Annotated in this window: 189 protein-coding genes and 3 tRNA genes (1 of these 192 cut by a window edge); 115 read left to right on the forward strand and 77 right to left on the reverse strand. The window is 48.1% G+C overall.

The window, feature by feature from the left end; genetic code table 11:
* The 3 genes from ACXIT9_RS09995 to ACXIT9_RS10005 all read right to left on the reverse strand — a co-directional run.
* Positions 1–228, reverse strand: a 228-nt coding sequence (locus ACXIT9_RS09995; RefSeq protein WP_458056086.1) for a transposase, incomplete at its 3' end; no start/stop codon positions are given.
* Between the two features lie 222 nt (positions 229–450).
* Positions 451–535 (reverse strand) — tRNA-Ser (locus ACXIT9_RS10000).
* Between the two features lie 221 nt (positions 536–756).
* A complete protein-coding gene (locus tag ACXIT9_RS10005; protein ID WP_458056087.1) occupies positions 757–3,636 on the reverse strand; it encodes a triple tyrosine motif-containing protein in 2,880 nt (959 codons plus the stop codon).
* 249 nt (positions 3,637–3,885) lie between these two features.
* Between ACXIT9_RS10005 and ACXIT9_RS10010 the strand changes: the two genes are divergently transcribed.
* From ACXIT9_RS10010 to ACXIT9_RS10025, 4 genes are read left to right on the forward strand one after another with little or no spacing between them, the layout of a single operon-like run.
* Positions 3,886–6,966, forward strand: a complete 3,081-nt coding sequence (locus ACXIT9_RS10010; protein WP_458056088.1) for a SusC/RagA family TonB-linked outer membrane protein — start codon at positions 3,886–3,888, stop codon at positions 6,964–6,966.
* 4 nt (positions 6,967–6,970) lie between these two features.
* Positions 6,971–8,437, forward strand: coding sequence for a RagB/SusD family nutrient uptake outer membrane protein (locus ACXIT9_RS10015; protein WP_458056089.1), 1,467 nt, complete (start codon positions 6,971–6,973; stop codon positions 8,435–8,437).
* A 12-nt stretch (positions 8,438–8,449) separates the two neighbouring features.
* Positions 8,450–10,513, forward strand: coding sequence for a PKD domain-containing protein (locus ACXIT9_RS10020; protein WP_458056090.1), 2,064 nt, complete (start codon positions 8,450–8,452; stop codon positions 10,511–10,513).
* A gap of 9 nt (positions 10,514–10,522) precedes the next feature.
* Positions 10,523–11,641, forward strand: a complete 1,119-nt coding sequence (locus tag ACXIT9_RS10025) for a glycoside hydrolase family 16 protein (protein ID WP_458056500.1) — start codon at positions 10,523–10,525, stop codon at positions 11,639–11,641.
* Between the two features lie 366 nt (positions 11,642–12,007).
* On the opposite strand, the gene ACXIT9_RS10030 is transcribed toward ACXIT9_RS10025, so the two are convergent.
* Positions 12,008–13,264, reverse strand: coding sequence for a TlpA family protein disulfide reductase (locus ACXIT9_RS10030; protein ID WP_458056091.1), 1,257 nt, complete (start codon positions 13,262–13,264; stop codon positions 12,008–12,010).
* Between the two features lie 110 nt (positions 13,265–13,374).
* Here ACXIT9_RS10030 and ACXIT9_RS10035 point away from each other — a divergent pair, with 110 nt between their 5' ends.
* The 6 genes from ACXIT9_RS10035 to ACXIT9_RS10060 all read left to right on the forward strand — a co-directional run bounded on the left by ACXIT9_RS10035 (position 13,375) and on the right by ACXIT9_RS10060 (position 21,942).
* Complete coding sequence (locus ACXIT9_RS10035) at positions 13,375–14,787, forward strand: sensor histidine kinase (protein ID WP_458056092.1); 1,413 nt, start codon at positions 13,375–13,377, stop codon at positions 14,785–14,787.
* Between the two features lie 4 nt (positions 14,788–14,791).
* Positions 14,792–15,487 (forward strand): response regulator transcription factor, encoded by a 696-nt coding sequence (locus ACXIT9_RS10040; RefSeq protein ID WP_458056093.1) that lies wholly within the window; start codon positions 14,792–14,794, stop codon positions 15,485–15,487.
* Between the two features lie 106 nt (positions 15,488–15,593).
* Positions 15,594–18,314, forward strand: coding sequence for a TonB-dependent receptor (locus ACXIT9_RS10045; protein ID WP_458056094.1), 2,721 nt, complete (start codon positions 15,594–15,596; stop codon positions 18,312–18,314).
* 58 nt (positions 18,315–18,372) lie between these two features.
* Positions 18,373–19,581 carry a DUF4876 domain-containing protein gene (locus ACXIT9_RS10050; RefSeq protein ID WP_458056095.1) on the forward strand — a complete coding sequence of 403 codons (1,209 nt, stop codon included), beginning with the start codon at positions 18,373–18,375 and terminating at the stop codon, positions 19,579–19,581.
* Between the two features lie 11 nt (positions 19,582–19,592).
* On the forward strand, positions 19,593–21,095 hold the full coding sequence (locus ACXIT9_RS10055; RefSeq protein ID WP_458056096.1) for a DUF6850 family outer membrane beta-barrel protein: 1,503 nt from the start codon (positions 19,593–19,595) through the stop codon (positions 21,093–21,095).
* Between the two features lie 7 nt (positions 21,096–21,102).
* Entirely contained in the window at positions 21,103–21,942 is an 840-nt protein-coding gene (locus tag ACXIT9_RS10060) for a hypothetical protein (RefSeq protein ID WP_458056097.1), read from the forward strand.
* Positions 21,943–22,010: 68 nt separating this feature from the next.
* On the opposite strand, the gene ACXIT9_RS10065 is transcribed toward ACXIT9_RS10060, so the two are convergent.
* From ACXIT9_RS10065 to ACXIT9_RS10085, 5 genes are all read right to left on the reverse strand, one after another.
* Entirely contained in the window at positions 22,011–22,685 is a 675-nt protein-coding gene (locus ACXIT9_RS10065; RefSeq protein ID WP_458056098.1) for an ABC transporter ATP-binding protein, read from the reverse strand.
* Positions 22,682–23,365 (reverse strand): molybdate ABC transporter permease subunit, encoded by a 684-nt coding sequence (gene modB, locus ACXIT9_RS10070; protein WP_458056099.1) that lies wholly within the window; start codon positions 23,363–23,365, stop codon positions 22,682–22,684. The genes ACXIT9_RS10065 and modB overlap by 4 nt, the downstream gene beginning before the upstream one ends.
* Entirely contained in the window at positions 23,362–24,159 is a 798-nt protein-coding gene (gene modA, locus ACXIT9_RS10075) for a molybdate ABC transporter substrate-binding protein (protein ID WP_458056100.1), read from the reverse strand. The genes modB and modA overlap by 4 nt, the downstream gene beginning before the upstream one ends.
* Before the next feature lie 166 nt (positions 24,160–24,325).
* The gene (locus tag ACXIT9_RS10080; RefSeq protein WP_458056101.1) at positions 24,326–25,099 is read right to left on the reverse strand and encodes a DUF2490 domain-containing protein; all 774 of its coding nucleotides are present in this window, start codon (positions 25,097–25,099) and stop codon (positions 24,326–24,328) included.
* Between the two features lie 191 nt (positions 25,100–25,290).
* Positions 25,291–26,850, reverse strand: a complete 1,560-nt coding sequence (locus ACXIT9_RS10085; RefSeq protein WP_458056102.1) for a SulP family inorganic anion transporter — start codon at positions 26,848–26,850, stop codon at positions 25,291–25,293.
* 542 nt (positions 26,851–27,392) lie between these two features.
* Between ACXIT9_RS10085 and ACXIT9_RS10090 the strand changes: the two genes are divergently transcribed.
* The 4 genes from ACXIT9_RS10090 to ACXIT9_RS10105 all read left to right on the forward strand — a co-directional run bounded on the left by ACXIT9_RS10090 (position 27,393) and on the right by ACXIT9_RS10105 (position 29,899).
* Positions 27,393–28,838: an alpha-amylase gene (locus ACXIT9_RS10090; RefSeq protein WP_458056103.1), complete on the forward strand. Its 1,446-nt coding sequence runs from the start codon at positions 27,393–27,395 to the stop codon at positions 28,836–28,838.
* A 466-nt stretch (positions 28,839–29,304) separates the two neighbouring features.
* Positions 29,305–29,523 carry a hypothetical protein gene (locus ACXIT9_RS10095; protein ID WP_458056104.1) on the forward strand — a complete coding sequence of 73 codons (219 nt, stop codon included), beginning with the start codon at positions 29,305–29,307 and terminating at the stop codon, positions 29,521–29,523.
* Position 29,524: 1 nt separating this feature from the next.
* Positions 29,525–29,716, forward strand: coding sequence for a class IIb bacteriocin, lactobin A/cerein 7B family (locus tag ACXIT9_RS10100; RefSeq protein WP_009056700.1), 192 nt, complete (start codon positions 29,525–29,527; stop codon positions 29,714–29,716).
* A gap of 39 nt (positions 29,717–29,755) precedes the next feature.
* Complete coding sequence (locus ACXIT9_RS10105; protein ID WP_458056105.1) at positions 29,756–29,899, forward strand: hypothetical protein; 144 nt, start codon at positions 29,756–29,758, stop codon at positions 29,897–29,899.
* A 24-nt stretch (positions 29,900–29,923) separates the two neighbouring features.
* Here the strand turns inward: ACXIT9_RS10105 and ACXIT9_RS10110 are convergent, their stop codons facing one another.
* Together ACXIT9_RS10110 and ACXIT9_RS10115 are read right to left on the reverse strand one after the other, a co-directional pair.
* Complete coding sequence (locus tag ACXIT9_RS10110) at positions 29,924–31,600, reverse strand: cation:proton antiporter (RefSeq protein WP_458056106.1); 1,677 nt, start codon at positions 31,598–31,600, stop codon at positions 29,924–29,926.
* Positions 31,601–31,761: 161 nt separating this feature from the next.
* A complete protein-coding gene (locus ACXIT9_RS10115; RefSeq protein ID WP_458056107.1) occupies positions 31,762–32,694 on the reverse strand; it encodes a glutamate--tRNA ligase family protein in 933 nt (310 codons plus the stop codon).
* Positions 32,695–33,004: 310 nt separating this feature from the next.
* On the opposite strand from ACXIT9_RS10115, the gene ACXIT9_RS10120 reads away from it, so the two are divergent.
* Positions 33,005–34,540: a glutamate racemase gene (locus ACXIT9_RS10120; RefSeq protein ID WP_458056108.1), complete on the forward strand. Its 1,536-nt coding sequence runs from the start codon at positions 33,005–33,007 to the stop codon at positions 34,538–34,540.
* Positions 34,541–34,609: 69 nt separating this feature from the next.
* Positions 34,610–36,346, forward strand: a complete 1,737-nt coding sequence (ggt, locus tag ACXIT9_RS10125; RefSeq protein WP_458056109.1) for a gamma-glutamyltransferase — start codon at positions 34,610–34,612, stop codon at positions 36,344–36,346.
* Between the two features lie 98 nt (positions 36,347–36,444).
* Here ggt and ACXIT9_RS10130 read toward each other — a convergent pair whose 3' ends face one another.
* Together ACXIT9_RS10130 and ACXIT9_RS10135 are read right to left on the reverse strand one after the other, a co-directional pair.
* Positions 36,445–38,709 (reverse strand): TonB-dependent receptor domain-containing protein, encoded by a 2,265-nt coding sequence (locus tag ACXIT9_RS10130; RefSeq protein WP_458056110.1) that lies wholly within the window; start codon positions 38,707–38,709, stop codon positions 36,445–36,447.
* Between the two features lie 74 nt (positions 38,710–38,783).
* Entirely contained in the window at positions 38,784–39,161 is a 378-nt protein-coding gene (locus tag ACXIT9_RS10135; RefSeq protein ID WP_458056111.1) for a hypothetical protein, read from the reverse strand.
* Positions 39,162–39,372: 211 nt separating this feature from the next.
* On the opposite strand from ACXIT9_RS10135, the gene ACXIT9_RS10140 reads away from it, so the two are divergent.
* The 7 genes from ACXIT9_RS10140 (at position 39,373) to ACXIT9_RS10170 (ending at position 45,065) form a co-directional block, all read left to right on the forward strand.
* Complete coding sequence (locus ACXIT9_RS10140) at positions 39,373–39,849, forward strand: hypothetical protein (protein ID WP_458056112.1); 477 nt, start codon at positions 39,373–39,375, stop codon at positions 39,847–39,849.
* Between the two features lie 65 nt (positions 39,850–39,914).
* Positions 39,915–40,400, forward strand: coding sequence for an RNA polymerase sigma factor (locus ACXIT9_RS10145; RefSeq protein ID WP_458056113.1), 486 nt, complete (start codon positions 39,915–39,917; stop codon positions 40,398–40,400).
* Entirely contained in the window at positions 40,390–40,857 is a 468-nt protein-coding gene (locus tag ACXIT9_RS10150) for a hypothetical protein (RefSeq protein WP_458056114.1), read from the forward strand. The genes ACXIT9_RS10145 and ACXIT9_RS10150 overlap by 11 nt, the downstream gene beginning before the upstream one ends.
* Positions 40,858–40,867: 10 nt before the next feature.
* Positions 40,868–41,869: a periplasmic heavy metal sensor gene (locus ACXIT9_RS10155; RefSeq protein WP_458056115.1), complete on the forward strand. Its 1,002-nt coding sequence runs from the start codon at positions 40,868–40,870 to the stop codon at positions 41,867–41,869.
* 215 nt (positions 41,870–42,084) lie between these two features.
* Complete coding sequence (locus ACXIT9_RS10160) at positions 42,085–42,477, forward strand: BlaI/MecI/CopY family transcriptional regulator (RefSeq protein ID WP_458056116.1); 393 nt, start codon at positions 42,085–42,087, stop codon at positions 42,475–42,477.
* The gene (locus ACXIT9_RS10165; RefSeq protein WP_458056117.1) at positions 42,461–43,726 is read left to right on the forward strand and encodes a M56 family metallopeptidase; all 1,266 of its coding nucleotides are present in this window, start codon (positions 42,461–42,463) and stop codon (positions 43,724–43,726) included. Before ACXIT9_RS10160 ends, ACXIT9_RS10165 begins: the two co-directional genes overlap by 17 nt.
* A gap of 124 nt (positions 43,727–43,850) precedes the next feature.
* On the forward strand, positions 43,851–45,065 hold the full coding sequence (locus ACXIT9_RS10170) for a peroxiredoxin family protein (RefSeq protein WP_458056118.1): 1,215 nt from the start codon (positions 43,851–43,853) through the stop codon (positions 45,063–45,065).
* 225 nt (positions 45,066–45,290) lie between these two features.
* On the opposite strand, the gene ACXIT9_RS10175 is transcribed toward ACXIT9_RS10170, so the two are convergent.
* From ACXIT9_RS10175 to ACXIT9_RS10185, 3 genes are all read right to left on the reverse strand, one after another.
* Complete coding sequence (locus tag ACXIT9_RS10175) at positions 45,291–45,893, reverse strand: hypothetical protein (protein WP_458056119.1); 603 nt, start codon at positions 45,891–45,893, stop codon at positions 45,291–45,293.
* Positions 45,894–45,907: 14 nt separating this feature from the next.
* On the reverse strand, positions 45,908–48,316 hold the full coding sequence (locus ACXIT9_RS10180) for a TonB-dependent receptor (protein ID WP_458056120.1): 2,409 nt from the start codon (positions 48,314–48,316) through the stop codon (positions 45,908–45,910).
* Positions 48,317–48,465: 149 nt separating this feature from the next.
* The gene (locus ACXIT9_RS10185) at positions 48,466–48,819 is read right to left on the reverse strand and encodes a hypothetical protein (protein ID WP_458056121.1); all 354 of its coding nucleotides are present in this window, start codon (positions 48,817–48,819) and stop codon (positions 48,466–48,468) included.
* Positions 48,820–49,087: 268 nt separating this feature from the next.
* On the opposite strand from ACXIT9_RS10185, the gene ACXIT9_RS10190 reads away from it, so the two are divergent.
* Together ACXIT9_RS10190 and ACXIT9_RS10195 are read left to right on the forward strand one after the other, a co-directional pair.
* Positions 49,088–50,986 carry an acetate--CoA ligase gene (locus ACXIT9_RS10190; protein ID WP_458056122.1) on the forward strand — a complete coding sequence of 633 codons (1,899 nt, stop codon included), beginning with the start codon at positions 49,088–49,090 and terminating at the stop codon, positions 50,984–50,986.
* A 307-nt stretch (positions 50,987–51,293) separates the two neighbouring features.
* On the forward strand, positions 51,294–52,745 hold the full coding sequence (locus ACXIT9_RS10195) for a redoxin family protein (protein WP_458056123.1): 1,452 nt from the start codon (positions 51,294–51,296) through the stop codon (positions 52,743–52,745).
* Between the two features lie 88 nt (positions 52,746–52,833).
* Here ACXIT9_RS10195 and ACXIT9_RS10200 read toward each other — a convergent pair whose 3' ends face one another.
* Positions 52,834–56,616 carry a PAS domain-containing protein gene (locus ACXIT9_RS10200; RefSeq protein ID WP_458056124.1) on the reverse strand — a complete coding sequence of 1,261 codons (3,783 nt, stop codon included), beginning with the start codon at positions 56,614–56,616 and terminating at the stop codon, positions 52,834–52,836.
* 90 nt (positions 56,617–56,706) lie between these two features.
* On the opposite strand from ACXIT9_RS10200, the gene ACXIT9_RS10205 reads away from it, so the two are divergent.
* Positions 56,707–57,522 (forward strand): PhzF family phenazine biosynthesis protein, encoded by an 816-nt coding sequence (locus ACXIT9_RS10205; protein WP_458056125.1) that lies wholly within the window; start codon positions 56,707–56,709, stop codon positions 57,520–57,522.
* Between the two features lie 50 nt (positions 57,523–57,572).
* Here ACXIT9_RS10205 and ACXIT9_RS10210 read toward each other — a convergent pair whose 3' ends face one another.
* The 3 genes from ACXIT9_RS10210 to ACXIT9_RS10220 all read right to left on the reverse strand — a co-directional run bounded on the left by ACXIT9_RS10210 (position 57,573) and on the right by ACXIT9_RS10220 (position 61,057).
* Positions 57,573–58,445 (reverse strand): hypothetical protein, encoded by an 873-nt coding sequence (locus ACXIT9_RS10210; RefSeq protein ID WP_458056126.1) that lies wholly within the window; start codon positions 58,443–58,445, stop codon positions 57,573–57,575.
* A 161-nt stretch (positions 58,446–58,606) separates the two neighbouring features.
* On the reverse strand, positions 58,607–59,266 hold the full coding sequence (locus ACXIT9_RS10215; RefSeq protein WP_458056127.1) for a peroxiredoxin: 660 nt from the start codon (positions 59,264–59,266) through the stop codon (positions 58,607–58,609).
* A 291-nt stretch (positions 59,267–59,557) separates the two neighbouring features.
* The gene (locus ACXIT9_RS10220; protein ID WP_458056128.1) at positions 59,558–61,057 is read right to left on the reverse strand and encodes a Do family serine endopeptidase; all 1,500 of its coding nucleotides are present in this window, start codon (positions 61,055–61,057) and stop codon (positions 59,558–59,560) included.
* A 247-nt stretch (positions 61,058–61,304) separates the two neighbouring features.
* Between ACXIT9_RS10220 and ACXIT9_RS10225 the strand changes: the two genes are divergently transcribed.
* Entirely contained in the window at positions 61,305–63,758 is a 2,454-nt protein-coding gene (locus tag ACXIT9_RS10225; RefSeq protein ID WP_458056129.1) for a mechanosensitive ion channel domain-containing protein, read from the forward strand.
* 24 nt (positions 63,759–63,782) lie between these two features.
* On the opposite strand, the gene rlmB is transcribed toward ACXIT9_RS10225, so the two are convergent.
* Together rlmB and ACXIT9_RS10235 are read right to left on the reverse strand one after the other, a co-directional pair.
* Positions 63,783–64,556, reverse strand: coding sequence for a 23S rRNA (guanosine(2251)-2'-O)-methyltransferase RlmB (gene rlmB, locus ACXIT9_RS10230; RefSeq protein ID WP_458056130.1), 774 nt, complete (start codon positions 64,554–64,556; stop codon positions 63,783–63,785).
* On the reverse strand, positions 64,529–65,785 hold the full coding sequence (locus ACXIT9_RS10235; protein WP_458056131.1) for a GWxTD domain-containing protein: 1,257 nt from the start codon (positions 65,783–65,785) through the stop codon (positions 64,529–64,531). Before ACXIT9_RS10235 ends, rlmB begins: the two co-directional genes overlap by 28 nt.
* 49 nt (positions 65,786–65,834) lie before the next feature.
* Between ACXIT9_RS10235 and ACXIT9_RS10240 the strand changes: the two genes are divergently transcribed.
* A complete protein-coding gene (locus ACXIT9_RS10240) occupies positions 65,835–66,602 on the forward strand; it encodes a class I SAM-dependent methyltransferase (RefSeq protein WP_458056132.1) in 768 nt (255 codons plus the stop codon).
* 89 nt (positions 66,603–66,691) lie between these two features.
* On the opposite strand, the gene ACXIT9_RS10245 is transcribed toward ACXIT9_RS10240, so the two are convergent.
* Positions 66,692–69,655 carry a glycosyltransferase family 117 protein gene (locus tag ACXIT9_RS10245; protein WP_458056133.1) on the reverse strand — a complete coding sequence of 988 codons (2,964 nt, stop codon included), beginning with the start codon at positions 69,653–69,655 and terminating at the stop codon, positions 66,692–66,694.
* Between the two features lie 147 nt (positions 69,656–69,802).
* Between ACXIT9_RS10245 and trxA the strand changes: the two genes are divergently transcribed.
* The 5 genes from trxA (at position 69,803) to ACXIT9_RS10270 (ending at position 73,924) form a co-directional block, all read left to right on the forward strand.
* Positions 69,803–70,120 carry a thioredoxin gene (trxA, locus tag ACXIT9_RS10250; RefSeq protein WP_458056134.1) on the forward strand — a complete coding sequence of 106 codons (318 nt, stop codon included), beginning with the start codon at positions 69,803–69,805 and terminating at the stop codon, positions 70,118–70,120.
* A gap of 92 nt (positions 70,121–70,212) precedes the next feature.
* Positions 70,213–71,631 carry an MBL fold metallo-hydrolase gene (locus ACXIT9_RS10255; protein ID WP_458056135.1) on the forward strand — a complete coding sequence of 473 codons (1,419 nt, stop codon included), beginning with the start codon at positions 70,213–70,215 and terminating at the stop codon, positions 71,629–71,631.
* A gap of 256 nt (positions 71,632–71,887) precedes the next feature.
* Positions 71,888–72,472, forward strand: coding sequence for a YeeE/YedE family protein (locus ACXIT9_RS10260; protein WP_458056136.1), 585 nt, complete (start codon positions 71,888–71,890; stop codon positions 72,470–72,472).
* Between the two features lie 32 nt (positions 72,473–72,504).
* Complete coding sequence (locus tag ACXIT9_RS10265) at positions 72,505–72,993, forward strand: DUF6691 family protein (protein WP_458056137.1); 489 nt, start codon at positions 72,505–72,507, stop codon at positions 72,991–72,993.
* A gap of 232 nt (positions 72,994–73,225) precedes the next feature.
* Complete coding sequence (locus ACXIT9_RS10270) at positions 73,226–73,924, forward strand: hypothetical protein (RefSeq protein WP_458056138.1); 699 nt, start codon at positions 73,226–73,228, stop codon at positions 73,922–73,924.
* A 627-nt stretch (positions 73,925–74,551) separates the two neighbouring features.
* Here the strand turns inward: ACXIT9_RS10270 and ACXIT9_RS10275 are convergent.
* Complete coding sequence (locus tag ACXIT9_RS10275; protein WP_458056139.1) at positions 74,552–75,955, reverse strand: MBL fold metallo-hydrolase; 1,404 nt, start codon at positions 75,953–75,955, stop codon at positions 74,552–74,554.
* Between the two features lie 603 nt (positions 75,956–76,558).
* Here ACXIT9_RS10275 and ACXIT9_RS10280 point away from each other — a divergent pair.
* The 3 genes from ACXIT9_RS10280 to ACXIT9_RS10290 all read left to right on the forward strand — a co-directional run bounded on the left by ACXIT9_RS10280 (position 76,559) and on the right by ACXIT9_RS10290 (position 79,263).
* Positions 76,559–77,728, forward strand: a complete 1,170-nt coding sequence (locus ACXIT9_RS10280) for an MFS transporter (protein ID WP_458056140.1) — start codon at positions 76,559–76,561, stop codon at positions 77,726–77,728.
* 88 nt (positions 77,729–77,816) lie between these two features.
* Complete coding sequence (locus tag ACXIT9_RS10285) at positions 77,817–78,875, forward strand: c-type cytochrome (RefSeq protein WP_458056141.1); 1,059 nt, start codon at positions 77,817–77,819, stop codon at positions 78,873–78,875.
* Positions 78,876–78,924: 49 nt separating this feature from the next.
* Positions 78,925–79,263, forward strand: a complete 339-nt coding sequence (locus ACXIT9_RS10290; protein ID WP_458056142.1) for a thioredoxin family protein — start codon at positions 78,925–78,927, stop codon at positions 79,261–79,263.
* 69 nt (positions 79,264–79,332) lie between these two features.
* Here the strand turns inward: ACXIT9_RS10290 and ACXIT9_RS10295 are convergent, their stop codons facing one another.
* The 3 genes from ACXIT9_RS10295 to ACXIT9_RS10305 all read right to left on the reverse strand — a co-directional run bounded on the left by ACXIT9_RS10295 (position 79,333) and on the right by ACXIT9_RS10305 (position 82,756).
* Entirely contained in the window at positions 79,333–79,698 is a 366-nt protein-coding gene (locus ACXIT9_RS10295) for a hypothetical protein (RefSeq protein WP_458056143.1), read from the reverse strand.
* 195 nt (positions 79,699–79,893) lie between these two features.
* Positions 79,894–82,023 (reverse strand): M3 family metallopeptidase, encoded by a 2,130-nt coding sequence (locus tag ACXIT9_RS10300; protein WP_458056144.1) that lies wholly within the window; start codon positions 82,021–82,023, stop codon positions 79,894–79,896.
* 124 nt (positions 82,024–82,147) lie between these two features.
* Positions 82,148–82,756, reverse strand: a complete 609-nt coding sequence (locus tag ACXIT9_RS10305; protein WP_458056145.1) for an NADPH-dependent F420 reductase — start codon at positions 82,754–82,756, stop codon at positions 82,148–82,150.
* A gap of 307 nt (positions 82,757–83,063) precedes the next feature.
* Between ACXIT9_RS10305 and ACXIT9_RS10310 the strand changes: the two genes are divergently transcribed.
* The gene (locus ACXIT9_RS10310; protein WP_458056146.1) at positions 83,064–83,654 is read left to right on the forward strand and encodes an outer membrane beta-barrel protein; all 591 of its coding nucleotides are present in this window, start codon (positions 83,064–83,066) and stop codon (positions 83,652–83,654) included.
* A gap of 103 nt (positions 83,655–83,757) precedes the next feature.
* Here the strand turns inward: ACXIT9_RS10310 and ACXIT9_RS10315 are convergent, their stop codons facing one another.
* Complete coding sequence (locus ACXIT9_RS10315; RefSeq protein ID WP_458056147.1) at positions 83,758–86,718, reverse strand: DNA polymerase III subunit alpha; 2,961 nt, start codon at positions 86,716–86,718, stop codon at positions 83,758–83,760.
* Between the two features lie 180 nt (positions 86,719–86,898).
* On the opposite strand from ACXIT9_RS10315, the gene ACXIT9_RS10320 reads away from it, so the two are divergent.
* The 6 genes from ACXIT9_RS10320 to ACXIT9_RS10345 all read left to right on the forward strand — a co-directional run bounded on the left by ACXIT9_RS10320 (position 86,899) and on the right by ACXIT9_RS10345 (position 94,894).
* Positions 86,899–87,759 carry an ABC transporter ATP-binding protein gene (locus ACXIT9_RS10320; protein WP_458056148.1) on the forward strand — a complete coding sequence of 287 codons (861 nt, stop codon included), beginning with the start codon at positions 86,899–86,901 and terminating at the stop codon, positions 87,757–87,759.
* Positions 87,756–88,607 (forward strand): hypothetical protein, encoded by an 852-nt coding sequence (locus tag ACXIT9_RS10325; protein WP_458056149.1) that lies wholly within the window; start codon positions 87,756–87,758, stop codon positions 88,605–88,607. Before ACXIT9_RS10320 ends, ACXIT9_RS10325 begins: the two co-directional genes overlap by 4 nt.
* On the forward strand, positions 88,604–88,978 hold the full coding sequence (locus ACXIT9_RS10330; protein WP_458056150.1) for a GntR family transcriptional regulator: 375 nt from the start codon (positions 88,604–88,606) through the stop codon (positions 88,976–88,978). Before ACXIT9_RS10325 ends, ACXIT9_RS10330 begins: the two co-directional genes overlap by 4 nt.
* Positions 88,965–89,819: a hypothetical protein gene (locus ACXIT9_RS10335; RefSeq protein WP_458056151.1), complete on the forward strand. Its 855-nt coding sequence runs from the start codon at positions 88,965–88,967 to the stop codon at positions 89,817–89,819. The genes ACXIT9_RS10330 and ACXIT9_RS10335 overlap by 14 nt, the downstream gene beginning before the upstream one ends.
* A 423-nt stretch (positions 89,820–90,242) precedes the next feature.
* Complete coding sequence (locus tag ACXIT9_RS10340; RefSeq protein WP_458056152.1) at positions 90,243–93,338, forward strand: SusC/RagA family TonB-linked outer membrane protein; 3,096 nt, start codon at positions 90,243–90,245, stop codon at positions 93,336–93,338.
* Between the two features lie 20 nt (positions 93,339–93,358).
* Entirely contained in the window at positions 93,359–94,894 is a 1,536-nt protein-coding gene (locus ACXIT9_RS10345) for a RagB/SusD family nutrient uptake outer membrane protein (protein WP_458056153.1), read from the forward strand.
* A gap of 320 nt (positions 94,895–95,214) precedes the next feature.
* Here the strand turns inward: ACXIT9_RS10345 and dinB are convergent, their stop codons facing one another.
* Positions 95,215–96,405: a DNA polymerase IV gene (dinB, locus tag ACXIT9_RS10350; RefSeq protein WP_458056154.1), complete on the reverse strand. Its 1,191-nt coding sequence runs from the start codon at positions 96,403–96,405 to the stop codon at positions 95,215–95,217.
* Between the two features lie 244 nt (positions 96,406–96,649).
* Here dinB and ACXIT9_RS10355 point away from each other — a divergent pair, with 244 nt between their 5' ends.
* From ACXIT9_RS10355 to lpxB, 14 genes are all read left to right on the forward strand, one after another.
* Positions 96,650–97,345 carry an XRE family transcriptional regulator gene (locus tag ACXIT9_RS10355; RefSeq protein WP_458056155.1) on the forward strand — a complete coding sequence of 232 codons (696 nt, stop codon included), beginning with the start codon at positions 96,650–96,652 and terminating at the stop codon, positions 97,343–97,345.
* A gap of 62 nt (positions 97,346–97,407) precedes the next feature.
* The gene (locus ACXIT9_RS10360; protein WP_458056156.1) at positions 97,408–97,890 is read left to right on the forward strand and encodes a methylated-DNA--[protein]-cysteine S-methyltransferase; all 483 of its coding nucleotides are present in this window, start codon (positions 97,408–97,410) and stop codon (positions 97,888–97,890) included.
* Between the two features lie 679 nt (positions 97,891–98,569).
* Positions 98,570–101,632, forward strand: coding sequence for a SusC/RagA family TonB-linked outer membrane protein (locus tag ACXIT9_RS10365; protein ID WP_458056157.1), 3,063 nt, complete (start codon positions 98,570–98,572; stop codon positions 101,630–101,632).
* A 65-nt stretch (positions 101,633–101,697) separates the two neighbouring features.
* The gene (locus ACXIT9_RS10370) at positions 101,698–103,173 is read left to right on the forward strand and encodes a RagB/SusD family nutrient uptake outer membrane protein (protein ID WP_458056158.1); all 1,476 of its coding nucleotides are present in this window, start codon (positions 101,698–101,700) and stop codon (positions 103,171–103,173) included.
* Between the two features lie 9 nt (positions 103,174–103,182).
* Positions 103,183–103,671, forward strand: coding sequence for a DUF4843 domain-containing protein (locus ACXIT9_RS10375; protein WP_458056159.1), 489 nt, complete (start codon positions 103,183–103,185; stop codon positions 103,669–103,671).
* A gap of 152 nt (positions 103,672–103,823) precedes the next feature.
* Positions 103,824–104,459, forward strand: coding sequence for a 7-carboxy-7-deazaguanine synthase QueE (locus tag ACXIT9_RS10380; protein WP_458056160.1), 636 nt, complete (start codon positions 103,824–103,826; stop codon positions 104,457–104,459).
* Between the two features lie 2 nt (positions 104,460–104,461).
* Positions 104,462–106,387 carry an OmpA family protein gene (locus ACXIT9_RS10385; RefSeq protein WP_458056161.1) on the forward strand — a complete coding sequence of 642 codons (1,926 nt, stop codon included), beginning with the start codon at positions 104,462–104,464 and terminating at the stop codon, positions 106,385–106,387.
* A 478-nt stretch (positions 106,388–106,865) separates the two neighbouring features.
* Positions 106,866–109,853, forward strand: coding sequence for a SusC/RagA family TonB-linked outer membrane protein (locus ACXIT9_RS10390; protein ID WP_458056162.1), 2,988 nt, complete (start codon positions 106,866–106,868; stop codon positions 109,851–109,853).
* Positions 109,854–109,866: 13 nt separating this feature from the next.
* Positions 109,867–111,306: a RagB/SusD family nutrient uptake outer membrane protein gene (locus ACXIT9_RS10395; RefSeq protein WP_458056163.1), complete on the forward strand. Its 1,440-nt coding sequence runs from the start codon at positions 109,867–109,869 to the stop codon at positions 111,304–111,306.
* A 13-nt stretch (positions 111,307–111,319) separates the two neighbouring features.
* Entirely contained in the window at positions 111,320–112,273 is a 954-nt protein-coding gene (locus ACXIT9_RS10400; RefSeq protein ID WP_458056164.1) for a hypothetical protein, read from the forward strand.
* Positions 112,274–112,360: 87 nt separating this feature from the next.
* Entirely contained in the window at positions 112,361–115,804 is a 3,444-nt protein-coding gene (locus tag ACXIT9_RS10405) for a S8 family serine peptidase (protein WP_458056165.1), read from the forward strand.
* Position 115,805: 1 nt separating this feature from the next.
* The gene (locus ACXIT9_RS10410; RefSeq protein WP_458056166.1) at positions 115,806–116,507 is read left to right on the forward strand and encodes a hypothetical protein; all 702 of its coding nucleotides are present in this window, start codon (positions 115,806–115,808) and stop codon (positions 116,505–116,507) included.
* 138 nt (positions 116,508–116,645) lie between these two features.
* Positions 116,646–117,065 carry a 6-pyruvoyl trahydropterin synthase family protein gene (locus ACXIT9_RS10415; RefSeq protein WP_458056167.1) on the forward strand — a complete coding sequence of 140 codons (420 nt, stop codon included), beginning with the start codon at positions 116,646–116,648 and terminating at the stop codon, positions 117,063–117,065.
* Between the two features lie 42 nt (positions 117,066–117,107).
* A complete protein-coding gene (gene lpxB, locus ACXIT9_RS10420; RefSeq protein ID WP_458056168.1) occupies positions 117,108–118,202 on the forward strand; it encodes a lipid-A-disaccharide synthase in 1,095 nt (364 codons plus the stop codon).
* Between the two features lie 253 nt (positions 118,203–118,455).
* On the opposite strand, the gene clpX is transcribed toward lpxB, so the two are convergent.
* The 4 genes from clpX to ACXIT9_RS10440 all read right to left on the reverse strand — a co-directional run bounded on the left by clpX (position 118,456) and on the right by ACXIT9_RS10440 (position 121,949).
* Positions 118,456–119,685 (reverse strand): ATP-dependent Clp protease ATP-binding subunit ClpX, encoded by a 1,230-nt coding sequence (gene clpX, locus ACXIT9_RS10425; RefSeq protein WP_458056169.1) that lies wholly within the window; start codon positions 119,683–119,685, stop codon positions 118,456–118,458.
* A 2-nt stretch (positions 119,686–119,687) separates the two neighbouring features.
* Positions 119,688–120,359 (reverse strand): ClpP family protease, encoded by a 672-nt coding sequence (locus ACXIT9_RS10430; RefSeq protein WP_458056170.1) that lies wholly within the window; start codon positions 120,357–120,359, stop codon positions 119,688–119,690.
* A 76-nt stretch (positions 120,360–120,435) separates the two neighbouring features.
* Positions 120,436–121,764 (reverse strand): trigger factor, encoded by a 1,329-nt coding sequence (gene tig / locus ACXIT9_RS10435; protein ID WP_458056171.1) that lies wholly within the window; start codon positions 121,762–121,764, stop codon positions 120,436–120,438.
* Between the two features lie 103 nt (positions 121,765–121,867).
* Positions 121,868–121,949 (reverse strand) — tRNA-Leu (locus tag ACXIT9_RS10440).
* Between the two features lie 145 nt (positions 121,950–122,094).
* On the opposite strand from ACXIT9_RS10440, the gene ACXIT9_RS10445 reads away from it, so the two are divergent.
* From ACXIT9_RS10445 to ACXIT9_RS10460, 4 genes are all read left to right on the forward strand, one after another.
* Positions 122,095–124,308 carry a RelA/SpoT family protein gene (locus ACXIT9_RS10445; protein WP_458056172.1) on the forward strand — a complete coding sequence of 738 codons (2,214 nt, stop codon included), beginning with the start codon at positions 122,095–122,097 and terminating at the stop codon, positions 124,306–124,308.
* A 69-nt stretch (positions 124,309–124,377) separates the two neighbouring features.
* Complete coding sequence (locus ACXIT9_RS10450) at positions 124,378–124,845, forward strand: Fur family transcriptional regulator (protein ID WP_458056173.1); 468 nt, start codon at positions 124,378–124,380, stop codon at positions 124,843–124,845.
* A complete protein-coding gene (locus ACXIT9_RS10455) occupies positions 124,842–125,186 on the forward strand; it encodes an STAS domain-containing protein (RefSeq protein WP_458056174.1) in 345 nt (114 codons plus the stop codon). The genes ACXIT9_RS10450 and ACXIT9_RS10455 overlap by 4 nt, the downstream gene beginning before the upstream one ends.
* Before the next feature lie 340 nt (positions 125,187–125,526).
* The gene (locus tag ACXIT9_RS10460) at positions 125,527–126,795 is read left to right on the forward strand and encodes an adenylosuccinate synthase (protein ID WP_458056175.1); all 1,269 of its coding nucleotides are present in this window, start codon (positions 125,527–125,529) and stop codon (positions 126,793–126,795) included.
* A gap of 230 nt (positions 126,796–127,025) precedes the next feature.
* Here the strand turns inward: ACXIT9_RS10460 and ACXIT9_RS10465 are convergent, their stop codons facing one another.
* A complete protein-coding gene (locus tag ACXIT9_RS10465) occupies positions 127,026–127,571 on the reverse strand; it encodes a cupin domain-containing protein (protein ID WP_458056176.1) in 546 nt (181 codons plus the stop codon).
* 256 nt (positions 127,572–127,827) lie between these two features.
* Between ACXIT9_RS10465 and lon the strand changes: the two genes are divergently transcribed.
* The 4 genes from lon to ACXIT9_RS10485 are packed head-to-tail and all read left to right on the forward strand — an operon-like array spanning position 127,828 to position 133,550.
* Complete coding sequence (gene lon / locus ACXIT9_RS10470; RefSeq protein WP_458056177.1) at positions 127,828–130,326, forward strand: endopeptidase La; 2,499 nt, start codon at positions 127,828–127,830, stop codon at positions 130,324–130,326.
* A 3-nt stretch (positions 130,327–130,329) separates the two neighbouring features.
* On the forward strand, positions 130,330–131,349 hold the full coding sequence (locus tag ACXIT9_RS10475; RefSeq protein WP_458056178.1) for a hypothetical protein: 1,020 nt from the start codon (positions 130,330–130,332) through the stop codon (positions 131,347–131,349).
* Positions 131,346–132,761, forward strand: coding sequence for an ATP-dependent protease ATPase subunit HslU (hslU, locus tag ACXIT9_RS10480; protein WP_458056179.1), 1,416 nt, complete (start codon positions 131,346–131,348; stop codon positions 132,759–132,761). Before ACXIT9_RS10475 ends, hslU begins: the two co-directional genes overlap by 4 nt.
* 6 nt (positions 132,762–132,767) lie before the next feature.
* On the forward strand, positions 132,768–133,550 hold the full coding sequence (locus tag ACXIT9_RS10485) for an SDR family NAD(P)-dependent oxidoreductase (RefSeq protein WP_458056180.1): 783 nt from the start codon (positions 132,768–132,770) through the stop codon (positions 133,548–133,550).
* A 101-nt stretch (positions 133,551–133,651) separates the two neighbouring features.
* Here ACXIT9_RS10485 and ACXIT9_RS10490 read toward each other — a convergent pair whose 3' ends face one another.
* Positions 133,652–133,843: a cold-shock protein gene (locus ACXIT9_RS10490; protein WP_458056181.1), complete on the reverse strand. Its 192-nt coding sequence runs from the start codon at positions 133,841–133,843 to the stop codon at positions 133,652–133,654.
* 115 nt (positions 133,844–133,958) lie between these two features.
* Between ACXIT9_RS10490 and ACXIT9_RS10495 the strand changes: the two genes are divergently transcribed.
* Entirely contained in the window at positions 133,959–134,471 is a 513-nt protein-coding gene (locus ACXIT9_RS10495; RefSeq protein WP_458056182.1) for a SixA phosphatase family protein, read from the forward strand.
* Between the two features lie 99 nt (positions 134,472–134,570).
* Here the strand turns inward: ACXIT9_RS10495 and ACXIT9_RS10500 are convergent, their stop codons facing one another.
* From ACXIT9_RS10500 to lepA, 4 genes are all read right to left on the reverse strand, one after another.
* A complete protein-coding gene (locus ACXIT9_RS10500) occupies positions 134,571–135,209 on the reverse strand; it encodes an NAD(P)H-dependent oxidoreductase (protein WP_458056183.1) in 639 nt (212 codons plus the stop codon).
* A gap of 149 nt (positions 135,210–135,358) precedes the next feature.
* Positions 135,359–135,442: transfer RNA gene (locus ACXIT9_RS10505), tRNA-Leu, on the reverse strand.
* 130 nt (positions 135,443–135,572) lie between these two features.
* Positions 135,573–136,466 (reverse strand): bifunctional methylenetetrahydrofolate dehydrogenase/methenyltetrahydrofolate cyclohydrolase FolD, encoded by an 894-nt coding sequence (gene folD / locus ACXIT9_RS10510; protein ID WP_458056184.1) that lies wholly within the window; start codon positions 136,464–136,466, stop codon positions 135,573–135,575.
* 80 nt (positions 136,467–136,546) lie between these two features.
* The gene (gene lepA, locus ACXIT9_RS10515) at positions 136,547–138,334 is read right to left on the reverse strand and encodes a translation elongation factor 4 (RefSeq protein ID WP_458056185.1); all 1,788 of its coding nucleotides are present in this window, start codon (positions 138,332–138,334) and stop codon (positions 136,547–136,549) included.
* A 163-nt stretch (positions 138,335–138,497) separates the two neighbouring features.
* On the opposite strand from lepA, the gene ACXIT9_RS10520 reads away from it, so the two are divergent.
* The 3 genes from ACXIT9_RS10520 to ACXIT9_RS10530 all read left to right on the forward strand — a co-directional run bounded on the left by ACXIT9_RS10520 (position 138,498) and on the right by ACXIT9_RS10530 (position 141,644).
* The gene (locus tag ACXIT9_RS10520; RefSeq protein ID WP_458056186.1) at positions 138,498–139,022 is read left to right on the forward strand and encodes a DUF4924 family protein; all 525 of its coding nucleotides are present in this window, start codon (positions 138,498–138,500) and stop codon (positions 139,020–139,022) included.
* A 415-nt stretch (positions 139,023–139,437) separates the two neighbouring features.
* Complete coding sequence (locus tag ACXIT9_RS10525) at positions 139,438–140,508, forward strand: 6-bladed beta-propeller (RefSeq protein ID WP_458056187.1); 1,071 nt, start codon at positions 139,438–139,440, stop codon at positions 140,506–140,508.
* 17 nt (positions 140,509–140,525) lie between these two features.
* On the forward strand, positions 140,526–141,644 hold the full coding sequence (locus tag ACXIT9_RS10530) for a carboxypeptidase-like regulatory domain-containing protein (RefSeq protein WP_458056188.1): 1,119 nt from the start codon (positions 140,526–140,528) through the stop codon (positions 141,642–141,644).
* 57 nt (positions 141,645–141,701) lie between these two features.
* Here ACXIT9_RS10530 and ACXIT9_RS10535 read toward each other — a convergent pair whose 3' ends face one another.
* Entirely contained in the window at positions 141,702–143,654 is a 1,953-nt protein-coding gene (locus tag ACXIT9_RS10535; protein ID WP_458056189.1) for an AAA domain-containing protein, read from the reverse strand.
* A gap of 250 nt (positions 143,655–143,904) precedes the next feature.
* Between ACXIT9_RS10535 and ACXIT9_RS10540 the strand changes: the two genes are divergently transcribed.
* Positions 143,905–144,510: an acyl carrier protein phosphodiesterase gene (locus ACXIT9_RS10540; protein WP_458056190.1), complete on the forward strand. Its 606-nt coding sequence runs from the start codon at positions 143,905–143,907 to the stop codon at positions 144,508–144,510.
* Positions 144,497–144,967, forward strand: coding sequence for a hypothetical protein (locus ACXIT9_RS10545; protein WP_458056191.1), 471 nt, complete (start codon positions 144,497–144,499; stop codon positions 144,965–144,967). Before ACXIT9_RS10540 ends, ACXIT9_RS10545 begins: the two co-directional genes overlap by 14 nt.
* Here the strand turns inward: ACXIT9_RS10545 and ACXIT9_RS10550 are convergent.
* The 5 genes from ACXIT9_RS10550 to porX form a co-directional block, all read right to left on the reverse strand.
* Entirely contained in the window at positions 144,964–146,157 is a 1,194-nt protein-coding gene (locus ACXIT9_RS10550; RefSeq protein ID WP_458056192.1) for an outer membrane beta-barrel protein, read from the reverse strand. The two genes, ACXIT9_RS10545 and ACXIT9_RS10550, sit on opposite strands and share 4 nt — an antisense overlap.
* Positions 146,129–146,668 carry an inorganic diphosphatase gene (locus ACXIT9_RS10555; RefSeq protein ID WP_458056193.1) on the reverse strand — a complete coding sequence of 180 codons (540 nt, stop codon included), beginning with the start codon at positions 146,666–146,668 and terminating at the stop codon, positions 146,129–146,131. Before ACXIT9_RS10555 ends, ACXIT9_RS10550 begins: the two co-directional genes overlap by 29 nt.
* 132 nt (positions 146,669–146,800) lie before the next feature.
* Positions 146,801–148,009 (reverse strand): alanine dehydrogenase, encoded by a 1,209-nt coding sequence (locus ACXIT9_RS10560; RefSeq protein ID WP_458056194.1) that lies wholly within the window; start codon positions 148,007–148,009, stop codon positions 146,801–146,803.
* An 11-nt stretch (positions 148,010–148,020) separates the two neighbouring features.
* The gene (gene tsaE, locus ACXIT9_RS10565; RefSeq protein ID WP_458056195.1) at positions 148,021–148,443 is read right to left on the reverse strand and encodes a tRNA (adenosine(37)-N6)-threonylcarbamoyltransferase complex ATPase subunit type 1 TsaE; all 423 of its coding nucleotides are present in this window, start codon (positions 148,441–148,443) and stop codon (positions 148,021–148,023) included.
* Positions 148,444–148,453: 10 nt separating this feature from the next.
* Complete coding sequence (gene porX / locus ACXIT9_RS10570; RefSeq protein WP_458056196.1) at positions 148,454–150,007, reverse strand: T9SS response regulator signal transducer PorX; 1,554 nt, start codon at positions 150,005–150,007, stop codon at positions 148,454–148,456.
* Positions 150,008–150,069: 62 nt separating this feature from the next.
* On the opposite strand from porX, the gene ACXIT9_RS10575 reads away from it, so the two are divergent.
* The 6 genes from ACXIT9_RS10575 to ACXIT9_RS10600 are packed head-to-tail and all read left to right on the forward strand — an operon-like array spanning position 150,070 to position 155,707.
* The gene (locus tag ACXIT9_RS10575) at positions 150,070–151,296 is read left to right on the forward strand and encodes an HD domain-containing protein (protein ID WP_458056197.1); all 1,227 of its coding nucleotides are present in this window, start codon (positions 150,070–150,072) and stop codon (positions 151,294–151,296) included.
* A 16-nt stretch (positions 151,297–151,312) separates the two neighbouring features.
* Positions 151,313–152,335, forward strand: coding sequence for a UDP-3-O-(3-hydroxymyristoyl)glucosamine N-acyltransferase (lpxD, locus tag ACXIT9_RS10580; protein ID WP_458056198.1), 1,023 nt, complete (start codon positions 151,313–151,315; stop codon positions 152,333–152,335).
* Positions 152,336–152,375: 40 nt separating this feature from the next.
* A complete protein-coding gene (locus ACXIT9_RS10585) occupies positions 152,376–153,770 on the forward strand; it encodes a bifunctional UDP-3-O-[3-hydroxymyristoyl] N-acetylglucosamine deacetylase/3-hydroxyacyl-ACP dehydratase (protein ID WP_458056199.1) in 1,395 nt (464 codons plus the stop codon).
* On the forward strand, positions 153,767–154,546 hold the full coding sequence (gene lpxA / locus ACXIT9_RS10590) for an acyl-ACP--UDP-N-acetylglucosamine O-acyltransferase (RefSeq protein WP_458056200.1): 780 nt from the start codon (positions 153,767–153,769) through the stop codon (positions 154,544–154,546). The genes ACXIT9_RS10585 and lpxA overlap by 4 nt, the downstream gene beginning before the upstream one ends.
* A gap of 7 nt (positions 154,547–154,553) precedes the next feature.
* Positions 154,554–155,180, forward strand: a complete 627-nt coding sequence (locus ACXIT9_RS10595; protein WP_458056201.1) for an ABC transporter ATP-binding protein — start codon at positions 154,554–154,556, stop codon at positions 155,178–155,180.
* 56 nt (positions 155,181–155,236) lie between these two features.
* Positions 155,237–155,707, forward strand: coding sequence for a hypothetical protein (locus ACXIT9_RS10600; RefSeq protein WP_458056202.1), 471 nt, complete (start codon positions 155,237–155,239; stop codon positions 155,705–155,707).
* A 239-nt stretch (positions 155,708–155,946) separates the two neighbouring features.
* Here ACXIT9_RS10600 and ACXIT9_RS10605 read toward each other — a convergent pair whose 3' ends face one another.
* Both ACXIT9_RS10605 and ACXIT9_RS10610 read right to left on the reverse strand, forming a co-directional pair.
* Positions 155,947–158,346, reverse strand: coding sequence for an endonuclease MutS2 (locus ACXIT9_RS10605; RefSeq protein WP_458056203.1), 2,400 nt, complete (start codon positions 158,344–158,346; stop codon positions 155,947–155,949).
* 5 nt (positions 158,347–158,351) lie between these two features.
* Positions 158,352–158,687 (reverse strand): DUF4296 domain-containing protein, encoded by a 336-nt coding sequence (locus ACXIT9_RS10610; protein WP_458056204.1) that lies wholly within the window; start codon positions 158,685–158,687, stop codon positions 158,352–158,354.
* Positions 158,688–158,791: 104 nt separating this feature from the next.
* Between ACXIT9_RS10610 and ACXIT9_RS10615 the strand changes: the two genes are divergently transcribed.
* The 3 genes from ACXIT9_RS10615 to ACXIT9_RS10625 are packed head-to-tail and all read left to right on the forward strand — an operon-like array spanning position 158,792 to position 161,607.
* Positions 158,792–159,670: a DUF58 domain-containing protein gene (locus tag ACXIT9_RS10615; protein WP_458056205.1), complete on the forward strand. Its 879-nt coding sequence runs from the start codon at positions 158,792–158,794 to the stop codon at positions 159,668–159,670.
* Positions 159,663–160,574, forward strand: coding sequence for a hypothetical protein (locus ACXIT9_RS10620; protein ID WP_458056206.1), 912 nt, complete (start codon positions 159,663–159,665; stop codon positions 160,572–160,574). Before ACXIT9_RS10615 ends, ACXIT9_RS10620 begins: the two co-directional genes overlap by 8 nt.
* Positions 160,561–161,607 (forward strand): VWA domain-containing protein, encoded by a 1,047-nt coding sequence (locus ACXIT9_RS10625; RefSeq protein ID WP_458056207.1) that lies wholly within the window; start codon positions 160,561–160,563, stop codon positions 161,605–161,607. Before ACXIT9_RS10620 ends, ACXIT9_RS10625 begins: the two co-directional genes overlap by 14 nt.
* 72 nt (positions 161,608–161,679) lie before the next feature.
* Here ACXIT9_RS10625 and ACXIT9_RS10630 read toward each other — a convergent pair whose 3' ends face one another.
* From ACXIT9_RS10630 to ACXIT9_RS10645, 4 genes are all read right to left on the reverse strand, one after another.
* Complete coding sequence (locus ACXIT9_RS10630) at positions 161,680–162,360, reverse strand: hypothetical protein (RefSeq protein ID WP_458056208.1); 681 nt, start codon at positions 162,358–162,360, stop codon at positions 161,680–161,682.
* Positions 162,361–162,460: 100 nt separating this feature from the next.
* Positions 162,461–163,828, reverse strand: a complete 1,368-nt coding sequence (locus ACXIT9_RS10635; RefSeq protein ID WP_458056209.1) for a cystathionine beta-synthase — start codon at positions 163,826–163,828, stop codon at positions 162,461–162,463.
* A gap of 84 nt (positions 163,829–163,912) precedes the next feature.
* The gene (locus tag ACXIT9_RS10640) at positions 163,913–164,824 is read right to left on the reverse strand and encodes an ROK family protein (protein ID WP_458056210.1); all 912 of its coding nucleotides are present in this window, start codon (positions 164,822–164,824) and stop codon (positions 163,913–163,915) included.
* Positions 164,825–164,903: 79 nt separating this feature from the next.
* Positions 164,904–167,228 carry a glucosamine-6-phosphate isomerase gene (locus tag ACXIT9_RS10645; protein ID WP_458056211.1) on the reverse strand — a complete coding sequence of 775 codons (2,325 nt, stop codon included), beginning with the start codon at positions 167,226–167,228 and terminating at the stop codon, positions 164,904–164,906.
* A gap of 215 nt (positions 167,229–167,443) precedes the next feature.
* On the opposite strand from ACXIT9_RS10645, the gene ACXIT9_RS10650 reads away from it, so the two are divergent.
* Entirely contained in the window at positions 167,444–168,148 is a 705-nt protein-coding gene (locus tag ACXIT9_RS10650) for a hypothetical protein (RefSeq protein ID WP_458056212.1), read from the forward strand.
* Positions 168,149–168,234: 86 nt separating this feature from the next.
* Here the strand turns inward: ACXIT9_RS10650 and ACXIT9_RS10655 are convergent, their stop codons facing one another.
* The 4 genes from ACXIT9_RS10655 to ACXIT9_RS10670 form a co-directional block, all read right to left on the reverse strand.
* Positions 168,235–168,846, reverse strand: coding sequence for a ribonuclease HII (locus ACXIT9_RS10655; protein ID WP_458056213.1), 612 nt, complete (start codon positions 168,844–168,846; stop codon positions 168,235–168,237).
* Positions 168,815–171,487 carry an MGH1-like glycoside hydrolase domain-containing protein gene (locus ACXIT9_RS10660; protein ID WP_458056214.1) on the reverse strand — a complete coding sequence of 891 codons (2,673 nt, stop codon included), beginning with the start codon at positions 171,485–171,487 and terminating at the stop codon, positions 168,815–168,817. Before ACXIT9_RS10660 ends, ACXIT9_RS10655 begins: the two co-directional genes overlap by 32 nt.
* A gap of 150 nt (positions 171,488–171,637) precedes the next feature.
* Entirely contained in the window at positions 171,638–172,759 is a 1,122-nt protein-coding gene (locus tag ACXIT9_RS10665) for a glycosyltransferase family protein (RefSeq protein WP_458056215.1), read from the reverse strand.
* Entirely contained in the window at positions 172,756–173,649 is an 894-nt protein-coding gene (locus tag ACXIT9_RS10670) for a UDP-2,3-diacylglucosamine diphosphatase (RefSeq protein WP_458056216.1), read from the reverse strand. The genes ACXIT9_RS10665 and ACXIT9_RS10670 overlap by 4 nt, the downstream gene beginning before the upstream one ends.
* A 226-nt stretch (positions 173,650–173,875) precedes the next feature.
* On the opposite strand from ACXIT9_RS10670, the gene ACXIT9_RS10675 reads away from it, so the two are divergent.
* Positions 173,876–174,349: a hypothetical protein gene (locus ACXIT9_RS10675; protein ID WP_458056217.1), complete on the forward strand. Its 474-nt coding sequence runs from the start codon at positions 173,876–173,878 to the stop codon at positions 174,347–174,349.
* 121 nt (positions 174,350–174,470) lie between these two features.
* Here ACXIT9_RS10675 and ACXIT9_RS10680 read toward each other — a convergent pair whose 3' ends face one another.
* Positions 174,471–175,814, reverse strand: coding sequence for a sensor histidine kinase (locus ACXIT9_RS10680; RefSeq protein WP_458056218.1), 1,344 nt, complete (start codon positions 175,812–175,814; stop codon positions 174,471–174,473).
* Complete coding sequence (locus ACXIT9_RS10685) at positions 175,804–177,195, reverse strand: sigma-54-dependent transcriptional regulator (RefSeq protein ID WP_458056219.1); 1,392 nt, start codon at positions 177,193–177,195, stop codon at positions 175,804–175,806. The genes ACXIT9_RS10680 and ACXIT9_RS10685 overlap by 11 nt, the downstream gene beginning before the upstream one ends.
* A 215-nt stretch (positions 177,196–177,410) precedes the next feature.
* On the opposite strand from ACXIT9_RS10685, the gene ACXIT9_RS10690 reads away from it, so the two are divergent.
* Complete coding sequence (locus ACXIT9_RS10690; RefSeq protein ID WP_458056220.1) at positions 177,411–177,839, forward strand: FKBP-type peptidyl-prolyl cis-trans isomerase; 429 nt, start codon at positions 177,411–177,413, stop codon at positions 177,837–177,839.
* 152 nt (positions 177,840–177,991) lie between these two features.
* On the opposite strand, the gene ACXIT9_RS10695 is transcribed toward ACXIT9_RS10690, so the two are convergent.
* From ACXIT9_RS10695 to rsfS, 3 genes are all read right to left on the reverse strand, one after another.
* A complete protein-coding gene (locus ACXIT9_RS10695) occupies positions 177,992–178,777 on the reverse strand; it encodes a UDP-2,3-diacylglucosamine diphosphatase (protein ID WP_458056221.1) in 786 nt (261 codons plus the stop codon).
* Between the two features lie 137 nt (positions 178,778–178,914).
* Positions 178,915–180,969 carry an ATP-dependent zinc metalloprotease FtsH gene (gene ftsH, locus ACXIT9_RS10700; RefSeq protein ID WP_458056222.1) on the reverse strand — a complete coding sequence of 685 codons (2,055 nt, stop codon included), beginning with the start codon at positions 180,967–180,969 and terminating at the stop codon, positions 178,915–178,917.
* Positions 180,970–181,024: 55 nt separating this feature from the next.
* Entirely contained in the window at positions 181,025–181,381 is a 357-nt protein-coding gene (gene rsfS / locus ACXIT9_RS10705; protein WP_458056223.1) for a ribosome silencing factor, read from the reverse strand.
* An 82-nt stretch (positions 181,382–181,463) separates the two neighbouring features.
* On the opposite strand from rsfS, the gene ACXIT9_RS10710 reads away from it, so the two are divergent.
* Entirely contained in the window at positions 181,464–182,234 is a 771-nt protein-coding gene (locus tag ACXIT9_RS10710) for a biotin--[acetyl-CoA-carboxylase] ligase (protein ID WP_458056224.1), read from the forward strand.
* 59 nt (positions 182,235–182,293) lie between these two features.
* Positions 182,294–183,613: an adenosylhomocysteinase gene (gene ahcY, locus ACXIT9_RS10715; protein WP_458056225.1), complete on the forward strand. Its 1,320-nt coding sequence runs from the start codon at positions 182,294–182,296 to the stop codon at positions 183,611–183,613.
* A gap of 75 nt (positions 183,614–183,688) precedes the next feature.
* Here the strand turns inward: ahcY and ACXIT9_RS10720 are convergent, their stop codons facing one another.
* Positions 183,689–184,543, reverse strand: a complete 855-nt coding sequence (locus ACXIT9_RS10720; RefSeq protein WP_458056226.1) for a hypothetical protein — start codon at positions 184,541–184,543, stop codon at positions 183,689–183,691.
* 68 nt (positions 184,544–184,611) lie between these two features.
* On the opposite strand from ACXIT9_RS10720, the gene ACXIT9_RS10725 reads away from it, so the two are divergent.
* The gene (locus ACXIT9_RS10725; RefSeq protein ID WP_458056227.1) at positions 184,612–185,484 is read left to right on the forward strand and encodes an SDR family oxidoreductase; all 873 of its coding nucleotides are present in this window, start codon (positions 184,612–184,614) and stop codon (positions 185,482–185,484) included.
* Positions 185,485–185,671: 187 nt separating this feature from the next.
* On the opposite strand, the gene ACXIT9_RS10730 is transcribed toward ACXIT9_RS10725, so the two are convergent.
* From ACXIT9_RS10730 to mltG, 3 genes are read right to left on the reverse strand one after another with little or no spacing between them, the layout of a single operon-like run.
* The gene (locus ACXIT9_RS10730) at positions 185,672–186,643 is read right to left on the reverse strand and encodes a YihY/virulence factor BrkB family protein (protein WP_458056228.1); all 972 of its coding nucleotides are present in this window, start codon (positions 186,641–186,643) and stop codon (positions 185,672–185,674) included.
* Positions 186,633–187,052, reverse strand: a complete 420-nt coding sequence (locus ACXIT9_RS10735; RefSeq protein ID WP_009053642.1) for an acyl-CoA thioesterase — start codon at positions 187,050–187,052, stop codon at positions 186,633–186,635. Before ACXIT9_RS10735 ends, ACXIT9_RS10730 begins: the two co-directional genes overlap by 11 nt.
* Positions 187,052–188,098 (reverse strand): endolytic transglycosylase MltG, encoded by a 1,047-nt coding sequence (gene mltG, locus ACXIT9_RS10740; protein ID WP_458056229.1) that lies wholly within the window; start codon positions 188,096–188,098, stop codon positions 187,052–187,054. The genes ACXIT9_RS10735 and mltG overlap by 1 nt, the downstream gene beginning before the upstream one ends.
* Positions 188,099–188,175: 77 nt before the next feature.
* Between mltG and ACXIT9_RS10745 the strand changes: the two genes are divergently transcribed.
* The 5 genes from ACXIT9_RS10745 (at position 188,176) to ctlX (ending at position 193,525) form a co-directional block, all read left to right on the forward strand.
* Complete coding sequence (locus tag ACXIT9_RS10745) at positions 188,176–188,577, forward strand: (deoxy)nucleoside triphosphate pyrophosphohydrolase (RefSeq protein ID WP_458056230.1); 402 nt, start codon at positions 188,176–188,178, stop codon at positions 188,575–188,577.
* Positions 188,578–188,613: 36 nt separating this feature from the next.
* Positions 188,614–189,243, forward strand: coding sequence for an L-threonylcarbamoyladenylate synthase (locus ACXIT9_RS10750; RefSeq protein ID WP_458056231.1), 630 nt, complete (start codon positions 188,614–188,616; stop codon positions 189,241–189,243).
* A gap of 9 nt (positions 189,244–189,252) precedes the next feature.
* Complete coding sequence (locus ACXIT9_RS10755; RefSeq protein WP_458056232.1) at positions 189,253–189,906, forward strand: WbqC family protein; 654 nt, start codon at positions 189,253–189,255, stop codon at positions 189,904–189,906.
* Between the two features lie 67 nt (positions 189,907–189,973).
* On the forward strand, positions 189,974–192,502 hold the full coding sequence (locus ACXIT9_RS10760) for an ATP-dependent Clp protease ATP-binding subunit (protein WP_458056233.1): 2,529 nt from the start codon (positions 189,974–189,976) through the stop codon (positions 192,500–192,502).
* 84 nt (positions 192,503–192,586) lie between these two features.
* On the forward strand, positions 192,587–193,525 hold the full coding sequence (ctlX, locus tag ACXIT9_RS10765; protein ID WP_458056234.1) for a citrulline utilization hydrolase CtlX: 939 nt from the start codon (positions 192,587–192,589) through the stop codon (positions 193,523–193,525).
* Here ctlX and purB read toward each other — a convergent pair.
* Complete coding sequence (gene purB, locus ACXIT9_RS10770; RefSeq protein WP_458056235.1) at positions 193,522–194,868, reverse strand: adenylosuccinate lyase; 1,347 nt, start codon at positions 194,866–194,868, stop codon at positions 193,522–193,524. The two genes, ctlX and purB, sit on opposite strands and share 4 nt — an antisense overlap.
* 175 nt (positions 194,869–195,043) lie before the next feature.
* Here purB and ACXIT9_RS10775 point away from each other — a divergent pair, with 175 nt between their 5' ends.
* The 3 genes from ACXIT9_RS10775 to ACXIT9_RS10785 all read left to right on the forward strand — a co-directional run bounded on the left by ACXIT9_RS10775 (position 195,044) and on the right by ACXIT9_RS10785 (position 199,088).
* Positions 195,044–197,314 (forward strand): DUF5916 domain-containing protein, encoded by a 2,271-nt coding sequence (locus ACXIT9_RS10775; RefSeq protein WP_458056236.1) that lies wholly within the window; start codon positions 195,044–195,046, stop codon positions 197,312–197,314.
* A 167-nt stretch (positions 197,315–197,481) separates the two neighbouring features.
* Positions 197,482–198,582, forward strand: coding sequence for a 2Fe-2S iron-sulfur cluster-binding protein (locus ACXIT9_RS10780; protein WP_458056237.1), 1,101 nt, complete (start codon positions 197,482–197,484; stop codon positions 198,580–198,582).
* Positions 198,582–199,088: a hypothetical protein gene (locus tag ACXIT9_RS10785; RefSeq protein WP_458056238.1), complete on the forward strand. Its 507-nt coding sequence runs from the start codon at positions 198,582–198,584 to the stop codon at positions 199,086–199,088. The genes ACXIT9_RS10780 and ACXIT9_RS10785 overlap by 1 nt, the downstream gene beginning before the upstream one ends.
* A gap of 202 nt (positions 199,089–199,290) precedes the next feature.
* Here ACXIT9_RS10785 and ACXIT9_RS10790 read toward each other — a convergent pair whose 3' ends face one another.
* The 7 genes from ACXIT9_RS10790 to ACXIT9_RS10820 all read right to left on the reverse strand — a co-directional run bounded on the left by ACXIT9_RS10790 (position 199,291) and on the right by ACXIT9_RS10820 (position 206,731).
* Entirely contained in the window at positions 199,291–200,238 is a 948-nt protein-coding gene (locus ACXIT9_RS10790) for a DUF4097 family beta strand repeat-containing protein (RefSeq protein ID WP_458056239.1), read from the reverse strand.
* Between the two features lie 11 nt (positions 200,239–200,249).
* Complete coding sequence (locus ACXIT9_RS10795; protein ID WP_458056240.1) at positions 200,250–201,272, reverse strand: hypothetical protein; 1,023 nt, start codon at positions 201,270–201,272, stop codon at positions 200,250–200,252.
* A 7-nt stretch (positions 201,273–201,279) separates the two neighbouring features.
* On the reverse strand, positions 201,280–202,206 hold the full coding sequence (locus ACXIT9_RS10800) for a hypothetical protein (protein WP_458056241.1): 927 nt from the start codon (positions 202,204–202,206) through the stop codon (positions 201,280–201,282).
* On the reverse strand, positions 202,199–202,783 hold the full coding sequence (locus ACXIT9_RS10805; RefSeq protein WP_458056242.1) for an RNA polymerase sigma factor: 585 nt from the start codon (positions 202,781–202,783) through the stop codon (positions 202,199–202,201). The genes ACXIT9_RS10800 and ACXIT9_RS10805 overlap by 8 nt, the downstream gene beginning before the upstream one ends.
* 78 nt (positions 202,784–202,861) lie before the next feature.
* Complete coding sequence (locus tag ACXIT9_RS10810; RefSeq protein ID WP_458056243.1) at positions 202,862–204,265, reverse strand: MBL fold metallo-hydrolase RNA specificity domain-containing protein; 1,404 nt, start codon at positions 204,263–204,265, stop codon at positions 202,862–202,864.
* A 106-nt stretch (positions 204,266–204,371) separates the two neighbouring features.
* Complete coding sequence (locus ACXIT9_RS10815; RefSeq protein ID WP_458056244.1) at positions 204,372–206,327, reverse strand: PspC domain-containing protein; 1,956 nt, start codon at positions 206,325–206,327, stop codon at positions 204,372–204,374.
* On the reverse strand, positions 206,324–206,731 hold the full coding sequence (locus ACXIT9_RS10820; protein WP_458056245.1) for a hypothetical protein: 408 nt from the start codon (positions 206,729–206,731) through the stop codon (positions 206,324–206,326). The genes ACXIT9_RS10815 and ACXIT9_RS10820 overlap by 4 nt, the downstream gene beginning before the upstream one ends.
* A gap of 518 nt (positions 206,732–207,249) precedes the next feature.
* Here ACXIT9_RS10820 and ACXIT9_RS10825 point away from each other — a divergent pair.
* Positions 207,250–207,405, forward strand: coding sequence for a hypothetical protein (locus ACXIT9_RS10825; protein WP_458056246.1), 156 nt, complete (start codon positions 207,250–207,252; stop codon positions 207,403–207,405).
* Between the two features lie 113 nt (positions 207,406–207,518).
* Positions 207,519–208,856, forward strand: coding sequence for a sigma-54-dependent transcriptional regulator (locus ACXIT9_RS10830; protein ID WP_458056247.1), 1,338 nt, complete (start codon positions 207,519–207,521; stop codon positions 208,854–208,856).
* A gap of 26 nt (positions 208,857–208,882) precedes the next feature.
* Here the strand turns inward: ACXIT9_RS10830 and ACXIT9_RS10835 are convergent, their stop codons facing one another.
* The gene (locus tag ACXIT9_RS10835) at positions 208,883–212,113 is read right to left on the reverse strand and encodes a TonB-dependent receptor (RefSeq protein WP_458056248.1); all 3,231 of its coding nucleotides are present in this window, start codon (positions 212,111–212,113) and stop codon (positions 208,883–208,885) included.
* A gap of 223 nt (positions 212,114–212,336) precedes the next feature.
* On the opposite strand from ACXIT9_RS10835, the gene ACXIT9_RS10840 reads away from it, so the two are divergent.
* The gene (locus ACXIT9_RS10840) at positions 212,337–213,734 is read left to right on the forward strand and encodes a sensor histidine kinase (RefSeq protein WP_458056249.1); all 1,398 of its coding nucleotides are present in this window, start codon (positions 212,337–212,339) and stop codon (positions 213,732–213,734) included.
* Positions 213,731–214,435, forward strand: a complete 705-nt coding sequence (locus ACXIT9_RS10845; RefSeq protein ID WP_458056250.1) for a LytR/AlgR family response regulator transcription factor — start codon at positions 213,731–213,733, stop codon at positions 214,433–214,435. Before ACXIT9_RS10840 ends, ACXIT9_RS10845 begins: the two co-directional genes overlap by 4 nt.
* Before the next feature lie 31 nt (positions 214,436–214,466).
* Here the strand turns inward: ACXIT9_RS10845 and ACXIT9_RS10850 are convergent, their stop codons facing one another.
* Entirely contained in the window at positions 214,467–215,180 is a 714-nt protein-coding gene (locus tag ACXIT9_RS10850; RefSeq protein ID WP_458056251.1) for a VTT domain-containing protein, read from the reverse strand.
* 367 nt (positions 215,181–215,547) lie between these two features.
* Between ACXIT9_RS10850 and ACXIT9_RS10855 the strand changes: the two genes are divergently transcribed.
* The 17 genes from ACXIT9_RS10855 (at position 215,548) to ACXIT9_RS10935 (ending at position 228,544) form a co-directional block, all read left to right on the forward strand.
* A complete protein-coding gene (locus ACXIT9_RS10855) occupies positions 215,548–216,099 on the forward strand; it encodes a hypothetical protein (RefSeq protein WP_458056252.1) in 552 nt (183 codons plus the stop codon).
* A gap of 3 nt (positions 216,100–216,102) precedes the next feature.
* Positions 216,103–216,642 (forward strand): TlpA family protein disulfide reductase, encoded by a 540-nt coding sequence (locus ACXIT9_RS10860; protein WP_458056253.1) that lies wholly within the window; start codon positions 216,103–216,105, stop codon positions 216,640–216,642.
* Complete coding sequence (locus ACXIT9_RS10865) at positions 216,639–218,825, forward strand: peptidase domain-containing ABC transporter (protein ID WP_458056254.1); 2,187 nt, start codon at positions 216,639–216,641, stop codon at positions 218,823–218,825. Before ACXIT9_RS10860 ends, ACXIT9_RS10865 begins: the two co-directional genes overlap by 4 nt.
* A gap of 7 nt (positions 218,826–218,832) precedes the next feature.
* Positions 218,833–219,072 (forward strand): hypothetical protein, encoded by a 240-nt coding sequence (locus ACXIT9_RS10870; RefSeq protein WP_458056255.1) that lies wholly within the window; start codon positions 218,833–218,835, stop codon positions 219,070–219,072.
* Between the two features lie 50 nt (positions 219,073–219,122).
* Entirely contained in the window at positions 219,123–219,332 is a 210-nt protein-coding gene (locus tag ACXIT9_RS10875; protein ID WP_458056256.1) for a hypothetical protein, read from the forward strand.
* Positions 219,329–219,538, forward strand: a complete 210-nt coding sequence (locus ACXIT9_RS10880) for a hypothetical protein (RefSeq protein ID WP_458056257.1) — start codon at positions 219,329–219,331, stop codon at positions 219,536–219,538. Before ACXIT9_RS10875 ends, ACXIT9_RS10880 begins: the two co-directional genes overlap by 4 nt.
* A gap of 1,045 nt (positions 219,539–220,583) precedes the next feature.
* Positions 220,584–220,784 (forward strand): Blp family class II bacteriocin, encoded by a 201-nt coding sequence (locus ACXIT9_RS10885; protein ID WP_458056258.1) that lies wholly within the window; start codon positions 220,584–220,586, stop codon positions 220,782–220,784.
* 20 nt (positions 220,785–220,804) lie between these two features.
* Positions 220,805–220,993: a hypothetical protein gene (locus ACXIT9_RS10890; protein ID WP_458056259.1), complete on the forward strand. Its 189-nt coding sequence runs from the start codon at positions 220,805–220,807 to the stop codon at positions 220,991–220,993.
* Between the two features lie 337 nt (positions 220,994–221,330).
* The gene (locus ACXIT9_RS10895; RefSeq protein ID WP_458056501.1) at positions 221,331–221,648 is read left to right on the forward strand and encodes an ATP-binding cassette domain-containing protein; all 318 of its coding nucleotides are present in this window, start codon (positions 221,331–221,333) and stop codon (positions 221,646–221,648) included.
* A 31-nt stretch (positions 221,649–221,679) separates the two neighbouring features.
* The gene (locus tag ACXIT9_RS10900) at positions 221,680–221,919 is read left to right on the forward strand and encodes a hypothetical protein (protein ID WP_458056260.1); all 240 of its coding nucleotides are present in this window, start codon (positions 221,680–221,682) and stop codon (positions 221,917–221,919) included.
* 263 nt (positions 221,920–222,182) lie between these two features.
* Positions 222,183–222,341, forward strand: a complete 159-nt coding sequence (locus ACXIT9_RS10905; protein WP_458056261.1) for a hypothetical protein — start codon at positions 222,183–222,185, stop codon at positions 222,339–222,341.
* A gap of 677 nt (positions 222,342–223,018) precedes the next feature.
* Complete coding sequence (locus ACXIT9_RS10910) at positions 223,019–223,228, forward strand: hypothetical protein (protein WP_458056262.1); 210 nt, start codon at positions 223,019–223,021, stop codon at positions 223,226–223,228.
* A gap of 95 nt (positions 223,229–223,323) precedes the next feature.
* Positions 223,324–224,010, forward strand: a complete 687-nt coding sequence (locus ACXIT9_RS10915; protein ID WP_458056263.1) for a hypothetical protein — start codon at positions 223,324–223,326, stop codon at positions 224,008–224,010.
* 380 nt (positions 224,011–224,390) lie between these two features.
* The gene (locus ACXIT9_RS10920; RefSeq protein WP_458056264.1) at positions 224,391–224,594 is read left to right on the forward strand and encodes a hypothetical protein; all 204 of its coding nucleotides are present in this window, start codon (positions 224,391–224,393) and stop codon (positions 224,592–224,594) included.
* Between the two features lie 46 nt (positions 224,595–224,640).
* Entirely contained in the window at positions 224,641–224,838 is a 198-nt protein-coding gene (locus ACXIT9_RS10925) for a hypothetical protein (RefSeq protein ID WP_458056265.1), read from the forward strand.
* Between the two features lie 19 nt (positions 224,839–224,857).
* Entirely contained in the window at positions 224,858–225,052 is a 195-nt protein-coding gene (locus ACXIT9_RS10930) for a hypothetical protein (RefSeq protein WP_458056266.1), read from the forward strand.
* Between the two features lie 2,346 nt (positions 225,053–227,398).
* Positions 227,399–228,544 carry a trans-sulfuration enzyme family protein gene (locus ACXIT9_RS10935; protein ID WP_458056267.1) on the forward strand — a complete coding sequence of 382 codons (1,146 nt, stop codon included), beginning with the start codon at positions 227,399–227,401 and terminating at the stop codon, positions 228,542–228,544.
* Between the two features lie 50 nt (positions 228,545–228,594).
* Here the strand turns inward: ACXIT9_RS10935 and ACXIT9_RS10940 are convergent, their stop codons facing one another.
* The 3 genes in view from ACXIT9_RS10940 to ACXIT9_RS10950 are tightly spaced (at most 13 nt apart) and all read right to left on the reverse strand, a layout consistent with a single transcriptional unit that may run on beyond the window.
* A complete protein-coding gene (locus ACXIT9_RS10940; RefSeq protein WP_458056268.1) occupies positions 228,595–229,413 on the reverse strand; it encodes a hypothetical protein in 819 nt (272 codons plus the stop codon).
* A 13-nt stretch (positions 229,414–229,426) separates the two neighbouring features.
* Positions 229,427–230,392, reverse strand: a complete 966-nt coding sequence (locus ACXIT9_RS10945; protein ID WP_458056269.1) for a Smr/MutS family protein — start codon at positions 230,390–230,392, stop codon at positions 229,427–229,429.
* A protein-coding gene (locus ACXIT9_RS10950) for a cryptochrome/photolyase family protein (RefSeq protein WP_458056270.1) crosses the window boundary here: on the reverse strand, positions 230,389–230,686 show its 3' end. The gene runs 995 nt beyond the window's last position; 298 of the gene's 1,293 nt are visible here — the last part of the coding sequence; its start codon lies beyond the right edge, outside the window; the stop codon is at positions 230,389–230,391. Before ACXIT9_RS10950 ends, ACXIT9_RS10945 begins: the two co-directional genes overlap by 4 nt.

Here is a 230,686-nt window from a genome sequence, read left to right on the forward strand (position 1 = left end):
TATCTTGGAATAAAGCTTTTCAACATCTAATTCCTCGGGCTTCGAACTCTTACCGTCCTCAAATACTGAAACGGATCTTTCCAAAAACTCCTGTTTCCATAAACTGATCTGGTTGGGGTGCAACTCGAAACGTTGTGCAAGTTCCGACAGCGTGAGGTTACCCTTAATTGCTTCTAATGCTACTTTGGCCTTAAAGGCACCACTGAATTTTCTTCTTTTTTGTCCCATAATTCGATTTACTAAGTTATGAATTTTTCAATTTAGCACACGGTTCGAAGATTGGGGAGTATTACACCACTGAATTTTCTTCTTTTTTGTCCCATAATTCGATTTACTAAGTTATGAATTTTTCAACTTAGCACACGGTTCGAAGATTGGGGAGTATTACACGCCACTGAATAAAAATAAAAAATCCTAACCATCTTTTCTAGATAATTAGGATTCTTCTTGCAGAGGAGGAGGGATTCGAACCCCCGGTACCTCTCGGTACAACGGTTTTCAAGACCGCCGCGATCGACCACTCTGCCACTCCTCTGGATCAATTACGTTGTATTATGGCACAAATGTAAAGGGTTTTTTTAATTCCAACAAGCGCAGGACTCGAAAAAAAGCCTGTTTTTTGCGCGGTAGCGCAAACCTTCACAGAATCAAGGGCTTACTTTAGACCCTTTGCTCCCTTCCTGACGCATGGTTTCCCGTACACTGGCTCCGGATGAAGCGGCTGTTCCTTTACATTCCGGCTCCTGCTCGCTCAATTTAAAATTTTAAGATAAATTCCTGCAAGTTGTCGCTGCGCTCCAGATTTAGCTTCTTCCGTAGGCGATAGCGGGCGATTTCTACCCCTCGTGTGCTGATGTTCATCAGGTAGGCCATCTCCTTCGAAGAAAGGTTCATGCGCAAATAAGCCGTTAACTTGATCTCTTGAGGGCTTAGCGTGGGATAAACACCCTTAAAGCGCTGCATAAAGTCTCCATGCACCTGGTCGAAATAGAGCTCGAACTGCTCCCAGTCGTTGTCCTGCGCGATATTTTTATCGATGCTGGTGATGACCTTTTGCAGCTCCTGCTTGACCTCTTGGTTGCGGCTCTTTTTAATGATTTGGTTCAAATGATTTTTTGCATGGTCGATAAATTCGTTTTTGTTCAACAGCTGCATGGTGGCTGAGGCTAGCTTTTTATTCTTGCTTTGGATCTCCGCTTCTAACTTTTCTGTCCGGAGCTGTTCCAGCTCTTGCTGGGAGCGCTCGAGCTGGGAGGAGGTCTCGGCAATCACCTCATCCTGCTTGGCAGTAATGGCAGCCGTCTTTTCTTCATACGCGCGGTCTAAGCGTTTAAAGCCGATGAATAAAATGCCTAAAGCGCCTAAAAAGTAGCTGGCATAGGCCCAGGTATTTCGGTACCAGGGGGGCAACACACTAAAAGAAAAAGCTGCTACCTCGCTGATCTGGCCATACAGGTCCCTGCTTTGCACATAAAACGTGTATTTCCCTTCGCGTAAATTCGTGTAGGCCTTATCTCTTTTTTCGGTCCACTCCCCATAATTGTTTTCAAGCCCCTCCAAGTAAAAACGGAACTGCGTAGATAGCTCTTGATTCGGAATCGTATTCGTAAACTCAAAGCGCAGATCGCGCATGTCATAAGGAAACTGTGCCTGCGTATGTGCCTGCTGAACGAAATTCCGATCAAAAAGCGCTTTGCTTCCTCCGCGATACAAAAGGGAATCGGATAGCCCCGTTCGGTATATTCCCCGAATGAGCGTAGGATACTGAGGAGGAACCGCTTTGGCATCACGCAAGGTGTAGCGGATAAAGCCTTCATTCGCAGCGAACAGCACCTCGTTCGGCCCGATGAGGGAGACGTTCTGAAGATCATCGTTTAGCAGCGGTAGGATTTTATTAAACAGCTGGTAGTTTTTCTTGTAGCTACCATCATTTTGGGGCTCCAAAACGCCTACTTCCTTATTGCCGATGTAAAAAATATTGCCGAGAGGATCTTCTGTCAGGCTGGTGATGAGGATGTCATTATCAAAATAGGGACTGAAGGTGGGGTCTTTTTCGAAACGATCTTCTGTGGGCAGGTAACGGTAGATGCCATATTCTGTGGTGAAAATAGTTCGTCCGCCCACTTTCCAAACCGAGTTCATCAACTGGGTCGGCAGCCCCTCTCCCGTGCCATAGAGCCGTGCCTCCACACGTTTAAGGTCTTCGGATAGCGTAAGCTTATAGACTCCCTTGTAGCTATGGGACATCCATAAGGAGCCATCGCTCTCCCACTGGATCAGGCGGCAAGACTCCTTAAACCCTTCGATTTCATGAAGGAGCCGATAGGGACCATCCCCTTCTTTTTGATAGAGGGCAAGCCCATTATAGGTGCCCGCGATAAAGAGTTCCGGCTGCTCGCGCAAAGGTAAAAAGCCCCAAACGCCCATCTGTCCGCCAAGGGCCTCTAAGCCATTTTTTCCCAGCACAGCACCTCCCGCGTGGCGCGCTACGAGCAGGTCATTTCCTCGTTGTGAAAGCCCGTAGACTTGCCCCTCCCCATTGGGTATGGGAAAGGCATCCTTTGCCGCAGGCGGCAAAATAGCCAAATGTATGTTGGTAGCCAGATAGAGGGCGTTCTGATGCGTGCGTGCGGCGTAGCCTGTGCCAAGGACTCCCATGCGCTGGTCGATAAGCCGGAAAGGGAGGCTGAGCTCTACTAAGGTGATGCCGTTACTGTGCCCCAGCCAAAGGTTTCCCGCACGATCTTCGAAAATACTTAAGATGGTGCTGTTTTCCAGTCCTTTATTGCGGTCGAGATGCAGGGTGACGCTGCCTTTTTCGTCTAAGATGTAGAGTCCATCAAATTGTGTTCCAATGGCCATGTGCCCATTTTTCAGGGCGCTCACCACATTTATGCTGCGCAGATTAGGGAGGGCCTCTCCAGGCCAAAGGCGACGTTCGGTATCGTTTAGCTGTAAAATGCTGCCATTTTCCTGTAACAAGAGCAGCGCATCGGGGCTGATTTTTACCATCCCCCGGATTAAGTCCTCCGTCAGTGTCTCCCCCTGAGGGACGCCTTGCAGCCGGTCGCGCTCCAGACGCAAGAGACCCTTTTCACTGTCTTGAACGTATAATTGCTGCTGATGCTGATGAAAGCTTAAAAAACCGCTTTCGCTTTCGATGATGCGGATGAGGGTTTCATGTTCGTCGAAGACAAACAGGTGCTGAAAGGTGCAGAAGACCAGGTGCTCATGTAGGCGGAAAACCTTCCATACTTCTTCTAAGTCCCGATATCCCTCAGGTAGCTGCTGTAGAAGAGAATGATAAACGGGCTCAGGACCCGTCTGAAAATGAAAATACCCAATTTCTCCCTGGGCGGCTACATAGACCTTTTCATCCTGCTCTACCCATAGGTCTCTAATTTTGGTGCTGTTCGGTAGTCCGAAGCGCTGCCAGTCGGTGCCATCGTAGTGCAGTAGCCCGAAATTATTCGCCACAAAAAGGCTTCCATAGCTGTCCTGCGTGAAGGCATAGTTCTGAATGCCGCCCTTATACACCTTGCTGGAATAAAAGCGCGTGAAAGGAAGTCCTGTAGCAGTACTTGCCTGAATCAAGAAAAAGGTGAACACCAAAAAAAGTACGTAAAACCGCCGCATCTTGAAAGCATTTGTTTGGATATACTACCGAAGATAATGAGAAATACGGATGTATAAAAGCCCTTAACGGAACCTTCTTCGAAAGCAAATGAAAAAACCCATTTTTAGCCCAAAAACGAAGTTTTTCTAGTGGTTTGATGTAATTTTGAGAAAGTTCCAAATCCAGCCTGATGTAGTTTTAGCGCATCCCATTTTTTTGCTTTACGCGGGTAATTGCCCTCATTCGTCTCGGCAATAAATCCAAAACCCATGAAAAAACTTCTATTACTTAGCATGCTTTGCTGCTGGAGTATTTTTGCCTTCGCACAAAGCACACGCAGTGGCCGCGTCGTAGATGATCGCGGCGACCCCATACCGGGAGCTAGCATCTTGAAACTCGGGACCACCGTAGGTACTGTATCGGATCTGGATGGCAACTTCACCATCAGCGCCGCCGAAGGGGAGCGCTTGCAAATTAGTTTTATCGGCTTTACCAGTCAGGTGATCACTGTGGGCAGTCAGACGCAGCTGCGCATCACCCTGGCCGATGAATTGACCTCACTGAATGAGGTAGTGGTCGTCGGCTATGGCACCTCCACGAAAAAGGAACTCACAGGGGCGATCTCACAAGTTGACGGAGAATCTATTATGGCGATGAACATGCCCCGCGTGGATCAAGCGCTGCAGGGAAAAATAGCGGGGGTCACGATTACCACGAACTCGGGTGCGCCCGGTGCTACCTCTAACATCCGCATCCGCGGACTCAGTACCTTCGGAGATAATGATCCCCTCATTTTAGTGGATGGCATCATCTACGACGCGGCGGGACTAAATTCCCTTAATCCAAACGATATCGAGTCTGTCAATGTACTAAAAGACGGTACGGCAGGCATCTATGGGGTACGCGCCGCGAATGGTGTTATCCTGATCGAGACGAAAAAGGGGACGAAAAATACCCGTGCCTCTGTCGATTTTTCTGCCTGGAGAGGTGTCCAAGAAGCCGAAAGCAAGTTAAACCTATTGAACGCCACAGAATATGCGATCCTGAAAAACGAGGCCTTTGCCGCAGGCGGACTTACCCGGCCCTTCGCGAATACACAGTTAGGCCTGGGCACAGACTGGCAAGCAGAAGTTTTCCAGACAGCGCCCATCGAGGAGTATAACCTCACCATCACGGGGGGTACTGAGAAGACTTCCTACTCCATCGGAGGCTCCTACTTCGGGCAGCAGGGCATCGTGGGCGGTCCACGCTCCAACTTCGAGCGGTATAATGCCCGTCTGAACTTCACCACGGCGCTAGCGCCAAAAGTGACGCTGACCAGTGTGCTCTTGTACACCCATGAGCAGGCCAGCGGCATCCCACAGGGAGGGATCGGCTCGGTACTTTTTAACACCATCAACGCCTACCCCACAGAGCCAGTGCGCATCGGAGATCGGTTTTCTTTTTTGGAAGATGTCCAAGATATCATCAACCCGCTCGCACAAATCGAAAATACCTTTAATGAAACCTATGTCAATAAAATCGTAGGCAAAGAGGAAGTTGCCTATAAGATCAATGATTATTTTAGCCTCAATGGACGTGCAGGCTATAATTTCGCCCTGGTAGATACGCGCGTTTTTAATCCTCTGGTCTGGTATGGGCCTGGAAAGTTCGCGAACACAGCGCGAAATGAGAACCTAGATCCGGTGCTTGTTGATATCGGAGGTGTACAGATCGAGCGCGGCGCCAGCGCCTTCGAGAGTCGGAATTCCTTTTTAGACTACAATTTAGAAGCATTCTTGAACTATGAGCAGCAGCTGACAGAGCTCCATCGGGTAAAAGGGACTGCCGGCGTTTCCTATTTCGGTAACCGCAGCATGGGACTTAATGGGATAGGCTTTAACATCCCCAACAATGACCCCGCCTTCGCCGCGATAGCTGCCAACCAGGCGCCTGGAGGTTTTTTAAACAATGCGGGCTCCTTCCGCGCACGGCAGCGCCTGCTTTCTGCTTTCGTTCGCGGGGAATATGATTACAAGCGCCGCTACCTGTTTTCTGCTATTCTCCGCCGTGATGGCTCCTCGAATTTCGGCCCTAACAATCGCTTCGGGTACTTCCCGGCAGTTTCTGGCGCTTGGGTAATTTCCGAGGAGGGCTTCTTCGGCACGGGTGGCCCCATCGACTTCCTAAAGCTGCGTACCAGTTTCGGGATCTCGGGCAATGACCAGATCGGACTCTTTCGCTTCCGTGGCTTGATGGATGGCCTCGCCCGCTATGTCTTCGATGACCTCATCGTAAATGGTGCCGCGGTAGGTACTTTCAGCAATCCGGATTTGCGCTGGGAGACCACCTATCAGACGAATTTCGGCTTAGATTTCACCTTGCTGCGCAATGTGGACTTCACCGCGAACTACTTCATCAAAGAAACCCGCGATCTTTTATTCCAACCGGCCGTTTCTGCGCTTTTGGGCTCCTACGGGCCGGGTGGCTTTCCTCCAGTTATTAATGCAGGAAACGTGATGAACCGTGGATTGGAGCTCGAAATCGGCTGGGCCACGCAGCGGAATAGTGGCTTGAACTTCCGGGTGGACTATAACATCACCTTCCTAACAAATCGGGTGACCAGCGTCCCCGAGGGCTTAGACTTTATCCCTGGTGCGGCCTTTGGTGTGGGCGGAAATATCGCCACCCGCTTCCAGGAAGGCTTTCCCATCGGATATTTTGTAGGCTTTAAAACCGATGGCATCTGGCAGTCACAAGAAGAAATAGCCGCCAGCCCAGTCGTGCAGCCCGGCGCAGTTCCTGGGGATCTACGTTTCGTAGATGTGAACGGCGATGGTCGCATCTCTTTCGGAGACGAGTCTGACCTGACCTTCCTCGGCTCACCGATTCCAGACTATATCATGGGCTTAAATCTGTCCATGGACTACAAGGGATTCGATTTCTCGGCGAATATATATGCTGCGATCGGGCAGGACATCATTCGAAACTACGAGCGTCAGCAGCCTTTTGCGAACCAAATGGCCTATAACGTCAACCGCTGGACGGGCCCAGGGACCACGAATGAGTTTCCACGCCTCACCACGGGACCGACGCGAAATACGGTCTTTTCAGACTTTTTTGTTGAAGACGGATCCTTTGCGCGGCTGCGCAATGTCACCCTCGGCTACACCCTTCCGGAGTCGGTGAGTGGAAAGGTAGGGGTGCGCGCTTTACGGGTCTATGTGGCGGCGAACAACCTCATCACCCTGACCCGCTACATGGGCTTTGACCCGGATGTAGGAGCGCCAAATCCACTTTTTGCGGGAGTGGACAATGGAATTTTTCCGCAAGCACGAGTGATCATGGGAGGAGTAAACTTTAGATTTTAAGCAGATGAAAAAGATAATAAGCTTAGGCATCGTGCTAGGACTCTTCTTGCAGTCCTGCGCGCAGTGGCTAGACCTGGAGCCAGAATTTACCCAGGATGCAGAAAACTTCTTCGCTACAGAGGAGGATTTCCAGCGGGCCGTCATCGGGGTATACGACCTGATGCAGACCAACTACCTGCAGCTCTGGATCGGAGAGATCGCCAGTGATAATTCCATCGCCGGCGGGGAAAGCGTGAACGATACGCAGGGCCTCCATGAGATCCAAAACATGAACCACGGCGGGATTAACAACGAGCTCCGGGATGTGATGCGCTTTAATTATGCGGGGATCACACGTGCGAATTTCGTCTTCGAGAACCAAGATAGGCTAGATTTTCCCGCTAAAGAGCGGCTGCTCGCCGAGGTATCCTTTATCCGCGCCTATTACTATTTTACGCTCACCACCTATTTCGGCGACATGCCGCTGATCATCGACCGCCGCATCTCGATTAACGAGGTCACACAGCTGGATCGCACGCCGCAAGCGGAAGTGTATGCGCAGATCGAGCGCGACCTAGACCGTGCCATCGAGGTGCTACCCTGGATTAATTTGCCCGTAGGGCGCATCACGAAGGGGGCGGCCATGGCCCTAAAGGGCAAAGTCCTGCTCTACCAAAATAAATTTGCTGAGGCGGCTGAGGTATTGGAGGCGCTCATCACCACCAATCAGGCCGGATATGCCCTAGATCCCGATATCGAAAACATGTGGCTGGTGGCCAATCAAAACAGTAGCGAGGACGTCTTCACCATTCAGCACTCGGGCCTCCAGGGAGGCGATTACGGTTGTCTGGTCTGTCTACAAGGCAACCCCGCGCCGGGTTTCCATGCGATTCGCAACTGGGTAGGGCCATTTTACGGCGATGGCAATAGTTATAACCTGCCTACCCAGGACCTCTATGATTTCTTCGGGAATGATCCGCGACGGGAGGTGACCATTCTGCACCTGGAAAACTTTATCGCCGCGCAGCCGAACCCCCAGGAAATCAGCTTTGCGATCGGTGGAGGAGGCCATACCGGCTATTTTAATAACAAATACATCAAGCGCGACTTCGAGCGAGGACTACCGGATGATGACCTGACGAGTCCGCAGAACTACCGGGCGATCCGCTATGCGGATGTGCTGCTGATGGCAGCAGAGGCCCTCACCCAAAGCGGAAATGAGGGGCGCGCACGGGCTTTAGTGAACCAAGTGCGGGAACGCGCCGGCGTAGCCCCTATCGCTTCTTCGGGCATGCAGCTTCTCGAAGACATCTACCGTGAAAGACGGCTAGAGCTGTCTGGGGAAGGCTATCGTTTTTGGGATTTGGTGCGCACCGGAAGAGCTGCTGCGCGCATTCAGGGCTTTGTGCCCGGCAAGCATGAATTATTTCCGATCCCACAGGTGGAAATTGACCTGGCAGGAGGAAATTGGAGACAAAATCCAGGGTATTAATCGATGACATCCATGAAAAATAGTATACAACTTATAGCCTTATGCCTGCTCGTGTGGCTCGGCTGGGCATGTACGGAGGAGTTTCGCCTGACGGCCGAAGCACCTAGCGTAGAAGATGCGAACTTCAACTTCCAGCCCACGGCTGAAAGTGCGAACATCATCCAGTTTACGGGCGCTGGAGACTTCTTTATGATGAAGTGGGACCTGGGAAATGGCGCTACCGCAGAGGGGCGCACGGTCACCGGCCTTTACCCGCTAGCAGGTACTTACACGGTTACACTCACGGTATTTAATGCCGGGGGAAGTGAATCCTTTTCGCGCGATATCGTGATCGATGAGACGGATCCTACCTTACTCGATCGCCCGGTTTTCAACTTGCTCACCGGCGGCATCGATGCCGTGGAGGGCAAAACCTGGGTCATCGACAGCACCCGCGTAGGGCACTTTGGGGTGGGCCCCAACCCTTCCGTGAATGGAGACTTCCCCGAATTTTACCAGGCACAGCCGAATGAAAAAGTAGGAAGTGGCATGTACAATACGCGCTACACGTTCAAGCTCGACAGCTTCCAGTTTATCTGGAATACGGGCGGTTTGGTTTACCTGAATGCCGCCCAAGGGGGGCAGTTTCCGGGCGCCTTTGACCCAGGGGTAGGAGACCTATCGGCTCCATTCGTTTCTCCGGGTGGGCTTACGTGGAACATCGTAGAGGAAGCAGGAAGAAATCCCGTTTTAAGCGTTTCCTCCCCAGGTTTTATCGGTTACTTTGCCGGAGGCAGAACCTATCAGATCGTCCGCTTAGAAGAAAATGAGCTCTTCCTACGTTTCGTCGATCAGTCGGATGAGACCCTAGCCTGGTATGTACGTCTTATTCCTGCTGGCTTGACAGTGGTCCCTGATCCGGAGCCAGAGCCTGAGCCGGAAGATCCTAACGTCGCCTTCACGCTGAATGATTTGGTAGGTCCGGGCAAGCGTACCTGGATGCTTCGGCCAGGGGCAGGATCCTTCGGGGTGGGGCCAGCACGTGGCAGCGAGGCTTTTTTTCCGAATGGCAATGACATTTCAGGGGATCGCCCCTGTCTATGGAATGATAAATTCACCTTTGGGCGCGATGGGGTCTTCACCTACCAGGCGCAGGGGGATATTTTCGCCGAAAATTACATGGGCTTAGGCACGGAAGGTTGTGTCTCGGAGGAGCTGCTGGCAGGAACAGCGGCGGAAGCATGGGGTTCTGGTACGCATACCTTCACCTTTACACCGGGGACGGCTACCGAATTCCCAAAACTGACGGTGCGTGGAGCAGGTGCTTTTATTGCTTTGCCAAAGGCCTTTAATGGGGGAGAGTACAGCGCAGCGCCACCACGTGCAGATGAGGCAGTTACCTATGAGGTGATCGGCTATGACCCGGAAACACGGGCGCTGAGCTTATCGATCGACATCTCTACCGATGGTTCTGTGTTTTGGAATTTTGTGCTTATCCCGACTTCGGAAGAAGCTACAGGGCCTCAGGAGCCAGAAGCAGGCGCCTTTACGCTCCAGGATTTAATCGGGGCAGGCACGCGTTCCTGGAGCTTGGAGCCCACAGTAGGCGCTTTTGGGGTAGGTCCGGGGCCAGGTTCGGATGCTTTTTTCCCTAACGGGCAAAATATTTCAGGAGATAGACCTTGTTTATGGAATGATGCGTTTATCTTTCAAGCGGATGGCACCTACCGCTACGATGCCAATGGCGATGTCTATGCGGAGGACTACATGGGAATCTTCGGCGGCGGCTGCCAGCCAGAGTCGAATTTAATCGGAACGCCTGGAGCCGCCTGGGCTTCTGGCACCCATCAGTTTACCTTCACGCCCGCCACTGGAAATACCCCCGCCAAGATTACCGTGACCGGCACGGGGGCCTTTATCGCGCTGCCGAAGGCCTTTAATGGAGGCGAATACAGTGAAGGCCCGCCGAGAGAAAATGCCTCGGTGACCTATACCGTTTTGGACTACAATCCCAGTACGCGTGCCCTCACGCTGACCCTGGATATCACCGATAACGGAAGCGTCTGGTGGACCTTCCGACTTATCCCAAATGACTAATTTATGCTTATGTTACGCTTTATTTCCTCCCTTTATGTCGTCCTGCTATTAACGGTGGCGCAAGCTTGTAATCAGTCGGAAGTGGACCAACAGCTGGTCCTGCCCTCGAATTTAGAGGTAAGTATACGCACCGAAGCACGGGGAGAAGTTGTGGTTAGCTTTTCCGCGACAAATGCCAACTTCTTCCGTGTGAGCTTCGGGACTCCAGGTGAACTCCCGCAGCGTGTAAGTGGCACAGAGGCCCGATTTACCTATTCCGAACCTGGTGATTTTACCATACGTGTGCAGGCCCATACGACGGAAGCTGACTTTATCGTGGCAGAAGAGCCGGTGAGTATCGCGCCCTCCGTCTTCGGGCTCTTCATCCCCGAAACGGGATTTGTGAGCCCGGAAAGCTATCCAGGGTATTCACTCGTCTGGCAAGATGAGTTTAGCGGCAACAGCCTGTCTGCCGACTGGGTACATGACCTGGGCGATGGCTGCCCGAATCTCTGCGGCTGGGGCAATAATGAACTGCAATGGTACCGCCGCGAAAATGTGCGTGTAGAAAATGGCTATCTGATCATTCAGGCGCGCCGTGAGGCCGCTGGAGGGCGGCAATTCACCTCCTCACGGATTAAAACTCAAGGACGCCAGTCGTTTCAGTACGGACGCATCGACATCCGAGCGGCACTCCCGAAAGGACAGGGCATCTGGCCGGCGCTGTGGATGCTGGGCGATAACATCACTGAGGTGGGCTGGCCCCGCTGTGGGGAAATCGATATCATGGAGATGGTGGGAGGAAGCGCCCCCGGACGTGATAACCGCGTACATGGTACCCTGCACTGGGATAATAACGGGAGCTGGGCCAACTTCGGAGGCTCTACCACGCTGGAAGAAGGTATTTTTAACGATAACTTCCACGTGTTTAGCATCATCTGGGAAGAGGATAAAATCACCTGGCTGCTGGATGACCAACAGTTTTTTGTGATCGATACCAGTCCCGCCGAGCTGGATGAGTTTCGGAACTCTTTCTTCTTTCTCTTTAATGTAGCAGTAGGAGGAAACTGGCCCGGAAATCCGGACGATAGCACACGGTTTCCACAGCAAATGGTCGTCGATTATGTGCGCGTCTTTCAGCGTTCCTAAGAGGCGATGAGGAGGGTCCTACAGGCGCCCTGTCGGGCAAAACCGTGGTAAGCCTCCTTTTTTGCTCGTAAAATCAATGAAAAGCGGCAAGGAGCCGCTTTTCATTTTTCCTCCTATCTCAGGACTTGCTTTGCGCTTTTACTGGAGGCCATGAAATTCTTCTTTCATCCTATAAAGATAATAGGGAAGGTTGCTAATATGGTTTTTTAGTAAAGAAACATAATAAATCCTTTGTATCTACCGCTTGCATTTGTATCTTTGTGCCAGTTAAATTTACTTTTTTTAAAGTAAATCAATATCCGAAATTAGTTATTTATAAGTCACCCGATTACCTTGGCCTCCCTTAAAATACTTTAGGGGAGGCCTCTACTTTTTTACGGATAGGCGAAAACGCGTCACTTCCGCCTCTTCTTTTCTTAAGCCCAAGCCTAAACCGCCAAGTGCTGCCCAAAAGGTATCCACATCCTCCGGGTAAAAGGCAAAATCCATCGGGTAAGCCTCATCCGCCTCAGTTTCGGGTAACACGATCGCGCCTACGATACCATACTGCTCCAAATACGCGGCAAAATCCTGTAACTGTGCTGCAGGGGAGCGAAAATGCTGACCTGAAGCGCCAGCCTCCTCTGGCTTGACTGCTGCATGCGCTTGGCGTTTAGCGGCATCCTCCACAAAAAGGCGGTAAATGGTGCTTGTCTCCTGTAGGGTGTCCAGTGTCAGGCCAAACTGTGCCAGCACCTGATCGAAAAGCTGCTTCCGTAGCAGGTGAGGGTCTGCTTCAGGAACGATAATGTCCAGTGTGTACAGGTCTTCTTCGAGTGCCTCCTGGTCTTCCTCATCGATCTGATAGCGCCTCCAGCCGAGGTCCATCGCCTCCCGAATCATGCCACTGATGCTGGTGTTGATTAACGTAAGCCGCCGCCCCTTTAAGCCCTTTCCCAGGCCTTGGATACTCAGCGTAGGCATGCCCTCGAGCGCTTCGATGAGGCTAAAGGCTTCCTTTTCGCTACCGCTCCGCGCAAAGATATCGCTGTTCAGCGGGTCGAAGCCAATACGATCCTGCTTTTGCGCCACGCGCACCTCTTCCCCAGAAAAAAATGCACCTAAGGTGTTTGCCTCCAAGTCCTCGGGTGCACTGATGCTTCGAACCTTACCGCTCGGATCGATCAACACGGCGTGGGGAATGATGCGATGAGGAAAATAAGCTGCTAGCAACCCTACTTCGTCCCGGACGTGCTGAAAGGTACCCGGACGCTTAGCTACAAAGCGCTCCACCCGCGAAGCTGCTTCGTAACTTACAGCCCAGATCTGAAGCTGATCAGCGAACTGCTCCTGAAGGCGGTCTAACTTTTCATGCCCGGCCACGCAGGGTGCGCACCAGGTAGCCCAAAAGTCAATCAGCAACCACTTGCCGCTGGAATTAGGGAATTTCAGCGTCGGGCTGGTTTGATGTATGAGTTGGGCCTCCAGAGGACCGGGCAGCTGTGCGCCGACAGGTACTGCTCCGCCTTCTATTGAGCCAGCTTCTGGATGATGTTGCGCCCTACTCGTGTGTGCCGATGCGCTTGTCAGCAGTACCACAAGACTGCTGTAAAGAAGGAATTTTAACGTTTTTCTTGCTGTCATGAAGGTAAAGGTAGTTGGGGCGGTATATTGTTTTGTTAAGCGAAACGAAAAGAATGTAAAATAGTGTAAAGGTGCTGTCCCAACTGGGATTTTTCCCCTAGTTTTAAGCCATGAAATCTCGTCATACGATTTGGTTGGGGCTGGTAGCTCTGCTGTTTATCGCTTTCATGGGCCTACAAGCTTGGCTGCTCTACCGTGATTTTGAGGCCCGAAAGGGGCGTATCTTAGAAGAAGTGGAGGAAATCAGCAGCCGGTTTTTTCGCCAACAAGAAGAAGCGCGTGTGGATAGCGTGAATGCAGCCTTTCGGGAAGATGTCTTGAGCGAAAAATATGTTTTGGTGCGTTTAGACACCACTGAGAAAGGGGAGGGACAGCTCCGACTGCTCGCCCCGGATGCAAAAACCATTTTTGTAGAAATCAGACTGCCCGAAAATCCTGACTGGAAGGAGATGGGAGCCATCGATCTCTTAATGGAACGGAATCGCCGCATGCTCTTGCAGGGTTCGCTTATGTACTGGCAAGATACCCTGGCAGAACGCCTACGCAGGGGAATAAATGCTCCCTGGTCCATAGCCGCTTTAGAAGCGGCGTTAAACCAAGACGTGCAGCAGCTTTTTCCGGCACTTGAGGTGCAACTTGCAGACTCTTCCGCTCATGCGGTGGTGCTGGAACAGCGGGGTAAGGCTTTAGAGAAGCAGAGAATAGGGGCATTTAAAGGGCAGCAAACCTTTTATCCCATCCTAAGTGGACTGGATAGGGCCGCCATACGGCAGCTGCTCCCTAGCCTACTTCTCAGTCTGCTGTTGCTGATAGCATTAGGGGCAGTTTGGCTACTTTGGCGCATGCAGGAACAAAAAAAGCAGGCCTGGCTACAGGAGCGTGAGGCCCTGCTGCAGCAGCTGGCACACACCTTGATGACCCCTTTGAGCGTCGCTTCTCTGGCGCTGCAGCGGCTCCAAAAAAAGGTAGTGCTCCCAGCTGCTGCCCTGCGGTATGTAGCGTTAGCCGATGAGGAGCTGGGCCGGATGCGCCACCTCGGAGAGAGTCTGCTCCTGCTGAAGGAACAGGAGGAACGCCTGGAGCTGAGGGCCTTTTTAGCGCAACTGCCGACTTGGGCGCCGAGCGACTTGCAGCTGCAGATACAGCCTCCCGAGGCTCCGATACATCTTGCGATTTCAGAGAAACGCATGACTTTAGTTGTGTATGTCTTGGTAGATAATGCCCGCAAGTATGCAGGAGAAGCTGCGCAGCTGCAGATTTGGGTTGAAGCGGAAGCGCAAAGTTGCTGCATCCATGTACAGGATAATGGCCCCGGAATCCCACTTAAGGAAAAGGAAGCTATTTTTAGGCCTTATTTTCGTGGGGTTTTGGCCCAGGAGGGCCAAAAGGCGGGATTTGGACTTGGACTTTATCAGGCGCAGCAGCTTCTGGAAGCTGTCGGAGGCCAGCTAAAACTGGTAGCCAGCCCGAGGGAGTCTTTCGGGGCCCATTTTCAAGTAAGTCTAAAGCGGATAGATGCGTGAAACGATGAAACAGATCCTTGTCATAGAAGACGAGCAAAATTTAGCATTTTTGCTTTGCGAGGGGCTAGAGGAGGCAGGGTTCCAGGTCCGATGGGAGCGCGATGGCGAAGCGGGCCTGGCGGCCGCGCTGGAGCCTGAGATCGATATGGTGCTGTTAGATGGTGGCCTGCCGAAGCGGGATGGTTTCGAGGTGCTCCAGCTTTTGCGCCAGCAGCGCCCCGAACTTCCCGTGCTGATGCTTACTGCGCGCATACTGCCGAAGGATGCCGTGCAAGCCCTCCAGCTCGGTGCCGTGGATTATGTGCGTAAACCTTTCAGTTTAGAGGAGCTGGTCGTGCGCATGGAACGCTTCTTAGCGCCGCCAGCCCCCGCGGAAAAGGAACAGGAAGAAGGGCTTCGGCTGGGCTTATTGCGCTTTTTCCCTCGGCAGCAGCGCCTGGTCCGCCCTGAGGATGAGGTGACCCTGTCGTACAAGGAAAGCCTGCTGCTCCAGGTCTTATGGCAGCATGCAGGCGAAGTGATGGAAAAGGAAGCCCTCTGGCAGGCAGTTTGGGGCCAGGAGGAAGGCTATGCCAGCCGTAGCTTGGATGTGTTTATTTCGCGCCTGCGCAAATTACTCGCCGCAGAGCCACGTCTGCAGCTTCTGAGCATCCGTGGAGTGGGGTATAAGTTGGTGCTAAAAGAAGAAAAAGTGCTATGAGCATCCCGGGGCTTGATGCGGATAGAAAGGATGACTTAAGGTTTTTAATCGCAATATTGTTGCATTAAGATTAATTTATCTACATTTGTAGCCAAATGTAAGCTACATGCGCCTACTCTCGCTCACCCTTTACCTCCTCGTTACATTTATTGCTTTGCCCGTCCAAGGGCAGGTACAGGAGCAGTCTCTGCGCATACGGCTGCTTGATACTGGCGGTCTTGCTCTTCCCGGGGCTGTCGTTCAGCTGGAACCAAGCGGGGCCTATCTATTGACGAATCAAGAAGGCCAGGGGATTTTTCAGGCTGTGGGTGCTGGGCCGCTGCGACTTCGCGCCCAAATGATGGGCTATGAGACCCTTGATACGCTTTTGGCCGAAGGCCAACTCCCCCCCACGATTACCCTTACGCTAAACAGCCGAAGTTTAGAGCTACAGGAGGTGACGGTGACTGCAAAAGAAAACACTTCCGGTCTCGGGACGAGCTCGCTCATCGAGCGGGAGGCTATCGCGCATGTGCAGCCGAATAGCTTGCGCGATGTGCTGCAACTCATACCGGGTCAGCTGGCGATTAATCCGAGTGTGAATACACCGCAACAGATTTTGATCCGGCAGGTGTCCACGAATGGTGCTGGAAACGCTGTGGCCCAAATGGGCACCGCCGTCGTCATGGATGGTAGCCCGCTCTCGAATGATGCGAACCTACAGTCGAATGTTAACATCCTCAACAGTAGCCCAGGTGCACCAGCCCCCTTCCAGTCGGTGGCCAACCAAGGCTTTGACTTGCGCCAAATCCCTGCCGACCAAATCGAATCGGTAGAGGTGCTACGTGGCATAGGATCTGCGCGCCATGGAAATTTCACGGCGGGTGCCGTATTGGTTCAGACTCGAATCGGCGCTTTTAAGCCGAATCTGACGTTACGAGCTAATCCGAATGCCCTTCAGCTCTCCGGAGGGGCTGGCTTTCGGCTGGGGGCACGCCATGCCTTGAGCCTCGATATGGATGCGATGGATTCGCGCCCGGATCCGCGGGATGTGTTTAACCGTTTTTTTCGGAGACAGGCGACTTTAGGACATCAGTTTAGTGGCAGGGACGGAGATCTGCTGATTCGAAACCGCCTCACGCTAGGAAACAGTACGGCCTCACGTGCCCTGCAGGCAGACCAAGACCCCTCACAGCGGAGCTGGGAATCTGAAGACAGGCTGTTTCGATGGAATGCACAGCTGATTTTGCAGGGGAATAATACCTGGTATGATCGGTTGGAAGGCACCTTTGCGCTGACGCGCCATGCCCAAAACTCTTTTTTTACCGAGTTTATCACTACCAATGTGGGCCCGAGGCCTACCTTTTTTACCGATACCACAGGGGTGGTACCCTTCGGCCCGGCGCGCTACTTGAATGTGACCACCGTGGAGGGAAATCCGCTCAACTACTACCATCGCCTGGAGTGGACGAAAACGCTGCGCCTAGGAAAGGTGGCGCATAAACTTGTGCTCGGCTCCGAACTTCGGCACGATGTGAACCGGGGAGCGGGTAGGCAGTTCGACCTGGAGACGCCGCCACGCCAAAACTTTAACGCTGGAGATCGACCACGTACCTTCGATGAGGTGCCCGCACTGAACCAGGTGTCCGCCTACTTAGAGGATCGCTTCCTCCTGCGCCTGGGGGGCAAAATCTGGTCTTGGCAGGCTGGACTCCGGATGGATCATTATTTTCTTTCCGGTCCTGAGCAGCGGGTGATCGGGACGGACTGGCAGCCGAGGCTGCAAACGGCGCTCGCCATTCACCCTAAGCATCGACTGCGAGCAGGCTATGGGGTGCATGCCAAGGTTCCGGGATTGAATTTTCTCAGCCCGGGGCCGCGCTTTATAGACCTTATAAACTTCAACTTTTTTGCCCCCGACCCAGACGAGCGCCTGCTGATCGTGACCACGCGGCGCATCGAGCCCGATGTGCGGCAGTTGCGTAGCTTTCTTTCGCGTAAAGGGGAGCTAAGCATGGAAGGGGAGCTGGGCAGCATACGCTACACGGTAAATGCCTTTATCGAGCGCACGAGCGGCGGGCCTAGTTTTGTGCGCCAGCCTTTTATCGCGCAGCGGGGCTTGTTTGAGGTGGAAGCACTGCGGCCGGGTCAGCCCCCCTTACTGACAGAAAGCCCTACCCGCTTCGACACCTTGTTTCTGGCTTTTGATGCACCGGTGAACAACAGAGGTCTTGTAAATCAGGGGGTAGAGTTTGCGGTAGACTTTCCAGAGTGGAAGGCCCTAAAGACGGCCCTTTCCCTAAATGGAGCCTATATCCGCACCAAGAGCACGGTGGAAGGGGAAGAGATTAATCCCAACTTTATCTTCCGTCATGTGAATTCCCCTTTTATCCCGTTTTTTCAAGCGGGACAGGGAAATCTAGGCCGACAGTTGAACACCTCCTTTCGTTTGATCCATCGCTTTCCGCAGGCCGGGCTGGTGCTTTCCAGCTTGGTGCAGGTGGTCTGGGTGCAGGAAGACCAAGTGATCGGTTTTGATCCCCTTCCGACGGCCTTTTTAAATCGTCGAGGAGAAGTCTTTCGCATCAGTCCAGAGGAGGCGCTGCTGCCTGAGTTTGTTCCTTTTCACAACTTGACCTCTCCTGAGCAGCTGCTTCCGGTTCGGCGCCCCCCGCTGACACTAGTGAATTTTCGCATGAATAAGGAGTTTCAGGCGGGGCGCGGCTTTGCCTTCTTCGTCAATAATCTATTTAACCATAGACCCTTATTCCAAGACCCCCGAAATGTAGCCTTCGTTCAGCGGAATCTGAGCTTGTTTTTCGGGGCGGAGGTCTTTTATCGCCTATGAGTCTCTAGCTTAAACTTAATTAAAGTATCAACATACATCACCGTTTATCTATCTATTTATGAAACAGTTTCACTACCCATTTGCGCTACTGGCCCTATTCCTGCTGCTGGTAGCTTGTTCCACCGACGACACCCCGCGTGTAGAACGTTTCGATGCAACTATTCAGGTGCTCTTTCCTGAAGATTTCGCTGAAGAAGCGGCTCCGAATGTCCAAGTCACCCTCACGAATGCCGCCTCCGGTCAGCGCGAAGAAGCAGTAACCGGTGCTAACGGATTAGTGGAGTTCGCGAATCTTGTACCCGGCCTCTATACTTTACAAGCCAGTCGAGCACTTACGGAAAGCGAAGCAGAAATGCTCACAGGTGCAGCTGTACGGGTAAACTTGAACTTCGTAGATAATAACCTCATGCTGAACCCCACCCTAGCCAGCAGCCCGATTCAGGCCCGCCTTTCGGGAGCGATCACGGGAGACCTGGTCATCAGTCAGGTTTATTATACAGGTTCGCGCACTCCCGAGGGTGCTAATTATTTCTTCGATCAGTTTTTCGAAATTTATAATAATTCCAGTGAGCCGATTGTGTTGGATGGATTGATTTTATCTAATGTTTTTGGCCCATCGGGCCAAATTAACCCCAATCAAGTCCCAAGCCCCTTCGCCGAAGATCAGGAAAATGTATTTATCACGACGGCCTGGAGAATTCCAGGAAATGGCGCTACCCATGTGTTAGCACCTTTTACGGCTATCACCATCGCGCAGCAGGGGATTAATCATCGCGCTGAAGTGGCGAACCCAGACAGCCCTGTAGATCTCAGTCAGGCGGATTTTGAGCTGTTCGTGGTGGGTTCTGAACGGGATGTGGATGCTCCGAATGTACCGAATATGGACATGCTGTATCATCCCTTTAACGGAACTTTCTCCCTCGTGCCCGTATTCGGTCCGGCGACGATCATCTGGAGAACGGATAATTTCGAGGCGCTCGAACAGGTGGCTATTCCAGGAGCGAACCCCAACAGCCCTCCCGTAGTTCGTGTGCCGACGAATCTGATCATCGATGCGGTGGAAGCACTTAGAGGAGAAGGAGATGCCGCTTTCAAGCGAATTCCTGTGGCACAAGATGCTGGTTTTGCCTTCGTAAACGGCATCTATACGAGTGAATCGATCATCCGGAAAACCCAAACCATCGACGGCAATCTCCTCTACCAGGATACCAATAACAGTACGGAAGATTTCGTCATCAATCCAATGCCTGCACCGACGAACCGATAACCTATCAGACCATGAAAGCGAGACGCATGCTGGACTATGTTAGCTTCCTGCTGGTGCTGATTGGGGGAAGTGCAGTCGCTTCACCTGCAGACTCCCTAGCGCAAAAAAGTGCCAGAGAATCTGTTTCCCTGCATCCTTTCGGGTACTTGCAGCAGTTAGATGTCTCTTGGCATGCCGCTTTCCCCTTTTTAATGCAAGCGAAAGGTCAGCCTGCATTTTATCAGGGGGCGCTGCATTACGCAGCTGGGTCAGGAAGTTTAGTGCCTGCATTGGCGCCCGAGGGCTTTCAGGAAGTAGGCTTTTCCTCTCAGTCGCGCCAGCAATTGGGGGCTTGGTCCTTTCAGGGGGATTTTGGCTACACGCGAGAGCTAGAAACCCTTCGGCCCTTTCTCCTTCAGGGGCCCGCCCAGCCAGGGAACCCCTTTTTGCTGGCGCAAGAGAGCAGCTCCCCTTGGATGGGAGATCGCGTGGGGGTTGGTGTTTCGGGCCACTCTGCTCCTTATGCGAAGGGCAGGATGAGCAGCTTTTTTCGCCTTCGGTATCAGGTGTCGACAGCCGCCATGGATGCGGAGCCCCGCCCACTTTATCGCGCCAATCGCTACGACCTTCACGTCGGTCAAGACCTACACGTCCAAAAGGGCTTTTCCCTAGGCTTAGCGGGGAGCTTTTCTCGCGGCATCGAGGAGAATCAGATCGGAGCTTTTGCTGCGCAGGAATTCCGCCTTCGCTTTATGCGCGGGCTGGAGACCTTTACGCGCACGGCCTTCCAAAGCTTCACGCGTAATCAGTTTCAGGAAGAGTGGGCCTTACAGTTGCATGCCCGCCAGCAGTGGGGAGAAGAAGGCTTTGTCTTTTTGGTTTTGGGCAGGGCCCAAAATACCTTTCAACTCCGAGACGGTATCGCCTTTCCTGTAGATGCAGGCAGCGGACGACAGGAAAGCTACCAGCTCCATGGAGGGCTGCAGCGGACCTTTTCTACAGGAATCTATCAGCAGGAGCTGCGGGCTACGCGCCAAAAGGGGAATGGGTTAGACCCTGTTTTTCAGGCGGTTAATTTCTTACATGCGCAGCGTCAGGTGGCGGGTCGCCATCTATGGAGCCATCAGCGCCAAACTGCACTATTTCGCTTCGATTGGCAGTGGTCCGTACAGGAGCAAGAAGACATTGCTGCGGCTGCCCTCCGACGCTTCTCCGTAACAACATGGGAAGCTGAAGCCCGCTTCTCCCTTCTTCAACTGGGGCGCTCTTGCTTCCTAGCAGGCCCTCGGCTAGGGCTTAGTCTCCCCGGCTCCACGCAGTTTCCCGATCCGACAAGTGCCGTCGGGCGTTTTCTGCAGCAGCCTGACCTGCTTTTCTATGGTCAGCACCATGTTACAGGAGGCTGGTCCATGACGTGGCTTTGGCAAAACCCTAAAAAGGATGCCTTTTCGCTGGATTTAGCACTTGCGCACCGGCAGCAGCCTGAACATGCCTTTACCCAATACCGTATTCAACTCAATTATTTGCTCTATTAATTTTCCTATGCATTTCTCTTTTCAGCACAGCGCTCCTCGACTTCGGCAGTACCTTACGTTCTGGGTCTTGCTTTTCAGTCTGTCCCAGTCCACCGTTTTCGCGCAGCAGCCACCGCTCACTTCCTTAGCCTGGGCGGATTCCCTGGCCAAACAAACCCTTCAAAATGAGGGGCTCTTTACAGTTTTTGGAGGCTTAAAACCCATAAGTACGGTGCAACACATTTCCTTTTCTATCGATACCCTCACGGGAAAACTACTTGACGAGAAGGAAGCCGCTGCACGCATGCGCGTACTACAGGACAGTTTTCGCTTCCTGGCCGACGAGCAGGTGGGCTTTGTGCTTATCCCATTCCGCGCTGTTTATGGCCAGTCACGGGGTTTCGAGCTGCTGGTGTTTCATCGGGAAGCACTGAAAAAACGTATCGCCACGCATGAAGACTTTTTTTTAAAGCGTGGTGTCTTTCCTGATAGTCCGGCCGAGCGACTGCTCACCCTATATGAGTTTGAGGAAAAGCTAGACCGCTTTCGTGCCTATGGTTATTTTTTCGGTTATCCGGATGCGGCAGTAGATTTTTTCGTTCAGGCAGCCAGACATCAGGAGGAAACGGGAGATTTCGTGTCGCGCGACTTTTTCCAAATCCCTGTGGCGAGTGCGAAAGAAGGCCATTTTGTCTATGCGATTCCAAAGGGAGCGGAGCCGGGACAGGAAGATTTAGCCCTCCGGGCCAAAGCCGCCGAACTGCTCGACCAGTACCTGGAGGAGCGAGCGGCGCGGGTATCCGAACAGCCTCGGCCTTTGGAGTATCTACAACTCTTCCATCACATGCGCCGCCTGGAGCAGGAGTAGCCTTCCCCGCTAGCGCCATTCCCATAGTGAAGGAGCAGGCTTGTTTAGCTACTGAAAAAAGGGCGCCTTCAGCTGAGCGGGAAAGCGTCCGGTGCACCATCATAGGCGATGCTCCCCCCTTCCAGTAGGCACATCCGGGAGGCCAGCCGCTGCACCTCCAAAAGGTCATGGCTGACCAGTACCGTGCTCATGTCGTAGCGTGCATGGACGGTTAGCAGCATGTCCTGCAACTTACGCCGCATTTTCGTGTCCAGTGCGGAGAGGGGCTCGTCTAAAAGTAAGATTTTTGGCTTGCGCAAAATCGCCCGCGCTAGGGCTACCCGTTGCTTTTGGCCCCCGGACAAGATGTGGGGGCGCTTATCCTGCAGCCCTTCCAGCTCGATTAGCGCCAGGAGCTCGCGGATGCTTTCGGGGGAGGCGCCCTTCGGCAGGGCAAAGGCTAGGTTTTCATACACGCTCATGTTTGGAAATAGGGAGTAGGCCTGAAAAACCATACCGATCGAGCGCTTTTGGGGAGGCACATGCAGGCTTTTGCTGCTATGGAACCACGTTTCATCGCCTACCTGGATATGACCTGCGTCTGGGCGCATAAAGCCTGCCAGCATACGCAAGATGCTGGTTTTTCCTGCTCCGGAAGGGCCATAAAGGGCTAAAAATTCACCTTTGGCGATAGCCAAATCCACCTGTAAGGTAAAGGGACCATCCGCCCCGGAAAGCTTTTTTTCTAGTGTCAGGTGAATCATAGCAGACGTAAAAATTTCTGGTGGCGGTAATTTAAACTGTACACGATGAGCAGGACGAGAAAGGAAAACAGCAGCAGAATAAAGGCATAGCGATTGGCCGCTGCATAGTTCAGCGCCTCCACTTCATCATAAATGCTGATGGCCACCACTTTTGTTTCTCCGGGGATGCTGCCCCCCACCATCAAGATCACCCCAAACTCCCCGATCGTATGGGCGAAGGTCAGCATGCCGGCGCTGAGCAGGGCGGGGAGGCTGTTGGGTAAAATGACCCGCCAGAAGGTGGTCCAGGGGCTTTTGCCCAGGGCATAGGCAGCTTCCACCAGCGTCTCGGGAAAGGCCCGAAAGCCGGCTTGCAGCGGCTGCAGCATAAAAGGTAAGCTATACAGCATGGAGGCGATCACCAGGCCCGGGAAGGTGAAGAGCAGGCGGATGTTAAAGTATTCGGCCAGCACGCCGCCGAGCCAAGCCTCTGGGCTCCACAAGCTGAGCAGGTAAAAACCCAGAACCGTGGGGGGAAGCACGAGGGGCAGGCCGATAAGGGCCTCTAGGAGCACCTTATAGCGCTTAGGACGGAAGACCAGCCAGTAGGCTAGCGGCAGGCCGATGAAAAAAAGTCCGATCGTCGTATAGGCGGCTAGTTTAAAGGAGAGGTAAAAGGGAAGCAGGTCGAAGTCACTCATGCGGCAGGGGATTGGAATCCGAAATGCGAAAAAATGGCCTGGGCAGCAGGACCCTGCACAAAGCGAAAGAAGGCCTCCGCTGCAGGTAAGTCTCTGCCCACTTCTGTGAGGATGGCGCCCTGTAGTAGTGGGGCGTGCAGGTCTTCTGGAAGAAGGGTGTAGATGGGATTTAAGGCTTGTAAGGCACTACCACGCACTAAGGCGAGGGCGATAATGCCTGCCTCGGCTCCTCCCGTACTGACGAACTGCGCCGCCTGGGCGATGTTTTCGCCGAAGATCAACTTGCCGCTCACCGCTTCGTACAGCCCACTATTTTTCAGCGCCTGCTCAGCGGCTCGGCCATATGGGGCATGCCGCGGATTTGCGATCGCTATTTTGCGAACTTCAGGGGCCTGCAGGTCTGCCAGCTGCTCGCGCTTTCCCTGGCGCTGCCAAAGCACCAAGCGGCCCACCCCATAGGGATAAATCGTGCTGCCGGCCTTCCCAGCCTCCACCAGCCGCTCCGGATACTGAATATCGGCAGAAAAGTAGAGGTGAAAAGGAGCCCCGCGGGAAAGCTGCTCGTAAAGCTTGCCACTCGAACCATAGATCACCTCGATGCCCGTAGGATCCGGGTATCGGCTGATGATGGAGTCGAGCGCATAGCGCAGATCCGCAGCTGCGCCTATGCGCAAAAGGACTTTCTCCTGTCCTGCATCTGCTGCTGCAGCCCCGCTGTCAGGGGGAGCCTGCGAGCAGGAAAAGAGGAACAGGCTGAAAAGCACCGGGCCATAGCGCAAAAGAAATCTATCCATTTTTATCGGGGAAGGAATAACCAATAGGGCAAAAATAAGCCCTTCCAGCTGGGAAACAAGCGAAAGGGCATTGGGGTTTTTAGGTTTAGAACTGCGCTAACTGCCTTACAGCCTACCGGGGCGTGTATGCTCAGGCTTTTATCCACTAGCTCCCGTTTCCATCCCTTTACATGTGATCCGTAGGGAACTCACGCAGAAAATGCCGCTTGAAGTTGCGCCAGTCATAATTGATGGTCACCCATAGAAAAAAGCCACTCCGCACATTTAGCGTCTCTGGATTGGGAAAAGAGAGGCGGAAATGGTAGCCAGGGGAAAAGGTCACCGCTCTGTGCTGGATGTTCAGCATGGGCCAGATCCGGTGCTCGTAGGGATTATCGGCGAAAGCGGGCCCTACCGTCCATAGGGATTCGTTCAGCAGGGAAATGGAGGTGTTGAAGTGTGGGCTTAGCCTTCGGCCAAAGTTATAGCGCATGCTAAAATTTGCGCGCAGGCGATGGTTCAACTGAAACTCATCTAAAATTTCTGTGCCATCCAAAAGCGCGCGGTAGCGCATGTCATGGCGGTAGCGCAAGCTACTGGTGAAAGGTCCTGCTGGGGGCAGCCGGTAGACGATTTGGCCCCAGGGCCGATGCTCAGGGCGTACCAGGCGTCCATCAGAAAATCCGGTGCGTAGCATGAGCGCGGCATACCCTGCTGTAAAAGACCACTTTTGATCGGCGGAGTGAAAGGTGAGCCCTCCACGACCAATCAAGAAGAGCTCCGGGACGAAGTGGGTGTCCATCCAGATTGAGACCCGTGGCGCGATCTGCCCCGAAGTCATAAATCCTCCCCAAAGCTCAGGGATAAAGTTGACCTCCCGCTGCGCTTGGGCTTTGGGGAAATGCATCCCTACGAACCCAAGTAGCAGGCAGACAGTGAGGAGGAAGGGCCTTAAGCGCATACTTTTTATAAAATAAATTCTTTTGGGGCTTACGGCAGGGAAGGAGAAAAGTTGTGTTAAAAACGTATAAAATAGTTTTTTTTGAGCCGAGCGGCAGACCTTTTGGTGAAAACCCTCCGGTCGTGTGTTAAGCCGGTATCGGCTCTTCTGCTGAAGGGCCGATACCGGAGAAAAATGTACCATTTAGGTCCTTAGGCTTCGATTTGCTCTTTTTTATCTAGGAAAACCTTATAGGTCGGTTCATCTGCTATGTAGTGTATCTTGATAATGCTGGAGGCTTTTTGGAGAAGGGTTTTGCTGCTGGTATCCAGATGGCGAATGTAGACGGTCTTTCCCAGTTTTTCATAGCGCTCCGTAACTTTATGAATCGCATCGATGCCAGAATGGTCGACCACACGACTTTCTTTAAAGTCGATGATGATCTCATCGGGATCTCCCTGGGGATCAAACTTTTGGCCGAAGGCCAAAGCAGAGGCAAAGAAAAGGGGACCATATATTTCATAGTGCTTGATGCCCTTAGTGTCTACATGTTTGCGTGCTCGGATCATTTTGGCATTCTGCCAAGCGAAGACAAGGGCAGAGATGATCACTCCGACAAGTACTGCCAGGGCCAGGTTATGGAGAATAACAGTTACCAAAGTAACTAATACCATAACAAGCACATCCGACAGGGGGACTTTTCGGAATACTTTTAGTGAAGCCCACTCGAAGGTGCCGATGGCAACCATAAACATGAGTCCTACTAAGGCCGCCATGGGGATCATTTCGATGTATTCCGAGAGGAAAAGGATAAATACCAGGAGTCCTACCGATGCCACGATGCCAGAAATACGGTTTCTACCGCCGGCATTTACATTTATGAGGGATTGTCCGATCATAGCACATCCTCCCATGCCTCCGAAAAAGCCTGTGGTCAGATTGGCTACACCCTGCGCTACGCATTCTTTATTTCCATGACCGCGCGTTTCGGTGATTTCATCGATGAGGGTCAAGGTTAATAAGCTTTCGATCAAGCCTACGCCTGCCATGATGGCCGAGTAGGGGAGGATGATCATCAGCGTTTCTAAGTTGAAAGGGACCAGCGGGAGGTGAAATTCAGGAAGTCCTCCTTTGATGGAGGCGAGGTCTCCTACGATGCGGGTGTCGATGCCGCTAAAGATGACGATGAGCGTTGTAATTAGGATAGCTGCAAGAGCAGAGGGAATAGCAGTTGTTACTTTAGGCAAAAACTTGATAATGGCCATAGTTAAAACCACAAGGCCTACCATAATGGCTAAACTAGAGCCTGTCATCCATTCATACTGGCCAGGAGCAGACTCCCACTTAAACTGATCGAACTGAGCTAGGGCGATCACGATAGCGAGTCCGTTTACAAAGCCAAACATAACTGGGTGTGGAACTAAGCGAATTAGTTTGCCCAACTTTAGCACACCCACTAAAATTTGGATAAGACCCATGAGCACGACGGCGGCGAAGAGGTATTCTGCACCATGGTTAGCTACTAATGCTACGATGACAACAGCGATGGCTCCAGTGGCTCCTGAAATCATACCAGGGCGTCCCCCTAAAAGGGAGGTGATCAGGCCGATGATAAAGGCGGTGTACAAGCCCACAAGGGGGCTCACACCTGCTATAAGGGAAAAGGCTACTGCTTCAGGCACTAAGGCTAGAGCTACGGTAAGACCGGAAAGTGTTTCGTTTTTTAGATTCGCTTGGGTAGGTTGGAATAAGCGATAAATAAACTGAGTCATAAAGATATAAAGGTATAATAGACTTAAATTTGTATAAAATTCCCCGTTTTATGCAGGAAGTAAGCGTTAAAAAAAGACCAATAAAACAGGAGATGGCTGGAGAGTAAAAGAAAAATTAAGGTGGACTAATCTGCATGATGGGCTTTAACGTTTTGAATTATAATAAGTTGCAAATATAAGGTTTTTTTTTAAAAGTTTGTCGTTACGTTCCATTTATGGATAAAGTTAATTTCGGGTGCCTCATGAGGGAATGGGAGCCTCTAGAGCATATTCTTTAATCAAGTGAATCCCTTTAGCCTGGAGCTAAAGAAAGGAGGCCTTGCGATACATCTTTTTAGCGGAGGCATTTACTTCCTCTATGTAAGGAGTCTATGCAAACGTTGCCGCAATCGTTTGTCATAAAATTTATCACTTTTTTTACATTTCTAGCTTGTTTTCTTGAGGGCTTTTGGTTAGATTTTCAGAATAATACATTGAAAAGTAACCTAAATACATAATAATATTGTATTGAGGTGCTATTTAGTTAACAAAAACCCAATACTATGTACACCCGAAATTTTCTTTTTGGCGGCAGTCGAATGCCGCGCCTGTTTACGCTGTTTAGTTTATCGCTTATTTTGGCCTTTGGGTCCTGTTCTTCTTTAACGGAGGAGATCACGGACCTACAGGAGGGGGGCGAGCGTGTACAGCATGAAATTCAGGTCACCCAGACGCCGAATACGCCCGATGCTAGCATGCGCGCGGGTCAGCTGGGAGGTCCGGTTATGATGCAAGCGTTTTACTGGGATGTGCCTGCTGGGGGGACCTGGTGGGAGCATATCGAATCTAAGGTGAGTGATTGGAGCGCGGCAGGCATCACGTCTATCTGGCTGCCCCCGGTGAACAAAACGATGAACGGGCCTTTTTCCATGGGCTACGATCCCTTTGACTTTTACGATTTCGGAGAGTTCGACCAGCAGGGTTCCGTAGAAACCCGTTTTGGCTCGCGCCAAGAGCTGGAGTCGCTCATCGGCAGCGCCCATCAGGAGGGACTGGAGGTGATCGCGGATATCGTGATCAACCATAACAGCGGTGGCAATTCCGAATTTAATCCTTTCACGGGCACGGAGACTTTTACCAGCTATGTGCCTGCCTCGGGGAAATTTTTCCGCAGCTATCTCGATTTTCATCCCAATGACATGCGGCAGGCCGATGAAGGTGTCTTCGGAGGTTTTCCTGATCTCAGCCATGTCAAGCCCTATGTGCAGGATTGGCTGTGGAAGCGTCCAGATGCGGTGGCCAAGTATTACAAGGAAGTGATGGGTTTCGATGGCTGGCGCTTCGACTATGTGAAAGGTTTCGGTGCCTGGGTAGTGCGGGACTGGGTGAATGAAGTGGGGGGCTTTTCTGTAGGTGAGCTTTGGGATGGTAATGCCCAAAACCTCGAAAACTGGGTCAATGCTACGAGTCAGACCTCTTCGGCTTTTGATTTCGCTTGCTACTACCTGATGGAGCAAGCCTTCGACCAGGATAACTTGAATGCCCTCAGTGGAGATATGCTCTGGAAGCGAAACCCGATGAAGGCGGTTACTTTTGTGGCCAACCATGACACCGATGAGATTTGGCGGAAGAATTTGGCTTATGCCTATATCTTGACGCATGAAGGGTATCCGTGTATTTTTTATTCCGATTATGAGGAATGGCTCAATAAAGAGCGTTTGGATAATCTACTTTGGATCCGTGGGAATTTGGCCTTCGGCAATACGTCTATCTTGTTCGTGGATCAAGACGAGTATATCGCCCGTCGAAATGGGGGGCCGGGTATGTTGGTCTACATCAACAATGCAGACTTTTGGCAGGAGCGCTGGGTGCGCACCAACTGGTCGAACACGGAGATTAAAGATTATACCGGTCATTCTTCTTGGCAGCCCTACACCCAGGGGGATCAGTGGGTAAAGATCCAAGTGCCGCCACGTAGCTATAGTATATGGGCACCCGTAGGTTTATAACCAGGGCCCTTCCGGAAGGAGGGGCTTTTTTTTGGCTTTTTTGGGTAAGGAAGTGCTTGCTACTGGAAGGGAAAGCATATCTCGTGTAACAGCTGCTTAGGTAGGTGGGCCCATGTGGCAGGACGCTCCAGCCTCCTGCTGACAAGCACGTCACGATCGGATTACTTGCTTTCTTTTTCTTTCTTTTTCTTTCGTTTGCTTTCTTTTTTCGGAAACAGCTTTCGTTTGCTTTCGTTTGCTTTCTTTTTTTATGAATAAGGCTTTCGTTTCCTTTCTTTTTTCGGTATTATCGCTTTCTTTTTGTTTCTTTTCCTATTTTCTTTTTCCATCCATGATTTCACACGGAAGGGCTGTTATTTTACAGTATGCAAAGCAATCGCCCTAAATGCTAGCTATGGGGTAGATGTGTGAAGCTTAGGTGTTCCTACTAGCCTGAAATAGTTAGGATTTTTTTAATTTAATTTTTATGAACAATTTAAGTGATGTTAACATGGTTGAACTTTCTTTTTCGGAGAGTGAGAATTTAAATGGGGGTATTTTCCCCGTTGCTGTTGCAGTTTGGTGGGCTGGAGCCACGATAGCTGCTAAATGCGGAGTAGTTGCTGCGGGTGCCGCCACGGTCACAGCAGGAGCAGCAGTGGGTGCATACACTGGTTTTAAAGATACGGAAGTAAAACCCAATTAGCATGCGAGTAGAAGTATTAAATGATCGAGAACTAACTACGACTAAAGGTGGTATACTCCCTTTAGCAGTAGCATGGGGAATCTGCAAAGGTGTTTGTGTTTTAACAGCTGGAGCCTATGGTGCAGGTTATGCGGTGGGAAAGGCTTATGCCCATTATAAAAACAGCCAAGAGGTCCCAGTGGTAGCGGAATAGCACACTATTTTAATTCATATAATCTAAAAAGTAAGAAAAATGGAAAAGAAGAAAAATTCCACATGGGTAGTTGTTTTGTTTTTTTTAGTAGTTTTCGGGGTAGCCGGATTCATCTCCTATAAAGGAGGGTACGTGGTAGGAAAGTTCCTAGGCGAGCGGCAGCAGACCGAAAACAGTAAATAGACAAAGGGTAAGCGTCATGAAGTATCATGGCGCTTTTTCTATAGTGCTCTCGTGAGTTAAAAGAATTTTTTCGTAGAAGTAGTCGGCGGCCATTTCTTGGGGAAGAAGTACGTCTGTAGCGCCACAGTTGGCTAATAATCCGCGCTCAGCGTCGGTCTGTGCACTCAGGTAAATGGCTCCAGAGTAGTCTGAATTGCGCAGCACCTGAATGAATTTCTGAGAGGCCACCCTATCCTGTATCGTGCTGATAATGACACGGGCTTTTAGCAAGGGGATGTGATGAATGATCTCGGGATCTTCGAGGTCTCCATAGAATACATTGCGCCCAGCGGCTTTCCACGCGCGTGTAAGGCGTGGGTCGAAATCCACGCCTAAAAAGCTGAGCTCACTATTCTTTTCTAGATGAGATGCGATTTTTCCACCAAAGCGACCGACCCCGATGATGATGACATCGTATAGAACGCCTTTGGTGACAGTCATCTCGGATTCACGCGAAGGATTTTTGCGCTCGAAAATCCGTAAGGCTGGGGCTAGCCATTCGTAAATCGGATGGCTATACAAGATCAGGTAGGTCGAAAGGGCGATCGTAATTAAACTGATGAGCGTGATAAGTCCTAAGATTTCTTCTGTGATATGCCCGATGGCTAGTCCTAGCCCGGCAAAAATGAGAGAAAATTCTGAGATCTGGGCTACTGTCAGTCCTGATAAAAAGGCGGTCCGTTTCCGGTAGCCCATCGCGCCCATGATGATCAAAACGATAATGGGGTTCCCGATCAGCACGAAAAGGGAAAAGATTAGGGCAGGGAGCACTTGTCCGCCAATTAGGCTGAGGTCTAAATTAGCACCAAGATTGACAAAGAAAAAGAGTAAAAGAAAATCGCGCAAACTTATAAGCCGGCTGCTGATCATTTCTCGGTAATCGGAGGAGGCCAGGCTGACACCTGCTAAAAAGGCGCCTACTTCTCCGCTAAAGCCTATTCCCGTGCCGAAAGCCGCCAGTCCGACGGACCAGGCTACCGCGAAAAGTGTGAGCAGCTCTGTAGATCGAGCCAGAACTTGCGTTACTCGAGGTAAAACATAGCGGGTGGCTACAAAGGTAATAAGGAGTAAACCGGCCCCAGAGGCTAGGGTTTGGCCCACGGCTGAACTCAGCGCTTGCTCCTCTCCCTGGCGTAGCGCAGAAAGTATGATCATCACTAAGATGACCACGATGTCCTGCACGATGAGAAAACCGATCGCAATTTGCCCATGTAGGGCATCTACCTCTTTTTTATCTGAAAGCAACTTGACGATGATAATCGTGCTGGAAAACGTGAGCGCTACGGCGATGTAAAAACTGTGTAAATTACTGAATCCTAAAGCTAGGCCTAAAAGGTAACCTATAAAGGAGGTGAAAAAAACTTGGCCCAATCCCGTTAAAGTAGCGATTTTACCGACAGAGCGGATGATTCGTAAATCGAGTTTTAGCCCCACAATAAAAAGTAAAACCGCAATGCCTATTTCCGCCAGTAAATGAATGCTTTCTTTAGAATTCACGATGCCTAAGACAGAAGGGCCCACCAGCACTCCCAGCGCGATAAACATGACGATGAGCGGCTGGCGTAAAAGAATTCCGATGCTGCCTAAAATGGCTGCTAAAAACAAAAGGAGCGCAAACTCCATAAATGGATCTTGGGCAAGTTCCTGTACTAGATCTAGCATATCAGAGTAGTTCAACTGCTAAAATACACATAAGTACTTACACTTTCGGTAGTGTAGGAGAAATAGTTCCAATGCAGCGAGCCATGTAAAGAGTTAAATCCTATAGCTAAAATTTGTTGCTCTTTTTACCATAGGAATTTTAAGGGATAGCTTCCGCATGCTTAATGATCCGAGGTAAGCGCCTCTCCGTAGCGTTCCAGCTGCTGCTGCCGGCAGCGAATAAAGGCTTCGGCGCTTTCTGGCTGTCCAGCGATGCCGAGCCGATCAGCCAGCAAGCGAAATACCTGCCCAGGAGCAGTACCTGACTCCCGCAGTGCCCAAAGCGAGGTGGCGCCCTCACTTTTCGCTAGCTTTTCTCCGGCAGCATTGCGCAGCAAATCATGATGATAAACCGCCGTCTGTCGAAAAGCGCTGTAGTCTAAGTCTTTCGCTAGGGCAAACTGAAAATGTGAGGAGGCCTCCAAGTCTAGCCCGCGCACCCATAAGTCCACTCCGAAAAAGGCGTCGTCAACGATCGAGCTCAACTGATAAGCCGGGACATCGTCCTTGCGCCAGATAATCGCATCCCGAATACTGGGCGCTAGAGGTTTCATATAAGGACCTAAGCGCATCGCGGGCAGGTAGACGGGGAGCGTCGCCTCACTGCGGTGCCGCCAAGCGATAGGGCCCGGGTTATAGGCCGGGGCCTTATCTCTACAGGTGCCCGGATAGCCGTCCGACTCCGTCTCTTCAGCGATTTCCTTCCGCGTACAGCTGCATGCATACACCTTTCCCTGCCGCTTTAGTCGCAGAAAAGCCTCCCGGTAAAGCGGCATACGGTACACTTGCTTAAAGTGACCCTCAAACTCCCGAACTGAGCGTGGCCCAAAATCATAGGGCAAGCCTAAATACGTCAGGCTCTCAAAAATGTCCGCCACATATTCGGGGCGACAGCGCTGTTCATCCGCATCATCGATGCGCAGTAAAATTCGGGCTTTGAAAAAACGGGCCAGCCGGAGTGTCTCCAGAAAATTAAAGAGATTCCCAAGGTGTAGGTATCCGCTGGGTGTGGGCGCATAGCGGGTGAGTCGAAAATAGGGTGTCAGTGGAGTCAAGGTTCGTGAACTTCTGATACGAATTTACGCTAAAAGGGGTTTCCGAACAAGAAAAGCGGGCTACTTGTGCTAGTAAATAGGGGCGCTGGCCAGTTTCCTTCCGGGTGCTAGAGCCAGTAGCAGCAGGGACTTCGCTAACCGATGGGGTTGAAAAATGCGCGCTGCACGCTTTTAAATGCTGATCCTGACAGCTGTCTTAGAAAAAGAAAGGGGGGGTATCCCGACCTTTTATGTAAAAAGTGTGCTTCAGCCCTGAATTCTGCGAAAAAATTGCGATCTTTTGCCAAGATTTACGAAATAAACCAGCAAAATGAAGCGTAATTCCTTTCCCCTACTTTTCTTTGTGCTTTTGGGTGCAGGTCTCTTGACGAGCGCCTGCCAGCCAGCTGCTCAAAAGGAGACAGAAGCCTCTGCAACAGGCGCCTCCTGGTCCCCTCTTGAGCGGGCCATGCTCTTGGAACCGGAAAGTCCCTTTTATTTGGACACGAAATCCTATCGCCTCGATCCCCGCCAGGCCATCGGTGTATTCGATTCGGGAACGGGAGGGCTAACCATCTTAGACACCATCCTGGAATTCGATGGCTTTCAAAACGCAGATGGCAGCCCCGGCGCAGATGGTCTCCCGGATTTCGAGCGCGAGGCCTTTATTTATTTGGCCGATCAGGCCAATATGCCTTACGGAAATTATGCTTCGGAGGGGAAGAGCGAATTGCTTCTAGAGCATATTCTGAAAGACGCCCATTTTCTGCTTGGCAACCGCTACGTAGACGAGCGGGGGCAGCTAAAAACGGATAAGCCTGCCATCAAGGCGCTGGTGGTAGCCTGCAATACGGCGACGGCCTACGGCAAGGAGGCACTGATGACTTTTATGGAGCGGGCCCAGCTGCCGGTGCATGTCATCGGGGTAATCGATGCGGGGGTACGGGGTGCACTGGCGCTTCTGAATCCCGAAGAGGATGCCAGCGTCGGTGTTTTCGCGACGGTAGGCACCGTGAAGTCAAAAGGCTATGCGAACACCCTCCACGCGCAGTGGCAGGAGCTGGGAGCCAAGGGAACCCTACAGGTTTTCAACCAAGGGGGGCTGGGGGTAGCCGAAGCTGTGGATGGAGAGTCCGAATACATTGCGCCAGGGGCGCAAAGCATCCGCTCGAACTACCGTGGTCCGGCTTTCGAGCATAGCGAACACCCGATCGAGCGCGCACTGTGGGAAGTGTATAACTTTAATTTTGAAGCGGGCGGCATGCTCTGCGATAGCCCCGATACAGATGATTGCCAGATATTACAGTTGAACAGCACCGAAAACTATGTCCGCTATCACCTGGTGTCGCTGCTGGAACAGATGCGCCAGAGCCCCGATGCCGCGCCTCTCCGCGTGCTGCTGCTGGGATGCACGCATTATCCCTATTTAAAAAAGGAAATTCGGCAGGTGCTAGGCGAATTATATGCCTTTCGGGAGGGCGAAACGTACCGCTATCGGCACCTGATGGCGGCGGAAATCGCTCTAGTGGATCCTGCCGAAAATGTGGCGGAAGAGCTCTATGCGTTTTTGCATGGCGAGCAGCTGCTGCATCCCGAGTCGGCGGCGAGCGAAACGGCCTTCTACATCAGTATTCCGAATACGACATTGCCGGAGGTGCAGGTGGACGCGGCAGGGCGCTTTCCTTATGCGTATAAATACGGGCGTGAGGCAGGTGAGAACAAGGCCTTTGTGCAGTACACTCCTTTTAGTCCGGAGCATATTTCTGCCGACACCTATGAACGCTTGGCGGAGTCCACGCCGACCACAGCTGCTTTTATCCAGAAATTTCAAGAGCGCCGCAGCGACTTCCTGCAGGCGCAGCCTTAAGCCTATTCTTTTTCTATGCAGACCCATAACGCTTATTCCTTTCTATGCCCCCTTGGGGCGCTTGTTACGATGCGAAGACGATTTTCTCAAAGCCTTTTTTCCCGTAGTAGCCGGGGTATTTTCGGCATGCTACTGCTGGTTTTACTGGCGCAATGCGGGTCCGACAGACCCTCTTTTCAGGAAGGCAAAACGGCTTTTGGGAAGGAGGCCATGGTGGTGACGGCACACCCTGAGGCCACCCGCGTGGGGCTGGCGATCTTACAGGAAGGCGGCAGCGCCATCGATGCGATGGTAGCCGTGCACTTTGCGCTGGCGGTGGTCTATCCTTCAGCCGGGAATATAGGCGGTGGAGGTTTTATGGTCTATCGGGAGCCTGAAGGGCGCTATCACACCCTTGATTTTCGGGAAAAGGCCGCTTTAGATGCTTTCGAGACGATGTATCTGGACGATGCCGGTGAAGTAATGGAGGGCAAAAGCCTCTACGGGGCTACCGCGGCCGGCGTGCCGGGATCCGTGGATGGCATGCTGCGCGCCCATGCCAAGTTCGGCACGCTACCCCTGAAGCAGCTTTTGGCTCCGGCCGTGGAGCTGGCAGCGGAAGGGTTTCCGATTACTGCCCGGCAGGCGCGCAATTATAACAATCTAAAGGAGCGGTTTATAGAAAATAATCGCTTTCCCGAAGCTGTCGCTTTGGTGAAGGAGTCGGAGTGGCAGGAGGGAGATATCCTAAAGCAGCCTGAGCTGGCAGAGACCCTGCGCCGCATCCAAAAGGCTGGAAGAGAAGGGTTTTATGGTGGGGAAACGGCCGCCCTGCTCCTCGCCGAAATCGAAGCCGGTGGTGCACGCATGCGACAAGAAGACTTGGATGCCTATGCCGCTCAGTGGCGCGACCCGGTTATCAGCAGCTACCGGGAGTATCAGGTGGTTGGCATGGGCCCCAGTAGCTCTGGGGGGATCGCCTTGGCGCAACTTTTAGGCATGGCCGAGCAGGTAGATTTTACGGAAATGGGTTGGCAGTCTGCCGAGTCGGTCCACTGGATGACGGAGCTGATGCGGCGCGTTTATGCGGATCGGGCAGCCCATTTGGGGGATCCTGATTTTTGGCCTGTGCCCCAGCAGGCGCTATTAGATCCGGCCTATTTGCGCTCGCGCGTGTCCCGGATCTCGGCCGAGCGAGCTACGCCTAGTGCGGAGGTGAAAGAGATGTTTTGGGTGTATCCAGAGTCTGAGGAGACGACCCATTACAGCATCATCGATGCAGCAGGGCATGCTGTTTCGGTGACCACCACGATAAATTCTTCTTACGGCTCGAAGACCTTCGTGCATGGGGCGGGCTTCCTGCTGAATAATGAGATGGATGACTTCAGTATCAAGCCGGGGTTCCCGAACATGTATGGCTTGCTGGGTGGCGCCGCGAATGCCATCGCGCCTGGAAAACGTATGCTCAGCGCGATGACACCCACGATCATCGAGCGGGAGGGGAAACTTTTTATGGTGGTCGGCACTCCTGGTGGTTCGACGATCATTACCTCCGTTTTTCAGACGATTTTAAATGTGCTCGCGCATGGGATGAGCATGTCGGGAGCTGTGGCGGCACCTCGTTTTCATCATCAGTGGTATCCGGAGGACATTCAGCATGAGCCGGGCGCATTTTCGGATGCGGTGATGGAGGCCCTGCGGGCCAAGGGGCATCCGCTGCGGGAGCGCAGTGCCTATGGGCGCGTGGATGCCATTTTAGTCACCCCGGAAGGGACCTTGGAAGGGGCCGGCGATCCGCGTGGGGACGACTGGGCAGCAGGTTTTTAGGCCTGCTGCCGCCATCCTATTTAATCGGTATAGGTTACTGTCTCTGGTAGGGCGTCTGCTTTAACCGATGTAGCCACTTTTTCGGGCAGGGCGTTTATTTACCAGTGATAGCTGATACTTAGGGAAAAATTTCTACCAGGTTCAAAAAGTGGGCGGTTTTCGCTCACACGAAGGGGGCGGTTGAGATGCTCGAAATAAGCGGCATCCAGGAGGTTATGGACCTGAACTTTTAGCGGTAGCTGAGGGAGAATGTCGTAGCTGAGGTGTAAGTCCAGAAGCGTAAATGCAGGGCTTTCGAATTCGCCGAAACTTTGCGCCACGCGCTGCTGACCCCGCACATGTCGCAGCAGCAGGTGGGTGTGTAAGCGGTCCTGTAGCCAGCGTGCATGTACTTCGTAGCGCATGTCCAAGGGGGCGATCTCCGGAAGTGCCTCGCCTGTACTTGTATTTTCCCCATAGGTATAGGCCGCTCGGAATTCCTGACTCAACTGCGGGTGTAGTGCATGTCGGAGGGCGATTTCACCGCCTGTCTTGAAAGCTGCGCCGATGTTAAGCATCTGACGCACACCAGGAGCTTGGGGTAGGCGGGGCTCTATAGCTACGATTTCACCTGTAATAAAATCTGTTATATAGGCGATGAAGCCATTTAGCTGAAGGGAGAAGGTATTCGCTTGGCGGCGGTACACCAGATCCGCTTGGTGGTTGGTTTCGGGCTTTAAGAAGGGATTTCCTAAAACTTCGAAAGGATCCAGGCCTACGGGGAAGAAATTAATAAAGCGCTCGGTGAGGCTTCCACTTCGGGTGACACGTGCGAACCAGAAGCCTAGTTCATCTTGTTCGGTAAGCGCATACTGCAGGCCGCTGCTTAGTCCGGGGTTCCACTGCGTGACACGGCTGGGGGTGAAGAGTTCGACAAAACGTGCGTCTGGTGCCAAGGTTTCCGCTTGGTTTAGGTCTAAACGCAGGCTGTTGGTCCAGCTTAGGCGCGTGCCATGCCATTCGTAAGAAGCAAAAAGCCCGATTTTGCGGATGCGGCTATCCTGCCAAGCGTTTTCTAAGCGTGTAGTACCTGCTTGCGGTCCTTGTAAAAATTCTCGCTCGCGCTGCCCTGAGGCTTGTTCCTGCTGAAGATCCATACCTGCAAACAACTGGTAATTTTTCCAGCGCCACTGCCCCTCCGTTCTGCCTCCAGCTTTCGAAGTGACGGCAGGAGTGCGCACATTGGCCGGGCGCGGTGTGAGCTCACGTAAGCCATTATCCATGAGGTGATCCACATGGGCATAGAATAGCTGGGTGCTCAGCTGCTGAAAGGCCCCATCTCTACCCCTGAGCGTATGTTTTACGTTATTTATCCAGCTGTCATCGCGTCGTAAATCCATGGGTAAGGAGGGGAAGTCTACATCCCGAGCGAAATTGCGCTGTACATTCCAGGAAAGGAGTTGGCGCTTGCTCAGCTGGTAGTCGCCGAAGGTGCTCAGGCTGCCTCGGCGAAACTGTGCCGGTACATGGGTGCCTGTGCCGTCCCGATAGTCGCTTCCTGTAGCGTAGGCCGCAGTGATGCCTGTGGAGAAGCGGGTGCTGGCAAGCCCGATCATGCCTTCATTTCGCGATATGCCTCCATTCGTTTCGAACATGGAGGACACCCTCCCGAAGGTAGTTAGTTGTTCACTAAAGCGTGGGGCTGCGGATTTGTAATTTATCGTCCCACCTATGCCGATACCATAGCGTAGGGCATGTGGTCCTTTCAGGATTTCTATCGACTGTATCCGGCTGAGGTTCACCTGTGAGGTGGGAGGGTCCATGCGGTTCGGGCAGGCTGCCACGGCACTGGAGAAGCCATCGATGACCACGTTCAGCTGCTCATACTTGAAGCCCCTTAGGACGGGGTCGAAGCCGAAGCTGCCACTTTTACGGATGCCACTGATGGCCGGGTCGGTCTGTAAGATGGCTCCGGCATCTTGATGCAGCCGATCGCTAACCTGCAGGTACTGCTGCCTGCTGAGCCCATCTTCCGGTCGTATAGCTAGCACACTTATGGGGGCCAGGTCGCGGGTTTTGGCGCTCAGCGCCAATGTTCCCGTCTGAAAGGCCATTTCCAGTGCACTTCCGCTAATGCGCACGGTACCGAAAAGGAGATGGCGAAGCTGCAGTGCTTCTTCGGGGATGTAGGTCAGCTCGATGGTGCCCTGCTCAGAACTGATGCCCTTCTGCTCGCCATAGTGATAGGTGGCGGCGATGAGGGGCGTCTGGTTGGGGGAGGTATAAAGGTAAAGGGTTTGGGTCCTTTGCGCATGCGCAAAGGACCCTGCCCAGAATAGGCAATGCAGGAGCATGCCTATCCCGAAAAGAGGGAAAGTCTTCATGTAATAAGGTATTCGTGAAAAGATAAAGGTGCGCCTGAATTAGGGCACTGATAAAAAGGGCCTAGAAGAAAGGATTAGGCGCGTGGGGGCTGAAAAATAGCAAAGATAGGGGCCTGCGGTAGGGCCATTTGGGCTGTAGGAGTAGGTAGGGGTAGTGGAGTGCCCGTTTGTGTGCTGATGAGCAGGCTTGCCAGAAGAAAAAACAAGGTGGGTGTCTTTTCATCTACCTGCGGGAGAGCGGATTTCTCGCCCTCTCCTTTGGCTTCTGCTAAGCGCTTGCCCAACTCACATGTACCGTCACAGCCACTTTCGGGGAGGTCTCTGTTGATACAAAACAGCTCTGCTATCGCCTCTTGGTTCCAGTGAAAGTGTACCTGGATAAGCGTTAGGCGGCAGAGCGAAAGCATCAGGAGAACCCCTAAACCAAAAGAAAAGATGCTATGGGTTTTCATCAAAGCAAAGTTAGGTAATACAGTTGAATCATCGGTGACTTTAAGTACAAAAGGGTAGTAAAAAGCAGATCGTCATCTATAACCGCTTATTAACCCGCAGCTTTCCGGAGAGGAATGCTGTCTAGCTGTAGAGGATTACCCGTTTCGGTTTTTTTTTATTTAGGAAAATGATTTTATTTCTTGTAATTTTAAGAGGAATAAAGTAGCTCTTATGAAAAAATACAGCCATCCCTTAGCGCTTAAAAAATCCGCCTTTCATTTTGTGCTTTTTTTTGCTGCTTACCTGGGGATAAGCTGGGGCTTCGGTCTGGCTGTATCGTTTTGGTCTTTGTTTTTCCAAAGTGCCTTTTTTACGCTGGCGATGCACTTTACGATCCCTCCGATCTTGTTAAAAGAACAGGTTTCCTGCACCTATGATGGGCATACGGCACACGGCAAGCTGGTGCTAACGCCTCAAAGCCTGATTTTTCGGGTGGAGACGCTGCGGGGCGAAACCACGCGCACCTATAAGTGGGAGAAGCTGGAACTGTTGCCGCTAAAGGAAGATTGCTTGTGTTTGCTTTGGGATGGGCGTAAGCCGCTTCATTTTTTTATGAAAGAGGAGGTGCGCTGGTACCGGGCGCTGGCGTTTTTTTTGCCGGAGGCCAAAACTTCTTATGCTGAGGATGCTGAAGATGCATTTTCATGATTTTTTTTTCATTACTTGTCCTATAAGTAGGCATGCGCTGCACTAAGAGACAAATGAACATGTAAATGGATATTCCGGCACTTCTTCAAGAACTTCAGGCGCAGCAGGGCCCCGCATTTTACTGGGCGAGACAGTGCTGTGATTTCGATGAAGAGCGTGCACGGGAGGTGCTGCAGGAGGTCAATCTCAAGATTTTAGAAGGTAGAGCGCGCTATGCGGGCCGGGCTTCTATGAAAACTTGGCTGTTTAGTGTCATCCGTTTTACCGCATTGGAATGGCAGCGGACGTACCGGGTGCATTATAGCCTCGAGCTTGCCCCAGAGCCAGTGGAAGAGCTCGAAGTTCCGGAGCGGACAGTAGAGGAACAGCTCCTAGGCCGCTTGTCCCCCCAGCAGCGGGAGGTTCTCCTGCTGGTTTTTTATCATCAACATACGCTGGAAGAAGCGGCGGCGGTGATGCAAGTGAGCCTAGGAACTGTGCGGACGCATTATGCGCGAGGGAAGGCGCGCTTAAAAGAACTAATCGAAAAACAAGAAAAGGATGAAGCATAGAGAATCGGACGAGAAGGCCCTGAGCTCCTTTTTCAGCGCCCTAAAAGAACAGGATGAAGCGCGTTTCGGTCTCAAGCAGGAGCGTCAGGGGCTTCGCATAAGCCCTGGGCTGAGGCCTTCGGCCAATGGGCAAGAGGGGAGCAGGACGCAGCCTCTGAAGCAGGAATCGAGTGGACTTACCCTTCACCAGCTTTGGTACTGGGCGGCTGCCACAGCGGCGCTTTTACTTTTAGGCATCGGTGTGAGCTGGTGGTCTTCTGGCGGCGAGGAGCCACGCGAGCTTGCTCAGCGAGGTGTTCTGGTAGGGACTAGTCGAGAGGCGGTGGCCGTACCTGCCTCGGAGCTGGATTTGTTTTCGGTGGGCTTAGACGAAGAGGGGCAGCTGGAAATTGAAATTTGGCAATATGCAAACTATGAGATCTGGCAAGCAGACTCTGACATTTTATTATACGATTAACGCACAAGACATGAAACAGATTTGGATAGTTATTTTCCTGCTCGCAGTAGGGACAGGTAGTGGGTATGCCCAGCGCCTAGAGATAAGAGAGGTACGGGAGCAGCGCACAGAGAGCCTAGAGCGTAATCCCTTCGCCGAAGTGTATTCGGTCGATGACGTGCTCAAGCGTAGGGAACAGCTCAAGCTGGAGGACGCACAAGTAAAGAAAATCCGACAATTGCATCTGGAGACTACCGAGCAGTTCGCGAAACTACGCTGGGAGCTGGAAGATGCCAATAGAGAATATGCGCGCCTGGCGGCCAAAAAGGATACAGATAAAAAAACGCTGAATGCGCAGCTAAAAAAGGTACTCGCTTTAGAGTCTCAGCTGAAAGAAAAGCGCGTGATGTCTTATGTAGATCTGCGGGATATGTTGACCGACGCGCAGCATGAAGAAATGGAGCGTTTGGCTACGCTGGAGGCCTTGACCCGGAAGAGTGGTCTAAAGCCAGTCGTCCGCATCGGTAAGGTAGAGCCTATTTCCGGGCGCGTATCTGGAGTTTCTGGCGCCGAGGGAATCCGCCAAAATGAAGCGCATAGGCCTGCCGCTGTGGGCGTGCCGAGTAGTACTCGAATCGGCTTAAGCGGATACAGCACCCCATTTCAAGTGACTACTCCGAATGGAGATGTCCAAGCTACCGAAAAAGCGCGTACCATACGGAATTCTACTGTATACGTAAAAGACGAAGACGGCAAGGTTCGATTAGCGGATCCCCAAATTCGGGAAGTACGCGTATCAGATGGGTCTGCCCTCCCCACGCGCTTATTCGAGTCTGCTGTGCGCACCTCAGGACCGAATGCACCCATCTACTTTTTCGTCGATAAAGAGGGAAAGGAAAGGACCGACATCGAAGGGATCTCAGAAATCGACCCGAACCAGATTAAGGCGATCGAAGTGATCAAAGGAGAGGGAGCTATCGAGCGCTTTGGCGAGCGTGGAAAAAATGGGGCGGTTATTATCACACTTAAATAAAGGAAGTTTAAAAACGGCTTTACATGTTTGATTGATTAGGCAAGCTTTAGTGAGGGGGTCCCTTGCTAAAGCTTTATTTTTGGGGCTATTCTACGAAAAATAAGTAGTTCTACGAAAATAAAATAATTAATTACGAAAAACTCGTAGGAAATACGGATTTAATGGCTATCTTTGACATATCAATTTTCCAAAGAACGTTTTAAACCGATTCAAATATGCCAAAGGAAACATTAACCAAGCAGGAGGAGGCCATTATGCAGTGTGTATGGGAGCGTCAGGAGTGCACGGTGCGGGATGTTTTAAATGCCTTACCGGAGCCGAAGCCACCTTATACGACACTCGCTTCCGTGATGAAAGTAATCGAAAATAAGGGCTTCCTGCACCATAAATTATTCGGTAACGTTAAGGTCTACCGTCCAGCGATCAGCATAGAGCAGTACAAGAAGGGCTCATTAAAGTCTTTGATCAAAAATTATTTTGGTGGTTCCATGGAAGAGGTGCTTTCTTACATGCTAAAGGAAGAAAAAGTACGTCCACAGGAGCTCGAAGAGTTACGGGAATTAATTGCGAAACACGAAAACGACAAGAAAGATGGAACTGCTTCTTAAATTTCTTTGGCAGGGGACTGCTATCCTCCTTATCGGTGGGCTTTTTTATCGCTTATGGTTGGCGCGGCTCACCTTTTTCGAATGGAACAGGGCTTATTTGCTCCTGGTCGGTGGGTTGGCTTTGCTAGTGCCTTTTCTTTCTTGGCAGCTTCCCGCGTTTTTTCAGCCTGAGCAACTGCCTTACTTGAGTTTTCCCGAGGTAGGGGTTAGTCCTGATGCGGTGGTGCATGAAGCGGTGACGAGGTACAGCCCTTGGGAGCTTGTGGGTCTCGTTTACCTGGCTGGGGTAGCCCTTGTATGGCTTCGCCTAGGTGTTGGGATTTGGAACCTACGGCGTCAGCTGAATCGAGCGCGTGTTTACCGTCGCTTTGGGGTGACCCTGTATGTATCTCCGCAGTTTCGTGCCAGTTCTTTTTTCGGAAGTATTATGCTATCTCCTGAGGAGCTGGAGCATCCCGAGCTGCGTGCGATTATCAGTCATGAGTTAGAGCACGTACATCGGTATCACAGCATCGACCGCTTGTTTTGGTATCTACTGAAGGGGCTATTTTGGTTTAATCCTTTCGTGTACATGCTAGAAAAAGAACTGGTCACCCTCCATGAGTATGAGGTAGATGAGGCCTTGCAGGCCAAAGTTGACCGCGCACAGTATGCGCACCTTTTGCTGCAGCAGTTGGAGCTCGGTTTAGCGCCTGTTCCTGTTAATACATTTAATCAATTTCAACTTAAACAACGAATCATGATGATGTTTCAATCCAAATCTCCTGCAAACCTAAAGAAGCGTTTTGCACAAGTTACTCCGCTATTAGTAGCGATTGCCTTATTGTTTGCCTGTGAAGCAGGTGACGAGGGTTCTAGCCCTTTAAATGAAAATCAGTTGGAACAGTCTGATCAGATGGCCGCCTTATCTGAAAACGGACGTGAAAATTTAGGAGAGGTATTTGATGTCGTAGAGCAGCCACCTATGCCTGCTGGAGGTATGGAAGGATGGTCGGAGTATTTAACTCAGAATTTGGTTTATCCAGATGCCGCTCGAAGAGCGGGGATTGAAGGAACTGTGTATCTGGTATTTGAAGTCAGCAAGACAGGTTCCATTCATAATGTGGAAATTTTACGCGGAATCGGTGGCGGTTGTGATGAGGAAGCCATTCGTGTGGTGAGTCAGGCGCAGAACTGGAATCCAGGTAAGCAGCGTGGTCAAGAGGTGAATGTCCGTATGCGCTTACCCGTTAAGTTTAAATTGAGTTAGTTCTTTTCCCTACCGCAGGCACTTGATTTTTTCAGGTGCCTGTTTTTTTTACCATCCTTCGGGCAATCTGATGTGGTCATTTTTTGAGGCACCCTAATAATTGAATTAAGTAACTATTTAGTCTATGAAAACGAAAATTTTAAAATCTTTACTATTTTTGTTATTAGTTTTAATTGGATGTAAGCCCAGTACTAGTGAAGAATACTATTTACAAAAAGTAGTAGATCATCTGAGTCAGATTAAATCAGTCTCTTATTATTTAGAAACAATATCTAGTGCCCCCGGTGATACAACGAAGTTTACTGAGCCAAGGAGCTCTTACCATCGTATTTTTGTTCATCCAGCAGATACTTTAGTTGGCTCCAGTTCTGCTACTTTTTTAGCCGAAGATACCACAAGAATGACAGATTTTTATGATGGAGCTGTCCGGGGTAAAGTGAATTGGGATAAACAATATGTAAAAGTGGATAGCTTTGGTAATAATCCTCACCCTTTCAGACTTGTTCATTATCCTTTTTATACGAGAATTAACGAAATTTTAAAATATACATTAACTACCGAAGATAGTATACAAACAGATTTTAAAGACTATGGTGATTCTGTTTATTTTAGTCTTAGAATTATTAATAAACATGTTTATTTTCACATTAATCCCATCGTGATTGAAAATGAATATATTCCAGAAGACGAAGTTTCTCAGTTTGATATATGGTTCAGTAAAAAAGATGGCATACCTTATCGTATGAGAAGTAAGTGGCATCATGTTACTTTATTCGAATCGGCTAAGCAAGCGGATTTTAATTTTACCAAAGACACAGTTTTTAGAGCTGAAAAGTGTTTCCCTTCTTATTTTACGCTTCAGCATGTAGATCCCTATGCTGTTAAATCTGAAGTGCAGGTCGAGGATGAGGGTGGGTTGCTTGGAAAAATTGCACCTGATTGGGTTTTGCAAGGTACTGATTTAAATTACGTACATTTAGGTGATTTGAAAAGTAAAGTGCTTTTGATTCAGTTCACAGGTATAGGTTGTGGTCCCTGTCACTTTTCAGTTCCATTTTTAAAAAATCTTGTTGAAGAGTATAGGTCTAAAGACTTTGAATTTCTGAGCTTGGAAACATGGAGTAACAATATGGAAGGGTTAAAAAGATATCAACAGCAAAATGAATTAAATTTTAAATTCTTAAACTCGACGGCTGAGGTAAATGCTTCTTATGGTATTCCGTCTGTTCCTATTTTCTTTATACTTGACGAAGATAGGGTGGTAAGAAAAATAATAAAAGGGTACAGTAAAGGGCATACGGATAAAGAGATAAAAGAAAGTATCAATTTGATTTTATAAAATACTTTTTCGTACGGATTTGATTATGCCCTGTGAGCTATGAAAAGGCTCCTGATAATCAGGGCTAACACTGGTGGTACTTGTTTTCTGCTTTGTGTCATCGTTTAAAATTCCTTAAGGATCTTTAGTGGGGTGTTTCTGAACTGTCCTTAAAAAAAAGCCCTTGCTAGAAGCGAGGGCTTTTTATTAAATTTACCTTATGCGAAAATGGTATGCTTTTTTGTCTTACTGAGCGACGATGTTCAGTTCGAATGTGATGTCGAAATCCACATCGCCATCCTGAGCGGTAGAAGTAGCTGTCTTCACCCCTGGCTGATGGGCTAACCAGACACGGAATGCAGCTCCAGTAACAGGGGCACCTGTCACCCAACGTGTTTCAAGACCAACAGGTAGGTCATTGTCATCGAAATCCAGGTAGTTGATGGCTCCATTGCGGTTTTGGATGTTCCCGATACCCATCGGGTCGCTGAATACATTTTCTGTGAATTCGAAGAATATCTGGTGCTCGTCGTCTTCATCGCGTATTTCCTCCTGTACGTCCTCTACTGGAGAGACGAGTCGGTTTAACAGTTCGAAGGTCAAGACATACGCTGTATTCGGACGAAGGGTGATAGGGGCTACCGTAAAGGCAGAGTTTAATGCCAGGCCACCTGTAGGGTCTTCTGCTAAGGCTCGAACGACGTGTGAGCCATCTTCTGCGGTAAAGATTAGCTCTACATCTGTGAAGATTTCCACTTCATTTTCCTCTTCTGGCGCTTCTGCTTCAGAGCAGGCGAAACCTAGGCCGATCATCAATACGGCGAGTAGTAGTGTGTGTAATTTGTTCATGTGAAACATGGTAATTAAAATTTATAGTGAATAGATAGAATAATGTTTCTTCCTAAGTCATCGGCGAAGAAGCGCATAGCGTTCAGGTAGTCGCGATAACGTGTGTTTAGGGCGTTAGTCACCATGACACTTCCACCCAAGCGGCCTTTTTCTGCGGAGGCGAAAGCATTTAGCAGGAAATATCCGGGTGGTGGAGCTAGAAAGTCAAAGATTTCCGAGTCGATCGATATCGTTTCTGTGCCTTCTATGAGACTGCGTATCGATACCTCACGAGGTGCTTGAAACTGACGGAACGTATAGGAGGGCTGTAGACTAAATTCCACTCTATCAAATGGCCCTACGTTCGTGTTTTTATAATTGAGCTCGTAGTTAATGTGTATCGGTGGCTGGTTGATCAGCGGCTCATCTCTTTCCACATTCCAGCTCCAGATATAACTTCCTCCGAATTTTGAGCTCCATTTTTCGGTATGCTGCCACTCCACCTGTAGGTCAGCTCCTGTAAAAAAGGCATCGGCTTGATCGAAAATATAGGTAGGCATCGGTCCCCGTAAGGTTCCCACTACACCGATGGGGCGCCAGTAGATGAAGTTGGCGATATAATTGGCATAAGCAGATGCGCTAAAGCGGAATCTTTCCCCTTTTACATCGATCTCATTCATCCATTTGTAGCTTTGTTCTGCTTCCACACCACTTTCAGCGAAGGGCACGACGCGGTTGTTTTGGAGGACACCCTCTTCATCTTCAAAATAGCGTAATAGGCCGAACAGCTGTCGGGCTTCATGTTGCCCGAAGCTATAGAGTTCGGCCATGTTTGGGGGTCTCCAACCGGTCCCGATGTTACTTCTGAAGGTACTACGGGGACTGAGTTCGTTCACATAGCCTAGCGCTGCGGTAAAGTTCGAGAAGGTGAAATTATCGGAGAAAAGCGCTTGTGTTCGTTCTCTTCCAGCGACGGAGTTTTGTTCGAAGTCATAACGCAGGCCAAATTCCCACTCGCTATTTCCGGTGGTGTAGGTTTCGATGAGGAAGGCGCTGGCGCGAAAGCTGTTGTAGTTCGGGATAAATGGGGTCACAGAGGTGCCGGGGTTGTTATTATTTTGCTGCGTGAGCAGCTGCACCCCCGCTACACCACTCCAGCGGCTACTGAGGCGATGTGTCCAGTCTGCCTGAATGTCATTCGATACTAGGTTAAGGTCGATGATGGGCAGGTCTGCATTTCTTCTCACGTCGAATTCTTCTCGTTGATTCGACTGAAAGGCGTAGCGCAGGCTAAAGAAATTGGCCTCATTTAAGGTATAATCCAATTTCAGGGAAGCTAGGTGATGGCGAACAAATTGGTTCGGCTCATTGATGTCATAGGAGAAGTCGCGGATGATGGTCGGTCTTTCTGCCTCGAAATTTCGGATAAGTGCGGCACCACTGCTACCGATGGAGGCGCGGAGGATGCCGAGGTTTTGGTTCACGAAGCTATAATAGGCGCGCGCGTTCAGGCGATCAGTGATTTTATACCGTGCTCCTGCGTGGGCGGTGAATTCACGGGCGCCGGTATTGGTTAAGACATAATCGGGTGCTTCTCGATCCCCTACGATGTTTATTTTACCGCCAGCATGCCAGCTGAAGCGTTCTTTTCCTTCACTGATGTCAAAGGCCGTATTGAATCCGCGACCATTTGTTTGATAGCCGGTGACCACTTGTCCGCCAAGTTCTTGGTTAAAAGGTAGGGTGTTCGATTCGGTGAGGACAGCGCCTCCGAGAGCATCGGGGCCGTAGCGTACGGCTGCAGCGCCTTTGATGACAGAAATGCTTTCTGCACTAGAGATATCGATTTCTGGCGCATGGTCCGACCCCCAGTTTTGGAAGCCGTGTTTAAAGCCATTATTCAGGATAAGAATACGATTTCCATAAAGTCCATGGATAACGGGTAGCTGGATGTTCGAGCCGAAGGAGGCGAAGGTGACGCCCTGCACGCCAGAGAGTACAGTCCCGAGAGAAGCCATACGGTTTCTTTCGATGAGCTCGCGGTCTACACTACTAATGGATAAGCTTCGCGTTCCTTCTTCACGCATTTTTTCGCCTCGAATTTCTACGGTATTTAAGGTCTCATCTGTGGGGTCAAGGTACAGGAGGTTTTCTTTTGCAGGCTGAAGGGTAACGGTTTTTTCGGCATACCCTAAAAAGCGCACACTTACGCGTGCATCACTGTTAAAGGGGACACTCATTTCAAAGTAGCCCTTCGCATTGGTGACGACTACACGCTGGTCTCCATCCAGAAGCTGTAAGGTAGCTCCAGGAAGGGGGTCCTTGGTGTCCGTTTCATAGATAAAACCTGTGAAGAGGCGGTCTTGCGCCTTTAACTGCTGGAGGCATGTAATGCCTACGAGTAGGAACAAACCTCTCAGGAGAAGTTTACAAGATAGAAGCATAGGGGTCTTTTTTGCGTGAGTACCTTTGAGGCCTTAGCGCATGGTTAAGATAAATGGGACCAAAAGGACTGCTCCCCTAAGCAAGCGACACTTACCAATGTGCTGCTGGAAAGGGAGGCAACCCCCAGCGGGTCACCAGTAGGAAAGGATTAAGAAAAGGAAGGGGGGCCACGCAGGGCATTCGCATCTACGCCTGTCGGCATGAACGCTTTAGAGGTAAAAAAGATGGTGACTTCGTATAAAAGCTGATAGGAAGTTTCAGTAGGAAGTTCGGGGCTCGCATCGAAAGTATGGAGGGGATTCGAAATGATGTCGAGTAAATGAAACTCTTCTTCACTGTGTTCGTGGTCTCCGTCCTGATCGGCTACGGGGTGGGCGTGGACAATGATATTCCCATCGCCGTCCACGTGGTGGTGGCGATTTACCATACCATTATACAGCATCACGAAAAAGATGCCTAGGTAGAGGTGAGCGAGAAGTATTTTAACTTGTCCTTTTGTCACGATAAGGCAAATATACGTAGGATTTGTTGAAGAGGGCAACTTTTCAAGGCAGAATTACCTATAGTTACGGCTTCTTACACGAGTGGTAGTTAAATAGGTTGTGCTGTTTACGGAAACTATTTACCAGTTATCTAATTTTTTTTGTTTTTGGGTCGATTAATGGGTTCTGGCTATAGTAATTTACCGTAAAAACGAAGTGTTTTGGAGGTAGTGCGTTCAAAATTCCCTTATATTCACGAGTCAAATCCCAAAATAAAAAGTTATAACCATGACCTACCAGCAAGAATTTAAGCAGTCCATACAGCATCCTGAAGAATATTGGAGGGAGAAGGCCACTGCGATAAAATGGTACAAAGAGCCCGTAAAGATATTATCGCAAAACACCGCTGGTTTTTACCGTTGGTTTGAAGGAGGGCAGTTAAACACCGCCTACCTCTGTTTAGATTACCACGTCGAGCAGGGGCGTGGAGATCAGGACGCCTTGATTTATGATTCGCCTGTGACAGACACGATCGAAAAGTTTACGTATCGTGAGTTACGGGATAAGGTGGCCCGGTTTGCTGGCGTTTTAGCCGCTCAGGGGGTCGGCAGGGGGGATGCTGTCGTTATCTACATGCCCATGATCCCGGAGGCGGTGATCGGGATGCTAGCCTGTGCACGTTTGGGAGCGATTCACTCGGTCGTGTTTGGGGGATTTGCTCCTCATGAGCTGGCCGTTCGTATCGATGATGCTAAGCCGAAGGTAATTCTTTCTGCTTCATGCGGTATAGAATTCGAGCGTATTTTACCCTATAAGCCTTTGGTGGATAAAGCTTTGCGCGAAGCGCGCCATCAGCCGGATGCGCATATTATGTATGTGCGCAGCCAGCAGCCGGAGACCTTAGATGGTTCAGGTGAGGTGAACTGGGCTGAGGCGGTGGCGCAGGCCGATGCGATGGATCCGGTTCCAGTGGATGCGCATGATCCCTTGTATATTTTATATACTTCGGGTACGACGGGTAAGCCGAAGGGGATTATTCGGGACAATGGCGGCCATGCGGTGATGATGAAGTGGAGCTTAGGGGCGACCTACGCTACTTATCCAGGTGAAGTGTTTTGGGCAGCTTCGGATATCGGATGGGCTGTGGGGCATTCGTATATTGTATATGCCCCTTTAATTAATGGTTGCACGACGATTTTATTTGAGGGGAAACCGATACGGACACCAGATGCAGGGACTTTCTGGCGTGTGATCGAGCAGCATAAGGTGAAAACGTTTTTTACGGCGCCTACGGCCATTCGGGCGGTGAAAAAGGAGGACTTCGAAGGGAAGTTGTTTCGTAAGTATGATGTGTCGTCCTTAAAATACTTGTTTGTGGCAGGGGAACGCTGTGATCCGGCCACTTATGAATGGGCGAGTCAGCTGTTGGGCATTCCGGTGATTGATCACTGGTGGCAGACAGAGTCTGGAGCGCCTATGCTGGCCAATATGGCAGGTTATGGCTTGCAGCCGATCAAGCCAGGTGCGGCAGCCACCCCTGTTCCGGGATTCCAAATGGAGATTTTAGGGGAAGATGGCACTGTGCTGGGGCCAGGAGAAGAAGGGTATGTGACGATCAAATTACCTTTACCTCCTGGCTGTCTGCCAACCTTATGGGGGGACGATGCTCGTTTTCAGCAGTCCTATCTGAATCGCTTTCCGGGGTATTATTTAAGTGGTGATGGAGGATATAAGGATGCAGATAATTATTTCTATATCATGGGACGTGTGGATGATGTCATAAACGTGGCGGGGCATCGCTTGTCTACGGGTGAGATGGAAGAGATGGTCGCGGCGCATCCTGCGGTGGCGGAGTGTGCTGTCGTAGGCATCGCAGATGAGTTGAAGGGTCAGCGGCCTGTAGGCTTGGTGGTGCTGAAAGATGGAGTAGAGATCGCTTCGGATGTTTTACAGGCGGAGTTAGTGGCGAATATCCGGGCAAAAATTGGTGCAGTAGCTTTTTTTAAGACTTGTGTCATCGTGAAGCGCTTACCTAAGACGCGTTCTGGAAAGATTTTACGAAAGAATATCCGGATGCTGGCGGATGGGGTGCATTTCGAAACGCCTTCGACGATCGACGATCCTACGATCTTACAGGAGATTAAAGAAACGCTTTCTTTGGAGAAGGTGGGCTTGGCATTCGCGTGAGAGACATTTATTATTTGAATGCCGTATCCTAAAAAAGTCCTCTAGACCTATGGTTTAGAGGACTTTTTTTATTTATAAACGGAGATTGTATTTCTGCTTTTAAAGAGCTGGCAGAAGGTTGTTTTTTTCGCTTGGTGGCTGGTGCGGCCTACTGGGCTGCTAGGATTTCCAAAAAGGATGGAAAATAGGAAGGCTTTAACGAATCTTTTAAGATGTTAAATAGTTTAAATCAGGTGTGTTTAGCGATATATTTTTTTATATTTATTGTTCAAATGCATCATTTATCTTTCCATTAAACATAATCACTATGAAACATTTTGGCTTAGGCTTGTTCACGTTAGTGTTCATTTTAGGCTTTACTGCGTGCCAAAGCGGGGAAAAGCTTCAGGAGGCGGATCCTTTTTTACACCTTAGCGGTCAAGTAGTCAATAGTAAAGAAGGGGCTATTTCTATTTATTATGGTGAAGAACGGCAGGAGCTGGCCCTAGATTCTGCAGGTAACTTCGAGGGAGCAATACCGGTACCGCGTCTCGGTATGGTTACGGTGGCGCATGCGCGCACGGGTATTAGCCTGTATTTAGGCCCAGGCGATCGATTTGAGGTGAATTTTGATGCGGAAGATTTCGAAGCTACGCTGGCTTTCACAGGAGATCGACTTGCTGAGAATGAGTATCTATTGAAAAAGAAGCAGTTATTTAAGGCATCGCAAATAGATAATTGGATGGAGGTTTTAGCCCTTCCTTTTGAGGAAATGATTGCCAAGCGAGATGCGGCGTACGATGAGGTACGAACGTATTTTGAGGCTGAAGCGGCAGAGGGGAAGTTCTCTGATTCTTTTGTGCATATGGAGAGGGCTTATTTCGCGTATGAGCCGCTCCTTATGGAGCTAAGCTACCCGGATTATTATGGGTATATTCATCAGATTCGTAACCGAGAGGAAATTCCTTATCCGGCAAAAGAAGTGGAAAAGCGGCTGGCGGCCATTCCTACGGATGATCCGACACTGATGGAATACAGTTTTTACAGTGGGCTGTTAGAGCGTTTTTATGGATCTGTAGCGCAGGAACTGATGCGCGTGTACCCTGCAGAGGATCGTCCGTCGTATCAAGCTGTTCGCTGGAAGGTGATCGATTCTTTAGCGCGTCATGAGGAGATCCGGGAGACACTCAAGTTTACAGATGTAAAAAATCAACTTTCCTATCGGGGTCCTGTGCATGCTGAGGAGATTATATCGCTTTTTGAGGCAGAAAATCCTTCTGAGAAAATGATGGCCCGACTTGCTGAGGAGAAGGCGCGCTGGGAGCCGATCAGTCCTGGAGCGGAAGTGCCTAATTTTAGCTTTACGACAGTGGAAGGTGAGCAAGTCGATTTAGCGAGTTTAAAAGGGCAGTATGTGTATATAGACATTTGGGCGACCTGGTGTGGACCTTGTATTGGTGAACATCCTCATTGGGATAAGTTGAAGGCGGACTATAGTCATCAGCCGATTGCCTTTTTAACTGTTTCAATAGATGATAAGCGCGAGGATTGGGAGAAGATGGTGGCGGATAAGCAGATGGAAGGCTTGCAGTGGTTTGCTGATGGAGCTTGGTCTTCGGAGCTGGCTCAGCATTTCATGGTGCGCGCTATTCCTCGTTTTTTACTTTTAGACATGGAGGGGAATGTGTTGGATCCATCTGCGGATCGCCCTTCGGGTAAAATCAGGGAGGTGCTGGATGAGCTTTTGGAAGCGAAGAATTTGTTGGCTTCGGGAGAATAGACGTTGTCCTGGAAGGAAGTAAAAAAACCGCCTATAGGCGGTTTTTTTATGGGTATGCGTACCAAGTCGCTTCTGGCATTAAAAGTTATTAGCCAAGTAATTGTTCCAGTTTTGCTTTATTCAAGGGTTTGGTCATGTACTCGATAACAGGCGGATAGCCAAAAGCCTTTTCGATGTCTTCTTGGTTTTCTGAGGAGCTGAGCATGATAACCTTCGGTTCTAGTTGCTCTGCCACGCAGGCATCCAAGAGCTGCCATCCATTCATTTCAGGCATATTGATGTCCAGAAAAAGGATAGCTTCGGTGAGTGTGCCCTTCCTTTTTCGGAGGTAGTTTAAGCCTTCTATAGGGTTCAAAAAGGTGGAGATGCGGATTTCATGAGCTCCCGTGATTTTTTTAAGCACTTGTTTATGAAGTAAATGCATCATCTGGTCATCATCGATGAGGATGAATTCGCTAACTCGCTGTATTTCAGGTTTGTTGCCCTCCGGTGATAAGGCGCTTTGAGGGGAAAGGGCCTCTTCTCCGCTTTCCCTTAATAACATGGATTTACTGATGTTTATTTTCGTCGTCAAATCGCGAATCGCTTGGTCTAACTCTAGGCTAGCCAGCATGAGTTTATCTAGGGCATGTTCTTCTGTCATCAGGCTATAGTCTTTGCCGCGAATGAGTTGACTAATGCTCATAATTTTCGTTAGCGGTGCCCGCATGAGGTGCGACTGCGTCCAGGCGATGTTTTTCAAGAGTTTATTTTGGGATGTGATGGTCTGTAGGTGTTGCTGTTCCTTCGTCACATCATAGATGGCTAGGTGAAGCATTTCTTTTCCGGAGAGGGAAATCAAGCTAGCTGAAAGCTCCACGGCGATACGCTGTTTTTTCGCATTTTGGTGATGGGAGAACCAGGTTTTGGCACCTTCGCGGCCCACTTGACTTTTCATTTCCTCGAGCGAAGCTACATTGTCACCAGTGAGTGCTGCATACGTAAGAGGCGCTGTAGATTTCTCGGAAATGCCGTAAAGTTTTCGTGCCTTTTCATTTATTTCTACTATTTGTGCGTCTTCTATGGAGACGAGTAGCATCGGGAGTCCCGCCTTATCAAAGACCAAGCTAAGCCGCGTTTCTTTTTCTTCGAGCATTCGGTCTATGGCACGTTGTTCACTGATGTCTTTAGAAAAAACACTGACTCCTACTACCTCCTTATTTTGCATAATTGGATAGAAGCTTAGCTCGAATTCCCGTTTTCGTTTGGGTGTAGTGATGGTTTCTTCGACATAAAACGGTTTCCCAGTACGAAATACCCTGTCGTAGACGATGCGGTAACGTTCCTGATCTTTTGGGGGTAATGCTGCAAGTAAGTGGTCCCCAATCTTAATTTTTATTCCGAAATCAACTTCAAAATCCCATTTGATTTTTTCGTTAAAGAATATAAAGCGCATTTCTTTGTCTACAGCCCAGACGCCTTCCTGAACACTGTTTAAGATGGCTTTTTTGTTGGCCTCTTCACGGATCAGTTGGAGTTCTACCCTTTTTCTATCGGTGATTTCGGTCGTGATACCTCCTGAACCGACCAGTTTTTGGGTAGCATCATAAAGGGGAAACTTGATGGAGATAAAGTAGCGCAGGGGCTCATCTTCTTGCTGCAGCACTTCTTCTACTTCAAGCGTTTCTCCTGTATATAGGACTTGCTGATCATGCGTCATAAATTCACGTGCGATAGACTCGGGAAACAGTTCTAGATCTGTTTTTTTATGCACATCATGCCAAGAGAAGCCAGTCGTTTTTGTCCATTTCGGGTTTACCTCCTCATAGCGGCCCTGCACGTCTTTAATGTAAATGAGAGAACCACTATTGCGGTAAAGATTGTCTAAAAGTATACGTGATTTTTTCAGCTCCTCCTCACTGTTAACGCGAAAGAAAAGCTGTCCTAGCATGCCAGCTAGAAGCTCGATAAGTTCTTCTTCTTCTTTAGTAATCGTGTGGTAATTTTGGACGAAGTCCAGCCCCACGAATCCTATACAGTTCGTGCCGTCGTAGATCGGAAGTGCTAGTAAGCTTTTAATGCCCTGCGGTTCCAGTAGTTCGTATAGGGGCTTGTCGTCAGCGATGGCTTCTATGCGGGGTACGTGCATCTTTTTTCCTGCCAGATGGGCCTCTGTCCAGGATTGTAATTCAGTTAAAGGGAAGTTTTGGAGCTCCTCTATCATCGGTACGGTTCCGGGCGCGCACCATTCATGTGTATTGTGACAGACATAAGCTTCCCAATCATAGGAGAAAATATAGGTTCTATCTGCTTGGGTGGCTTCACCTATACTTGCGATTGCTTTATTTAACTCCTGGTCCATATCTGCTTTCGTCGCTCGAATGAGGGAAGTGGACAGTTTTACTAAGGTAAGCTGGAGTTCACTTTGGCGCTGTAGCTTGAGCTTGCTGCGTTTTAAATCGGTGTAGGAGGTAAAGGTGCTAAAGACTCCAGAAGGGGAGGTGCGTAGTCCTTCGAATATAGGGCTTGCACTTACTAGAATCCATACATAGCGCTGTTTCGATGGGTGAAAGACCCCCATTTCTACCTGATTCACAGGGATGCCAGTGCGTAGGACTTGCATGGCTGGGTGTTCTTCTCCGGGGAAAGGGCTGCCGTCCCCCCTGATGGCATGCCACTCGGGGGAGGTAGAGGTGCGTCCCTGCATTTGAGCTATACTCAAACCCAGTAGCTTTTCTGCGGCCGGGTTTGCATTGGTGATTTCGCCACGCTGATTTTGATAGACGACGCCCTGCTCCATGGTAGAAAAAAGGTAGGAGAATTCCTCCACAGCTTTTTGGTTTTCTTGTAGGAGCCTCCGGTTGGAGTAGGTGCCTTTAATAATTTTTGCAGCCGCTTGGAATATATTACTAGTCTCGAAGTTGATCAGCTGCGTTTGCTGTACGAAATCACAGCCGATCAAGCCAGTAAGTTGCTGATTTTCCACTATGGGGACCAGAAGTAAGGACAGCACCTTTTCCTGGAGTAGAAAAGTCTTAAATGGGCCGTCTGCTAGCTGGTGTACATCGGCGATAAACAGCTCTTCGCCTGCTTTTAAATCGTTCAGGTAACTTCCTAACAGCTCCAACGGGATGTTTTGTTCGTTTGCCTTTACGCTGCTAATGGCCGGCTGTGTCCATTCGAATAGATTCGATATGCTTTCACGTGTAGTCGTATCTACTTCAGAAAGGTACACCCGATCAGCACCACAGGCTTTGCCGAGCTCTTCTAGGATATTTTGGATGCGCTTATTGACATCTTCTTCTTTGAAATGTATGATTTCATCGAGGAGATTGATGATATTTGCCTGCATGGCATCGATTTGCTGCACTTGCTCGATGTAGGCGGGAAGAGAGGATAAGGTGACGCTATAGCCATAGGTGTAGAGTGGATGCCCTTTAGGAGAAAAGCGGGTATGTGCCCGCGAAAAAAGGGCTAACTGTTTCCCGCTGGGGAGTAAAATCGGCTGGTAGACGGTGTAGCCGCTTTCTTTCTGCAAGTGTCTCTCGAACTGATGCTGGGTTTCTTGGCGAGCGGAAGGATGGACGTAGCTGAAAAAGGTCGCAGAGTCCGGTGGGCCCTGTTCCGTGCTACGTTCGAAGAGTTGCAGTAAACTGTCCGACCAGTAGATGTGTTGCTGTCGGTGGTCTACGATCCATATACCCCCTTGATGAGATGAAGCTGAGGATCTTAGTGGGACAAAGGGAACAGACTGCGATAGTGCGTCCAACAGAGACCGTAATCTTTCATCCGATCGCAGCTCTTCTGTCGTCAGCGAATGCCAGTCTATCTCTTGAAAAATTCCCGTACGCCCCAGCTGAATAAGTTGTGTGTATAAGTCGTTTTGCGACATGTGGTAAGCGGGCTTAGTGTTTTAATGTAAGCTAAAGATACAGTGTTTCGTTTGGTTACAAAATTCTATTATTGAAACGGTAGTTTATAAATGAGTAGAAGATTAAAAATCATTCAAGTGGATGCTTTCGCATCTGAGCAATTTGCTGGAAATCCTGCGGCTGTCGTCCTAGTGGAAAAATGGCCTTCGGACCTGCAGCTGCAGGCGATCGCAGCGGCGAATAATTTATCGGAGACGGCCTTTGTACTTCCCTTGCTTGCTGAGAAGGGGCAGTTTGCCCTACGCTGGTTTACGCCGACCACTGAAGTGAAACTTTGTGGGCATGCCACGCTTTCAGCAGCGCATGTGCTGTTTGCGCATGAACTGCCGACACTAGATCGTATCTTTTTTCACACCCGATTTTCAGGTGTGCTTGAAGTTGGACGTGATGGGCCCCTATATGTGATGGATTTTCCCTTAGACGTGGGTGTAGCGATTTCAGTGTCCGACCTTCCCGAGGCTCTTTTCGGAACGACACGCCCCTTATCGGCCTGGAAGGGGCAGGACGATGTGATCGTTCGCTTACCGGATGCACAGGCAGTGGCTGCTTATCGCCCTCCCATGGAGTTATTGGGCAGCCTTCCCTTTAGGGGCTTGATCAGCACTGCCGTGGGAGAGGAGCCTGGGATCGATTTCGTCTCTCGCTTTTTTGGTCCTGCCGTAGGGGTTCCCGAGGATCCGGTTACCGGCTCTGCGCATACGAGTTTAGCAGCTTTTTGGGGCCCCATTCTGGGTAAAACCAGGCTTCAGGCACGCCAGATCTCTTGGCGCCCCGGTGATTTGGGGGTGGAAATCAAAGGAGACCGTGTAGCCCTTTCCGGGCGGGCGCAGACCTTCCTGGTAGGGGAGATATGGTTGCAGGAGTGAGCTGGTAGTACCTATTCTTTTGGCCGGCAGGCCAAAAGTCCCTGTCTGTTTTAATCCAGATGATGCTTATCGATGTCGTCTGTTACTTTAGCGATGAGTTTATTGTAGATATAGGTCACGAGAAGCACCATAAGCCCGGCGAGGATGGCCATGAGCACATTAAAGTAGGCCGGCGCCGAAAGGGTCAGGCGCAGGAAGATGGTGGCCAGCGCGAAGGAGGAGTAACGGAAAAGATTATAGTATTTCGTGGTGTAGCGTAAGGAAAAGAGCAGGATAAATATATCGCTGAAAATGAGAAGATTGTAGAAAAGCTTCATGCTGTAGATGAACTTATGGGTCTGGTAGGCGGTCACGATGTCGTAGATGCCTAAGGCAATAAAAGAGAGGGCAAGATAGATGGAAAGGAGTTTTTTAACCCGGATAAAGCCCTCTTGTTCCTCTTGGTTGCGCGTGATGCGGGTATGTTTTTGGGCCTTATAGAAAAGCCCTGTGATTAGGAAAAGGAGTATGGCTCCGAAGGCGTCGGATAGTACAGGCAGCATGTCGATGAGGAATTGGGTGTCCCAGCTGAGCTCACCGACGTAATGGCCGAATTCTTTAAAGGCATCTCGGAGAAGGATGAGGGAAATGATTTCAAATTGTTTTCCTACGGCATCAGCAACTGAGTGAGGGATCAGGAAAATCAGGCCCAGGGCTTCGAAGATGAGGAGTACATTAAAGGCCAGTTCTATGGCAAAGAAGGCGTTATGGGCGGGTAAGTAGGGGATGATGAGGCCCATATTTTCGAGTAAAACGATGAGTAGTCCAGCGAAAAAGGCGAAAATAACGGTGTTACTGATGAATTTTATTACGCGTGGACCTTCCCAGCGATGGTGTAGGTAGTCGTAGGTATTTAATTTCAGCTGGATAAGTTGGTGTAACATACGGGGACGCGTTAATTAAAAGGGAAAAGATAAAGAAAATAGATCGAAATATAGGCTTTTTTCCTTTGGTTACCATAGCGAAAATAAAAAAATCCGCGAAAATTCGCGGATTTTTTTGTATATTCATATGTGAAGCATATGTGCATAAACACTAGTTTTCCTTAATCTTCGGGTAGGTCTCTTTTTGCTAAGTAGAAATCGACCATTTCGTAGTCACTCGCTTCGCGCTCTTGCATTTCAGCAACGGTTTTCGGCGGAGGAACGATCGCCTTATCTCCGGGCGTCCAGTTCAGTGGGAGCGCACATTTGTGCTTGTCTGCCGTCTGTAAAGCGATGAGAACACGTTTTATTTCGTCCATGTTTCTACCTACATTCAGCGGATAGTACATGATAAGGCGAATTTTCGCGTTCGGGTCGATAAAGAATACTGCCCGAACGGCGGCTGTTTCGCTTTCTCCGGGCTGTAGCATGCCATAAAGCTTGGAGACGCTCATGTCGATATCCGCGATGATCGGGAATTCGAAGAGTACCCCCGTGTTTTTCTTGACATTATTTACCCATGCGATATGGGAATGTATCGAGTCGATGCTAAGGCCGATGAGCTTGGTCTGACGTTCGTCGAAAAACGCCTGCTCCTGCGCGAATCCAGACATCTCTGTGGTACAAACAGGCGTAAAGTCTGCGGGATGGGAAAATAATACCGTCCAGGAGTCTTTAATGTACTCCGAGAACTTTAATTTCCCTGTCGTCGTCATCGCTTCGAAATCAGGAGCGATGTCTCCGATGCGTGGCATACTTGGTGTGTTTTCAGCTGTTATCATGTTATTATGTTTTAAAGTGTGTTTCTATATGTTTATCTTGTTACAAAGGTACCGATTCTGGAGAAACAGCGCGTGACCTAAGTCACTATGGAAAATTAAAATCGATAGATAAAAACTATGGGCATAAGGTTTTATCGATACCTTCCTCTATACGGCACTTCGGTGTTAGCGTATAAGGCATGGCTTTCTGCTAAGGAAACGATAGGATTTTTAAAAGGTTTAATTAAAAATAAAGCCTCAACTCACGAGGAGCTGAGGCTTTTTAGGGGTATAATTACCGTTAATTGGGTTTTAATCGAGTTCTACCTCGAAGTAGAATTCTTGGCCATTCGGGTAGACGCCGAGGATAACGATTTCCTCTCCTGGGTTTTCTTCGAATACGGCGGCTAAATCACTAGCGGAGTTAATGCGATAACGGCCGCCACTTCCGATCACGCTGGTGATGATGAATCCGGGTTTAGCTCCTGCTTTTTTCCACTTATCGCTTTCCACGCGCAAGATGCCGGCACCCCCATTAATGCGTAGCTTTTGGCGTACGGATTCTTTCACATCTTCGAACGTGACCTCTTCGAAGGTAAGCGTTTCAGGGACCTCTCGCTTAATGATTTTCGTATCTCCTGCGATATTTTTCAGGGTGGCCTTCGTTTTCTTCTCTTTCCCATCACGTAGGTAGACCACGTCTACTTGATCTCCGGGCCGTTTTCTTGCGACCATTTCCTGTAAGCGTGCTACCGTGTTCGTTTCGGTACCATCTACGGCGATGATAATATCTCCTTCCTGGAGTCCTGCCTCTTCGCCACCGGATCCCGCGTTTACATCGATGACGTAGACACCTCGAGAAACTTTCAGTTTTTTATTCAATCGCTCTTCCAGTTCTGGGCTAACGTCTTGGATTTGTACGCCTAAAAGTCCACGCTGTACGGCACCGAATTTCAATAGATCGTCTGCGACTTTTTTCACGATGGAGCTAGGAACTGCGAAAGCGTAGCCATTAAAGGTACCTGTTCGGGAGGCGATCGCGGTATTTATGCCGATAAGTTCACCGGCCAGGTTCACGAGTGCACCCCCGGAATTTCCGGGGTTAACGACCGCGTCGGTTTGTAAGAAAGATTCGATCTGCAAGTTGTTTTCCACACCTCTCAGAATGCCGATGTTCCGTGCCTTTGCTGAGATAATGCCGGCCGTCACCGTAGAGGTCAGGTCGAAGGGATTTCCCACGGCTAAGACCCATTCGCCGACGCGCGTTCTGTCCGAGTCACCGAATCGCACGAAGGGTAAGTTATCCGCTTCTACTTTTATGAGTGCCAGGTCGGTGGTGGGATCTGTTCCGATAACACGTGCCGTGTAGCGGTCATTATTTTCGAGTGAAATCTCGATTTTCGTAGCATTTTCGATTACGTGGTTATTCGTCACAATATAGCCATCTGGTGAGATGATCACCCCTGATCCGGAGCTTCTGCCCTCGCGCTGCTGAGGAGCCCCTCCCTGGTCTGGACGGCGGAAAAAGAATTCTTCGAAGGGATCCATTCCTCTGCTTCTACCGCTTACAGATACGGTGCTGCGTACATGCACGACAGCAGGAAGCACCATTTCTGCTGAGGCCACGAAGTTGATACCCTCCGGAATGGTGAATTTTTCATCAGACAACCAGTTCACTAAGCTTGCGTCCTGTTTATCTGTAAAATTCGTCGCGGTGTTCTGTTTACTCAGGTAGTTTACTCCTGCCACGGCGATGATACCACCGAAAAGGGAAGCGAGAAATATCCCCAAGAAAAACTGCTTTTTACTCATATTGGACTTATTTTATAGATTGATAGCTGTGAATTTCAGAAATTTCGTTAACAATTATCGTACATTTTTATCTGCTTCAGCCTGCTTTAACATGCTTTAACGTCGAAAGGTCGGGTTCTGTCAAAATCTCTTTTATTAAACTGATTATGCGGCATGCAGTTTCGAAATTTCATCTTTATTCTATAGATTACGACGTTAGAAGATAATTGAATACCAATTCCACGCGATTTTCCTGTAAATTTGTTTCATGATGCGAACGTTATATTTCGTCCTTTTCTTACTCTATCTGACATTTTTTCAGGTCGGTCCTCTGCTGTCTGCTCAGACCAGCGCGCGTGAGGATTCTATCGCCCAGGCCGCCATTCCTTCGCTCGAGTCAGGGTTACGGAGTATTCAAGAATATACCATTCGTATTAATCGTTTAAATTATACGCTGCGCAAAGAGCTGGACACGCTGTCTGCCCTAGAGGCTGTTCCGGAGTTAGAGGGTTTATTAGCTATCGTCTCTACGCGCTTAGACTCGGCTTCAGGGCGCGTAAATTTACGGTACTTAGATGCCTTAGGGAATGTCTTGGTTTCTGTACGTAATCAGACAAGCGATATCGAGCGTTTGGTGGCGAATCGTGTCCAGGAACTCCTCCAGGTTCGCGATGAGTTAGCAGGCATTAAAAAGGATCCTATTTTTTCTGTTCGTATTTCCGAGGCGCGCGAAGTGCCAGAATTCAAGCGCTCTCTAGAAGAGCTACGTCGTCGTGCGAATGAGTCCGAAAAACTCCTTTCTAAGCAGCGGACCCTAGCGGCTAGCCAGCAAGCGCGAATTTCTGCCATCAGTATCCAGCTCGAGGAGCTGACAGATCGCATAACAAGTTCTCAGCGGTTAATGGAGCGCACCCTGCTGCGAAAGGAAAGTAATTACCTCTGGGATGCCAATTTTTTTCCGGATGTGAGTCAGCTGCTTACCGTTTTAAGGGAGTCTATTTATTTCAATCAGTTTATTCTCAAACGCTTCATCCGTGAGCATGCCGAAGGCTTTGTTTTCTTGTCCCTGTTTTTCGTAGGTTTTTATCTGCTCAATCGCTGGAGTATCCAGAAGATTACTTCAGAAAAGGATTTTGCCCCACTTATTCTAAAGCGGGCGGGTTTTTTAGGGAAAAACCCCCTCATTGCCACCCTGCTCATCGTGCTGCCGCTGATGCCCTTCTTTTTTACTAATCCACCCATCGTTTTTTATTCCGTAAGTTTACTTTTATCTGCCTCACTGAGTAGTCTGTTAGTGAAGGCAGGAAACAGCTGGAAAGCTTTTACTTACTGGCTGGTCTTACTGGTTCTCTTTTTGTTTTTTACGATAAGTAACTTGTACTGGGAGATCGCTTATCAGGAGCGCTGGCACCTCATACTGATGGGCATTCTAAGCATTTTCCTCGGCATTAAAATCCTTCAATACACGAAAACCTACCCAGGACGCCTTCCGGAGAAGATACCCTATTTGGTGTATAGTTTCATCGCCTTGCATGGCTTGGCGCTGCTCGCGCAAATTTTAGGGCGTTTTAGTCTCGGTAAATTACTGGGAGTAGCCGCCAGCATGAGCTTTATGCAAGCGGTCTGTTTGTATATTTTCGTGCAGCTGATCATGGATATCGTTTACGTACAGCTGGAACTGGGGCGAAAAAACCAGAAAGACTTTACCTCCTTCTTAGATTTTCATGGCATCCAGAAGCGGCTTAAGGCTATTTTTGCCGTGGTAGCTGGGTTTATTTGGTTTGGCTACTTTCTTGAGTACATCGCCCTACGCGAGCTGATTCTTTCGCAAGCGAAGGAATTTTTAGAAGCTCCTCGAGAAATCCTGAAGGTCACTTTCACTTTTGGTAGTATCTTTTTATTCATCTTGGTTAGCTATCTTTCTGTATTCTTGGCGAATAACATAGCGTATTTTGCTACCATAAAAGACCAGCAGCAGGCCGATCAGCGGGAAAAACGGTTGGGTTCTTCTATCTTGCTCATCCGATTAGCAGTACTTACCATTGGTTTTTTTATCGCGATTATCGTCTCCGGCATTTCTTTAGATAAAGCTGCCATCGTCTTAGGGGCACTTTCCGTGGGTATCGGTTTCGGCTTGCAAACGATCGTAAACAATCTGGCCTCGGGTATTATCTTGGCCTTCGAGCGTCCCATCCAAATCGGAGATACTATCGAGGTAGGTGGACGTATCGGCACTGTAAAAGAAGTGGGGGTGCGCTCCTCTAAGTTGCAGGGTTACGATGGCTCAGAGGTCATCATTCCAAATGGAGACATGCTTTCGCAGCATTTAATTAACTGGACCTTATCCGATAAAAAGCGTCGCGTGGAGCTTTTTATCGGTGTGGCCTATGGCAGTGATATGGACCTGGTGACACAGCTTATCGGTTCCCAGCTAAAAATGGAAGGAATATTAAAGGAGCCTGCCCCTAAGGTTTTTATGCAAACTTTCGCGAATAGCGCGGTAGAGTTCCGCGTGCTGTTTTGGGTGGAGCATATCGACGTGTGGGTAGAGCGGCGAGACCAGGTGATGCGTGCGATTTTCCGTTCCTTTAAAGAGCATGACATCGAAATACCATTCCCTCAGCAAGATATTTACATCAAAAAATTTCCAGGATTACTGCGGGAGGAAATTTCAGGAGCCCCTCAACTTCCCGGAGATCCGAAAAAAGAGAAGGGCTCGTGAAAGGAGCTTTGCGTTTAATTCTTCTTACTGCCGCTGACGCATCACCTCATAGATGACGACGCCTGCTGAAACGGACACATTTAAGCTCTCGATTTGGCCCTTCATGGGGATACTTACCCTGCCATCTGCCAGGCTGAGGAGCTCAGCACTTATGCCATCCTCTTCAGAGCCTAAGATGAGGGCGGTCGGCACCGTGAAATCGGTAGCATACATAGGAGCTTCGGCTTTTTCGCTGACGCAAATGAGCTGTAGGCCACTTTTCTGTAGCTCTTTGACAGCGAAAAACAAGTTCTTTGCCCGGGCTACGGGCAAATGATGCAGCGCACCTGCCGAGGTCTTGACAGCATCAGAGTTAATCTGCGCACTTCCTTTTTCCGGGATTAGCACTGCATGTACGCCAGCACACTCTGCTGTTCGCGCGATGGCACCGAAGTTACGTACATCCGTAATGCGATCGAGGACCAGGATAAGAGGAGCCTCTCCTTTCGCATAACAGCTGTCGATTACATGGTCTAACGAGGCATAGGCGATGGCCGAGAGATGCGCCACCACACCTTGATGGTTTTTTCGTGTGATCCGGTTTAGCTTGGCCTCCGGTACCCGTACTACTGGTACTTGCGCCGCCTTGGCATCCCGAATGAGGGCCTTGATCAGGTCGTTATTTAATTCCTTGTCTATAAGGATTTTATCCACCTCGCGATCAGACTGCAGGGCCTCTATAACTGCGCGCGTGCCAAAAATAAAATCTTTCTCCTGCGGGCCTTTTTCGATTAAAAAGCCATCTTTCCGCTTCTCCATAATGTGATGCTGTTAAACCACTCGGGCTGAAGTGCCCGCGATCGGTTAAGTACGTAATGATTCGGGGTTAAAATATTTTTTACCCGCGCAAAGGTAAAGCTTATTTTCGAATTACTATTGACCGATCCATAAGACCATACCTCCGCATTTTCATAAAAGAGCACCTCATTCGGAGGGCCCATTACGATGTAGACCATACCGCGATCCGTTTTCCACCCTTCTTTAAAGTCGGTAAACAAGATGTTCGCGAATTCAACCTGGCGAAAGTATTCGGCGATGATTTTTTTCGCCTCTTCGGCATCCCGGGTGAGGTTAAACCAGTACTGATCGAGGGCTTTTTTCTTATCCTCTGCTTTTAAGAGTGCTTCATGTTCGCGTCGGGTGCTGATGTAGACTACCATTTCCACCATTTCCTCCCAGGTGGCCACACGCGGGAAGGCTTCGTTTACGGTTTTCACGAGGAGCCCTTTCGTATCGTTCGTATCGCGCTGTACGAAATAATATCCTTCTTCTTCGAAAGCATGAGTGGTATTAATCAAGAACTCTGACTCCAGCCGCACCTCGATTTCCCGAGGTACAGGAGCAGGCTTGACCTCCATGGGAGGAAAGGGCGACTGAAACTCTTGTGGGTAAAAGAAGGGGTAAAGCGAAAACACTGAGCGACCCCCTTTAAAGAGCAGCGCCTCTCCCGCTTTTACATAGCCCTGGTCGAAAGGAATGTCATTTCCAAAATAAGCACCAAAACTAGGGTGACCGAAAATAGTTGGACTTTTTAGATCCATATGGTAAAAATATTCATCCCCCTGTCTGTTGTCGACGACTTTTAAAAGCGCCACCTGAGTCATGGCCCCTTCCTCTAAGGTGACCTCCTCCTCGAAATAAAAATGATCTCGCGTATCCCGCTTCATGCGATCCGGCGATAACGGCCGCAGCATGTCATCCGAATAGGGCACATCATAGCCGTTAATCACCCCATAAGAGAGCGTATAGTTCTCTAAAGAAGCATTTTCCTCCAGCTTTTCGATGGGCATCTGAAGCAAAATACGGTTGCCCTCCAAGCTGATGGGAATGATTTTCGGTGAGATACGGGAGTAACGGGAGTAACGCAGCGCCTGGTTAGTTTCTCGGAGCGTTTGCTGGGCAAGGACCGGCCAGATCAGTAGTCCAAGCAGTAGTCCCAAGAGCCCTTTCCGAAGGGCGGCACATGCTAACAGGGAAGTAGTTTTCATGAAGAACAAAAATTTGCCTAATTTTGCCTCAATATAAGCATTATTTTTCATGCATACATACACGACAGAAATAGCATCCGATAAGTTAAGTAGCGATAATCCGATCCACCAGCGCCTGCTCAGCGCTTATGTGCAAGCCCAGCCCTTTCTGAAGGGCAAGCTACTGGAAGTAGGCTGCGGAGAAGGAAGGGGAGTGGAATGGCTCGCGCCAAAGGTGACTGCCTACACGGGTATCGATAAGATCGGCTCCGTCGTGGACCAGTTGAAGGTGAGTTTCCCACACCATCAATTTCAGCAGGCCCATATTCCGCCCTTTCCCTTTGATACAGAGTCCTTCGATACAGTGGTTTCCTTTCAGGTCATCGAGCACATCGCCTTAGACAAGCTCTTTTTAGAGGAAATCTATCGTGTTCTAAAGCCTGGTGGCCAAGCGATCATCAGCACACCAAATATTCGGCATACGCTCTCCCGTAATCCTTGGCATGTGCGCGAATACACGCCGAAGGAGCTCGAGCGCTTATGCCGAGCCGTTTTTCCGAAGGTGCAAACCTTGGGCATCGGCGGAAATGAGAAGGTTTGGGCCTACCATGAGGAGAACCGCAAGTCAGTGCAGCGCATCATGCGCTTCGATATCTTCAACTTGCAGTATCGCTTACCTGCGGACTGGCTGAAGGTGCCGTATGAATTTTTAAATCGACGTAACCGCAGCAAGCTGCAAAAGCGAGTGGCGCATGCTGTAGAGCTGAGCTATCAGGATTTCCATCTCGTCGAAAGCCCGGATCAGGGGCTGGATTTATATTATATATTGGAAAAATAAATCCTGCTAACTGTTACATATAAAATTCGGCTAATGATAAAAAAATCCCCTGAGCTTACACGACTCAGGGGATTTTTTCACTTTTTAGGCTAGCGTGCAGATGCCGAGCTCATGACGCGGTCTAGTTTGTCGCGCAGCGACCTGCCCAGCTCCTCATAGCCGCGCTCTTCCACCAGCGGAGTGAAATAGCGCAGCAGCTCGATCGCGATGTAGGCTTCCCGGTCGTAGGCACGGTTCGTGGCATCGTAATAGGTCACTAGCTGCAGGGAGCGGTCTGCCAGGGTTTCCACGATATGTAGGGCCTTTTCCTCCTCACCCACTTCAAAGAGAAGAGGCACCATCTGCCCACTGCTAAAGTCATAGGGGATAGCAGCATGTGGCATGCGCTCCAGGCTTAGATTGAGGAGCTCATTCGCCTCATCGAAGCGGTCTTCATCCAGTAGTGCCATGGCCACCGAGTTGATCACCCCACGTGCATTCGAGGTAAAGCGTCTGAACTCATCATCGAAGTAGTTATCCGGGTTATCCATGCCGCGGAAGGCAAACTTCTCCATGATATTTTCATAGGCCAGCGACGCATTTACAAGCTCACCACGGAAGCCCTGCGGTTTCTCCACAGGAAGGAGGCGATAGGTCATGCCTTCCTGCACGACATAGTCCTCCAGGTCGATACCGATGGTAGCTAGGGAGGTATTGTTAAAGTAAATCGGTCGTTCCCAGTTGTTACTCGCGATCAGGTCGAGCAGCATCATGCCCCCCTTCGTCAGGTAATTTCCTTTTACGCGGAAGTTCATTTGAGGCGTAGCCAAGTCCTCCATCCCTTCAGGGATGAGGCCTTCGGCAAAGGCTTTTTCCAAGTCCACATCTAGGATGAGGTTCCGTGCCGGCACCATGTTGTAGGTAAAGCGTCCACCCCCGCGTAGTTTCAGGGCCTCGCTATTTCCTTTTAGTAGGCGTAGGTATTGGGTGAGAGAAATGGCGTCCAGGTTTTCTCTTTCCATGAGGTAGAGCACGTCATTCGTCCCTTTTTTATAGTTTTCTGGGCCCAGAGAGAAGGGCAGTGGAGCGGATGCATTCACCTGGCGGGTCATTTGATCCACATACCAGTCGGTATCGAAGTAAGAGAGCACGATTACCCGAACATCGGTACGGAATCCTTCGACCTCCTGGACATACCAGAGTGGGAAGGTATCATTATCTCCGCCTGTGAAGAGGATGGCATTCGGTGCGCAGGAAGCCAGGAAGTTACGTGCAGAGTCCACAGAGAAAAAGCGTCCGCTGCGGTCATGATCGTCCCAGTTTTGCTGCGCCATGAGTAGGGGGGCGGGGATTGCGATCAGGAAGGCCAGCAGAACAGCGGCAATGCCTTTTATTTTTAGTTGCTGGAAGGTGTCGCGCAGCCCGATAAGTGCCAGTCCGGCCCATATCGCGAAGGCATAGAAGCTACCCACATAAATATAGTCTCTTTCCCTGGGCTCTACCGGTGGGGAGTTTAGGTAGAGCACGAGCACGATTCCCATCATTAAAAAGAGCATGAGGTTTACGATGAAGAAACGCTGGTCCATGCGTGCTTGGAAGAAGATGCCAAGTAGTCCGAGGATAAGGGGGAGCATGAGGTAATTGTTATGCGCCTTATTTTCTTTAATATATTCCGGGAAAAGGGAGCTGAAAGCATCGGCGACACCTAGCCAGGGAGCATCGCTAAAATCACTTTCGCGTCCAGAGAAATTCCACATGAAGTAGCGGAAATACATATGTCCTAGCTGATGGCTGAACATAAAGCGGATGTTATCCGCAAAGGTCGGTTTTTCTCCTTCTCGAAGTCCTAGCTTGCTGCGATAGAGCTGCTTATGGCGTTCCTGCGTGCTGTAAATACGGGGTAGTAGGGTGGTTCTTTCGGGGTCGTAGACATTTACGGTGCCGAAGTCTACGATTTCATAGCCGTCTTTTGTCTTCAGGTAGACGGGAGCGCCTTCCTTTTGATCTACGAGCTCGGCATCGAAATACTGCCCTTTTAGAAGAGGGCGATAGCCATACTGTTCACGTTTTAGGTAGGAGACGTAGCTAATAATATCTTTCGGCGCATTTTCGTTAATGACAGGATCCTGATTCGCACGTATAATGATAAGTGCATAAGAGCTGTAGCCGATAAGAATAAAGGTAAAGCTTAGGAGCAGGGTGTTAAGTAGGACTTTTTGCTTCAGGACACTGAAGCGAATGGCATATATGAGCCCTCCGATGAAGGCGGTCATAAAAAGGAGGATGCCTGCCCCAAAAGGAAGACCGAGGGAGTTGACGGCAAAAATCTCCATGCGTCCTGCCAGGCTTGGCAGTCCTGGGATGACGATGTTATTGACCACGATCAGGGCTGCCCCACCAGCTAATAGCGCATAAATACCGCCTTTCCAAGTGGGCTGAGGGTATTTTTTAAAGTAATAGATCAGGGCCAAGGCGGGCAGAGTGACTAAGTTGAGCAAGTGCACCCCAATCGATAGGCCTACGAGATAGGCGATAAAGATAAGCCATTTGTTTTCTTTTACAGGGTCAGTGACCACGTCCCATTTAAGGAAAGCCCAGATGACGATGGCGGTAAAAAAGGAAGACATGGCATAGACTTCTGCCTCCACGGCGGAGAACCAGAAGCTATCTGAGAAGGTATAGATCAGGGCGCCGATGAAGCCAGCACCCATTAGGGTAAGGGTGTCGTTTAGCGTTTCCTTTCCAGGGGTCAGCTGCATCATTTTACGTCCGAAGAGTGTAATCGACCAGAACAGGAACAGGATGGTGAAGCCCGAGAAAAGTGCTGAAGCGATGTTCATCCAGTAGGCCACGCTAAGTTCATTGCCGAAGGCCAAAAAAGAAAACATGCGGTAGACAAGCAGAAAAAAGGGTGCTCCGGGTGGGTGGGGCACCTGCAGCTTATGCGCTACGGCGATAAATTCCCCTGGATCCCAGAAGCTGGCTGTTTCTTCTACGGTGAGCACATAGACTGTGGTGGCGATAAGAAAAAGGGCCCATCCGGTGAGGTTATTGACTTTTTGGTAGTTAATCATGTGATTTGGAAAGGTTAACTCGGGCGAAAATACGGAATTCTAAAAGAAAACCCTTTGCCTTTAACGTCATTTAAGTCAATGTGATAAAAATTACTGTAGCTTAAGGGTCTCGGGGCTACTTTTACATAAATTTAAAACAAGCACAACATGGGAACTAAACCGATGACATTTAGCGAATTAATTCAGGGAGAGCAAGCGGTCCTTGTGGACTTTTATGCCACCTGGTGCGGGCCGTGTCAGCAGATGCAGCCGATCCTGGAGGAAACGGCCAGACAGCTGGGCGAGCAGGTAAAGATCGTGAAAGTAGATGTGGATAAAAACCCGATAGCAGCCACTAAGTTTCAGGTGCGCGGCGTGCCTACACTCATCCTTTTTCGTAAGGGGGAGGTGCTCTGGCGGCAGTCTGGCGTGGTGCCGGCCCATGAGCTAGTCCGCGTGGTACGCAGCGCAGAAGCCACTGTCTGAGCGCTGGGTGATAAAAGTCATTTTAGATACAAGCTTTAGCGAATACCTTTACACAAGAAATAAAAAGAATTGAACCTCAAAAATATCAGCACATGAAAATCGAACAAATTTATACGGGTTGTTTAGCACAGGGTGCTTACTACATCGAATCTAACGGCGAGGCGGCGATCATCGATCCACTTCGCGAGGTGCAGCCTTACTTAGATAAAGCGGCTGAAAATAAGGTAAAAATAAAATATGTCTTTGAGACACATTTTCATGCTGACTTCGTTTCGGGGCACCAGGATTTAGCTGAAAAGACGGGCGCGCCGATCGTTTTTGGGCCTACCACAGCGGCGATGGGCTTTGATGCCATCGTAGCAGAGGACGGGCAGATTTTTGAAGTAGGGAAGGTGAAGTTAAAAGTGATCCATACGCCCGGTCATACGATGGAGAGCAGCTGTTTTCTTCTGATTAATGAGGAGGGAAAAGAGGAGGCGATCTTCACAGGTGACACCTTATTTATCGGTGATGTGGGTCGCCCGGACTTAGCGCAGAAGGTAATCGCCGACCTGACACAAGAGAAACTAGCGGCACATCTCTACGATTCCTTACGCGAGAAAATCATGCCTCTGTCGGATGACCTAATCGTGTACCCAGCGCATGGTGCGGGCTCTGCCTGCGGCAAAAAGATGTCAAAGGAGACCTCGGATACGCTGGGCAATCAGAAGAAGACGAACTATGCGCTCCAGGAGATGACCAAAGAAGAGTTTATCAAGGAAGTCATCACGGGCTTGACACCTCCTCCGGCTTATTTTCCTCAGAATGTCATCATGAACATCCAGGGGTATGACAGCATCGACACAGTGATGGAGCGCGGGATTCGACCGTTATCCGTGGAGGCTTTCGAGGCTGCCGCGAATGAGACGGGAGCACTGATGCTCGATGCTCGTGATCCGCAGGTTTTCGCGAAGGGTTTTATTCCGAATGCGATTAATATCGGTATCGATGGAAGTTTCGCTGTGTGGGTAGGTACCTTAGTGCCTGACTTAAAGCAAGAGCTGCTGATCATCGCCGAACCAGGTCGTGAAGAGGAGGTGGTGACACGTTTGGCCCGTGTAGGCTATGATTTTACGATCGGTTACCTAGACGGTGGTTTTGAGGCATGGGCTGCCTCCGGCAAAGAAGTAGATACGATTACGTCTATCCCTGCTGCGGAATTAGCCAAGCGCATGGAAGAGGAGGAGGTACATATCCTAGACGTGAGAAAAAATTCTGAGCATGTGTCGGAGCATGTTATCGGGGCGGAAAATGCGCCACTGGATTACATTAATGAGAGCATGGCTCTAGTAGATAAAAATAAAACGTACTACGTGCACTGTGCGGGTGGTTATCGCTCGATGATCTTTAACTCAATCTTACGAGCACGTGGTTATGATAATTTAATCGATGTTCAGGGTGGTTTCGCAGCTATCCAGGAGTCGGGCAAGTTTCAGGTAAGTGCTTATGTGTGTCCTTCTACCTTGCTATAAGGGAGTTGGATTGACACATAGTTAGGTTAGGGGTGCATGGCAAGACTTCGGTCTTGCCATTTTGCGTATATAGGAGAGCAGTGTGATATTTGTTACTGTTTTTAGCCTGTCAAACCAGCACCTTTACATCATGAAAAGCTGACAAAAGGCATAGAATTTACGTTTCACATAGGGAATTCTACACTTTCGTCCTCTTTTTCAGCAGCATGTTTCTGTTGGAAAAATTAGTCATTAAAAGATAAAAACGCATAGTAAAATGGAACAATTTATTGCTTGGATTACCCAACCTTGGCCATGGTATGTAGCTGGCCCACTTATCGGTCTGACAGTACCGGCCTTATTAATTATCGGAAATAAATCTTTCGGGATTTCTTCTTCTTTACGTCACGTATGTGCGGCATGTGTGCCGGCGAATATTCCTTTCTTTACCTATAACTGGAAGAAGGAAATGTGGAACCTGGTCTTTGTACTGGGCGTACTTATCGGAGGTTTTGTCGCTACGACCTTCTTAGCTAACCCAGATACCATCGTGGTAGCAGAGGCTACGCAAGAGGATTTAGCCGCATTAGGGATTACGGATTACAGCAAGCTGCTTCCAGCTGAGATTTTCAACTGGGAAAGCATGACAAATGGAACAGGGATTCTTTTCTTTATCATAGGAGGTCTGATGGTAGGCTTCGGGACACGCTATGCAGGGGGGTGTACGTCCGGTCATGCGATTATGGGGATCAGCTCACTTCAGTGGCCATCTCTTTTGGCAACTACTTTTTTTATGCTGGGTGGTTTCGCGATGACGCACCTTTTCTTAGAGCCTCTCATGCGCCTTTTCGGCATTCTGTAAATTAATTCCTAAACCGCTTAGAAAAGACAAAAATGAAAACAACAGCAGATAAAAATACAGCGCCTATTCAGTGTGAAGCGCCAAATAATCAGGAGCAGGGAGAACAAGGTCTAGCCCTTTTGAAATACTTAATCATCGGGATTTTATTCGGAGTAGTCTTCGTAAAGGCAGAGATCGTTTCTTGGTTCCGAATTCAGGAGATGTTTCGCCTACAGAGCTTCTTCATGTATGGGGTGATCGGTTCTGCGATCGCAGTAGGCTTGGTTTCCATACAGCTTATCAAGCGTTTTAATATAAAGGCGCTTAATGGTGAACCGATTAAAATCGGAAAAAAAGAATTCCGTAAAGGTCAAATTATCGGTGGATTCATCTTTGGTTTGGGCTGGGCCATGACCGGAGCTTGTCCTGGGCCGCTTTTCGCGCAAATTGGTTCAGGATTCACCGTAGTCGCTGTGACCTTAGTAAGTGCGCTAGTGGGTACTTGGCTTTACGGACGTTTTGCAGATAAATTACCAAATTAATTAAGTCAGCTCGTTTCAGGGCTTCCCTTTACTACCTCCTCTCTGTTTTTTCAGGGAGGAGGTTTTCTTTGTTTTATGCTCAGGTGCATATTTTCACGTCAGTGGGGGACTGATTTCTCGCTCGATAGCATAGGCTTGTGTCGTTTGTAGTCTTTAGACTACGGAAATAGCTATTAATTTTGAGTAAATCTGAAAGAATAGTATATTTACCCGAAGCCTATCGAAAAAATGTATGAAAAAGATTGGAATACTTACTTTGTTTTTAGCATTGAGCTGGAGTGCTTTTGCGCAGCAGATCGCTCAGCTGACCATGGATGGCACGCCGGCACGGATTACACCCTATACTGGAATAGAGGGGACTCCTTATTTGTTTAAAGAGTGGGTGGACGCTGACATTACGTTGCGTAACGGGAAGGTACGTGAGGGAGTGCCGTTAAAGGTCAATATTTACGAAGGAGAGCTGGAGGTACTTTTAGATGGTGATAACCGGATCATTTTGAATAAGCGGACGGTCGATGCAGTAAAGGTACCAAGGCCAGAAGGAACCTTCGATGCTTCTAAGGGGGAACTGCCCATTCTTGTCTTTAAAAAGGGCTTCATTGGTTTAAAAAATGTGAAGGAGGATGACTTCGTCAATGTCTTGTTTGAAAGTGATGCGTATACGCTGGTTCGGGTTTATTACAACACCCTTCAGGAACCTGCCAAGAATACGTATGCTACGTCCCAAGGGCAAGTATTTGTAAAGAGTTCAAGCTTTTTTTTACTGGATAAGGAGGGAAATAGTCAAGGTGTGCGTCTGGCTGCAAAGCCTATTTTAAAAGCCCTTCATCCGGATCATGAGCAGGAGGCTAAGCGGATCGTAAAGGCAGAGGGGCTGAAGCTATCCCGAGAGGATCATGTCATTACTTTACTTCAGATGCTTTCGGAGTAGCCTTTATGCGCTCACCCGACTCTGGATCCTTTAGTAGGCTCCCTCGGCCGTCTTTCTCTTTTTCATTCTTTTAAAGTGAGCAGACACACTTGAATGAACAGTCTCCACTTCCATGAACAGTCTCGAACAGTCTCCTAAAAGGAAAGAAAACGAAAGTGAAAAAGAAAGCAAACGAAGCCAAACGATCATGTTTTTAGCAAAATCGAAAGGAATCGAAAGTAAAAGAAAGGGGAAACGAAAGTAAAAGAAAGGGAAAAGGAAAGCAAACGAAGCCAAACGATCACGTTTTTAACACGACCGAAAGGAAGCGAAAGCGTTGAATTCCAACAGCAAGCAGCAGCTAATAAGGCGAAAAGGAAGTCTAAGCATAGAGATACTATTCCGATAAGTGTGTAAACTTTAAATTATGCTTTTATGGTCAGGTTTCAGGAAGCCTGATCCTATCAGCAACTACAAGAAGGAAACTGTTAAGAGTAGTACCCCAGTCTCGAATGGGTATAGTCCGAGCACAGAAAATCTAAGGAAAAAATTAAAAAGGCGCGAGAAGTCTGCTAGAGACTTCCGCGCCTTTTTTGGGAATTACTCCCTTGTATAGCGGGCTATGCGCTACATACAGTCGGGATAGGCTTACGCTTTCGCTTTCGCGTGCTCGAGTGTAGACCACTCTGCGAATCCGCCTGAATAGTTTTCGATATTCGTGAATCCATGTGCACGAAGTACGGAGTAAGCGATAGCTGAGCGTGCACCACTTTGACAGTGGATAATAACCGGTTTATCGGTAGCGATTTTATCTAAATTATCAGGAAGCTTTCCTAAGTGAATATTCTCAGCACCTTCGATTTGGCCCTTTTTAAATTCAGCAGCACCGCGAACGTCGATGATTTGTTTTTCTCCGGAGGCGATGGCTTCTTCGACGACTTCTTTGCCGACAGGCTGATAGCTTTCCAGCGCTATGTTATGTAAGCTGAGCAGCTGAGCAGGTGTAATAAATCCTTTAAAGTTATCTAAACCGATTCGCATGGCTTTGCGCATCAATTCTTCCACTTCGCCCGCTTCTGCTACGAGGATATACTGCTCTTCATAGTTGAGGTACCAGCCCATAAAGGTAGCAAAAGAGTTGTTATGCGTGATGTTATAGGTTCCTGCGAGGTGTGCATCTGCAAAAGCTTTCCAAGGGCGCGTATCGATCACTTTAATTCCGGCGGCATGGTCTGCTAAGAAGTCAGCATCGCTAAGCTGTGGAACTTGAGGTACCTCTGTCAGTAATTTTCTATCCACCTTATTTAATTTCTTCATCATGGCGAAGTATTTAGGAGGCTCAGGCTGATCCGCAAGTAGCTCTTTGGTGAAGGCGGGCTTGTCGTTTAGCAACTGTAAAGCCCAGTTACGGATTTTTTCGTATCCTACAGTGGTGGAAGGGACTGCTCCGAGGGCTTTGCCGCAGGCGGAACCGGCGCCATGTCCAGGCCAAACTTGAATGAAGTCACCCAATTTCGCGAAGTCTGTAAGCGAGTCGAACATCTGCTCTGCACCGATCTCTTGAGTGCCCTTGATGCCGGCTGCTTGCTCTAGAAGATCTGGCCGTCCTACGTCCCCTACGAAGACAAAGTCGCCTGTGAAGAGCATGACAGGCTCCTGAGAGGCAGGCTTATCTGTCAGAAGAAAACTGACGGACTCAGGCGTATGGCCAGGAGTGTGAATTACTTCGAATGTTAAATTACCCATTTTCACGACATCACCCCCCTTGATTTTCTCATGTGGGAATTCGTATTTCCAGTTCTCGTCGCCCTCATCGGAGAGGTATAACTTCGCACCGGTAAGTTCTGCTAGTTCCCGCGAACCACTTAGGAAGTCTGCATGGATGTGTGTTTCTAGAATGTGCGTAATCTTCATGTTATTCGCCTTAGCGATTTCGATGTAGGTATCCACATCGCGCTTTGGATCGATTACTGCGGCTATTCCACCTGCTTGGCAACCAATTACATAACTGGCTTGAGCCAAACTTTTATCATATACGTGTTGAAAAAACATAGCTTTTCTGTTTTAAGGTTAGTAAAAGGGCATTTGCCCGAATTCATGATACAAATTTGGGCGATTCCACGCAGTAATTCTGTGAGAATTGTTACCTTAGACAAAATATAGCTGATTTTTATCAGATTTTTATCGAAATGGCCTTGAAGTCCGAAAAAGTGTCCTCAGGATCTTGATGCTATGGGTGCGATTAAAAAAAAGTTTGGCTCATACGCTAGGGGTACGCATGGTTTCTGTGTATAAAAGAAGCGTAGGTCCTCAGAAATAAGGTCTATGAGAGGTCCGATAGGTTCTTACTACCACTAGAGGAGGGAAAATCTTAAGCTTAAAAAACTTTTTTCACGATGAAGCGGATGAGCAGAATGGCCATCAGGACAACAGAGCCAGCGATTACGAATTCCATACGAATACTTATTTTATTCCATTAAAACAGGTGTTAGAATGTAATGTTTCACTGGGTAGAAAAACTTTTTCTTTTTAATCCATAAAAAGATAGCTTTGCTGCGGTTTCAATCGATTGCATGCAGCGAGTGTTTTTATCTGCTTGATTCGAGCTATTAAAATGGATAAAAACCCTGTAAATTAGGGGTTTCAAACACTTTTATGTCGCATCTAACCCCTAAAAATCGTCGCCTTGCGTTAAATGGATTATTCTTTTTAGCAGGGCTTTGTTTTTCCTCCTGGGCTTCCAGGATACCGGATTTACAGACTAAATTTGGACTTTCGGAGGCAGCACTAGGGGGCGTGCTCTTGGTACTTCCTATCGGTTCGCTTACCGCGCTTCCACTGGCTGGCTGGTCGGTACATCGATTTGGGAGTCGTCCAGTTATTTTGATAAGTGCTAGTGCCTATGCGGTAACTCTCCCGCTTATCGCTTTTTCTCCCGGTTACTGGATGCTTTTTCCGGTTGTTTTTCTTTTTGGGATGCTGGGGAATATGATGAATATCTCCTTAAATACACAAGCACTGAGTGTAGAAAAGGCGCTGGGAAAATCTATTTTAGCCTCCTTTCATGGTTTATGGAGTCTGGCAGGTTTTGTAGGGGCGGGTATCGGAGCAGGGATGGTATTTTTTGGACTGGCTCCAGCGATTCATTATCTCATTGTCATGTGTCTGGCCGGAGCAATTGTTTTTACTACGCAAAGCTACCTGTTGAACGAGCGAAATGCAACTAGTGGAGGAGGGCTCACCTGGGTAAAGCCGGACGCACTCTTACTTCGTGTTGGGCTGATCGCTTTTTTAGGGATGCTTGCAGAAGGTTGTATGTTCGACTGGTCTGGGATTTATTTTAAGAAAGTGGTGGATGTGCCTGCTGCCTACACTGTGCTAGGTTACGTGTTTTTTATGGGGGCGATGGCCACGGGACGGTTCTTAGCAGATCCGCTTATCGAGCGAAAGGGGCGTCCCTTTGTTTTGCGTTTTTCAGGCCTCTTAATAGCAGGAGGACTCTTTTTATCCGTTGGACTTCCTGTGCCGGTCACTGCCTCGATTGGGTTTGTGTTAGTGGGATTTGGAGTAGCAGCCATCGTCCCTGTGTGTTATGGGATCGCAGGACGTTCTGCTAGCTATCCTCCGAGTGTATCCTTAGCGCTGGTATCCACGATTTCTTTTTTTGGGTTTTTACTAGGCCCGCCGCTAATCGGATTTATCGCGGAGTTGTCCAGCTTGCGTTTCTCCTTTTTTACAGTAGCACTGGCAGGGTTAGGGATTTACGGACTGAGTTCATGGAGGACGGCGCTTTTTTATGTAGGCACGAAAGTGAAAACCAACTGATGCACGGTTAGTTTTGGGTTTATGTGATGAAAATCACCAAATTAATCGTTCCTTTACATGCATTTTTGTAAGGAATTTTATGTAACCCATGGAAAATAACCGTCAATCCTTCGCTTCTTTTATTGAAAATGCAACCAGTTATTTATTAGGGCTTTTAGGTGTGTTAGTTGCCCTTATTGTATTGTTTGTGTATCTGTTGGCGGGAGGCAGTTTGCCGCAGTTGGCGGCTCCAGAGGGGGAGTTTTTATTAGCAGAAGTTTACGAGGGGCTTATTCCCGAGGAGGACCTAGTGCGTTTGTGGCACGCGCCCGATTGGTCCACCGTAGCGGATGAGCCGAATGCCGTATACATTGAGTACGGGCGGGAGCTGATCGCGAATACCTCTGAGTATTTAGGCCCGCTGGGCAAAGTGAAAGCGATATCGAATGGGCTGAACTGTCAAAACTGCCATCTCGGTGCTGGCACGGTGCCTTTCGGCAATAATTATGCGGCGGTAGCTTCTACTTACCCGAAGGTACGTGGCCGGTCCGGACAGATGGAAGATATTCCTAAGCGTATAAATGATTGTTTTGAGCGCAGCTTAAATGGCGCACCTTTAGAGGTAGAAAGTGAAGAAATGATCGCGATGGTGGCGTACATGGAGTGGTTAGGGAAGGAGGTCCCGAAAGGCGAGGTTCCTTATGGTACTGGTTTAGTCGATGTAGCCTTCCTCGATCGTGCTGCCGATCCGATAAAGGGAAAGCGTATTTACGATGCACACTGCGCTTCCTGTCACCAAGAAGATGGCCAGGGAGTCATGCGTTTTGACCAGCTGGCCTATACTTACCCTCCCCTTTGGGGTGAGCATGCGTATAATGATGGTGCAGGTTTGTATCGCATGTCGCGTTTTGCAGGGTATGTGCGTGCTAATATGCCATTAGGTGCTACCGTTGAAAAGCCTATTTTGACCGATCAGGAGGCCTGGGATGTGGCGGCTTATGTCAATAGTATGCCACGGCCGTCGAAAGATATTACCGGCGACTGGCCGGATATCTCTAAAAAGCCTATCGATCATCCTTTCGGACCTTTTAGTGATACCTTCCCAGAGGAGCAGCACAAATACGGTCCCTTTGCGCCGATCGTGGCAGCCAAGAAGCAGGTGAAGTAATCGTTTTATTAAGAACAAGTAGTCCACTTCTAAACGGTAAATTCACTACATGATGCATCCACAGGAAAGGGTAAAGGAATGGTCTGAGCAGGCTGCTCAGGCCGGTCAGCCGATGCTTTTACTTTATTTTTACGGGGAGGAATGTACGGTGTGTACGACCTTGTTTCCGAAAGTCGCCGATCTAGTCGAGCAGGATTTTCCAGCTATGCGTTTACTCCGCATAGATGCCGTCGCAGAGCGTTCCCTAGCGGCACAGCTTCGCATGATGAGCATTCCGGGTATCATAGTTTTAGCGGAAGGAAAGGAAGTTTTTCGGTCAAATGGCTTACTAGCGCTGCAGGAATTAAAAGAAAAAATCGCGCGCTATTACGACTTACTAGTAGATTGATACCCTAAGAAAAGATTTGTTAAAGCACCCTGCGGCATAAAAACGGCGATTAGAGGCGCTCTATTCGGATCAGGATCGCATGGTTTTCGGTAAATGAGAAGAAAGTTCCGAAAGCGTTTTAAATCCATCGATTAGGTGATCCGTGAAATCGGCCGCCTCTTCCTTCTCTTTTTTCGCTAGGCTTTCTTGTTTTAAGCCGACAATAGGGCCGAAGTTAGCCGTAAAGTGCTCCCTAACATGTTTGGCGAAATTTTTCGCAAAGCCATCTTTATCTAGTAGTAGAAGTGTTAGGTCGATGTGTTCTCCTCTGTCTACGAGCAACTTACCCTCGGATGCATCATCGAGACAGAAAACCGTATATCCCATACCCGCTAAATATTGATTCATGATCGATTTTAGGTAAGGATTTTGTCCTGCAAGTACTAATTTCATCATAGGGATTCGTTTAAAAATAGTATTCATTATACTATTTTACTAATATACGAAAATAATCCTTATAGTGAAATTTTTTGACCTCATATTTATAATTATCAGATAAAAAAGAGAGGGGCAGCAAGCCCTCTCTTTTAAGTGATGCCTTAGCTGTAGGCTTTCGTATGCAAGCGGCTGCCCGCCAATTTTCGTGTAGGCTTATCGCAGGCTAAGCTGATTTAATCCCCGCTTTGCGAGCAAGGCTTCTATGGTAGGCTCAGCACCTCTGAAGTTTACGTACATTTCCATCGGGTCACGCGTTCCGCCTCGCTCTAGGATTTCCGTACGGAAAGCTTGTGCCTTTTCTGGATTAAAGAGCTCCGTTTCTTTAAAAGCCTGGAAGGCATCTGTATCTAAAACACCGCTCCAAATGTAGCTGTAGTAGCCGGCAGAGTATCCACCACTAAAGATATGCTGGAAATAGGAGCTGCGGTAGCGTGGGATGATTTCATCGATAAGGCCCATTTTACGTACTGCAGCGGCTTCGAAAGTTTTAGCATCCTGCTGAATCGGCTCTGTGATAGTATGGTAGTCTAAATCGAGAAGAGAGGCTGCCAAGTATTCCGTGGTGGCGAAGCCTTGTCCGAAAGTTCCTGACTTCTGTAGCTTTTCGATGAGCGCATCCGGAATGACTTCTCCTGTTTGGTAGTGGATGGCATACGTTTTTAGGATACTCGGTTCTGTCGCCCAGTTTTCGAGGATTTGAGACGGTAATTCCACGAAGTCCCTGGGTACAGAAGTACCCGCTAAACTACGGTATTGCACGTTCGACAGTAATCCATGCAAGGCATGACCGAACTCATGGAAGAAGGTTGTGACCTCGTCAAAAGTCAGCAGGGCGGGGGTGTCACCTGTCGGCTTAGAGAAATTACATACGATCGAAATGACTGGAGCTTTACGCTCTCCATTTTCCATCATTTGCGGGCGGTAGCTGGTCATCCAGGCACCTCCTCTTTTCGATGCACGTGGATGGAAGTCCATATACAAGATACCGACATGGCTACCGTCTGCCTCTTTTACTTCGTAGGCTTTTGCCTCTGGATGGTAGGTTGGCAGCTCCGGTCTCGGCGTAAAGGTCAGTCCAAAGAGTTCTTTTACTACATTGAAAATACCTTCTTGCACCTTTTCCAGGGAGAAGTAAGGCTTCACTTCCTGCTCATCGAGATCGAATTTTTTCTGACGAAGTTTTTCCTCATAGAATCTCCAGTCCCAGGGTTGTAAGGGGCCTTCTTCACCCATCTCTGTCATTAATGCCTGCATTTCATCACGCTCTGCCTTCGCCTTGGCAAGTGCTGGAGTCCAAAGCTGGTTTAAAAGGGTGTAGACATTGCCGGCATTTTTAGCCATCGTTTCTTCCAGGCTAAACGCAGCATGCGTTTCATAGCCCAGCAAGTTTGCACGCTCCAACCGTAGGTTGGCGATATCGATTAAAGCCTGGGTATTGTCTTTATCGTTTCCGCGGTTACTTCGTGTCTGGTAGGCATCCCAAATTTTCTCTCTTAGCTCACGCTTTTCTGCATACTGCAGGAAAGGCATTACACTTGGGTTCTGGAGGGTGAATAACCATTTTTCAGGTTCTCCTGCCGCCTCAGCGTCTGCTTTGGCGCTAGCGCGCAAACTAGACGGCAGCCCCGCTAGATCAGCCTCGTCTGTGACCCAAAGCTGAAAATCATTGGTTTCCGCTAATAGGTTTTGTCCAAATTCTAAGCTTAAAAGGGCAAGCTTGCTGTTGATTTCACGTAGTTTCTCTTTTTTTGCCTCCGGCAAATTTGCCCCGCTGCGAACGAAGGATTTATACGTTTTTTCGAGAAGCATGCGCTGCTCTTCATTTAAAGGTAACGTTTCACGCTGCTCGTACACAGCTTGGATACGGGCAAAGAGTTTTTCATTCAGCCGGATGTTATCTCCATGTGCTGAAAGGGCGGGCGACATTTCTTTGGCGATAGCCTGCAGCTCCGCATTCGTGTTCGCACTGTTCAAGTTTCCAAAGACGCTTTGCACGCGGCTTAACAAGGAGCCTGATTTTTCCAGTGCCTCGATGGTATTTTCAAAGGTAGGGTCCTCCGTCTGGTCCACGATGGCATCGATTTCTGCCTGTTGTTCCTCTATACCCGCCTCCATAGCGGGCTTAAAATGTTCGATTTCGATGCTGTCGAAAGGCGGGACCTCGAAAGGTGTGGCATAAGGTTCGAAAAAGGGGTTCATACGCGATGTGTTCGTCCTATCTCCGGAACAGCTCCAGAGGACCGCTGCCGTAAGAAGGGTAGTTAGAGATCGTAACCGGCTCATAAAGTTAGTATTTGGTTGAATGCAAAATTAATAGCCTTTTAGCAATTATACCAAAGCAAAAAAAGCCTAAGGCTGAAGCGTTACTGCTACCCTAAGCTTTAGAAGTTGGGAAATGTTTTTACGGCTAGTAGGAAATGAGCTTAAAGTGGCACTGCTCTTGGTCCTGTTTACGCTCTGCGATTTTACTTCTCAGATGATAAAATGCTTCCAGCAAATCGGCATGCTCCAATCCCCCTGCATCGATGGGGTGGAAGCCGATGCAAGAAATAAGGCGCTTCAGGCGCTCCTTGGTAGGGCCCTCCGGGCCACAAAAATACGTTTCATTTAACAAGCCTAGGCGATCGTTCTGTGGATAGTCTATCCCCAGGTTATTAAAGGCTTTGTAAAACTGGTGCTGAGGAAGTCGCTCTTGAAGATGGGTAGCGTTACAGGGGATACAATTTTTATAGCCGGCATTGGTGCTGTCCACGATCGCAAGCGGATCCATCTCTTGCAGGCTCCGCATGACGCTTTCCAACTGCGTGTTTTCCGTGCATAGAAAGATGATGTCTACCTCTTTACACGCCTCACTGTAGCTAAGACAAGAGCCTACTTGCATATGCAGGAGTTTCCAAGTGGTACTTTCAGGAACGAAATCAGGACGGACACCTACTTTGACCTGTAATCCGGCCTTTATAAATTTATGAGCGAGCGATGCTGCCAGGGGAGTAGCACCGAGGATGGCGATTCGCATAATGGGGAATGTTCGGGTAGAAACATGAATTAAGCACTTAAATGTAAGGCATTAAGTTAACTTTCACAAGGTGAAAAATGTTGGTTGTGAGTTAAATTTGTATTTTCACATAGAAAATGCCCTGCTGTGTTTTCTCTGTCGCTTCGGAAAATGTGGAAGGTAAAATCTTTGGCATGATTTTCTTGTCAGAGTTTTTAGAATTGTAAAAGGAAAGCGTTAAAAATGACTCATTTTCAACCGACTGTCAGTCGTTCCTGCCGTTTAGATACGTATATCAACTTATGTTCACTACTTAGCACCAGGTAAGATGAAAAATGTTCTTTTAGTACTCGTGTTTTTATGTGGTTTCTTCTGTGCCACTTCCAGTGTCCAAGCCCAGACCAGTAATGGATTTGGAATAAAAGCCGGCTTTAATTATAGTTATAACGGCTCTTATTTTCGCGACGCGCAACTCATTTTTGGTGATCCGCTCGACAATATGGGCTACCATGTTGGTCTTTTTGGGAAGTATCATCTCGGGCCAGTATTCGTGAAACCAGAAATTTATTTCACGAACTTTGTGACGAATGTAGTCGAGTCCGGTGTGGAGAATCGCCTGATCACGCGTCGTTTCGATCTGCCTTTCCTAGTGGGGGTGAATCTCATCGGCAGGACTCTTTCTGTCTTCGGAGGACCATCGGGACATCTTTTCCTACGCGATGATATCACAGGAGATGGAGGCGCGTTTAATGCGGGCTTTCAAGTGGGAGCGGGGCTGAACTTCGGGCGTCTGGGCTTAGATTTACGCTTCGAACGTATTTTAGATGCGCAGCAAGTAAGTTTTAGTGATGCTGTAGATTTTGCTACTACCGATTTTCGTTTTCAGCAGCTAGAACTGGGCATTTCCTTACTTTTTTGATCGATAAATTCTTAATGTTGAGGTTTCGGTGAGGGATAGCCCCGCGTCCGAATGCTGTTTGAACAGGAATGGGAATATGCAGCAGTTCATGAAATGCAAGGGGTTAAGTTGTCCGCTGCTTGTAGCTTAATCGTTTGAGACTATTTACTTCTATGGTGTAAAACCCAAACTCCTCGCTGACACGACCTTTGAGGAGGTAAAGACCCTTACCGCGAAAGGGGTATGGATTTTTTTTATCAGGAAAATGAACCGTATCCACCCAGTTGCCCTCTTGATCTAAGAAGGTGCCGAAATGCATACGATCTCCTTTTATCGTTCGTGTGGGTTTTACTGTCACTAAGTAGCCGACTATGGAAATCCACTTGCCCGTATGTAAAGGCAAGTCCTTCGCCATACAAGTACCAGCAGGCAGTGCTTCCACTAAATGAAAAGGGCTGTCCAGCGGAAACTCTAAAATTTCGAGTTGATCGTGAATATTCTCCCAATCCTCCGAGGCACTTAAGGGGGGGAGGTCCTCTAAACGAAAGGGTTTTACCTCCGTCTGGAAGAGCCCCACACTATTTTCTGCTGCCAGTGCACGCTGCTGTAGCTCCTGATGGCGGGCATGTGCGATCCATAGCAGCTGCGCCTTCGTCTGGCCGGTAAACCGAAAAGCATCGATTCGAATTAAAATTTTAAGTTGCTCGATCCCTAATGGAACTCGGAGCATAAATTCCTCTAAACCTTTAAATGGACCATTTGCGCGTGCGCGCAAAAGAAGATCCGTGCTCCTCTTTTCGAAGTGCTTCAAATGAATGAAGCCTAACACCACGCGTTTACCCTGAATGTGGGTCAAGTAGCGGCTTTCATTCACATCGGGGGCCTCTATTTCAGCCCCTTGCATGCGGAGTTCGTGCAGATAAAACTCAGTGGAGTAAAATCCCCCAAAGTTATTGATGACGGCCACCATAAACTCTAAAGGATAGTAGGCTTTTAAAAAAAGACTTTGGTAGCTTTCCACCGCGAAGGAGGCTGAGTGTCCTTTCGCAAAAGAGTATCCCGCAAAACTTTCAATCTGATGCCATACCTGCTCGGTGATTTCCTTTTCTCGTCCCAGGCGCTCACAATTCGAGAAAAAGGCGTCTTTTACGCGCTGAAACTCCTCCTTCGAGCGTGATTTTCCGCTCATACCTCTCCTGAGGATATCCGCTTCGCCTAGGCTGAGCTCAGCGAAATAATGGGCCACTTTGATCACGTCCTCCTGGTACACCATAATACCATAGGTGTCTGGCATAATGGACTCCATCACAGGATGTGCTTCTTTTCGTTTTTCTACGTCTAAGTGTCGCAAAATATAGGTGCGCATCATCCCCGATCTCGCCACTCCTGGGCGAATAATGGAGCTGGCTGCCACTAATTCTAAATACGTCTGGGCTTTCATCTTCGACAGAAGCATGCGCATGGCAGGGGACTCTACGTAAAAGGCCCCCATCGTTTTTCCACTGCGCAGTAAGGCCTTAATCTTTTCGTCTTTTTTAAAGCGTTCTACCTGTCGGATGTCCACTTCCACCCCCTGATTTTCGTGGATGAGCTCCAGCGCAGTTTTGATATGCCCCAAGCCCCGCTGACTGAGGATATCAAATTTATGCAGACCGATCGCCTCTGCTACATGCATATCAAAATGCGTAATCGGAAAGCCTTTCGGAGGTATGGAGGTGGCTGTATAATAGTGTATAGGCTTTTCTGAAATCAATACGCCCCCTGCATGAATGCTGAGATGACTCGGAACATCGATCAGGCGCTGACCATAGCGCTTAATCAGCTGCCCGTACTGATCCAGCGGATGCTTGGGCCCACCCTTGGCTAAAAGTTGCTCGATTTCACTGTTCGGTAAGCCGAAGACCTTTCCCAGCTCTCGCGTCACTGCTTGATACTGAAAGGTGCTGTGTGCACTGAGAAGGGCTACATGTGCTCGATCTCCATTTTTATACGTGTCGAAAATATAACGAATAACATCGTCGCGATCCTTCCAAGAAAAATCGATATCGAAATCCGGCGGACTGTCCCGATATAAGTTGATAAATCGCTCGAAGTATAGGTCAAGTGCGATCGGGTCCACGTCTGTGATGTACAGACAGTAGGCGACGATGCTGTTCGCACCACTTCCTCTTCCCACATGGAAATAACCCTTTCGATGTGCATACTGCACGATGTCATAGTTGATTAAAAAGTAAGACACGAAGTCTTTTTGCTGGATCAGTAACAGTTCTTTTTCGATACGATCGAAAATCTCCTGACTTAGCATCGGGTAGCGGCTGACGGCTCCGCGCAGCGTCTCGGTGCGTAAATAGTCGAAGTCCTCCCAAGAAGAGCCTCTAACGTTCCGTTTATTTTTTACTGCGTGAAAGTAAAACGAAAACTGACATTGCTCCAGTAGTTTACGTGCTGCGGTAATAAGGTAGCTATGTCCTTCACACTGTGCCGCTAGTTCCGCGTAGGTATAAAAGCGATCCTCCGGCTGCCCTTGTTCACTAAGTGGTAGTTTGCTGAGCAGGCTATTCCGGTCGATCGCGCGTAAGAGGCGGTGGGTGTTGAAGGAAATGTTATCCTGAAAGCTTACCGGCTGCCAAAGTACTAGTTTTTCGACCGGATAGCGTCTCCGAAGTGTGTACAGTTGGCGAATTTCATGTAAGCGGACTCCTATAAACTCTTCTTCTCGAAGCGAATCAGGCGCTGCATGAAGTGGATACACGATAAGGGCATGGGAGAAAGTAGGAGCCCGCTGGGGAAATGGGCCTCCGGCCGCTAAAACCTCTGTCAGGTGCTTATTTAACTCATAAAGCCCCTCCTGATTTTTCGCCAGGCCGATGTAGCGGGGACGGGTACCCTCGCGGAAGTCAATACCCACAACCGCATGTACATTATGCCGCTGGGCCTGCTGAATGAAAGGAAAAATGCCCGCTGTACTGTTGATATCCGTAAGTGCGATCGCATCTGCACGCACTCGCAAGGCCTCTGCGATTAGAGTTTCGATGCTCATCGTCCCATACTTGAAACTATAATAACTGTGGCAGTTGATAAACATGGTGTAAATTATATAGACAAAAATAAGTCTATTTTATAAACAAAACAAGCTTTTTTTCTTCCATTTACTTGAAAATTCCGCTACTTCTCTTTGCTGAGAAAAAAATGGAAAAAAAACGTCTGAAAATTTGGAAGTTCAATACTGGCATAGGATATTAGTGTCATAATTAACTATGACACTATGCAACAATCCTCTTTTACTGAAGCTCCGCATATCGACATACAAGATATGGACTTTACCTATGGCGGCAGGGTACGCCTTTTCGATGCCCTTCGGTGGCGTTTGGAGCGCGGCAGTATCACAGGGCTATTAGGAAAAAATGGTGCCGGGAAAAGTACTTTCCTGCGCCTAGTGGCAGGTCTGCTACAGCCTCATGGAGGCGCGATTTATCAGGCAGGCGCACGTCCTGGCGACCGTAGCCTTGCCTTGCTCCAAAGCCAGTTTTTGGTTCCCGATGCCTTTGAATTTCCTGCGCGTTCGCGCGTGAGCAGCTATGTGAAAGCTTGGTCAGCATTTTATCCTGCATTTTCCTTTGAAAAATTCGAGCAGATCCTCAGTGATTTTCAGACCAGCAGTGCGCGCCGTTTCGGAGAGATGTCTTTTGGGCAGCAAAAAAAGGTACACATCGCCTTTGCGCTAGCCACTAACTGTCCACTTTTACTGATGGATGAACCCACGAATGGGCTGGATATCCCCTCCAAAAGTTATTTTCGGAAGATTTTAGGTCGATTTCTAGCCGACGAGCAGTCGGTCATTATCAGTACGCATCAAGTGAAAGATGTGGAGAACCTCATCGATAGGATCGCGGTGCTGGAAGGGGGCAAGATGATTTATGACCAGACCCTGGACACGATCACCCAGCAGTACAGCATGGGGCTGAGCACAAGCCTACCCGAAGATGCGCTGTACCATGAATTGATGGGCGGTGGTTACCAGTTTTTGCGCCAGCGGCGCGAAGGAGAGACCCAAACCCCCATGCAGCTAGAACTTTTTTTTAATGCCATTTTATCTGGAAAAATAACCCACCCGAACGAGTTATGAGCACAGGAACTACTTTGCAGCGGTTTTTCGCGCTGCTACGCTTTGATATCAGTAGAAATACGCGTGCCTATATGGTGCTGCTACCGGGTTTTGTGCTTTTGCTCTGCATGCTACAGCTTTTGTTCTGGTTCGGAGAGTCAGATTTTAACCCTGTCAGTGCAGCCTTTGCTGGCAAAACGTTACAAGGGACGCTTTACTTACCTACTTACATAATCGGGCTTATCGGATTAGTGCTTTTCGTGACCTCGAACAGCTTTAGTTATCTGCATAAGAAGGACTTGGCCATCCAGCATATTCTGCTTCCCGCGACACGACAGGAAAAGTTTTTCTATGAGCTATTCATTCGGGTGATCGCGGTAGTGGTCCTGTACCATTTGGCTTTTCCGCTGATCGCTATGCTGGCGCATGCCGTATACTTGACCCTCTCTTTACTCTTTTTCGGATCTGGTGGTGCGACTCCCGAGACGATTTGGCAGGCTTTTCCGACTCAGGGGCCTGAAAATGAAAAATCCGAATATGCATTTTTACTAACATCGGCTGTTTTCAGTCTCTTACTGCTACCCGTTTCTGCTCTTTTTTTAGGCGGGTTGTATTTCAAAAAATTGAACTGGCTGATCACGTATTTGATCTTACAGCTAGGCGTTATCGTGATTGGGCTAGCGATCGGTCTACTTGCCTCGAGGCTTCCAGGTTTTCCCTATAATGTGTTTGTGGCCACGAATTATCCAAATAGTTTTCTAGACGGGAGTATCCCTTGGCTGCTGCAGGTAAGCTGGCTGTATGCGGTGCTCGCGAATCCGGTACTTTGGGCGGTGGCCTATTTAAAATATAAGGAGAAAGAGGTATGATGAAATTTGCAGAGCATAAAAATATATTCCTTCAGATCGGCGATTGGGTTTGTGAGAAAATTTTGCTGGAGGAGTGGCCCGTAGAGGAGAAGCTACCTTCGGTTCGGGAGCTGGCCGGTGAGATGGAGGTGAACCGGAATACAGTGATGCGTGCCTATGCCATGCTGGAAGAGGAGGGGATTTTAGATAACAAGCGGGGGATCGGATTCTTCGTTTCGCCTACGGCAAAGTCTCGGATACAGGAGAAGAAGAAAGCGGACTTTTACCGAGACGAGCTCCCTCCTTTTCTTCGGCAGGTGCGGCTCCTCGGGTTAAAATCCGCTGATTTAACAGAACTTTTACATGTAATAAAAGAAAATGAAAACAAGTAGCAAGCTATTATTCGGTTTTATAGGGTCTTACCTTTTGTTTGTGGTCGGAATGCTGCTGTTCGGAAGCATGCGTTCGCAGGCTTATTATGAGGAGTTTAATGACCGTATACTTCTCGAAGGGAGGGATGGTTCGGTTTCAGGGGCTCTTTTCGGGAACTTCGTCGGGCAGCAAGTTTCCTTTCGCAGTACGTACGCGCTGGAGCCGCATCATACCGTCTGCCTCTTCGGTCTAGAGTCGGTAAATGTGGAGCTGAAATCGGAGTTAGAGGCTTCCATGGAGCTTTCGTATACCATAGAAAACATGCGCAGGCTTGAACAGAACAAGATGAGTCAAGGCTATATCGAGCGGTATTATTCGGGCGATACCTTATACATAGGCGTAGCAGAAGGCATGGATCGCCTTACGATGGAGCTCACCTTGCCCGTGGGTGCTCAGCTCGTCTTCCGGCAGGTGCAAAAGGCTACGCTGGAGCTTCCAGGCGCAGGTGAGGCATTTATTCGTGTGGAGGGGAGTCGGGTGGCGCTAGCAGCGAAGGACGAACCTTTAGCTTATTTAGAGGTGGAGGCGCTATCGAGTACGCTCTTGCTTCCTGATGTAAGACATCTTTCCGCTCGTCTGGTAGATGCCTATGTGGTGGAGCGAGGTCCGGGTATAGAAGAGATGCTGGCAGGGGTGGATTTAGCAGGTGAGCGCCCGCTGGGCAAAGGGGGATTTTTATCCCAACTTGAGCTCGAGCTTGATGAAGTTTCGCGGCTTTATGTCACGGGCTCCTCCGCGAAACAGATTCCGTTAAGGGAGGGGGAGAATACTCAGGTAATGATTGGGCGAATTCCGGAATAGGCAAATAAAAAACGGTTTTATGACGAGTGGTAAAAAGGGGCGCAAGCCCCTTTTTCTGCTTTACGCGTTGCTTGTTTTCAAATAAGTACAAAATTTTGTTTTGAACCTATTATTTCGTTCATATCAAAAGAATATTCTAAATTAGAGTCATGTTAGGCTCGGTATCTATTTTTTACAGCGCATGTTAAATTTATGTTAAAATGTGTTAAGATTCTTTGAAGTATCTTTTAGTCCAAATAAGATTTTGATTTCTGCCTCATTATCTCCTTTAACATGCTTTTATTTGTTACTATTTTAGTCCGATGGGATTGAAGAATAATATAGAAGTATTTGATTCGCTTTAAGCTAGGTCGGATTTTTCTTTTGTGAGAAAAACATTTTATAATTGTATTAGATTATGTGTTTAACAATCTAAAAAATGGTATGAAGAAAGTTTTATTGTTAATGTTTGTCGGGCTCCTGGCGATGGATTTCGCTTGGGCGCAGAGCAGGACGGTGACCGGTAGGGTGACCTCTGCGGACGAACCGGATGGAATTCCGGGAGTAAACGTACGCGTGAAAGGGACTTCCTCCGGTACGATCACAGATTTAGATGGTGGGTACACGATAACGGTATCTGAAGATGCGACGACGCTCGTATTTAGTTTCGTAGGCTATGATAGTAAGGAAGTTGCTATCGGCAACCAGTCTACGATAGATGTATTACTTGCTCCAGATGTAAAGACATTGAGTGAGGTGGTAGTGGTTGGTTATGGTACCCAGGAGAGAAGGGATTTGACGGGTTCTGTCGCCAGTATCAGCAGTGCTCCGATTGAAAATCTCGTAACACCCTCTTTCGATCAGCAGTTAGCCGGTCGTGCAGCAGGTGTACAGATTACGAATCCGGGTGGTGTGATCGGGCAAGCTCCAGTTATTCGTATTCGTGGGGTCAACTCGATTACATCGGATGCGCAGCCTCTTCTGGTAATAGACGGTGTTCCTATTGTGAATGCGGATCGTGCGGCTAACTTCGCAAGTAATCCGCTGGCGCAGATTAATCCTGCCGATATCGAGTCTTTCGAGGTGTTAAAGGATGGTTCTGCTACTGCGATCTTCGGTTCCCGTGCTGCGAACGGTGTTATCTTGATTACGACCAAAAAAGGACAGACAGGAAAAGCACAAGTTGATTACAATGTAAGCGTCGGTTTTAATGAGGAGATCAACCGTTTTGATCTTTTAAATGGTGATCAGTTCGTCGAAATCGCGAATGAAACCAGAAGAAATGCCGGTTTATCGGAGTTAGCCCGTCCGGGTGTTAATACCGACTGGCAAGATCATATTTTTAGAAGAGGTTTTGTGCAGCAGCACAATTTATCTGTTAGAGGAGGTTCTGAAGCGACAAAATATTTCTTCTCTGTGGGTTTTACCGAGCAGGAAGGTGCCTTACAGGCTAATGATCTAAGCAGATATACCTTTAGAGGAAATGTAGATCATGATATTAATAAAAGAGTTAGAATCGGTACAAGCTTGAATTTCTCTTATACAGAGATAAACTCACTTAATAATGGAGAGAACTCGCTTTCAGGAGTTACTTTAAATGCCACACGTGCATTTCCAAATGTGCCGATTTTTGATCCTGAAAACATCGCTTTTGATGGCTTTAATGTCGCTCCAGGAGGTGCTTCCTTGGGTTCAGGTAACAACTTAGGGGTAATCGATAATAACCTGCCAAATATCGCTTTTGCTTTACAAAATAACCGTTTCAGAGGTAGAACTGCACGTGTTTTAGGCTCTGTTTACGGGGAGTGGGACATTACGCAGGATTTAACCTTTAGAACCCAGTTTGGTGCGGATTTGACTTTCGCAGATGAGTTCCTTTCTTGGGACCCTCGTCATGGCGATGGCCGTGGTAATGGCGGTTTAATTTCGCAAGGATTCCTACCGGTAACCCGCTGGAATCAGCAGAATACATTAAACTATCAGCGTATATTCGGTGATAATCACAATTTTAACGCGACGATCGGTACAGAGTATCAGTATACGAATTTTTATAACTTCTCTGCTACAGGTACACAGATCGCGGATCGTTTCTTTCAGCAGGATAACTTAGTGACAGGTTCTGCGGGTATACAGCAGTTCGCCGGCGGTATGTCCGAGCAGGGGTTTGATTCCTATTTTGCTCGTGTAAACTATAACTATGCGGGACGTTATTTATTCTCTGCATCCGTACGAAATGATGGTATTTCCGCACTTCCTATGGCAAATCGTAGAGGTACTTTCGCGGGGGGTTCCATTGGATGGAGAATTTCAGATGAATCATTTTTCAATGTAAATGGCATCGACGACTTTAAGGTACGTGTATCTTACGCTGAAGTAGGAAATACTGAAATTGGTTTCTTCCCTTTTGTAGGTGGTTTTTCTGCAGCGCTTTCTGGGCTAGGAGCGGGGATTGGCTTTAGCCAAATCGCTAACAATAACCTACAGTGGGAAACTTCACAGAAGTTTAATGCGGGTATCGATATGACCATCAACAATAACATTACTGTTGGGGTAGATTATTTCCGTAATAACATTCAGGACCTTGTTCTCTCTCGCGTGACACCATCATCAGTAGGTGTGCCGGGTAATGCGATCTTCGAAAATGTGGGAGCTATGGTGAATCAGGGTATCGAGTTAACTGTTCGTGCGGATGTAATTCGAAATGCGCGTTTTTCTTGGACTACTGACTTTAACTTCACTTGGTTGAGAAATGAAGTAACCAACCTTGTAGACCCTATCGTTTCTGCCTTTAACATTACTGAGGTTGGAGGTCCTATAGCACAGCTTTATGGATTCCAGTGGGCAGGCGTTAACCCAGCGAATGGTAATCCGATTTACATGAGAGGAGATGAGTCTCTTATCCAGTTCAATCTGCAGCAGGGGAATACAGGTTGGAGAACTTTTGACCCGAATAATCCAGCTGATATCAGTCAGGCTACTGGTGGCTTAGGTGGTAATGACCTAATGAATTTAGGAAATACGCTCCCTACATGGCAAGGTGGCTGGTCGAACAACTTTACGTATGGCAATTTCGATGCTGAGATTTTCTTCCGCTATTCTGGAGGTAATTTTATCATGAATGAGACGATGCGTGGACAGTTAGGCATGGGTTTCTCAAATAACAATGCGCTTATTTTAGATCGCTGGACTGAAAGTGGTCAGGTGACAGATGTTCCAAGATTATTCTCTGGACAGGATGCAAACATCTGGGCTACTGGAGCTGCGAACAGTCGTTTTGTAGAGCGCGGAGATTTCCTTCGTGTACAAAATATCGTCGTTGGTTATCGAGTGCCAGCTGCATTCCTGGATAATACGTTTAATGGAAATGTACGTTCTGCACGTTTCTTTGCACAGGTGCAAAATCCATTTATTCTGACGGCATATACAGGTTTAGATCCGGAGTTAAATACCTTCCCGGGTAACCAGTTACAGTTCGGTGTGGATTTTAATGCGGCGCCGATCATTAGAACGTGGTCTTTAGGTCTTAATGTAGGGTTTTAATTGAGGTGAGAAAAAGCAAGATGAAACGAACAAAATTAAATAGTATAGGTCTTTCTCTCTTAGTGGCGACTGGCCTGACGATAGGAGCCTGTGATGTGACCGATCAGACTCCAGTTACTTTAGTTCCTGAAGAGGAAGCTTTTGCGGATGCTGCCCGGGTTTTCGGAAACGTTCTGGGTGTTTACGACGCTGCGCAGCGAGGGTTTTTTCTAGGGGCTATTCAGCGAGGTTATCCTTTTGGGGCAGCCTCTATTCAGCAGGGTGATATGCGTGCTGGAGATATGTATAACGATCAGTTGTTTTATGAAATCACCTACATCGGTGCGCATACGCCGGCTACGGCAAATAATGCCGAGTTCTGGGTTTCTATTTACCGTTTAATCAACCGTGCGAATGTGGTATTAGCCGGTTTAGATCAGGCGCTCGAAAATGGAGTGATTACACAAGAGGAGTTTAATGGTTTCCGTGGCGAGTTGCTTGTGATTCGTGCGCATGCCCACTTTGAGTTGTTATTACATGTAAGCCGCCCCTATTCGTCGGATCCTCAGGCAATGGGGATACCTTACCGTGATTTTGCTGTTAATGTAGTAGAAGCTGTAGACGAGGCGATTCAGGTAGATCGTGGTACTGTGGCGGGTGTTTATGAGCGTGTACTGCAGGATTTAAATGAGGCTGAGCAGTTAGGTGGAGGGCCAGCTCCTTTACGGGTAAGTCCTGCTGCTGCGATTGCATTAAAATCTCGGGTGTTTTTACACCAAGAGGAGTGGGCTTCTGTTATCGAGGAGTATGAAAAGTTACAGGGAGACTTTAGCTTAGCCCCTACTCCTGAGGTTCCATTTACGAGCCCTAGAGCGAATACGGAAAGTATTTTCTCTTATAATAACACGCCAGAATCTAACCCTGGGGTAAATGGAGCATTAGCAGCGATGTATGGTAATCCGCAGCTTGGGGGTAGAGGACTTGTGAAGATTTCTCCTTTCTCTTGGAACTGGGATTTCTGGCATCCGGAAGATTCGCGTCGTACAGAATTAACCTCACAGGATGCAGCCGGAATTTACACGGCGAAGTACACAGGTTATATCGATCGCGATGATCCTGCGCCGATGTTCCGCTATGCAGAGGTGGTTTTAAATGCAGCGGAGGCACATGCGCGCTTAGGCAACTTAAACGAGGCTTTAGAGCTTTTAAATAGTGTGCGCGACCGTGCGCTTCCTGCTTCTGTGCCTTCGTACACATTAGCTGCTGTAGGTGGTGATGCTATGGGGCTTTTAGATCACATCTGGAAAGAGCGTCGCATTGAGTTCTTAGCAGAAGGTATCCGCTGGTATGATATTCACCGTTTGGCGGGAAGAGGGGACCTAGAGGGTATTCCTCCGAAGGCACCTTCTCGTGGTGTAACTTCTATAGCGTTCTATGATCCGAACAGCGAAGAGTTCCAAAACCTGGGTACAGATCATGCGCTTCCGTTTACAAGTGACTCCTTCTTATGGCCTATCCCGCTACAGGAAGTTGCGAATAACCCGGTACTTGCTGCACAGCAAAATCCAGGATTCTAATGAATAAGGCATATTTAATGCCAACAAAGGCCCGGTTTACCGGGCCTTTTTTACTTTCCAACGTGCTAAAAACTGAATTAGAAGGCTGGCCCTTCATCTAAGAAAATCAGGAACGATAGATTTAAGAGCAAGTGAAGTAGGGGTTGGGTTTATATCTAGTTCTTATAGACTTATTTTTTGGATACTGTTCTTTTTTTAAGAATAGTACCCCACATAGCTTAGCTATCCAATCAGACTTTTTTCTGAATAATACATGTTCTAAGTATTTTCGTTAGGATGGGAAAGGACTGCTGCAGATGGATTTTTGGTTGTTCGTGATATCAACTTACGGGTTTGCCAGTAAAAGGATTAAAGCGTTTTTTTTCCAGTCCCATGCTAATCGCACGGCACACGGTTTTGTCGCCGTACTTATAGTTTAACTTATCTAGGGCTTGATACAGTTGAATCTGCTTTTGACTGTCTTCGAATAACTTGATTTGATAGCTACCATACACTAAGCTGCTAAAGCGTACGCCGATGAGCCGGATAAGGAGGCGGCGGCTGTACAACTTATGCAATAGACTTTTCACGAGTGGAAGCAGGTTATGATCGGCAGCGGTATAGGCTACCCGATGCTGCATGCTGTGTGTTTCGAAGTCAGAGTAGCGTATTTTTATGCTTACACAGCCAGTCAGCTGTCCTTGTTTTCTGAGCTTTGCGGCAAGTTGCTCCGTCATCGCTACTAAGGTAGCTTCCAACTTGCGCACATCGATCGTATCCTGATCGAAGGTGCTTTCGGATGAGATGGACTTGGCCTCAGAGTAGGGGATGACAGGGTTCGGGTCTATGCCATTTGCTTTCTCCCATATCGCCTGCCCATTTTTGCCGAAGGTGGACACGAGAAGCTGCATGGGCATATGCTGAATGGTTTCTACCCGCTTTACGCCCATGGTATAGAGGGTTTGGGCAGTTTTTTCGCCTACCTGAGGTATTTTCCGTATGGAGAGGGGGGCCAGGAAGGGTTTTTCGGATCCTTTTGGAATGAGCAGTTCGTTATTCGGTTTCGCCTCTCCGGTAGCCACCTTGGAGACCGTTTTGTTTTCGGAGAGACCATGGGATACGGGGAGGCCTGTTTCTTTCATGATGCGCTTGCGAAGCTCATGAGCGAGTTTAAAGCAGCCGAAGAAGCGGTCCATGCCCGTCAGGTCTAGGTAAAATTCGTCTATGGAGGATTTTTCGAATAAGGGTACACTTTCTTTGAGAATATCGGTTACCTCGTGAGACTTTTGGCTATATTTTTCGAAGTCTCCTTTTACGATTATCGCCTCAGGGCAAAGCTGGCGGGCGAGCTTCATGGGCATGGCGGAGTGGATCCCAAATCTTCTGGCCTCATAGCTACAGGAAGCTACTACGCCCCGATCTCCCGATCCACCGATGAGAATGGGTTTTCCATTGAGGCGGCTATCGAGTAGGCGCTCTACGGACACGAAGAAAGTGTCCATATCCAAGTGTACAATCGCTCTTTTCTCCATTATGTTTATTTTATAAACAATTTTGAGTTAATAATTTAAGCAAAATTCATCTTCTTAGCAAGATGATGATGTTGTTTTGGCCAATTTTTTTCCGTGATTGTCAGCGCTTGTCAGGTTTTTTTTGCGTGGTTTTGGATATCTTTCTGTGTATGCTGTCTATTTTTGTGTGTGAAAGCAACAAAAAATGTTTATTTCTTTGTCTTTTTCCGGAAGGAAGTGTATATTCGTTTCCTAATTCGTGCATATGCAGCTTCATCAGAATATTAAGTTTTTGCGCAAGCGCAAAGGGGTTACGCAGGAGGCCATGGCGGCGGCAGTGGGAATTTCTCGCTCCAAGCTAGCCGGCTATGAGTTGAATGTAAACCCACCTTTAGATACGCTGGTTCAGTTAGCAGATTATTTAGGTGTTACGGTAGATGTTTTACTCCGTGAGCCCTTATCTGAGCTACCGGCGTATACTTTAAGTAGTTTATTGGAAACCGATCAGTATTTAAAGGGTAAAAATTTACGGATTTTAGCCACTACTGTAGATGCCCAGGGGAGAGAGCTGATCGAGGTGGTGTCTCAGAAGGCGAAAGCCAGTTATTTAGCTGGCTTTTCGGACCCGGTATATATAGAGGAGCTTCCTCGTTTTTCCATGCCCTTTTTACCAGATGACCAGAAGCATCGGGTTTTTCAGGTGGATGGGGACTCTATGCTCCCAATTCCAGACGGAGCTTGGGTAGTCTGTACCTATGTAGACGATTGGACGCAGCTAAAGGAGGGAGAAAAATATGTGGTGGTGACAGAGCAGGATGGTGTTACCTTGAAACTGGCGTACCGTGTAAAGGATCGGGAGGGTGTTTTGTTATTATGTTCCACGAATCCCATCTATCCGCCCTTTGAGGTTCGAATGGAGGAGGTCCGAGAACTTTGGCGTTATCGCTTGTTGATTCAGTAAGTATAGCGAAGTCTTTTTTATCCTTATTTTGAACTACTACTGGCTGATAGCGTTAAGGAAGTATGAAAGAGACGGCCGTAATGAGCACCCCCATAGGGAATGTGGAGGTGTGTGTAGAGCAAGGGTATGTGACCGGTCTTCGTTTTACGGATAAGGAAGAGTCTCAACACGATTTAGATGGCCTTTTAATGGATGTGCGTATTCAGTTAGGGCTCTATTTTCAGCGTAAATTATTGACTTTTGATGTTCCTGCAGCCTTCGGGGGAAGCCCTTACCAGCATAAGGTATGGCAGGAAGTGAATAAAATTCCTTTTGGTGAGACGAAGACGTATGCCGATATCGCTCAGATACTCGGTGAAACGCATCCCAGAGCAGTAGGAAGCGCCGTAGCGGCAAATCCGATTTTGATTTTGATGCCTTGCCACCGAGTGATTAGTGTGTCGGGGGATCTAACTGGCTATGCCGGGGGATTAGACCGAAAACGCTTGCTTTTAGATTTGGAAGCGAATGCCTCTGTGGGGAGACAAGCACACTTATTCGAGTAAAAGTGGAGAGCTTCGGTAAAAGACCTGCGATCAGTTTTGACCGTAGGTCTTTTTTGTTTACTGAATTTTTTGTTTTTATTTATATTATTTTTTGGCCTTTTTCCAGACTCTTTGTATTGTGGATCGGTATAAGGTCCTTATTATCGCTGACTGTATTTAATACAATTGTATAGAAATAGATTCTTATTTTCGATTTTTAAAATATTATTCCGAAAATATATATTTATCAGAATTAAAATTTGAACGACCCTATTTTGGATGCCTTTTTAGATTATTCATTTTGTAAAATTCGGGAGTTATTACTTTAAATTTTGTTTTTAGATCTTTTTTGGTATTGAATAGTTGGTTCGGGTTACAAGTTAACCCATATTGTTTACCCAAGGGGTTAAGTGCGGTAATTATTGAATTTAGAAAAATACTTCTTTTCATTAGAAATGTGTTAAAAATTGGCTTTTTGGCCGAAAAAAAATTTTTAATATATATTTTTGTTATCAAAAAAATTTAGTTTCAAGTAAATTGACAAAAACAGATAAAATTCGGTTTAAATCTTTCACACAGAATTTAGTTTTATTGTATATGCTTTAAAAGGATTCTAAATTCACAAAATGCAGCAACAAGCTTTCGGATAATAATATTTTTATATAAAATTGCTGAATAAAATTTAAACTAATTGATCAACATGAAGAAAGTTTTACTCATTGGAGTTGCACTCTTATTTTGTACGCTCACGGCGTGGGCGCAGAATAGGGTGGTGACCGGTGTAGTCATCTCCTCAGAGGATATGCTACCCATTCCAGGTGCTTCGGTTATCGTGAAAGGAACCTCTATCGGTACGGCTACTGATTTAGATGGTGCTTTTACGCTTAATGTACCTGAAGAGAATAATGTGTTACAGGTGTCCTTTATCGGCATGACCTCAAGGGAAGTAACCATTGGAAACCGTTCCAAGGTGGATATAACCTTAGATCCAGACGTGGAAACGATGGAAGAGGTAATCGTTACCGGTTACGGTGTACAGCGAAAGCGAGAAGTAACGGGTGCCGTGTCTTCGGTAAAAGGGGAATTAATCGAAAATCTACCGATGCAGTCCTTTGACCGTGCCTTACAGGGCCGTGCTGCGGGTGTTCAGGTACGTTCTGCTAATGGTCTACCTGGAGGTGCGGTAAATATCCGTATTCGTGGTGTCGGTTCTGTAACAGCCGGGAATGAGCCACTCTTTATCGTAGATGGCGTGCAGCTAAATAACCAAGATGACGCCTCCTTTACACAGGCTAACCCCCTTGCTTTCTTAAACAACAATGACATCGAATCTATCGAAATTCTCAAAGATGCTGCTTCCGCTGCGATTTACGGTTCGCAGGCAGCAAATGGTGTCGTTATTATCACTACGAAAAAAGGGAAAGCAGGTAAGGCACAGTTCGAATTTAATGCCTTTGTAGGGGAGACGCAGCCTATGCGCTATTTAGACGTCCTTACGGGCCCTGAGTGGTTTGATATGCGTCGTCAGGCTTGGATTAATTCCGGAAATGCAAATCCCGAAGCGAATACATTGAATGATATGGGTGTTCTTCCAGGCAACTGGCAAGAGTTATCGCGTGAACAACTGCAGCAAATCGGTGCAGATTTACCTACGTTCGACTGGCAGCGGGAATTAATGGGTAGAGGACAGCTTCAAAATTACGAGTTGAGCGTGAGAGGCGGCGATGACAAAACTACTTTTGCCTTATCTGGATCCTATAATTACCAAGAGTCTACATTTCGCCCTGTCGATTTCGAGCGTGGTACTTTCCGTGTATCGATTCAGCATAAAGCGAATGAGCGTTTATCTATAGAGACTAACATTAATCTTTCTACTGTACAACAGCAGACACCGTTTTCAGTGGGAGGGTCGCAATTAGGTAATCCAGCTTTCTCTTCCACTGCAATACTACCGCATAATCCGATTCGGAATCCAGACGGTTCTTTTAATGAAAATATTGGAGGGGTATTAGGACAAAATATTGCATTGGTAAATGCATTTAACTCTGGAGTGACGCGCACAAATACCGCATTTGGAACCGTAGCTGCTAACTACAAAATAGCCGATAATATTACTTTTCGTTCTTTTTACAGCATCGACTATCGGTTTATTCAAGGGGAAAGATTCTTAGATCCACGTACACCGGATGGGGAAGGAGTCGGTGGTCGTGCTACTGCGCAAACAGACTGGAGAACGCGTTATCAAACGACCCAGACGGTTAACTGGAACAAAACGTATGGTGGAGTTCACAATGTGTCGGCGCAGTTAGGATACGAATTTATTTCGGAAACCCGTGAAGGACTTTCAGGTGAAGGTATCGGTTTTCCTACTTTCCAATTTAGAACCATTCAGTCTGCTGCAACTCCTGAATTCGTGACAAGTTTTTGGACCGGATACAGACGTCAAGGATCTTTCGTGAATGCGCGCTATAATTATAGAGAGAAGTACCTCTTTACGGCTACTGCACGATTTGATGGTTCTTCTCGATTTGGAGCGAATACACAGTATGGTCTTTTCCCTTCTGTTCAAGCAGGCTGGAACTTAGACCGCGAAGGTTTCCTAGAGGGAAACGAGACGGTTTCTGCTTTAAAACTTCGTGCTTCTTGGGGTAGAGCTGGAAATGATCAAATCGGTAACTTTGCCGCTCGCGGCTTATTTGGTGGCGCTGGAAATTACTCTGGGCAAGCAGGTATCCGTCCTTCTAGTTTAGCCAATTTAGACCTCGGTTGGGAAACTAATGAAACGGTCAACCTAGGAATTGATTATGGATTCTTTGGTAATAGAGTGACAGGTTCTATTGATCTTTTTAATCAGAGGACACGTGATCTTTTACTGGATCAACCTATCCTATGGACGAATGGCTTTGGAAGTATCGCCGGAAACGTTGGGGAGCTTCGTAATAGAGGGATTGAGTTTGAAGTAAGTACGGTAAATGTAGATAGAGGTAATTTCTCTTGGAGATCTTCTTTCAACTTTACGATCATTCAAAATGAAATTGTTCGTCTCTTTGATGATTTACAGTTCCTTCCTTCTAACCCAGGGATAGCCGTAGGACAGCCTGTGGGTAATCCGGCTTTTCCTGGAGCCCCTGCACCTGGATCTTTCTTTGCGGCGGAATACATCGGTGTAAACCCAGCTACTGGTCGTCCGATGTGGTTAGATCGTTTTGGAAACAGAACTTATTTACCGATTGCTGATGACCGTGTTTATCTTGGGTCTAACCTAGCTCCTATTTTTGGTGGTTTAAATAATACTTTCACCTATAAAGGCTTCGAACTTACAGCCTTCTTTACCTATGAAATGGGTGCGGTGGTAACAGATGGCCAGTATACTTTTCTGCGTGAAAACGGTACACGTTTGACATTGAATGCACTTCGTAGTGTAAATGATCGCGCTTGGACTCAGCCAGGTGACTTGACGGATATCCCACGTAACATCACAGCAAATGGAGGACAAGAAATACGTTCTCAGGGTCGTAACTTCGGTAGTGCTACTTTACTGAATGCGGACTTCATCCGTTTGGCACAGTTAACGTTTGCTTACAACTTTAAGCCTTCCGCACTGAGAGGTATCGGACTAACACGTGCTCGTGTATTCGCTCAAGGTGTTAATCTCCTTACTATCGCTGACTTCCCTGGTTATGACCCAGAATTCGTAGGTGCTGGTACAGGGCAGCTTCCACTAACGCGTAATGTTACTTTAGGTGTTCAAATTGGATTCTAAAAAGAAGAAAAATGAAAATTAAGAATTGGATATATATAATAGGCGCTAGTGTTTTACTATCTGGTGTGCTTGTATCATGTAGTTTGGATGTAGATCCACGACAGTCGATAGACGCTGAAAACGCTTTGGATACTTCCGAAGGGGTCAATGCTGCCATTAATTCTGTTTATGCGCGCCTTCGCGCAGAAGCTAATTATGGACGGAATCTTCTAGCAGTAGCAGATGCCTTAGCGGATGTCGGAAGAACTACAAATAATTCGGGACGTTTTATTGGTGAAAATAATAACCAGCCCAATGCGCATTTTAATCATTGGCAAAACAGTTACTTTGCCATTAATGAAGCTAATATTCTTCTTGATAGAATAGCTGCTGGTAACATTCAAGGGGCAAATGAGGCTACCATTAATCGCTGGGAAGGTGAGCTCAAATTTTTGAGGGCACTGTATTATTTCGATTTAGTTAAGGCATATACCTACATGCCGACAGCCATCTACGCACCAGGAATAGTGGATGAAGGGGGTATACCGATGCCTTTAGAGGGCTCGATTTCCTCTGATGTGGCAGTAAATCGCTTCTCCCCACGTGCGACGATCGACGAAAACTACGACCAAATCATGTCGGATCTAAACGATGCTATCGAATTACTTACGCCTGCTGGTCGCGGTGTCCAGTTTGCCTCTGGTAATGCGGCACAAGCACTATTAGCGCGAGTAGCCCTCTACAGAGGAGATTATCAAACGGCTGTACAGGCAGCTACCGGTGCTTTAGCTGGACCTGTGGGCACAGTTTTAAATGCTACTAATTATGCTGCCGGATGGACTGTTTCTGTGCATCCTGAATCCGTGTTCGAAGTACGTTTCCAGTTGTCAGAAGAGGCCTTAGGGGTGAATGTTTCATTGCAATCTTCCTATACAGTTCTTCAAAGTCTGGATAACCGAAATGGTCAAGGTGGATGGGGAGACTTTATTCCGCAGCAAAAAATCTTAGATCTTTTCGGTCTAGAAGAGTTATTCTTGGGCGATCCTAGCGATCCTGATCAAGTGGCTAATAATAATCTTTATGATGTAACGCGGAATAACGATGTACGCGGGTTTCAATATACTACGGGCAATACGACACGAAATGCGGGTAGGAATATTGAAAATGTGAAATTTATTGCTAAAAATGATTTCCCTTTTGGCGATAACACTCCTGTGATTCGAAAGTCGGAGCTACACCTTATCCGTGCAGAAGCGAATTTCTTCTTAGGAAACACGACAGAGGCTTTACAAGAGCTAAATGACTTCAAGGCTTTAAGAGGTCTAGATCCGATGGAGCTGTCAGGTGATGCTATTTTAGAAGAGATTCTGCTAGAACGCTTGAAGGAGTTTGCGTTCGAGGGTCATCGTTTCTTTGATCTCAAGCGTTTAGGCAGAGATATCGATAAAACATATATAGGCCCTGCAAATAGTGTGGAATTTACAGATTTCCGTATTTTACCTCCGATCCCTCAGCGTGAAATCGATGGTAATCCGAATCTAAATCAAAATGTAGGCTACTAAACTGACAACATGAAAAAGCTAGTAATATATGTTATGGCACTTTTCCTTCTTGGGTTTAGTGCATGTATGGAACAAAATCGCCCGGTTTTTAGAGGTGCTGAGGTTGAATTTGATTTTGCGGTGTTAACCGCTCCCGTAGGTGGTCTTCCATTTCCACGACGTACTGTTGCGAATACAGTAGGTGAGACTGAGTTTCGCGTTAACTTCGTTTCTGCGCATCGTGCCGAAGATACTTTTGTAGATCTAGAGATCGACTCTGAGTTTACGACGGCAGTGGAGGGTGTCGACTTTACGCTTTCGGATACGCGTGTTCGTATTCCTGCTAATGAGAGTTTTGGTTTCGTTACGGTAGGGATCATTAATACGGGTGCTATCGGAGGCTCTGTAGATGTTACCTTAAAGCTAGTCGATACGGATGATATCATCGCTAGCCCTAATTTTCAGCGTGTACAGGTTCGGATTACCCGACCAGCACCTGAGACTGCTCCAGAGGATTAATTTGGCATACATTGTAATCGGTAAGGCATCTCTTCGGAGATGCCTTTTTTTATGAATAGGGCTAAAACTTTTTAAGTCTGTAATCTTGTTGTACTTTTGCAGGCCTATTTTATTCGAATGCGGTTCAATTACCCGCTTAATCAAAAATTTCTATGGAAACACATGCTCTTTCTTCACAGGTGCGGGCGGGATTGGCCCTACCTATTATGGAATCTTTTTATACCGTCCAAGGGGAGGGGACTTTCACTGGGCATGCAGCCTATTTTATTCGAGTAGGGGGCTGTGATGTAGGTTGTGTTTGGTGTGATGTGAAAGATTCTTGGGAAGCAGCTCGCTGGCCTGTCCAGTCCATAGCAGAAATAGTGCAAGGGGCCAGTGCCTATCCCGGCCGACTAGCCGTCATTACGGGAGGAGAACCTCTGCTGTATCCTTTAGGACCTTTAACCCATGCATTAAAAAAGGCGGGTTTTCAAGTGCATATCGAAACATCTGGGGCACATCCCTTTTCTGGGGACTTCGACTGGGTGGTATTTAGCCCGAAAAAGTTTAAGGCACCACACCCCAGTATCTATACCGTCGCAGATGAGCTGAAAGTGGTCATCAGTCATAAGAGTGATTTCGATTTTGCACAGCAGAATGCAGCAAAAATGGCTAAAAACGCTGTTTTTCGTTTACAGCCAGAATGGACGAAGTCAGCCAAATACCTAGGAAGTATCATTGATTTTATTAAATTACACCCTGAATGGCAAATTTCTTTGCAAACCCATAAGTTTATGGAAATCCCATAACCATGAAGAAACCCGCACTATCCTTTCTTTTTCTAATGCTTTTTTTCACGCTGCAGGCCCAAGATTTTAGCATCCGTGATAAACGAGCCATTAGTTATTATTTAGAGGCGGATAAGTTGGCCGCACGAAAAGTCTATGACGGTGCTCTTCATCACCTGGAACGTGCGATCGACAGGGAAAAAAACTTTTTAGAAGCATATGCCAAACAAGCAGAAATACTACTGCTCCGCTCTCGGCATGTGGAGGCTTTACAGCGCTTGGAGACTGGAGCGCGCCGATTTACGTTAAATGAACCTGACCAAGGGGTAGTGGATCGGTATATCTGGGCAAAATACCAAATAGCACTGGCCTTAGGAGGTTTCGACACCCTTCCTGCCTTTTTCGAACGCTATGCCAGTAACCTAGAAAGACATCTTCCACAGCTCGTATTCGAAAAAGAAGAGAAACGTATTGCATTCATTGCGGAGAATATGCATCAAGCGATCGTGGTGGATAAAGAACGACTCCCCGCTCCGATTAATAAATTCACCTTTCAATACTTTCCTGTGTTGACCGCCGATAGTAAACAGCTTATTTTCGTGAAGCGTGACGGCATGGATCATCGCCAAGATGAGGATATTTACACGAGCTTTTACAGAGAAGAAAGTAAGAGCTGGACAGAACCCTTTAATATATCTTCAAATATAAATTCTCGCTATAATGAAGGCACTAGCACCATTTCTGCAGACGGAACTATACTAATTTTTACCTCCTGTGATGCGCCAGATTCTCAAGGCTCCTGTGATCTCTATATTTCTTACCGAAAGGATGGGGAGTGGACGAAGGCCAAGAATATGGGAAAGGAAGTCAATAGCCGTTTTTGGGATTCCCAGCCCTCTCTATCCGCCGACGGTAGTATGCTTTTTTTTAGCTCTAATCGTCCTGGAGGCTATGGACAAAATGACATCTGGTATGCCGTGCGGGATCAGGAGGGAAATTGGGGCGAAGCCCAAAATGCTGGCCCTGTTATCAATACCGCAGGTAATGAAGTATCCCCCTTTATCTACTTCAATAATGAGCGCTTGTTTTTTTCTTCAGATGGGCATCTGGGCTTTGGAGGTTATGATCTTTTTAAAAGTGAGCTTATGGAGGGCGCTTTCATACAGCCGCAAAACATCGGCTACCCGATAAACGATCAGAATGATCAACTGTCTCTTTTTATCACCGCTCAATCAGATTACGCCTACTATACGGAGTCTTTAGTGGAAAACGAGGTGCAGCGCAGATCCTTTTTATACCGGTTCCGATTTCCCCAAGAGGCCATTTCTTTAGGTACACCTATCCATGTTGTTCGCGGACGCGTTTTTGACGAAGAATCTGGCCAGCCCATCGGCGCGCGTTTGTCACTCATTAACTTGAACCAAGATTCAGTCTTGTACACCTTCCAAGCGGACACGAAAACTGGGGAGTTCATGATGCTTTATCCGTCTAAGGAAATGACGGGGCTTTATGTGGAGAGTAAAGGGTATCTGCCCGGTATCTACAATCTTCAGAAAATCGATTTCTCTCAGTTGGTGAAAGAGAATATCGTATTAGTCCCCGTCGGATCAGGAAAATCTTTTGTGTTCGAAAATGTATTCTTTGATTTTGACCGATTTTCTTTAAAGGAAGCGTCGAAGACCTCTTTACGTAAGCTAGTTACATTTTTACAGGATAATCCTACCTTATCTATTACCATTACCGGGCACACAGATAATGTAGGGGCACCTGCCTATAATAAGGACCTTAGTTTGCGCAGAGCGCAAAGTGTTCGCGATTACCTCATCATGAGGGGTATCTCAGAATCCCGCCTGCAGGCGAAAGGAGTCGGCGATTCGGAGCCCATCCGTAGTAATGAAACTGCGGAGGGGAGGGCCTTTAATCGTAGAATCTCTATTTTAATAAATTAGGTAAAATGGCTAAATAGCCAAATAATCTTAAATTACCATTTTTTTGAATAAAGTACTTTTTCTATTAGTCTGGCTAGATAATTTTTTGTGTTAATCTGATTTTTCCTATCCTTTAAGGGTTGTTTATATAATTATTACAAGTATTTATTTAATCAAATCCCATGTTAAGGGTTTTTTGCTTTTAGTCTAGCGTATGTGTCTAAAAATTAATTTCAGGCCTGTATTTTTACAAAATCCATAAAAATCAAACATTATTGTGTTAAAGAATATAATTTTGTTTTTTAATGTTAAAATTCTTTAAATGGTCTCGGTTTCCGCTTATTACTTCGATTATTAGAATAATAATTGATGAATGGTCTTAAAACAGAATTTAAGGTGGGTTTATCTTGTTTGTATGGTCGTAAATTTTTAAAACGAACTTGCATAATTTCTGGTTAATCTCTAACATTGCTCGAATGTTACACTTAACTAATCAAACATGAAGAAAATTTTACTATTTGGTTTGATGCTGCTATTTGCTTCTGCTTCGGCATTTGCGCAGAGCCGCATCATTACCGGTACGGTCATCTCCCAGGAGGACAATGAACCTGTACCGGGGGTGTCCGTTGTGGTGAGAGGAACCACGATAGGAGTTGCGACCGATTTAGACGGTAAGTTCTCCATTAGTGTTCCTGAAAACAGCAACACCCTTACCTTCAGCTTTATCGGGCTACGCTCACAGGATGTCAGCATCGGTAACCGGTCTATTGTAAATGTTACCATGGTCCCTGATGTGCAGTCTCTATCGGAAGTTGTGGTAACGTCCTATGGTGATCAGTCTAAAAGGGAAATTACAGGTGCTATTTCTTCTGTAAAAGGAGAGATCTTCCAAGATTTACCCATGCAGTCTTTTGATCGAGCTATCCAAGGACGTATCGCAGGGGTACAAATCACCTCAGGTACTGGGCAGCCAGGTGGTGCCATCAACGTGCGTATCCGCGGTGTCGGTTCCGTTAATGCGGGTAATGATCCGCTTTACATCATCGATGGGGTACAAGTGCCTTCTGGTGGTTTAGCGGGTCAAGGCTCTCAAAATGCGCTAGCTTCTATTAACCCGAATGACATCGAGTCTATCGAGGTTCTTAAAGATGCTGCCGCTGGAGCGATCTACGGTGCTCAGGCTGCTAATGGTGTGGTAATCATTACGACGAAAAGAGGTCAAAAAGGAGCAACCAAAGTACGTCTTTCTGTTCAAGAAGGGGTAGTTCGCCCTCTTGGTCTATACGATGTTATGGATGCCCGTGAATTAGCCACTTTGAAAATCGAGGCATTTAGAAACTCTGGCAGAAATGTAAACGATGCTATTTCTATTTATGGCAATCCTGAAGATCCAAACCTTTTTTCTAACAGCTGGGTGGACGCAGTTTTTGCTGATGATCGTTTAAGTGTATATGATCTATCCATGTCAGGAGGGGATGAAAAAACAACGTTTTTCCTTTCCGGATCTTTTACGAATCAGGGTTCTCAATTAGTTTCTGCTGATTGGCAGCGTGCTACTGGTCGTTTAAACTTGTCACATCGTCCGAATCAGAAGTTGACGATAAATACGACGCTTTCTTTAGCCTATCAGAAAACAAATGGTGCGATCGATCGCGGTAACTTCGTGAACTCACCTTTCCAAGCGGGCTTCACGGCGCGTCCTGGAGTTCCGATTCGAAATGAAGACGGTACTTTCAGAGACTACCCTTCTGATCACTTATTTGGCTATAATATTGTACAAGGTGCTGCCCAAGAATTGCGTTTGGCGAACACCGTTCAAACGGTTTCTAACATTCAGCTGAACTACCAGTTTACGCCATGGTTATCCTTTACCTCTTTCGCAGGTATCGATTTCGCGGACATTCGTGAGGAAAACAATCGTCCATCCACTATCGCGGCATTCCGTGGCCAGGGAGGTAGCTCTGTTTTCGTCGATCGTCGTAATGTTAACTTTAACACGAACCAGAACTTTAACTTCAACAAGCGTTTTGCGGATGTACATACCATTTCGGGTATCCTAGGGTATGAGTATAAATCTGAGACGCGTGAATTTATGTCTGCTACTGGTCAGGGTTTCGCTAATCCATTACTGCGCTATCTGCAAAATGCTGCCGTACCTTTAAACGTAAACTCAAGCTTTACAGAGTTTGTGCGTGTAGGTTTCTTCGGACAAGCGAAGTACGATTATAACGATACCTACACAGCAGATTTCATCTTACGTCGTGACGGTCACTCTCGTTTTGGTGCGAACGTGCAGTATGGTAATTTCGGAGCTGCTTCAGTAGGTTGGAGACTCTCTAATGAAGGATTCCTTCGTGATGTGAGCTGGTTAGATAATTTAAGGTTACGTGCCTCTTACGGGGTAACGGGTAACTCAGAGATTCCTAATTTCGCTTCTTTATCTTTAGTGGCCTCTACAGGTCAGTATTTAGGCTCTCCAGGTTTAGCTCTTTCTCAGTTAGGAAATGACTTATTAACTTGGGAAGAAGCAGAAACGACTAACATTGGTATCGACGGTATTTTCTTTAATGGTCGCGTTATTACGACGATCGACTTCTGGAGAAGAGATTCTCGTGAGTTATTGTTCGCCACTCCATTGCCTTTTGACTCTGGTTTCGGATCTATCACGCGTAATGCGGGTCAAGTGCGTAATCAAGGGATCGACTTTGATATCCAGACAGTTAACGTTGTGGCAGGTAAATTCAGATGGTCGACTTCCTTTAACGTTACCTTCCTTGAAAATGAATTACTTTCTATCTTCGGGGATGATGAGCGTGTAGGTAACACGTTAGTGGTAGGTAAGCCTTTACAGCCTATCTTCCGTGCACGTTCATTGGGTGTAAACCCTGCAAATGGTCGTCCGATGTATTTAGATGCTAATGGAAACTATACCTATACCATTCGAGATGCGGACGTTCAAGATAGCTATTTAGGAAGCTTACTCCCTACATCCTATGGTGGATTTTCTAACAACTTTAGCTATGGTCCTTTCTCTTTAGAGGTCTTCTTCCAGTATCAGTTCGGTAACTTAGCCGTTAATGATGACTTATTAAATTTAGGTTCCACAGGATCAGGCCCTAATAACCAGCTAAGAGATCAAATGAACCACTGGAGACAGCCAGGTGATGTGGTTTCTAATCCGATGCCATGGGAAACAGGCGCACGTCCAGGAGGATCTTCTTATGTGTCGTTCTCTTCCCGCCAGGTGAGTGATGGTTCTTATATTCGCTTAAAGCAAGTGACCTTAAACTACGCTTTACCGACGACATTGACAAAGAAAGTCGGTGTAGCTCAGGCGAATGCCTTCGTTCAAGGAATCAATTTGTTAACCTGGACAAACTATGTAGGTATCGATCCTGAAGTTGCAGGTTTAGGTTTAGGTGGCTCTTTCTTCGCAGCCTTCCCGAATGCACAGCAAATTACTGCGGGTATCAATTTAAGTTTCTAATCCCAAGCATCACATGAAAAAGAATATATTTTCTATCGCACTCGCTGCCACTATGCTGGCCTTCGGCTCTTGTTCCGATGTGCTAGATGTGGATCCGAGACAAAGCTTAACGGTAGATCAGGCACTAGCCGACGTTAATGGCTTTAATGGTATTTCCTTAACGATGTATGGCCGTCTACGTAACTTCGGTTACTATGGGCAGACCATGATGATCGCCCCTGAAGTACTCGCTGATAACGTATTGATGATCGCGAATACAGGCCGTTATATCGGTGAAGAGGTAAACCAGGATCGTGCACATATGCAAATCTGGAACACCGCTATCTGGTCTGCTATTAATGATGCCAATATCATTTTAGATGGTGTAGATAACGTCCCAGGTGCTGAGGCCACGAAAAACCGTTTAAAGGGAGAAGCGCATTTTGTGCGTGCACTCACACACTTCGATTTCGCTCGTATTTATGGCTATGAGCCGAACCGTGAAGTGAATAACTGGAATCTTTCTACTATTCTGCGGACGAATGCGACTCTTTCCTTTTCGGATGCGGACCTTCGTACGCGAAATACGATCACACAGGTATATGAGCAGGTGGAAGCAGATTTATTAGCAGCCATTGACCTTTTACCTCCTGTAGCGATGGGGGCTAGTCCAGGTGTGTATCGCGCTACGCGAGGTGCTGCTCAAGCGCTTTTAGCACGCGTTTATCTCTACTGGGGTAGAAACGACAGAGCGGCTGCACTTGCCACCCAAGCGATGGCGACGGTAGGTTTAGCTGAAAACGGTACCGGGCTCATCGAGCCAGATAACTATCGTAACGCGTTCAATACGTTCCCAAATCCTGAGTCGATTTTTGAAGTAGAAATCAGACAGGTAGACTGGTCTACAGTGGACGGGGTGAACAACTCTATGTCTTCTTTGACTTCAAATGCCTTCCCGAATGCTCAGTTTATCGCCAGTGCTTCCCGCGAGTTGATCGCGAGCATGGAAGAAGGAGATGCACGTATGGCAGCATGGGAACAGACAACTCGCGCAGGTTTTGCCGGTCCGGTTTTCGCCTCTAACAAGTGGAGAGGTGCTAAGGGTGAGTTCTTGGAAAATCTACCCATCTTACGTGGCTCTGAACTTTTCCTTATCCGTGCTGAGGCACGGCAGAAGCTAGGAGATAATGCGGGTGCACGTGCGGATTTGAATGCACTACGTGCCAAGCGTTCGCTTCCAGCAGTAGACGCTGGGTTAACGGGTAATGCTCTATTCGAGGCGATACTACAAGAAAAACGCGTAGAGTTCGCTATGGAAGGACACCGTTTCTTTGACCTGAAGCGTAATGGCCTTGCGATTCGCAAGCACAGAGGATTACCGCCAGTACCTTTTAATGACTACCGTATCCTCTCTTTCCTTCCACAGAGCCAGATTCAGCTGAACCCTGATTTGGAACAAAACCCTGGTTACTAAATCCTAAGCATTTATGAAAACGACAAAAATATACGCTTTACTTCTACTCTTCTTAGGAGGAATGCTTTCCTCCTGTATGGAAGAATCGGATTTCTTCGCCACTTGGGAGGGTATGGAGGTTGAGTTTGACGCCTCTACCTTACCTCAAAATGGCTTTGCAGCAAGCTTTGTTCGCTTAAGTGAAACTCAGAGAGACTTAGCGCAAGCGCAAATTAACCTAGTGGCTCCGCCTCAAAACCAGCCAGTGACTGTGAATGTAGAAGTGGTGAATACTTCTACCGCTGTTCGCGGTGTACACTATGAATTACCAAGTACATCGATCACTATACCTGCCGGTCAAAATATCGCGCAGTTCCCAATCGAAGTTTTAACGGGAAACATAACACCCTCTGAGACTCCGAACTTAGTGTTACGAATAACTGATGCGAGTAGTGGTGCGGTGGTTAGTGCGAATTATGCGCAAGTTACAGTTAGGATTCGTGTGGTTTGTCCTTCTGCCCTCGCTGACCGCTATGACGTGGCTTGGAATTTTATTCGTGTAGGTAATGGACAGGGTGGAATCAGTCAAAGCTTCACCTATGACAACCCTACCAGTTTCGGTGGCCAAGTAGTATTCACTGCTGCTACAGGTGCGGGACGTTATGCGCTCGATGATATTACTCTTGGTCATTTTGCGCTCGTCTATGGTGATCCTAAACAGGCTGGTTTTGTGACAGATGTCTGTGATGTTATCACAGGTGACCCAAGTAACAGAGATCAGTTTGGTGATACTTATACCATTAATGGACGCGTGGTAGATACGCCGAATCTTCCAGATGTAGACTATGTCATCGAGATTACTTGGGTGAATTCCTGGGGTGACGGAGGTACGGCCATTCTCTTCCCTGGAGCAGTAGAACCAGTGGATGATGGTAACACGAGAACAGAGGATCGTCTAGACCGCTCCTCGCTTCCTAAGAAAGGTTAAATAAGCAACGAAAAGCGGGATATTTTTCCCGCTTTTTTTTTAACTTTTCATATATTGTGAAGTTATTATTTGTTGAAAGAGATGTGTATGAAAAGAAGCTTTACTAAAATTACCTTATTATTTCTTTTAATCGGGCAAATATCCTTTGGCCAAGGTATCGAGGCAGAGGACCCCACTTTAAAAGAACTCAGAATCACGATGCGGGAAGGTTTTGACACCCGTTTTCAGCAGCTGATGCCGACCAAAGAAGAGGTGAAAATGCGCGCCGCAGCCCTTGGGTTTCCACTCAGTTATGCCCTCGATGGTGAGCGGACAGCCACCCTACAGTATTTCGATGCCCAAAATCATCCGGTTTATTTTACGACCATGAATACGGGCGCTGCTCAGTCCACAGGAGTGTCAGCACTCCAACCGGGAGGAGCTATGGGCACTAATTTGAATGGTCAGGGACTCACCCTCGGAATTTACGATCAAACGCGCCCCAGACTCGATCACGTCGAGTTTCAAAATAGAATGCGGCAAATCGATGGCTCTACCGAGACCATTAGTAATCACGCCACGCACGTAGCCGGAACCATGATCGCCGCTGGTATCAATCCGAATGCTCGTGGAATGGCCTTTGCAGCCACGGGCTGGTCCTTTAACTGGGACGCTGACGTCTCTAAAATGAATGCCAATGCCTATGATCCTGTCATTCGGCCAAATGGACATTTGGTCTCTAACCACTCCTATGGCTTCGTTCTAGGGTGGTTTCGAAATAATGCCGGTAACTGGCAGTGGGCTGGAAATACCTCTGTTTCCACACAAGAAGATTTTCGTTTTGGTTTTTACTCTGGTGTGAGTCAAGCATTGGATGCTTTGGCTTTTTCGCTGCCTTATTATACGATTGTGTGGGCTGCCGGAAATGATCGGAATGACTCCGGTGACGGTTCTCGGCCGCCGGATGGACCTGAAGATACCATTGGCCCGCAGGGCGTAGCTAAAAATGTGATCACAGTAGGTGCTGTTAATCGCGTGCTAAATTATACGCAGCCCAGCGACGTGGTCATGAGCTCTTTTTCTTCATGGGGACCTACAGATGATGGGCGTATCAAACCGGATTTAGTCGGTGTGGGTGTAAGTGTATTTAGTGCGGCTATCGCGAACGGTGGGGAGTCCGACTCCTATGCCAGTCTCAGCGGAACTTCCATGGCTGCGCCTAATGTGGCGGGTGCACTAGCACTTTTACAGCAATTATATGCCCAGCGTAATGCCAATCGCTACATGCGCTCTTCTACCTTAAAAGCATTAGCGATACACACCGCGCGAGAGGCCGGGCCAAATCCTGGTCCTGATTATGCCTTTGGCTGGGGACTTCTGAATGCTGAGGCAGCAGGCTTGCAGATTATGGAGGAAGACGGTGTGGGACGCTTAATCCGTGAAGAAACACTTCGCAATGGGGAAACTTTTACCTATGAGTTTATTTCTGACGGCAGTCCGATTCGTGCCAGCATCGCCTGGACGGATCCTGAAGGTAGTCCTTCGCCTACTTCCTTAAATCCTCGGGATATTAAACTAGTAAATGACTTAGACTTACGTATATTTGATGACCAGGGACGTGAATTTTTCCCCTGGACACTAGACCTGACACGCGGTGCACTTGCTCCTGCCAGTCGAAATCAAGATAATATTCGGGATAATGTCGAGCAAGTTTGGATTCCAAACCCAGAGCCAAGACGCTATACCTTGCGCGTGTCGCATAAGGGAAGCTTGCGCAATGGGGCCCAAGAATTTGGACTTATTTTTACAGCTGGTGTGCAAGATGCCAGTGCCGAAACGCTCTACTGGATAGGTGGAGCCACGGGCGATTGGACGAATCCTACCAACTGGTCACTAAATCGGGGAGGCGCACCCGCAAATCGTGTTCCTGGGTCAGGAACCCGGGTAATCTTCGATCAGGAGGCAGCCTTATCCATTCGTGTGCCAGCGAACAGTCAGGCCTTTAGCCTAAATACCTTTGGTCAAGAAGTGCGTTTCGATCTCGAAGGTAACACCTTAGAGATTGCGAACGGTATTCGACTGGCTAGTGCGGCTACCGTATTTACGAATGGTGGTTTTGTGTTGCGCTCTGATTCACCAAACCCTCAGCAAGTATCTTTTGCGAATGCATCTTTCACGAATTTCTTTACCCGTGTAGAGAGTGGCAGCTGGAGCTTTCAGTCTGTGGGAAGCCTAGGCGACCTTACGCTCGTAGGGGGACAAGTGCAGCTAGATCAAAGTACGCTTACCGTTCAAAGGCTGAATATGCAAGCCGGCACTCGGCTTTCGGGTGTAAATACACTCGTTTTTCAGGGAGATTTAGATGTGGCGCAGGGTGCAACCTTGCCCGCAGGGCTCACCTTACGCTATGCGGGTTCTGGTGAAGCGATGTATCGCCTAGGAGCTACACCGGCACCTGGTGCGCTCGAGGTGCAGTCGGGTGAATTAACTGTATCTGCTTCCCCGAGTATGGGGCGCCTTCGCGTGGCTTCTGGTGCTTTACGCATCGCGCAAAATTCCCTGCAAGTGGGTACTTTAGAGACCTCAGCCTCCGCACGCATCGACTTACAGGCCAATACCCTTCGCGTGACGGGGAATTGGGATCCTACCGGACTGCAGTCAGGGGCACGTATAAGTTCTTCTACGACAGGCTTGTTTATGTTTGACCCTTATGTGCGTCTCTGTATCGAAAATCTAGCCGTAGAAAACGTAAATCTCCAAACAGAGTCAGTGGTTACACTGGGCGCTAATGCTCAAATTGAAAATGCTACGGGCTGGCTATCGGTAGCTTGCCAGGATGCCGTGTTTGCGAATTTTGATGTGAGTTTTGCATGTGTAGGAGCTCTTACCGAGTTCACGAATACGAGTGAAGGCAATGTGTCTGCGTTCAGCTGGCTTATTAATGATGCTCCCGTTTCAGAGCAAGAGCTATTAACCTTTACCTTTGAGCAGACAGGTGTTTTCGCGGTTACTTTAGTGGCAGAGGGTGCTGGCCAACAGGTGCGCTTTACACGAAATGTGACGATAGTGGCCAATAATTTACCGCAGCCGAATATTGTCGTAAATGGAAACATGCTTACTTCTCAACAGCCAGGTGATGGGTTCCAGTGGTACTTGAACGGGCAGCCGATACCGGGAGCCACGAATCGTTCCTTTATTGCTGATGCGTCTGGTACCTACCAAGTAGCCCTTATTTCGGGAGCATGTAACCGTGTCTCCAGTCCCACAGTGGTGCTTTCGGCCACAGGAGAACCCGAACTAGCACAATTTGGGATATTTGTAGGGCCGAATCCTACGCGTGATGTGCTACGTGTAAACGTTTCGAATGCAGAAAGAGGAGAAGTGCAGCTACGTCTCATCGATATGCAGGGACGTACGGTGCAGGAGCAGGCGCTGCGCAAAGATGGCGAAGCATTCCAGACCAACGTCCAGATGCCTGCAGTAAATGGAGTATATGTTTTGGTGATCAGGATAAACAATACTATATTTACTAAGCGAATAATTAAAAATTAAAATGAAAAAAGTATTTGTCTTAGGGTTGCTACTGGCGCTTGGCTTTTCAGGTCAAGCCCAGATAGCCAACTTAAATATGAATGGGGTTCCTGTACGTGCCACCCCTTACAGCGGCATCGATGGAAGTCCTTATCTGTTTGATGACTGGTCTTATGCCGACATCACCCTTCGAGGAGGCGAGGTGAAGGAACGCGTTTCGATGAAGGTGAATACCTTCGAAAATGAGCTCGAAATTATGAATGAGCAGGGGACGCGTTTTATATTGGAAAAAAAGCAGGTGCGTAAGGTGTCTCTTGAGCGCCCAGCAGGAAAGTTTTCTCCTGATAAAGGGGAGCTTCGTACGCTAAACTTTCAGAGTGGATATGACGGACTTCGCGGTGTTACAGCAGATGATTTTGTAAATGTTCTGGCAGAAGGGAATTATTACACTGTCGTAAGGACTTTTCGTACTACTTTACAAGAGCCTGTGAAAAATAGTTATGCGCCCTCACCGGGCAAAATGTTTGTGTTCGGAGAAAACATCTATCTCTTAGGTGTAAATAAAGAAGCTGAAAGTGTACGGCTTAAAAATAATTCTATATTAAAAGCTTTGGCGCCAGAAGACCGTGCGCTAGCGAAGTCTATCCTGAAAAACAGGAACTTGAACCTCTCTCGGGAAGACCATCTAGTTACCTTCATCGAAGAGCTTAACGCAAATAAATAGTTTGTTTTTCGTACCTTATGAAAGTAAAGAGGCTAGCCTAAGCAGGTTGGCCTTTTTTTATTCTCTACGGGCTTTCCTATGTGGAAATCAAGTATTGTGCGTATTATTTTGTAATTTTGCGGTCTTAAAGCGTCAAGCATGGTATTAGTATGTCGTAAAGAGCACTTTAATGCTGCTCATAAACTGTGGAATCCCAACTGGTCAGAAGAAAAAAACAAGGAAGTATTTGGCCCTTGCGCCAATGTCAATTGGCATGGGCATAATTTCGAACTGATCGTAACCGTGAAAGGAACTCCAGATCCAGAAACAGGCTTCGTCGTCGATTTAAAGGCACTTAGCGACCTGATTCGTAAATTAATTATCGCTGAGGTAGATCATAAAAACTTGAACTTAGACGTTCCTTTTATGAAGGGAAAGATGGCGAGCTGTGAGATTTTAGTGATGGAGTTTTGGAAAATCTTAGCGCCAGCGGTGGCAGAAATCGTCCCTTTCGGTGGCTTGCATAAGCTGACGTTATATGAGACGCCACGCAATTTTGTAGAATACTACGGTGAATAAATACTGAAGGCCTCCACATGGAGGCTTTTTTAAGAATAAGCTATGCGGTACTATTTAGTAGCGGGGGAACGATCAGGAGATCTTCATGCCAGCAATCTCATCACTGCTCTCCGAGCAGAGGAACCTACGTCGACTTTTTACGGCATGGGAGGTGACCTAGCTCAAGCTGCTGGTTTGGAGTTAAGTTTACATTACCAAGAACTTGCGGTGATGGGCTTTTGGGAGGTACTAAAGGGGCTACCCAAGGTGTTTCGCTGCTTACAGCTTATCAAAAAAGATATTCGGGCACGACGGCCGCAAAAGGTGATCCTGGTGGATTATGGGGGTTTCAATATGAAAATTGCGAAGTTCTGCAAAGGGGAGGGTATTCCCGTGCACTATTATATTCCTCCGAAAATATGGGCTTGGAACAGGAAGCGCGCCTATAAACTGAAGCGCTACGTCACTGCCGTTTATTGTATCCTTCCCTTTGAAGCGAATTTTTTCCAGGAGTACGGTATTCCTACGCATTATATCGGTAATCCACTGCGTGATGAGATAGCGAAATTTTCTCCGAATCCTTTTTTTTACCAGAAAAATGAGCTCAGTTATCGCCCGATTATCGCGCTCCTCCCCGGTAGTAGGGAACAGGAGGTTCGAACTATGCTTGATACTATGCTGGCCATTCTTCCTCAATTTAGTGAATTCCAATTTTTGATTGCAGGTGTAGATAATCTGTCTCATGGACTCTACGCGAAGGCAGAAGCTGCAGGAATTCGCGTATTATTTAATCAGACTTACGATATTTTACATCATGCCTCCGCAGCGGTCGTTACTAGTGGTACAGCTACCTTAGAGGTCGCGCTATTCCGTGTGCCTCAAGTCGTGGTCTATCGCACCAGTCCACTTTCCTACGCCATCGCCAAAAGGCTTATTCGTGTCCCATTTATATCTTTAGTGAATTTAATTTCAGGCGAGGAGACAGTTAAAGAGTTGATCCAAGACGATTTCAATCCAGCGGCACTTAAAAAGCACTTGATGGATGCCCTACATCCTAGAAACAAACAGGCCACGCTTGCGGGCTATAGCCAAATCGCAGAGAAAATAGGTTTTCAAGACGCTTCCAAAGAAGCGGCACGCTTGATCGCGGCCTCCTGAGTGAGGTGAGCGCGGCGCTTTTGCATATGCTGCATTAGCTGAAAACCTACGTCAAAGTGGTATAGTGAGCCAGGCAGGATGTTGACTGTAGCATTCTGATCGGCTTAGATAGGGTAAAGGCAACCCCGTTTAAAAATTGGATCTCCCTGCTTACTGCTTACACGTGTCGAGAAAAAAAACCGTGTTGCTGAAAGTTTTTACTGTCAGCAACACGGTTTTTCGATTTATGGTATCGTTAAAGGTGTAAGTATTCTTAGGCTACTTTTACTTGCACTCGCTTGAATTTCGATTTCTCGAACTTTTCTTTCGCATAGGCAGCATCGATTACGAGTTCTTTTACTTCGTCCTGCGAAGGAAGTTCATACATCGCATCGTTGATAATCGCTTCACAGATGGAGCGTAATCCACGAGCACCTAGATTAAATTCCATTGCCTTTTCCACGATAAAGTCTAAGCCATCGTCCGTGAAGCTCAGCTTCACTTGCTCCATGTCCATCAGCTTTTTGTATTGCTTCGTCAGCGCATTTTTGGGCTCTGTAAGGATACTGCGCAGTGCTTTTTTATCTAATGGATCCAAATGGGTTACCACAGGTAAGCGTCCCAGAAGCTCTGGAATAATGCCAAAGGACTTTAAATCCTGTGCGGTCACATACTGCAGCATATTCTCACGATCCACATGGAGCTCATCCGTAGACTTGTTGAAACCTAGGGGCTGTGTATTCAGTCGCTTAGAAATATGCCGGCTGACACCGTCGAAGGCACCTCCGCAGATAAATAAGATGTTTTCTGTATTTACCGCAATCATTTTCTGATCGGGATGCTTACGCCCTCCCTGTGGAGGAACATTCACTACTGTGCCTTCCAGCAATTTTAATAAGGCCTGCTGTACACCTTCTCCACTGACATCTCGTGTGATCGAAGGGTTATCCGATTTTCGGGCTATTTTATCTAGCTCATCGATGTAGACAATACCGCGCTCAGCCGCTTCTACATTATAGTCAGCCGCCTGCAGTAAACGTGTCAATATACTTTCGACGTCTTCCCCTACATACCCGGCCTCTGTCAGGACAGTAGCATCAGCGATACAAAAAGGAACCTCTAAAATTTTAGCTAACGTTTTGGCTAGGTACGTTTTTCCAGTTCCTGTATCTCCTACCATGATGATATTTGATTTTTCAATCAGTACATCATCCTCTTTGCGCTTTTGCATCAAGCGCTTGTAGTGATTGTAAACGGCCACTGTCAACACCTTTTTCGCTTCGTACTGTCCGATGACGTACTGGTCCAAAAAGGTGGTTAGCTCTTTCGGTTTTTTTAAGTTAAACTGGGTTCCAACTTTATTTTTCTTTGTTTTTGCTTCCTCTCCGATAATTTGAAAGGCTTGGTCTACGCAAAAATTACAAATGTGAGCAGAAATACCAGAGATCATCAAATCGACATCTTTTTTATTTCTGCCACAAAACGAACAGGTTACCTGAGGCATTTTTATTTTGTTCTAATGAGGACTTCATCTATGAGGCCGTACTCTTTCGCTTCAGGAGCACGTAACCAGTAATCGCGATCCGAATCGCGCTCGATCTCTTCGAATGTTTTACCCGTGTGATGTGCTAAAATATCGTACAGCTCATGACGCATAGATAAGATCAGTTTCAAGGAAATTTCCATATCCTTCGACTGTCCCTGCATGCCTCCACTGGGCTGGTGAATCATCACACGGCTATGCTTTAAGCCGCTTCTTTTTCCAGCAGCACCTCCGGAAAGTAGCACTGCTCCCATAGAAGCAGCGATACCTGTACAAATAGTCGCAACATCTGGGGCGATGTATTGCATGGTATCATACATCCCGAGACCCGCCGTAACAGAGCCACCCGGACTATTGATATACATCGTCACGTCTTTCTTCGCATCCACAGATTCGAGGAAAAGCAGCTGCGCGATAATTACGTTCGCAATTAAATCATCCACCTGTGTGCCCAAAAATATGATTCGGTCCATCATCAAGCGAGAAAACACATCGATTTCACGGAAGTTCGTGGGTCGCTCCTCGATTACAGATCGGGTCATATTTTCTACATGTGTCGCATACTGGTCGAAAGCGTTACCACTTATTCCTCTGCCATGTACAGCAAATTTTCTGAATTCGTCTTTGTTAAACATATCCATCATTGGGTTTGATACAAAAATAAAAAAAGTCCTTGAGAAAGGACTTTTAATAAACGCTTTTGTTCGGATATTAGTTTTCGAGCATGCTCTTAAATTTCTCCACGGTCACCACCTCAGTGGCCGCCTCCGACTTCTCACGGACGAAATCTAATACCTTGTCGTTTTGGATGGAAGTCAACATCTGCATGTAATTGTTGCCTTCCTTCTCCTTTAAATAGTTATCTACAAAGGTATCCATATGCTGCTCGATCTGCTCGGACATGCCATACATACCCAGTTGCTCACGAATCATATCGCGCGTACGGGCTAGCACCTCTTCATGCGTGGCTTGAATGTCATTTGCCTTCGCAATCGCATTTGAAATTAAACTCCAGCTTAGCTGACGGGCGTAGGCAGGGTATTCTCTTTCCACCTCTTCCGTACTCACTTTGCCCTCATTAGAGCGAATAAGCCACTCTTTTAAAAATTCTTCTGGCAGTTGGATATTGGCTTGCGCCAAAAGCGTCTTCTTCAGCTCTTCATCTGAAAATACACGAAGTTCGCGGTTGTAATTTTCAGCTAATAGCTCTTTTACTTTCGCTTCGAATTCTTCTTCATTCGACACTACGCCTGGGCCGAAAGCGCGATCGAAGAACTCTTGGTTAAGTTCCACAGGCTGCGTTCGGGAGATTTTTTCAACGATCAGCGTACAAGGTCCCGCTAACTTTGTTACATCCTCTTCGCTTACCTGGAAAGTTTCTGCTAAGTTTTCGGAAATAGCTTTAGAAGGATCGAATTCAACGATATCGCCAACTTTTAAGCCTACAAATTTTTTCAAAGACTTTTCATTTACCGCGCTGAGCTCGAAGGAAACCTCTTCTTCAAATTCACCATTAACAGACTTTAGAACACCTTTCAGGCTATCTCCCTCAGCTGAAGCCTCCGCATCTATTTTTTCACCATTTTGCTCACGTAAATTGGTAATGGTTTCTTGGATGGTCTTTTCATCCAGCTCGATTTCGTATCTCGTGGCATTTAAAGACGCATCCACTTGAACCTGTACATCTTCCACGAAGCCGATTCGATAAGTGAAGTCAAAGGTCTTTTGATTTTTCCAGTCGATAGCATCTGCATCTTCAATTTCAGGAAGAGGCTCTCCGAGGATACGGAAAGACTGCGCCTTGAGGTAGGTGTTGAGCTCTTCAGAAAGTATCGTATTAATTTCTTCTACTAAAACAGAAGTTCCGTACATCTTTTTGACGATCCCTACAGGAGCTTTACCGGGGCGGAATCCTTTTATATTCGCTTTTTTTGCGTAATCTTTCAGTTTAGCATCTACCTTCGGTTGGTAATCTGCTTCGTTTAAAGTAATTTTAACAGAAGCTTGATTTTCGGTGTGCTTGTCTAATGTGATTTCCAAGGCTAGTGAATTTTGAATGGAGTAAGACTTAATCAAAAGCCCTCAATCACTGTTCTCTTCACCTTGCGGCTTCTGTTAAGAACCTTGATTGAGGGCTTCGTTGTGCGGATGGAGGGACTCGAACCCCCATGCCTCGCGGCGCTAGATCCTAAGTCTAGTGCGTCTACCAATTTCGCCACATCCGCTTATTTTGCTTTTGCTTTCAGCTTTAATGTGGCACAAAGGTAGAGGGAAAAATTTAAAGTGCAAACAGTCGCTCAAAAAAAAAATAAAAAAAATTCCTAGAGCCGAAAAAGTGTAGCTTAGCCAGAATGTGTTATCTTCGATTATATGATTACAATAGACCGAGAGGAAGAACGTAAAGAAATATTAAAGCGCTATCGCAAGCTTTTGCGCTTAGCAAAACCACTCTTAAAGCCCGGAGACGCCCGTTTTATCAAAAAAGCTTTTAATGTGGCCTCTGACGCACATAAAGAAATGCGTCGAAAGTCTGGAGAGCCTTACATCTACCATCCACTCGATGTGGCGCTGGTCTGCGTAGAGGAGATCGGACTCGGTACCACCAGTATCGTGGCGGCGCTGCTTCATGATGTCGTAGAAGATACCGAATGGGAGCTCGAGGATATCGAAAGAGAATTCGGCCCTAAGGTAGCCACTATCATCGATGGGCTCACAAAAATTTCAGGAGTCTTCGAATACGGCAGCTCTCAGCAGGCAGAAAATTTCCGTAAAATGCTGCTGACGCTGTCAGACGATGTGCGCGTTATTCTGATAAAATTGGCCGACAGGCTTAATAACATGCGCACACTAGAGAGCATGCAGCGACATAAACAGCTGAAAATCGCCTCGGAGACCATGTACCTGTATGCACCGCTGGCCCATCGCCTCGGTTTATATGCCATCAAGTCGGAGCTAGAGGATCTTTATCTGAAATTTACCGACACAGAAACCTACACCTTCATCGCAAATAAAATTCAGGAGACACGCCTGTCCAGAAACAAGTTTATCCGGGGCTTTATCACGCCCATAGAGGAAGAACTGCGGGATCAAGGGCTGGATTTTATGATTAAGGGGCGCCCTAAATCCATTTATTCCATCTACAACAAGATGAAAAAGCAGAACATCCCTTTCGAGGAGGTGTTCGATTTGTTCGCTATTCGTATTATTCTAAACTCTGCACCTGAAAGCGAAAAAGCGGATTGCTGGAAGGCTTATAGTATCGTGACAGATTTCTATCGACCAAATCCGGGGAGGCTGCGAGACTGGATCTCGAACCCCCGAGCGAACGGTTATGAGTCCCTGCATACCACGGTTATGAGCACTACAGGCCAGTGGGTAGAGGTGCAGATTCGAACACAGCGGATGGACGAAATCGCGGAAAGAGGCTATGCCGCCCACTGGAAGTATAAAGAACAAACTAATCGAAAAGGAGGAGGACTAGACGAGTGGATTACCCAGGTCCGCTCCATGCTGGAGTCTAACGATGGCTCTGCTATTGAGTTTATGGATGACTTTCGTGGAAATCTTTTTCATGATGAAGTCTTCGTGTTTACACCGAAAGGAGACCTTAAAGTCCTGCCTTTCGAAGCTACTGCCCTGGATTTTGCCTTCGAAATACACTCCGAGGTAGGCGTGAAATGTATCGGCGCTAAAGTCAATCAAAAACTAGTACCCATCAGCCATAAGCTGAAAAATGGGGATCAGGTAGAAATCCTAACCTCGAACAAGCAAAAACCTACCGAGGACTGGCTGTCTATCGTAGTAACATCTCGCGCTAAAGCTAAAATTAAAGATGCCCTACGAGAAGATAAAAAATCCGCCATCCTCGATGGCAAGGAAATCGTGCAGCGTAAACTCAAGCAGATGAAAATGGATTTCACCTCTGAAGTGGTCGAGCAGCTTCGTGCCTTCTTCGAAACGAAAACCGCTGCCGATTTCTATTATAAGGTGGGGAGAGGTACGATCGATGCGACGACCATTAAGTCATTTAAAGAATTTAAAGAGGAACGTAAGCATAAGGTAAAACCCGCATTAGAACATGCGCGGGATGAATCCTCCTTTACGAAAGAACTTAAAAACCTGAAAGGGCCTGAGCATGATCAGCTACTCCTCGGAGAGGACATGGATGTGGTCGATTATGTGTTGGCCAAGTGCTGCAACCCGATCCCCGGAGATGATGTTTTCGGCTTCGTGACCGTTAATGAAGGCATCAAAATTCATAGAACTTCCTGCCCGAACGCGCTCGAACTTCTCTCCAATCATGGGAATCGCGTAATTAAGGCGAAATGGACAAGCCAACAGGAAATCGCCTTTCTGGCGGGCCTGAAAATTTTAGGAACCGACCGGGTGGGGCTGATAAATGACCTGACTAAGGTCATCTCGAATGAACTGAAGGTGAATATGCGCTCCATTACTGTGGATTCCGATAGTGGACTTTTCGAAGGAACTATAAAGCTATATGTCAACAGTACCACCCATCTTGATAATTTAATGGCCAACTTGACCCAGGTCGAAGGTATCATCAAAATCACACGCTTCGATTAGGGGAAAGTAAGCAGCTTATTTGAATTATTTCTAAATAACAAGCGTTATATTTGTAAAAAAAAACGAGCCATGGCCTTAAATCCGACACTCTTCGAGGAGGTAAAAAAAATCTTTACGGCGTACTTAGAAAATAAAAAGCTACGTAAAACGCCGGAGCGGTATGCCATTTTGGAAGAAATCTATACCCGCACGGGGCATTTCGATGTGGAATCTCTCTACATCAGCATGAAAAATAAAAATTATCGTGTCAGCAGAGCTACCGTATATAATACCCTAGATTTACTCGTGGAATGCGATCTGGTCACCAAGCATCAGTTTGGAAAAAACCTCGCCCAGTATGAAAAGTCGTATGGATTTAAGCAGCACGACCATCTCATTTGCACAGAGTGCAATCAGGTACTCGAATTTTGCGATCCGCGCATCCAAAACATTCAAAATACCGTAGGAGAAATATTGAACTTTAAGGTGCTGCATCACTCATTGATTTTATACGGCACTTGCCAAAAAGAACATTGCGAAAACAGAGCATTGGCATGAAACTAAAACACACCCTAGTGCCGCATGAAAACTGGCACGAATTAAAATTGACAGGGGACCTGATCGGGGACGAGGCTGGCCCTCGCCTAGTAGAGTATGTCACGGATGCGGTGGAAGCCGGTCTGCGGCAGTTTGTTATCGACCTTTCAGAGGTGCGCTACATCAGTTCCAGCGGTATCGGCGTACTAATCACCATGTTGACGAAAATGCGCAATGTGGAGGGAGAAATGTATCTCACCGCACCCTCGGAGCATGTGAAAAAGCTTCTGATCATCACCAAGCTGCATAATATCTTTACCATTTTCGAGTCCCAGGAAGAGCTGGAGGCAAAAATAAAATAGACCTGCGCTCGGCCCCCTCTGACTGACTTCTACCTTATCTCCATTCCATCTATTCATGCGTAAGCATTTACAAACAGAAGAGATGGAGATTTTTTTTATATCTGCTCAGTTCGGCTTAGGGCCTTGCCTTGTGTTTTTTGGCCGATGGCCAAAGCCTATCCTGTAGTGCCGTTAGAGCCGCATGGGTTAGGGTAATTCCCTGATATCCGAAGAAAGGCGGGCATGGGAGAGAGGTGATCTGGAATAATAAATCCGTCACTTTTCTTGCTATTCAGGCTGTTTCTTCCAAATTTCACAGCTTAAAAGAACGTTAACGCAATTAAGCATAATTTCACAGCGCATGAAGATGGATATTCTCCTGGGCTTACAGTGGGGCGATGAAGGCAAAGGCAAGGTAGTCGATGTCCTCGCACCACAGTATGATGTCGTGGCCCGATTCCAAGGAGGCCCGAATGCCGGGCATACACTCGAATTTGATGGTATCAAGCATGTTTTACATCAGATTCCTTCTGGGATTTTTAGATCGAATATCTTAAATGTGGTCGGGAATGGAGTGGTACTCGATCCGGTCGTGCTGAAAAAAGAAATCGATGGGCTCGCTAAGTTTTCCATCGATTACAGACAAAACCTCTGTATCAGTAAAAAAGCCACGCTCATTCTACCTACACATAAACTGCTCGATGCAGCTTATGAAAAATCGAAAGGGGATAAAAAAATCGGGAGCACGCTGAAGGGGATAGGCCCTACATATCAAGATAAAATCGGGCGGATGGCCCTCCGTGTCGGGGATATGGTCGCTGCGAATTTCGAGGAGAAGTACCAGGAGGTGGTGGAGCATCATAAAATGATTTTAGGGTTCTATCAGCATGACCTGAGCCCACTAGAGGCCTTAGAAAAGGACTTTTTCGCTGCGGTAGATTTCTTTAAAACCCTGAAGCTAGTGGATAGTGAGTACTTGGTGAACGAACAGCTGCGGCAGCAGTCGCGGATTTTAGCCGAAGGCGCACAGGGCTCCCTTTTAGACATCGACTTCGGTTCCTACCCTTTCGTTACCAGCAGCACGACCATGGCAGCGGGAGCTTGCACCGGCCTCGGAGTGGCCCCCGCGAACATCGGAGAAGTCTTCGGGATCTTTAAGGCCTACTGCACCCGCGTGGGTTCGGGCCCTTTTCCGACGGAGCTTTTCGATGAAGACGGGGAGCGCATGCGGAAGGAAGGTAATGAATTCGGTAGCACCACAGGCAGGCCACGCCGCTGCGGCTGGATCGATCTCCCCGCTCTACGCTACAGCATCATGATTAACGGCGTCACCCAGCTGTTTATGATGAAGGCCGATGTATTAAATATTTTCGAAACGATCAAGGTCTGTACCCATTACACCTTGCCGGATGGTACACAAGTGGACACGCTGCCTTATGAAGTGGACGCGGCTATACAGCCCGTTTATGAGACGCTGCCGGGCTGGAATTGTAGCTTGACTGGGGTAAGCAGTTACGAGGCCTTTCCCGAAGCACTTAAAAACTATGTCAGCTACTTAGAAGAGGCTCTCCAGGTGCCGATAAAGCTTGTTTCTGTAGGTCCAGACCGTACGCAGACGATTTTGCGCTAAGGCGCAAAGGCCCCCAAGGCGGCGTATTTAGACCGTGTTTACTTTAAGCATACCCCCGAGGAAAAGCCAATTTTTTTCGGGGGCATTTTTTTGTAGATTTGTAGGATTAAACAGCATGGTACTTGCGGGATGAAGGCTAGTCATGCATACTTTTAGGCTAGGTATAGGGGTCAGCTAAAGAGATCAGTTAAACGCGCTGTGGAGAAGGGAGGAAAAACAAGTAGCGTACTTTACCTGCAGTAGCGATCGAAGAGCTCTTGATCTTTTCCTGATTTTTTCACCTTCTTGGCTAAAAATTTGCCCAGAGGGCTCAGCAGTTTGAAGGCCAGTAAGTCCACATGAGAGTCGTTTAGCTCTCCCAGCCAAAAGGCCACGCCAAGATCCTTCGGGATTCCGTTTTTATCTGTAAGACCATCCTGAGCCAAGCCATACATGATGCGTAGGGCATTTTCAAATCCACTATGTCCAGGGGCTAAGCGAATGGAAAAGCGGATGGGCTCCGTTTCGCTGGGGTTAAAGAAGCCATGGACTTCAAAAGGCTGCACCGTATAGCTTTCTCCGGGGTGTAAATGGCGCTCCCCATTTTTTAATTTCAATCCCAGCGTGCCCTCCACGGCAGTGAATGTTTCGCTAAATGTTTTGTGGTAGTGCATGGGATTTCCACCTTTCGGGCTGAGGAGCAGCTCGAGTGCGGTTTCAGTGCCTCCCGATTCCATAGAGAGGGTTTTAAAGGTCACCTCATCCTTAAATAAGGGATTGACAATCGTTCTTTGCATATACGTAAGTGCTTGTGGTTCAAAGATCGTTTTAAAAATAGGTGAAATAGCCTTTGCTGTCAAGAAGAGCAGGGTATTTTACGCATCTATTGGCCAAGAAATACAGCAGGATTTCCTTTCTAAAAATACTAAACCTGTCAAAATGTTCTCGTATCTTTATTGGCATGCCCCTTGCCGCAAATAGGGTCTCTATATTATCGCGCCTTGATGGCGTAAACAAGCAGTCTATTCGGCAGCTCGCTGCCAATTTGTCTATATGAACGAAAAAAATTCACAATCCTACCCCATCCATAGTCTCGGAGATTTTCCTGCAGAAGGTGATTTTATCCAATTAATTACCGATGAAGAGGAGGAGCAGATTCTTGATGCGAAGACACTAAACGATCATATCCCCATCCTTACTGTGCGGAATACCGTGCTTTTCCCCGGAGTCGTCATTCCCATCACTGTGGGACGTGAGCGCTCGATTAAGCTGGTAAAAAAGGCCCAAAAAACGGATAAGCTCATCGGTGTCTGTGCACAAATAAACCCCCAGGTGGAAGATCCCGGTTGGGATGAAATCTATCAGGTAGGAACCCTCGCAAAAATCCTGAAAATGATCGTGCTTCCAGACGGGAATACGACCATTATTATTCAGGGGAAAAAACGTTTTGAAATTCAGGAACAGCTGACGGAAACGCCGTATTTTCAGGCTAAGGTAAATTTCCTTGAAGAGTCTTTTCCTGAGGATGATAAGGAAATGGATGCCTTAGAGGAGTCGTTAAAGGAGGCTGCTGCTCGCATCTTATACTTAAATCCGGACATTCCGCGGGAAGCACAGGTAGCACTCGATAATATCGACAATGCACCTTTTCTGACCCATTTTCTGTCTTCTAACCTAAACGCTCCTGTAGGACCCAAGCAGCAGCTGCTCGAAACCGAAGATGGCGTGGAGCGGGCGACCCTGCTCCTGGAGCTGATGATGAAGGACATCCAAATGCTGGAGATCAAGTCTGAAATTCACAAGAAAGTCCATACCGACATCGATCAGCAGCAGCGCGATTATTTTTTGCGCCAGCAAATGAAAGTGCTCCAGACCGAGCTGGGGGAGGAGGGACCTGAAAAAGAGGTCGAAGAGCTGCGTAAAAAGGCTGCCAAGAAAAAGTGGCCGGAGGCGGTGGGTAAGCACTTCCATAAGGAATTAGAGAAACTTCTGCGCCTGAACCCACAGTCGCCCGAATACCCCATCGCGCTGAGCTACGCCGAGACGATGGTGGAACTTCCCTGGAATGAATTCACCCGAGATAATTTCGACTTGAATCGTGCGAAATCTATTTTGGATAAAGACCACCATGGGCTGGAAAAGGTGAAGGAGCGGATTATCGAGTATCTGGCGGTCCTCAAGCTGAAAAATGATCTGAAGGGGCCTATACTGTGCCTTTATGGCCCTCCAGGGGTGGGGAAGACCTCCCTCGGGAAGTCCATAGCCGCTGCGCTGGGGCGCAAATATGTCCGTATGTCGCTGGGAGGTGTGCATGATGAGGCTGAAATTCGAGGACACCGGAAGACGTACATCGGTGCCATGCCGGGTAAAATCATTCAAAACATGAAGAAGGTGAAGTCTTCTAATCCTGTTTATGTGCTGGATGAAATTGATAAGTTGAGCTCTGATTTCCGTGGAGATCCCTCTTCTGCCTTTTTAGAGGTGCTCGACCCGGAACAGAATAGTGCCTTTTCGGATAACTATCTGGAGGTCGAGTACGATCTGTCGAAGGTGCTGTTTATCGCTACGGCGAACAGTCTGGACCGTATTCAGCCTGCTTTACGTGATCGGATGGAAATCATCGAGGTCTCTGGTTACACGCTGGAAGAGAAGGTGGAAATCGCCAAGAAGCACTTGGTCCCTAAGCAGCGGAAGGAGCATGGGCTAAGTGGAAAAGAGGTTAGCTTCGATAAGCAGGCTCTAGTAAAAATCGTGGAGGGTTACACCCGCGAGTCTGGTGTTCGTGGTCTGGAGCGTGCCATCGGTAAGGTGGTGCGCCATGTGGCGAAATCGGTAGCGATGGAGGAACCTTACACAAAGCGGATCGGAATAGAGCAGGTAAAGGCGATTCTCGGGGCCGAGATGTTCGATAAAGAAAGTTACTTGAATAACGATGAGGCCGGCGTCGTTACAGGGCTGGCTTGGACTTCGGTAGGAGGGGAGATTCTCTTCATCGAAACCTCTCTCAGCAGAGGGAAGGGCAAGCTGACGCTTTCCGGGCAGCTGGGCGATGTGATGAAGGAGTCCGCCATGACGGCGCTATCCTATTTGCGCTCCCATGCCGACCGACTCGGTATTGACTACAGAATTTTTGATCGCTATGACCTGCATATCCATGTGCCAGCAGGAGCTGTGCCGAAGGATGGTCCTTCAGCGGGTATTACCATGCTCACGGCGATGGCCTCGCTGTATACGCAGCGTCGTGTAGCGCCTAAGCTTGCCATGACCGGTGAGATCACCCTGAAAGGGCGCGTCATGCCGGTAGGAGGGATTAAAGAGAAGATTTTGGCCGCGAAGCGTGCCGGTATCGACCAAATAATCCTCTCGAAAATCAACCGCCGTGATGTCGACGAGATAGATGAGACGTACCGTCAGGGGCTAACCTTTCATTTCGTAGAAAAGGTAGGAGAAGTGCTGGAGTTGGCACTTTTAGAGGAGCTCGTGCCGGAGCCGATGCAGTTCGTGCTGGAGGATAAGCCCAGTATTGCGCCCGCAGCTTTAGGAAATCAGTAGCCGATGCGGTTTTCGGTGCAATTACTTAAAAAATGGCTTGTAGGCCTGCTGCTGTTTACCGGGCAGCAGCAGGTTTGGGGCCAACAGTTTTTGCGCGAAGCGCCACCTCTGCATCCTACGCTGCTGGCCTTAGGGGGGACGAATCTTACGAAGCCGGGTTCAGGAGCGCTGGCCCTACAGAATGTGGCTTTAGCAGATAGCCTGCTGGTGCAGCGGTTTAGCGTGAGCATGGCGCGTTTCGGGCCCGCTTTCACCGGGGGGCAGGCCCAATATAGTCATCAGGCGCCTCTGTCCGGTACGTGGACGCACGCGCTCAGCTTTCTAGCTGTAGAAGGGGGTAGGGGGGCGGATTTGAGTGGATTGCCTTTAAGCGATCCCAGGGTGCAGTCCCTACAGGTACAGACTGGCTATGCGCGTGGCACGGAGGTATTCCGGTATGGTCTGGCGCTTGGCTTTCGCCAAAGCCTGGTGGCCCTGATCCAAGAGCGGGCCTTTTTTTTTCAACTGGGCTTTTTCTACCAGCATCCGGTAGAAAATGTGCGGATTGCACTGGCTTTCGAACAGGCGGGCCTACTTTACCGTTCTACTGAGGAGCCACTCCCCCCCGAAGGACTTACCCGTCCCCTGATACGTTTTGGTATAGGTTTTCAGCCGGAAGGTTTACCTATCGGGCTTCATGCCAGCTTAGGAGACCCACTTGGACGAGGGGCGAGTCGTCCTGATCCTTTGGGCGGGCTGGCGCAAGTGGCGCGGCAGCGACAGGGGCTGGAAAGTTTAGTTTTGGCTGCAGAGCTTTTCGTTCAGGAGTACCTCACCCTACAGCTGGGGTATCGGCAGGCCATGCGAAGTGGCTTGCAGGGCTTGGATGGGATCGGGTTAACGGGCATTTCTACCGGGCTGCGCGTAGCAGTGGGTGAGGTGACGCTCAGTTATGGTCACCTTTTTCAAGCCTTCGCACCAGGGAGTTTTCATGCGATAAGCGTAAGCACCTCATTACAAAGAAAAAAACGATTTGACGAATGAAAAACGAATTTGATTATCTCACCCCGCGGCAGATCGTGGTGGAATTAGATAAATACATCATCGGGCAGCAGGATGCCAAGCGAAACGTGGCGATCGCGCTGCGGAATCGAATCCGCCGGCTAAAGGTCAAAGAAGAAATTCAGCGCGACATCGTGCCGAATAACATCTTGATGATCGGAAGCACGGGGGTAGGCAAGACCGAAATCGCCCGCCGCCTGGCGAAGGTGGCGCAAGCGCCTTTTACGAAGGTAGAGGCTTCTAAATTCACGGAGGTGGGCTATGTGGGCCGCGATGTAGAAAGCATGGTGCGGGATCTGGTCGAACAGGCGATTCATGTGGTGCGCGAAAAGAAAAACGAGGAGGTGAAGGAGAAGGCAGCCGAGGCGGTGGAGGAGCAAATTCTGGATATCCTCATCCCTCCTGTTAAAAAAGCAGGCTTTACTCCCAATTTTTCGCGTTCAAGCAGTGCCGAACAGGAGTTTAATCCAGAGCAGGCCGATTCCGAAGAGCTGAATGAGCGAACACGTGAGCGCTTCCGTGAAAAGTTACGAAATGGGGACCTCGAAGAGCGGAAAATAGAAATTACGGTGAAGCAAAACCCCTCAGTAGGAGTAGGCATGATCGGTAATGGCATGATGGATGATGCGAGCATGGCGGGGCTACAGGACATGCTGAGTGGTATGATGCCGAAGAAAACGAAAAAGCGAAAGCTGAGCATCGCTGAGGCACGTAAGGTGCTGATGGAGGAAGAAACGGGCAAGCTCATCGACATGGATGACCTCAAGGAAGAAGCGATTCGTCTGGCGGAAAATAATGGAATTATCTTTATCGATGAGATCGATAAGATCGCCTCAAAGAGCAGTAAGATGGGGGGTGGTGGCCCAGATGTAAGTCGTGAAGGGGTGCAACGGGATCTACTCCCTATCGTGGAGGGGAGTGCCGTAAACACCAAGTACGGCATCGTACATACAGATCATGTGCTCTTTATCGCGGCGGGAGCCTTTCATGTTAGCAAGCCTTCTGATTTGATCCCAGAACTACAGGGGCGCTTCCCTATCCGTGTGGAACTACAAAGCCTCACGGAAGGAGATTTTTATAAGATTTTAAAGGAGCCGAAAAATGCCTTGACTAAGCAGTATGAAGCCTTATTCGGCGCAGAAGAAGTGCACCTCGAATTTACCGATGAGGCCATAAAAGAAATTGCCCGCCTAGCCTATACCCTAAACGAGGAGGTAGAAAATATCGGGGCACGTCGTCTGCATACGGTGATGAGTCATTTGCTGAATGATTTCCTCTTCGATGTGCCGGATACGATTACCCCCCATGCTCGCCTTATGATCACCGCTGAAATGGTGCAGGAGAGACTATCTTCTCTGGTAACGAACCGCGACTTGTCACAATATATCCTCTAAGCGCTTATGGTAAGGAAAAGAACATGGCTAACGGGCTGCTCTAAGGGGCTTGGCTTGGCCATGCTGCAGCAGCTGCTCCGTGATCCAGAAATGGAGGTGTGGGGTTTTTCACGTAGTCGTCCCGAGGTGGAGCATGCCCGCTTTCACTGGCGGGAGGCGAATCTAGCCGCAGCAGGGTCTACTTTTACCGTGCCCGATGAAGCTTGCACAGATAAGAGTCAGGAGGGCAACCCTCTACAAGGTGTTTATTTGATTAATAATGCGGGCTGGATCGGAGAGATTCGACATGTAGGGCAGCTTTCCCCCGCAGGCATCACCGCGCTGTTCCAGTTGAATACCACAGCGCCTTTAGTACTGATGAATCAGTTTATCGCCCTATACGGGCAAAGGGAGGACCTGGATAGGGTCATCCTAAATATCAGCTCTGGAGCTGCACGAAAAGCCATCGACGGTTGGTCTGCCTACAGTGCCTCTAAAGCTGCATTAAACCGCTACTCGGAAACGGTAGCTTTGGAGGCTGCACATCGGGGTTCTGCACTACGTTGTTTTAGTGTGGCACCAGGTGTGGTGGATACCGACATGCAGGCCGATATTCGTCGCGCTCCAGCCGAGGAGTTTCGGAATTTAGAGAAATTCACTCACTTAAAATCCAGCGGTCAGCTCTGGACGCCAGAAAGATCGGCTGCCAAGTGCCTGGAGGTGCTGTACCATCCAGATGCTTTTTCCGAAACTTTAGTGGATGTGCGCGCTGAAAACTGGCCTATACCAAGTAAGCAAAGCCAAAAATAGTTACGTTGATAGTTAACTTAAAGGGGCGAGAGAGATGCAAGACACGCTCTCGCCCCTTTGCGTTTTAAGGGCTTCAGATCGCGTAGAACGAACCGATTTACTTAGGATTTTTTCACATTAATCGCGTTTAAACCCTTTTTGCCATCCTTAACATCGTAAACCACACGATCATTTTGTTCGACTTTATCGATAAGGCCGGTGGCGTGAACGAATACATCGGTTTGGGACTCATCATCTATAATAAACCCAAACCCCTTAGCGTCATTGTAAAATTTAACAGTTCCTGTAAGCATAATAAATAAGTGTAAAATTAACGTGGTTAAATGTATGATAAATGTAAACAAATAGCATAACAAATCAAAGATTTTTTTCTAAATTGTTCTTATGTCTTCCAAAAACACATCCTACATGAAAAAAATCACGCTTATCCGACATGCGAAATCTTCTTGGGTAGAGCTTGGGTGTCCGGATCACCAGCGAAAGCTCAGCCCTAGAGGGATGAACGACCTAATTACTATGGGTGAACTGCTGAAAAATAGAAATGTTTCTTTCGACCGGGTGTTTTGTTCGGATGCAGTACGTACCCGCCTCACCTGGGAAGGACTACAGGCGCAAGGGTTTGGTACTCAAACTCCCGTTTTTTTTACCTCCGAGCTCTATCATGCGTCAGACAACCAGTTACTTAGCTACATGCGCCGCTTACCTGATGCTGACAGTCATGTGGCCCTAATCGGACATAATCCTGGATTTGAAAATTTGGTGAATTTTTTTGGTTTATCCGTTAAAAAGTTTCCCACACTCGCGATCGCCACATTTCAGGCTTCTACGTCTAAGTGGGCGGATTTTGGGCGGCAGCCCCTCCGCCTAGACTGGTTTACCTATCCGAAAAAAGTTCGGGGACCTGGAACAGACCCGTTTTGAGCGATAAAAAAAAGACCCCGAGGGGTCTTGGAAGTGGAATGTATGTGGATGACTAAATTTTACATTTTCAGAATAGTACTTTTTAGAGGTCCATTTACTTTACAAGCGTATGAAAAGTTGTTCCTTCGCACGTCGGACCTTAGGGGCGTCCGCCAAATGGTCCTCGGCTTCATTTCGGTAGCCTAGTGCAAGCAGCGCAGCGCTGCCTAGTCCTTTCTCGCTTAAGCCCAGCACACGGTCTACTTCTGCTGCCTGGAATCCTTCCATCGGCGTGCTGTCGATACGAAGCTGCGCGGCGGCCACTAAAGCAGTACCTAAAGCGATGTAGGCCTGCTTCGCTGACCAGTGGAACTGCTCCTCGGTCGTCATGCCACCAAAGGTTTTTTTCAAGTGATTTTCATATTGGGCCAGCGCACCGTCTTCCATATTGCGCTGCGCATAAACGTCCTGAAAATAGGCTTCTATGCGCTCGGGACTTACCTCTTTCCAAGCAGCAAATACCAGCAAATGGGAGCCTTCCAGGATTTGAGGCTGCTGATACGCCACCTCATGTAGCTGACGGCGTAGGGCTTCGTCTTGAATGACATACACGGTAAAAGGCTGCAAGCCGTTCGAAGTGGCTGTCAGCTGAATGCTGGTTAAAAGTTGCTCCACCTGCTCCTCTGGTACAGCGTTTCCATTCATTCGCTTGGTGGCGTAACGCCAATTTAAATCTGCTAATAGTTGGTCAAGTTTCATGTTGTTTCTTATTTGATGTATATACATCTAATACATATAAAAAGTTCCGGATGGGTACAGCAAAAGTGCGGCTTACTAGGAAGGGGCGAAAAACCGGAGGGGAGGGACTTGCAGACATAAAAAAAAGCAGGTCGATATGACCTGCTAGGTGCGCATGAGAAGATTCGAACTTCCACGCCCGTACGGGCACCACCCCCTCAAGATGGCGTGTCTACCAGTTTCACCACATGCGCTTGATTGGGAGAGCAAAAGTAGAAAATTTTCACGAAAAGCAAGAGTTCTTTTCGTGAAAATTATTCCCTTTTTCCTGTATTTCTCTCCAACAAAATGAGAATGAAGCGCTTAATTTTTGCTCCCCTTCGCCTATTTGCTTGCGTACACAGCCCCTTTCGCAGCGAGGAGGGTATTATACAGTAGGGAGGCGATCGTCATCGGTCCTACACCACCCGGCACCGGCGTGATGGCTGCGGCTTTTTCTGCCACTTCATCGAATTTCACGTCCCCGAGCAGGCGGAAACCTGATTTTCTGCTGGTATCCTCGATACGGTGGATGCCCACATCGATTACCACCGCGCCTGGCTTTACCATGTCGGCCGTCACGAACTCCGCTTTGCCTAAAGCCACAATTAATATATCCGCTGTACGGCAAATGTCTGCCAGCCCCTGTGTTCTGCTGTGGGTGAGCGTTACGGTACAATTACCCGGATAGGCATTCCGTGCCATTAAGATACTCATCGGAGAGCCGACGATATGCGAACGTCCGATGACCACGCAGTGTTTTCCACTCGTTTCTATCTCGTACCGCTTCAGCAGCTCCACGATGCCGAAAGGAGTGGCGGCCACATAAGCAGGCCAGCCTAGGGTCATGCGCCCTACATTAGCGGGTGTAAAGCCATCCACATCTTTTTCAGGCTTGATCTTGTCGGTAACCTTGGCTACGTCGATATGTGCAGGCAGTGGCAGCTGCACGATGAGTCCATCGATGGCTGGGTTTTCATTGATGTCGGCTACCACCTGCAGCAATTCCTCTTCTGTGGTATCTGCCGCTAACTTGACTAAAGTAGAGTCAAAGCCCACTTGTTCACAGGCCTTCACTTTGGCATTAACATAGGTGCGTGAGGCACCATCCTCACCTACTAAAATAGCTGCTAGGTGCGGTTTTTTGCCGCCTGCGGCTACATGTGCAGCCACTTCAGCCGCGATTTCTTCCTGTAAGGTCTTCGAGACCTTTTTTCCGTCGATTAATGTTGCTGTCATGTTTTTTATCGAATAGGTCGTGCATAAATGCAAAACGCACAGCTTTCTTTCGAGAGCTGTGCGCCTGCTGCTACTGGTGCTTAATCTAATTTGAGTACGGCCATAAACGCCTCCTGAGGCACTTCTACATTCCCTACCTGGCGCATACGTTTCTTGCCTTTTTTCTGCTTTTCTAGGAGCTTGCGCTTCCGGGATATATCTCCTCCGTAACACTTGGCCAGAACGTTTTTGCGAAGGGCCTTTACCGTTTCGCGGGCGATAATTTTCGTGCCGACGGCTGCTTGAATCGCGATCTCGAACATTTGGCGTGGCACCAGCTCCTTCAGTTTTTCACAGAGACGCTTGCCCCACTCATAAGCCTTGTCGCGATGGACGATGGCCGATAACGCATCCACGATCTCTCCGTTCAGCATCACGTCCAGACGAACCATGTTGGACTGCTGGAAACCGATCATCTCATAATCCAGTGAGGCATAGCCCCGCGAGATGGTCTTTAGCTTATCGAAGAAGTCAAAGACGATCTCCGCCAGCGGCATGTTGAAGGTGAGCTCCACGCGCTCTGAAGTCAAGTATACCTGATTCGAGATCTGTCCTCGCTTTTCCATACAGAGCTGAATCACGGCGCCTACATAGTCGCCGGCCGTAATGATGGTCGCCTTCACGAAAGGCTCCTCGATATGTTTGAACTTAGTCGGATCGAGCATGTCCGAAGGAGCATTAATCACCTGATAGGTGTCGTTATGCAGTAGGGCGCGAAACTGTACGGAAGGAACTGTCGTGATCACCGTCATGTCGAATTCTCGCTCTAGGCGCTCCTGAATAATTTCCATGTGCAGCATGCCCAAGAACCCGCAGCGGAAACCAAAGCCAAGGGCTGCAGAGGTCTCTGGCTCCCAAACAAGGGAAGCATCATTCAGCTGCAGCTTTTCCATGGAGTTACGAAGCTCTTCGAACTCCGTGGTGTCCACTGGATAAATCCCCGCAAACACCATCGGCTTCACGTTCTCAAAACCTTGGATGGCCTTCTGGCAAGGGTTTTTTACATGCGTAATCGTATCCCCCACCTTCACTTCTTTGGCCACCTTGATACCTGAAATCAGGTAGCCCACATTTCCTGCCGCCATTTGCTGCTGTGGAATCTGGTTGATGCCGAGCACACCGATCTCATCGGCATCGTATTCGCGGCCGGTGTTCACAAATTTAATCTTATCTCCTTTGCGGATTTGCCCGTTAAAAATCCGGAAAATTACCTCCACACCGCGGAAGGGGTTATAAACCGAATCGAAAATCATCGCTTGCAAAGGCGCTTCCGGGTCACCTTCAGGTGCTGGAATACGCTCTACGACCGCATTGAGAATGTCCTCGATGCCGATTCCTTCTTTACCGGAGGCCAATACGATATCTTCTTTCGCGCAGCCGATCAAATCGATCACCTCATCGGAGACCGCTTCAGGGTCTGCACCGGGTAGGTCAATTTTATTCAGCACGGGAATGATTTCCAGGTCTTGGCCGATGGCCAAATAAAGATTCGAGATCGTCTGCGCCTCGATTCCCTGAGAAGCGTCCACGATAAGCAGGGCCCCCTCGCAGGCCGCGATCGAGCGCGAAACCTCATAGGAGAAATCCACGTGACCCGGCGTGTCGATCAGGTTCAAGGTGTATTCCTCTCCTTTATAGACATACTTCATCTGGATCGCATGCGATTTAATCGTAATGCCACGCTCCCGCTCTAGGTCCATGTTATCTAACAACTGGGCCTGCATCTCCCGCTCCGTGACTGTCTGCGTGAATTCTAACAGCCTATCTGCCAATGTACTCTTCCCATGATCAATATGGGCGATTATACAGAAATTTCGAATGTTTTTCATATCCTTATTGGATGCAAAAGTAATGAATTACTGTGGATTTCCGGCATGCTCTCCTAAAGATTGCTGGATTATCCTTCTCCTGAACGTGTAGGCAGATGGAAAAGTTTGACAAGAGCCTCCCGTCCTATTTTTCTACAAACGCAGTTTGTCGTAACTTGCGGTCATGGAAGCAGTAGCTACACGTAAACGCCAAGAGCATATCGGAGAATATCTCCTCTACATGTATCAAATGGAGGACCTTATACGCGCTTTTGATGGAGATTTAGCCCTGATCGAAACGCATGTGGTCGCCCATTACCCGATTCCGGAGACTGAAAAGAAGGCTTGCCTCGACTGGTTCGAAGACCTCACCACACAGCTACGGGCGGAAGGGCGCATGCAGCAGGGCCATCTATCGGCTACGCAGGCCCTGGTCGAGGAACTGGCTACCCTGCACTGGGACTTGGTCAAGTCAGATGCTGACTACCGAGAGGCCTACAGCCACTGCCGCCCCCATGTGCTCCATTTTATGGTGGAAGCAGGCGAGCAGGCACCCCCGCATGAGGTGCAACTTTTCCTGAATGTACTTTATGGTCTGCTTTTAGCGAAACTACACGGTCGCGCTATTCCTAAAGAAGTGGAAGCCGCCGCTCCGCACTTTGGGAATATGCTTCGCCTGCTGGATTTAGCCTATCGGCCAAAAGCCTAATTTTTCAATTCAAATTCTTGTTTCGTTTTTTTTTTTTTTTTACATTTGAATAAGATCCGGGCATTCTTATTTATGTTGTTTTTGATGTTTGCATGCATAAATATGAAGAAAATAATACCTTTTATGAAGGCGCTAGTTATGCTGCCGTCTGTTTTGGCTTATGTATACGCTCGAACATAGCTGTCCTTTGAAGTTTTAAATGGCAACTTATGTCTTTATAAGGATTCATTACTTGCTTGTAATAGAGCAGGTATGGGAAAGGAGGGGTGGTCTGCTTGGCTAGAAAACGGTAAGAAAGGATTAGAAGGGCGAGGAGCTGCCTATTCTCCTCCGCTAGCCTCACCATGCATGGAATAGTAAATAATTCCTAGTTAATAGATTACCATTTTATGCTATTATTAATTTATTTTGTTATATGAATAAGCCTTATTTTGTGATTGTTTTTCTCTTGCTTTTTGTTAGGTGCCATCAGCGAGAGGAGACAGATAACCTATTAATCCTTAAAGTAGAAGAGACACGTACCTTTTTAGATGCCTTTCGTGTGGTTGGCTTTACCGAACTGGGAGAGGAGAGCGGCATGGGTGGGGTGAACCGTTTGGAAGTAGGAAAGGAACACCTGTATGTCTTGGATGAAGAATCAAGCCAAGCGCTTCATGTATATACCCTAGGAGGCCTTTACTCCCATTCGGTTCGTAGTTTTGAAAGGGGAAGGATTTATGATTTTGTGGTCGACGAGGAGGCAGGTTACCTGTACGCATTTACTCCGGGGCGGAGGATAGAGCAGTTTTTATTGGACGGCAGCTTTGTGCGTAGCACGCGACTCCCTTTTGGCTTCGAGAAATTACTCTTTGCCGCAGGCGAAACCCTCTGGCTCTATACCGGCTACGATACAGAAAGGGATCACTTACTCGTACAAGTCGCTACGGCCACAGGTGAAGTGCTGCAGGAACGGCTACCCAAGCCGGAGGAACCGCCACTGGATTTTATGCCACAGCAGTTTTCGGGTAGGCTTTCTGATGGAGGGTTTTTTATCTACCCACCCCTAGGTAAAGTCCTACATACTTTAACCGCAGAAGGGGAGCTAGCGCAAACCATGACCTTTGATTTCGAAGGGCGTCTGGCCAGCGACTTGGACGAGCTAGCGCTAGCGAACCCTCCAGAGGACTTAATCACTCATGCAGATGGTTTTCTTCTTTTAGGAGATAAATTGTTGTTTCATTTTTCTGAAGCTGGCGTGCCGGCTTACCGCTTGTTGGACCTGAAGCATCTTTCCTTTCAGGAGCTGCGGCCAAAGGACAAGTCGGTAGATGATTTTATCCTTTCCTTTGCCTGCTTGCAGCCGATGGCCAGTAAGGGAAATACGTTTTATAGTGTACTGGATGTGGATTATATCCGCTTGTTTCTATCCGAATCGGCGGGGAGTCAGTTTGAGGAGCTGAAGGACTCAGACGCGCTATTTGTTTTACTCGAAATGGAATTAAAATGACACTACTTTTCTTTTTCATGCTTTTTACATCCCTGGAGTTTGACTTGCGCGGAAGGGTAGTGGACACAGCGGGCAGCCCTGTGCCTTATGCGACCTTACAAGTAGCGGACCGCTACACGGTGGCGAATGCGCAAGGGGAATTCGTCTTTAAAGACCTGCGGGATTCCGGAACGCTTCATGTGTCCTGTATGGGTTTTACCTTACATGCTGAGGCCTATAGCCGAGATGCTCAGCAGCCAGTTGAAATTATGTTAACAGCGACAACTTTAGAGCTGGAGGAGGTCACCGTCACTCCGCTGGATGCAAGGGAGCTGATGGGGGCGGTAATCGACAAGTTGGCCGACCCGAATCTTTATGGGGCCCTCGCTGTGCGCTATGAATTCGGGCTGTTAGAACAGGTGGATACCCAAGATACGGTCTTTCTGCGTGAGCAGCTTTTACTGATGGACCGCATCGATCGGGGAAGAAGACGCCCCGCCGGCTATCGTTTTCTCACCGCTAGGGAAGACACTTCCCGCTGGGATAGCGACCAGGCAGCACCGTTGTATGGCCCAAAGGCACTGAATCGTTCCTTGGATTTTTTCACGAATGCCTCCACTGTTCCTGACTTTTTAGATGAGCTCAGGTTTCAAAATTTCACCTATGAGCTGGAGGAGGAAGATCAAGAAAAATATGTCATCGCCTTTAAGGCTAAAAAGCGCAGCGGGGAATACGATGGTGAACTCTGGGTACAAAAAGCAGATACCACCGTACAGTACCTGCGCTATGCCCAAAGTCCTACCTCCTTACGTGGCGAAAATCTGCGTTTGGTGGCATTAGCCAAGCTCACCCCACTTAAGTATGTGAAATCGCAGAAGCGGCAGGTGGAAGCTTGGACGGATCAGGATGCTGCAGGCCGTTATTTCGTAAAGGCCCTAAAAATGCATATCCAAAATTTTCAAGAGTTGAAACGAGGCCCTACCGTCGCCTATGATGTGCAGACTAAAATGCAAGCGGTAGCCTTCTTGGAGGAGAAAGTGGATGCGCAGTCGACCTACACTGCAAATGAAATCTGGGAAAATGCACATTCGATAGCGGACTTGCCGGCCTTTCGCCTGTACCGCTTCAACTTGCTATTCGACTCTTTTTTGGAGTAGTTGGGTGATACGGAGTAGCCGCGGAAGAGGGACGGAAAGGTACTGCCCGCTCTTCCTTTACAAGCCTTCTAGTAGTTCAGGCAAGGTGTAGATGCTGCTATAGGTGCCATAGCGATCGACGTAGTCGATGAAATCCGCATAGAAGGGATGATGACTTAGCGTGGCACTGTCGCCCATGACGATCAACTTCCTTTTGGCCCGGGTGAGGGCCACATTCATCCTCCGAGTATCGGACAGAAAGCCCATTTCCCCCGTTTCATTCGCACGAACCAAGCTGATGGCCATGATGTCCCGCTCCTGACCTTGAAACCCATCGATGCTATTCACGGTGAGCAGCTCCGAAAAGGCCTTCAGGTTCGGAAACTGGAAAGTCTCGAAAATGTGCTGCCGCAGCGCACGTACTTGGGCGCTGTAGGGTGCTATAAGACCGATGTTCCATCCTTCCTGTTTCATGTGCCCGATGCCTAGCCTTTTGACGCACTGCTCTAAATACCGCAGCAGGGCCACCGCCTCCCGCTCGTTTAAGGTGCTCAGGCTGTCTTTTTCCTTATGTTCCAGAAACCCCGTACCCGCTGTGTCGATAAATTCCAAGATCGGTTCATCGGGGTGCAAACGATGTGTATCTGTAATCGGAGCCGCCTGAAGTTTTCCCTCATAAAAGGTCTGAGCGGAAAAGCGCATGATCACCTCGGGCATCCGGTACTGGACTTCTAACATCACTGCTGCCTCCGCCTGCCGCAGTATCACTTTTTCAAAAAGGGTCTGCGAGAGCCCTGCACGTCCTGCCTCGAAGGATTTAATGGTGGGAGGAAGCTGGCAGTGATCCCCTGCCATCACGACACGGTCTGCACGTAAGAGGGGAATCCATGTGGCGGGTTCCAAGCCCTGCGCGGCCTCATCGATGAATACTAGAGGAAAGCGGTGGCCATCCAGCTGAGCACTCGCCGCGCCTACCAGCGTGCAGGTAATAACTTGGGCCCGCTGAAACACATCATAATGGATATAGTCCTCGAGATGCCGCGCATTTTCTTTCAGCATCCGCGCTTCCTGAAGGGCGTGATTTCGGGCGGCGCGTTCGGCTGCGCCAAAGTTCCGCTTGTACTTGCCCGCTTGTTTGCGCAGGGCTTCTGCTTTTTTGCGGAGCAGCTTGAGCTCCTTATAGCTGTCATGGGCCGCGATGCGGGCATCTAAGGTGCTGGCTAGGATCGGGGCATCGATACGCGCAGGATGACCCAGCCGTAGTACCTCCAGTCCAACTTCCCCGAGGCGCTCGGTCAGTAAGTCCACTGCCGCATTACTAGGGGCGCAGACGAGCACCTGCGGATAGGTGTAGCTGGCCGTCAAGATCGCCTGCACCAGCGTGCTCGTTTTCCCCGTTCCCGGAGGGCCATGCACCAGCGCCACATCCTCTGCCTGCTGGATAAGCTGGCAGGCACTTTCTTGTGACGGGTTAAGCGGCCTGTTCGGAGCGATCAGCGTAACCTGCTGAGAAAAACGTGCTGCCCGAGTTCCAAGCAGCACTTCCTTCAGCTCCGCAGTTCGATCTCCCTTCGCTTTTATCACCCGGCGCATGGCCGATTCCATGTGTCGATAGGAGGCTTCATCGAAAAGCAGGTCCACGCCGATTTTTTCGTGCAGCAACCACTGCGGCAGCTCATCCACATTTAAGGTGATGGCCATCTTGTCTTTTCGTACGTAATTGATAACCCCATTCAGGCTGACATTTCCCTTTGCGCCCTGGGGCGCAAAGGTGAAGACCGATACGGACTTGCCGCTTTGGAAATCATGTTCCAGCTGATCGAAACGTTCCACTTCGATGAGCACACGGTCGGCCAGCGTAAAACTGCTCGTGCGCACCTGAACAGGGTACCAGCAGATGCCCGCCTCTTTTTTTTCCGCGATGCTGCTACTTAAAAATTTGGTCTTGTAAAGGGCCAAGTCCGCTGCCCATTCCTGCTTGAGGAGGCTTAAAGTATGTTGTAAAGCCTCTTGGTAATCGTTTTGCATCATCGGGTTCTAAACCTGAAGGAGAAAGAATTTGTTTCCACTCCGCCTGGGGACGTAAAGGTAAACGACACCTTCCTGCTTACCAAGCGACAATTTAAAGGTTCACGCGACGTTTTTTTTGAAATCCTAGAGAAAATCCTATCTTTGTTTCATTCCGAAAGCCGTAAGACCAGAAGCAACCCACGACTTCTGCTGCTAAGGCCTCAGGATATAAAGCAGGCTTGCCTTTTGTCCTAAATTTGAACCCAGTACTGTGAATTATTTAGCCCACGCGTACCTATCCTTTGACGAGCCTAAGGTTTTAGTCGGAAACTTTATTGGTGACTTTGTTCGTGGGAAAGTGGAAGAGATGTATGAAGCGGAAATTGCCATCGGCATTCGCCTGCATCGTGAAATCGATGCCTTTACAGATGCACATGCAGAAGTGAAGGCCGCCCAGCTCTTGCTCCGGACGCGTCATGGACGCTATGCATCCGTGATAACGGATATGTTTTTCGATTTTTTCTTAGGCCGTAACTGGCCCGAGTACCATGTTAAACCGCTAGAGGTTTTCGCACAGGAAAGTTATGCGCTTTTAGATAGCCACCAGGCTATTTTACCCGAAAAGTTTATTCCGGCCTTTGAGATGATGAAGCGTTATAACTGGCTCTACCAGTACAGCACCCTAGAAGGAATCCGTAAGGCGATGTCTGGGATGGCACAGCGCACCCGCTTCGAGTCGAACATGGAGTATGCCCACGTGTCGCTCCAAGAAAATTTCGATGCTTTCGAGCAGCATTTTAAGGCCTTTTTCCCCGAATTAGTTACCTTCGTAACGCAAAAACTCGCGGAATTAAAAGCCCTACATGATTCACTGTAAGCCGAAACGACAAACCTACTTCTCCCTGTCTTTTATCACGCTGCTCCTACTGGTAGGATTGGTGTTCTTGCTTCGGGACTTTGCGGTCTCTCAGAATTTCCCTTTCCTCTTTTACCTGATCGGGGCTACTGTGCTCACGGTAGTCATCCTTTTGCTCGTGGTTAAGATTTTGGCCGGCATGAAGTTCATTGCCGCAGGCGCGAATAAGATCGTCCTCCGCTGGCCCGTGAAAAATACGACGAAGACCTATACCCTCCAGCAGGTGCTGGCCTGGGAGGAGGAAGTCGTGCAGGCCAATAAGCGGGAGTTTCGGCAGCTTACCCTGGCTTTTCAGGATCATTTTTCGATACAGCTCAGCAATCATGAGCATGAGGGATACAGCGACTTTGTGATGTACTTGCAGAAAAAATGTCCGAAGGCGCGTGTGAAGCCGAAAGGGTCCCCCAAAGGGAATTAAAGGGAATCTCCAAAAAAGAGGCTGAAGGAAGCGGTGAGCGCACTGTTAAAGCGTGAAACGCCGGCATCAGGTAGCAGGAAGGAAGGTCGATCGGAGGCCAGCTGCCGGTATTCGATCCGAAATAAGCTTTGAGCACTCGTGCGGTAGTCCACATTTAACGAATAGCCACTCAAGCGATTCGGGTTGGCTAAAATTGTTCCTGCGGGGTCGGCGTACTGCTCTAAGCGCGCTGCCAGTGCCAGTCGTTCGCTCAGTAGGCGGCGTACCGATACGGTGGCACCCTGCCAGTAATCCACCGCTTGAAGGACCCCCGCCTGAATACCATAGTCTACGCCGAGGGTCAACTTCCATCCGGGCAGCCCCTCGTAGTGGGTGTAAAAATTTTGAAAAAACCGTGGCCGCTGCACCGGCTGTACGCCCTCATTGCCGTAGTAGTTGGCATAACTGATCGTCCAGTCTTCTCGTAGGCGCGACTCTACTTGTAGGCCTAGGCCGATGCCCTGCACACCAGGCTGACGCTGCACATTTTGCCAGCCATTAGTGGCCCAGAGTACCAGCGTATGCTGCGGGTGTAGCGCATAAGTCAGTCGTGCCCCCGTTAGGAAGTAAGGGCTATTTTCAGCCAACAAACTGCGTGTCAGATGATCGCAGACCGCGCCGATGGCACTTTCAAAACCGATGTGTGAGGGCATGATTCCTACATCTAGCCAAACTTTTTCATGCAAGAGATACCCTACAGAAGCTTCGTAGATAAACTGTGCCCAGGTGGGTTCGTCTGCTAAATTAAATTGGGCATAAGTACCTGCCATCAGACCGAGCGTGGCGCGGTGTCTGCCATCGCTGTAACTGGCTTGCGCCAAAGCAAAATTAATGGTCAGCTCATTATGGCGTTTAAAATTAAAGAAAAAATCGGGGCGCAGCTGGTCGAAGGGCTGCCCAAAATCAAAGCCATAGTAACTTTCGATGTAGCCACTGAAACTCCATTTGCCTGCGGAGCTAAGGGCAGTGCTATCTGCCAGAACGCGTCCCGCTCGCAGGGCTTGATTCTCGGTAAGTGCCTGTTCATGGTCTTTGTTTTGGCCATAGGCCAAAGAAAAAATCCCTCCCCACAGCAGTAGAAAGGTAAAAAAGCCCGCCAAAACTAGCGGGCTTTCCTGTTGCTTAGGCCTCCTTACGGAAGGTTTTATCATATAGCTCAATGCTTTCTTGGATAATGCGGTAAGCCTCTGTTTTTCCTAAGAAGTCTTCCACTTTTACTTCCTTGTTTTCTAACTTTTTGTAGTCTTCAAAGAAGCGATGCACCTCTTTCATCAGGTGTGGAGGAAGCTCATCGATGTCGTTGATGTAATTAACAGACTGATCGTCTGCCGCTACGGCGATGATCTTATCATCCGCTTCGCCGCCATCGATCATGCGCATCACGCCGATGACCTTCGCCTTCACTAAACACATGGAAGGGATGTCGATTTGGGAGATGATCAGAATATCCAAGGGGTCGTTATCGTCACAGTAGGTCTGCGGGATGAAGCCATAGTTCGCTGGGTAATGTACCGCTGAAAATAGCACGCGGTCTAATAGAAGCATGCCGGTTTCTTTGTCTAACTCATACTTTCCCTTGCTACCCTTAGGGATCTCGATAACACCCATCACGTATTCAGGAGCATCTTTTCCGATTTGCACATCGTGCCATGGATTCATCATATCAAAAACTTTTTATAAGAATGGTCAATTTTAAAGTGGGCGCAAATTAAACCCTTCTGTTATTTTAACAAAATTATCACCAGTCTATTTACTGATAAATTGATGTAGGCGTGTGCGCTTGCGGAATGGGACCTAGTACCGAGCCGCTAAAAGGAGTTGGAGTTCCTTATGCGGGATTCCAAAAACGCGCCCCAAGTAGGCATTGGTTAGGCTTCCTCTGTAGGTGTAGATGCCTTTTAGGAACCAGCGGTAGTTGAAAATCATCTCTTCGGCGCCACCTAAATCTTGCATCTGCAGTAAGATGGGGGTGAAAATATTACTCAGGGCGATCGAAGCGGTCTGAGCCACGCGCGAAGGGATATTCGGTACGCCATAGTGCAGAACTTCGTATTTTATGAATGTAGGGTTTAGGTGAGTGGTCAGCTCAGAGGTTTCGATGCAGCCTCCCTGATCGATGCTTACGTCGATGATGACACTACCCGGGCGCATTTCAGCGACCATTTCTTCGGTGACGACCAGTTTATTTCGTCCCTTTTCAGCACGAAGGGCGCCGATGACTACATCTGCTTCTCGTAGTGCTTGTGCCAGCCCCACCGAGTCGATCGTGGAGGTGTACACTTGCTGCCCGAGGAGCTGTTTGATGCGCCGCAGCTTGTACAGTTGATTATCGAAAATTTTAATGGAAGCTCCCAACCCGAGTCCTGTCCGAGCGGCATATTCTGCCACCGTCCCGGCCCCGATGATGACTACTTCGGTGGGGGGCACGCCTGTGATGCCGCCGAGCAAGATGCCCTTACCCGCATGGGCGCTGCTAAGGTAATGTGCTGCGATCTGCATGACGGAGCTACCAGCGATTTCACTCATGGCGCGAACTACCGGCATACCCCCGACCTTATCTTCGAGATGCTCGAAGGAAAGCCCTGTGATGCGTTTTTGATTGAGCGCATGGAAATAGGCACTTTCTTGTTTGCCTACCTGCAAGGCAGAGATCAAGGTAGACCCAGGCTTCATGTGTCCGATTTCTTCCGCTGTGGGGGGCTCTACTTTCAGAACAATTTCCTGCTCCAGCGCTTCTTTCGCACTGTAAACGACGTGAGCGCCAGCTTCTGAGTAGGCGCGGTCGGAAAAGTTAGCATCCGCACCTGCTTTTGTTTCTACGCACACGCGAATGCCGTTAAAGGACAGTAGACGCACGGCTTCAGGAGTGAGGACTACCCGGTTTTCTCCCTCCCCCAGTTCGCGTGGAATTCCTATACACAACTCTTTTCCCTTCTTTTTTACCGCCTGGACTTCTGTCTGCGGAAGTATGCCGATCGTTTTTTCTGAAATCTTTTGCATCATGCGGGTAGCGCTTAAATGTGTGTCGCCTGAACCTTTCGCTCTGAGGCGCTCAAAACCTCTAAATCGATGAGCAAGAAGTGCTCCGGAAGCAGTTCCGGGATGCGCTCAGCCCACTCTATAAAACAGTAAGCACCACTTTCGAGGTACTCGTCCAAACCGATGGCCAAAGCCTCTTCGAAGCCTTCGAGTCGGTAGCAGTCGAAATGGTAGACCGCATCGCCATCCGGTAGGACGTAGGCATTTACTAGGCCGAAAGTGGGGCTTTGGACGGAGCCCGTCACCCCCATCTTAGCTAAAATGGCCTTGATGGTGCTCGTTTTCCCGGCTCCCATGGTACCACGGAAGACCCAAATGCGTTCTGAACCTGCGAAGGCGATGAGCGTTTGCGCTAACTCAGGAAGCTGCTCTAAGGAGGAAATCGTCTCTGTTTTCACTGTGTTCCGCTTACTTCGGCTTAAGATGTACCAAAGGTACAATCATTTCCTCTAAAGACACACCTCCATGCTGAAAAGTATCCTTAAAGTAGTTTACATAGTAGTTATAATTGTTCGGATAGGCGAAAAAATAATCTTCTACCGCGAACACATAGCTGGTGGTCACATTAAAGCGGGGCAGCTTGGCATCCTCGGGGCGCTCTATTTCGAAGACCTTACCACTCTCGAAATTCAAGTTTTTCCCTTGCTTGTAACGCAAATTAGTGGTCACATTCCGGTCACCGATGATTTTGTAAGGCTTATTTACCCGTTTGGTGCCGTGGTCGGTCGTCACGATAAGCTCTGCCCCGGCGTCAGCCACGCGCTTAAAGAGCTCGAAAAGGGAGCTGTGCTCAAACCAGCTTTTCGTCAACGACCGGTAGGCAGACTCATTCGGCGCTAACTCGCGCATCATCTTCATATCTGTGCGCGCATGGGACATCATGTCCACAAAGTTATAGACCAGCGCATTCAGGTCATTATGCAGCAGATTGTTGAAATTATCAAGCACCTGTTTGCCTTGGTTCGCCTGCAGAATTTTATGATAGCTGTACTTCACCGACAGTCGGTGCTTGTGCAGATTCTCCCCGAGAAACTCTTCTTCTTTGTTATTTTTCGCCTCATCAGTATCCTCACCCTCCCAGAGTTCGGGATGAAAGCGTGCCATATCTGAGGGCATCAGGCCGCTGAAGAGCGCGTTCCGCGCAAAGGCCGTGGTCGTAGGCAAAATGCTGTAATAGGAGTCGCGGGATTTAATCGAGAAGTACTGTAGGATAAGGGGTTCTAAAATTTCCCACTGATCCATCCGCAAATTATCGATCACCACCAAAAACAGTGGGCGACCATTTTTCAGGTGGGGAAAAACACGCTCGCGTAGCACGCGGTGGGAGAGGAGGGGCTTGTCCTCGCTGCGTTCCTTCAACCATTCTACATAATTGTTTTTCACGAACTTGGCAAAAGCCGCATTCGCCTCCACCTTCTGGGTGTCGAGCACCTCTTGCATGCTTTTGTTTTCGGTTTTGTCGATTTCCAGCTCCCAGTAGGTGAGTTTTTTATAGATCTCCGTCCATTCCTCGTGGGTATCGGCATCGCTACACGCCATGCTGATATTCATAAAATCCTGCCGATAACTGAGATTGGTTTTCTCCGTGATGAGCTGCTTGTTCTGCAAGATTTTTTTGGCTGACAGCAGGATCTGGTTCGGGTTGATCGGCTTAATCAGGTAATCCGCGATTTTCCCTCCGATGGCATCGTCCATGATATGCTCCTCCTCACTTTTGGTGATCATGACCACAGGCAGCTGCGGGCGCATCAGCTTGACCTGCTGCAGGGTCTCTAATCCGGTCATGCCGGGCATCATTTCATCCAGAAAGACAAGGTCAAATTCTTCTTCCTCCACCTTTTCGATGGCATCCACACCCGAGTTAACAGTCGTGATCTGATAGCCCTTTTGGCTTAAAAAGAGTATATGTGGTTTCAGCAGGTCGATTTCATCGTCTGCCCATAAAATCTTATAGTTTTGCATACTTGTCGTTTTTTCCTTTTAAATTTAGCATTGTTTACACTAAAGGTCTTTACAGCACCCCCTTGAAAAGTCAGAAAATTATCAATGATCCCGTGTATGGCTTCATCACGATCCCCAGTGAGCTGATTTTTACCCTCATTTCACATCCTTACTTCCAAAGGTTACGGCGGATCAAGCAGCTGGGTTTAACTGATTTCGTCTACCCCGGCGCCCTCCATACCCGCTTCCATCATGCCCTAGGTGCCATGCACCTGATGCAGGTCACGTTAGACCACCTGCGGGCCAAAGGCACAGAAATCACGCCAGAAGAGTACGAAGCTGCATTAATCGCGATTTTATTACACGATGTCGGCCACGGCCCCTTTTCCCACGCCCTAGAATTTAGCATCTTACAGGGCATTACCCATGAAGAACTTTCCCTGATGATCATGGAAGAGCTGAATGCCGTGCATAATGGGCAGCTCAGTCTGGCTATCCGGATGTTCACCGATCAGTACGAGCGGCGCTTTTTTCATCAGCTCGTTTCCAGTCAGCTTGACATCGACCGCCTCGACTATCTGCAGCGCGACTGTTATTTTACGGGCGTCTCCGAAGGCACTATCGGTGCCGACCGCATCATCAAGATGATGGCTATCGTAGACGATCAAGTGGTGGTGGAGGAAAAGGGGATTTACAGCATCGAGAATTTTCTTTCCGCACGTCGGTTGATGTACTGGCAGGTATACCTGCATAAGACCACGGTGAGCGCGGAGAAAATGCTAATAAATCTGGTCCGTCGCGCACAGCATCTCGGGATGGAAGGGACTGCAGTTCCGGCCACGGATGCACTCGCTGTTTTTTTATCAAAACCTGCTCGTCTTCAAGATTTTAGATCTGACCCTTCGCTCTTGAAATCTTTTCTTTCGCTGGACGACTACGACATTTGGGCGGGCGTGAAAACTTGGAAGGACAGTGAAGACCCAGTCCTGCAGGCCATCTCCCGGATGCTTTTGGAACGTAACTTGTTTAAGGTCACTTTATCGAGTCAGTCCTTTTCTGTGGAGGAGCTGGAAGCCCTGCGGGCCAAAACCAAAAGGCGCTGCGGCCTAAGTGAGGAGCACGTAGACTACTTCTTTACCCATGGCTCCATCAGTAACTTCGCCTATGTCGCTAAGGAGCGGATTTTAATCCAAACCAAAAAAGGGGAAATCATCGATGTGGCACAGGCGGCAGACCTGCCCAACATCAAGGCCATGAGTAAAATCGTGAAAAAATATTATGCCTGTAAAGCGAAAAGCCTAAATTTGTGAGCATAAAATAGGAGGAATGGAGTTTAGTTTAGAGCAAGTTGCACAGTTATTAAATGGCAGCGTAGAGGGCGACGGGAGCCTTCTGGTTTCGCGTTTGGATAAAATTCAGGAAGGAAAGCCTGGAGGCATCAGCTTTTTAGCGAACGAAAAGTATGTCCCTTATCTCTATGAAACAGAGGCCACGGCGGTGATCGTGTCGGAGGACTTTGCGCCACAGCGCAAAGTAAATACGGTGCTCATCCGCGTAAAAAATGCCTATACTGCTTTTACAGACTTACTTACTGCCTATGAGCAGCTCAACCAGCAGGAGCTAATGGGGGTGGAAGAACCCAGCTACTGTGGAGCAGGTACCCAGGTGGGAGAGGGGGTTTACCGCGCGGCATTTTCCTACATCGGTCGTAACTGTATCATCGGTGATGGCGTGAAAATTTATCCGCATGCCTACATCGGCGATGGGGTGAAAATCGGCGCTGGAACGATTATTCGTGCTGGAGCTAAACTTTGTAAGGACGTGGTCGTCGGCGAACACTGTGACATCCATGAAGGAGCGGTGATCGGTTCCGACGGTTTTGGCTTCGCGCCACAGGAGGATGGCTCTTATAAGGCCATTCCACAGATCGGTCAGGTGATTTTAGGGAACCATGTCCGCATCGGGGCAAATACGACCGTGGACAGAGCCACCATGGGTGCCACACGGGTAGAGGAGGGAGCTAAAATCGATAATCTCGTGCAGCTGGCCCATAATGTGGTGATCGGGGCTCATACTGTGGTGGCGGCTCAGGCAGGAGTTTCGGGATCCACCACACTGGGTAAAAACTGCGTCATCGCGGGACAGGCGGGTATCGTGGGGCACCTCAAGCTAGCCGATCGCACGACGGTGGGGGCGGGTACGGGTATTTCTAAGTCGGTAAACCAGCCGGGTACTACGCTTTTCGGATATATGGGAATGGAGTTAAAGGCTTTCTTAAAGGCTTACGCGATCTTTAAAAAACTACCTGAACTCCAAGAGAAGGTAAAAGAACTGGAAAAAAAGGCTTAAATTTGCCGATCTAAAAAAATTCGCAAGGAAAATAGTACCGATGAAGGTAAAACAACATACGATAAAGAAGCAAGTAACCGTGTCTGGCGTGGGACTACACACAGGTGTAATCTCTAACATGACCTTTTTACCTGCTCCTCCTAACCATGGCTTTAAGTTTCAGCGTGTGGACTTAGAAGGCATGCCGACAATCGATGCGGACGTCGATAATGTGGTGGATGTCTCCCGCGGGACTACTTTAGAACAAAGCGGCGCTCGTGTGTACACTGTGGAGCATGTGCTGGCAGCCCTGGTAGGTTTAGAAATCGATAATGTGTTGATCCAGCTAGACGGCCCTGAGCCACCGATCTTGGATGGTTCCTCCATTCAGTTTATCGAGGTGCTGGAGGCTTCTGGTTTTGAGGAGCAAAACGCGCTAAGACGCTTTTTTGAGGTGCCGGAAAGCATATCTTACCGAGATCCTGCTCGGGAGGTGGAGATGGCGGCTTTGCCACTTGATGATTATCGGGTAACGGTGATGGTGGATTATAATTCACCGGTGCTGGGTAGTCAGCATGCTAGCATCACCGATATTTCGCAGTTTAAGCATGAAATCGCCTCCTGCAGGACATTTTGCTTTTTGCATGAGCTCGAGATGCTTTACAATCAGAATTTGATCAAAGGGGGGGACCTGAATAATGCCATCGTGGTAGTAGACCGCGTAGTGGAAGAGGAGGAGCTGGCCCATCTGGCGAAAATGTTCAACAAAGACCGCGTAGAGGTTCGAAAAGAAGGCATTTTAAACAATGTGAAGCTGCGCTTCAAAAATGAGCCAGCGCGGCATAAGCTGTTAGATGTGGTAGGGGATTTGGCTCTCGTGGGACGCCCCTTGAAAGCCCAAATTTTGGCCGCTAGGCCAGGGCATGCTGCGAATGTGGCTTTCGCCAAAAAGTTGAAGCGGGCGATGGAAAAATTAGGCCCCAGCCATATTCCCCATTATGATCCTAAGCTTCCACCGGTCATGGATATCAATCAGATCAGTAATATTTTACCGCATCGTTACCCGTTTCAGCTGTTGGATAAGATCATATATCTAGATAGCACTGTGGTGGCAGGGGTGAAAAATGTAACCATAAACGAACCGTTTTTTATGGGGCATTTTCCGGATAATCCGGTGATGCCCGGTGTGCTTCAAGTAGAAGCGATGGCGCAGACGGGAGGCATCTTGGTGCTCAGCACGGTAGATGACCCGGAAAACTACTGGACCTATTTTTTAGGGATAGAGAGCTGCAAGTTCCGAAAGATGGTGCTCCCAGGGGACACATTAGTGTTCAAGTGTGAGCTTTTAGCACCTATCCGAAGAGGTATCGCCAAAATGAAAGGGGAGGCCTATGTCGGAAATACCCTAGTTTGTGAAGCTGTGATGACAGCCAGTATCGTAAAAAAAGAAGCATGATTAGTCCCCTCTCCGTCATTCACCCAGAAGCGAAACTCGAGGAAGGAGTCACTGTAGATCCTTTCACGATGATTCATGAAGATGTAGAAATCGGTGCTGGTACCTGGATCGGCTCCAATGTGACCATCTATCCGGGAGCAAGAATCGGTAACAATTGTAAAATTTTCCCGGGAGCTGTTATCGCAGCCGTGCCCCAAGATCTTAAGTTCCAAGGGGAGTCGTCTACTGTGATGATAGGAGACCATACCACGATCCGAGAGTGTGTGACGATAAGTCGGGGGACACTGGATCGACAGACGACACGCGTAGGCAAACACTGTCTGCTGATGGCATATGTCCATATCGCTCATGACTGTGTCGTGGGGGATCATGTCATTATCGCCAATAGTGTGCAAGTGGCTGGGCATGTCGTCATCGATGACTGGGCGGTCATCGGCGGCAGCTCAGCGATTCATCAGTTTGTGAAAATCGGGATGCACTGCATGATTTCAGGTGGTTCACTGGTTCGAAAGGATGTGCCTCCCTTTACGAAAGCAGCCCGAGAGCCGCTCAGCTATGCGGGCGTGAATAGCTTGGGACTTAGAAGAAGAGGGTTCGACTCGGAAACGATCGCCCTCATCCAAGAGGTGTATCGCTACTTATTTTTAAATAGCATGAACAACTCGAAAGCCCTCGAGGAAATCGAAATCAATCTCCCCGCTACCCGCGAGCGTGATGAGATCGTCAACTTTATCCGTTCCTCCGAGCGCGGGGTGATGAAGGGATATATCCAATAAGACCGGTATGCAGGTAGAGGGGATTCGGGTAGACCAGCTGTCGAAAAGATACCGCTACGAATGGATTTTTAGGGGGGTGTCGCTGCAGATTTTAGCAGGTGAGAAAGTGGTCATTACCGGGAGTAATGGTTCCGGAAAATCCACCCTGCTGAAAGTACTTTCGGGTATTTTGCCGCAAACAGATGGACACCTATACTATCGATTTAGCGGAAAGGAAATCGAGGTAGAAGAGGTGTATCGCTACCTGAGCTTTGTGGCCCCCTACATGGAGCTCCCCGAAGAACTAACCGTGCGGGAATTGATTCATTTTCACTTTCAGTTTAAGCAGCTGCTTCCCGGTCTACAGGAAGAGGAGGTGCTGTCCATCACCTACCTGGAGACGCATGGGGATAAGCTGGTGAGTGAGCTCTCCTCAGGTATGAAGCAGCGCCTAAAATTAGCTTTAGCACTTTTTTCCGATGTGCCACTCCTGCTTTTGGACGAGCCTACGTCCAACTTGGATATGCAGGGTGTGGACTGGTACCTCGAGTTGATCGCCCGTTATGCAAACGATCGCATTGTTATTGTGTGCAGTAATGACCCTCGGGAATATGGGTTTTGCACAAAAAATATTGCGATAAGTGCATATAAATAGCCATAATTTTTTGATTCCATAAAGAAAGCGAGTATTTTACGCCATAATTTACACGTATGAAAAAGCTTTATTTTATTTTACTCCTTTTCGTATGGGCTGCCTGCGGCTCCGATGATGGAGCGCCCAGTCTAAGCCCGGAACAAGAAGCTACGCAGCGCCTAGCGAATGCCAATACCGCCACGTGGGAGGTGTCTTTGGTAACGCGAAACAGCCAGCAGGAGACCCAGTTTTATCAGGATATGTCGGTGACATTTACCACAGAAAAAGGGTTTACCAGCGCTAACGCGAATGACTTATTCCCTGCCTCTACAAACTTTAGTTTTCCTGACGAAGAAAACCTCGGCAGAATAGTCCTCGGGGGTAATCGACCTGCTTCCGGAGTGCCGATCACGTTTACCCGAAATGCAAATACCCTGCGACTAGAGTTTACGGTGAGTGCTGTGGGAGCGGATCAAGAGAGCGTTCCGGTGAGCCGCATCGAGGCCATCGGCGGATCCTACGTCCTCCAGTTTACCCTTCGTCAGTAAGCTCCATAGCCGGCTTTTGCCTAGCATGTACTTTTTTTTATAAAGCAGCAGGAAAGTAGGTGGGGCTGGCAGGAGTGCATACGGATGTAGGCGTCAAAGGCCATTTTCTTTTGTCCGAATAAAAACAAAAAAACACTCCCAAAAAGAGTTACCTTTCTGGGAGTGCTTTCATTTCATTAGGCGGCTTTTCGCGGCAGCTGATAGGCTAAGCAGTTTGGTTCCCTCCATAAGCGTGTCACTCAGTCTTTTAAGGTGACTAGCGTAACCCCCGAACCTCCTCTGTCTGCATGCTCATCCTCTGCTTTCCGCACGGCGGGCATGTGCTGAAGGACATTGCGCGTTACCTGGCGCAAGATGCCATCTCCTTTGCCATGCACGATGCGCAGGTTTTTGATGCCAAGCATATTTCCTTCATCCACGAAATTTTGGACTACGCTGAGGATTTCTTCCCCTCGGCGTCCCCGAATGTCTAGGTTAGGTGAAAAATTCAGCATCTTATCCGTGGCATAAGAAGCATGTCTGCTGCTGCTGCGCTTTTCACGCTTGGCCTCACCGGCGCTGATGCGTTCGAGCCGCTTCAGCTTCACCAGGGACTTGAGCTCCCCGATGCTGATTTCAGCTTCTTTGGCCGATAGGCCCAGCACCTCTGCGATGGCCCCATTATCTTTTAGCCGCACCGTGTCCCCGACCTGAATACTACCTTCCAGCACCACTACCGGCTCGGGTGTCACTTTTTTAGGTCGGTCCTTAACGGTGGGGCGAACCTCCTGCTTAAGCATTTCCAGTTCCTCACGTATCGCCTTAGTACGTTCCTTATCGGCTTGCTTTTCACGAATTTCCTTTATGCTAAGCTCGATCTTGCGGTTCACGTCCACGAGCAGCTTGGCCGCCTCAGCTTTGGCCTCGGCCAAATATTTTTTCTTATTTTCCTCCAGATCTGCTGCCAGCTTTTCATAGCGGCTGAGTTCCTGCTGCAGCTGACGCTCTCGCTGCTTCTGTTCCTGTGTGCTGCGCCGTAAGGCCTGCTGTTCGTTTTCTAACTTGGTCAGCATACGGTCATAACGCACACGGTCTTCCCCGATATGCGTTTTGGCATAGCTCAAGATTTCCGTGTCTATGCCGATTTTCTGGGCGATTTCCAGCGCGAAGGAGCTGCCCGGCTTGCCGATTTCCAACTCATACCGAGGTTCGAGACGCTCCACATCGTAGCGCATGGCACCATTAACGAGCCCCTGTGTCTTGGCGGCCACTTGCTTCAGGTTGCCATAATGCGTGGTGATGACCCCATAAGCGCCTGATTTGGCCAGGTGTAGTAGGATCCCCTCCGCGATAGCTCCTCCGAAAAGAGGCTCTGTTCCTGTTCCGAACTCATCGATAAACAATACCGTCTTTTTGTGTGCAAAACGCGTGAAATGCTTCATGCTCATCAGGTGTGAGCTGTAGGTGCTGAGGTCATTTTCGATGTTTTGTTCATCCCCGATATCGATAAAAAACTGATCGAAAAGGGTGCAGGTGCTGTCTGGATCCATGGGGACCAGCAGGCCACACTGCAGCATATACTGCACGAGTGCTGTCGTCTTCAGGGTAACGGATTTACCCCCAGCGTTCGGCCCGGAAATGACCAGCAGGCGGTGGTTATGGTCCAGCTTCATCTGCAGGGGTACGATGCTCTTTTCTTGCTGGCGCAAAGCCAACTCTAGGATCGGGTGCCGTGCATTTCGCCAGTCCAGTATGCGCTGCTTCTCTAAATGGGGCTTCACCGCCCCGATTTGCCGGGCAAATTTGGCCTTGGCCCGAATAAAATCCAGCATACCTAAAAAGTGATAGGCCTTTCTAAGTACGGGGATCAGCGGCCGCACGCGATCTGTGAGCTGGGTGAGCAGCTTGCGAATCTCCCGCTTTTCCATGTAGGCGAGGTCCTGCAGCTCATTGTTGATGTCCAGCACCTCGGCGGGCTCTAAGAAGACCGTTTGGCCGGTGGCCGACTCATCATGTATGAAGCCTTTAATCTTCCGCTTATTTTCGGCTAAGACGGGAATGACCATCCGTCCCCCTCGTATGGTTACGGCTGCATCCTCAGGGGTGAAGCCACGGCCTTTTGCCTCCTTAAAGATGCGGTCGAGTACCTTTCGCAGGCGATTTTCCTCGTAAAGAATTTGGCTGCGAATCAGGGAAAGCTCGCGGCTGGCATTGTTGCGCACCTTGCCCTTCTCATCGATGATGCGGTCGATGGCCTTATACAAGCTGTCGTCCAGCTCCACAAAGCCCGTCAGCTTGGTCAGCTCGGGATATTCCTCTCCATGCTTGGCGAAAAACCGTACACAGCCGTCCAGGGTATGGAGGGAGGCTTTCAGCGCATGAAATTCATCCTCATAGAGAAAAGTGCCTTCCAGGCGTGCCTTGTCCAGGTAGGGATGCACGTTCGTGAAGTGCGCACTTGGAAAGGCTTCCCCCGAAGTTAAAATTTGGACAAATTCATGCGTCTGCTCCAGAAAACGGCTGACTTGTTCATAGTCTTTCGAAAACTGCACTTTATCGACGAAGTCTGTTCCCAGGCTCGAGGTGCACTGCGCCTTAATCAGCGCTTTTACTTTATCAAAGTTTATTTTTTCTTCCAGATTCTCCGGATATAACTTCATGTAAATCAGGGGTTACGTAACTTTTCTTTTACGTTTAAGGAATCGATCGTACGCTCGTACATCCGATTAATTTTACGTAGATCTGTCATGTAATACAACAGGCTTTCATGGAAAACAGAATCGGGGATTTGATGTTTTCGGAAAACTTCATTTTCCAAATAGGGGTACAGCACGCGCGCCGAATCGAAGGCGATCGGAAAGGTGCTGGTCATGCCTTCGGCCAAATGCAGGTCGATGAGGAGCTCCACCATTTTCTCTTCATCCAAAATCCCCTCCGGAAGATCAGGCTCCGAACAGGCACCTAGGCCCAGAAGAAGTAATGCGAGTAAGAATCTTTTCACGGCTTAAAATTAGTTAATTCCAAGTAAAATCGGGCAAGCTTCCTGTCAAAGCAGTTTTTTTATTCCCATTAGAGCTGTAAATTAGCCTGCTTAATCTGAAATCCATGAATCAACTCCTCAAAAAGCTACGCAAGTATGAGATCATGATCCGAAAAGTGGCGAATAATCACCTGCAAGGGGACTATCGCTCTATCTTCAAGGGTGCGGGCTTGGAATTCGATGACCTCCGTCCTTACCAATATGGAGACGACGTACGGACCATTGAGTGGAAAGTTTCCGCGAAAGGACATGGTACCTTCGTGAAGACCTTTAAAGAGGATAAAGATCAAGCCGTCTATTTCTTGCTTGATGTTTCTGCTTCTCAGGAAATCGGCGAGCTAGGAAAAAAGAAAATGGACAAGGGACGCGAGGTAGCCGGTGTCCTCACACTGGCCGCTATCGTCGATGGCTCCCAGGTAGGATTAATCAGCTATTCAGACGAAAAGGAAGTGATTATCCTCCCCGGAAAAGGACCCAAGCAGGGGGTGAAAGTAGTGAAAGGGATCTTCCAGCCCTCCCAAAAGTCGAAAAAAACCGATCTGACAGGGCTTTTTACCTTTGCCCTCAACCTAATAAAAAAGCGCAGCATCCTGATTATTATCTCAGATTTTATCGATGAAGGCTACGAAAATCGCTTAAAAGCTTTAGCGGAAAAGCATGATGTAATCGTGATCCAACTGGTAGACCCACGGGAGTCACGCCTACCTTCTTTGGGGATTATCCCGCTGCAAGACCGGGAGTCGGGCTCCATTACCTGGGTGAATACCGCCTTCGGAGCTTTCTCTAAGCGCATCGCAGATACCTTCACGACCGATCGTGAAAAGCTGCGCGAAGTATGTAAAAAAAATCAAATCAATTACCTGCAGTTGAACAGCCGCGATGACATCGTTCTTCCGCTCATCGACCTGTTTAAGAGCAGAAATAAATCCATGAAACGTGGTTAAACGCTTAATCGCCTTATTCCTTTACGGTACGCTAGGCCTCTTTTCGGTATCGGCATACAGCCAAACTGCTGAAGTGTGGGGCTATTTTAAGGAAGACTCCCTAAAAATCGGGCAGCCTGCGCATTTTGTTTTGAAAGCTCGGTATCCGGAGCAGCTGAATGTGGTTTTTCCTGATAGCGCCTATAACTATGCCCCTTTCGTGCTCTTAGGGCGCCAAACCTTTCCAAGCTACACAGAAGATGGGCTGACAGTTGACTCTGTCGTCTACCGCATCACACACTTCGAGATGGATAGTGTACTCAGCTTGGCTCTGCCCATTTTCGCGCTACAGGAGTTTGATAGCCTGGTGTATGAGGCGGAAATTCCCTTTCCTATCGCCACACAATTTGTGCTTCGCGAACTCCCCGAGTCTTTGGACCTACTATCGCTTGATGCCTATCAGGATGTGCCGAAAGGCTTTAATAGCTTGCTTTGGGGAATTTTAGGACTCGTATTTCTTACCGTACTGGCAGGTCTCTTGTATGTATATGGTGATCGGCTGCGCCAAAGGTGGCGTGTCTACCTGGAAAAAAGACGCTACAAGCGCTTTAAGACCAAGTGGCAGCAGACGGAACAAGCCTTCCTGGATGCCCCTACCATGGAAAAGGCAGACGAGCTCTTGGGCTTATGGCGTGCTTATATGCAGCACCTCAACCAAAAGCCTTTCCGCGAGTGGACAGCTTCTGAAATCGCTGACTTTATGGAGAATAAGGAGCTGCTGAAGGAATTCCGCGCTATCGAAGCGATCATCTATGCAGGAGCCGCTGCCTCCGCAGATAGTGCACGCGCCTGCCAAGAATTAAAAGCCATCTGCGAAGAAACCTTTGCCCAAAAAATAGCTGCTCGTACGCATGAAAGTAAATAGCCTGTCTGACTTTTTCTCCTTTTTCTGGTTTGCTCCAGACACCTTTCGATCCTATGAGTGGGAAAACCTGTGGGCATTGCATTTGCTTTGGGCCGTGCCCCTCCTCCTGCTGATTCGCAAGTTTATAAAGCTCTTAAAAAATCCGGTACTCGACCTGTCTATTCCTGGGAAGAAAACGATCCAAAATCTATGGACCTACCTGCGCCTGGTGCCCACATATTTCTATCTGTTGAGCATGATTTTACTTACCGTGGCGCTAGCACGTCCGCAAAAGACAAATGAGCGCGTGGAGCAGTACACGGAGGGCATCGATATCATGTTGGTGCTGGATATTTCGGAGTCCATGGACTTGCAGGATTTTACCCCGAATCGCTTGGAGGTGGTAAAAACGGTGGCCAAGGATTTTATCCGTGGGCGGGTAGGGGATCGCATAGGTATCGTGGTCTTCGCTGGGGAGGCCTTTTCGCTGGCGCCACTGACGACTGATTATGAGCTGCTCACTGACTTGATTAATGACATCACGTTTAACATGATGGATGCCAAGGGGACGGCGATCGGTTCCGCTATCGCCGCGGGTGCGAACCGGATGAAGGAAGATATGGAAAACTCCCGCGTGATGGTGCTGCTGAGCGATGGAGAAAATAATGCCGGTAATGTGGACCCGATCTATGCGGCGCAGCTCGCCTCCGCTTTGGATATTAAAATTCATACCATTGCGGTAGGAAAAGACGGTATGGTGCCCTACGGGCAAGATTTTTTTGGCCGACCACAGATGATCGAAAGCTATTTAGATGAAACCACACTCCGCGATATTGCGGATATAGGCGGGGGGCAGTTCTTCCGCGCCACGGAAAACGATGCCCTTGACCGTATTTTCGATCAGATCGACGCCTTGGAAAAATCTGAAATCATCGAGTCCCGGTACAAGGAAACGGTGGATTTTTATCGCGTGTACTTGTTTTGGGGTTTGATCAGCTTTTTTATCTGGCTGGGCCTTAAAAACACATTTTTAAACAACTTCCTGATGGACTAAATGCATATAGGTCTGGCGGCAAAACCCACAAGCTTTTTGCCGCTAGGCAAAATCCTATGTCCTTATCTCTGCCTAAGCAGGAGGGTCTTCCTTTTCTTCCGAAACTGTGTTCACCTCCTCTTCTAGTGCATACTGACCGATCTGCTCATAAAATAGGAAGTAATAAAAATAGAAGCTCAGAGGCAGGGTTAGTGCCAACCCAAGACCTACTGTGACAAAAGAGGCAACTAAATTCAGTGCATAGACGCTGAGCCCGATCAGTAAAAAGTGCAACCAGCGCTTATGGATGAGCTGTACGCTTAGGATGAGCGAGCGAAGGGGGTCCAGCCCGAAAAATAGGGCGATCAAGCTACCATAGCTAAAGGCCACCAGCAGATAAATGCCGGGCAGAACCAAAAGAAGGGCTCCGACAAGTGTAGCGGCCTGTCCGATCAGCCAGACCGAGACGGCGGGGTACATAAAGCGAAAGCCTTGATAGAAGTCCGTATACACGATGTGCTCCCCTTGGTGTTTTTTGTTGGCCACCAGATAGAAGCCAAAGCACAGAGGGGGCAGGACCAGCACACTGAAAATAAGGTATACGGCAGGGTACTCGAGGGCCAGTAGCAGGAGAGCCGCCACGATGCCCATGCCATAGACGAAACTCATCCAGGCATTCTCCTTAAACAATTTCCAGGCGCGCTGCCAGGCTAGCGCGTGGTCTGGTGCTTGTTCAGCGGCTTGTAAGGCTTTTTTGATCGTTTGCTCTTCCATAGGAAAACGGTTCACCCTCGTCACTTCCTAACGCAAGAAGGAGTCACGAGGGTGCTGGTTTTGGAAATTTTATCAAATTATCTGTTCCTGTGTATGCTGCTTAACGCGTCATCGCTTCCAAGAGATCATGCTTGGTGATGATATGCACCTGGTTCTGGGTGTCCCGCACCAAAACGGCCTTTTCCTTATCGACCATAGAGCTCAGCACGTCCAGGGTGCTGTCCAGGGCCACAAACTTCATGGAGGGCTCCATCACTGCTTCTACCGTTTGCTCGCGTAATTCTGGATTTTCGATGATACGCGAAAGTAGCTTGCTGTCTGTGATCGAACCGACCACCTGCTGGGCGTCGAGCACAGGAATCTGAGAGACGCTGCTGGAATGCATCAGTTGAATCGCCTCCCGAACTGTCGTGTCTTTCGTGACGGCATGCAAGGTAAAGCTTCCATTTCTAGCGGCCAATATGTCCCGTGCGGTTGCGAACTGCTTATCTTCCAGAAAGCCATGGTTACGCATCCAGTCATCGTTATACACTTTGCCGAGGTAGCGCGTGCCGTGGTCGGGAAGGATGATGACCATGCGATCCCCTTCTTTCAGGTTTTGACGGGCGTATTCAAGGGCGCCGTGTACGGCTGCCCCGCAGGACCAGCCGATGAAGAGACCTTCTTCGCGGCTCAGTCGACGCGTCATGACGGCTGCATCCTTATCGGTGACTTTAATGAAATGATCGATCAGGTCGAAGTCAACATTTTTCGGTAGGATGTCTTCGCCGATACCTTCTGTGAGGTAAGGGTAGACTTCGTTTTCATCGAAAACCCCTGTCTCCTTATATTTTTTAAATACGGAACCATAGGTGTCGATGCCTACGGTGACGATAGCGGGGTTTTGCTCCTTTAGATAGCGTGCTGTGCCGCACATAGATCCTCCTGTCCCTACGCCAGCGGCATAATGGGTGATTTTTCCTTCTGAATCCTTCCAGATTTCCGGGCCTGTCGTTTCATAGTGCGCCTGGGCATTGGAGAGGTTGTCGTACTGATTCGGGTAGAAGGAGTTCGGGATGTCGGCGTTCAGCTTTCGTGCTACGGAGTAGTAGGAGCGTGGGTCTTCGGGGCTGACATTGGTAGGGCAGACGATAACTTCTGCGCCCACAGCACGTAGGATGTCGATTTTTTCTTTGGACTGTTTATCGGCCATGGTGAAGATACAGCGGTAGCCTTTGGCGATAGCCGCCAGCGCCAGCCCCATGCCAGTGTTTCCACTCGTTCCTTCGATGATCGTGCCGCCCGGTTTTAGGATGCCGGCCTTTTCCGCATCTTCCACCATCTTGATGGCCATGCGGTCTTTCATGGAGTTTCCGGGGTTAAAATATTCTACTTTCACCAGAATCTCTCCGGGAATGCCGGCATTGACCTTGTTTAAGCGGACTAGCGGTGTGTTGCCGATCGTCTCGATGATGGAATTATAAATCATAATAGCGTCCAGTTTTAAAGCAGCAAGTTACTAAATATTTTACTGGGGCTAAAAGATACGGGGTAGAAAATACATTTCGACGCTTTAGGGCCTTAGTGAGCGAAGAATCTTAGGTGTGGAGGGCTGCTGTGCGGATGGCCTTTGCGCCTGCGCAAACAAAAGAGCCGCACCGAGCGCGCCACTTTCCGGGAGGGAGGCCTTTCGGATCTGGGTACTTTTACGCAGCAAGGCATAGGGATGCTGCTGAAAGGCCTCCTGAAGGGCGCTTTCGAAGAGGGGAAAGGCCTGGCTGATGGTTCCACTGAAGACGATGCAGTCGGGGGCTAAAATAGAGGCCACCGTTCGAGCCAGTGCACCGAGGTGCTGACCGAAAAGGGTCCATAGGCCTAATGCCCGAATATCTCCTGCCTGAGCAGCCTGGAAGCAGGCCTCTGGACTGCCTTGATATTCACGGTAGAAAAAAACGGAAGAGCAGTAGCTTTCGTAAGTGCCTGCTAGATAGGGTACGCTGCACCACTCTCCCGCCGCCGAAAACTGCCCGCGGATAAGTTGGTCCTGGATGACGATGCCTCCTCCTAATCCAGTTCCCAAGGATAGGGTCACACTGCTGGCACTCCCCTGAGCAGCACCAGAGACATGTTCTGCATAGGCATGGGCATTCGCATCATTTTCTAGAGTAACGGGCAAGTGAAAGGCTTCCTCGAGACGCTGGCAGAGGGGATAATCTTCCAGTCCAGGCAGACTATTTACCTGGAGGACACGTCCACGCTGCACATCGATAAGCCCAGGGCTAGCCAGTCCGATGCCCGCCAGCGTGTTTTGCTCCTGATAGTCTCGGATAAGGTCATGCAGAAAATCCAGAAAATCCTCTCCACTCGCAGCAGCAGGCGTGGGCAAACGCTGAAGCCGCTGTAGTTTACCGTTCTGATACAAGGCCGCTTTTACATTCGTTCCCCCGATATCGATGCCTAAAATAGGAAGTGCCGTTCGCTTCATGAGAAAAGAACAGCAGCGCCTCGACGCTGCTGCAGGTTGAATAGGTGAGAAGTTGATTTAATTGGAGTCATTGCAAAACTTACAAAAGTCCTTCCATCGTTTTTTCTAAGGCGCGGGCATGGGCTAAAAAGGTCGGCACATCCATATCCTTAAAGAAAATCAAGCCATGGCTAGCCCGCACTTGGGCGGTTTCGTGCAGGTAAAAATAATTTTTACCCAAGAGGAGCTGCATGTCACTCAACTGGTTGACCCAGGTGCGCTTCGCGATGGTGCTGAACTTGCCATTATGGGCATAGCTCGGAAAGGAAGCATGGACCTGACTGAGGTAACAGTTGGCGAAGCTATCTTCCATCACCGACATGTCTCCGAGGGAAACGGGTACGATCACATCACTTTCGTCGGCCTGGAACTGGAACCAGACATTGCGGTAGCCGATGATGCGCAGATCACTGCAGTCGTGCTCCTTACTCCACTGACGCACAGCTTCCGCGGTGGCCTGAAGTACTTTGTAGTGGGTGTCAGGGCCTGAACCCTCTGGGTCTAAGGTCAAAGAAATTTTTGTTGGTTTCACCTGACGGAAAAGCGCTACTATCGGCTCCACATCCCGCTGCCGCTCGGGCTGCTCCGTGAAAATATCCCCCGTATAAAAGCCAAGCCGTAAATGGTGGACCTGCTTTACTTGCACGCCGAAATGCGCCCATACGAGTTCCTCCTCAAATTCCCGGATCATGCCTTTTAGCTTCTGAATTTTGGGCGGGTTTTTCTCTCCGTCATAGGAGTTGCGCAGCACTGTGATCACTTCATTTATGGTCTCACGTAATTTCTGGCGATCCGGAATAGTGAAAATACTTACCAGGGCACGTACCACGCGGTGGCACAAGCCACGCAAGCGCTGACTCTGCCGCTCCGAGGCTACATTCGTGAGGTAATGGTAGACGTCCTTATCTGTTTTCAACTTATACCCACTGCGGAAAAAGTCTTCGTATTTGACCATTTGAATCTGCTCCTCATCGAGTAAGCGCTTGGTTTCGATGAGCGTATCGATCACGAATCGATTTGTCACGGCAGTAAAGCCAGAGGTCAGCACAGCGAAATGCGCATCGTTACTGCGTTCATTCAGCTGGTTTGTGATATGGGGTAAAATCCCTAAAGAAATGTCATCATGATGCGGCCCGGTATGGAGGAGCACCTGATTGGTTTCTTTTTCGATGCCTTTATTTAGCTTTTCGATCATCCGGGCACTCACCTGTGGGATCGTTTCCTCGGAAAGGTCTGGAATGAGTCGGGCGTAGGGGTCTTGCTTCAGTTCGTCTAAGGTAATGCGATGGCCGTATTTGCCTAATTTTTTACACAGGTCCATAACCGCGCGGTCTGTTTTCGCCTCGCTCCATGGGCCTGTGGAATAGTAGCGGTCCACCTCGTCACGTAGCTTGCAAGCTGCCCCTTTGGTCAGATAAAAGCGACTGTTAGGAAGCACCTGCAAGACAGTGGCAGGATAACGATTCGATAGCGGCTGCTCCAAGCTTTCTTTTATAATGCCCGCCTTCGCCTCACCCGCCGCGATAATGATCGCTACAGCCTCCGGTTTATAGGTGATCGTTTCTAAGCCGATTGTGATGACAAGTCGATTTGCCGATACCTCGATACCGCCTAGGTCGCCCGCCGCCACAGCCTGCGTCTCAAAATTCGTTTCTGTCAGGCGCGTCACACTGTAGCGGTGCGAACCTCTCGTGTTAAAGGCGATATGTCCATCCGGTCCGATGCCCCCTAAGAAAAAGCCGATTCCACCCATGGCACGAACCTTCTCCTCGTAGGCACCACACCACTGATCGATCAGGTAGATGGATTCCTGCTGCAGGACCTCCTGTTCGTTTTGCGCTTCCCGGAAGCGCAAAGAAAGATCCACCCGTAAGTCCGGAAAAACCTCTGAAAAATGCTTGCCCCCTGCCAGTGGTATTTCGTCACAATTGATTAAAAGCGCATTCTCCCGCTTCAGACCGAATCCTTTGAGGTAATACTCCTCCACATAATGGTGGAAGCTATTCTTCTGGCGTGCACTGATAGGGAAAAACTCGTCGATCTGCACAAAACGCAAACCGGATAGAACAGGTTTAGCTACCTTTTCTAAGCCATTTTCCTTGCGAATCGCAACACCCTTCGGGCTCTCCCACTCGCGGAGTAAAAACTGCGTCCATTTTATGAAATATTCCGGAGTCTTGCCCGTGGGGAGGCTGATGACCCCCTCCGGATTTAATGAAACCCACTCTAAAAACCGACATGCGGTGAGAAGTCCCAGCTTGGGGAAATTATCAACTAACACATAGGGGACTTGGGTGCTGATGCTGGGGCTGCCTGCTTGCTTGTAAAAGGCCTGCTCCACAGGGGTGAATGTCTGCGTCGTCATAAGCGATGGTTTATGAGAAAGTAAATTTACAAAAAAAATTTAATTACGAAGCAAACTTAATGTAAAAAATGAATAAAGACTGTTTGTAATTTACCCTCTTCTGGTTTGAAAGGGTGTTACGCTCATGCATTAAAAAATTCAATTTTATCTGTTAAAAAGTATTATCATAGATAGCTGGCATAAGAATTGATAGTTTAATACAAACATTATTTCATATGCGTCACCCGATATTTCTTTTGCTTGCGTTTTTCGTCGTTCCCGAGGCTTTCGGACAAAAATTTGACTGGAGTGAAAAAGTCAACAGGCGCTGGGTTTCCGTGGCTGCGGGGCCATCGTTTATGTATGCCACCACGGGAGGTAATTTCAGTAACGTCGAGGTCGCCCTCCAGCCTGCTTTTAGCCTTGGTTTCGAGCAAGAGCTTAATCGGCATTTTTCTGTGCAGGCCACCACGGGGGTACAGTTTCTTAGGAGCTTGCCTTTTAGTGCGCAGTCAGAAACTCGCCTAGCGAACTGGGCGGAGGCAGAACAGCCTTTTCAAGTGAATGGGCAGGCACTCTTTATCGATGTGGCGCCACGCGTTCACCTTTTTTCACGCTCCCCTTTTTATGGGGGCAATCGCTTTAATGTGTATGCAGCTGCCGGCGTGGGGGGAATGGTCGTAAATCGCCTCGTTCAGATCCAACAAGGGGAAAGCCTGATGGAGAACACGCTTCAACGACGCGAAACGAGTGTACACGTTTACTTTCCTATCCGCATGGGGGCGCACTACCGGCTGACAGACAAAGATCGTATCGGCTTGGAAGGAAGTCTTTTCCTTACGCTATCAGACGCCCTCGATGGAAATATGTCCACGAATCGTTTTCGTAACATGCTCGGACAGTTCCAAGTCGTCTATAAGCGACAGCTTTTCTTCGAGTAGGTGGTAGCTGTTCCTAAGCGCTCTAAGCAGCAGGGTACCTGAGCGCTTCTGCTTGGTTTTCCTTTGCGGCGCGCCGCAAAGAACACCTAGGGCGAAAAGGGCAGGGGTAGCGTGTCTGCTAGCTGCCGGAAACTTTTGCGATGATGCGGACTGAGCCCATGTGCAAGGATGCCAGCTCGGTGGGCCTTAGTCGGATATCCTGCATTTTTTTCCCACTGGTAAGCGGGAAATTCCTTGGCCAGTTTTTCCATCAGGACATCCCGATACACCTTAGCTAGGATAGAGGCGGCGGCGATGCTCTGAAACTTTCCATCTCCTTTCACGATGCAGCTAAAGGGAATGTCAAGCTGGCTTCGAAAGCGATTGCCGTCGATAAGTAAAAAGTCTGGAGCCTGTGCTAGGCCCTCCACAGCGCGCTCCATGGCTAAAAAAGAGGCATTTAGAATATTCATTTTATCGATTTCTTCGACCTCCGCTTGAGCGATATGCCAAGCGAGCGCTTTTTCTTGGATGTAGGCGGCCAGTGCGGGGCGGGCGGCCTTAGGCACTTTTTTCGAGTCGTTTAAGAGCGGATGGTAGAAGTCCGCAGGCAAGATAACCGCAGCAGCCACTACCGGCCCTGCCAGACATCCCCTGCCCACTTCATCACAACCTGCCTCTAAACGCTTAGCTTCTAAATAAGGTAGGAGCTGGTTCATTCGTGTACCGTTCTTCTTTATAATACTTATAGATGAGTTCGGATACCAAGCCCGTCCAACCTGTCTGATGGGAAGCCCCCATACCGCGGCCATTATCTCCATGGAAATACTCGAAGAAAAGCACGTAGTCTTTAAAATGGGGATCCGTGTTCAACTTCTCATAGGGGCCATTTACGGGTCTTTTGCCGGAGGCATCGGGTAAAAATAGCTGGATCAAGCGCATGGAGAGCTCCTTGGCGATAAGGTCCATCGTAAAGAAATTTCCACTACCGGTAGGGTACTCGATCGAAAATTCACCACCATAGTAGAAATCAAACTTCTTTAGTGACTCGATGATCAGGTAATTAATCGGAAACCATATCGGCCCTCTCCAGTTCGAGTTACCGCCAAACATAAGCGTATCCGACTCGCCAGGCACATATTTTACGGTCGTAACCGTGCCATTTAGCCGCATCGAGTAGGGGTTTTTCTCATGGTCTTTCGACATGGAGCGAATCCCAAAAGGGGAGAGGAACTCCTCCGGATCGAGCATTTTATGCAAGATGCTTTTCATGCGGTGGCCCCGTAGCAGGGAAAACAGACGCCGTTTTTCATTGCCCGGCTGAATCCAAGAGGAGACCAGCGCGGCTAACTTCGGTTTTTCTTTCATGAAGAAATCCATCCGTTTTTTAAATTCTGGCAGCCCTTCGAACATTTCTTCCCGGATCGGCTCCACCGCAAAAAGCGGGATGATGCCCACGATCGATTTGAGTTTCATAACCTTCGGTTCCTTACCGGGCAAGTGAAAGACATCAAAGAAGAAGTTTTCCTCATCGTCCCACATACTGATGTTCTCCCCAGAAAGGTTATTCATCGCACCAGCGATGTAGAGGAAATGTTCCAGAAATTTCGTCGCTGTATGCTGGTATACTTTATTGAACTCGCAGAGGTCGAGGGAGATACGGAGCATATTCAAACAAAACATCGCCATCCAAGAGGTAGCATCCGCCTGTTCCAGTTTTCCCAGGTATTTTGCGGCATGGCTTCTGTCGATCACCGAAATGTTATCCAGCCCGAGGAAGCCCCCTTCAAAAATGTTTTTGCCGTCCCCATCTTTTTGGTTGACCCACCAGGTAAAGTTCAGCATCAATTTATGAAAAGCGCGCTCTAAAAACTCAAAATCTCCCTTACCACCATTGGCTTTCTTGTCGATTTGGTACACGCGCGAAACCCCTAGCGCATGCACGGGCGGGTTCACATCCGAGAAATTCCATTCATAGGCGGGGATTTGGCCATTCGGGTGCATGTACCACTCGTTTAGGAGTAGCAGGAGCTGATCTTTCGCAAATTCCGGGTCGATGCGTGCGATCGGAATGCAATGAAACGCCAGGTCCCAAGCCGCATACCAAGGGTATTCCCACTTGTCCGGCATGGAGATGATGTCGTAATTTTGGAGATGCGTCCACTCATGGTTCCTTCCTTTCTTTCGCTGCTTCGGAGGCTGGTAGCGGCCGGGATCTCCTTCGAGCCAGCGCTCTACATTATAATAGTAAAACTGCTTGGACCACATCATCCCCGCGAAGGCTTGGCGCTGGATATTACGATGTTCAGGTTCTGTAACCCGTGCTTGAAAAGCACCATAGAATTCGTCGGCTTCTTTTTTGCGCTGGCGCAAAATACCTTCTGCTTCTTCTAGGGCCTGTGCGTGATCGAGATGGCTCATGCGCAGGTACACGCTGCGGTACTCACCTGCAGGAATCTCTAATCGATAGATGGCCGCTGCTTTCGTGCCTCTGTGGGCGGGATTCAAGTGAGCAGTTTCACCCCTTACTACATAGTCATTGATCGCGTCTTTTAAGTATTTTTTCTCATTCGGGATCCTGTAAAGTCGTTCCCGATTCGTTTCATTATCACAAAACTGGAGCTCCGGCGCATCGCTGAAGTTAAAATAAAAATTGCCACTTTTCGGCGAGAAAGCCAGCAGCTGGTGGTCGGACTTTTTCGTCAGCGAGGGCATAAAAGGCTCATGACCTGTAAACCAGGTTTTGCGAAACCAAATCGTCGGCATCACCACGATAGACGCCGCCTCGGGGCCGCGATTATGCACGGTCGCCTTCAGGACGATATCCTCCACGTCCTGCTTGGCATACTCCAGTTCGATATCGAAATAGCGATCCTCATCGAAGACGCCCGTGTCCAGCAGCTCGTACTCGGGATGCTCTTTCGTTCTTCTTCGGTTTTCTTCGATTAGGTTTTGATAGGGAAAAGCCTGCTGGGGGTACTTGTACAGCATCTTCATGTAGCTGTGCGTAGGGGTGGAATCCAGGTAGTAATACAGCTCCTTCACATCCTCGCCATGGTTGCCCTGGGGGCCTGTTAGGCCAAAGAGTCTTTCTTTAATAAAGGGATCCTGACCATTCCAAAAAGCCCAGGCGACGCAGAGCTTTTGTTTATGATCGGAAATCCCTCCGATGCCTTCCTCTCCCCAGCGGTAGGCTTTGCTGCGGGCATCGTCATGGGTAACATTATCCCATGCCGCACCATTCGGGCTGTAATCTTCGCGAACTGTGCCCCACTGACGTTCTGTCAGATAAGGACCCCATTTTTTCCAGTGCTTTTTTTTCGCTTTATCCTCTTCCAGTCTTGCCTTTTCCGTACTCATGCTTTGTGGGCCTAAATTGAACCTTGAATTTACAAGATAATCACCTACGAAAGCGTGATTTTAGAGGATGAGTTTCGTTTTTCCCGCTATTTATTTTTCGAAATCGTTTGCATAGCCTCTCAGGGGAGTTGGGAGAAAATCCCGATCACCTCATTTCTCCTGAAATTCAGCGCTTTTTGTTTCGGTAAATCCCTTGGGCCTAGCTGCTTCGTGAAACGTATTCTGCCACATTTTTTCTGCTTCCCCTTGGCTTGGGTAGCGGACGGACGAAAGCACATCGTCCGTGTCTGCCAGTAAGGCTTTCGGATGAAATTCCGCTACCACATGCGCGAGTTGCAGCAGCGCGAGCTCCTCGGCATTACAGTGCTGCTCATACTGCCCAGCCACAGGAAGTACTGCCACAGGTTTCCCCAGGTACAAGGCCTCACAAATCGACTCAAAACCTGCCGTACTTAAAAAGGCTTTGGCGCCAGCCAACTGTGCTAAAAAATGCTGCCCATCCAAGGGATAAAAGCAGAGGTTCGGGGCTGCCTGGAAGGGCTCAGGATGCTCAGGATGGTCCCAAAAGGCACGCAACTGCCATTCCGGATGGGCAACTGCCACCTGTTTTAGCTCTTCAGCATAGCCATAGTTCACAGCATAGGCCAGCAGGTAATCCCCTGCCGTAGGTTGCAGTGCATACACTTCAGGGCGCAGGAGGGGCGGCATCAGCAGCGCCCGGCCTTCTTGTCGCCGTTCCCCGGCATAATGCAAAACCAACAGGCGCTCGGCACCTCGAGCCGTCCATGCACTCAGTGCGCGAAAAAGGGCACGTGCGATGCGCTGTCCTTTCGGTGCAGGGAAATCGGGCAGCAGGCAGGTGTATTGATGCCCGATGCACCAGTAGCGGGCGGACTGCGGATAGAGCAAGCGATAAAGCGGAGGCAGCAGATCGTAAAAATTCAAGATAATGTCTGGCTTTGCTTCGTCCAGATAGCGGTGTAAAACGCGTAGGCTGTGGACGAACTGGGGTAAGCGCAGCAGGTTTTCCCACAGCGTACGACCATAGGAGATGCCCCGCGCCCCGCGCTGAAGCGCAAAGTTCGGGCTGGCGAAGCGCAGGACCGGCTTTCGGAACCCGGCCTGCACGTAAGCGGGCAGCTGACGCCGGCGGCTTTGTCCGATCAGGACGGCACAGATCTCCCAGCCAGCAGCCTCTAAAATGGGAGCTAGGGCCAGTGCTTGCGAAAGGTGTCCGCGCCCCTCCCCCTGGATGATAAAGGCGATTTTCATGGATTCGTTCTTCTAGACCCGGAGCCATGCGGGGGTAAAAAAGCACTGAAGGCCACGGTTTTGAAGTCTTCGGGCCAAGGCGCAACCTTAAGGGAAGGGGTTGCCGTCTGCGCATCGCCACTCTCCTCTGCGCCACTTGTGGACCTTTGGCCCCCGGCCTCATGGTAGTAGATGACCTGCCAGTTACCGGCTTCATCCTCAGCCAGCGCACTCATAGTTTCCACCCAGTCGCCCGAGTTGAGATAGTGAATTCCATCGATCATGCGGTTTTCAGCCTTATGAATATGGCCACAGATGATGCCATCACAGCCTTTAGCCCGTGCCATCTTCGCTAGCTCCTGTTCGAAATCATCGATATAGCTGACGGCCGACTTCACCCGCGCCTTTACGTATTGGCTGAGCGAAAAATAGGGAAGCCCGCGCCGCCGTCGGTGGTAGTTGAGCCATTTATTTAACCACAGCAAAAAGGTATATCCCTGGTCCCCGAGATAGGCGATCCAGCGAAACTGGCTGGTGACACTATCGAACACATCGCCATGGGTGATCCAGTATTTTTTATCGGCACTCGTGTAGAGCAGGTCTTTTTGGATGTGCAGGTTCCCGATCTGCAGGGGTAAAATTTGATCTAAAAAATCATCGTGGTTGCCGCGGAGATAAAAGACCTTGGTGTTATCCTGCTCGATCATTTTTAACATTCGCGTAAAAAAGCGTGTATGCTTACGGTGCCATTTTCCGGATTTTTTCAACTGCCAGCCATCGATGATGTCGCCATTTAAAATCAGCGTCTCACAGGTGTGCAGTTTCAGAAAGCGGCCCAGTTCCTTGGCTTTAGAGCCAGAAGTGCCCAGGTGCAGGTCAGAAATGATAAGAGTCTTGTAATGTGTTTTCACGCGGCTTGCAGTGTTAAAGGATTCTTGACTTTTCACTAATTTCCTGCTTTTCAGTGGCCATAGAAAACAAAAGGGATGAAGTTATTGAGAAGTTTTTCTTTTGTCTTCTTGATTTTTTAAAGTAGGATTTTGGATTTATGAAGGTTGTATTAGGAAAACTGAAAATTTCTGTTTAATATCCCGCCACAAGTAAACAGCGACACGCCTGAATGCGTATATAGTGCAGATGAATTCAAACTGGTACCCTCTTTTATTCGCCTTTGTGGCCCTGATCAGTTTAAGCTCTTGCGATAAAGAGCCTCAGGATCCGGCTTTTCGGGTGCTGGGCAACTGGGAGTTGAAGGATGAGATTTTGTATGCGCCGCAGGGTTTTGCCCTGGAAGGGCAAAGAGATCGTTATATTTTTTTTCAAGATCAGACCTTTATTAAGTTGAGCGAACAGCGGTATAGAACAGGAGAAGAGCGGGAAGAAACCCTTTTCAGCCCTTTCCAGGCCCTGGGTCGTTTTGAGCTTTTGCCCACAGATGATCCACGCTTTATCTATGAGCTGCGTCTGGTTTTCGACACTGGAACAGATCTGGTGGCGAGCTGTCAAGAGCTAGATGCGGAAAAGCTTTTTTTAAGTCCTGATTTCGAACTGGTGAATTCAGAAATGGCCAGCTGTGAGGGTCCCTTGCTCATCTATGGAAAAGCCAAGTAGTCTGCCAGCTTAAACCGAATCCCTACCCTATCACGATGCGATACCCTTGTGGGTTTAAGGTACCTCTACTTGTGGTTAGGGCCCCTACCATTTGCTGCGGTGTTTTTTGGGTTTTGACCCGCTAGGCATTGAAAACCAGCTTGAACTGAGTCCCTTTACCAGGGCTGGATTGCACGAGGATGTTGCCCTTATGGCGGCGCATAATTTGTTTAGACAAGCTGAGGCCGATGCCGGAGCCCTTCTTTTTCGTAGTAAAAAAGGGAATAAATATTTTACTAAGGGCTTCTTCTTCTATGCCTTTTCCTGTATCACTTACGCTGATAATGATTTTTCCGGCTTCATCTAGCTGTGCTGCTAGGTGAAGTTCCCGCTTCTGCACTTCTTCCATCGCTTGGATGGCATTTTGGATTAAGTTGATCAAGACCTGCTCGATGAGGTGTTTATCGGCATAGACGATCAGGTCGGTGGGCAAAACACTGTAGTGGTAGTGAACCTGTTGCTGTTCAAGCTGATGCTGCATCAGCACCTGTAACGCTCCGAAAAGCGCTTGAATGCGTATTGCCTCGAATTTAGGATTGGGTATTTGGGCTAAGTTTCGAAAATCTGCCACGAAGGAGGTCAAGCCTTCGCTGCGACGCTGGATAGTGCTGATCGCTAGTGCGTAATCCTCCATGTCCGCTAGGCCGACCTCCTCTTCTCGATCTAACTTATTGTAAAGCTCCCCTTGAATGGTTGCTGCCAAGGATGAAATCGGCGCTATGGAGTTCATGATTTCATGGGTAAGCACCCGCACCAGGTTTTGCCAGGCCTCCATTTCCTTATCTTCCAGCTCACTTTGAATATTTTGTAGCGAGACGAGTTTGATTTTTGTATCGCGATGAAAAAGTTCGATCGCATACACGGATAGCTGCATGATTCCATCGGGGTGTGCAAATTTTATCAATTCACTTCCACCCGTGCGCAGATCGCTGATGGCTAGTGCCAGCTCTTTATTGATGCCCTCCACTTCACGCATATGCCCCAAGTTTTCGATGGCAAGCATCCGTTTAGCCGCCGTATTTAAGATCTGTACCTCTCCAGAGGGCTTAAAGGTGATCAGTCCGATGGACAAATGCTGAAAAACGGAGCGGAAATACTGGTAGTTGGCTTCCTTTTCCGCCTGATCTTCTTTTAGCTTGGCTAAAATAGTGTTGAAGTCGATATGGAGCTCGTCGATTTCCGTGCCGTCGAACTTGACCGGATACACTGAGGTGTAATTGCTTTTCTTGATATTGCTTAAAAACTCACGCACGGTGGTAAAAGAGCCCTCTGCGTAGCGCGTGAGCGCAAAAACCTGATAGCCTACCCCGAGTAGCACCAGGCAAATGAAGAAAACGCTGCCTCCTTTGGCCATCAGGTAGCCCAGGAGCAGCGTACTTAGCATTAAAGCAGTAATTCGGCCGAGGAGCCCAATTTTAAAGTCCATATTTTTCTAATCTGCGGTACAGCGATGCGCGGGTCAGGCCCAGCTCTTTTGCTGCTTTCGATATATTGCCGCCATGTTTTTCAATGGCGCGTTGGATTACATTTTTTTCTACCTCGTCTAGGTTATAAGAACTAGCAGTAGCGCCTCCCGGCTGTTTATCGGGAGAGACTTTCGTGGAGAGGAAGAAAAAATCCCGACTATCCAGGCGGTCTTTTTCTGCCATGATGATAGCCCTTTCGATGGCATGCTGCAGCTCCCGAATATTCCCCGGCCAGGGGTAATTACTCAGGAGCTGAAGCGCTTCGGGCGTAAAGCCCGCAAAATCCTTGCGGTATTTTTTCGCATAGATACCTAAGAAATGCTTAGCCAGTACAGGAATATCTTCATGGCGCTGCCGAAGGGGTGGCAAAAAGATCTCCACGGTGTTAATGCGGTAAAGTAAATCCTGCCGAAATCCATTATCCATAACCATGTCGTGAACCGGCATATTCGTGGCACAAATTAAACGAATATCGATGGCCTGTGCCTTATTCGAGCCGATGCGCGTCACCTCTCGGCGCTGCAGCACAGTGAGCAGCTTCGACTGCAGGGGCATGCTCAAGTTGCCGATTTCATCCAGGAAAAGGGTCCCTTTATCGGCCACTTCGAAGCGCCCTGCCCGATCCTCCTTGGCATCAGTAAAAGCACCTTTTTTATGCCCGAAGAGCTCGCTTTCGAAAAGCGTCTCGGTGATAGCACCCATGTCCACACCCACGAAAATTTCTTCTTTACGCAGGGAGCGATCGTGGATAGCACGAGCGATGAGCTCCTTTCCAGTGCCATTTTCACCGAGGATGAGCACATTAGCATCTGTGGCCGCCACTTTATCGATGATCGCAAAAATGTTACGCATCGCAGGACTGTCACCGATAATCTCTGTATACGGTTTCTTTAAGTCTGACTGCAACTGCTTCTGCTTGTCCGATAACTTATCGATAGTCGTGTAGCTCTCTTTCAGGCGCATAGCTGCGCTGAGGGTGGCCAGCAGCTTTTCGTTCTGCCAAGGCTTCAGAATAAAATCCGTAGCTCCTTCTTTAAGTGCTTGGACCGCCATTTCCACATTGCCAAAGGCCGTAATCAAAATCACGACAGCCTGAGGATCGAGTTCTTTAATCTGCTTCAACCAGTAAAAGCCCTCCTTTCCAGAGGTCGTGTCCTCGGTGAAGTTCATGTCTAGTAGGATGACATCAAACTGCTTATTGGATACTAAAAAAGGAATTCTACGGGGATCCTGCTCGATATGCACTTCCTTCGCATGCTTTTTTAAGAGCATCTTTGCCGCGAAAAGTAGGTCTTCGTTATCATCTATAATCAGGATTTTACCTAGTGCCGTCTGGTCCATATGCTGTCTTGTTTACTCCTTCTATTAACAAAATGGTGCCAAAGCCAAAAAGCCTTATCTAGCTCGATTTTGTACGGTGAAAGAACAAGTTACGAACAAATTCGGACATAAAGCGTCCGTAATCGAACACTTTACTTATTTCCTTCGGCTCTGGTTTTTTTAGCCTTCCGAAAATGGTTATCTTTAAGGATTATTCATAAAAAATAGTATTACGTATGTCTTTAGCAATTAGCGGAAACAAAGTCCAAGTACATTATACAGGGAAATTAGAGGACGGTACTGTCTTCGATACCTCTCGGGAGCGTGAGCCTTTAGCGTTCACACTTGGTGATGGAAATATGATCAAGGGCTTTGATGTGGCGGTAACAGGTATGGCCATCGGAGAAGAAAAAACAGTTACGATTCCTGCGGCTGAAGCGTATGGTGAGCGTCGTGACGACATGATGGTGCCGGTTCCAGTTAATCAGGTACCTGAAAATATAAAGCCTGAAGTCGGGATGCAGTTATCGCTTCAAGGGCCTCAGGGACAGCCGATGCCGGTAGTAGTTGTGAGTGTGGATGAGGAGCAGATCGTTCTGGATGCCAACCACCCCCTGGCAGGCAAAGACCTGATTTTCGATATTGAATTAGTGTCCATCGACTAAGTGCTGGCACTTTTTCTAAACAAGCAGCATGCCGTATCTGGTGTGCTGCTTTTTTTGGTGTATGGGGAGGCATTTCCTAGGCTGCGGAATGGATTTATCTGCCCACTGGCCTTTTCCTTGATGTTTCCTTGATGCTACAACAAACCCCTTTATTAGCGGCGTATAAGCTCTGTATTGGCTTCAAAAACCTGAAGCTCGATCTTCCCCGCCTCGAAGACAGCGTAGGTATACTGCCTGATCCACTCGCCGAGATTTAGGTAACGGCTTTTTTGCCCTACGGGCAAATCTAAGGGCAGGTGGCGATGGCCAAAAACATAGTAGTTAAAGTGTTCCTGTGCTTCGATCTGCCGGGCATAGGCCCAAAGCCACTCATCAGGACCGCGGAAATAATCTTCGTTTTTCTCTGCATTTGAGGCACGACTGTTCGAGGACCAGTTTAAGGCGATTTGCATGCCCAGATCAGGATGCAGCCAGCGGAAGAGCCAGCGACAGGCGGGGTTTGTAAAGATTTTTTTCAGCATTTTATAGGTGCTGTCCCCCGGTCCGAGGCCATCGCCATGCCCGATGAGCAGTTTGGTGTCGTTAAGGAAAATACTCTGAGGCTGATGGAAAACAGGAATGCCCAGTTCGGTAGGGAAATAGTCTTGCATCCAGAGGTCATGATTTCCGGTAAAGAGGTAAATGGGTAATCCTTGTTGCCTGAGCGCTGCCAGTTTCCCCAGAAAGGGAATGAATCCTTTCGGCACCACATGCTTGTATTCGAACCAAAAGTCAAAAATGTCACCTACCAAAAAGAGTGCTGCTGCGTCGGCTTGAATGCGGTCCAGCCAGCGACAGATTTTCTCTTCGCGGGTTTTACTTTGCGAAAAATCAGGTGCCCCTAAGTGAAAGTCTGAAGCGAAATAGACCCGCTTTCCTTCAGGAATTATCAGTTTCATGGCCGCAAAGATACACGTTTTATACGGAAATGCTGTTTTTCAGCTGCCGGCTACCGAACTTGGCTTGTGTAAATAAAAAAATGGCGCGAAAACATCCCGTTTCCGCGCCACGCTTATTTTTCAGGCAGAAGGCGAAGCTATTTTTTGTCCTCTACCTCTTCTTCTTTTGTGGGATCGGACTCACCGGTAGCGGTAGGCGGCGTCTCTTGTTTTTCTTCCCGCTTACGATCATTTTCATCCACCTTTTTCGTAAAGGCCTCGTAGGTTGTTTCCTTTTCGAAAGGACGTTTACCGATGAGTGCGATCAAGTCTGTCTGGAAGAGGATTTCCTTTTTAAGTAGCTCCTGCGCCAGTTTTTCGAGCTCTTCCATACGCTCCTTTAGGAGAACTTTTGTACGTTCATAGCATAGCGTGATCAACTTACGCACCTCTTCATCGATGGTTTCGGCCGTTTTATCGGAGTAAGGTTTCTGCATGCGGTATTCGGAGCCTTTACTGTCGTAGAAGGACACGTTTCCGATTTTATCATTCATCCCATACACACTTACGATGGAGTAGGCCATCTTCGTAACACGCTCCAGGTCAGAAAGTGCACCGGTTGAGATCTTACCGAAGATGAGCTCCTCAGCCGCGCGACCACCGAGTGTCATGCACATCTCATCCATAAGCTGTTCTGTTTGGTAGAGGAACTGCTCGCGTGGGAGGTATTGGGCGTAGCCCAAAGCCGCCACCCCACGTGGCACGATGCTCACCTTTACCAAAGGGTCGGCATGCTCTAAGAACCAACCTGCTACAGCATGGCCGGCCTCATGGTAGGCGACGATTTTCTTTTCGTCTGGAGAGATGATCTTATTTTTCTTTTCCAGTCCTCCGATGACGCGGTCAATGGCGTCTTGGAAGTCTTGAGCATCTACTGCGGCCTTATTTCTTCTCGCAGCGATAAGTGCTGCTTCGTTACAAATATTCGCAATTTCAGCGCCTGCAAAACCAGGTGTTTGGGCGGCTAATTTTTTCGCTTCTACATCTTCAGCGGTTTTGATTGGCTTGAGATGCACACGGAAGATGGCCTCTCTACCGATGATATCGGGTTTGTCCACAGAAATCTGTCGGTCGAAACGACCCGCACGTAGTAGGGCGCTGTCTAAGACATCGGGCCTGTTTGTGGCGGCCAGTACGATCACGCCTGAGTCAGTGCCGAAGCCATCCATTTCTACAAGAAGGGAGTTCAGCGTATTTTCGCGTTCATCATTTGAGCCTCCCGGCATCTGTCCTTTGCCGCGGGAGCGGCCGATGGCGTCGATCTCATCGATAAAGATGATACAGGGAGCTTTTTCTTTCGCTTGTTTAAAGAGGTCACGTACACGTGCGGCGCCTACCCCTACGAACATTTCCACGAAATCTGAGCCTGAAAGGGTAAAGAATGGCACCCCTGCTTCTCCGGCCACTGCTTTCGCGAGTAAGGTTTTACCTGTTCCAGGAGGGCCTACCAGCAATGCACCTTTCGGTATTTTACCCCCTAGTTTGGTGAATTTGGAAGGGTTTTTCAAGAATTCTACGATTTCTTGTACTTCCTCCTTAGCCTCATCCAGTCCAGCGACATTATCGAAGGTAATTTTTACTTTGTTTTCCGCGTCGAAAAGTTGTGCTTTTGATTTTCCTACGTTAAAAATCTGCCCTCCTGGGCCGCTAGGACCCGCCATGCGGCGCATCATGAACCAGAAAAGGAAGAAAAGTAGGATGAGAAAGCCAAAGCTTCCGAAATAGTTGCCCCAGGATTCCTGCGTTTTCGCCGTATGCCCGATTCTTCTATCTTCTGGAGCTTCGTCCTCCATTTTTTCGAAATTTTCGATAAACTTATCTACCGAGGCTACTTTAAAGCTATAATGTGGCCCTGCAGGGTTAAACACGAGGGAGTTTCGTTCCAGCTCATCACGATAGCGATTTTTTTCAAGAGCTTCTCCTGAGAGGGTGACCTCCACCACGTTTTGGTTGTAGATAACGACCACTTTTGACACATCACCAGCGCGGTACATGTCTTCAAACTTGCGTAGGGTGATGTCCACTACACGGTTCGAGCTATTGAACCAGGTCACGCCCACCAGTACCAAAACAGCTGCTATGATCAGATATAACTGAAAGTTTGGTTTTTGTGGAGGTTTTGGTGCAAATTTCTTTTTACTTTTATCGCTCATCGCTCATTTATTAATGCTATAAACTTTTTCTTTAACGTTTCAGCTAGGTGAAAGTTCACCGGCTTTCGGCAACTCGTATAATTTTGGCATCGCCCCAGAGGTCTTCTAAACCGTAAAAATTTCTACGTTCTTTTAAGAAAACATGCGCCACGACATTCACATAATCGATCAGTACCCATTGCTTGTGGGTTTTCCCTTCACTTTTCCAGGGATGTTCTTGGTTGGCTTTCCAGACGGCTTCTTCCACGGCATCGGCAATGGCTTCTACTTGGGTATCTGAATTTCCAGAGCAAAGGACAAAAAAATCGGTCACCGTATGGGTGATATCTCTTAGGTCCATGATGATGATGTCGGAGGCTTTTTTATCCTCCATGCCTTGTACAATTATGTTACTTAGTTCTTCTGCGGTCATATATCAGGTTTCAACCGGCATTCGGGTAGAATCTATTATCTTTGTATGCAAATTCCCGACGCCTATCACTATAACTTCTTTTATGCAGTATAAAATCCTTGCCAATACACTTTTTTTAGGTAAAGAACTTCTTTACCTGACAGAGTGTCACTCCACCAACGATGTCGCGCTAGAACGGATTCGTGCGCAGGAGGCGCGCGAAGGGCTGCTCGTGGTGACCGACTATCAAAGTAAGGGGAGGGGGCAGCGAGGAAACACTTGGGAGGGTCAGCCCGGGCTTAACTTAACCTTTTCTCTGGTGGTAGAGCCTCATTTTTTGCCTCCTCATGAACAGTTTAAGCTGAACATGGCGGTTTCTTTCGCTGTTATGACGGTGCTTAATGCTTTCGATCCTGAGATACGTATCAAGTGGCCGAACGATATCATCCACCCGGAAAGTGGGAAACTTGGCGGAATCCTCATTGAGAACATCCTTTTTGGACAAAAGTTAAGCTACAGTATCATCGGAATCGGCCTAAATTTAAACCAAAGAAAATTTGAAAACAAGACAGCCACTTCTTTAGCCCTGCTAACCGGGCAGGGGACAGACAGTGCCCTGCTGCTGGAGCAGCTGGTGAAACGCATCGAGCAGCATTATCTGAAGTTGAAAAAGCAAGTCTTTGCCGACATTCAGGAACATTATAAGCTAGCCCTCTATGGGATGGAAACCTGGAGACGCTATGAGGCGGAAGAGGTCTTCGAGGCACGGATGGTGGATGTTTTGCCCAGCGGGCACCTGGTGCTCGAAAAAAGGTCGGGAGAAAGAAACCAATATGCCTTTAAAGAGGTTAAATTTCTGGACCTTTACAGCTAAAGGCCAAATTTTATTTATCTTTACGTGTAATTAATTACTTAAAACAGAATACTTTATTTATGTCTGAAACGAAAGCGGCCAAGTTTATCCCTTACAAGGTGAAAGATATCTCCCTTGCTGCCTGGGGAAGAAAAGAAATTAGATTAGCGGAGGCAGAGATGCCGGGATTGATGGCCTTACGCGAGGAATTCGGTGCTTCACAGCCTCTGAAGGGGGCACGTATCGCGGGCTGTTTGCATATGACAGTTCAGACGGCTGTCTTAATCGAAACGTTAGTGGCCTTGGGAGCGGAAGTGACCTGGTCTTCTTGTAATATTTTCTCTACCCAGGATCATGCCGCAGCAGCCATCGCAGAGGCAGGAATTTCTGTTTACGCATGGAAAGGCATGACGGCGGAAGAGTTCGACTGGTGCATCGAACAGACACTTTTCTTCGGCGAGGAGCGCGCGCCCTTAAACATGATTTTAGATGATGGAGGTGACCTGACAAATATGGTACTGGATCAGTATCCGGAGTTAGTGGCGGGAATAAAAGGACTTTCGGAGGAAACTACTACCGGTGTGCATCGCCTTTATGAGCGCATGAAGAAGGGAACCCTCCCGATGCCTGCGATTAATGTAAACGATTCGGTAACGAAATCAAAGTTCGATAACAAGTACGGCTGTAAGGAGTCTTTAGTGGATGCGATTCGTCGCGCTACGGATGTGATGATGGCAGGTAAGGTAGCGGTAGTTGCGGGTTATGGTGACGTAGGGAAGGGTTCTGCTGCTTCTTTACGTGGAGCAGGTGCGCGTGTGATCGTGACTGAAATCGATCCTATCTGTGCGCTGCAGGCCGCGATGGACGGTTTCGCTGTGAAGAAGATGGTGGATGCGGTTAAAGAAGCAGACATCGTGGTTACGGCGACAGGAAATAAAGATATCATCCGTGGGGAGCACTTCCTGGCCATGAAAGATAAGGCGATCGTGTGTAACATCGGCCACTTCGATAATGAAATCGATATGGCGTGGTTAAATAAAAACTACGGTCATACGAAAGATGTAATCAAGCCACAGGTGGATCTGTATCATGTGGAGGGCAAGGACATTATTGTTTTGGCTGAAGGCCGTCTGGTGAACTTAGGCTGTGCTACGGGGCACCCTTCTTTCGTGATGTCAAATTCCTTTACCAATCAGACTTTAGCGCAGCTTGAACTGTGGACCAACACGGATAAATACGAACCGGGAGTATACGTGCTTCCGAAGCATTTAGATGAAAAGGTGGCGGCCCTGCATCTGTTAAAATTAGGTGTGGAATTGGATACCCTATCCGAGGATCAGGCCGAGTACATCGGAGTCACTCCAGAGGGTCCATTTAAGCCAGAATATTACCGTTATTAAGTTTTGAAGTCCACTCTAGTGGAAATTTATGGATAAGAAAAGCTACCCGAAGCGATTAGGGTAGCTTTTTGTTTTTCAATCCTCGGTGAAATTGATGCGTACGAGGCGGCCATCTTCTAAGGTGACATCAGCGAAGCTAGTGCAGGCCACTTCTTGGCCAAATGTAATGGTGTGGCGGACCTCCATACCAGCTGCCCTTCCGATACGGGCACTACTTTCCCCTACGCGCATGCTAATGCGGTCCTGCTCCCAGCAGCTGAGCAGACGTTCGGTGGGGCGTATACTGCTAATGAGAAGACTCCTTCCCGTTTGGTTTTGACCCGAACGGGTCACCGTACTACGTAAAAGGGGAGCTCCATTGACATCCTCTATCCGTTCGTGCTGTGCTTGGATACTGATGCGTGCACTACTGCCAGAAGGGTAGGTCAGGCGAAGTGGGGCAGGGCTAGTTTCTTCGAAAATATTCTGCTCCACATGTAGAAATTCTCGTACGCCGTTTACTTGAACGGTGCGCACTAAATAGTTGTCATATTCGATCCGTGTCAGGGCCTTTCCGTCCCGCTGGCCGAGCACGATGCGTAATGTTCCACCGCGGTTTAGAAGTCTTTCACAGTTTTCCGGTCCCTCTTCCCGTGGGCCTATAAAAGTAAGGGTCAGCGTGTCACCGAGCACGGTGATGCTGGGACAGCCGGGAAGGGGAGGCCAATCGGTTTCCGAGTACGTTTCCCAGGGTAAAACCCCCAGAAAGGTGCTTTCCGCGAGTGTTCTTTCGATTCGTACGAGCTCTTCGGCCTCCAGCAGCAAGTTGGTTTCCAGGGCGCGGGGGGTTTCTAGGTCGCAGGAGAGGAAAAAGAGAGAAAACCCTATAGCTATCCATGCGTTTCCTAAAAAGAAGTGCGGAAACGCTTGTATGGGCTTTGATTTACGCATTTTCTATTTAAATTATCCGTAGCTTTTACAGCTGGAAGGTACATATTCTAATTTAAACGTAAAAATAGATGAAATTCAATGAAGGAATGCTGAAAGCAGATGCTTTAAAGGGCAAAAATATTTTGGTGACCGGGGGTGGGACTGGCTTAGGACGATCGATGAGTACCTATTTTTTGCACCTAGGTGCCACGGTGATCATTACGAGCCGTAAGTTGGATGTGCTCCAGCAGGCCGCCACAGAAATGGAGCAGGAAACCGGTGGAAAGGTCTTAGCGCTGGCCTGTGATGTGCGCGATGCGGAGGCGGTGGAGCGCATGTATGCAGATGCTGTGGCGGCGGTGGGCGACATCGATGTGGTGCTGAATAATGCCGCGGGGAATTTCATCAGCCCGACAGAGCGGTTGTCCACGAATGCCTTTAATACCGTATTGGATATCGTGTTAAAAGGTACTTCGCATGTGACGCTGACGGTCGGAAAAGATTGGATTCAGAAGAAGCGTCCGGGGACTTTTTTAAATATCGTGACAACATATGCTTGGACGGGATCGGGCTATGTGGTGCCGAGTGCTGCTGCCAAAGCGGGGGTACTGGCTATGACGCGCTCGCTGGCGGTGGAGTGGGCCAAGTATGGTATCCGCTCGAATGCTATCGCACCGGGGCCATTTCCGACAGAGGGTGCCTGGAGTCGTTTGTTGCCGGGCGATCTGGTGAAGAAGTTTGATCCAGCGAAAAAGGTGCCTGTGGGGCGCGTGGGAGAGCATCAGGAGCTCGCTAATTTAGCGGCCTATTTAGTGTCGGATTTCTCTGCTTATGTCAATGGAGAGGTTATCACCATCGATGGAGGAGAATGGCTGAAGGGAGCGGGCGAGTTTAATAATCTCGACCTGATTCCGACGGAGATGTGGGACATGATGGAGGCACAGCGCGGAAAAAAAGGCTAAGCCCCAAGATACTTTGGGGCTATGTAAAGGCGCGCTGGAAGATCAGGCGTATAGCTATGGAGTAGGAAGAGCTGGTGTGGTCGCTGTTCACTGAGGAGATGCGCGTGTCTATTTCATAAAACGTGCTGCTATGCAGGCCTTCATGTCTTTAGGAGAACTGCCAAAAACCCTGATGCGGCATGCTGGATCAGGGTTTATCCTTCTGACTTTTTTGGGTCCTGGCCCGGCGTACCTGTCCTTTTTTCTTCGCCTTATCGAGGCTTACATTTACTTCGAAGGCGATGAGCAAGATCAAGCTGGTGATAAAAAGCCAAAGCATGACGGCCACCATAGCGCCGATGGAGCCGTAGAGCTTGTTGTAGGCAGCAAAATTATTCAGATAATAGCTAAAAAAGTAGAAGGCGATGGTGATAAGGAAGCCAGCAGTAAGGCTGCCTGGGGAGAAAAATTTCCATTTGTCGTGAACGGCGGGGGCTACGCGGAAGATAAAAGCGACGGAAGTGGTGAAGACGATGAGGAGCACGAGGAAGCGCAGGACTCCGAGTAGAAAGACGTAGACGTTCGTGCTCACAAAATCGAGTTTAGAGATTTCGTAGAGCGCTTTGCTGCCGAGGAGCATAATCAGCGAGGCGCCGGCGATGGTGAACACGAGGGCCACGATGATGCTGACGGCGATAAAGCGGGTCTTCAGATAGGAGCGGTTTTCGCGTGTTTTGTAGACCGCATTAAAAGCGTTTATCATGGACATGACGCCATTTGTGGATAAGAAAAGTGCCAAAAAAAAGCCCAGCGAGAGTAGGGACTGCCGAGGCCTTGAGACGATGTCTTCGATGGTGCCTTCTGCTTCTTTGTAAATGGCTTCAGGGATGAACCCTTCGATGAAGAGCAGGATGTTCTCTGTGTTTAACTCCTCAGAAAAAAAGTCGATGTAGGGGATGATGTTTAGCAGAAATAGAAGTAGTGGAAACATAGCGATCGTGAAGCTAAAGGCCATTGCTTCGGCTTTTTCGAGCAGCTCGTCTTTCTGCAGCTGAGCGATAAAAATTTTGGATACGTCGTAGAGGTTTTGGTCGGGGTTTCCGAAGTGCAGGTGACGCAGTTTTTTTCCGTAGCGGTACAACCTCCATACACAAAGCCTATAAAAGATTTTAAGCCTCATTATCAGGGAAATAAGGTCGGAGTAGAGCAAGGAGATCCTGTGGGGGGCGGCAGGGGCGATGGGTGTCTGTACGGGTAAAGGTCAGCAGGGTATACCCTTCTGTGATGCACTGGCCCTCCTCGTCGAAGACTTCGTATTCGAAGCGGATTTTCACGCCTGGCATTTCAGGAATGCGTACTTTTATGGTCAGCAGTGCGTCGTAGCGTCCAGGTTTGCGGTAGCGGGTATGTTGTTCTAGTACGGGCATCATGATCCCGGCGGCTTCCATTTCTTTATATGAAAAACCGATTTGGCGCAGGGCTTCTACACGTCCGACCTCGAAGTACATGGCATAATTTCCATAATACACGTAGCCCATCTGGTCGGTTTCGGCGTAGCGCACGCGTAAGGTTGTTTCTCCGGTAAACATTATTGGTATATTTTAGCTCGGTTCAGGGCGGCCTGATAGCGGCGGGCATTTACCAGGTGCTCGTTAAGTGTTTTGGCGAAAGCATGGTAGCCTGAAAAATCATCTTTGGCACAAAAATACAAATAATCGTGGGATTCTGGGTTTAGCACGGCCTCTATGGCAGAGATCTCCGGCACATTAATCGGTCCGGGGGGAAGTCCGGCATACTTGTAGGTGTTATAAGGACTGTCGATTTCTTTATGCACCTGAAGCACCCGGCGGAGGCTAAAGTCGCCGCTGGCAAAGACCAGTGTAGGGTCTGCCTGTAGGGGCATCCCGATCCGAAGTCGGTTAAGGTACACGCCTGCCACGCGGGGTCTTTCGTCGGCTTTAACGGTCTCTGCCTGTACGATGGCTGCCAGTGTGCTGACTTCTAGTGGGCTGAGGTCGAGGGCTGCCGCTTTCGCCGTTCGGTTTTCGTTCCAGAAGCGTTTATACTCCTGATACATGCGATCGAAAAGGGTTTCTGGCCGTGTGTTCCAATACACTTCGTAGGTATTCGGGATAAAGAGCGATACCACGGTGCTGCTGTCAACGCCGAACTTGGCGATATAGGCATCATCTTCCAGCAGGCGCATCATGTCCTCTTTTTCGAAAAACAGTGGGGTAGCGAGTTTTTCTGCCAGGTCTTCTTTTGTGCGGACAGCTGTAAAAGTGAGTCGAACGGGTGTCTGGGCACCCGAGCGCAGCAGGCGTACCAGTTGTACATTACTCATGCGGGGGCGTATCTCATAGCGCCCTGAGCGCACCGCTTCCTGATAGTTCATGAGCTTGGCCACGAAGCTAAAGGTTAAGAGATCATGAATTATTTCCTTCTCGTAAAGATTTTTTGCCAATTCCTGGAAGTCAGTTTCTGGATAAATTTCCACGAAAACAGGGCTATCTTTGTCTATGAGGCTGTTCGGACTGAAGAAGGCCTGGTAGAAGTAAAATGTTAATGAAATCGTTAAAACAGAAAATGTAATGATAATTATTAGATACCAACGAATTTTCTTATCTTCAAACATAATTTGGTAGAGGGCTTTTTTCCTAATAACAAAAGTACGGTTTTTTAACATAGTACGTATCACTTAAAACAGATAACATGATACCCGTCAGTTGTGGAGTAGTTCTTTCCGATGGATTTGTTCTTTGCGCACAGCGCAATCATGGACAAGCGCATGCGCTGAAATGGGAGTTTCCGGGCGGCAAAATTGAGGAGGGAGAGAGTGCAGAAGAGGCGTTAAAGCGCGAGCTTTTAGAGGAGTTAAACATTACCGTTAAGGTGATAACTGCTTTAAAATCTGTGGTACACGCGTATGTGGATGGGCCAATGGTGAAGCTTCACCCTTTTGTATGCCTAAAAGATAAGGGGCAGCTTATCGTAAAAGAACATCGGCAGATTCGCTGGGTGAAAGTAGAACTTTTGAATAATTTAAATTGGGTAGATGCGGACTTGCCGGTGGTGAAGCAGGTACGTGAACTGCTCGATGCTTCGAACCGATAAGGTCTGCTTCGTGTTTTTAGTGAAAATACACGCATTATGACGGCACAATTTATCAAACTATATCCAGAAAATCCGGACCAGCGGAAAATCGATCAGATCGTCAGGATTCTGCGCGATGGTGGGGTGATTATCTATCCGACCGATACCGTTTATGGGATGGGTTGTGATATCCATAACCAAAAAGCAGTAGAACGGATCGCGCAGCTGAAGGGCATCAATCCGAAAAAGCATCACTTTTCTTTTATTTGCTACGACCTCAGTAACATCGCTGATTACACGCGTGCCCTAAGCACACCTGTATTTAAGATGATGAAGAAAGGCCTTCCAGGTCCCTTCACTTTTATTTTAGAAGCGAACAATCAGGTTCCTAAACTGCTGAACAGCAAGAAAAAGACGGTAGGGATACGGGTGCCCGATCATTCGATCCCACGCCTGCTGGTAAAGGAGCTGGGTGCGCCGATCTTAACTACTTCTATTCACGATGAAGATGAGGTGATCGAGTACAGCACAGACCCAGAACTGATTTACGAAAAGTATCAAAATCTCGTCGATGTCGTTATCGATGGCGGCTATGGCAAAAACGTGGCTTCTACCATCATCGACTGCTCCGGCCCAGAGATCGAAGTTTTACGGCAGGGCTTAGGTACTTTAGAGGATATCCTCTAAACTTGCGGCATGAACGAAAATGCTGCCACACATGCTGTCCTGCATGATCTCTTTTATCTTCCAAATGTCGCCTATTTTAGTACCCTTCTGGATACTTCTTGCGTATATGTGGATACGCTGGCACCGTATCGAAAGCAGACCTATCGCAATCGCTGTCAGATACTTCTCGCCAATAAGGTGGAGCGGCTAACCGTGCCCGTGAAAGTGCCCTTCGTATTCGCTCCCTACGCATCGGTGCAGATCGATTATAACCAGCGCTGGAAAGCGAATCATCTGCGTTCTATTCAGTCAGCCTACGGCAAAGCACCTTTCTTCGAATATTTTTATCCAGAGTTAGAAAAAGTCTTCGAACAGAATCGGACATATTTGCTGGATTTAAACAGGGACTTGCTGACAGCTTGTCTTAAAATGCTGCAGTTACCCTGCGCAGTGGTGGCCATGGAAGGAGTGGCTGAAGATTTGCGTGCTGTGGACTTACAGGGCTTGGTTCAAGCAAAAGGAGCGACCAAAAAGGACCAAGAATTTCATCCCGTACCCTACAGACAAGTTTTCGGATCGGGGTTCATACCGAACTTGAGTATCATCGACTTATTGTTTTGTACGGGACCCGAGGCTTCGGACATTCTGAGGAGAAGCCGAAAAAAAATAGTGAACAAACGTTAATGGGATTGTGTTTTTCATACATAATCCATATTATTAGGAAAGATTTAGTAAAAGAGAAAGGATAGAAATGGAAGCAAAATTTTCAAATAGAGTCAAAGAGGTGATCTCGCTTAGTCGCGAGGAGGCTCTGCGCTTAGGGCACGATTATATCGGCACTGAGCACCTCTTGCTAGGGATGATTCGCGAAGGTGAAGGCGTGGCTGTTTCCATTCTAAAGAAATTAGGAGTTCCTTTAGATGAGCTACGGAATGCAGTAGAAAGAGCCGTAAAAGGAACTGCAACCCATAATGTTAAAAATCTCGCCAATATCCCGCTTACAAGGCAGTCTGAAAAGGTGCTTAAGATTACCTATTTAGAAGCTAAAATCTTTAAAAGTCAACTGATCGGCACCGAGCATTTACTGCTCTCTATCCTTCGTGATGAGGATAATATCGCCACTCAGATCTTACACAAATTCGACACCACTTACGACGCAGTAAAAGAAATGCTGGAATTTCAAACAGATTCAAACGCAAGGAACAGAGCAGAAGCAGACGATCCGGATGAGGATAGTGCGAAAATGTTCGGTTCATCGGGTAGCGGTTCTTCGGGAAGTTCCAAAGCCTCTAATGAAAAGTCACGTACACCGGTATTAGATAATTTCGGTCGCGACCTGACGAAAATGGCCGAAGAGGATAAGTTAGATCCTATTATTGGCCGAGAAAAAGAAATTGAGCGCGTGGCGCAAATTCTTTCCAGAAGAAAGAAAAACAACCCCATCCTAATCGGAGAGCCAGGTGTAGGTAAAACGGCCATTGCCGAAGGCTTAGCCCTACGCATCGTGCAGAAAAAGGTCTCTCGTGTGCTGTTCAACAAGCGGGTGGTGACCTTAGATCTGGCTTCTCTCGTGGCGGGCACTAAATACCGTGGACAGTTCGAGGAGCGTATGAAGGCGGTCATGAATGAGCTGGAAAAATCCCCTAATGTTATTCTCTTTATCGATGAGTTACATACTATCGTGGGAGCAGGTGGTGCTAGTGGCTCTTTAGATGCCTCTAATATGTTCAAGCCGGCCCTCGCGCGTGGCGAAATCCAATGCATAGGGGCCACTACCTTAGACGAATACAGACAATACATCGAAAAGGATGGTGCACTGGCGCGTCGTTTCCAAATGGTAATGGTAGATGCTACCACTCCAGAAGAAACGCTACAAATCTTGAACAACATCAAGGATAAGTATGAGGATCACCACCACGTGGTTTATACACCAGAAGCTCTTCAGGCTTGCGTGACCCTATCCGATCGTTACATCTCGGACCGCTTCCTTCCCGACAAAGCGATCGATATTCTCGATGAGGCTGGAGCGCGTGTGCATATTAACAACATCACCGTGCCGGAAAATATCCTCAAGTTAGAAGAGGAAGTGGAAGAAATTAAGGTAGAAAAAAATCGCGTGGTGAAGAGCCAAAAGTATGAAGAGGCTGCCCAGCTACGCGATAAGGAGAAAAAACTTCTCGAGCAGCTCGAAAGAGCCAAGCAGCAGTGGGAAGAAGAAAGTAAAACGAAGCGCTACAGCGTAGAGGAGGATAATGTGGCAGAAGTGATCGCTATGATGACGGGTGTACCCGCCAAGCGTATCGCTCAAAATGAAGGTGCCAAATTATTGAATATGCCTGAAGAACTTAAAGGTTCTGTAGTCGGTCAAGATGAGGCAATCAAGAAATTAACGAAAGCCATCCAAAGAACGCGGGTAGGGTTGAAGGATCCGAAGAAGCCCATCGGTTCCTTTATTTTCCTGGGCCCGACAGGGGTAGGTAAGACGGAGTTAGCCAAAAAACTCGCTACCTATCTTTTCGATAAAGAAGACACTCTCGTACGTATCGACATGTCGGAGTACATGGAGAAATTCTCGGTATCCCGCCTCGTGGGAGCGCCTCCAGGGTATGTGGGCTATGAAGAAGGAGGGCAGCTGACAGAAAAAGTCAGAAGAAAGCCTTATTCGGTAGTTCTTCTAGATGAAATCGAGAAAGCCCATCCCGATGTATTCAACATCCTCCTGCAAGTGTTAGATGACGGTATTCTCACCGATGGCCTTGGTCGACGGGTAGATTTCCGAAACACCATCATCATCATGACCTCGAATATCGGTGTACGTGATCTAAAAGACTTCGGAGCAGGTATCGGTTTTGCGCCGAAGGCGAAACAGGAAAATATGGATGAGGTGATGAAATCTACTATCCAAAATGCGCTGAAAAAGGCCTTCTCACCGGAATTCCTGAATCGTCTCGATGATGTAGTGGTCTTTAACTCTCTGAATAAGGGGCATATCCACCAGATTATAGACATCAGCTTGAAAAAGCTGTTTGGAAGAATCACCGATATGGGTTATCAAATCGAACTTACAGATGCCGCGAAAGATTTCCTTTCAGAAAAGGGGTACGACCAGCAGTACGGTGCTCGTCCGCTGAATCGGGCCATCCAAAAATACCTCGAAGATGCGCTCGCTGAGGAAATTTTAAAGGGTGAGCTATCCGAAGGGGATGTGATCCGTGCCGATTACACCGGAGAGGGCGAAAGTCTTACCATCACGATCGAGAAAAAAGAAAAGGCCGAATAGGTCTCTTGGAAGCTAAGTAAACAGGCGCTATCTTTCGGGATAGCGCCTTTTTTCATCTGAAATCCTAACCACGAGCTAAAAACGATGCAACATCCAGCACTAACTGATACCGTTTTAATGATCCGGCCGGCGCATTTTGGGTTCAACCCTCAGACGGCCTTGGATAACAAGTACCAGCAGCTCGATTCGCGGTCGGCAGAGACCATCGCGGCACTGGCGCGTGCAGAATTCGATGCCTTCGTGCAGCAGCTGGAAGCCGTAGATATTCAGGTCTTGCAACTGGCCGATACACCGCATCCCATAAAGACGGATGCCGTGTTTCCGAACAACTGGTTCAGCACGCATGCGGATGGGCGCGTCATCTTATATCCTATGTTCGCTCCTACGAGGAGGCTGGAGCGGAGACTCGACTGCATCGAATATTTGATTCAGGCGGGATTCCGTGTGGAGGAGGTGATCGACTTGAGTTTTTTCGAAGAAAGTGGGCAGTTTTTAGAGGGTACGGGCAGTATCGTCATGGATCGTGCTGCCCATCGGATTTACGCCTGTCACTCTGAGCGCACCCATGAGGTACCGCTGCGCTATTTAAGCGAACTGCTGGGGGCTCCCTACACCCTCTTTCATTCGGTGCAGGAGCTGGAAGGCAAAAGCTATCCCATTTACCACACAAATGTGATGATGCATGTCGGAAAACATGTAGCCGTGGTGGCCTTAGATACCTTACCGAATAAGTCAGAACAAAATCAGCTGCTGCAGCTACTTCAGGAATCGGGAAAGGTCATTTTACCGATTAAGCCCAAGCAGGTGCAGGCTTTCGCTGGAAACATGCTGGAACTTATCTCACGCTCAGGGGATCGCTATACCGTTTTGTCTCGAACAGCCTACGAGAGTTTGAAACCTGGCCAAGTGCGGCAGCTGGAAAAACACAGCGGACTCCTCATTCCCGAAATCCCTACCATCGAGCGATTAGGAGGAGGAAGTGTCCGCTGCATGTTGGCCGAGATTTTTTTACCTCGCGCTTAGGGTCGACCGATGTAGCTGTAGGGACTGATGGCCTTTAGCTCTGCTTTAAGCGTATCTGTCACAGCCAAAGTGTCGATAAAGGCATGCAGGGTCTGCTGGGTGATCTTCTCATTTTTGCGCGTCAGCGCTTTTAATGCTTCGTAAGGGGAAGGGTACGCCTCCCGGCGCAAAATCGTCTGGATGGCTTCCGCTACCACGGCCCAATTATCCTCTAGGTCGGCATCTATGGCGGCCTGATTGAGTTCTAACTTATTCAATCCCTTTTTCAGGGAGTCCAGAGATATAAGGGTATGCGCGATCGGTACGCCGATGATGCGTAGGACGGTACTGTCTGTTAGGTCGCGCTGTAGACGAGAAATGGGGAGCTTTGCCGCTAGGTGCTCGAAAAGGGCATTGGCGATACCGAGATTTCCTTCAGCATTTTCGAAGTCAATCGGGTTAACTTTATGCGGCATGGCGCTGGAGCCCACCTCGCCGGCCTTAATTTTTTGCTTGAAGTAGTTCATCGCTACGTACTGCCAGACGTCCTTGGATAGGTCGCTCAGAATCGTATTGATACGCTTCAGTCCATCGAAGAGCGCGGCCAGGTGATCATAGTGCTCGATCTGCGTGGTCGGGTAGCTGCGCTTTAGGCCGAGCTCCTCTTCTACAAATCTTTTGGCGAAGGTGTGCCAGTCGATTTCAGGATAGGCGATGACATGTGCATTCATGTTTCCGGTGGCTCCGCCGAACTTCGCTCCATAGGGCACTTGCGCCAGCAGGGCGAGCTGCTCTTCTAAGCGTGCTACGAACACCTGAAATTCTTTGCCCAGGGTGGTTGGGGAGGCGGGCTGCCCATGGGTTTTCGCTAGCATAGGAATCTGCATCCATTCTTGGCTGCGGCTGGTGAGGAGCTCCCGAACTTCCTGAAGCATCGGATAGAGCACAGCATCAAGGCCTTCTTTCAGCATGAGCGGTGTGGCCGTATTGTTAATGTCTTGGGAAGTCAGGCCGAAGTGGATAAACTCTTTATAGGCGGACAGTCCCAGCTGGTCGAAATAGTCTTTTAAGAAATATTCTACCGCCTTCACATCATGATTGGTGACGGCCTCGGTGGCTTTTATCGTAGCCGCCTGCTCTTCTGAAAAATCGCGAACCAGCTGGCGAAGCTTAGGGAAAACGTCGGCGTTCACACTTTCAAGCTGTGGCAGTGGCAAAGCACACAGGGCGATAAAATACTCTACTTCTACATGCACGCGGTATTTTATGAGTGCAAATTCAGAAAAATAGGCGCGTAAGGCCGCAGTTTTCGGGCCGTAGCGACCGTCTACGGAGCTAATCGCGCTCAGATGGCTGACATTCATGGGGCAAAACGGTTTTAAATTCGAAAGGCTAAAGGTACGCCATTCCGCTTAAATTTGGGGCCTTTTGGCCAAAAATGCCTTCCATTCAGCCTGCATTTTTTTCCCTCATTCACCGCGTAACACCGAAAAAAAAAGTGCTGAAACACCCAGGGGAAAAAAGTGTTATCCTTGCACTATGTTTATAAACCCAGTGTACGCTTACCGCTTTTTTGCAGCTTGGCTGCTGTTCCTTTGCGCAGGTGTGGTCCAGGCTGAAGGAGATAAGAAGGATAAAGAAAAGGAGACCGCAGCGCGAGGCAGCGGCAAGCAAGAGAAGGTGCTCGATGTGCAGGTGCTGAAGATGCTGGGGACGATTATGCTCGACGGGCAGCTTGACGAAGTGGAGTGGCAAGGGGCTGAGATGATGGGGGATTTTATCCAGCAGATGCCGAATGAGGGCCTGCCTGCCAGTCAGCCGACTGAGGTATATGTGAAATACGATGAAGATTTTATGTACGTGGGCGCTGTTCTTTACACGGGGAATCAGTCTGGAGATTATGTGATTACCTCACTGCGCCGGGATTTTAATTTCGATGAAAACGATGCCTTCGCCATTCTTTTAGGACCCTATGATGATGGGACGAATGGCTTTATCTTCGCGGTGAATCCCTATAATGTACAGATGGAGGGGCTCATTAATAATGGCGAGCGGGTCTCGCAAGTGTGGGATAATAAATGGTACTCTGCCGTGACGCGCTACGACGATCGCTGGGAGGTGGAGATGGCCATCCCCTTTAAGACCTTACGCTACTCGGAGGGCTCCACCTACTGGAAGGCTAATTTTATTCGGAACGACCGGAAAACCTTCGAGCGCAGCACTTGGGCACCTGTGCCAGTTAATCAGCGCTACACCAGCCTGGCCTTCACGGGAGATCTCAATTGGGAGCAGCCCTTAAAAAAGCCAGGAACAAATATTGCGGTGATTCCGTACCTCGCTGCCAACACGTCGCGGGATTTCCGCACCGAGCAAGCGTATTCCGGCGGCATGGACGCTGGTTTCGATGCTAAAATAGCGCTGAGCCCTTCCATGAATTTAGACTTGACCTTTAACCCGGACTTTTCTACGGTGGAGGTGGACCAGCAGCAGACCAATTTAAACCGCTTTGAGCTCTTTTTTCCGGAGCGCAGGCAGTTTTTTCTTGAAAATGAAGATTTATTTGGGGATTTTGGCTTTCGCCAGATACGACCGTTCTTCTCCAGAAGAATCGGCATCGCCACAGACAGCATCGGCCGGAGCACGAACAACAGGATTCTGTATGGGGCTCGCTTAAATGGAAACCTCGGGGATAATACCCGCTTGGGCGTCATGAACATGCAGACAGCAGAGGAGGAGGGCATCGGCTTCCCCGGCCAAAATTTTACCGTCGCTTCCGTTCAGCGTAAAGTATTTTCCCGCTCGAACATCGGGGCCATATTCGTGAACCGTATGAATACGACTAGCCCAGAGCTGGATCAAAGCAATCCGCGACCGGCGTTTAATCGAGTGGTTGGCTTGGATTATAACTTGGCTTCGAAAGACAACAAATGGACGGGTAAATTTTTCTACCATCAGTCTTTTTCCCCCGATCAGCAGGGAGATGCCCGCGCACATGGAAGTTATCTGGGGTATAATACAAAAAACTGGACCATCCACTGGAATCACGAGTATGTCGGCGAGGGCTTTAATGCGGAGACTGGTTTCGTTCCCAGACGGGGTTACTGGCGCCTAGAGCCCTTTGTACGCTACCGTATACTGCATGGCCAAAGTTCCAAAATTTTCCAGCAGACGCTTCAGGTAATGTATGACCTGTATACCGATGATGCTTTCGGTCAAAAGACCGACGAAAAAGTTAGCTTCGTCTATCGGCTTTACTTTAAAAACACCAGTAATTTTCAAGCACGTGTTTTTAATGAATATGTCTATCTTTTCGCTCCCTTCGATCCTACACGCACGGGTGGGGAGCGTCTGGCTACAGGCTCTGATTTTCGTTTTACCCGCTATGGGGCCACCTACACATCGGATAGGCGCGCACTCTTTAACTATAGCCTATCAGCCTATAATGGCGGTTTCTTTAACGGCACACGTACCTACTTTAATGCTTTTTTAAATTATCGGTTTCAGCCTTACGGCAATGTCTCCATGGCTGCCGAGCACAATATTTTGCGCTTCCCAGCGCCCTATAACAATGCAGATCTCTGGCTGATCGGCCCCCGCGTGGAGCTGGCATTTACCGATAAAGTCTTTCTCAGTACCTTCGTACAGTACAATAATCAGATCGATAATGTTAATGTGAATACGCGTTTTCAGTGGCGCTTTAAGCCAGTTTCGGACTTGTTTATCGTCTACACCGATAATTATTCGCCAGAAAATATGCTGGTAAAAAACCGAGCCCTGATTCTAAAGCTGACCTACTGGCTAAATGTTTAGGCATAGCGAAGTGCAAGCCAAATTTAGCAGGTGCTTTTATGCGTAAAATCGAACCTGTTTCCGAATTATTTGTTGTTCCCTAAAGGAATAAAATGCCGTACATGACCGAAATTCAGAAAGCAGGTGTAATTTTGCGTTTTGTTACGGCCCATCTTAAGTAGCTGCACATGTTCGGATTATTTAAAAGGAAGAAAAAAGAAGAAGAAATCGCCCCTACCTACCTGTCTTTGCGCGTGCGCGAGGTAGTTCGGGAAACGGAGGATACGGTTAGCGTGCATTTCGAGCAGCCGGAACCTTATTTGGCCTATCAGCCGGGGCAGTTTTTAACCCTGATTTTATCGATAGAAGGGAAAGAAGTACGCCGCTCTTATAGCTTGTGCACGAGCCCCTTTGTGGATCCCTTTCCTGCGATCGCCGTAAAGCGTGTGCCCGGCGGCGTGGTTTCCAACTACCTAAATGATCAGATTTTTCCTGGGAAAACGATTCAGGTGATGAAGCCTTTAGGGAATTTCACTTGTAATTTTCATAGTAAAAATACGCGTAACTTTCTCTTGTTAGCAGGGGGAAGCGGCATCACCCCGATGATGGGGCTGATCAAGTCGATTTTAGTAAATGAGCCACTCTCCAAGGTTCATTTGCTGTATGCAAGTAAAACCCGTGAGGAAATCATTTTTCGTGATGCTTTGGCCAAGCTAGAGCAGGAATCGGGAGGACGCCTGCAGGTACTACATTTTTTGAGCCGAGAGGAGCGTACAGAAAGTGGTTTCTCGGGAAGAATGGATGCCGCAGGCCTAAAGGCTTATCTAAATGCCCACGGATTAGCGACTGTGGGGGCGCAGGATTTAGCCTTTTTATGTGGTCCTGAGCAGCTGATGCACCTCGCTGAGGAAGTATTAGAAGGGGCCGGCTGGCCCAAAGCACAACGTATCAAAGAGAGTTTTTATCTGGAAAAGCAGGCGCTACCAGAAGGAGGGGAGGCTTCCGCACCCGCCTTGACGCGTACGGTAGAAATAGCGCTTGAGGGCGAGCAGTACCAGGTAGAAGTAAACCCTGATAAAACCATCTTAGAGGCTGGCTTGGACCAAGAGCTAAACATGCCCTACAGCTGTCAAAGTGGCTTGTGTACTGCTTGTCGTGGGCGTGTCGTTCAAGGTAAGGTCACCATGTCGGAGGACGCCGGCCTGAGTGAAGCTGAATTGGCCGATGGCTATGTACTCTGCTGTTCGGCCAAGCCGGAGAGTGACGATGTCAAAATCATAATTGAGTAATGGAAGAGTTAGAAAATGCAGTGCTGCGTAAGCGTTTTGAAGCTACAGAAAAAGTAGTAATGGCGCTTATCGCAGTCCCTTTGGTGCCTTTTATTATCGTGTATCTATATGTTTCCAGTGATGTGGTGGAAGTGCCTGTTCCCGAACTGTCTCTTTGGCTTCGGGATGCCCTTTTATGGGGTAGTATAGGACTTATCGCGGTGCATTACGTGCGTTTTCATCGAGCGATTAAGCCAGCCAAAGAAAGTGCAAGCATGCCGATCGAGGAAAAGATGGAGCGCTATACGGGAGCGAGTGTTCAGCGTTTTGTGACTCTTTTTATTTGTGGCCTCTTGCTGACAGCGGGGCTGTTTCTTTTTCAGGATAATATGTTTACTTTAGGCTTTGCTGCCGTCATTATTTTTATGTCCCTAGGCAAGCCGACGGCAGATCGTATCGTGCGCTTGCTGCGCTTAAAAGGGGATGAACGTAAAATGGTAGAACAGCTTCGAAAACGTATAGGGTGAGTGCCGAATCCTACTAAAAAATAATGCCTTTTGCACCTTGTCAGACGACATACTGCATAATTTTAGCAGTAAATATATTCCCTATAAATCAAACGTAGCTAATGTAACGTAAACGTTTATGTAAAAAAGCCCTGACCATCGGCCAGGGCTAGCGAAAAACGTAGCAGGGGAAGAACTGTGCCGTTCAGCTCTTTAGCAGTTTTTAATTGACCACTTGGATCAGGCCAGAAGAGACTGTCGCACTTATAAATGCTTGGTCTTCCTCCTGTGGGGAGACACGGATGGAAGAGCCACTATAGAGATCGCCTATGCGGATACGTCCACTTCCGGCCTTTAAGTCATAGCGATAATCGCGCAGATTGTCGTCCGTTTGGATGCGAATGTTCCCTGAGCTGGAGGAAAGTGTAGTAGAGGGTAATAAGCCTGTATTGGAAAAGGTCATCAATCCCGAGCTTACTTTAGCGGCTTGTAATTTGTCCACATTCGAGAAATTGGCTGAGCCCGAGCTCAGGCTGAGCGCTAAGACACCATTGATATCTATACCCCGAAGGGTTCCGCTAGAGGCCTGCAGATTCACATCTCCTGTATGTCGATCGAGGCGCATGCTACCGCTGGAGACCTTTCCCGATAGATCTCCGCGTGTGTCTACAAGCTCTAAGATGCCAGAGCGTCCGACCAGCTCTAAGGTGCTAACATGGACTTTTTCTGCCTTTAAATTTCCAGAGCCGATTTCGGCTTGGAAAACCTGACCCTTTATGCCCTTCACTTGCACCTTTCCGGAGCCTGCACTGAGTCGCATTTCAAGTTGCTCTGGACCTTTCATACGAATAAATCCCTGATCACGGCTGTTGATCACTGTGGTACGGCCGGACTTTTGCCGGTAGGCCACTTTTAAGACTCCTTCCACTTCCACGAAGAGGATGTCAACGTCCTGGAAATTACCTTTCAAGAAAGCATGGGCCTCCAAATCTTCTTTACCGGCAATCCCTTCGTAGCTGATCTCCAGCCAGGCGCTTTCGACTTCCAATGTATGGATGCCCGAAAACTGCCGCTTGACATCGATAATGGGGCTCTGTGCATGCAGCGCTGCATGAAAGAGAAGCATTACGAAAAGACTTAAAGGGACGCTGAAGTAGTTAAACGTTCTCATGGTTCGTGATTTTATAGGACTATACCAAAGCTTATCGGAGTAATGACGGGGTCTACGCCGCTTTCAAATAGGGGGTTTAGGTCGTACATCACATAGATGCGGAAGTATTTGATGTCTACCTCGCCCCGAATTCCGTAGCGGAAATTATTCAAGGAAAGGCCGTCTCGTATGCGGTCGCGATTACGTGAGCCTCCTTCGAAGGGACGGGATACGAAAGTAGAGCTGCCTCCCAGACGGTATCCTGCATAAGGACCTACGGCTACGGCTAATCCAGATTGCCCATAGAGCATGCGCCCAAAGTCCAGTTCCATCAGCGTCTGAGCCGTCAGATAGGAAGCAAAGAGTCTGCTGCGTAGGGCGTTAACATCTGTTCGTTGGATGACTTCTACACCATCTGCTCCACGAATTACCTGGGTATTTCTGCTATCGAAATTAAAACGCATCAGCTGTGCTCCTAAGGAGGCATTCAGATTTAGGCCACGTACCAGTCGCTGCGAAGCCCACCAGTTGAGGCCCAGGTTCCAACTCCCCCAACCGCGTGTTGAAATCGGCTCCTGGCTGGAGACAAAGCCCCCTTCTTCGGCCAAGAAGGCATTGATTCCGAAATCTACATTAAAATAGGTGCGAAAAGCAGGTTCTCGATGGCGTCGGCGGATGACATTCACATTTGTATTCCCTTTCGTCTCGTCTACAGTCACCACGATGCCACCCACACGCACCTCTGTGACACCTGGGGTTTCTTTTACACCGAAGATGGGGCTTTCGCCACTTTCTGAAGGTGTGAAATTCACCCCGTCGAGCTCACTTAAGTCCTTTTCATCTAAATTTAAGGCACGAAAGAGCTCATTTAAGGACATGTTTTTCAGTGCCTCCCGATCGGCATCGGCGGGAATCGCCACAGCCACCCGGCCACTGTTGCGGTACTGAATGATAACCGAGTCAGCTGCCGCTGCTCCGTAGGTGTAAGCGCGGGCTTCTAAAGCCTGCATCACCAGCCAAAAGGCTAATAGAACTAAGTATCCTGTTTTTTTCATGATGATGTTATTCCATGTTTTTTTCAAATAATCCCTCTAAAAACTCGTTTTTCGCTTCTTGGAGGCTGCGTAGGCCGTTCGCTCGCTGCTTTGGCTCCGCTGTGGCCAGCGCTTGCTGAATGCGTTCTCCGATGCCAGGAATGCGCAGCACGCGGACATCTCCGTCCATTTCTTCTTCGATGAAGCGAAAGCCCGAACGTTTTTCTGATCGTGTACTCCCGGATGCGGCACGGAACTCATTCTCCATCCTGCTTTCGGCCACCAAAGAACCGTTTAAATCCACCCGAAACATTTCCTGCTCAGGAAGTGTGCGCTTGGGAGCTGGTACAGGCAAGACTTGTGTGGAACGTGTATCTCTAGAGGGGGTGGACTGTTCTGCTGACCGCTGACGCTGTCCTTTGGCCACCTCCTTTGATAGGTTTTCCTGCTGCTGCTGCTGCTGCCCTTTTCCTAAGCCGATCTCTTCCATGGGCTGTGGACGCTTACCCCCGGTGGCTTGGACTCCTAGATCAGCAAGCGCCGCCCTTCCTTCATCTGATTTCAGGCTTTCATCGGAAGTGATCGCCTCCTGCGATTGTAACCGAGAAGTTCTATCCTCTTGCAAATCAAATGTGGGCGCAGGCGTATCAGGAGTTTGCAATTTCCTTTGGCCCCCGGCCAAATCCGTATCCGTACGAGTCGCCAGCTCCCCACCTTCTTCAGCTCGCGGCAAAAGCCCCTTTCCCGAAGGTCCCACCAGTAACCAGGTAGCTGCGGCTAGCAAGACCACGATTCCGGCCGCTACTGCACGGTAAAGCGGGAGGCGCTTCGTGGGAGTTTTTTGGGCTGCGGGTAAGGCCGTCTCCAGTCGTTCCCAAAGTTCCGGACTTGGCGTTTGTGCTGCTTCTGACAGCTTCTGCCGCCAAGCATTTTCCCATTCGTGTCGCTTATCCATGAGCACGTTGTTTTAAAGGTTGTTCTTGCGCGCGCACTTTCTGCTGCAGCCAGGTGCGTGCGCGATTCAGCTGTGACTTGCTTGTTCCCGTAGAGATGCCTAGCAGGGAACTGATTTCCGCGTGGCTATACCCTTCGATCGCGTACAGGTTAAAGACGGTACGGTAGCCTACCGGTAGGCTGTCGATCAGGCGAAGGATATCCGCGCAGGCCAGTTCGCTCAAGTCGGGGCTAGGGAGAGCCTTAGCGGGGTCAATAGCTTCTGTGTCTTCGGGAAGCACTTCAAGCAGCAGATGGCGTTCCTTCCGTAGCTGCATGAGTGCAGCATTCACGATGATCTTGCGCATCCAACCTTCGAAGCTACCTGCTCCCTTAAAGTCAGCCAGTCGAGCGAATATTCGGGTGAACCCTTCCATCAGGGCGTCTTCAGCTACATCTTCCTGCCGGAGGTAGCGTAGGCAGATGCTCAGAAAACGCGGTGCATGTTTTTCGTACAGGTAGCGCTGTGCCTGAGCATCTCCTTTCAGGCACTGTTTGACTAAAAATGTCTCGTCGCTATAATCCTTTTTAAAAAACATGTGAGCGGGCTGTGTTCATAAGGTAGATGCAATAGGAAGCGAAAGGGTTGCATGGGGGTTTAAAAAACGTTAAAAAAATTAAAGGCCCTCAAATAGCGCCACACTTTCCAGGTATGCGGGGAGTTGTACCTGCCAGCCTAATTCCGTCTCCAGTTGCGCACCCAAGGTTTCCAGCGCCTCCTGCTCCCCATGTATAAGGAAACAGCGTTTTGGCTTGCTCACGAAGCCGGCGGCCCACTGCAGGAGCTCCTGCTGATCGGCATGTGCAGAGAGACCTGCTATCTGGTAGATTTTAGCGCGTACGGGGACATCGATGCCATACATGCGCACGGACTCCTCACCCTCCACCAGACGCCTGCCGCGCGTTCCCTGCGCCTGATGGCCCACGAAAATCACAGCATCCTGCGGGCGCGGCAGGCGATGATACAGGTGATGCAGCACACGTCCTCCGGAGGCCATCCCGCTCGCGGACACGATGATGGCATCGCCGCGTAGCTGATTCAGACCGATGGAACCCTCCTGGCTGCTGACATAGTGGAGGCGCTTGTGCCGAAAGGGATTACAGCTGTCCTCCTCAAGCATGGCACCGATGCGATGCAGTTCGCCGAAGCTTTTGTAGAGGCGCGTGACGTCGATGGCCATGGGGCTATCCACATAAATGGGGATATCGGGAATGCGGCCTTGCTGCTGCAGGCGGAAAAGGTAGTACAGTAGCAGCTGGGTGCGGCCCACCGCAAAGGACGGGAGGATGGCCACCCCACCTGCGCGGCAGGTACTTCGGATGGCGGCGGCTAAGGTTTCTTCTGGTCCGGTTTCTGGAGCGCGGCGATGGCCGTAGGTGGCTTCTAGGAATAAGATATCCGCAAAGGCCCCGTGACTTGGCGGATAGAGCACGGGATCATGAAAGCGCCCTAGGTCGCCGGAAAAAACGATTTTCTTTTCTTGCTGCTGGCCTTGGATCACTATTTTTATGCTCGCGGCGCCTAGGATATGGCCGGCTTGGTAGAAGGTGATTTTGGCCCCCGGGCCGATTTCCACTGTCTGCTGATAGGGGTAGGGCTGTAGCAGGGGCAGCGTGTTTTCTACCTCTTCCACACGGTAAAGGGGCTCGGGTTTTTCATGTTTGGAATAGCCCTTTTTCTGGGCATAAGCGGCTTCTTCCTCCTGAAGCTTGGCAGAGTCCAGCAGTAGGATGCGGGTGAGCTCGGCGGTCGCTTCCGTGCAGTAAACTGGGCCATGGAAGCCTTCGCGCACCAGTCTGGGGAGGTAGCCGCTATGGTCGATATGTGCATGGGTGAGCAGCACACAGTCGATGCTTTTCGGAGACACAGGGAAAGGGGCCCAGTTAAGCTGGCGCAGTTCCTTCAGTCCCTGAAATAAGCCGCAGTCCACTAAGATGCGGAAGTTATCCAGCTCTAAAAGAAATTTAGATCCTGTAACGGTGCCACCTGCACCCCCTAAAAATTTCACTTTAACGTTCATCGTCGTCTGGTTAAAATCAGTGAGAAAAGGCTATTGCTGCCAAAGAATAGCAGCAAAAGCCAGTGTTAGTTGAAATTACAGTTTTTCGCCCAGAATGTCTACATGCTTAGCGCATAAAGTAGGCCTTTTCGTGACGCTGACGTGAAAGTGAGTCGGCGGGGCTATTTTTATGGCTTTCGGGGCAGTTTAGGCAGAGCAAGCCCTCCGGGTTAAAGACCCATACCCGCTCCGCCTGTAGGTCCCGTAAGCGGTAGCCATTTGCATAGAGAGTTTGGCGGAGGACGCGGCTCATACTGCGGTCCATTCGGAAAGGAAACTCATGGGGGAGCTGAACTTCGAGCTGTAGCCTTTCCTGTCGGAGGGGATTTTGCTGCTCAAAGTGCGTCGGAAAGGCCCACACGCTATCTGCTAGCATGAGGCTGTATGGGATGGCTTTCGCTGCCTGCCGTGCTCGCTCTCGATCTGGGCCGGAGGATCTTTTTGTCAGTAGTACCTCTGGGGTAGTTTTTTCGGGCTTTGCCAGTAGGCTGACTTGGACGCGGTCCCTTTGGCCGGAGGCCCGCCCCTGCTCTTTTTCTCCCTCTAGACGAAAGAGCGGAACTGCCTCTGCTGTGTAGTGAAACGTTTCTTCTACGGTGGCGTTTTGGCGGAAATCCTTTGCGATGAAACCGATATTTAGCCCGGAAAGCAGCACGCTAAGGAGCCAAAGCCCAAACAGTATCAAGGCTAACTTGCCGTTTATGATACTTTTTCGAATCAGGACGCTCACCCCTGCTAAGAATAGCGCCAGCCCTGGCACAAAGACCGCCAGCATTAGGCTGATAGCCAAATAGGGGTTTAGCACATCGTTGATTTCACGTATAGGCCAGTCGTAAAGTACCCCTTCGGACCAGGGACCTTGAAGGCCGAAGTAGGAGATAACCAGGGCGAAGGAGGCGAAGATCAGGGCAATGCCCACCAGCATAAGGACAAGCCCCAGGAAGATGCGTAAGAGCAGGATCAAAACAAGTCCCAGCGGTCCTAATGCCTGCCCTAAAGCCTGCAGGGCTTTCCCCAGCCAGCGGAAAGGCTGTAGGAGGGGGCTGCCTGCCTGCTGCTGCGCGGGCTGAGCGCCTAAGTTTTGCTTCAGCGTATCGTCGATTTTAGTGAGCGTAACGGCTTCTCCTTTCATGCGGATGCGATCGGTAATGCTGGCCGCACTAGGGGTGATGATCCAGAGGATGAGGTATAAGACCACCCCCGTGCCGCCTACGAATGCGAGCAGAAAAAAGCCTACGCGCACGATCATGACGTCGAGCTGGAAGTAGGCCGCTAGTCCTCCTGCCACCCCTCCGATGACCTTATCGTCGGGATTGCGGTAGAGTTTTTTGATGGTTTTATCTTCGGGCAGCTCATAACTCACCGGGAGCAGCACCCACAGGATAATATAGGCCAGTAGCCCGAAATTCCCGAAGTAGACATTTAGGTTTGGCCAACCCCAACCCTGGAGCGAGTCTAGGTTCAGGAAGGTTATACGGCCGCTGAAGAGCAGCAGGATAGCGATCAGGCGCACCCAGAGGGGATCCATTTTGACATAGTGGGCGATGCCAGCGCAGACCCCCGCGATGACCTTTCCATGATGCAGACGGCTGAGTTTTTTATAACCTTTCTGCGCACTGGGGTCGGGGGTGACGTAGCGGTAGTCGCTGCTGCCGGCTCCTTCCTTTTGGCCGGTGGCGAAAGGGTCTTCCGCATTTTCAGGCTTACCCTGCTCTTTTTCGGTCCCAAACCCGAAGTCCTCTTTTTCGTTTAGGCGCTCCACAGCCTGAAAATCAGCGATTTTACCCATTTTTTCGATTAAGAGGCCTACGTCTTCTGCTGTAAGGACTTGTTTGTTGTTTTTCAACTTCGACAGGAAGATTTCGGCGATGCGTGTTTCGATGTCTTGAATGACGGTACTGCCATCGGGGTAGCTGCTAAAATGGCGCTGGATATTCTCTAGATAGCGTTTGAGCTGGCTGTAGGCATCTTCTTCGATATGGAAAAGGATGCCGGAGATGTTAATGCTGATCGTTTTCTTCATGGCTGATCGGGGCTTAGGTAGGGCTGAAGGAATGCTTGGAGCAGCTGCCGCTGCAATGTTACTGTTTTTAGGGCGTTTTTCCCTTTTTCACTGATAAAATAGCGCGTGACAGCGGTATTTTCTTCCCATTCTTTGGTGCTCTGATTAGGTGTCAGAGAGGCTTCCTTAGCTTGCGTGGTCACCTGAGGATTTTCACCTGCAAAGGAGCGTCTTTCCAGGTACTGGCTTTTTTCTAGCCGGTGTAGCAGCAGCAAGTAGCCCCCTTCTTTTAAGGAGAGCGGAGCCTTTCCGAATATTTCCAGGAGTTCGGCTCGCGCCAAAGGACGGCGGTTGAGCAGTTCTAAGGTGCTGCTGGCGATCCAGTGCCAGTGGCAGGGCAGTAAGGGGGTAGGTACACGTTTCATTTTATGGGGGATTTGTCAGCAGTAGGGGAAAAAGTGTACCAAAAGCCTATTGTGGGAGTCAGGTCAGGAAAGGATTCTTATCTTGTCAGGGGAAAAGATGCTTTTTTGGGCTTCAGGGGCAGTTTTTGTTCGTGGAAGGAGGGCAGACGATGCCTATGACGTTTCTGACGGCTGCTCGGAATTCCAAGAAATATGTGCGTTTTCGGACAACTTTCTACAGGGGTGTACGCTTTTTTCTGGCTGCTGGAGTTGGGTTGGGCTTGTGTTGGAAATGGGCCGTCTTGGTTCCAGAAGGGGTTTTGCGCGGTTTAGCGCGCTAAACGGGGCTTGATTTTGGGGAAAAAAATCCCCAATTACTGTGGGGGAAGAGCAACAGGCTGGCAGAAAGGGATAGTTGGTTTCGGTATATTCTGAGCTTTATTCGCGTATTTACTAAAATAAAATTTGGTTTTCAATTTAGAATGCATTTTATTTATAGGGTATTTATTTTTTGGCGTAGAATCTGAGTAAACGTTAGTATGAAAAAAATGCTGGTCTATATCGCACTAATTCTGAATGTGCTGCTGGTTGTGTTAGGCGTTCGTGCCCTCACGCAGAAGCAGCCGGGGACCTGTACATCGGCCTTAGAGCAGTTTCAGGCACAGCGTCTGGAGCAGCATTTCTATGTGCCGTAGGTAGAGCCGATCAGCCGAAAGAAACAAGTATCATTAGCAAAAGAGGGCTTTAATAGCTTCTTTTGTGCGATTTAAAAATTGAGATTCAAAAATGAATAAACCTTTATCCAACTATGCTGCCAATTCTTTTAGTGGAAGATGATTTTAGTTATCAGCGTTTACTTAAGAAGTTTTTAGAAAAACAAAATTATGAAGTGCATGTAGCATCCTCCATTTCAGAGGCTGAACGCTTGTTAAAAGAAGTTGGTTTCGAGCTTGTCCTATTAGACTACTGGCTTCCAGACGGTAATGGACTGGACTTATTACGTGAAATTTTGCAGCAGCATAAGCACTTGCCTGTGGTCTTTTTATCGAATTACTCGGAGGTACGCATTGCCGTGCAGGCCATTAAACTAGGTGCTCGAGATTATATTACTAAACCGGTTAATCCGGAAGAGTTACTTCAAGTGGTTCGGGAGGTGGTCCAACATCCGGCTAGTGCTCCGATGCGGTCTGTGTTCGTCCCGGGAATAAGCGAAGCGTTTAAGGATGCCTATGCGCTAGCGGAAGTGGTAGCGCCCACTGAACTAACGGTGCTTTTGATGGGGGAATCTGGGACGGGGAAAGAATATTTTGCTAAGAAAATACATGCACTTTCAGGTCGCCACGAGGGTCCTTTTGTGGCGGTGGATTGTGGATCACTTTCTTTAGAGTTAGCTGCTTCAGAGCTTTTCGGACATGTAAAAGGGGCATTTACTGGTGCACATATGGATCGCCAGGGATATATGGAAGACGCTCAGGGTGGGACTTTGTTTTTAGATGAGGTAGGAAATCTTCATCCGGACGTCCAGTCTAAACTGCTACGGGCGATTCAAGAGCGGATCATTCAGAAAGTAGGCTCACAAAATCCGATTCCATTAAATATTCGCATCATTGCAGCTACAAATGAAACCTTGGATACACGTGGCGAGCGGAGTTTTCGTTTAGACCTGTACCATAGGTTAAGTGAGTTTAGGATAGATATACCTCCTTTGCGCCAGCGCAAAGAGGACATACTGCCTTATGCTGAATACTTTGTCCAGCGGAGTAATGAGCAGTTTAACAAGCAGGTGACAGGTTTTTCCCCAGATGCTGTAACGATGTTTCAGCAGTATACCTGGCCGGGTAATCTGCGGGAATTAAAGAATAGGGTACGTCGCGCGGTTTTAATGGCTAAGGGCTCGGTTTTAACAGCGGAACTATTCTCTGACTTCTTTCTGTCTGCCTCCGGGGGAAATCCCATGAAGGCAGCAGACCCTGTAGAAATCAAGAATATGGAAGGGGTAAAAGAGCAGCAGGAAGTTCTTGAGAAGCAGTTGATCTTAGATACTTTAGCACGTTTTCGCTATAATAAATCTAAAGCTGCCGAATTTTTAGGTATCGACCGGAAAACACTTTATCAGCGCTTGAAAAAATACAACATAGAAGGGTAGTCTTTTGGACTACCCTTTTTTGATTTTTAGTTGAAGATGTAGCGTAGCCCGAGCTGCATTTGCCAGACGTCCCCTATATTCGCTGTTCGCACAAAGGTGTTCGTAGGCAATTCCCCTCTACTCGGATTGAGCTGGTAAACAGGTGTCAAGGTATCCGGATCTATGCGCGTGATGGCTATAGGGCTTTCGTTGGCGATAATACTCCCCACCCCCCAGTTGCTATTTATCAGGTTCGTAACATTAAATATATCCATACGGAACTGGAGCACATTCTTTTTGCCTTTTAGGTTCAAGAAGAAATCCTGAACGAAGGAAAAGTCTAAGCGTCCCACCATCGGAAATTGAACGCCATTTCGCATGGCATACCCTCCTCTTCGTGTGCGTAGGTGTGCATCTTGTTCGATAAACTCATTAAAAAGAGTGCGCTGCTCTTCTGGCGTGAAGGTCTGTGCGTTTAGGGTAAGTGGATCGAAGGCCATTTCCTGTAGCTGTGATTCGGTAGGGATAAAGATCAGGTCATTGCCGACGATCAGGTCTCCATTGATGTCAGTATTGTAGACGAAAGATTCGACTCCTTGATTGCGCAGCTCATAGAAGAGTGAAATGTTACTCGCAAAGCGATTTCCGAAGGTTTTTCTGTAGCCGAGGGCTGTGATAAACCGATGGCGCTGGTCATCAAGAGAAAATCCCAGCTCGGGGAAGTTGCCACCACGTACACTATGGATATTTTCATAAGACAAAAAATGCTGGGTATTTCCATCCACCATGTTTTTGGCTACTGCATAGGTGTAGGCTGCCATCGCCTGAAGGCCATTCTCAAAATATTTAGACAGCTGTGCCGTAAGGCTGTAACTGTAACCTTGACTGGTATTGTCAAGCACCACAGCGTTTGTGATTTGTGGGTTTCTTCTATTCAATTCATCGCTAAACCCATATAAAGGGCGATCATCAGGGCCACTTAAGTTACGTGTTGGATTGTTCAAGTTAGCATCGAAAAAAAGCAAATCAGATACTTGCGCGGTGTAGATGCCTTCTAGTGTGGCGACGATACCGGCAAATAACTCTTTGTCGATACCGATATTGGACCTCCAGACTTGTGGGTTTCTAAAGTTAGGGTCGATATACGCCACATCATAGGATTCGGGGCGTCCGATAACTGCAGGTATATGCGCATTGACATCAGGTGAAAAGGCGAAATCCCGCGTATTATCGGCTCGAATTTGCCCCTGCAGCATGCCATTGGTATTGACCATATTGGAGATGTTAATATAGATGGGGCGACCTGAGAAAAGTCCTGTACCACCTCGGACTTGGAAGGAACGATCGCCTAAGACATCCCAGTTAAAGCCCATCCTTGGACTCCACATGAACTGAGGTTCCGGGAGACGGTCTGTTTCTATCGGGATAGCAGTGCCATCAGGTCGGCGAAAATCGAGGGTTGCTACCTCGGGGTTAAAAAGTGCTGTCTGGTCATAAAAGGGCACATCAAGCCGTAGTCCGAGCGTAACTTTTAACTGCGGGCTAACAGCATATTCGTCTTGGATATAGGCACTCGCGATATACGCTCTGGTCTCCGCAGTGGGGATGCTTCCATCCGGCAGTGCGGAAAATTGGCGCTGAAAGCGGCGAAGTTCTACTTCCTGACCGCTGGCATGTTGAAAAAAGTCATCGAGGCTGTTGTACACGTAATGTCCGAAGAACGTGGGGGTAAAGGTATACGCGAAGTCGAACATTTCGAAATTCACACCTGCAGTGAGTGTATGGTTACCAAGAAAGGCGGTAAAATTATTTTGAAACTGCCAAATGTCAGAGTCCAGCGCGCGGTTTGGCGAGAGCAGGTCTGTACCGAAAGAAATATAGTTACGCCCATCTTGAAGAATATCTACGGCAGGAAAATTGCCGCCTTCCCAAGATCTAAAGTTCCTGTTTGCCGTCAGGCCGAAGCGCAATTCGTTGGCAAATTTGCTCCCAAATGTAGAGTTTAGTTCTAGTATACCAGAGTAGATATTGTCTTGCAGGGTGTAATTTGAATTTTGAAAGTTGAGAGAAAATAGGTTTTGATTTCTACCTCCAAAGCCCAAAGAGGTTCGGGCGACGGGTCTTTCAGCTGAAGAAATCAGCGTGTTAAACCGAAAACTTAAGCGATGCTGTTCGTTTATGTTGTAATCGAACTTGATCAAGAATTTGTCTGAGATCGAATTCAAATTGTAATTCTCGAAAAGCCCCGGGTCGTAGTTGAAGTTTTCTGTTAGGAAGCTTCTCACAGCCAACATGTCACTTTTTTGGACACGCGTGACATTGGCGCCAGTGCGCCCTTCAGCTGCTGCCACGAAGGGAGAGTTAGGATCCGAGCGCCTTTCGGATTCTGCTGAGAAGAAAACAAAAAGTTTGTCTTTGATAATAGGCCCACCCACTCGGAAGCCATACTGCTCCACATTAAAATTCGAGGTAACCACTTCTGTTCCTCTGGCTTGGGTGCCGACGAAAGATTCGTTTCGTGTATTATAAAAGGCAGAGCCCCTCCATTCGTTATCTCCGGATCGGGTTATCGCATTAATGGCAGCGCCTGTAAATCCACCCTGCGTGACATCATAAGGGGCGATGTTTACTTGAATTTCTTCTATCGCATCTAAAGAAATAGGAGTGGAGTTCGTCGGTGCACCGGGAATAGAACCGGAAAGGCCAAAGGCATTATTGAAGATACTGCCATCAAGCGAAAAGTTAATGGCCTTCGGATCTTGACCCGCGAAAGATTCCCCATTAGACTGTGGGGTGAGACGCGTAAAATCCTGGACACTCCTGCTCAAAGTAGGCATGGTGTTTAAAGCCTCTTTATTGATCGTAGTGGCTGCCCCCGTTCGTTCATCATTCATGATATTATCTTTGAAGCCCGAAATCGTGACGGTCTCCAATTCCATATCGCCATCTTGTAGCTGCACATTCAACACATACCGCTGCCCGAGTCGCAGGGAGATATTTTCGAAGACTTGGGTTTCAAAGCCGATGAAACTCACTTCAACACGGTAAGGTCCACCCGTTCGCATGTTAGGTATAGTAAAACGACCATTTGGCTGTGTCACCATGGTGTAGCGTGTGCCCGAGGGGAGGTGGGTGGCTTGAACGGTGGCTCCTGGCAGTGGTTCATCTAAGTCGTCTTCGATGAGCCCGGTAAGCCCTGCGCTGGTGGCTCCCTGACCGAATGCTTGTAAGCAGAGAAACCAAAGGCAGAAAGTAAGAAGTAGCGTAATTTTTTGCATAGGTAGTTGATTTCGTGTGAAATTTCCTTTGCCAAATGCATGCCTTTGCAAAAAACAGCGTGTAAGAGCTTTTTTTAGCGAAAGACTGTTTACTTCCATGCTCACACTGTGGGTAAAAGGTCTCACGAAAAAGCTTTCCATCCCTAAAAACAGCCGATCCATCCCAGCGCTTTGGCCGTAGGCCGAATAGTGCGTAGCCTTGTAGGACTAAAACACAAGACCTATGCTCAGCAAAACAAAACTTAACTTTCGTCAGATCGAATGGTGGGGCTTTTCCGCAGCGACTTTCCTTCTCATCGCTATCGGCTTCCTTAATTTTATCTATCCTTTTCGTAACGATACCTTTTTTTATCTGGCAGCATCCGGGACTCTCTTTTTGGGCTTGTTTTACTTCTTGCGGATGCGCCTCTGGGTGCAGTTTCGACAGGATGGTAAAAAATGGAAATTCGGACTGCTAAGCCTCCTGCTGCTGGGGCTCGGCTTCGCGCTACATCTTCTGTTCGCGGAAATCATGCATGGAGGCCTAGGTCCGGCACCGATTTATTTCCGTATGCTCCTGCTTTTTGGACTTTATGCTGCCTTCGTGCTTCTGCTCGACCAAATCGCCCAGCAGCGGGGGAGCCAGGACCTGCGCTGGTATAATGGCATCCGCTTGGCGCTGTTTTACCTCTTTTTGACCCTCTACCTGTTTCAGTTTTCAGATGGCCGCTTCACGCTGCTGACCCGCTTGTTTGCCTTTTACCTCCCTTTTGTCGCAGTGGTAAGCTTTGTGAACTTCTTTTTTATCTATGGGGAGAAGCGTGCGGGTAACCCCGCAAAGGCGACGCGCAACTATGGCTTCTTGGTTTCGGCCATCCTCTTGGGTGGGCTACTGCTGTGGATCGGCAATCCATTTGCGGTTTTTATCTCTGCTGTCTGGCTGCTTTTCGTCGTGGTCGTGCTGATCATCCCGATTAGCGACCTGCTGTTTGCCCGCTATGAGGACAACTTACAGCAGCTCACGCGGCTGAATGTGCAGGTTAATCGGAATGCCGCGCAGTTAGCCTTTTTAGAAAGTCAGATCAATCCACATTTTATCTTCAATACGCTGAATAGCATTTACGGCACGGCGCTACAGGAGGGAGCAGAACGTACAGGAGAGGCCATTACCAAGCTGGGGGAGCTGATGCGGTACATGTTTACCCAGCATGAGAAGGCGAAAATTCCTGTGCAAGAAGAGCTGAGCTATATCGAGAACTTTGTGAGTCTGCAGCGGCTTCGCTTTCAGCAGGATGATAATCCAGAGATCAGCCTGCAGGTGCAGTTAGAAGAGGGCTGGCAGGGAACGATTGCCCCGATGCTGCTCATCCCCTTTGTGGAAAATGCGTTCAAGCATGGAGTTAGCGTGCAACATAAATCTTGGATTAAAGTGCATGTGAAAGGAGAGGGGGAGGTTTTGCATTTTCATGTGACCAACAGTGTGCATGCTAAGCAGGGGGAGGATCCTGAGGGGCACTCGCACGGTGTGGGGGTAGAAAATGTCCGACAACGACTGGCGCTGCTGTATCCAAAGCGGCATGAGCTAAAGATTTACGAGGCGGGCGATGCGTTCTTTGTGCATTTGAGTATCTTTATTGTATGAGTAGTGGAAATCTGTCCGCCGTGGTGATCGATGATGAGCCGATGGCGATCGAAATTATCAAGGCGCATGCTGCCAAAGTGCCTTTTTTGCAGCTGGAGGCGACGTTTACGGATGCGATAAAGGGCTTGGATTTTTTACGTCAGTCTACCTCTCGGCGTCCACTAGTGGTTTTTTTAGATATCAAGATGCCCGATTTAAATGGCCTTGACTTGGCGAGCTTGCTTCCGGAGCACTGCTTGCTCATCTTCACGACGGCCTATTCAGAGCATGCTTTGCGCAGTTTCGAGCTGGACGCAATGGATTATTTGTTGAAGCCTTTCGGGCTGCCCCGCTTTTTAAAAGCTTGTCAAAAGGCGCGCGACTATCAGCGCCTGCTGGAGGCAGATGCCGATGAGGCCCGCTTTCTGAAGGTGGGGGCGGAGCATGTGCGAATCGTCTGGCGGGAGCTGAGGTATGTGGAGGTGCGGGGAAATTATGTGCACTTCTTTTTGTTAGGTGGTGAGGAATGGAGTGCGCGAATGACGCTGACGGAGTTAGAACAGGATATTCCGGCGTACATTATCCGCGTGCATCGCTCTTTTATGGTAAATCGGCTCCATGTTTTGCGCGTGGAACGGCATCAACTGACCTTAAAAGGGGACGTACGGGTACCTTTAAGTGCGCGTTATGAAGATGCCGTCAAGCGCCTTTTAGAGGCATAGAGGCCCCTTATGTTGGAGGGATGGAGTCTATTTAAAGATGCTTTTGGGGGGTGGAGCCCCTGAAAAAACGTATAATTCCCCAGCCTGAAACCAGGAGAAAGAGCAGGAGGAGGCTAATTTCCCAGGCGGCATTTCCGCCTTTTAAGGCCTTGTAGATATCTGCAGCGAGGTATCCCGAGCTGAAGGCGAGGAGGGTGCGGGGGAGCATGCCGAGAAAGCCCCAGAGGAGTAGGGGCTTCCAGCCGACGCGGAGGGTGGCGAAAAGTACGTTAGAGAGTGCGAAGGGAATGACGGGGCTTATGCGGACGAAGAATACGAGTTCTCCCATGCGTGAGGCGCGCTGCTGCAGAAGTGCTTTCAGGCCTGGGAATGCTTGGAGAAAGCCTTGACGGTCTTTTTGGGCGTCCAGCCCAAGTCCAAGGGCATATCCGATGGCGGAGGCGCAGAGGTAGGCAGCGGTGAGGAGCGGGAGGGCTTTCCAGCCCAATAGAAAGCCACAGGAAATGGCTACAAAGGTAGTGGGCAGCAGGGCGAGTCCCATGCTAAGGCTGAGCACGGGGAAAAGTAAGAGAAAGGAGCTGTTTTCGGTGATTTGGCGTAGGTGCTCGGGGTACCGTAAGAAGAAAGTGCTGAGAAGGGCGCTGCCGATAAAGGGGATGATGCTAACCCAAAGGAAGGCGAAAAAGAGCGGCTGCTGCCCTTGGAACCGCTGGCGCCAGTGCTGAAAACGAGAGGAAAATGGCATGAAAGGCAAGATACGGGATTTTTGGCATTGCGCGTAGCATTTATTTTTTATTTCTTTTTCAAAAAAACATTAGTTATGTGTGTTGATTTTTTAGGACCTTAAAAATAACTTTATATTGTATTTTTATATATTTCGGAATTTACTTTTGTGAAGGTATACATTTCAGGCCTTGTAATCTGTTTCTTAGGTCATGTCCTATTGCTATTTTAAAACATAATTATCATATTTCGATTCAAATGTCTGTATTTGGTAGAAAATAAAGTGAGGTTGTGTACTATAGTAATCATGTATGAAAAATTTCTTATTCTTGTTATTCTAATCCTGTTGTCTTTTCGTTACGAGCTACCTAGTAGTGGATTTGGAGGCTATGCTAACCAGCGAATTAGCCAACCAAATCGAAATTGAAATCCCAGAAAATGTCCTTTTGGATATGTTGGAGGAGATGAGATATTGGAACAAATTTTCGATACTCTTCACTTTCCTTATTTTAACTATTAAGTGCTTTTTGATGGCTTTGGTCCTTTATGCGGGGCTGTTCTTTGCTAACAAGCATCAGGGCATCAACTTAGGGAGTTTATTTACGGTTGCGGTATATGCCGAAAGTATTATCGTGATAGGAGGATTGCTGAAAGTGATTTTAGGGGCAACATCTGACTTGACTTATTCTGAGTTCTCGCTTTTTGCTCCGTTGTCAGTACTCAGTATGCTGGATATTTCTTCCGTGCATCCCATTTGGTATTATCCTTTACAATTGCTCAATATTTTTGAGGTCATTTATTGCATACTCTTGGTTTACTTCTTTAGTCAGGAACTGGATTTTAAAAAATCAGACAGCTCAAAAGTTGTCCTTGGATCCTATAGCTTCTCCATGAGCTTTTGGGTGATTTTGATTCTTTTCTTAACTATTAATTTTACCTAAGCCATGTCAAGAAAAATATTTTTGCTCGTCGTAGGAGGATTGCTGCTATGCTTACTTGCAGGGCTTGTTTGGAAGTTGAACCAAAAGTCTAAGCAAGAAGCACAGGTTAGTCAACAGATCCAGTCTATTCCTTCCATGACTTTAGCCACGCTAAAAGAAGAAAAGGTTGAGATTGAAACATTTGCATCGAACCGCCCATTTCTGTTGGTTTACTTTAACTCCACGTGTGACATTTGTAAAATCACGCTTAACGCTCTTAATTCACGGATTGAAGAATTTGAAGATGTAGCTATCTTACTTACTACCAACCAATTGAGGGACGAGATAGAAAGTGTTTCGGGAGATTATCCTTTTCTTAATCAGCGGAATGTACAGCTAGTGATCGATGAGGAAATGTACCTATCTACCTATCTAGGCGTACGTTCTGCCCCCAGTATTTTTTTGTATGATAGCTCGGGGAATTTGATAGCCAACTATCAAGGCCCAGTGAAATTGGATATTCTGCTAGATAAGCTACTGAAAAGAGAGGAGGCAAAACCATGAAATTACAAGCATCCAAATTAAAAAGGCTCCATGATGCTCAATTGGGAGAATATGCCTGTGGCTTGGCTTGTCTGAGTACGATTTCCCGATATTTTGGTGGAGAAGTCACCCAAGAAAAACTACGTGATGTGAGCGGAACAACGATGTCAGGCACTACCCTTCTGGGGCTGATTCAAGCAGCTTCAGAAATTGGATTAGAAGCCAAGGGCTTCGAAGCGGAAATCAAACATCTGAAAGAACAAGCAGACCCCGTCATCCTTCATGTAATTATGGATCAAGTGAGGGAACATTATGTGGTCTGTTTTGGCTTTGATGGAAACAAGTTTTGGATTAGTGATCCCAGCGTGGGGATAATTGGCTACAGTGAGACTGAATTAAACGAAATCTGGAAGTCAGGTATTCTACTCCAAATAAAAGCTACTGAGCGGTTTCAGGCAAGAAAATCCCAATCCAGTGCCAAAAATGAATGGTTAAGATCGCTTATTGCAGAAGATATCCCAATTTTAGCTGTTGCGGCAGTTCTTGGAACACTTATGGCCATCACTGGGCTTTCTACAGCCATATTTTCACAAAAACTCATTGATGATTTTCTTCCTAATCAGACTTATGACAAAGCCATCTTTGGGGTAATCGCATTGGGAGCTTTATTACTCTTCCGCTCATTATTGGGTTATTTCTTGGGTGTATTTATGGCAAGACAGGGAAAAGGCCTAAATATACGGATTGTGTCTTCCTTTGTCGGGAAAATATTCCATCTGCCCATGAATTACTTCAAGGGGTTCAGTACGGGCGACTTGATCGCTCGTATGAATGATTCCCTACGCATCCAGCAAACAGTCGCCATGATTACCGGGACGGTCATTATTAATGTTTTGGTAGTAGTAGTTTCCTTAGCTTTTGTCTTCTACCAATCATGGGTGATGGGGTGGTTGTGTGTAGTAGCTGCTATGATATTTTTATTCATTGGTTGGCGCTATCATCAGCCCATCATTGCCAAGCAAAAAGAAGTGATGGCAGCCCATGCCCTCAATGAGACGCAGTACATCGATAGCTTGATGGGAGTGCATGTCTTAAGATCCTATGGTAAGGAACAAGTATTCAAAGACAGAATAGATCAGGTCTATGGACATTATCAGTCCAAGGGCTATGACTTGGCTATTATTGGCAATAGCTTTTCATTTTTCACGCAGGTCATTGTAGCCGTATTTATGAGTCTATTATTCGGACTGGGAGTATATTTAGTATTTCAAAAAAACCTCCAACTAGGGGAATTGATGGCCTTGATTCAGGTGGGGAGTTCTATTTTACCAGCTGTAGCAGGTTTGGTAGTAGCCAATATACAGTTTCAGGAAGCCAAGGTAGCTTTTGACCGAATGCATGAGATTGCGGGACTAAAAGCAGAATCGCGGGAAATTCACATAAATAACGAAGATGCTGAAGAGCCAAACGTCCTTTTAAAAGCAGAAAATCTGGTATTTCGATATCCCGGACGAAGTCCGATACTAAAAGGGGTGAGTTTTCAACTACAGGCAGGTCAAACCACAGCACTTTTTGCTCCAGTCGGAACAGGAAAAAGCACCTTAGTGGAGCTGATTCAGCGTTTTTATAGTCCCGAACAAGGGATGCTTACTATGCCCTTCCTGTCGGACGAATGCAGTGATTTGATCACTTGGAGAAATCAGTTGGGAATTGTCAGTCAAAAAGAGAAGCTCTTCAATGGGACAGTATTGGACAATATAGCCCTGACAAATAATCCTCAAGACTTAGAAAAGACCGTTCAGACCTTACAAGAACTGGGTTTAGGAGGATTTTTCAATCAATTCCCTCAAGGAATTCTTACCATCTGCGGGGAAGAAGGCAGGAACTTGTCCGGTGGGCAGCGGCAGCTGGTCGGCTTAGCTCGTGCCTTGGCCAAAAAACCTAAGATTCTTGTGTTGGATGAAGCTACAGCTGCCATGGATTGGGAAACCGAGCATGCCATGCTCTCTATCGTGAAATCCTATGTTCGGGCAAATCATGCTTCTCTTTTATTGATTACGCATCAACCGGCTTTGGCAGCCAGTATGGACCGCTTGATGGTCTTAGAAGATGGGAAGATCAAAGCCTATGGAACTGCTGCTGAATTATTACAAACAGCCAATCAATTTTCTAAAGCATATCAACATCTAGTACCCCTAAACTGACACCACTATGGCAGGATTGAAGTATTACGAGCGGACCAAGCTCTTGATTGAGTTGATCGAGAAAAAAAAGACAGGAGGGCCCTCAAAACTGGCCAAAAAGCTTCAGGTACACAAAAGAACAGTGTATAGAATTTTGGATGATTTACGTCTTTCTTCTCCCTATGAAATCATTTATTGTAAGGAGTCAGATAGCTACATTTTTTTAGAAAAAAATAATCGGGTGACAGGAAATGTCACCGACATCTAATTATTATTATATTGTTAAATAAATTTTCAACCAAATAAATTAAATTCGTTATGAAAGAGTTAAGTGTTAACAGAATGGAGATGGTGAGTGGGGGAAGTTGGGCATGTGCAGGAGCACTTTTAGGTTCGGCATCATCTATTTTAGGTTTGGCAGCTGGCGCCGCACTTACAACTGGTCCTGCTGCACCAGCGGTAGTTGGGGGGTTATTCATTGGTCATATGGCAGCAAATTTATTTGTTCTTGACGCTTGTATAAAATGATTGTAATCAGCCAAAACCAATGTTCAACCATCTCAGGAGGGGGTGGTTTTGCATGCGCAGGTTCTATTTTGTTATCGGTAAGTTTTACATTAGGTGCAGCGGCAATAGTTGCAGGCACAGGTGCGACAGGGGTGCTTTTATTAGGATATGGCCTTGGAAAGTTAGGTGCAACAGCATCTATTATAGGAAACTGCGGAAATATTTAAAAATATAGCTGAATAGAAATTTATCTATTCAGCTATATTTTTATCAATACTTAATTTATATAAAATTTATCATTTAATCAATGAAAATAATCCAATATATTAACATTGTCAAAATAACCTTCATTATAGCTATCTTGTTATTCTTAATTTTCATTTTTTTTGATTTTTGGGACGATTTTAAAAGAGAAGATATTTTTTTTATCTTGAATGGCTACGGTATTTTCTTCTTTTCAGCTCCTGTTTATTTCATCTATATCAAAGGGTTTATTGGCAACTACACGCTAAAAAAAGATTTTGTCCAACTCACAAAAAAGTACTTACTTACCTTTGAAAATTTTATTTTTTTGTTTTCTGGGATCATATTTATTGTCATTACGTCTGATTTCGATACCCTATTGATAGTATCCATCATTGAACACTATTTATTCTTAACATGCCTTTCCTTACTTATATTCGTTACCATCTTTCATACTCAGAGTAGCTTATTGATTTCATTGTTTATTGTATTATGGCACGTTTTAATGATCAATTTCCTAAACTCATTCCCATTAAAAATAGCTATGTGGCTAAACCCATTTTCCTCATGGTCTTATATTTCGTGGTATAAAAATGATTATTTATGGATTCTTTTATTTCTGGTAAAATGGACTCCAATCATGTGGATATTAAATAATCAAAACTATTACCCATCAATAAAGAAGAAACTGAAGAGCTAAGCGTCCTACTAAAAGCAGAAAATCTGGTATTTTGTTATCCCGGATGAAGTCCGATAGTAAAAGCGGACCAAGCTCTTGATTGTGTTGATTGAAAGTAGAAAGACTGGAGGGCTCTCAAAACTGGCCAAAAAGCTTCAGGTACACAAAAGAACAGTGTACAGAATTTTGGATGATTTACGTCTTTCTTCTCCCTGTGAAATCATTTATTGTAAGGAGTTAGATAGCTACATTTTTTTAGAAAAAAATAATAGGGTGACAGGAAATGTCACCGAAATCAAATTATTATTAGCTTATTTAATGAATTTTCAACCAAATAAATTAAATTCGTTATGAAAGAGTTAAGTATGGACAAAATGGAGATGGTTAACGGTGGGTTGTTGAGTCAATATTGTCAAAGTGATTCTGTGTCTTTTTTAGGAGGGGCAACTCTTGCTGGTACTTTAGCAGGTGGAGGAATTGGATTTGTTGTTGGTTTAGGAGTCGGAGCATTTGGAAGTTTAGCAATTACCTACTTCGGAAAGCCTTGTTAGATGTTTTAAATTACAAAAGAATGACAGAGTTACATGAATTTCAATTAGAAGAGGTATCTGGTGGTGATAAAGTCACTGCGTTTTGTAATGGATTTGCGGCAGCAGCAGGAGTTTATACACTAGGTGCTGTCGCTAATTTATGGAATCCAATGGGGTGGGGAGGAACGATTGCTATCTCGGCTGTTGCTCTAGCTTGTGTTGCGTATTAAAACATCATAAGATAGTTCATAAATCTTTTTATGAACTATCTTAAACATTTAAAGCTATGAAGAAATTTATATTAATTATACTCACGGCAATAACTATAATAGTGGTTATAGGGACATTTTCTGATTATGGCAATACCTTTAATAAAATCTTGTATGTTTGGGTGATTTTTCTTGTGACCTATTCTTTTCTAGTCAATAAAAAAATATTTTCTAGTAAAAAATAGCGTCAGCTGAATTGAAAATTCTTTATTAGCCGCTGTTTAAGGAAGCGTTTAGTTGGCAGTAAATTTAGGGTTTAGGAAGATTTTTCAATCAATTCCCTCAAGGGGTCCTTACCATCTGTGGGGAAGAAGGCAGGAACCTTTCCGGTGTGCAGCGGCAGCTGGTCGGTTTGGCCCTTGCACTGGTTAAAAAGCCCGAAATCCTTGTTTTGGATGAAGCTACAGCTGCCATGGATTGGGAAACCGAGCATGCATTACTTTTTGTTGTAAAATCCTATGTCCGGTCAAATCAAGCTTCCCTTTTATTGATTACCCATCAACCGGCTTTGGTAGCCAGCATGGTCCGCTTGATGGTCTTAGAAGATGGGCAAATCAAAGGATGTGGAACTGCTGCTGAATTATTACAAACAGCTAATCAATTTTCTAAAGCATAGCAACATCTAGTACCCCTAAACTAATACCACTATGGCAGGATTGAAGTATTACGAGCGGACCAAGCTCTTGATTGAGTTGATCGAGAAAAAAAAGACTGGAGGGCTCTCAAAACTGGCCAAAAAGCTTCAGGTACACAAAAGAACAGTGTATAGAATTTTGGATGATTTACGTCTTTCTTCTCCCTATGAAATCATTTATTGTAAGGAGTCAGATAACTGCATTTTTTTAGAAAAAAATAATCGGGTGACAGGAAATGTCACCGATATCTAATTATTATTGTATTGTTAAATAAATTTTCAACCAAATAAATTAAATTCGTTATGAAAGAATTAAGTATTGATCGAATGGAGATGGTGAGTGGGGGAGTGAACTGGTCTTGTGTTGGAGCAGTTGCAGGTGGAATAGGCCTCTTAGCTTGGTCTTTTGGAGTTCCTGTTGTGGGTCCCTTGACAGCACTAGTGGTTCTAGGTGGTATTGGGACTACATTAGGAACTGTAGCTATGGTTGCACAGTGTAATGGTTATTAAATAATTATGGAAAAAATTCTACATTTAATTTCAGTTATTTTGTTATCAGTAGCAATTGGATTTGCTATAAAAGAGCAAGGGTTTGCCGTTTGGCAAATCCTTTCACTTCCTATTTTTATTTTTGGTTTATATAAAATAATCAAGAAGGAAAAAAAAGTTTCATAAATATGGGCTTTTATGCCAGTATGGAAGATTTAGCAGAATAGTCTCTGCTAGCCCCACTAGGCGTAGTTTTCTTCTGAAGTTTCAAGTTCAATTTAACGCTGGGTGGAATTGGTCTACCCTACATCAAGCCCAAGGCTAATTCCGATAGCTATTGGAACCAAAGGGATCATTTCTTTACGCCTTTTCCTACCCTGATATCCTTACCAATTTACAATTGGTTACATTTATTTACCAATATTGCATAAGTTCAAGATGAAATCCTAATCCAAGAGATAGGAAAGATCAGTGGGAACGCTAGTTCAACTGTTGACCACAGAAAACACCTTGACCTCGGACTATCAGAATATTCTTCAACCCAAAACCGATGCATCATGGCAGGTCTAAATTACTACGAGCGGTCCAAACTCTTGATTGCCATGGTAGAAAAAATAAGACTGGAGGGCCTGGAGACTTGGCCAAAACTATTGGGGTGTCCAAGAGAATGGTTTATTTGATAATTGATGATTTGCGGTTGACACTTGGTCGGGGTATATGTTATTGTAAGGATGAAAAAAGTTATGTTTTTATCGAAAAAAGTTGATTCAGTAAAAGATTGTTTCACCAGTCCTAAATTAAACTTGTACTGTTAAATAAATTTTCAACCAAATAAATTTTCAACCAAATAAATTAAATTCGTTATGAAAGAGTTAAGTATGGACAAAATGGAGATGGTGAATGGGGGAAACATTGATTGTGCGGTAGCAATTTTAGAAGCAGAGGTTGGCATATTTTCTTTAGCTAGTGCACTTGCATCAACTGGTGTAATGGCTCCTCTGGGCGTAGGATTGGCTGTGGCCAGTCTCTGTTTTTTAGCGTATGGTGTCTATAAAAATGGGGATCCATGTTAATTTAAAATCTCACACTACCAAAGGGTTAATAAATGTATTAATCCTTTGGTCATTAGATCAAACAACTACAGCATTAAGAATATCATCCATGTACTATGAAACACCTTGCTCCATCCATCGGACTTATTAGCTTTTTTCTAATCATTCTTTTCTTTTTCTATCCCAATGGTTTTGCGGAAATGAGTGATTTTGATTTTCTAGCACTTAAGAATTATTTATTTTTTAATATTGGCATATATTACTTTTTCTTACTAAAATTAAATGAAAGTACGATAACTGGATCATCCGATGAACATCTTAACGGATCAGCGAGTAGCAGGCAAATCTTTTTTTCTCAATACAAAAGATCTATTACACAAGTACCAATGCTTGTGATTTTAGCAGCATTTGCCATTTTTATCGGGATTATTAAGATAAAGTTAGGAGTTTCATTACCAGAGATAATTTTTGAACTACTAATCTTAGGCTTCCAATACCTGTTTTTCGTTTGGCTTATGGTATTTATCAAAAATGGCTTTAAAAAACATGGGGTTGACCTAATTATGATTATGTGTAACATCATTGGCTTATTAACAATTGCCGCAAGAACATTTGATGAAAGTTTTTGGCTTTTATTTAATCCATTTGTCGGTTGGATAAATTTTATTCTGATTTGGCCATTTGAATCTACGGCTTTAAAAATTATCTCTGCATTTATTTTGATGGCGGTGGTTTATTCCATAACTCTCTTTTTAACCAAAAAATTTATTACAATAGGTCGTGTAGATGTTAAAGGTGTATAGTGTTTAATATTAAATTAATGAAAATAATCCAGCATATAAATATTGTTAAAATAACTTTTAGTATAGCTGTCCTGTTATTTTCATTTTTTATTGTATTATGGCACGTTTTAATGATCAATTTCCTAAACTCATTCTCATTATAGATAGCTATGTGGTTAAACCCATTTTAATCATGGTCTTATATTTCGTGGTACAAAAATGATTATTTATGGATTCTTTTATTTCTGGTAAAATGGACTCCAATCATGTGGATATTAAATAATCAAAACTATTACCCATCAATAAAGAAGAAATTGAAGAGCTAAGCGTCCTACTAAAAGTAGAAAATCTGGTATTTTGTTATCCCGGATGAAGTCCGATAGTAAAAGCGGACCAAGATCTTGATTGAGTTGATCGAGAAAAAAAAGACAGGAGGGTCCTCAAAACTGGCCAAAAAGCTTCAGGTACACAAAAGAACGGTGTATAGAATTTTGGATGACTTACGTCTTTCTTCTCCCTATGAAATCATTTATTGTAAGGAGTCAGATAGCTGCATTTTTTCAAAAAAAAATAATCGGGTGACAGGAAATGTCACCGATATCTAATTATTATTAGCTTACTTAATGAATTTTCAACCAAATTAAATTCGTTATGAGAGAGTTAAGTATTGATCGAATGGAGAGTACCATTGGTGGTAGAGATTGTGAAACATACACTGGTTTGGGAGCAGGATTCGCAGCCGCAATCCTAATCGCTGGTGTAGCAACTGGAGGTGTTGGATTATTAGTAATGGGAGGTTTAGCTGCCTACGGTACAGCTTATGGTGCAATTTATTGCGCAATGATTTAAAATTTTAAAATACAATAAGATGAAGGAATTAAACTTTGATGAATTATCGATTGTTAATGGGGGGGGCTTTATTACTGGTGCTTGTGCCGGGATAGCTCTTGGTTCAGCTGCTTATTTTATAGGTGCATCAACGAATTTTTGGAATCCCGTTGGTTGGGTTTCAGCGGGACTTGTAGCCGTTGATGTTGCTTGTGCAATTTATGCTGTTACATAATTACCTAAAAGTACCTGACAAGAATTCAGGTACTTTTTGGTTTTCTGAAATTAATTTAATATGTATCTGTCTGAGACGTATTATTTATATAAATATTAAGTTATAAGATGATACATACGAATGCGGGATGACTATTTATAAATATTTATATTATATGAAAACATTTGCTGTTTTGTTACTTGTGATAGGGGCGGCCCTATTGGTAGTAGAAGTAATAATTATTAATAATAAGTATTTCTCTTTAATTTCTTATTTTTTAATAATTTCAGGAAGTCTTTTAGTTATATTTAAAAATAATAAAAAATGATTACAGATAAATGACGCTACATTGAAAAGTGTATAAATATATTTTTAGGATTTGTTGCCCCATATCTGTCCTGGGGCCAATTCCGAAAGCTATTGGAATCATTGGGATCGTTTTTTTATGTCTTGTCTTACCCTATATCCTTAACAATTTACAATTGCTCATATTTACCAATATTGCATAAGTTCAAGGTGAAATCCTAACCCAGAGAATGTTGTATCTGATAATGGATGATTTACGTCTTTCATCATCTCATGAAATCATTTATTGTAAGGAGTCAGATAGCTTCTTTTTTTTAAAAAAAAATAATCGGGTGACAGGAAATGTCACCGACATCTAATTATTATTGTCTTATTAAATAAATTTTCAACCAAATAAATTAAATTCGTTATGAGAGAGTTAAGTATTGAAAAAATGGAGATGGTTAGTGGGGGTTAAAACTGCGAAGATATAGCAACCTTCGCAATTACAGTAACTGGTGTTTTTGCACTTGGAGCATTAACAGCAGTATCAGGAGGATTAGGATTAGGTGTTGCAGCTGGATTATCTGGATATTTTGGAACAATAGCTGTATTAGCATGCGAAATGTATTAATTATGAAAGAGCTTAATATTTACCAACTAACTGATGTAAGGGGGGGGGGACTACTGGTGAGGCAGTTTGTCACGGACTAGCTCTTATTTCTGGTGTAATGGGTGTAGGAGCATTGGCTAACTTCTGGAATCCCGCAGGATGGTTTATGGGTGGAGTTACTGTGGTGGCTCTAGGATGCGAAATTTATTACGGAAAAGATTGAATAAAATCAAAATTCCAATGAATAAATTTGAAATATTGATTTTTTTATTGGGAATAGTTACTATTATTTATATTCCGTTATACTTTTTTGAGGTTGTTAGTTTTAATGTCTGGCTTTATTTTTCAACCCTCTTGTTTTTGATTTTAATAATTTTAAACTTGTTAATAAAGATCAAAAAAAAGGGCTAGTTAATAACAACAGATCAAAAGTTTTAATAGCGAATACATGAATAACACAGATTATTTATAATTTATAATGGGAAGCACTCAAGGTGCTACCCCATTATTTTTATAGATCAATTGTCAAAAAAATGTAACATTGGCATTTTTCTTTGGTCGTCGTCATCAAATTAATTGTTTATGAGACAATTATATAGATGCTTTTATTTGCATTGTTGTTTGATTAAAAATACATAAACATCTTCTATTATTTAACTTGTCTTTGTTTTTTTTCGACTTAAAAAATTGAATAGTTAAAGTTAGCAAAATCTTTAAACATGAGTAGATATTTTGATTATAACGTTTTTTAAAAAATCCTTAATTATTATACTTTTATAATTAAAATTATTTAATTGCTAATAAAACATTATACTTTTCACTAAAGGAAAAGACCTCAGACCAGCGCCCCTGTCCTACTTTTAATCGTTTTTTTCTTGCAAGACCTCAGGCCTACGGCCCAATAATTACTCTAGAAAGTGTAGTGCTTTTTCCAAAACTAAGCATGTGTAGCAAATTAAACGTTTAACTTCTTGCAGCTTCTTCCTTCATAGATCAAAATTTATTAATTTTTGTGTATTCACAGGGCACCAAAATTATATTAAACGTAACGTTTTTATCATCAATAAAACTAGTATTCCCACTGATATGAGATATTTAAAAGTAATTACTCTCCTTTTAGTTCCTTTTCTTTCTTTAGTCAAAAGCTTGAGGGGTTTTATTTAGGGAGTTTAATCAGCGATCAAGATTTGTTTATCATTAAAAAAGAAAAAGATCATTTTTTAGTGACCTTGCAGTCCACAAAAAAACAATTCTATTCTAATGGTAGGAATAAAACTGGACAAAAAAATAAAGTTTGCTATTTCTTTGGACAGCGGCGAAGAACTTGAGGTTACTGCTGGATAAATCCATTTTCAAAACTACTAGTATTCGCCATAGGAAAGGGTTCTGGGTGCAGCCAAAAAAAAGAGGAAAGAAACTTTATTGTCGTCCACAAATGCGGCATCTTTGAGGTAAAGAGCAGAAATAGTATGAAATTTGGCACCAAAGTCATTCATGCAGGACTACAGCCCGATCCTGCCACAGGGGCACTGATGACGCCCATCTATCAAAGTTCCACCTATAAGCAGTCTTCTCCAGGCCAGCATCAAGGTTTCGCCTACGGGCGAGCCGATAACCCGACGCGGGCTGCTTTGCAGGCTAATTTAGCCGCCTTAGAAGGAGGTAGCGCAGCCTTCTGTTTTGGCTCGGGAATGGCTGCCATCGATGCCCTCATGCGTCTACTACGCCCCGGTGATGAAGTCATCGCCACCCATGATCTCTACGGTGGCGCATATCGCCTGTTTACCCAAGTCGTGGCCGCCTATGGCATTCACTTTCACTTTGTAAACCTGTCGGATCCCGAGGCCATTCGCCAAAAACTCAATGCCAACACCCGGATGATCTGGATGGAGACACCCACCAACCCCACGTTGAAAGTCCTCGATATTCGGGCTGTAGTCGAACAGGTTCGCGGGCAACAATTATGGGTGGCTGTTGACAATACCTTTGCGAGTCCCTATCTTCAAAATCCTTTGGAACTGGGGGCTGATATCGTAATGCATGCGCTCACCAAATACATCGCGGGCCATTCTGACCTGCTCATGGGGGCTGTTATCGTCCGTGATCCGGAACTGGCAGAGCGGCTAGCCTTTATTCAAAATACCTGTGGAGCGATTCCAGGACCTCAGGATTGCTTCCTAACACTTCGCGGCATTAAAACGCTAGCCCTACGTATGCAGCGCCACTCTGAAAATGGCCGCGCAGTCGCCGAGTTTTTAGCAGCACATCCCGCTGTAGCGCAGGTCTACTGGCCCGGCTTAGCGGAACATGAAGGCCACGCGGTGGCCAAAGCGCAAATGCGTGACTTCGGAGGCATGCTCTCTTTTCGCCTCGTCGATGATCGACGGGAAAGTGCTTTAGCCCTGATGCAGCGCTGCCGCTTGTTCGCATTAGCAGAATCTCTGGGAGGTGTAGAATCTTTAATCGGACATCCCGTCACCATGACCCATGGGAGCATTCCGAAGGAAGAACGCGAGGCGGTGGGCATCACAGACAGTCTCATTCGCCTAAGTGTTGGCATCGAAGATGCCGAAGATTTAGTAGCCGATTTAGCCCGAGCCTTGGCGCATGTGTAGCAACAGCCTCTCTTCAAGCGTATCTATTCGGTCCATACCAGAGCGAAAAGCTACAAGCATCTGGTGATGGTCTTTAGAAGCAGTGTGGAATGAGCTAGGTGGGCTTTGCGCCGTGCGCGCACCGCCACCAAAAACGTGCGATAGGCCTCCTGCGTATGCTCCTCCATAGACACATAGTAGGACAGGTGCTGGAGAAAAAGCTGTACCTCAAACCACTGGCGAATCGCGACAAGCAGCTCTGTGAAGCGCTGGTGCATTTCAGGGAGAAAAATGCTTTCGATGCCCACGGAAAGGCGGATATTTTCCAGCACCACCACCCGCTGGAGGGCCTCAAATACCTGTCGCCACTGGGGCGCATCTAGCTGGTCCCCATCACAAAAGCGGATAAAGGCCAGCTCTTCTTCCACAAGGGCCTGACTGGTCTGATGCAGGGGCAAAAGCTCCACCCCCTTACTCCCCTTGTACAGCGCTTTGTGAAAGGCCGCATGCGCGGCAGGAGTGAGGGTGAGTACCTCTTCGAAAGCCTCCGTGTACAGATCCAGTTTTTCCTTTTCTAAGGTCTGTGCGTAGGCTGGTAGCCGCATCGACAGCGCCTTCCCGAACTGCATGTACTGATTTTCGATGGCCTTCAGGTGGCGCGTCCTGCGGAAGTAACGCTGTAAACGTTTAAAAGCATCCGGAAGGTGCAGCTCCTCTTTTTGACGTAGCCGACCCACCAGCGCTGCATAAATTTCCAAGAAAATCAGCGCCTCCTCGGCCTCCGCCGCGCGTTTACTTTTGTATAGTTTCCCCACGGCCAGCAAGGCATCCTCGAGCCGCCGGTACTGCTTATCACAAATCGGGAAAATAGAAGGGAGCGTCTGGCTCATACACGTTGCATCTTTATGAGGTGGTGATCTTCACAAGCGTGGCTCCAAAGCCAAAGCGGCTTTTTTGGCTGTCTTTAAAGTACTGAATCCCTTTCCACTGCCCGAGTTGCTTATGGATTTCCTTCCTTAATACCCCATTTCCGATTCCATGAATATAGGTGATTTCATCCATACCCGAAAGGATGGCGGCATTCAGTGTTTCCTCAAAGGTGCGCAGCTGCAGCCGTAGCATCTCTCCATTACTCATGCCCGTGGGATCTGCTACCAGCTGCTCGATATGTAGATCTACCGCCGCGGGTGGGCGCTTCACCTTCGGTAGGGCCGGAGCCTGAGCGGTAGGAGAGAGGTCTTTCAGACTTTCATTTAACGCGAGAACATCCAGCTCCCGCGTGTGCTGCAGAAGTTCGAAAACATACCCCTTTTTCTGGAGCAGCGGCGCAGTACCTTTCTGCTTAAAAAAAGTGGTCGCCTTAAACTTAAAGCTCCGCTCAAAAGGCGGCAAGGCACGCTCGATTTTATAGTTTATCGGAATAAACTGCGCCTTTATCGGAGGCCAGTCTTGAAAGGCTTTGATACTTTTTTCACCAATTTTCAGGTTTTTTCCGGCCTCCAGTCGCTCTGCCAGCAGGGTGATGGCATTCTCCCCATACTGCTCCGAAAAGTAGCACAGGTAGGACTTGGAAGTGGCATTGCAGAGGTATACCGCGAGCAGGTCATCGTTGATGGGCAGGTAAGCCAGCACCAATCCCTCACGTGAGGTAACCTTCTCTCTTTTGCCCGGCACAAAGTCCGGCACCTGCTCCGCCTTCTTGCCAAAAAATGCAGTCTCCGCCGGCGCGATCACCACCACCTCATTGCGCATGGCGGGTATGCGAAAGCCATCCTCGATTTCCACCTCCACGCGGCCACTGCCAGAGATTTTCGTGATCACACCTTCCTCCTGTCCGTGCAGCAGGCGCACCCGGTCTCCTATATTCATCCTAATGCTTCTTTATACGTTTGTATGGCGCGCTCCCGCGCAAATTTATGGTCCACCATGGGTTTTGGGTACTGAGCAGTGCCATATTCAGGCACCCACTTTTTGATATAAGCACCCTCTTTATCGAACTTCTCCGCCTGCGCGGTGGGATTAAAGACGCGGAAGTAAGGCTGCGCGTCTGTGCCTGTCCCAGCTGCCCACTGCCAGCCACCGTTGTTAGAGCTCAGCTCGTAGTCCAGTAATTTTTTCGCAAAATACGCTTCTCCCCAACGCCAGTCAATTAATAAATGCTTG

Source organism: Nitritalea sp. (genome assembly GCF_054166705.1).

Excerpts from the sequence above, each read along its gene's own strand:
- ACXIT9_RS10280 (WP_458056140.1), top strand. The coding sequence starts at position 76,559 with ATGTCGCATCTAACCCCTAAAAATCGTCGCCTTGCGTTAAATGGATTA.
- ACXIT9_RS10375 (WP_458056159.1), top strand. The coding sequence starts at position 103,183 with ATGAAAAAGCTAGTAATATATGTTATGGCACTTTTCCTTCTTGGGTTT.
- ACXIT9_RS10520 (WP_458056186.1), top strand. The coding sequence starts at position 138,498 with ATGGAAGCAGTAGCTACACGTAAACGCCAAGAGCATATCGGAGAATAT.
- ACXIT9_RS10325 (WP_458056149.1), top strand. The coding sequence starts at position 87,756 with ATGAGCACAGGAACTACTTTGCAGCGGTTTTTCGCGCTGCTACGCTTT.
- ACXIT9_RS10285 (WP_458056141.1), top strand. The coding sequence starts at position 77,817 with ATGGAAAATAACCGTCAATCCTTCGCTTCTTTTATTGAAAATGCAACC.
- ACXIT9_RS10335 (WP_458056151.1), top strand. The coding sequence starts at position 88,965 with ATGAAAACAAGTAGCAAGCTATTATTCGGTTTTATAGGGTCTTACCTT.
- ACXIT9_RS10730 (WP_458056228.1), bottom strand. The coding sequence starts at position 186,643 with ATGAGGCTTAAAATCTTTTATAGGCTTTGTGTATGGAGGTTGTACCGC.
- ACXIT9_RS10345 (WP_458056153.1), top strand. The coding sequence starts at position 93,359 with ATGAAACGAACAAAATTAAATAGTATAGGTCTTTCTCTCTTAGTGGCG.
- ACXIT9_RS10030 (WP_458056091.1), bottom strand. The coding sequence starts at position 13,264 with ATGACAGCAAGAAAAACGTTAAAATTCCTTCTTTACAGCAGTCTTGTG.
- ACXIT9_RS10145 (WP_458056113.1), top strand. The coding sequence starts at position 39,915 with ATGGATATTCCGGCACTTCTTCAAGAACTTCAGGCGCAGCAGGGCCCC.
- ACXIT9_RS10635 (WP_458056209.1), bottom strand. The coding sequence starts at position 163,828 with ATGATTTATAATTCCATCATCGAGACGATCGGCAACACACCGCTAGTC.
- mltG (WP_458056229.1), bottom strand. The coding sequence starts at position 188,098 with ATGTTTGAAGATAAGAAAATTCGTTGGTATCTAATAATTATCATTACA.
- ACXIT9_RS10245 (WP_458056133.1), bottom strand. The coding sequence starts at position 69,655 with ATGATTAACTACCAAAAAGTCAATAACCTCACCGGATGGGCCCTTTTT.
- ACXIT9_RS10225 (WP_458056129.1), top strand. The coding sequence starts at position 61,305 with ATGATGCGAACGTTATATTTCGTCCTTTTCTTACTCTATCTGACATTT.
- ACXIT9_RS10890 (WP_458056259.1), top strand. The coding sequence starts at position 220,805 with ATGACAGAGTTACATGAATTTCAATTAGAAGAGGTATCTGGTGGTGAT.
- ACXIT9_RS10685 (WP_458056219.1), bottom strand. The coding sequence starts at position 177,195 with ATGGACCAGACGGCACTAGGTAAAATCCTGATTATAGATGATAACGAA.
- ACXIT9_RS10200 (WP_458056124.1), bottom strand. The coding sequence starts at position 56,616 with ATGTCGCAAAACGACTTATACACACAACTTATTCAGCTGGGGCGTACG.
- ACXIT9_RS10745 (WP_458056230.1), top strand. The coding sequence starts at position 188,176 with ATGATACCCGTCAGTTGTGGAGTAGTTCTTTCCGATGGATTTGTTCTT.
- ACXIT9_RS10845 (WP_458056250.1), top strand. The coding sequence starts at position 213,731 with ATGAGTAGTGGAAATCTGTCCGCCGTGGTGATCGATGATGAGCCGATG.
- ACXIT9_RS10850 (WP_458056251.1), bottom strand. The coding sequence starts at position 215,180 with ATGCCATTTTCCTCTCGTTTTCAGCACTGGCGCCAGCGGTTCCAAGGG.
- ahcY (WP_458056225.1), top strand. The coding sequence starts at position 182,294 with ATGTCTGAAACGAAAGCGGCCAAGTTTATCCCTTACAAGGTGAAAGAT.
- ACXIT9_RS10615 (WP_458056205.1), top strand. The coding sequence starts at position 158,792 with ATGAATCAACTCCTCAAAAAGCTACGCAAGTATGAGATCATGATCCGA.
- clpX (WP_458056169.1), bottom strand. The coding sequence starts at position 119,685 with ATGCCTCAGGTAACCTGTTCGTTTTGTGGCAGAAATAAAAAAGATGTC.
- ACXIT9_RS10400 (WP_458056164.1), top strand. The coding sequence starts at position 111,320 with ATGAAAACGACAAAAATATACGCTTTACTTCTACTCTTCTTAGGAGGA.
- ACXIT9_RS10545 (WP_458056191.1), top strand. The coding sequence starts at position 144,497 with ATGATTCACTGTAAGCCGAAACGACAAACCTACTTCTCCCTGTCTTTT.
- lepA (WP_458056185.1), bottom strand. The coding sequence starts at position 138,334 with ATGAAAAACATTCGAAATTTCTGTATAATCGCCCATATTGATCATGGG.
- ACXIT9_RS10365 (WP_458056157.1), top strand. The coding sequence starts at position 98,570 with ATGAAGAAAGTTTTACTCATTGGAGTTGCACTCTTATTTTGTACGCTC.
- ACXIT9_RS10240 (WP_458056132.1), top strand. The coding sequence starts at position 65,835 with ATGCATACATACACGACAGAAATAGCATCCGATAAGTTAAGTAGCGAT.
- ACXIT9_RS10270 (WP_458056138.1), top strand. The coding sequence starts at position 73,226 with ATGAAAAAGATTGGAATACTTACTTTGTTTTTAGCATTGAGCTGGAGT.
- ACXIT9_RS10925 (WP_458056265.1), top strand. The coding sequence starts at position 224,641 with ATGAGAGAGTTAAGTATTGATCGAATGGAGAGTACCATTGGTGGTAGA.
- ACXIT9_RS10390 (WP_458056162.1), top strand. The coding sequence starts at position 106,866 with ATGAAGAAAATTTTACTATTTGGTTTGATGCTGCTATTTGCTTCTGCT.
- ACXIT9_RS10340 (WP_458056152.1), top strand. The coding sequence starts at position 90,243 with ATGAAGAAAGTTTTATTGTTAATGTTTGTCGGGCTCCTGGCGATGGAT.
- ACXIT9_RS10495 (WP_458056182.1), top strand. The coding sequence starts at position 133,959 with ATGAAAAAAATCACGCTTATCCGACATGCGAAATCTTCTTGGGTAGAG.
- ACXIT9_RS10645 (WP_458056211.1), bottom strand. The coding sequence starts at position 167,228 with ATGACGACGCAGACATTCACCCCTGTGGAGCAGGCCTTTTACAAGCAA.
- ACXIT9_RS10165 (WP_458056117.1), top strand. The coding sequence starts at position 42,461 with ATGGAACTGCTTCTTAAATTTCTTTGGCAGGGGACTGCTATCCTCCTT.
- ACXIT9_RS10825 (WP_458056246.1), top strand. The coding sequence starts at position 207,250 with ATGAAAAAAATGCTGGTCTATATCGCACTAATTCTGAATGTGCTGCTG.
- ACXIT9_RS10160 (WP_458056116.1), top strand. The coding sequence starts at position 42,085 with ATGCCAAAGGAAACATTAACCAAGCAGGAGGAGGCCATTATGCAGTGT.
- ACXIT9_RS10885 (WP_458056258.1), top strand. The coding sequence starts at position 220,584 with ATGAAAGAGTTAAGTATGGACAAAATGGAGATGGTTAACGGTGGGTTG.
- ACXIT9_RS10530 (WP_458056188.1), top strand. The coding sequence starts at position 140,526 with ATGCTTTTTACATCCCTGGAGTTTGACTTGCGCGGAAGGGTAGTGGAC.
- ACXIT9_RS10260 (WP_458056136.1), top strand. The coding sequence starts at position 71,888 with ATGGAACAATTTATTGCTTGGATTACCCAACCTTGGCCATGGTATGTA.
- ACXIT9_RS10930 (WP_458056266.1), top strand. The coding sequence starts at position 224,858 with ATGAAGGAATTAAACTTTGATGAATTATCGATTGTTAATGGGGGGGGC.
- ACXIT9_RS10170 (WP_458056118.1), top strand. The coding sequence starts at position 43,851 with ATGAAAACGAAAATTTTAAAATCTTTACTATTTTTGTTATTAGTTTTA.
- ACXIT9_RS10475 (WP_458056178.1), top strand. The coding sequence starts at position 130,330 with ATGCGGTTTTCGGTGCAATTACTTAAAAAATGGCTTGTAGGCCTGCTG.
- ACXIT9_RS10305 (WP_458056145.1), bottom strand. The coding sequence starts at position 82,756 with ATGCGAATCGCCATCCTCGGTGCTACTCCCCTGGCAGCATCGCTCGCT.
- ACXIT9_RS10875 (WP_458056256.1), top strand. The coding sequence starts at position 219,123 with ATGAAAGAGTTAAGTGTTAACAGAATGGAGATGGTGAGTGGGGGAAGT.
- trxA (WP_458056134.1), top strand. The coding sequence starts at position 69,803 with ATGGGAACTAAACCGATGACATTTAGCGAATTAATTCAGGGAGAGCAA.
- ACXIT9_RS10430 (WP_458056170.1), bottom strand. The coding sequence starts at position 120,359 with ATGTTTAACAAAGACGAATTCAGAAAATTTGCTGTACATGGCAGAGGA.
- ftsH (WP_458056222.1), bottom strand. The coding sequence starts at position 180,969 with ATGAGCGATAAAAGTAAAAAGAAATTTGCACCAAAACCTCCACAAAAA.
- ACXIT9_RS10665 (WP_458056215.1), bottom strand. The coding sequence starts at position 172,759 with ATGAAAATCGCCTTTATCATCCAGGGGGAGGGGCGCGGACACCTTTCG.
- ACXIT9_RS10900 (WP_458056260.1), top strand. The coding sequence starts at position 221,680 with ATGGCAGGATTGAAGTATTACGAGCGGACCAAGCTCTTGATTGAGTTG.
- ACXIT9_RS10460 (WP_458056175.1), top strand. The coding sequence starts at position 125,527 with ATGAAGATGGATATTCTCCTGGGCTTACAGTGGGGCGATGAAGGCAAA.
- lpxB (WP_458056168.1), top strand. The coding sequence starts at position 117,108 with ATGCGGTACTATTTAGTAGCGGGGGAACGATCAGGAGATCTTCATGCC.
- ACXIT9_RS10220 (WP_458056128.1), bottom strand. The coding sequence starts at position 61,057 with ATGAGTAAAAAGCAGTTTTTCTTGGGGATATTTCTCGCTTCCCTTTTC.
- ACXIT9_RS10175 (WP_458056119.1), bottom strand. The coding sequence starts at position 45,893 with ATGAACAAATTACACACACTACTACTCGCCGTATTGATGATCGGCCTA.
- ACXIT9_RS10155 (WP_458056115.1), top strand. The coding sequence starts at position 40,868 with ATGAAACAGATTTGGATAGTTATTTTCCTGCTCGCAGTAGGGACAGGT.
- ACXIT9_RS10210 (WP_458056126.1), bottom strand. The coding sequence starts at position 58,445 with ATGTTACACCAACTTATCCAGCTGAAATTAAATACCTACGACTACCTA.
- ACXIT9_RS10595 (WP_458056201.1), top strand. The coding sequence starts at position 154,554 with ATGCAGGTAGAGGGGATTCGGGTAGACCAGCTGTCGAAAAGATACCGC.
- ACXIT9_RS10360 (WP_458056156.1), top strand. The coding sequence starts at position 97,408 with ATGAAAGAGACGGCCGTAATGAGCACCCCCATAGGGAATGTGGAGGTG.
- ACXIT9_RS10625 (WP_458056207.1), top strand. The coding sequence starts at position 160,561 with ATGAAAGTAAATAGCCTGTCTGACTTTTTCTCCTTTTTCTGGTTTGCT.
- ACXIT9_RS10640 (WP_458056210.1), bottom strand. The coding sequence starts at position 164,824 with ATGAAGCGAACGGCACTTCCTATTTTAGGCATCGATATCGGGGGAACG.
- ACXIT9_RS10650 (WP_458056212.1), top strand. The coding sequence starts at position 167,444 with ATGCGTCACCCGATATTTCTTTTGCTTGCGTTTTTCGTCGTTCCCGAG.
- ACXIT9_RS10315 (WP_458056147.1), bottom strand. The coding sequence starts at position 86,718 with ATGTTTATCAACTGCCACAGTTATTATAGTTTCAAGTATGGGACGATG.
- ACXIT9_RS10870 (WP_458056255.1), top strand. The coding sequence starts at position 218,833 with ATGGCAGGATTGAAGTATTACGAGCGGACCAAGCTCTTGATTGAGTTG.
- ctlX (WP_458056234.1), top strand. The coding sequence starts at position 192,587 with ATGCAACATCCAGCACTAACTGATACCGTTTTAATGATCCGGCCGGCG.
- purB (WP_458056235.1), bottom strand. The coding sequence starts at position 194,868 with ATGAATGTCAGCCATCTGAGCGCGATTAGCTCCGTAGACGGTCGCTAC.
- ACXIT9_RS10320 (WP_458056148.1), top strand. The coding sequence starts at position 86,899 with ATGCAACAATCCTCTTTTACTGAAGCTCCGCATATCGACATACAAGAT.
- ACXIT9_RS10820 (WP_458056245.1), bottom strand. The coding sequence starts at position 206,731 with ATGAAACGTGTACCTACCCCCTTACTGCCCTGCCACTGGCACTGGATC.
- ACXIT9_RS10655 (WP_458056213.1), bottom strand. The coding sequence starts at position 168,846 with ATGAACCAGCTCCTACCTTATTTAGAAGCTAAGCGTTTAGAGGCAGGT.
- ACXIT9_RS10235 (WP_458056131.1), bottom strand. The coding sequence starts at position 65,785 with ATGAAAACTACTTCCCTGTTAGCATGTGCCGCCCTTCGGAAAGGGCTC.
- ACXIT9_RS10880 (WP_458056257.1), top strand. The coding sequence starts at position 219,329 with ATGATTGTAATCAGCCAAAACCAATGTTCAACCATCTCAGGAGGGGGT.
- ggt (WP_458056109.1), top strand. The coding sequence starts at position 34,610 with ATGCGAAGACGATTTTCTCAAAGCCTTTTTTCCCGTAGTAGCCGGGGT.
- ACXIT9_RS10760 (WP_458056233.1), top strand. The coding sequence starts at position 189,974 with ATGGAAGCAAAATTTTCAAATAGAGTCAAAGAGGTGATCTCGCTTAGT.
- ACXIT9_RS10015 (WP_458056089.1), top strand. The coding sequence starts at position 6,971 with ATGAAAAAGATAATAAGCTTAGGCATCGTGCTAGGACTCTTCTTGCAG.
- ACXIT9_RS10265 (WP_458056137.1), top strand. The coding sequence starts at position 72,505 with ATGAAAACAACAGCAGATAAAAATACAGCGCCTATTCAGTGTGAAGCG.
- ACXIT9_RS10755 (WP_458056232.1), top strand. The coding sequence starts at position 189,253 with ATGAACGAAAATGCTGCCACACATGCTGTCCTGCATGATCTCTTTTAT.
- ACXIT9_RS10080 (WP_458056101.1), bottom strand. The coding sequence starts at position 25,099 with ATGCGCTTAAGGCCCTTCCTCCTCACTGTCTGCCTGCTACTTGGGTTC.
- ACXIT9_RS10055 (WP_458056096.1), top strand. The coding sequence starts at position 19,593 with ATGAAAGCGAGACGCATGCTGGACTATGTTAGCTTCCTGCTGGTGCTG.
- dinB (WP_458056154.1), bottom strand. The coding sequence starts at position 96,405 with ATGGAGAAAAGAGCGATTGTACACTTGGATATGGACACTTTCTTCGTG.
- lpxD (WP_458056198.1), top strand. The coding sequence starts at position 151,313 with ATGGAGTTTAGTTTAGAGCAAGTTGCACAGTTATTAAATGGCAGCGTA.
- ACXIT9_RS10025 (WP_458056500.1), top strand. The coding sequence starts at position 10,523 with ATGTTACGCTTTATTTCCTCCCTTTATGTCGTCCTGCTATTAACGGTG.
- ACXIT9_RS10415 (WP_458056167.1), top strand. The coding sequence starts at position 116,646 with ATGGTATTAGTATGTCGTAAAGAGCACTTTAATGCTGCTCATAAACTG.
- ACXIT9_RS10310 (WP_458056146.1), top strand. The coding sequence starts at position 83,064 with ATGAAAAATGTTCTTTTAGTACTCGTGTTTTTATGTGGTTTCTTCTGT.
- ACXIT9_RS10045 (WP_458056094.1), top strand. The coding sequence starts at position 15,594 with ATGCGCCTACTCTCGCTCACCCTTTACCTCCTCGTTACATTTATTGCT.
- ACXIT9_RS10785 (WP_458056238.1), top strand. The coding sequence starts at position 198,582 with ATGGAAGAGTTAGAAAATGCAGTGCTGCGTAAGCGTTTTGAAGCTACA.
- ACXIT9_RS10680 (WP_458056218.1), bottom strand. The coding sequence starts at position 175,814 with ATGGACTTTAAAATTGGGCTCCTCGGCCGAATTACTGCTTTAATGCTA.
- ACXIT9_RS10735 (WP_009053642.1), bottom strand. The coding sequence starts at position 187,052 with ATGTTTACCGGAGAAACAACCTTACGCGTGCGCTACGCCGAAACCGAC.
- ACXIT9_RS10060 (WP_458056097.1), top strand. The coding sequence starts at position 21,103 with ATGCATTTCTCTTTTCAGCACAGCGCTCCTCGACTTCGGCAGTACCTT.
- ACXIT9_RS10095 (WP_458056104.1), top strand. The coding sequence starts at position 29,305 with ATGAACAATTTAAGTGATGTTAACATGGTTGAACTTTCTTTTTCGGAG.
- ACXIT9_RS10040 (WP_458056093.1), top strand. The coding sequence starts at position 14,792 with ATGAAACAGATCCTTGTCATAGAAGACGAGCAAAATTTAGCATTTTTG.
- ACXIT9_RS10180 (WP_458056120.1), bottom strand. The coding sequence starts at position 48,316 with ATGCTTCTATCTTGTAAACTTCTCCTGAGAGGTTTGTTCCTACTCGTA.
- ACXIT9_RS10005 (WP_458056087.1), bottom strand. The coding sequence starts at position 3,636 with ATGCGGCGGTTTTACGTACTTTTTTTGGTGTTCACCTTTTTCTTGATT.
- ACXIT9_RS10550 (WP_458056192.1), bottom strand. The coding sequence starts at position 146,157 with ATGATAAAACCTTCCGTAAGGAGGCCTAAGCAACAGGAAAGCCCGCTA.
- ACXIT9_RS10840 (WP_458056249.1), top strand. The coding sequence starts at position 212,337 with ATGCTCAGCAAAACAAAACTTAACTTTCGTCAGATCGAATGGTGGGGC.
- ACXIT9_RS10255 (WP_458056135.1), top strand. The coding sequence starts at position 70,213 with ATGAAAATCGAACAAATTTATACGGGTTGTTTAGCACAGGGTGCTTAC.
- ACXIT9_RS10780 (WP_458056237.1), top strand. The coding sequence starts at position 197,482 with ATGTTCGGATTATTTAAAAGGAAGAAAAAAGAAGAAGAAATCGCCCCT.
- ACXIT9_RS10795 (WP_458056240.1), bottom strand. The coding sequence starts at position 201,272 with ATGAAAAAAACAGGATACTTAGTTCTATTAGCCTTTTGGCTGGTGATG.
- ACXIT9_RS10525 (WP_458056187.1), top strand. The coding sequence starts at position 139,438 with ATGAATAAGCCTTATTTTGTGATTGTTTTTCTCTTGCTTTTTGTTAGG.
- ACXIT9_RS10100 (WP_009056700.1), top strand. The coding sequence starts at position 29,525 with ATGCGAGTAGAAGTATTAAATGATCGAGAACTAACTACGACTAAAGGT.
- hslU (WP_458056179.1), top strand. The coding sequence starts at position 131,346 with ATGAAAAACGAATTTGATTATCTCACCCCGCGGCAGATCGTGGTGGAA.
- ACXIT9_RS10905 (WP_458056261.1), top strand. The coding sequence starts at position 222,183 with ATGGAAAAAATTCTACATTTAATTTCAGTTATTTTGTTATCAGTAGCA.
- ACXIT9_RS10660 (WP_458056214.1), bottom strand. The coding sequence starts at position 171,487 with ATGAGTACGGAAAAGGCAAGACTGGAAGAGGATAAAGCGAAAAAAAAG.
- ACXIT9_RS10190 (WP_458056122.1), top strand. The coding sequence starts at position 49,088 with ATGACCTACCAGCAAGAATTTAAGCAGTCCATACAGCATCCTGAAGAA.
- ACXIT9_RS10050 (WP_458056095.1), top strand. The coding sequence starts at position 18,373 with ATGAAACAGTTTCACTACCCATTTGCGCTACTGGCCCTATTCCTGCTG.
- ACXIT9_RS10140 (WP_458056112.1), top strand. The coding sequence starts at position 39,373 with ATGAAAAAATACAGCCATCCCTTAGCGCTTAAAAAATCCGCCTTTCAT.
- ACXIT9_RS10445 (WP_458056172.1), top strand. The coding sequence starts at position 122,095 with ATGATTACAATAGACCGAGAGGAAGAACGTAAAGAAATATTAAAGCGC.
- ACXIT9_RS10110 (WP_458056106.1), bottom strand. The coding sequence starts at position 31,600 with ATGCTAGATCTAGTACAGGAACTTGCCCAAGATCCATTTATGGAGTTT.
- ACXIT9_RS10940 (WP_458056268.1), bottom strand. The coding sequence starts at position 229,413 with ATGAGCCAGACGCTCCCTTCTATTTTCCCGATTTGTGATAAGCAGTAC.
- ACXIT9_RS10910 (WP_458056262.1), top strand. The coding sequence starts at position 223,019 with ATGAAAGAGTTAAGTATGGACAAAATGGAGATGGTGAATGGGGGAAAC.
- modB (WP_458056099.1), bottom strand. The coding sequence starts at position 23,365 with ATGAGTGACTTCGACCTGCTTCCCTTTTACCTCTCCTTTAAACTAGCC.
- ACXIT9_RS10295 (WP_458056143.1), bottom strand. The coding sequence starts at position 79,698 with ATGATGAAATTAGTACTTGCAGGACAAAATCCTTACCTAAAATCGATC.
- ACXIT9_RS10585 (WP_458056199.1), top strand. The coding sequence starts at position 152,376 with ATGAAGGTAAAACAACATACGATAAAGAAGCAAGTAACCGTGTCTGGC.
- ACXIT9_RS10805 (WP_458056242.1), bottom strand. The coding sequence starts at position 202,783 with ATGTTTTTTAAAAAGGATTATAGCGACGAGACATTTTTAGTCAAACAG.
- ACXIT9_RS10855 (WP_458056252.1), top strand. The coding sequence starts at position 215,548 with ATGCTAACCAGCGAATTAGCCAACCAAATCGAAATTGAAATCCCAGAA.
- ACXIT9_RS10555 (WP_458056193.1), bottom strand. The coding sequence starts at position 146,668 with ATGATGAATCCATGGCACGATGTGCAAATCGGAAAAGATGCTCCTGAA.
- ACXIT9_RS10710 (WP_458056224.1), top strand. The coding sequence starts at position 181,464 with ATGCAGTATAAAATCCTTGCCAATACACTTTTTTTAGGTAAAGAACTT.
- ACXIT9_RS10380 (WP_458056160.1), top strand. The coding sequence starts at position 103,824 with ATGGAAACACATGCTCTTTCTTCACAGGTGCGGGCGGGATTGGCCCTA.
- ACXIT9_RS10275 (WP_458056139.1), bottom strand. The coding sequence starts at position 75,955 with ATGTTTTTTCAACACGTATATGATAAAAGTTTGGCTCAAGCCAGTTAT.
- ACXIT9_RS10865 (WP_458056254.1), top strand. The coding sequence starts at position 216,639 with ATGAAATTACAAGCATCCAAATTAAAAAGGCTCCATGATGCTCAATTG.
- ACXIT9_RS10490 (WP_458056181.1), bottom strand. The coding sequence starts at position 133,843 with ATGCTTACAGGAACTGTTAAATTTTACAATGACGCTAAGGGGTTTGGG.
- ACXIT9_RS10675 (WP_458056217.1), top strand. The coding sequence starts at position 173,876 with ATGAATTCAAACTGGTACCCTCTTTTATTCGCCTTTGTGGCCCTGATC.
- ACXIT9_RS10330 (WP_458056150.1), top strand. The coding sequence starts at position 88,604 with ATGATGAAATTTGCAGAGCATAAAAATATATTCCTTCAGATCGGCGAT.
- ACXIT9_RS10385 (WP_458056161.1), top strand. The coding sequence starts at position 104,462 with ATGAAGAAACCCGCACTATCCTTTCTTTTTCTAATGCTTTTTTTCACG.
- ACXIT9_RS10915 (WP_458056263.1), top strand. The coding sequence starts at position 223,324 with ATGAAACACCTTGCTCCATCCATCGGACTTATTAGCTTTTTTCTAATC.
- ACXIT9_RS10775 (WP_458056236.1), top strand. The coding sequence starts at position 195,044 with ATGTTTATAAACCCAGTGTACGCTTACCGCTTTTTTGCAGCTTGGCTG.
- ACXIT9_RS10300 (WP_458056144.1), bottom strand. The coding sequence starts at position 82,023 with ATGAGCCGGTTACGATCTCTAACTACCCTTCTTACGGCAGCGGTCCTC.
- ACXIT9_RS10835 (WP_458056248.1), bottom strand. The coding sequence starts at position 212,113 with ATGCAAAAAATTACGCTACTTCTTACTTTCTGCCTTTGGTTTCTCTGC.
- ACXIT9_RS10830 (WP_458056247.1), top strand. The coding sequence starts at position 207,519 with ATGCTGCCAATTCTTTTAGTGGAAGATGATTTTAGTTATCAGCGTTTA.
- ACXIT9_RS10720 (WP_458056226.1), bottom strand. The coding sequence starts at position 184,543 with ATGCGTAAATCAAAGCCCATACAAGCGTTTCCGCACTTCTTTTTAGGA.
- ACXIT9_RS10605 (WP_458056203.1), bottom strand. The coding sequence starts at position 158,346 with ATGAAGTTATATCCGGAGAATCTGGAAGAAAAAATAAACTTTGATAAA.
- ACXIT9_RS10630 (WP_458056208.1), bottom strand. The coding sequence starts at position 162,360 with ATGGAAGAGCAAACGATCAAAAAAGCCTTACAAGCCGCTGAACAAGCA.
- ACXIT9_RS10215 (WP_458056127.1), bottom strand. The coding sequence starts at position 59,266 with ATGATAACAGCTGAAAACACACCAAGTATGCCACGCATCGGAGACATC.
- ACXIT9_RS10725 (WP_458056227.1), top strand. The coding sequence starts at position 184,612 with ATGAAATTCAATGAAGGAATGCTGAAAGCAGATGCTTTAAAGGGCAAA.
- ACXIT9_RS10450 (WP_458056173.1), top strand. The coding sequence starts at position 124,378 with ATGGCCTTAAATCCGACACTCTTCGAGGAGGTAAAAAAAATCTTTACG.
- ACXIT9_RS10355 (WP_458056155.1), top strand. The coding sequence starts at position 96,650 with ATGCAGCTTCATCAGAATATTAAGTTTTTGCGCAAGCGCAAAGGGGTT.
- ACXIT9_RS10815 (WP_458056244.1), bottom strand. The coding sequence starts at position 206,327 with ATGAAGAAAACGATCAGCATTAACATCTCCGGCATCCTTTTCCATATC.
- ACXIT9_RS10020 (WP_458056090.1), top strand. The coding sequence starts at position 8,450 with ATGAAAAATAGTATACAACTTATAGCCTTATGCCTGCTCGTGTGGCTC.
- ACXIT9_RS10500 (WP_458056183.1), bottom strand. The coding sequence starts at position 135,209 with ATGAAACTTGACCAACTATTAGCAGATTTAAATTGGCGTTACGCCACC.
- ACXIT9_RS10105 (WP_458056105.1), top strand. The coding sequence starts at position 29,756 with ATGGAAAAGAAGAAAAATTCCACATGGGTAGTTGTTTTGTTTTTTTTA.
- rlmB (WP_458056130.1), bottom strand. The coding sequence starts at position 64,556 with ATGGAGAAGCGGAAAGATGGCTTTTTAATCGAAAAAGGCCCGCAGGAG.
- lon (WP_458056177.1), top strand. The coding sequence starts at position 127,828 with ATGAACGAAAAAAATTCACAATCCTACCCCATCCATAGTCTCGGAGAT.
- ACXIT9_RS10560 (WP_458056194.1), bottom strand. The coding sequence starts at position 148,009 with ATGATGCAAAAGATTTCAGAAAAAACGATCGGCATACTTCCGCAGACA.
- ACXIT9_RS10935 (WP_458056267.1), top strand. The coding sequence starts at position 227,399 with ATGAAATTTGGCACCAAAGTCATTCATGCAGGACTACAGCCCGATCCT.
- ACXIT9_RS10290 (WP_458056142.1), top strand. The coding sequence starts at position 78,925 with ATGATGCATCCACAGGAAAGGGTAAAGGAATGGTCTGAGCAGGCTGCT.
- ACXIT9_RS10010 (WP_458056088.1), top strand. The coding sequence starts at position 3,886 with ATGAAAAAACTTCTATTACTTAGCATGCTTTGCTGCTGGAGTATTTTT.
- ACXIT9_RS10130 (WP_458056110.1), bottom strand. The coding sequence starts at position 38,709 with ATGAAGACTTTCCCTCTTTTCGGGATAGGCATGCTCCTGCATTGCCTA.
- ACXIT9_RS10135 (WP_458056111.1), bottom strand. The coding sequence starts at position 39,161 with ATGAAAACCCATAGCATCTTTTCTTTTGGTTTAGGGGTTCTCCTGATG.
- ACXIT9_RS10945 (WP_458056269.1), bottom strand. The coding sequence starts at position 230,392 with ATGAATATAGGAGACCGGGTGCGCCTGCTGCACGGACAGGAGGAAGGT.
- ACXIT9_RS10455 (WP_458056174.1), top strand. The coding sequence starts at position 124,842 with ATGAAACTAAAACACACCCTAGTGCCGCATGAAAACTGGCACGAATTA.
- ACXIT9_RS10065 (WP_458056098.1), bottom strand. The coding sequence starts at position 22,685 with ATGATTCACCTGACACTAGAAAAAAAGCTTTCCGGGGCGGATGGTCCC.
- ACXIT9_RS10035 (WP_458056092.1), top strand. The coding sequence starts at position 13,375 with ATGAAATCTCGTCATACGATTTGGTTGGGGCTGGTAGCTCTGCTGTTT.
- ACXIT9_RS10750 (WP_458056231.1), top strand. The coding sequence starts at position 188,614 with ATGACGGCACAATTTATCAAACTATATCCAGAAAATCCGGACCAGCGG.
- ACXIT9_RS10790 (WP_458056239.1), bottom strand. The coding sequence starts at position 200,238 with ATGAGAACGTTTAACTACTTCAGCGTCCCTTTAAGTCTTTTCGTAATG.
- rsfS (WP_458056223.1), bottom strand. The coding sequence starts at position 181,381 with ATGACCGCAGAAGAACTAAGTAACATAATTGTACAAGGCATGGAGGAT.
- ACXIT9_RS10195 (WP_458056123.1), top strand. The coding sequence starts at position 51,294 with ATGAAACATTTTGGCTTAGGCTTGTTCACGTTAGTGTTCATTTTAGGC.
- ACXIT9_RS10485 (WP_458056180.1), top strand. The coding sequence starts at position 132,768 with ATGGTAAGGAAAAGAACATGGCTAACGGGCTGCTCTAAGGGGCTTGGC.
- ACXIT9_RS10150 (WP_458056114.1), top strand. The coding sequence starts at position 40,390 with ATGAAGCATAGAGAATCGGACGAGAAGGCCCTGAGCTCCTTTTTCAGC.
- lpxA (WP_458056200.1), top strand. The coding sequence starts at position 153,767 with ATGATTAGTCCCCTCTCCGTCATTCACCCAGAAGCGAAACTCGAGGAA.
- ACXIT9_RS10800 (WP_458056241.1), bottom strand. The coding sequence starts at position 202,206 with ATGGATAAGCGACACGAATGGGAAAATGCTTGGCGGCAGAAGCTGTCA.
- ACXIT9_RS10120 (WP_458056108.1), top strand. The coding sequence starts at position 33,005 with ATGAAGCGTAATTCCTTTCCCCTACTTTTCTTTGTGCTTTTGGGTGCA.
- ACXIT9_RS10395 (WP_458056163.1), top strand. The coding sequence starts at position 109,867 with ATGAAAAAGAATATATTTTCTATCGCACTCGCTGCCACTATGCTGGCC.
- ACXIT9_RS10600 (WP_458056202.1), top strand. The coding sequence starts at position 155,237 with ATGAAAAAGCTTTATTTTATTTTACTCCTTTTCGTATGGGCTGCCTGC.
- ACXIT9_RS10205 (WP_458056125.1), top strand. The coding sequence starts at position 56,707 with ATGAGTAGAAGATTAAAAATCATTCAAGTGGATGCTTTCGCATCTGAG.
- ACXIT9_RS10465 (WP_458056176.1), bottom strand. The coding sequence starts at position 127,571 with ATGCAAAGAACGATTGTCAATCCCTTATTTAAGGATGAGGTGACCTTT.
- ACXIT9_RS10810 (WP_458056243.1), bottom strand. The coding sequence starts at position 204,265 with ATGAACGTTAAAGTGAAATTTTTAGGGGGTGCAGGTGGCACCGTTACA.
- ACXIT9_RS10535 (WP_458056189.1), bottom strand. The coding sequence starts at position 143,654 with ATGATGCAAAACGATTACCAAGAGGCTTTACAACATACTTTAAGCCTC.
- ACXIT9_RS10410 (WP_458056166.1), top strand. The coding sequence starts at position 115,806 with ATGAAAAAAGTATTTGTCTTAGGGTTGCTACTGGCGCTTGGCTTTTCA.
- porX (WP_458056196.1), bottom strand. The coding sequence starts at position 150,007 with ATGCAAAACTATAAGATTTTATGGGCAGACGATGAAATCGACCTGCTG.
- modA (WP_458056100.1), bottom strand. The coding sequence starts at position 24,159 with ATGGATAGATTTCTTTTGCGCTATGGCCCGGTGCTTTTCAGCCTGTTC.
- ACXIT9_RS10405 (WP_458056165.1), top strand. The coding sequence starts at position 112,361 with ATGAAAAGAAGCTTTACTAAAATTACCTTATTATTTCTTTTAATCGGG.
- ACXIT9_RS10690 (WP_458056220.1), top strand. The coding sequence starts at position 177,411 with ATGTCTTTAGCAATTAGCGGAAACAAAGTCCAAGTACATTATACAGGG.
- ACXIT9_RS10860 (WP_458056253.1), top strand. The coding sequence starts at position 216,103 with ATGTCAAGAAAAATATTTTTGCTCGTCGTAGGAGGATTGCTGCTATGC.
- ACXIT9_RS10085 (WP_458056102.1), bottom strand. The coding sequence starts at position 26,850 with ATGACTCAGTTTATTTATCGCTTATTCCAACCTACCCAAGCGAATCTA.
- folD (WP_458056184.1), bottom strand. The coding sequence starts at position 136,466 with ATGACAGCAACATTAATCGACGGAAAAAAGGTCTCGAAGACCTTACAG.
- ACXIT9_RS10695 (WP_458056221.1), bottom strand. The coding sequence starts at position 178,777 with ATGAAACTGATAATTCCTGAAGGAAAGCGGGTCTATTTCGCTTCAGAC.
- ACXIT9_RS10090 (WP_458056103.1), top strand. The coding sequence starts at position 27,393 with ATGTACACCCGAAATTTTCTTTTTGGCGGCAGTCGAATGCCGCGCCTG.